Genomic DNA, 227,457 nt, shown 5'->3' with positions numbered 1-227,457 from the left:
TCCTCGGAATCCTTGTCAGGAATAGATTGCAGCGCGGTTAATGTAGGCGAAATGGCGGCGCGCGAAGCGCGAACAAAAAAGCCTCCCCGTTGGGTAACGGGGAGGCGATCGATGAAAACGGTGATGAAGCTGCCGGTTATCTGCGGCACTCGCCGGGAGCGATAATGCGGAAGCCGCTGTTCCGTGCTTCGCAGGCGTTCGGGAAAGTCTGCTGCTGGCGGCCGCGCTCTGCGCAGACGGGGTTATATTCGCGCGTACACATGCCGCCCGGACGTTCCGGCCTATCAGGTCTGTCTGGCCTGTCGGGTCTATCCGGTCTTCCCGGTCCGCCCGGCCAATCGGGACGCTCCGGTCGATCCGGCCTGCCTGGCCGATCCGGCCGGGAAGGGCGGCACTCACCCCGCCCGATGATGTCGAAGCCGCTGGCTCTTGCCTGGCAGGCGTTGCTGAAAGTCTGAAGACGTCCGCCGCGTTCGCCGCAGACCGGCGCATATTCCATCGTGCACATCTGCGGTGGGCGGGGCCGCGGTCTATCGGGCGGCGGAAAGCCAGGACCCGGACCCGGGCCGTAGCCGCCATCGACCGTGCAGGCCGACAGCAGGGGGAGAAGTACCAAGGCAAGCCTTTTCGGCTGCAACAAACCGGTGAGCATCAGATTTCCCTCTCGATGCGATCGATGTTCCCGGCAACCTAGCCGAGTCGTCGCAAAGCGAGAAGTTATGATAGTCCCGGAAAACTTCCAGTTTAGTTCAATCGAAAAGGCTGGAGACGGACTCTTCGAGCGCCGTTCGATTGATCGCTTCTCCGAGGAGGTTGGCGGTCGTCACCACGCGGATATTGGGGGCCGACTGCACAGCCGTGGTGGGCTGGATGGAGTCTGTGATGACCAGTTCCCGCAGCTTGGAGGCGGAAATGCGGGCGACCGCGCCACCCGAAAGAACACCGTGGGTGATATAGGCGGTCACGCTGGTTGCGCCATGCTTGAGAAGCGCCTCGGCGGCGTTGCACAAGGTGCCGCCGGAATCGACGATATCGTCGATCAGCAGACAGTCCTTGCCGTGAACTTCACCGATGACGTTCATCACCTCGGATTCGCCGGCGCGCTCGCGCCGCTTGTCGACGATCGCAAGCTGGCAGTCCAGGCGCTTGGCGAGCGAGCGGGCACGCACCACGCCGCCGACGTCCGGCGACACGACCATGACGTTTTTCAGATCGTAATTTTCCTTCACGTCGCGCGCGAGGATGGGCACGGCGAAGAGATTGTCGGTAGGAATGTCGAAGAACCCCTGGATCTGGCCGGCGTGCAAATCAAGGGTTAGAACGCGGTCGGCGCCGGCTTCGGTGATGAGGTTGGCGACAAGCTTTGCCGAAATCGGGGTGCGGGGGCCGGCTTTGCGGTCCTGGCGGGCATAGCCGAAATAGGGAAGGACCGCCGTGATGCGCCGCGCTGAAGATCGACGGAAGGCGTCGATCATGATCAGCAGTTCCATCAGGTGATCGTTGGCGGGAAACGAAGTGGACTGGATGACGAAGACGTCCTCGCCACGCACGTTTTCCTGAATCTCTACGAAAATTTCCTGGTCCGCAAAGCGTTTGACGCTGRCTTTTCCGAGTGGGACGTTGAGATAGTTGCAGATCGCGTCGGCTAGGTGCCGGTTCGAATTGCCTGCGAAAACCTTCATTGCGGTCCGCCTATTTTGTAGCTGGATGGGCGCCTTTTACCGCTGCCGCCTTCGAATGCAAGAGCGTTTGGAACGCGGTCGCTCATTTTTATGAAGAATCTGTGATCAACGCACTGTGTTCGTCAAGCCGAGGTCCGGCGCCAGTTCAGATATTCACTGATCGTCTTGGCGGCGATCCCCTCCATCGTCGCGGCCGGTACCGCGGCCCAAGGGTCCTGGCCGCTGGAGGGGACGCTTTCCTGTCCCTGCAGGCGATGCAGCCGCGTGCCGGCGCTGTCGAGAATATCCCACACATAGACGACGGTTACCTTGCCGCCGTCGCTGAACGCGGAAAAATAGCCCTTCAGGATATGGTCGGTGCTGTTGTCGCCCGAGGCGCGGATCGTCAGGCCACTGGCTCTGGCCTGTGCGCCGAGCTGCCGGGAAAGCGGCGTTACCGCCTGGATGGGGGCGCCGATGATGGGCAGGAAGCGGATGCTGCCTGCCGCCGAGGAAGGTGGCGGCAGGGAGGCGCTCTGTTGCGGGGCCGCCTGCTGCTGGCCCTGTCCTCCAGGCGGCGGGCCGGACGAGGCGGGCGAAACCGCGCTGCCGTCCTGCAGCGCCTGGGCCTGGGCTTCCAGCGTATTCTGCGGCGAGGCGCGGCTGCCGCCGCCCTGCGGGTAGCTTCTGCTGCTGTAGCTTTCCGGCTGGGCGGAGAGCGCCATGCGATCGGTGTCGGCCTGGGTGACGGGCGTCGAGGGCGTGGTGCCCCCGCCGACATCTACCTGCGGCGTCAGAGCGTCGCTGGTATTGCAGGACGTCAGCGCCAGCACCAGCAGCAAGGCGGAAATCGCCATCCCGAACCGCCGCATGCCCCGCCTCCTCTCGTCACCCGTCAAGAACCGCAAAGTCGCGCAAACTTACGGGCGGCATTCCCGGTGTGTCAATCCGGGACGCTGGCCGGGACGCCGGGAAGGTCGGTCGGCCTAACGGACGATCAAATCGAGCCCGTGGCGCGACAAGGGTTTCGGGTCGCCCTCGCTCGTCAGATACGTATGGCCGAGGGTCATGGCGACGCCGGCATCTGAATCCATGATGATCATGTGAACGAAGAGCGTCATGTCGGGTAGGATTTCCTGCGGATTGCCGACATGGAACATCTGATGCTCCATCCACGAGGGGGAGAAGCGCGCGCCGAGCGAGTAGCCGCAGGCGTTGAGACGATGGCGCGTGAGGCCGCGATCGTCGAGGATGCGGGCATGGGTGTCGAAGACATCCCCGAAGGTATGGCCGGGACGGAGCACTTGCTCGATCGCGGTAATCGTTTCGCGGCAGGCGTTATAGAGCTCGCGCTGGCGGAGGCTCGGCTCGCCGATGACGACGGTCCGCATCATGGCGGCATGATAATGCGCGCTGGCGCCCGCCCATTCGAGCGTGAGCTGGTCGCTGGCATCCAGCTTGCGGCGGCCTGCCTTGTAGCGGCAGAGGAGGGCATCGACGCCCGAGCCGATGATGAATTCGTTGGCCGGATAATCCCCGCCGCCGGAGAAGATCGCGCCCTGCATGGTGGCCAGGATATCGGCCTCGTCGCCGCCCGCCTTGGCGAGCGGCAGGGCGGCATCGAGCGCGTCGTCAGCGAGTTCGGCAGCGCGCACGGCATAGGCGATCTCGGCGGGACYTTTCACGAGACGCAGCGTGCTGACCAGATAGGAGGCGTCGACGATCTGGCCGAAGCTCCCCAGCTGGTTGTCGATAAGGCGGGCAACGCGGCCGGTCATGCCGTGGGTATCGTATTCGATGCCGATCCGCATGCCGAGCAGATCCATGTCGCTCAGAAGGTTCTTCAGATCGAGCGTCGGATCGGCATTCACCCGGTCGACCCAGACGACGATATTCTCGATGACCGACGTGTGGCGCGCCTGACGCAGGTCCGCGGAGCGGGTGAGAAGCGTCATGGTGCCGTCGGCCTTGACCACAAGCGTCTGGAAGAAGCAGTAGCCGAAGGTGTCGTAACCGGTGAGCCAATACATGCTCTCCTGCGCGAAAAGCAGCAGGGCATCGAGCTTTTCGGCGCGCATTCTTTCCGTCAGGCGTGCGAGCCTGTCGGCATATTCGCTCCTCTCGAAATGCAGGGCCATATCACTTCTCCACGATTGCGATGGCTGAAATCTGCCGACCATAGTCCGGCTCTCCGGCATGGGTGGTGCGGCGGTAGGAAAAAAATCTCTCGGTGTCGGGATAAGTGTCGAGCTTCAGGTTTTCCGCCTTCGCGCCGGCTGCCGTGAGCCGTTTGATGGTGAGCGACGGCAAGTCGAACATGGCGTGGCCGGCCTTCGGCGATGGCGAAAAGAAGACTTCGTAGGAAGGATCGAAATTCAGGAAGCGCTCCACGAATTCCGGCCCTACTTCGTAGCTTGCCGGGCCGATCGAAGGGCCGAGGCAGGCGGTGATCTTCTCGCGTTCGGCCCCGAGGGAAACCATGGCCTCGATCGTGTTTTCAAGCACCCCACCGAGCGCGCCTTTCCAGCCCGCGTGGGCCGCGCCGACGACACCGTTCTCGTGATCGGCGAAGAGAACGGGGCCGCAATCGGCCGCGAGTACGCCGAGGATGACACCCGGCACAGAGGTGACCATCGCATCGGCCTTGGGCCGTTCGCCCGCATAGGTCTCGTCCATCACGATCACGTCAGGCGAGTGGACCTGATGCACCGTTGCAAGCTTTTCCACTGGAAGATCGAACCAGCGAGCGACGCGGGCGCGATTTTCCGCCACATGCTCGCGTTCATCCTGCGACCCCAGCCCAACGTTCAAGCCCGCATAGATACCTTGCGAAACGCCGCCCCGGCGGGTGAAGAAACCATGGCGGATGCGGCCGTCGCCTTTGGCCGCCAGAAGCGGACTTTCGATCGGCGTCGGCAAGGGGCTTTCCTGCATCGCGTTGTGCATCCCGTTGATTTTATGAGATTTTGTGCGTCGCCCAACTGGGCGCCCGCTGCTTCGGTCCATTGGAGAGTGGCCCAGGCAAAGGGCTGATGTCAATCGGGTGCGGCGTGCGTTTCAGCCGACCGGCCGGAAGGGCATCAGATCGAGCGCTGGACTGGAGACGGCGATCAGCTTGAAAAGCTCGCCCATCTTGCCGGCTCCTTCGCCGGCCAGCCGATCGACGGCCGCGGCGATAAGGTTCCGCTCGGAGGCCTCCTTGCCGCGCGAGAGAGCGGCGGCGCGCTCGGCAAGTCCCAATCGGTAGAGGAATTCGCCCTGCCGCAGGCCGCCGTTCAGATGGACGCCGGAGGAGAGGGCAACCCTCGCGAGGCTCTCGAAATCCACATGGCTGGTCAGGTCCACCTCGCCGGGATGGGCGAGGGGCGGATCGTAGTCATGGCGGCGCACCGCCTGCAGGGTGTCGCCAAACCCGGTGACAAGATGGCCATAGTCTATGACGAGCGCGGTCCCGCCCGAGGCCTTGAGCCTCTCGCAAATCGTCTGCATCACGGCTTCGCGGGCCGGGGCGATCTCGAAAATCGTTCCTTCCGGAATGGAGGCGGCCGGGCTCGGAAGCAGTTGCGGATCGAGCGTGGCGATGCCTGCCGCAAAGGTGAGTTCGCCCGCGGCGTCGAGCCCCACCACGCGTTCGCGAAAGCCGGTTGCCGTCTTGACGAACTGGCGGATCGGGATGGCGTCGAAAAGCTCGTTGGCGGCGATCAGTGTGAAGCCTTCCGGCACGTTCTCGAAACTGTCGTGCCAGGAGAGCAGCGTGGAATAGGCCTCCAGCGTGATGCGCTGCACGCCGCGAAGCCGCTCGCTGGTTTCCACAAGGTGAACGCTCAAGCCTTCGAAGAGGGGCGGCGCAATGCGTTTGATGACCCGCAGCATATCAGCCATCATCGTGCCACGGCCGGGGCCTATCTCGACGAGGCGCACGGCGGAGGGCGCGCCATGGCGCTGCCAGGCATGCACCATGAAGACGCCCACCATCTCGCCGAAAAGCTGGCTGATTTCCGGGGCGGTGATGAAATCCCCATCGTGGCCGAAGGGTTCGCGGGTGCGATAATAGCCGTATTCCGGATCGGCGAGGCAGATCGCGAAATAATCGGCGATGCTGATCGGGCCGTTCGCCCGGATAAGATCCTTGATCTTGCCGGCGAGGGGAGTGCTCATGGTTGCCTCGGCCAGGTTATGCTGCCGCCCTGCGGGCACGGAAGATCGCCCAGAGGCCGACGAGGAACATGGGCAGGGAGAGTACCATTCCCATGGTGAGCCAGCCAGTGCCGAGCAGATAGCCGAGCTGGGCGTCGGGCTCGCGGAAGAATTCCACGAAGATGCGGGCGAGCGCATAGCCACAGACGAAGGTGCCGGAGATCACGCCGGGCGTCTTCAAGGCTTTCAGTCCATGCGTCAGCAGGCGCAGAACGAGGAAGAGCACGATTCCCTCCAGCGCGGCTTCATAAAGCTGGCTCGGATGGCGAGCGAACGGTCCGCCGGTCGGGAAAACGACCGCCCAGGGCACATCCGCTAGCCGGCCCCACAATTCGCCGTTGATGAAATTGGCGATCCGCCCGAAGAACAGGCCGATCGGCACGACGGCGGCGACGATATCGAACATGCTCCAGACGGGGATACCGTTGCGGCGGGCAAACAGGATCATCGCCAGCGTCGCGCCGATGAAGCCGCCGTGGAAGGACATGCCGCCGTTCCAGATCTCGAAGGCGCGAAGCGGATTGGCCGCGACCATCGGGAAATCGTAGAAAAGAATGTAGCCGATGCGCCCGCCAAGCACGATGCCGGCGGCGACCCAGACCAGGAAGTCGTCGAGATGGGTGGCCGTTATCGGGGACTGGCCATTCTTCCAGAGCGAGGCGTTGGCCGCCAGGCGGCGGGCATAGAGCCAGCCGAGCAGGATGCCAGCCACATAGGCAAGGCCATACCAGTGAACCGAAAGAGGACCGATAGAGAATGCCACCGGGTCGATATCCGGGAACGGCATGAGTGCGAAAAGATGAAGTGCTTCGTACAAGTTACAAGGTTCCGCTGGCGTCTGACGACATTGCGCGGAACATGGCGTTGCCGCTTTCGGCGGTCAAGGCGAATTTCTCCGCGACGGATTGGACGCTTGCAAGCTTGGCCAGCAGGCCCTACTTCATCCACAGAGAGTTATGTCGCCGGTTCCGGCGCAATGATGGAGTTTGAGACCATGTCAACCGGTACCAACCGCATCCTCGACGATTTCGCCCGGCTGATGACCGATGCGGCCGGCGCGGCGCAGGGCGTGCGCAAGGAAGTCGAGACCGCCTTCCATGCCCAGGCGGAGCGTTTCCTCAACAGCATGGACGTGGTGAAGCGCGAGGAGTTCGAGGCCGTTCGGGAAATGGCCGCCCGCGCCCGCGACGAGAACGAGGCGCTGAAGGCGAGGATAGACGCGCTCGAAGCCAAGCTCGCCAGCCGGAAGGGCTGATCTGAATTCGATTCTCGCCGCCGCGGCCGTTGCGCCGCGGCGTGCCTGCCGCGGTTTCGTCTGCCCCCTTCGGTTTTGCGTTTTCCGACAAAAATTCGCCGCTTGTGGACACTTCCAAAAAAGCCAGTTTCCAGAGTCGCTTAGGACTCCATTCTGATCTCCGGTGAGAACAGCTTTCAACAACCCTGCTGTTAAAATCATGGCTAAGGGGCTGGCAGTCGGACTCCGTCACTATACACTGATTTTAAATGATGATTCGAAACGAAACTGGTAAGCTCCAGACAGGGTGACTGCGTTATTCTGGCGGCGTCGGGCGATCATCTGAAGTGTTTGTTCCCGGTCTGTGTCTCGCGTTTTGGTGTTTTCGCACAAATCGCATTCATTCCGGTCAAGAAGGTGCCGCATGAGCCTTATGGAAATGGATATTGAACGTCAGTCGAATCCGGTCGACATGATCGAATTCGTCGCTGCCTCGAACGACTGGACGTTCGAACGGTCCGGCGAGGATGAGATTGCCATGACCGTGGAAGGCCGCTGGGCGGACTACCACGTTTCCTTCTCCTGGATGGAGGAATTCGAAGCCCTGCATCTGGCCTGCGCTTTCGACATCAAGGTTCCCGATATCCGGGTGAACGAAGTCATCCGGCTGCTTTCGCATGTAAACGGGCAGGTGCTCATGGGGCATTTCGACCTGTGGCGGCAGGAGGATGTGGTGATCTTCCGCCAGTCGCTACTTCTCGCGGGCGGCGCGGAGCCGACCAACCAGCAGGTGGAAGTGCTGCTCTCCAATGCGCTCGAGACCTGCGAAACCTATTTCCAGGCGTTCCAGTTCGTCGTCTGGTCGGGCATGGAAGCCAAGGCCGCGATGGATGCCGTGTTGTTCGAGACCGTAGGGGAGGCCTGACGGTGGGGACATCTACTCCCTCGATCGTGCTCGTCGGCGCCGGCAATATGGGCGGCGCCATGCTCTCCGGCTGGCTCCGCAACGGCGTTCCGGGTTCTTCCGTCACGGTGATCGACCCGTCGCCTTCCGAAGCGATGCGGAAGACCATCACGGAGGCGGGCGCGCGGCATTTGACAGCGGCATCTGAGGGCCGGGCTGCCGATATTCTCTTCCTCGCGGTAAAGCCACAGGTCATGGAGGCGGTTCTGCCGCCCTTGAAGTCCGTGGTCGGGGAAAACACCGTCGTCGTCTCGGTTGCCGCCGGCAAGACGCTTGCCTTCCTGGAAGGGCATCTCGGCGAGGCGGCGATGGTGCGCGCCATGCCCAATACTCCGGCCATGGTGGGGCGCGGTGTGACGGGCGCCTACGCCAATCCGAAAGTTTCCGATAGCCAGCGGGAGCAGGTCCAGGCTCTGTTGAGGGTCAGCGGACCGGTGGAATGGGTGGCGAGCGAAAGCGATATCGATGCCGTTACCGCGGTTTCGGGTAGCGGTCCTGCCTATGTCTTCTATCTCGTGGAGTGCATGGCGGAAGCGGGCCGAAAGCTCGGCCTGCCGGCGGACCTCGCCATGCGGCTCGCGCGGGAAACCGTCTCGGGGGCTGGTGAATTGCTGCACCAGTCCCCCGAAGACGCTTCGAAGCTTCGCCAGAACGTGACTTCTCCCGGAGGCACGACGGCTGCCGCTCTTGCGGTACTGATGGCCGAGGACGGCATGCAGCCGCTCTTCGACGAGGCGATCGCCGCTGCCCGCAAGCGGGCGCAAGAACTGGGAAGCTGAGGCGGGTTACACAATGAGCAACGAGATCACCTATGGCGATTTCGAGAAGGTGGACATTCGCGTCGGCACCATCGTCGAGGCGGAACCCTTTCCGGAGGCGCGCAAGCCGGCCTTCAAGCTGAAGATCGACTTCGGCCCGGAAATCGGCATCAAGAAATCATCCGCGCAGATCACCGTGCACTACACGCCGGAAACGCTCGTCGGGCGGCAAGTATTGGGCGTCGTGAATTTCCCGCCGCGACAGATCGGTCCCGTGCGATCCGAAGTGCTGACCCTCGGCTTTGAGGACGAAAACGGCGCTATCGTGCTGGCTGCGGTCGAGCAGGGTGTACCGAACGGCAGGAAGCTGATGTAGCTCGCGTCAGTGGATCTCGCGTGTGACGGGATCGGTCAGGCTGAACGAGTTGAACTCCACCCCGAAACCTTCCCGCTGCGGCGAGCAGAAGGCGATGCCGACGGCGACTTCGCGCGGGGCAGGTGGAAAATAGGCGAGCCGCGCCATGCGCCATTCCGCAAAGGCATCCGTGCGGTACTGGACGAAGAGCGCGTCGCCGAGGCGCGTCACGCGGACGAACATCTCCTCGAAATCTTGCGCTAGGCGGAAGGCGGACCAATCGGATTGGCCGTTCGTCACCACCACACTGAAATGCCGGGCTCCGTCGGTGAATTCGATGCCGCATTTCATCCAGTGGGTTTCGTCCTGGCGGATCATCAGCCCCGCCTGGTCATAGAGCGCCTCATAACACCCGACGAAAGAGGCCTCGGCGGTGAACTCGCCGCTCCACGGCCGATGGAGGAAATGGCCATTGTCGCGGTGGAAGCCGTAATAGGTGCCTTGCCAGAAATCGGTTTCTCGGCCGGAACGCAGGAACAGGCCGTTCGCCGTTTCGCGGACCTCGGGAGGCGGGTTGAGCCAGGTCATGGCGCGGGTATCGATCGGCATGAGGTTTCTCCCAAGATTGGCGGGATCAGGCAGGTATCCGTACGACGGCCCGCAAGCCGCCTCTCGGACTATCCGCCAGCGTAACGTTGCCGCCGTGCGAGCGGGCGATATCGCGGGCGATGGCGAGACCAAGACCCGTTCCGGAAGCGTCGAGATTGCGGGCCTCGTCCAGGCGGAAGAAGGGTTTGAAGACATCCTCGCGCGCTTCGGCGGGTACGCCTGGACCGTCATCATCGAATGTCAGCGTCAGCCATTTGGCGCTGTGTCTGGCATCGACGTGCAGGGTTTCGGCATAGCGTTCGGCATTGCTCGCGAGGTTGTTGACGAGCCGGCTGAAGGCCTTTGGCCGAACCTCGACCTCGTCGTCGCCTTCGATCTCGTAGGTCATGGTCTTGCCGTGCAGGGCGAAATCGGCCCGCTGCCGTTCCAGAAGCTCGCTGAGCCTCACCGCGCCGACATCCTCTTCCTCCGCGTCGCTCTTGGCGAAGGCCAGATAGCCTTCGAGCATGGACTGCATGTCCTCGACATCCTGGCTCATGCCGTGGAGTTCCGGCTTGTCGCCGGCAAGCGCCAGTTGCAGCCTGAAGCGCGTGAGGATGGTCCTGAGATCGTGGCTCACACCGTTCAGCATGGCGGTGCGCTGTTCCATCTGCCGCTCGATGCGCTCCCGCATCTGAATGAATGCGAAGCCTGCACGGCGGATCTCCTCCGCGCCGCGAGGCGCGAAATCCGAGATCTTGTGGCCCTTGCCGAAACTTTCCGCGGCATCCGCAAGCGCGAGGATCGGCCGGATCTGGCCGCGCAGGAAGAGGACCGAGATGCCGATGAGCGCCAGAGCCGTGCCGACCATCCAGACGATGAAGATATGAGTGTTGGAGGCGTAGGTTTGATTACGGCGGGCAAAGACCCTCAGCACGCGGTCATCCATCTTGATGCGGATCTCGACCAACCGGCTCTCGCCGACCGTATCGATCCAGAACGGCAGGCGGATACGTTCGCTGATCTGTTCGACGAGGATGCTGTCTAGGAGGGAGAAGAACGGCTTCGGGCGTGGCGGCGGCAGCTCCCCGTTCTCCTCGATGGAGACGTTGAGCGCGAGGGTTTCTTCCGCGATCCGCACGATATCGTCGTAGTTGCCATCCTGCGGATAGGTCTGGATGACCTGGATGATCGCCGCGATATCCCGCGCGACGCCCTCCGAAAGCCGCTCAGTCACCATGCGCCAGTGCCGCTCCATGAAGACGGCCGCGACGACGCATTGCAGGAGAAGCATCGGAATGATGACGATGAGGACGGAGCGGGTATAGAGGCCGGTCGGCAGCCGGCGCTTCATCCAGCGGGTGGAGGCGCGCCAGCCGGGAATATTGAAACGGGAGATGTCGCGTCTCAGGGTATCGAATAATGCCATTACGCCTTCCCGCTTCCGGCCGGTGCCGGTCAGTCGATGCTCAGCCGGTACCCGATCCCGCGCACCGTCTGGAGATAGACCGGATTGGCCGGGTCGTCCTCGATCTTACGCCTCAACCGGTTGATCTGCACGTCGATCGTGCGCTCGCCGACATCCGCATCGTCGCCGATCAGCTCGTGGCGGGGAATGGTGTCGCCGGCGCGCAGGGCGAAGAGCAGCATGATTTCCTGCTCGCGATCGGTCAGCCGGATGGTCTCGGCGGCGCGCCGCAATTCCTTGCGCAGGATCGAGAAGGTGAAGGGGCCGAACATGACCTGCTCGATCTTCGGGGTATCGGGCGAAGCGTTGCGCCTGAGGATATTATTGATCCGGAGCACGAGTTCACGCGGATCGAATGGTTTGGGAAGATAGTCGTCGGCGCCGGCCTCCAGACCCGCGATACGCGATTCGGCCTCGGCGCGAGCCGTCAGCAGGATCACCGGAATGGTCTTTTGGCGATAGAGGTCCTCAGTCAGCGAGAGGCCGGATTCGCCGGGCATCATCACGTCGAGAATGATGAGATCGAAGCTCAGACCATCGAGCTTGCGGCGGGCTTCGGCCGCATCGGCCGCGACGGTAACCCGAAAACCCTGCTCCATCAGGTAGCGGTGCAGGAGATCGCGGATGCGTGTATCGTCATCCACGACCAGAAGATGGGGCGCGTCATCGGAAAGAACGGTCTTGTTCATTTATTCCAACTCGCTTTCTATGGTCTCCAGATCGGGGTTGCGGCCGCGCATGTGCCGCAGGAAATCCTTGATTGCATCGCGCGTCTCGGGCCTCATGCCTTCCATGGCCTGCGCGATACGGCGCGATTGCGGCTCGGAGAGGGCGAGCGCCAGTTCCCGGCCGGCAAGCGTCGGGTAGAGGCGACGCTGCCGGCGGTCCTTTGCGCCTGCCATCTGTCTAATGTAGCCGGATTCGATCAATTGTTTGAGCACCCGCGCAAGGCTCTGCTTGGTGATCTGCAGGGTATCCAGGAGATCGGTCACCATCATGCCCGGCTGGCGGCAGACGAAATAAACGACGCGGTGGTGCGCGCGTCCCATGCCGATCTTCGCCAGGATCGCGTCCGGATCGGAGATGAAATCGCGATAGGCGAAGAACAGCAGCTCGATCATTTCGAAGTCGATCTGGGCCTCATCGACCGCCGRCATGGGCGGGTGGACCTTCCTGACGGCTCTTTCCGTCGCTGCGCGTGCCACTTGCGGCTTTCCTTTCCCTCGGCGCCTGACCCTTAGCCAGGCTGGCGCTCTTCATGTTCGCGAACCGATTGTAGCTTACCCGCCACCGATAAAGCGCGAACCGGCTGAACAATCAACAGTATTGTTGGGAAAGGCGCATGTGCGGGAGCGATACGTCCCAAGATGGAAAAGGGCAGGGCGCTGCCTGAGCGCCCTGCCGAATGGACTAGTCATAGATGTGGACGATGCGGCGGGTGGCTGGGTCGACAAGAACGCGCCGATCGTTAACCACGACGTAGGAATAGTCGTAATCCGGCACTTCCTGGATGGTGACGCCAGGCGGGATGGTTGCGCCTATCGCCAGTTCATTGCGCACGTAGATCGGCTCGGCCGGATGCTGCTCGATATAGGTGATGACGGTTTCCGGCGGTTCGACTACCTCGACCTCCTCGACCGGACCAAGAAGCAGATCTCCGGGGGCGGGGGAGGCGGGCGCCACGCCTGAGGTCGTCTCGTAAGTGACGACGGGCACTTCATGCTGCGCCCGATATTCTTCGACCACGACCGGCGTGCCTTCGTGCTCGATGGTCAGGTATTCGGCGAATACCCAGCCGCGCATGCCGTTGACGTCGATACGGCACCAGCTGCTCCCCTGCATGCAGCCGTCGAGCATGGCCGGGCTGCCGCGCGTGGCGACTCCGACTTCCGGATATTCCTCGCCGGGACCGGAGCGCACCGTAATGTCGGAGGCTGTGGTGGCGGTCATTTGAGCCCAGGCGGGAAACGCCGCCGTCGCGAGGGCCGAGGCCGCAAACAGACATTTCAACCAGGTCTTCATGGTTCTTCTCCCTGATGTTGACTGGGAAGGACAACCCCCTCGGGCCGGGCTGGTTCCGTCGATGCGCAGGAAAGATGAAGCCCGGCGCGGAGCGCGGCGATCACGGCCGGCGGAACTTTCGGCCGCATCGTTCGTTGCCTTTCTCGAGCGGCAGGGGCGGCCGAAATGGATAAATCGGAGCATAGGGAGATAACGCATGACCCGCCCGACCTTTACCGACATTCCTGCCATCAAGGCGGAGACCGCAGCGCCCGCGCATCCCCTGCGCGTCGTATTGATCGCCGCCTTCACGCTCTCGACCGCCGTCTCGGTCCTGCTGCTCGGCATGGCATCGCTTGCCCCGCCGGCAGCCGAAAGTCCCGCCTATTCCGTCTCCGAGTGATTTTTCGGGCTGAAACAGGGGATGTTTCCCGCTATACCGGCGGGACGCATCATCCACCGCAAGCCGAGGCATCATGGGCAAGCTGCAGGCCGGCATCATCCCGGTCACACCATTCCAGCAGAACTGTACACTTCTCTTTGATACCGAGACTAAAGAAGGCGTGGTGATCGATCCCGGCGGCGACGTTTCGGCCATTGTCCAGGTGGTGCAGGAGAACGGCATAAAGCTCAGGGAAATCTGGCTTACCCATGGTCATATAGATCATGCCGGCGGTGCCGACGAGTTGCGCGAACTGCTCGGTATCAAGGTGATCGGACCTCACAAGGACGACCTGCCGCTCCTGGAACGGCTGGAAAAGCAGGCGGAACGTTTCGGCGTCTCCATGCCGGTGCGCAACGTCACGCCGGACCGCTGGCTGGAGGAGGGGGACACCGTTTCCTTCGGCGGGCATGTGTTCGAAGTTTTCCATACGCCGGGTCACGCGCCGGGGCATGTGATCTATTTCAATCGCGCGGAAGGCTTCGCCCATCTCGGGGATGTGCTCTTCAACGGCTCGATCGGCCGAACAGATCTGCCAGGCGGCGACCACGCCACGCTTCTTGCCTCTATCCGCGACAAGGTGCTGCCGCTCGGCGATGAAGTCGGCTTCATCTGCGGCCATGGCCCTGGCGGCCGGATTGGCGAGGAGCGGCGGACAAATCCATTCCTGCGCGGTCTCTGAACGCGCAGTTCTCCGCATAAAAAAACCCGGCATATCTGCCGGGCCTCAACTCGAATGAAAGCCGGTAAGGCTTAACCGGCAATCTGCAGGTTGACGGCCTTGGGGCCTTTGCCGCGACGATCCGGTTCCGTGTCGAAGCTTACCTTCTGGTTTTCCGAAAGACCGGACAGGCCGGAAGCCTGTACGGCAGAGATATGGACAAAGATATCGGCGCCGCCGTTATCCGGCTTGATGAAGCCGAAGCCTTTGTCGGTGTTGAAGAATTTTACAGTGCCAGTTTCGGCCATGCAGCAGGTCCTTTTCTTTCTGTCCGTGTTCAGCGGCGGACAGCATCACAATGTTGCCCCTTAGGGCGGTGGCAGGCAGCTTAAGAAAGGGGCCCTGTCTTTACCGCGGTGACTGGCAGGAATAGATTCGCAATCCGCCCCCAGATCCCCCGCCCGGAGTCTTGGCGTCTCCGGAACGCATCATTATAGGTCTTCCCATGCTCGTAAATTGCCCGAACTTGCACAGAGTGCTGTGTTTATCCGAAATTGGCAAGAAAAAGTTTTTCGGGCGGGCCGTGCAATCGAAAAAGCGTGAACGCGAAAATGCCTGCAAATGCGGCGTTTGGGGGCTCAAGGTGGGGTGGAAGGGGCAGAATCCATCGCCAACAATCAAAATTCAGGGTTGTTTTGCCTCATTTTGATACGCGTGTCGCTAATTGAAAAAAATTTGTCGCCTGTCGTTTTCAGGCGTTGGAAAGACGGCTCCTGCGGCGGGTTAGTTCCGGAACGAGCTCGACCAGAAGCATTGCCGCGAAGAGAACCGCGCAGCCCACATAGCCGAGGGGCGGCAGTTTCTCCCCGAGCAGGAGGGCGCCCAGCAGGGCGCCGAAAAGCGCTTCGGAGGAGAGGAGGATCGCGGCCTGGGGTGCGGTGGTGTAGCGCTGTCCGATGACCTGCAGGACAAAGGCAAGGCCGGAGGAGATCAGGCCAACATAGAGGATTTCCCGGGATGCGGCGGAAATCGCGGCGAGGTCGATCGGTTCGATGAACAGGCCGATCGCCAGGCAGAGGATGGAGCAGACGGCGAATTGACAGGCCGAGAGCGCCAATGGCCTTCCGGTCGATGAGACGAAAAGGCCGGCGAGAATGATCTGGATACCCCAGAAGAAGGCGCAGACAATGGTGAGCGCGTCGCCTCTGGTAAGGGATGCAAGCTCGCCGCCGCTGAGCAAGAAGATGCCGAAGAGCGCCAGAACCGCTGCCGGCCAAATGATCCAATGCGGATACCGGCGAAGAGCGATCACCGAGATGACCGGCACGAAGACGACGTAAAGCCCGGTCAGGAAGCTGGAATTGGTGACCGTGGTGCTGATGAGGCCGATCTGCTGGGTGATGGCGCCGCCGAAGAGAGCTAGGCCGACCGCGATGAACGACAGGAGTCCGTTTTTCGAGAGCGGAGCTTTCGCCTTTCGCGCCTCCATCAAGGCGAAGGGCAGGACGGCGAGCGTGGCGATCCCGAAACGCAGGCCCACGAACCAGAAGGGGCCGATCTTGTCCATGGCCGTCGACTGGGCAACGAAACCACCGCCCCAGATCGCTGCGGCGAGCAGAAGGACAAGGTTCGCCTGGATGCGGGTCATGTTCGAGCCTGAGCGGAGAAGGTGGCCAGCTGGCCGGGGACGGGGTCCGCATTAGCAGTTTCATCAAAACCCGACAAGGCGGCTTGGCCGCCGGCTTCAGGCTTATCAGATCCTTGCGACCAGTCCCACCATCATCGCCACGCAGGCCGCCAGCCCGATGGATGCCATGAGGGAGGGGGAAAGCCTCAATCTGTTATGCCTGCGGTTCAACCTATCGTCGTCCAGGAACATCTGCCGATCCTTTCCTTTTGATCACCAGAGTGAAGGCTTCGAAAAGGTCGCGAAGAGGACCGGTTCATGGCGATCCGGAGCATTTGTCGCGGCATTATCTGGGCAAGGATCGAAGATCTTCTTTCAATCGAGCGCGGGGCGCCGCCTGCCGAAAGTACGGGCCGGTTTGGCACGTGCAGAGGCGATCGTGGCATGTGCCGGGCTCGGTGCGGAACTGAGGGCGTTCGTGCGGGCGGCGGCTGCCGGTTCTATGGCCGAAGGCGCTTCCGGGAAGAGAGAGTTGAAGTCGGTCGGGGCAAGCTGCGGCCGCGCAAGTGCATATCCCTGCATCAGCGGCACGCCGAGTTCTCCGCAACGCTGCACCTGCCACGACTGCTCGAGTCCTTCGAAGACAGGCTCGATGCCATCCTCCTGCATCTGACGGACTATGACGCGAAGCAGCGCCATGCCGGCGGAGTTCTCCAGGAAGTCGCGAGTCCAGGCGGGTTCGAATTTCACGTAATCCGGGCGGATGTGTTTCAGCCGCTCCAGATCGGAATCGCCCGCACCGAAATCGTCGATCGCGATACGGAAGCCGATCGCGCGCATGTGTTCGGTGAAGGCGGCGATGAGGTGGGCGTCTTCGCCGAATTTTTCGGAGATTTCGCAGACGATTCTATCGGGGGAGAGGCCTGCCTCGTGGCCCGCGAGCTTGATGCGTTCCACCTCCTGGCGCATGGCGATCGGAGTTCTGAAGAGGCCTGGATGAAACTTTATGAAAATCCGGGCATGGGAGCGGTTGAGGCGGCCCGTATTGAGAATATGGATGGTGCGCAGGATACTGTCGGTCGTCTCGATATCGGCAGGCTCGACAAGGCCGAAGAACTCGGCCGGAGAAACGGGCTCTCCGCTTCGGAATGTGCGGACGAGGCCTTCGAAAGCCTCGATCTCCAGCGTTTCATCCGGGCTTCGCCTGAAGATCGGCTGCAATGCGGAGAGTAGCAGGAAGGGGCCGTAAGTGGTCGAAACGGACCCGTCATCGCCCCGCACCAGACTGGCAAAAATGCTCTTGGCGTTCATGACCGCGATCCGTTGTTGCCTGCACCGGTTGTAGCAGGCAAGAGTTACGCGGCTGTAAACCGGGTCGAAGCGCTTTAATCAGCTTCTTTCATCGATGATATTCATGGTTTGCGCTTGAAACCCCGTCATTCATTCGACATACAGCGTGTCGGCGGGCCGGCGCGCGACCCGCCTTGTTCCAACAGCCCTCAGGACCAATGACCATGGCCTTTCTTGCCGACGCTCTTTCCCGCGTAAAGCCTTCCGCCACCATTGCCGTTTCCCAGAAAGCCCGCGAACTGAAAGCTCAGGGCCGGGATGTGATCGGTCTCGGCGCAGGCGAGCCGGATTTCGATACGCCGGACAATATCAAGAAAGCAGCGATCGACGCCATTAACCGGGGCGAAACGAAATACACGCCGATCTCGGGCATTCCCGAACTGCGCAAGGCGATCGCCGCGAAGTTCAAGCGCGAGAACGGACTCGATTACAAGCCGGAGCAGACGATCGTCGGCACCGGCGGAAAGCAGATTCTTTTCAACGCCTTCATGGCGACGCTCAATCCGGGAGATGAAGTCGTCATCCCGGCACCCTATTGGGTATCCTATCCGGAAATGGTGGCGCTTTGCGGCGGTACGCCGGTGTTCGTGGGCACCACGATCGAAGACAATTTCAAGCTGAAGCCGGAAGCGCTCGAAAAGGCGATCACCCCGAAGACGAAGTGGCTCATCTTCAACTCGCCGTCCAACCCCTCGGGCGCCGCCTATAGCCATGACGAGCTGAAGGCGCTGACGGATGTCCTTTTGAAGCACGAGCATGTCTGGGTTCTGACCGACGACATGTACGAGCACCTGACCTATGGCGACTTCAAGTTCGCCACGCCGGTGGAAGTGGAGCCGAAGCTCTACGACCGCACGCTGACCATGAACGGCGTTTCCAAGGCTTACGCCATGACGGGCTGGCGCATCGGCTATGCCGCCGGTCCGCTGCAGCTCATCAAGGCGATGGACATGATCCAGGGGCAGCAGACCTCGGGCGCCACATCCATCGCCCAGTGGGCGGCGGTCGAGGCGCTCAATGGGCCGCAGGATTTCGTGGTGAAGAACAAGAAGGTCTTCGAAGGCCGCCGCGACCTCGTGGTTTCCATGCTCAACCAGGCCAAAGGCATCAGCTGCCCGTCGCCGGAAGGCGCTTTCTATGTCTATCCCTCCTGCGCGGGGCTGATCGGCAAGACCGCGCCGTCCGGCAAGGTCATCGAGACCGACGAGGACTTCGTGACCGAGCTTCTGGAAACGGAAGGCGTGGCGGTGGTCCATGGCTCGGCTTTCGGCCTCGGCCCGAACTTCCGCATTTCCTATGCGACCTCGGAAGAGCTGCTCGAGGAAGCATGCAAGCGCATTCAGCGCTTCTGCGCGAACTGCAAGTAACCGCCAGCTAAAGGCTGGAAAAGAAAAGCCCGCGGGAGACGCGGGCTTTTGCTATCAGGTGTCAGATTCGGATTGTCAGCTCGCCTTCGTCAGACGAACGATGGTCGACCCGCTGCCGCGTTCCTCGGTTACCGCGTAGACGGCGCCATCAGGCCCGACCTTCACGTCGCGAATGCGGGCTTCCAGCGGCACGCGTTCTTCATTCGAAACCCTGTCGCCATCCATATGCACTACGACGATGCCCTGCGAGACGAGGCCGCCGACCAGAAAGGCACCCTTCCATTCGGGAATGGCATCGGCGTCGTAATAGGCCATGCCGGAAGGGGCGATCACGGGGTCCCAATAATAGACGGGCTGTTCCGTCTCGGCCTTTTCCGTGATGCCGTCTCCGACGGGGCTGCCGCTATATTCGACGCCGTAGGTGACCTCCGGCCAGCCATAGTTCTTGCCGGCTTCCGGCCTGTTCAGCTCGTCCCCGCCGCGGGGACCGTGTTCGACCGTCCAGAGGCGCCCCTGGCCATCCAGGGTGGCGGATTGAAGGTTGCGATGGCCGAGGCTCCAGATTTCCGGCTGGGCGCCCTCTCTGCCAGCAAAGGGATTGTCCGGCAGCGCCTTGCCGTTCATGTCGATGCGGAAGATTTTGCCGAGACCACTCGAAAGGTCCTGTGCCTGCACGCGCGGTTTACGATCCGAGCGCTCGCCGACGGTCACATAGAGTTCGTCGTTCTGACCGAAGACGAGGCGCGAGCCGAAATGCTTGTTGCCGTCATAGCTCGGCATCTGGCGGAAGATGACGCTGACATCCTCCAGTCGCCCGCCGCCCTGGTCGTCCGGCACCAGTCGTGCGGAGGCTACGGAGGTGCCGTTGCCATCCTCGCGGTCTTCCGAGAAGGAGAAGAATATGCGGCCGGAGCTCTGGTAGTCCGGGGCCAGCGCGACGTCGAGGAGCCCGCCCTGGCCATCGGAGAGGACTTCGGGGACGCCTTCGATCTCGGGGCCGGCTTCGCCTTTCTCCGAGACGATGTGCATGGCACCTTCTTTCGCGGTCACGAGCATGCGGCCATCGGGCAGGAATTCCATGGCCCAGAGGTGCGGGAGGTCGTCTGCGACAACCTGGGTAGCAATTCGCGGCATTTGCGCAGGCTGCGGCGCGCGGGTCTGCCCGGCAAAGGCAGGTCGCTGGGCCGGTGCATTGGGTGGCCTGGTTTCGGCCGGCTGGCCGGCCGGCACGTCTTCCGCGCCGGTCGCAGGCTGGTTTCCGGTTTGTGCGCAGGCGGGCGCTGCAATCAGGACGGCCGAAAGAACAGTGCCGGCGAGCATGGAAGAAAACTGGTTCATCCTGGACCTCCCTTGGGTGTGGTTCATTCCTGTTTAAGGGAAGAACCGCGCAAATACCTTACACGTGCCATCAAGATTTATTGAGCGCACAAATGAAAAGCCCGCCGGGATGGCGGGCTTCGAAGGACTTTCGGGATGCTCAGTCTGTGAGCTCGGCCGGCACCACGCCGCCGTTTTCCGCGAGCTTCTTCATCAAAGCCTTGTGCAGCCAGACGTTCATGGCCGCGGAATCGCCCTTGTCGCCGGTATAGCCAAGCTCGTCGGCGAGTTCCTTGCGAGCCGAGAGACTGGAATCCAGATTGAGCGCCTTCATCAGATCGACGATGGAATTCTTCCAGTTGAGCTTCTGGCCGCTCTTCTTGACGGCTGCATCGAGGATCGGCCCGATATCGACGGCACTCGCCGGGGAAGCCGGAGYGGCTGTTGCCGCAGGTGCCGGCGAACCCGTCGGGGCAGCGGCGCTTGAGGAGGYCGGGGCTGCAGACATCGAAGCCGTGACCGGGCTCGAAGGTGTCRCAGTCTTCGGAGCTTCGGCAGGTGCCGATGAAGCAGGCTTAGCCTGGCCGAATATCGCATTCTTGATGCTGTCGAAAATACCCATGTTGCGCTCTCCTGGTTGTGATCTTCGGCAGAAGATTGGGCGGTTGCCCTGATTCTCAAGATATAATTCAGGGTTTATTTGAGTCCATATCAGAAGTAGCAGGCCGTAGACCCGGTGAGGGAGAAAGCCAAGTGGCTGCCATTTTGATTCAGGATTTCGGGCGTAATCATTTGAAATTAAATACTTTTTGTCAGAGGCCGAGCATGGTGAGCATGAGGAAGGTCGCAAACAGCACGAAATGCGTCATTCCCTCGATGGCGTTGGTCTGACCATCGTTCAGGTTGATGGCCGCCACGATGAGCGTGATGCCGACCATCACCGTCTGCACTGGCGTCATCGCCATGTTGAACGGCTGGCCGGTGTAGAGCGCGATGCTTTCCATAGCCGGCACGGTGAGGATGACGGTGGAAAGGGAGGCGCCCATGGCGATGTTGACGACCGATTGCATGCGGTTGCGCAGCGCCGCGCGAAGGGCGGTCAGGATTTCCGGCGCGGCCGAGATCGTGGCGACGACTACAGCCATCAGCGCGGGAGGCGCACCCGTTCCCTCTAGGCCGGTATCGAGGAAGGCGGACATGAATTCCGCCAGGAAGCCGATGACGAGCACGCCGAAAAGGATGATGGCGATAGAGAGGGCTGCGGGCTCCTCCTCGGCTTCCTCCTGCGGCGTTGCCGTCTTCGTTCGTGGATAGCTGTAGCTGAAGAAATAGCTGTGCGTTCCCACCTGCATGCGCAGGAAAAGCGCGTAGAGCGCGATCATCGCGCCGATGGTGAAGGCGGAATAGAGATGCCACCTGGCTTCGGGGATGAATTCCGGAACCACCATGGAAATGCCCATGGCGGTCAGGATCATGACGCTGTAGGTGCGGCTGGAATCGTCATTATAGGCCTGTTCGCCGTGGCGTAGGCCGCCGAGCAGGGCCGCAAGGCCGAGGATGCCGTTGATATCGAGCATGACGGCCGAATAGATCGTGTCGCGAACGAGCGTGGGTGAGGCGGCATTGTTCATCATGATCGCCAGGATCAGCACCTCCACCGCAACCGCCGAAAGCGTCAGGATCATGGTGCCGTAGGGATCGCCGACCTTGTGAGCCAGCACCTCCGCGTGATGGGCGACGCGGGTGGAGGCGAGGATGATCGTGATTACGAAGGCGGCCGCGGCAAGCAGCGAGACAGTCTGCCCGGCCTGGAGAATGGCATGCTCCGCCAGATAGCCGGCGACCACGGCGCCGATGGCGAACAGGAGGAATTTTTCCTGGCTCAGCAGAAGCGATATTTTCACCGGCTGCTCCTTGTGACCTCCTGCAATCTATGGCGAGGAGAGCCCGCATCAAGGAGCGGCGCGGCAGGCCGATTTGCGACAACCGGCATTTGATGACATAATTTCGCAAGTGGCCCTGGAGTCTTGCGGCGCCCTTTCTGCTTTTTCACCTCGACGCCGCGGCTGAGCAAACGGCATGATCATATCGGCCATGAGAGAGAAAGGAGGGAGAAGAACCTATGACCAAAGTTGTCTACAAAATCGTGGAACACGACGGCGGCTGGGCCTATCGCCTCGGTGATGTCTATTCAGAAACCTTTCCGACGCATTCCGACGCGCTGCAGGCAGCGCGCATCGTCGCGGCCGAACAGCAGGTCGGCGGCGATGCGGAAGAAATAAGCTGGCAGGACGAACGGGGCGTCTGGCATACCGAATACAGCGATGGCGGAGACCGTCCGGAAGCCGAGGTCGTGGACACGGGCGATGGTGCCGACGCCCGTTGACGTAGGTGGCGATCATCCAGGATCGCCTCTGCCTGAAGCGTTTGCGTTGCGTATCTCGTTACCGCGAAGGCGCCATACCCTTTGACGCGACATGTGACGGGTGGTGGCGTTACGTTTGCTCAACCAAATGACGAATACGGCATTGGTGTTTCCGGCGGTTGAAATTACATTAGTCCCGCTCGGCCCCCTGCAGCCCGGCTGGATTGCGAGGACTTCTCATGGCAATACCGCTTGCCTGGATTCCCGACGTACCAATGAAGCGCGTCATCTGCCATTGGACGGCAGGTTCGTATCAGGCTGGTCCGGAAGACCTTGCCGCCTATCATTTCCTGATCGAAGGCAATGGCCGGCTCGTCAAAGGCAATTCGTCGATTGCCCTCAATTCGAGACGTGTGAAGGCGGGTTACGCAGCGCATACGCTCAACTGCAACAGCGGGTCGATCGGCGTATCACTATGCTGCATGGGAGGCGCGCAGGAGCAGCCCTTCAGAGCCGGCAGCTACCCGATGACGACCGCGCAGTGGAACACGCTGATCGCGACGGTGGCGGAACTCTGCACGCGCTACCGTATTCCTGTCGGTCCACGTACGGTCCTTTCGCATGCCGAGGTCGAGACCAATCTCGGCATAAAGCAGCGCGGCAAATGGGACATTTCGCGCCWTCCGTTCGATCCTGATTGCGTAGGTGCCGGAGCGTGCGGCGACCGGCTGCGCCGTGATGTGACGGCGGCGATGGGAACGGTGCCGCAGATCGTTCCCGTGACCCTGGGACTGCCGATCAAGCAGATCGTCGAGAAGTTGACGGAAATCCTGGTCAAAGGGCTTACCGCCGGGCTCAACACGCTGATCCGCGAGATCATCAAGCGGCTGACCTGATGGAAGGTGGCTCGGCGCCGTCGAGCCGCGTCAAGTGGCGCGGACATAATCCAGAAGCCCCTTTACCAAGGCATTGAAGGTAACGCGCCAGCGAGGGGCGTTTTTCAGGTTCTCATGCATGGCGACCCAGGTGTCGAGCGAGAGTTCGAAAGCACCCGGCAGGACGCGAACGAGTTCGGGGTCCCGCCTGGCAATGCCTGCCTGGCAGATGCCGATGCCGACGCCGGAGCGGATGGCGGCAAGCTGGGCGAGGTTGCTGTCGGTGCGGAGAGCCCAGCGAATGTTCTCCAGATCGGGAAAGGCCGGAAGGTCGGCTCGGATGCGGGCGGTGGTCGCGCGGATGAAGGCCGTCCTGCGATCGAAACCGATGAGGCGGTGATGCGCCAGTTCCTCCGGTTCCCGCGGCTCTCCATATCGTTCCAGGTAGCGGCGATGAGCATAGAAACCGAGCGGTATTTGGCCGATATGACGCGCGACCAGCGCATCCTGCGCGGGATTGGTCATCCGGACCGCGATATCGGCCTCACGCCGCAGAAGATCCTCCACCGCATCGGATAATGAAAGCTCGATCGCAAGCCCCGGATATTTGTCCTGCAGGGCGGCAAGGATCGGCGGCAGCACTTCGCAACCGATCACATCGCTGGCGCTGATGCGCACCGTGCCCTTCACCTCCCCGAATTCTCCGCTCGCCACCCTTTGCATCGCGGCGGTCGTCGCCGCGAGCGTTTCGGCGTAGGGCTGAAGGGCCAGTGCAGGTTCGGTGGGCAGCAAGCCCTGCTGTGAGCGGGTGAAGAGCTGGTAGCCAACCGCCTGTTCGAGCGCGTCGATATGCCGGCCTACCGTCGGCTGGGTAAGGCCGAGATCGCGGGCGGCTGCCGAAAGGGAGCCGGTGCGCAAAACGGCAAGGAAGGTGCGGTAGAAATCCCAGTTCAAATCATTCATTTTTGTATGGATGATAAAAGAAAACTCCGAATTCCGTATAATTCAGGTCGGCGCGATAATCCAGCCATCCAGCAAGGGGTATCGCCATGACTATTCAACCGAACATCAAACCTGTCGCTCTCGTACTCGGCGCCACCGGCGGCGTCGGAGGCCATGTTGCCCGCGGGCTTGTCGCCCGTGGGTGGATCGTTCGCGCCCTGAGCCGCAATGCCGCGCCGGCGGCAAAGGGTGAACCCCGCTTCCATTGGATTCAGGGCGATGCCCTGAATGGGAGGGATGTTCGCCGCGCGGCCCAGGACGCAAGCCTCATCGTGCATGCCGTCAACCCGCCCGGTTATCGGGATTGGGAGAAGCTCGTGCTGCCCATGCTCGACAATACGATCGCGGCGGCGCATGCTGTTGGCGCGCGCATATTGCTGCCGGGAACCGTCTATAATTACGGTCCAGACGCATTTCCGATCATCACTGAAGAGAGCCAGCAGAACCCTGTTACTCGCAAGGGCAGGATTCGCGTGGAAATGGAGCGAAGGCTAAGGGCGGCTTCGAAGGAAGGCGTGCCGGTGCTGATCGTGCGCGCCGGCGATTATTTCGGTCCACGGGCGGGAAACAACTGGTTCGCCCAGGGGCTGGTGAAGCCCGGCAAGCCGGTTGCGGCAATCAGCTATCCAGGCAGGCCAGGAATGGGCCACCAGTGGGCGTATCTTCCGGACGTTGCGGAAACCATGCTGAGACTGATCGATCGGGCAGGGGACCTGCCACTCTTCGCTTTCTTCCACATGCGCGGCTTATGGGATCAGGACGGAAGGGGGATGATCGATGCGATCGGTCGCGTTATCGGCCGTCGTCCAAAAGTTCGCGGCTTTCCATGGTGGCTCGTGAGGACCGCTGGTCCCTTCGTGCCGCTGTTTCGCGAACTCGCGGAAATGCGTTACCTATGGCGGCAGCCGGTGCGGATGGAGAATGGCAAGCTCATCGCCTTCCTGGGCGAGGAGCCTGCAACGCCGGTCGAAGAGGCGCTCCGGGCGACGCTCGCCGATCTTGGCTGTCTCGAATGGGAGCCACGCCCGGCATTGCCGAGCGCGGTTTCCGGAAAAGATCAGGCGACGGCCTCGAGCGCCGGATAATCCGTATAGCCCTTGGCGCCACCGCCATAGAAGGTGGCGCGGTCCGGCTCGTTGAGGGGCGCATTGTCCTTGATGCGCTGCGCCAGATCCGGATTAGCGAGGAAGAGCTTGCCGAACGCGACGGCATCGGCATAGCCGCTCTCGACAGCCTCGATCGCGCTTTCGCGGTCGTAGCCGTTGTTGACCAGCCAGCCGCCCTTGCCGCCGGCCCTGCGGTAGACGGATTTCAATTCCCGATAATCGAAGGGCTTATCGCCCTGGGAGAAATTGCGATCGCCGCCGGTGGCTCCCTCTACCACGTGAATGAAGGAGAGACCGCGCGCACCCAGCTGCCCGACCACATAGTTGAAGACGGCCTGCGGCTCGGTTTCGGTGATATTGTTTGCGGGTGTCACGGGTGAGAGGCGAATGCCCGTGCGCCCGCTGCCGATTTCCTTTGCAATCGCGTCGACAACTTCGAGCAAGAAGCGGCTGCGGTTTTCGATGGAGCCGCCGTAGTCGTCGGTTCGCTGGTTTGCGCCGTTCTTGAGGAACTGGTCGAGCAGATAGCCGTTGGCGGCGTGCAGTTCGACGCCATCGAAGCCGGCATCGACGGCCGCGCGGGCAGCCTTGCGGTAGTCCTCGATGATGCCGGCGATCTCCCAGCGCTCCAGCGCGCGCGGAGCGGAAGTTTCCGCAAAGGCGCCGCTGCCATCCGGATTGATGATATAGGTCTTGCTGTTCGCCGGAACGGCGGAGGGCGCCACGGGTGCCGCACCGTTCGGTTGCAGCGAGACGTGCGAGACGCGGCCCACATGCCAGAGTTGGGTGACGATCTTGCCGCCCTTTTCATGAACGGCCTTGGTCACCTTCTTCCAGCCTTCGACCGCCTGCGGGAGATAGAGGCCGGGCACATCGGCATATCCCTGGCCCTGCTGGCTGATGGGCGTCCCTTCGGTGACGATGAGGCCGGCGCTGGCGCGCTGCTCGTAATAAATGGCGTTGAGATCGTTGGGGACTGCCTTCGGGGACCGGTTGCGGGTGAGCGGCGCCATGACGAGGCGGTTTGAAAGCGAGATATCGCCGAAATCGATCGGATCGAAGAGATTGGCCATGCGGATTTCCTTTTCTTGGAGCGGGGGGGCGGGGAATTTCAGAGAGTGGAGCGAAGCTCCTCGAGAAAGGTCGCGATCGTCTCCTCGTTGCGGCGATAGAATGCCCATTGGCCGACGCGGTAGATCGTCAGCAGGTTGGCCTTCTCAAGGGTGGACAGATGGGCCGATACGGTTGATTGCGACAGACCGCAGCGCTTCTCGAACTGATTGGCGCAGATGCCCATTTCGAGAGGATGGATCTGACTGGAAAAATGGCGTTCCGGTTCGCGCATCCACTCCAGAAATTCCACCCGAGCCGGATGGGCGAGCGCTTTCAAGATTTTCGTTTTGTCCATGGTGATCTCAAATCGTGTTTCTCCGATATGTAGATCGGAAAATGACGATTTAAAGAAATCGATTTGCGGAGAAATGCCGACGCATAAAAAAATAGGCCCTCGGATCGCTCCGGGGCCCTTAGGTGTGAAGGTCAAAACCTCCAGAGGGGAACAGCCGGCGCGGGACAACGGGGAGTCGTCAAAGAAGGGGCGCCAGCTACAACCAATATGGGTAATCGAAGGCGGGTGTACAAGGGGTGCGGATGGAATATTGAACAGGAAGTTTTCGGGGCGAATTTTTGCAAAGCAAAAAAAGAGGGCCGCCGGATCGCTCCAGGGCCCTATAGGTGTGAAGGTCAAAAACCTCCAGAGGGGAACAGCTGCTGCGGTGGAACTGGGAGGAAAGCCACCATGTGCATCAGCTGTGTGCGATATGGTGTTTTTTTGTGCAGCGAACAATATGTTTTTGTGCACAACAGCTATGCGGGAAGCGCAGGCCTTCGGCCAAAAAACCGCCATGAAGGCATAGTCTTCTTTTTATGCTCCCGTAACCTATTGTTTTTTAAGGAAGCCTTGAGTCGCCTTCGGCCGAAGCAGGCTCAGAAATTCCAATTGCGCGCTTTGGCGACGATGAAATCGCGAAAGACCTTCAATTTCGCGGCGTTCTTAATTTCATCCGGATAGCAGAAATACGTATCGAAGGACGGAATGTCCGCATTGATCGGAAGCTGGATCAGTCCCGGATCGCGGCCGACGATATAATCCGGCAATACGGCGATGCCGATGCCGAGCAGGCAGGCGCGCTTGATCGACGTCTGGCTGTTGATCTGCAAATGCGGCGTGCGCGCATTATCCGAAGAGCGTCCGGCATATTCGAGCCAATTGACGTCGAGAAGATAATTGGGCGCCGGTTCCCCGAAGGTGAGGATGCGGTGATTGTCCAGGTCCTCAACCGTTTGCGGCTCACCGAAACGGTTGATGTAGGAGGGCGCTGCATAAACGTGCATATGCACGGTGAAGAGCTTGCGCTGGATGAGATCGGACTGCTGCGGCTGGCGAAGCCGGATGGCGCAGTCCGCATGGCGCATGTTCACATCCAGCTCCTCGTTGTCGAGGATGAGCTGGATCGACATTTCCGGATAGAGCTGCAGGAATTCCTGGACCTTGTCGGTCAGCCAGCCCTGGCCGAGGCCGACGGTGGTCGTGACCCTGAGCTTGCCGGAGGGTTTTTCCGTCGTTTCAGTGAGCTGCGCCTTCACCGTTTCGAGCTTCAGCAGCACGTCATGGGCAGTGCGGTAAAGCAGTTCTCCCTGCTCGGTGAGGATGAGGCCCCGGGCGTGCCGATGGAAAAGCTTGACGCCCACATCCTGCTCGAGCGCGCTCACCTGCCGGCTGATGGCCGATTGCGAAAGATGCAGCTTATCGGCGGCGTGGGTGAACGACCCGGCTTCCGCCGCCGCGTGGAAGATGCGCAATTTGTCCCAGTCGAGTGGCACACCCATGCGAGGCCCTTACTCTGCCGCAACGGCGACCGGCTGGATGCCGGCGAGATAGCGCTCGGCCTCCAGTGCCGCCATGCAGCCCATGCCCGCGGCGGTGACCGCCTGGCGGAAGGTGTCGTCGGTCACATCGCCGGCGGCGAAGACGCCGGGAACGTCCGTCGCGGTCGAATCGGGCGCGGTCCAGAGATAGCCGTTGGGCTTGGTCTTCAGCTTGCCCTTGAAGAGTTCCGTGGCAGGCGCATGGCCGATCGCCACGAAGACACCGTCGACTGGCCGTTCGGTAATCGCGCCGGTCACGGTATCACGAAGGCGAACGCCTTCGACGGACGGCGGCATCGGCGGCTTGGCGGGCTTGCCGGTGATCTCGGCGACTTCCGTATTCCACAGCACGCCGACATTCGGCCGCTGGAAAAGACGTTCCTGAAGGATCTTCTCCGCGCGGAAGCTGTCGCGGCGGTGCACGACGGTAACCGACTTCGCGATGTTGGAGAGATAGAGCGCTTCCTCGACGGCGGAGTTGCCGCCGCCCACGACGATCACATCCTTGTTGCGGTAGAAGAAGCCATCGCATGTGGCGCAGGCCGACACGCCGAATCCCTGGAAATGCTGCTCGCTTTCAATGCCGAGCCACTTGGCCTTGGCGCCAGTGGCGATGATGATCGTCTCGGCCGTCCAGATCGTGCCGGAATCGGTGCGCACGGTGAACGGGCGGCGGGAAAGCTCGACTTCGGTCACCAGGTCGTTCACGATCTCGGCGCCGACATGGCTTGCCTGCTTCAGCATCTGTTCCATAAGCCAGGGACCCTGTATGGGGTCGGCGAAGCCTGGATAGTTTTCCACGTCGGTGGTGATCATCAACTGGCCGCCCTGTTCCATTCCGGCGATCAAAACGGGTTTCAGCATGGCGCGCGCCGCATAGATGGCGGCGGTATAGCCGGCCGGGCCGGAGCCGATAATCAGAACCTCGGTATGACGGGCAGACATGAAATTTCCTTTCGAAGACCGGATCAAAGCGTAGGCATGGCTCCTCCCTACATTGCTCATATAAGGAGTCGATCGCGATCTGCCGCTTTTGACGCAGCATTTAAGTGCGATCCATGCATTTGTTCAAGGGCAGCCCTGCGTTAACAACAGAACAGTTGGCATGGAAACGTCAGCGGTGGAGGCGACATATTCTTGCTTAAAATCCGTCTTGCGCTAAAAGCCTGAAAAAAACGAAGGGAAAAATCGTGCTTCGCGCTGATCTCGACGCCATCGACATCAAGATTCTAAGGGAATTGCAGCGCGACGGGCGCATCACCAATGTGGAGCTCGCCGAACGCGTCGGCATATCGGCGCCGCCTTGCCTGCGCCGCGTGCGAAAGCTGGAAGAAGCCGGCATCATCGAAGGTTACCATGCACTGCTGAACGCCCCCAAGCTCGGCTATGATCTGGTGGCTTTCTGCATGGTGGGGCTGAAACGGCAGTCCGATGCCGATCTCAAGGGCTTCGGCGCGAAGGTGCAGCAATGGCCAATCGTGCGGGAAGCCTGGATGGTCAATGGCGACAGCGATTTCCTTTTGCGCTGCGCGGCGGCGAACCTGACGATCTTCCAGGATTTCGTAATCGAGGTGCTGACCGCGGACGAGCATGTCGACACCGTTCGCACCATGCTGACGATCCGTCAGGTCAAGCAACTCGGCTTGGTGGAAATTTGACCCTAGGCCAGCAGAGCTGGCGGGATTGATGCTATGCTTACACCCGAGAACACGCTTCTGGCGATCTTTTCCTACAACATGGGAACCACGCTGGAGAGGTGCATCACCTCGACGCTGAAGATGTGCCCCGGCTTCGATCTCGCCATCATCGACGACCGGAGCGAGGATRCAGCCACCAGGGATGTTATCCGCAGGCATGCCGGCTCCTTCAAGTTCTCATTCGTTTCCGAGAGCGACAAGGCAGGGAAAAAGCACGGCAATCTCTACGACAATGTCCAGTTCATGTGCGATCTGGCCACTGACAAGGGATATGAATACATTTTCCTTATCCAGGACGACATGCAGTTCGTGCGTCCCATGGATGACCATATCTGCCGGCAGTATTCAGCCTTGTTCGAGGCGGATGAAAAGGTTCTGCAGGTTGATCCGCGGTTCCTGCGGAAGGGCTACAAGTACGAGATCGTGGAGGATTGGAATGCCTACCGGTTCCCGGAAGGCGATGCTCGTCGTTCCTATGCCGATGTCGGCATCCTGCGGCTTTCGCTTTTGAAGGCGATGAACTGGAAGTTCCGGGACAGCGAATCGGAAAACAAAAGAGTTCTGACAGAACTCGGCTATCAGCGGCTTTTCCCGCTTTCCCCGATTCTCATGCATGTACCGTTCCCTGTTTCGTACCGAAACGGCAAGATCAAGCGGTCATGGCTTCCACGAAACCGTGGAACCTACGCGTTTCACGAGTTGTCGCAGCAGGAGCGCGACGCGATGGACCGGCGGCCCCTTTCGAATATTCCCTATTTCCGGCAGTATTTGCGGCCGAAGAACATGCTCTTCACCCGGCTTGTCTATGCGCTTGTGACGGACGCATCGGCATTGCGCTAGGAACTGGAGGCCTACGGCGAGGCGTTCATTGATGACCAGCATGAACGGGGAGGGGTTTATCCCATTCCTCAGAAAGAAGGCAGAGAAGAAGACCGCCAGGGTGATAGGCTGGTTTCGCCGGCAATTCGGCATGTGCTATCGGTCCGCGCTGTCCGAGGCTGATCTCTTCGAAATGCTTCGTGGAAAATCGGTCGCGCTCGTCGGCAATGCGCTGAGCCTCGCGGAACGGGATTGCGGGGCTGCGATCGATGCCTGCGATATAATCATCCGTTGCAATCGCGCACCGATACCCGATGTCCGCTCGCACGGGGCGAGGACGACATTCATCGCGACCAGCATCGAACTGCCGGAAGAAATCATGGCCGAGCGCGGCGCCAGCCACATCCTATGGATGTCGCCGCCACGCAATGCCCTTCCGGCCTGGATCGTCAGATGGCCGAACTTCTTCCTCTATCCCAAGGCGCGCCACGAGGCGCTTAATGCCAAGGTGCCCGGTCGGCCGACCACGGGGCTGATGGTCATAGACCTTTTGGCACGCTCGCGCTGTCGCGCGGTGGCGCTCTACGGCTTCGATTTCTTCAAGAGCCAGTCGCTATCGGGCGAGCGTGATAGAACGCAGGGGCCTCACGATTTCGATGCCGAAGAACGGTTCGTGAGGGCGCTTGTCGCCAAGGATCGAAGATTCTCGCTGAACTGACCTGCGCGGGCTATTGTCGCCGATAGAGGTTGCCGATCCGTTCAATCTCGTCGAAAAGCAGCCGAGCATCGGTCCGGCATTTTTCCAGCCCGATCCCGATCTTCCGCCGCTCCTCGTCGGAATAGCTTTCCCCTTCCGGATGCGAGAGGCGGGCGGAAAGCGATGACGGCGTCGTCAGCCTTTCAGTCCCGAGGCCGAAATCGTTGAGGAGTGCACCGATCTTCCAGGAGTTCGAATCCACCGCCAGAAAAGGTGTTCCGGTGAATAGGCAGAAGCATACGGCGTGAAACCGGCCCGTGACGTGCAGGTAGGCATGCTGGAGGGCCTCGATGAAGCCGGCCTCGTCCTTGCTGAAGAGGATGTTGGGGTGGCGCATGCCGGAGGCTGCGGCATGCAGATGGATATAGGCTTCCCGTAGCATGCGAAGGGGAGGCGGATAATGCGGCTTGCTTGGTTTCAGCGTCTTCAGAATCGGCAGAAACCTGGCGTCGGCTCGCGAGAAGGCGATGTGGGCAAGAGTTCGGCTCACCTCTCGTGAAACCGAGTCGCCGACGAGGAGCAGGTTGCGGTTYGTGGTCGTAGGAGCGGATACCGCACCTTCCGCAAGCGAAAGATCGGGCACGAAGCCGACCGGCCGACCGGCCTGCGCCGACGCAGCTTCGGCACTCCAGGAATCGCGCGTCGAGATCAGTGCGATCCGCTCCAGATATCGTCCCCAAGCGGTGGGATTTTCCTGATAAAGCGTGTTGATAAGCACTACCGGCTTGTCGCCGCGCGCCGGATGATCGACGACCCGCAGGAGCCGTTCACCTTGCGCCGCGCCGTGATGGAGAGTGCCTTCGCCATTGATAACGATGATGTTACTATCCGACATGACGGCAAGGAACCGCCGGTCGTTCTCCCAGTCATTGCGAACGAGGCTGCGGGCCACTATCTGAATGTTCCGCCGCGCCAGGTTTTCCTCGATGATGCGCATGACGCGGAGACAGCCGAAATGATTGTCGCCGCGCGTGTCGTTCAGGATAACTGCCTTGAGAGTCAAAGAATGCCTTTCCGGGCTGGTGCCGCCGGATACTTGGAGTGCCTGCATTTATGTCTGCCACAGCTCTGCTATCAAGCATTTTTGCGAACTGCGCATCGCAATGCAAAGGCCGATCCTTCAATATCCTCTTGTCTCAAGCCTCGTGATTTGGTCTGAGAAAGAGCAAGCCACTACATCAGGAGCGAGCGCGTGGTGCGGATATCGGAACGGCCCTTGCACCGTTCGGCCATAAAGTTTCTTGCCACGGTTCTCCTTGGCAGAGCGAACGCGCATGCCCAGAACTGGTGGCCGGGCCTCGCCCTCGACACACCGGTCGATCCGGCCCAAGCGGGGCATGTCGTCTACCGCGAAAAAGAGGTTGCGCGACTCCTGCATCCATCGGCGCTGAAGGCGCAAGCCGGCCGGGATATCTTCATCATCGGTTCCGGTCCTTCGGTGAAGGAAAATGATATATCCGCGATCGGTTCCGGCACCGCCATTCTTCTGAACGGATCGGTCAGCCTGATCGGATGCCCGATAGAAAGGCCGCTCGCGATTGCGATCGAGGATGAGCGTTTCATCTGGCGCCATTTCGATCTGGTGCGAACGAAGGTCGAGAAAGGAATGTTCTGCCTCTTCTCCGTCGGCGTGCTCAGGGCGATATGCGAGATCGATCACAAATGGCTTGGCGACAAAAGAATCGTCCTGATCGACGATATCCGCAAGCCGTATCGGGAGGCTCGAAGGAGCAGTATCACACTGAAGGAGTTCGATTTCGCGCATCTGAGCGCGGACCGGGTGGCGGGCTTTTCCGACGATCCGTCCCGAGGCGTGTTCCAAGGCGGTTCCGTCGCCATCAGCGCCCTTCAATTTGCGGTCTATTGCGCGCCCGAGCGGATCGGCTTCTTCGGGATCGACATCGCCAATGCGGATAGCACTCCGCGTTTTTACGAGCGGACCGGCTGGACGGCCAAATCCGGAATTGCCCGCGCCCGCGCCCGCATCCTGGCCCATGTCGAGCTTGCCAAGCAGGTTTGCGACGAGAAGAGGATAGAGCTTCTCAATTTCTCCAGGATGTCCGCCTTGCAGGATTGTGGTCTCGCCTATGATGCCCGATATGCGAGAGCGGCTATCGAGGCTTGAGGGAAGGCCTGTAACAGAAGCCCGCTGCCGCTTTGCGGCTAAGCAAGCAGGCGGTTATAAACCGTCTCCAGCGCCTCGGCTTCCCGCGTCAGCGCGAAATTCTCCCGTACGTGCTCCAATCCGGCCTTGCCCTGCTTCAGCGTCTCTTCGGGATTTGCCAGATAGTGACGGATCGCTTCGCGGAGCGCTTGATAATCTCCCGCCGGGACGATGGCTCCGGTGTGATCCTGAACGATCATCTCGGCATAGGCACCGGCGTCGCTCGCGACAACCGCAACGCCGGAGGCCATGGCTTCCAACGGCGTCAGACCGAAGCCTTCGTTGCGGGAAGGCGCTACATAGAGCGCGAGCTTCCGATACCAGGGCTTGATATCATCCACTTCGCCGAGAAAACGTATCCGCTCGGAGAGGCCCGCATCGGCCACGGCTTTTTTCAGTTCGTCGGCAAATGCCTGATGCTCGGCCGTTACGCGGCCGTTCACTACCGCCGTCCACTCCGGATGATCCGGAAGGAGATCGATCATCGACCTTACGAAAAGATCGGTGCCCTTCTGATGACGGACGCGTCCGAAGCAGCCGATCAGATATTTTCCCGGCAGGCCCGTCGCCGCAATGGTATCTTCCTCGCCGGATGCGGGGTGGAAAAGGTCGAGATCGACGCCATGCCGGATGACAGTGTGGGGAACTTCGAGGAAGGAGCCGGAGCGGCCGCTCGTCGCCACCACGGCATCCATGTGCCGGATCAGCCAGCGCGTATAGCCGGTGTGGCGGCGCTGCGCGGCCGACGTGAAGAGGAGCTTGAGCGGCATGCGGAAGACATGGCGCAGGATAATGCCGGGAAGCATCTCCGTATTGCGGCGCGCATGCCAGACGCGCCATCTTGCACCCTCCGGAGGAGACCAGAGCGCCAAAAGCTGCCGCCACTTCATCTTCGGCAAGCCGTCGGGCAGGCCGGGTCCAAGCGTGACGATGCCGCGGCCGAGCCGGATCTGTTCCGGCACGAGCTGGACGACGGTAGACGTCACGCCCGATAGGCGCCGCTTGAAATGGGGCGCGATGACGGTGATATGGCGAAGCGAGTGCAAGATGGCAGCCGGAATCAGCCCCAGCTCACGGAGAGGATTTCATAGCTCTTGGAGCCGCCCGGAGCCACGACCTCGATGGAATCGCCCACTTCCTTGCCGATCATCGCGCGGGAGATAGGAGACGAAATCGAGATGCGGCCGGCCTTCACATCGGCTTCCTGATCGCCGACGATCTGATAGATCTTTTCCTCGTCGGTGTCTTCGTCGACGAGCTTGACGGTTGCGCCGAACTTGATCTTCGAGCCCGACATCTTCGTGAGATCGATCACCTCAGCGCGGGCGATCAGATCCTCGAGTTCGCCCACGCGGCCTTCATTGTGGCTCTGCGCTTCCTTGGCGGCATGATACTCGGCATTTTCCGAAAGGTCGCCGTGAGCGCGCGCCTCCGCGATGGCTTCGATGATGCGCGGACGCTCCTCCTGCTGACGCCACCGCAGTTCTTCCTGCAGCTTTGTGAAACCATTCGGCGTCATCGGTACCTTATCAACCATTTCTTCGTCCTTTACCTCATGCCAGCGGTTGCCGCGGACACAAAAAGAAACAGGTTCCGGAGCGAAACTTCGGAACCATCCACAAATCACAGTTTTCCGGACTATAGCAGATCATGAACTGCAATTGCCAGAGATTTCGAGATGGCATCTCCCGCTTAGATTTCAAGCCCATCGGGAACCATGCCGCTCCTGAGGTGTTCGAAACTGGCACATCGCGGGTGAGGGAGAGACTATCTGCCGCGCACGTCCCGTCCGGCGGCGCATCCGTGGAAGTGAGAATATCCGAGTCCATTCAGCCGCTTATCCGTTCGAGTTCGCGTATCGATTCGAGCCGGTCAGGCGGCGGATGAAGGCAAGGTCCGTTCCTAAACGGAGCGGCCGAACCGTATCGGGAGACAAGCTTCCACAGGCGCTTCTATTTTTCCTGCTCCATGAGGATAGAAAATGTCCCGAAACGAGACATGCGGAAGGCGGGAAAGTTGGCCGTTAAGAAAGTGTCAACCTTGACCGATGACTAAGAAAGACACCGTGCAATCGTCTTTCTAAATTCCGCGCGCATGGTTTCTGGAGGTTCCGCCAATGACGAGGCGGCTGAGATATCTGATCGTGTCGGTGTTGACATCGTTGATGATGTGGGCCGGTGTTTTCATCGCCGCGCTTCTGATGTGGCGGCTGATCCGCGACTATTTATGACCAACCTTTAGCCACGCGAGAAATCCTGAAGGGCCTCAAATGAAAAGGCCTCTTCCGTGAGGGAAGAGGCCTTCGCATTGCGATGCAGGCAAGGTTCGGCTTAGCCGAAATAGCTTTGCAGCGGGCGAACTTCGAGATTGCCGGCCTTCAGAGCCTTAATCGCAAGTGCCGCGGCTTCGGCGCCCGCCATCGTCGTGTAATAGGGCACCTTCTGCATCAGCGTGGCGCGGCGGAGCGACTTTGAGTCCGAGATCGCCTTGTTGCCGTCGGTCGTGTTGATGACGAGCTGAACCTGGCGGTTACGGATCGCATCCTCAATATGCGGACGGCCTTCCAGCACCTTGTTGATCTTGGTCGCCTCGATGCCGTTTTCGGCGAGGAAGCGCTGGGTGCCGCCGGTCGCCAGCACCTTGAAACCGATCTCGCTGAGGATACGGATCGCCGGCAGAACGCGGGCCTTGTCCTCATCGCGAACGGAAACGAAGACCGTCCCGTCACGCGGCAGTTCGACGCCCGCGCCGAGCTGCGACTTTGCGAAGGCCAGAGCAAAATCCGTATCGAGACCGATGACCTCGCCGGTTGAACGCATCTCCGGCCCGAGCAGCGTATCGACGCCGGGGAAGCGGGCGAAGGGGAAGACGGCTTCCTTGACAGCAATGTGCTTCAGGTTGCGCGGATCCGGCTTCTGTCCGTAGGCGGCGATTGCCGCGTCCAGCTTCTCACCGGCCATGACGCGGGCGGCGATCTTCGCGATCGGCGCGCCGATGGTCTTTGCGACGAAAGGTACGGTGCGCGAGGCGCGCGGGTTGACTTCGAGAACGTAGATCGTGCCGTCCTTGATGGCATACTGGACGTTCATCAGGCCGCCGACGTTCAGCGCCTTCGCGAGCGCCGTGGTCTGCCGCTCCAGCTCGTCGACGGTCTCCTTGGAGAGCGAGCGAACCGGCAGCGAGCAGGCGCTATCGCCTGAATGGATGCCGGCTTCCTCGATATGCTCCATGATACCGGAGACGAAGACGTTCTCGCCGTCGCAAAGGGCGTCCACATCCACTTCGACGGCATTGGTCAGATAGCTGTCGAAGAGCAGCGGGTTCTTGCCGAGCAGCGTGTTGATCTGGCCGGTCTTGTCGTTCGGGTAGCGCTGCTTGATGTCTTCCGGCACAAGGCCCGGAACCGTGTCGAGCAGATAGGTCTGCAACATGGATTCCGAATGGATGATCTGCATGGCGCGGCCGCCGAGCACGTAGGACGGGCGCACGACCAGCGGGAAGCCGATCTCGGCCGCCACGAGACGGGCTTGCTCCACCGAATAGGCAATGCCGTTGTTCGGCTGGTTGAGGTCGAGCTTCATCAGCAGCTTCTGGAACCGGTCGCGGTCTTCCGCGAGGTCGATCGCGTCCGGCGCGGTGCCGAGGATCGGAATGCCGTTCTTTTCGAGCGCTTCTGCGAGCTTCAGCGGGGTCTGGCCGCCGAACTGCACGATGACGCCCACGACTTCGCCCTTTTCCTGCTCGGCGCGCAGGATTTCGATCACGTCTTCGGCCGTCAGCGGCTCGAAATAGAGACGGTCGGAGGTGTCGTAGTCGGTAGAGACCGTTTCCGGGTTACAGTTGATCATGATCGCTTCATAGCCCGCATCCTTCAGTGCGAAGGCGGCGTGGCAGCAGCAGTAGTCGAACTCGATGCCCTGGCCGATACGGTTCGGGCCGCCGCCGAGGATGACGACCTTCTTGCGCTCGGAAACCTGTGCTTCGGAGCGGAGCGAGCCGACGAATGGCGTCTCATAGGTGGAGTACATGTAGGCGGTCGGCGAGGCGAACTCGGCCGCGCAGGTATCGATGCGCTTGAAGACGGGCCTGAYGTTCAGGCTGTTGCGAAGTTCGGCCACTTCCTTCGGCCGCTTGGCGGTCAGGCTTGCAAGGCGGGCGTCGGAGAAGCCCATGGCCTTCAGCATGCGAAGATTTTCGGCATCCGCCGGCAGGCCGTGCTCGCGGATACGCGCTTCCATGTCGACGATCGCCTTGAACTGGGCGATGAACCAAGGATCGATCTTGCAGGCCTCATGGACTTCGGCCTCGCTGAGCCCCAGGCGCAGGGCCTGAACGACCATGCGCAGCCGGTCCGGCGTCGGGGTGCCGATCGCGGCGCGAATGGCGTTCTTGGAGTTTTCCTCGTCCTGCAGGCCAGGAATCTCGATCTCGTCCAGACCGGTGAGGCCGGTTTCGAGACCTCGCAGCGCCTTTTGCAGCGATTCTGCGAAGGTACGGCCGATCGCCATGACTTCGCCGACCGACTTCATGGCCGTCGTGAGCGTCGGCTCGGCACCGGGGAATTTCTCGAATGCGAAGCGCGGGATCTTCGTCACGACATAGTCGATCGAGGGTTCGAACGAGGCTGGGGTCGCGCCGCCGGTGATGTCGTTTTCGAGTTCGTCGAGCGTGTAGCCGATCGCGAGCTTAGCCGCGACCTTGGCGATCGGGAAGCCGGTGGCCTTGGAGGCAAGCGCCGAGGAGCGCGAAACGCGCGGGTTCATCTCGATGACGACGAGGCGGCCGTCTGCGGGATTGACGGCGAACTGTACGTTCGAGCCGCCGGTTTCCACCCCGATCTCACGCAGCACCGCGATCGAGCCGTTGCGCATGATCTGGTATTCCTTGTCGGTCAGCGTCAGCGCCGGTGCGACGGTGATCGAGTCGCCCGTATGGACGCCCATCGGATCGATGTTCTCGATGGAGCAGATGATGATGCAGTTGTCCGCCTTATCGCGGATCACTTCCATCTCGTATTCCTTCCAGCCGAGTACCGACTCCTCGATCAGAACTTCGGTGGTGGGGGAGGCGTCGAGACCGCTGGAAACGATCTCGAAGAATTCCGAGCGATTGTAGGCGATGCCGCCGCCGGTGCCGCCGAGCGTAAATGAGGGGCGGATGATGGCCGGCAGACCGACATGATCGAGCGCCTGGGCAGCAATCGCCATGGCGTGCGCCATGTAGCGCTGCTTGCGGTCGCTTTCGCCGAGATTCCACTGGTTTTCGAGAGCGTCGAGCGCCTTGTCGAGATCGGCGCCGGCAAGGCTTTCGCGCAGCTTGGCGCGCTCGGCTTCATGGGCCTTACGGTCCTGATCCTTGATATCGGTTGCGTTGGCCAGCATCGATTTCGGCGTTTCAAGGCCGATCTTGGCCATCGCTTCGCGGAAGAGCGCGCGGTCTTCGGCCTTGTCGATCGCGGCGGGCTTGGCGCCGATCATCTCGACATTGTAGCGGTCGAGCACGCCCATGCGCTTCAAGGAGAGGGCGGTGTTGAGCGCCGTCTGGCCGCCCATGGTCGGAAGCAGGGCATCCGGCCGTTCCTTGGCGATGATCTTTGCAACGACCTCCGGGGTGATGGGCTCCACATAGGTCGCGTCGGCAAGGCCCGGATCGGTCATGATGGTGGCCGGGTTGGAGTTGACCAGGATGACCCGGTAGCCTTCCTCCTTCAGCGCCTTGCAGGCCTGGGTGCCGGAATAATCGAACTCGCATGCCTGGCCGATGACGATCGGCCCCGCGCCGATGATGAGGATCGATTTGATATCTTGGCGCTTCGGCATGATGGTCTTTCCGCTTTTTTCTGCGCGAAAAGCCGGCCGGGTGTGGGAGGTCACCGGTCGGGTCGCGCAACTCAAGGTCTTTTCAGGCTAGACGGGGCTTATAGGCAAATGTGACTGCAAACGGAACCCCATAAATCACCAAATCGACAGGATTTGCGTTCGCAATCCAGTTATTGGCGACGGCGACCTGCGGCGGTCGCCTTTCCGAGGAGATTATCCCCGTCCGGTGTCACGTTTCTGTGCCTTGGGAAGGCTAAGAACGCGCTCGAAAATGGGGAGTGTCCATCTTGGCCGATACGATCGTTGCGTCCGAACTGCTGAACTTCGCAAAGAGCCGGAGGCCCGAGCCGCCGTTTCATCTGGGAACGCGTTACGACAGGAACGGGCGGTTCCTTCCCGAACCGGGAAATACGGTCGTCTGCCATCTTGTGCCCGGTTCTGAAACCGAGCGGGCCCTGATTGCGGCCCGCGAGCGCTATCTCACGATGCCCGAGGCGGGACAGCTTGCCTTCACGCCAATAAGCAGCCTTCACATGACGCTGTTTCAGGGGATTATTGAAGGCCGACGGCGCTTGCCCTACTGGCCCGAGGATATCGCACTCGATACCCCCGTGGACAAAATGACCGCGATTTACCGTGAACGCCTTCGCGATTTCGCCGGTGGACCGGAATTCCGCATGCAGGTGGCGCGGGCCTTGCCGACAGGGCTCGTTCTGGAGGGCTTGACGAGCGGGGACAGACAGGCGCTCAAGGACTGGCGGAACAGCCTCGCGGATAAACTCGGCTACAGGCACCCCGATCATGAGAGCTACGAATTCCACATTACTTTCAGCTATGTGATCGAGCGGTTCGAGGACGCGGCCTTGCCGGCGTGGGAGGCGATGCTTTCGGAAGCCGCCAAGGACATCCGTGAAAGTGTCGAATTCCTTGAATTACGGCCGCCGGCATTCTGCGAGTTCGCCGACATGAACCATTTCGAGGTGCTGCAGGTCTTTGATGTCCGGTCCTAGGTGCACAAGGATAAGTCAGCGTCCCGCATAGCGTTCGCRGGCGGCGGATTGAAATGTCCGGCTGACGGGGATTTCCGAGCCGTCCTTCGTGACCACGAAAAGCTTGCCGTTGTCTCGCTTCAGCTTCTCCACCTGTGCATCCGCCACCCAATGGGAGCGATGCACCTGCAGGCCGGCTGTCGCCCCGATCTCCCTGATCGCATCGGCAAAYCGAAGCAGCACCAGTTCCTTCCCATGCGTGGTGACGACCTCGGTGTAATGATCTTGAACCGAAAGCCTTACGAGAGCGCCGCGGTTCCGCGGTTTCAGCCGGTCGAGAATCGGGGCGCCGGCGGAATGCTGTGCCTGTGCTGGGGTGGGCCTTCGAGATGGACGATCTTCTCCCGCATGGCGAGGAAGGTCAGAAGACAGAAGAGCGCACAGAGAGGCACGGCGAAGACGGCCCGCCGCAGGATGTCTGCGAAGGAGAATGCCGTTCCGAGAAAGCCGAGATCGAGCAGCGTTAGAGCGAGGCCGATCGGCAGGGCTGCTATGACCGAACCGGTCATCATGCGCCAGAACATGCTGGTGATTCGTCGCCGCAGCAGAATTTCCGCAAGAACCGAGAAGGTGATGGCGATCGTCCAGGTGACGGCGTGGAGGCTCAGCCAATATCCGAAGCGCTCGGCCGGCCTCATGGTTTGCGAGGTACCGTAAGGGCCGGTTATGACGAAGAGCAGAACGATCGCGCCGAAGGTCAGTCAGAAGCGCGGTGATGCGGTGAAGAGCCGCATTTCACGAAGCGTGGATTGCAAAAGGGGTCGATCCACGAAGTTTATCCRCTTGTTGCGCCATTTTCGGTTGAGGGTGGGGCATTCATGGCCGAAAGAGCCGTGGAGTTCAATTCGGATCGTATTCTCATGACGCTGGAGCCGCTTCTTCAGGCCTCTCCGGTCATCCAGTTTCACGTCGCAACGGTTGTGCCCGCGGCCATTCTCGGCGCCTACATTCTTTCTGCCCGCAAGGGGACGCCGGTACATCGCCTGCTCGGCAAGATCTGGATGGCGCTGATGGTGGTAACCTCGATCTCGACGTTCTTCATCCATGAACTGAACCTGTTCTACGGTTTCAGTCCCATCCACCTGCTTTCCATCTTCGTGCTGTGGGGAGCGTTTCGGGCAGTCGCGGCGGCAAGGCGCCACGATATCCGCCGCCACCGGATGACCGTGCTCGGCATGTATCTCGGCGGCATCGTCGGCGCGGGCCTTTTCACCCTTCTGCCTGGCCGGATCATGTATGACGTGATCTTTTCCGATAATCTCGGTCTGGCCGTCATCCTCGCTCTTGCCGTCACCGCCGGGGCTTTCTTCGTGCATCGGGGCTTTCGGCGCACGGAAGCCGAGTTGAGCCGCGGCCTCGCGGAAGAGCATGATCGATAGAGTTTTACCTATTAAGTAACTTCGAATAATCGCGACGACAAAAACACCGTGAACGACTAAAGAACGGCAGCGGGTAAGGTTCAAAGGGTGCTGTCGTGGTCGTTTCGTCAATTCCTGCCGGTCGGCGCAAGTTGCTTTCCATTCAGATACTGCGCGGCCTTGCGGCGGGATCGGTTGTGATAGCGCATACCATCGAGCATCCGCAGGCTACGCCGAACGATGACATCCTGACGCTCGGGCTGTTCGGTGTCGTGGTGTTCTTTGCCATCAGCGGCTTCATCATCTCGCATATCAACAGCAGCGGGCATTCTGCCGATGCCCGGTTCGATCCGGCGGATTTTCTGGTGCGCCGCTTCTTCCGTCTGGTGCCTCTCTACTGGGCTTGCACCATCCTGACTTTCCTTTGCGCTCTGTTTCTTCCATCCTTGTTCAAGAACACCACCCCCGACATAGGTTACTTCGTCTATTCGATGCTGTTCATTCCGGCCGCGATACCGGGGGACCCGACAGATTGGCGGCCCTTGCTGAAGCTCGGCTGGTCGCTGAACTACGAGGTCTTCTTCTATATCCTGTTCGCGGCCTTCTTCTGGGTGACCAGCACCCTCAGGAGAACGGTCCTTCTGACCGGGTTGCTAGGCACGATGGCGATGGCCGCATCCTTCATTCAGCCGAATTCCGGCGTAATCGCCTTTTACCTCAACTTCTCTCTGCTTGCCTTCATCGGTGGGCTCTGGTTGGCCGAGGCGGAGAAGCGGCGAATGTTTGACCACATCTCGCCATTCGGCATTTTCGCCATGGCAGCGGCGAGCCTTGGCTCTCTCTGGATGCTGTTCAGCCTGCATTTTTTGGATTTTGCAGGGTTCCACGGCTATATCTGGCTCGTCATCGCCGCCCTTGCGCTGGTGGCGCTGGCATTGGCCTGTGAAGGCTTTCTTCGCGATGTCGGCCTCATGCACCTGCTGGTGCGCCTCGGCGATATTTCCTACTCGCTCTATCTCACTCATATGTTCGTCGTCGGCTTCGGCTGGTTCGTCATCAAGCGCCTCTCGCTCGGCGAAACCACTACCGGCGTCGGCATGGTGTTGATCGTCGCCGCCTGCATCCTCGGCGCCTCGATTTCCTATGTCGTGATCGAGCAGCCCTTCAATCGCGTCGCGCGCCTGTTCACCCGGAAGGGCCGGTCCGGGATCGCTGCGGCGCCCAGTCCCTCGGCCTCCTGATCCAGTCGCGAAAAGGCGGAGCGTACCGATAGGCGGTTTCCTGTCATAGACAAGCTGCGGCCGGCGGGATTAAGAGCGGCACGTAACAACGTGCTGCAACGGCCTCATCATAGATGGCGGTTGCGCTGAGGAGACACCATGGCCGATGCAACGATGAAACCCGTAGCGGCTGCCCCTGCCGAAGTGACCGTGTTGCCGATCATCCTGGCAGTCAGCTTCTGCCATATGCTCAACGATGTCATGCAGTCGATGATCTCGGCGATCTATCCGATGCTAAAGGCGGATTTCGGCCTGGATTTCTGGCAGATCGGCATCCTGACGCTGGCTTTCCAGTGCACGGCTTCGCTGCTGCAGCCCGTCATCGGCATCGTGACCGACAAGAAGCCTTTTCCCTATTCTCTTCCGGTAGGCATGGGCTCCACATTTATCGGCCTGCTGATTCTCGCCAATGCCCACACTTACGGCATGCTGGTCTTCGCCGCCTCGCTGGTCGGTATCGGCTCGGCGATCTTTCACCCGGAATCTTCGCGCGTGGCGCGGCTTGCCGCCGGCGGGCGCTATGGTTTTGCCCAATCGGTCTTTCAGGTGGGCGGTAATTTCGGCCAGGCGATAGGACCTTTGCTGGCTGCTTTCATTGTGGTGCCGCGGGGGCAGGGCAGTGTCGCCTGGTTCTCCGTCGCCGCCATGCTCGGCATGCTTATTCTCAGCCGGGTGGCGCGCTGGTACAAGGCGCATATGCTTGCCAATGCCGGCCGCAAGAAGGCTGTCCGGCCGCATAACCTGCCGCGCCGAACGGTGGTGATCGCGCTTACCGTGCTGACGCTGCTCACTTTCTCGAAGAATGCCTACATGGCGAGCATCAGCAGCTACTACACCTTCTTCGTCATCGAGCGTTTCAATGTAACGGTTCAGCAATCCCAGACGATGCTCTTCATCTTCCTTGGCGCAGTGGCGCTCGGGACCGTCATCGGCGGTCCGATCGGCGACCGGTTCGGCTCCAAGGTGGTGATCTGGGTCTCCATCCTCGGCGTGCTGCCGTTCACGCTGGCGATGCCCTTTGCCAATCTGCCGATGACGATCGTGCTTTCGGCGATCATCGGGCTCATCATGGCTTCGTCCTTCCCGGCCATCGTCGTCATGGCGCAGGAACTCGTTCCGGGGCGGGTGGGCATGATCGCCGGCATATTCTTCGGTCTTGCCTTCGGCATGGCGGGAATCTCCGCGGCATTGTTCGGCGTGCTTGCCGACCGGCACGGCATCTCGTTCGTCTATCTCCTTTGCGCCTTCCTGCCGGCGCTGGGGCTGCTGACAGTCTTCCTTCCGGGCAAGAACGCACTGAGGGTTGCCTGAGCGAAATCTTCTTCGGCTTCCACACGGCAAGGATCGCCTTGCCCGTGGTTGCGTTATATGATCCTGTCTTATCCGCAGCGGAACAGGAGAGCGCGATAATGGAATGGAGAGGCCGTCGCCAGTCGAGCAACATCGAGGATAGACGCGGTGTCTCGCCGGGAGGCAGTCCCTTCGGCCGCGGTGGAGGCTTTCGCTTTCCCTCGGGCGGTGGCGGGATGCGCCGCGGGGGAGGCGGTCTCGGCATTGGCGGCATCGTGCTCGTTCTGATCGTCTGCTGGATCGCGGGAATCAATCCGCTGACGATGCTCACCGGCGAACTTTCCACGAATGGCGGCTCCACCCAGCAGCAGACGACCGGCACGCCGGCGGATGACGAGAGCACGGCCTTCGTGCRCACCGTGCTTGCCGAGACGGAAGATACCTGGAACGGCATCTTCCAGGCACACGGACAACAATATCAGGAGCCGACGCTGGTGCTGTTTTCTGGCCAGGTGAGCTCGGCCTGCGGCTTCGCTTCGGCGGCATCCGGGCCGTTCTATTGCCCGGGCGACCGCAAGGTCTATCTCGACACGAGCTTCTTCCGCGAGCTTTCGCAGCGCTTCGATGCGGCAGGCGATTTCGCCGAAGCCTACGTGATCGCCCATGAGGTCGGTCACCATGTTCAGAACCTGCTCGGCATCCTGCCGCGCTTCAACCAGGCGCGCCAGCGCATGAGCGAGACGGAAGCCAACCGCATGTCCGTGCGTGTGGAGCTGCAGGCGGACTGCTTCGCCGGCGTCTGGGCCAAGTTCACCGAGCAGAGGGGAATTCTCGAGCGCGGCGACCTCGAAGAGGCGCTGAACGCCGCCCAGCAGATCGGCGACGATACGCTGCAGAAGCGCACGCAGGGTTATGTCGTGCCCGAAAGCTTCAATCACGGCACATCGGCGCAGCGCATGGAATGGTTCCGCCGCGGTTTCGACACCGGCGATATCAACGCCTGTGATACTTTCGCGGCCAGCATGTGAAAGGCTAAGCCAGCTTGTGAAGGGGCGGGCGTTTGGCCCGCCGCCCGCTTATTTGTACATGCCTTCGCGAAGGTTGATGCCGTATTCCACATAGGCCTTCAACGCGCAGAGCATCTGCGACCAGCCCTGGCAGTTGCCGTAGGAGGCCGCCAATCCGCCGGGTGTTTCCCGCCAACCTTCCTCTGCAATCGTCACCAGCGTGCGGTTGCCGTCCAGAGGTTCGAACGTCATGGTTATCGTCGTCTTGTAATCGGCAGGCGCGACGTTTTCCTGCCCCTGTTCGGCGGGATTGCCGTCTGCAGCATCCCAGCGCAGCACGATCTTCCTGTTCTTTTCCACCTCGACGACCTCAACCGGAAACGCGCCGGGAAAATCGGCGAAATCCCAGGTGACGGTGGTGCCGGTCTCCAGCCGCGCGCTGGCGCCGCCGGTCGTGAAATAGCCGGATAGCTTTTTCGGATCAGCGACAGCCTCGAAAACCTCCTCGATCGGTTTGGAAACCCGGCTGGATACCTTGAATTTCAGTTCCATGGTCCTTCTCCCTTGTTCTCATCTTTATAATGTTATAAAAACATAACATGTCAAGAGAAGACGAAAGCGACAAAATTTTCAAGGCGTTGGCCGCACGCGTTCGCAGGGAGATTCTGGATGAGTTGAAAGATCGACCGCAAACGACGGGCGAACTCTGCGCTAGGTTCTCGCAGATCGACCGCTGTACGGTGATGCAGCACCTGAAGGTGCTGGAAGAGGCGGATCTTGTGATCGCGAAACGCCAGGGCAGGGAAAGGTGGAATCATCTCAACCCGCTGCCGATCAAGTCGATCCACGACAGGTGGATCGGTCCCTATGCTGCACACGCGGTGGAGCTGCTCGGACGGCTGAAATCGGACCTCGAGGGCGACTGATCAGCGGATCAGCAAGGCGCTGCCGTAAAGCCCCGCGGCGAACACGGTATGTGCCACGAAGTTGAGGAGGCGGATCTTATTGGGATTGGGCGTTCTGGATGCAGCCCAGCCGAGCCCGAGACCGGGTTGCATGAGAAACCAGCCGGCGCCTATGGTGACGATACCGAGTATCCAGGCGGGCAAAAAACTCGGCGCGGCAAACCATGCCGGCCCAACGATGAAGGCGAGGATCAGCCCGTACAAAATTCCGACGGCGTAATGTCCGATCCATCCGAGCGCCAGTTCGTTGGCATAAGGTTCGGCATCGGCGATGTTCTCGTGAAACACCTTGCCGCGCCCGAGATGCCAGAACCATCTTCCCGCAGGCGCCCAGTTCGCTTTCGGCTGGTTGAAGACGCGGTGAAGGACGACCGCCCAGATATCCATCAATACGGTCGCGCCGATACCGATCACGACGCCGCGCCAGAAAAGTTCGAACATGGGATGCTGCCCTAGGAAGGAATTATCCCGTTCTACAGCCGGATGGAGATGATTGTCGAGGACCCTTCCAGCCATCCTTTCTGTCGCTGTCCATTGCGCAAACGGGTTGCCGGGCAGCGGGACTTCGACGGCTGATAGCTGATAAGACCGGCCATCAGGCCGGCACCCATTCATCAAAAACTTTGAGATGTTCACGTATTGTTTCGGTTTGGCGCATCGGGTATTTAGGCCAGCCGGCGACGCGGTCGTCCTTGCAGAACATAGCCACTTATTGAGACCTCCGATGCTCGATCCCAAATTCGTTCGCCGCGGCCTTTTCCTCGTTTTCATGATTCTGTTCCTGGACGTGATCGGGATCGCGATCATCATGCCGGTGCTGCCGGCTTTTCTGCAGGAGCTGACAGGCGACGACGTGAGCGCAGCTGCGGTCGACGGCGGCTGGCTGCTGCTCATCTATTCCGCCATGCAGTTCCTGTTCGCGCCGCTGCTCGGTAACCTGAGCGACCGTTTCGGCCGGCGGCCGATCCTGCTTGCGTCCGTCTTCACCTTCGCACTCGACAACCTGATCTGCGCTGCAGCCACCAGTTTCTGGATGCTCTTCGTCGGCCGCGTGCTGGCCGGCATCTCCGGCGGCAGTTTCGCCACTTGTTCGGCCTACATTGCGGACATCAGCAATGACGAGAACCGAGCGAAGAATTTCGGCCTGATCGGCATCGCCTTCGGCGTCGGCTTCACGATAGGCCCGGTCATCGGCGGCCTGCTCGGCGAACTCGGACCGCGCGTGCCTTTCCTCGGCGCCGGGCTCTTATCGCTCGCCAACTTCATCGCCGCCTGGTTTCTGCTGCCCGAAACACTGGAGCGGGGCAATCGCCGCAAATTCGAATGGAAGCGGGCCAATCCGCTCGGAACGCTTCGGCAGATGCGCCATTACCCCGGCATCGGCTGGGTGATGCTGGTCATGTTCCTTTATTGGCTTGCCCATGCCGTCTACCCATCGGTCTGGTCTTTCGTTTCGTCCTATCGCTACGGCTGGAGCGAGGGACAGATCGGCTTTTCGCTGGGTCTCTTCGGCATTTGCGCCGCCGTCGTCATGGGCTTCGTTCTGCCGAAGGTCGTGCCGGTGCTTGGCGAATGGAGAACGGCGGTGCTGGGGCTTTCCTTCTCCTGCATCGGCTTGACCGGCTATGGGCTCGCCTGGGAGGGATGGATTGTCTATGCCGTGATCCTGGGCACGACCATCGAGAACATCGCGGACCCGGCACTGCGCAGCATCGCCGCCGCCAAGGTTCCGCCCTCGGCGCAGGGCGAGCTGCAGGGGGCCATGACCAGCCTAACAAGCCTGACGACGATCATCGGGCCCCTGATCTTCACCCAAGTCTTCAGCAACTTCACCGGAGCCCGTGCGTTGATGGAGTTCGCCGGCGCGCCCTACATTGTGGCTGCCTTCTTCATGCTGGTGGCAATCATCGTCTTTGCGAGCAAAATTTCGTCAAAAGAGGCGGTAGCTGCAGCTTGATTAATCAGTTTTGTTGAACTGGTGCCCAAAAATTTTGCTTGATGGGTGTCGAGGCTTGCTCCCGGTCGAGGGCTTTCCTATAGATTTCGGTACCCGCCGCTCGCCAACGCCTGGAAGCGGCTTTTTTCGTTCTGGAATGGAAGTCCGATGTCTACTCTGGCTCCGAGCCTTTCTGCGTCTGCCGACAATTCCTGGGGTTCGCACATGCGGGCCACTTTCGCGCTCGGCATTCCCTTCATGGGGGCGCAATTGGCCCAGATGGCGATCCACACGACGGATATCATTTTCGTCGGCTGGCTGGGTACGACCGAACTTGCGTCCGTCGTGCTCGCGAGCCAGATGTTCTTCCTCGTGTTCATCTTCGGCACGGGTTTTTCCAGTGCGGTGGTRCCGATGGTCGCCCAGGCGCTCGGCCGCGGCGATTCCGTCTCGGTCAGGCGCTGCGTGCGCATGGGCATATGGGTCGTCCTCTTCTACGGACTGCTTACCGCACCGATCCTCTGGTTTTCCGGCAGTATTCTCGTAAGGCTTGGGCAGGATCCGGAGGTGGCAGCGATCGCACAAGGCTATCTGCGCGTCATGCAATGGGGCATGTTCCCGGCGCTTTTCGTCATGACGGTGCGCAGCTTTCTCGGCGGGCTGGAGCGCGGGCGCATCATACTGTACGTGACGATCGCCATGTTCCTCGTGAACGGCGCGGTCGCCTATGCCCTGATCTTCGGCCATTTCGGGCTGCCGGCGCTCGGAATGCTGGGGGCAGCGCTCGCCTCGCTTAGCGCGAACATTGTCGGCAGTCTGATCATGTTCTTCTACGTCCAGACCCAGCCGGTCACGCGAGCCTATACGATATTCGTGCGCTTCTGGCGCGCCGACTGGGCGGCATTTCGTGAAGTCGTCAGCCTCGGACTGCCGATCAGCTTCACGATCCTTGCCGAGACCAGCCTGTTTTCCGCAGCCTCCCTTCTCATGGGACTTTTCGGCAAGCTGGAACTGGCGGCTCACGGGATTGCGCTGCAGCTTGCCTCTATCGCGTTCATGATTCCGCTGGGGCTCGCCCAGGTTGCCACCGTGCGCGTGGGGCTTGCCTATGGCCGTGAGGATATGCTCGGCGTCAAGCGCGCGGCGGTGGCGGTGCTCGCTGTCAGCGTCTGCTTCACCGCGGCCGGCAGCCTTCTCTTCACAATAGCTCCCCGGCTGCTGGGAGGCCTGTTTCTCGATATCAGCCGGGGCGATGCGGCACAGGTGCTTACCATGGCGGTGCCGCTGATCGTCATCGCCGGCGTCTTCCAGTTGGTGGACGGATTGCAGGCGGTTGGTGCGGGCCTGCTGCGTGGGCTGAAGGATACGCGCATTCCGATGATCCTGGCGCTCATCGCCTATTGGCCGATCGGCTTCAGTTGCGCCTGGCTGTTCGGCTTTCCGCTCGGCTTCCGGGGGGAGGGCGTCTGGTTCGGCTTCGTGACCGGCCTTGCCGCGGCTGCCGTATTCCTATGCGGACGCTTCTACATCCTGGTGCAGAAGGAAAGCAAAGCGGCCCACTGATATCAGCGGGCCTAAAATACCAGCAGTTCCGGCGGGTCAGGCCGCGAGGAGTTCGGCTGCGGCGACGGGCGTATAGAAGCCGATCATGGATTCGACACCGAGACGTCTGCTCAAGGCCTGCCGGTCGATGCCTGCTTCCGCATCCGATCTTGCGACTGCCGCGATGACCGGCTGAAGAACGTTCTCATTTTCGAACTGGAGAATGGTGATGAGGTTGAACGGGCCGGGACCGGAATTCCGTTCCAGAATGAGATCGTCGATGTAGCCCGGCTGCTTGCGAATGACCTCATGCGTCCTTTCGACAAGCCTCATGAATTCGTCGCGTGCATCGTTCGGTACCGAGAAACTGTTGACCCGGACGACACGTGCCTCTTGTGCATTGCTCATATGAAAAACCCCTGCTCGATTGAACAGGGGCATTTGTGCGACCTCAAGTAAGGTTAAGGTCAATAGGCTGTGCGGAAAAAATCCGCGGCAGCAGGATCAACGCTCGGCCAGCGCCGGATCTCCCTTTTTCTCGCGCACCATGTTGATGAAACGGCGGAAGAGATAGTGGCTGTCCTGCGGGCCGGGGGAAGCTTCCGGATGATGCTGCACGGAGAAGACCGGCTTGCCGGCGACACGCAGGCCGCAATTCGTGCCGTCGAAGAGCGAAATGTGAGTCTCTTCAACGCCTTCCGGTAGGGACTTGGAGTCGACCGCGAAGCCATGGTTCATCGAGACGATCTCCACCTTGCCGGTCGTGTGATCCTTGACGGGGTGGTTTGCGCCATGATGGCCCTGATGCATCTTCTCGGTCTTCGCCCCGAGTGCGAGGCCGAGCATCTGGTGGCCGAGGCAGATGCCGAAGGTCGGGATATCGGTCTTGACGATTTCCCGGATGACGGGAACGGCGTATTCGCCGGTGGCTGCCGGATCTCCGGGGCCGTTCGAGAGGAAGATGCCGTCCGGTTTCAGCGCCAGGATGTCTTCGGCAGACGTTTGCGCCGGGACCACCGTCACCTTGCAGTCGAGGCCGGTAAAGAGGCGCAGGATATTACGCTTCACGCCGTAGTCGACGCAGACGATGTGGTATTTGGCGTCTTCCGGCTTGAGTTCGTCATAGCCTTCGTTCCAGACCCAGGGCTTCTGCGTCCATTGGGAGGATTGGCCGGAGGTCGCTTCCTTGGCGAGGTCGAGGCCTTCGAGGCCGCTCCAGGCCTTGGCTTCGGCCTTCAGCGCCTCGATATCGAACACGCCGTTCGGGTCGTGCGCGATCACCGCGTTCGGCGCGCCCTTTTCGCGGATCCAGGCGGTGAGCGCCCGAGTATCGATGCCGGAAAGGCCGATGATGCCGCGCGACTTCAGCCAGGCGTCGAGGTGCTTGCCGGCGCGATAGTTGGACGGGTCGGTGATATCGGCCTTGAAGATCACGCCGACCGCGCCGCGCCGCGCGGCGGGCGTCAGGTCTTCGATGTCCTCGTCATTGGTGCCGATATTGCCAATATGCGGAAAAGTGAAGGTGACGATCTGGCCCAGATAGGAAGGGTCGGTCAGGATTTCCTGGTATCCGGTGAGCGCCGTGTTGAAGACGACTTCCGCCGGCACCTTGCCCGTCGCGCCGATCCCGGTTCCTTCGATGACGGTGCCGTCGGCAAGGACGAGCAGGGCGGTGGGCTTGTTGGTGGTCCAGGGGGAGGTGCCCGGTGTGCCAGGGGTCGCGGTCATGTCTATCCTTCTGCCCGATCGGCCCGCCACTTGAAGAAGCGGGCTTAAGGGGCCATTTATGGTCGCAGGAAAGGGCGCGCGGAAAACTCCGGCGCAAGCCCTGAAATCTAAATCTCGTGCAGGTGCCGGAAAATAGACAAAGCGGGCGAGGCGGTCAATCTCGCGGCCGGAAGAATCCGATGGGATTTTGCCTCATCGGAATCAAGGGCTTGGCGAAAGTGAATTGATCGGTTCCCCTTGCTGATCTAAGACAACGGCGTGAATGACAAGGAAAAGCCACAATTCACAGACCTGCGGGTGGCTTTCCCAAGGAGCTGAAAGACAATGATGCGCGACAAATTCTCCAATGCGCTCAAGGATGCAATGAAGGCAAAGGATGCCCGCCGGCTTTCGACCGTGCGGCTGATCCAGACGGCCATCAAGGATCGCGATATCGCCAATCGAGGCTTGGGCAAGGACCCGGTCAGCGACGAGGATATCCTGCAGATCCTCCAGAAGATGGTGAAGCAGCGCGAAGAGTCGGCCAAGATCTACGAGGATGCCGGCCGCGCCGAGCTTGCCGCACAGGAGCGCGAGGAAACCGAGATCATCAAGAGCTTCATGCCCGAGCAGCTTTCGGAAGATAAAGTGCGCGAGCTCTGCCAGTCCGTCATTTCCGAGACCGGCGCCCATGGCCTACGCGACATGGGCAAGTGCATGAATGCGCTCAAGGAAAAATATCCGGGCCAGATGGATTTCGCCAAGGCTTCGGGTGTCGTCAAGGACATGCTGAAGTAATCTTCGTGAACTAAGGCCGAACGAATGAAGGCAGGAATCCTCGCGGGTTCCTGCCTTCTGCTCTTCAGTAGCGCCGGCTGACAGCGGACTTACCGCCGGCTGCAGTTGGGCTGGCGGATGCGGACGCCCACCCTCATGAAGAGCAAGGGCGTTCGCTTAAAGCGGGCGGTGGCAGCTCGGCGCTTCTCTTCGCAAGCAAGCTAAGCTCGGGAAAAGCGGACTTTCAAATTACAAAAAGATAATGTTCGCAATGGCTTTCCTGCCGTAAATTTGCCGAAAGTCCGCGTAGGAACGAAGCGCCGAAGCGAGGCCGGGCCTGTGAATAGCGGGAACTGCCCGCCTTGAAGATGGCATTCCTCTCCCGTGCCGCGTATATGAGAATTCGGCCCCAGAGGTGAATATGCGCTTTTCCAACAGCTTTCTCGACGAGATACGCGACCGCGTGCCGATTTCGGCGGTGGTCGGCCGCCGAGTCACGTGGGATCGCAAGAAGACCAATGTGTCTCGCGGTGACTATTGGGCCTGCTGCCCGTTCCATGGGGAAAAGAGCCCGAGCTTCCATTGCGAAGACCGCAAGGGGCGCTATCACTGCTTCGGCTGCGGCGTTTCGGGCGATCACTTCCGTTTTCTCACCGAACTCGAAGGCTTGAACTTTCCGGAAGCAGTGCAGCAGATCGCGGACATGGCCGGTATCGCCATGCCGCAGCCGGACCCGCAGGCCGAGAAGCGCGAAAAAGAGCGCATGTCGCTGCTCGATGTCATGGAGACGGCGACCCGCTTTTTCCAGGATCAATTGCAAAGCGCCATTGGCGCCAAGGCCCGCGCCTATCTGCGTGATCGCGGCCTGACGGCGCGAACGATCGAGACTTTCCGGCTGGGTTATGCCCCGGAAAGCCGCAACGCGCTCAAGGAATTTCTCGCCGGCAAGGGCGTTGCAAAGGAGCAGATCGAGGCTTGCGGGCTTGTGGTGCATGGGGAAGGGATCTCGGTTTCCTATGACCGGTTCCGGGACCGCATCATGTTCCCGATCCTTTCGGCACGGGAAAAGGTGATCGCCTTCGGCGGCCGCGCCATGTCGCCGGATGCTCCCGCCAAATACCTGAACTCCAACGAGACGGAACTCTTCCACAAGGGGCAGGTGCTTTACAATTTCACCCGCGCCCGGCGTGCAGCGCAGGGCGGCCCCGGAAAAGGTGAGGGTGGCACGATTATCGCCGTCGAAGGCTATATGGACGTTATCGCGCTTCATCAGGCCGGCATCGAGAATGCGGTCGCGCCGCTTGGCACGGCGCTCACCGAGAACCAGCTCGAACTCCTCTGGCGCATGACGCCGCAGCCGGTTCTCTGCTTCGACGGAGACGGTGCGGGCCTTCGGGCTGCGAACCGTGCTGCCGATCTCGCCCTGCCTTTCCTGAAACCGGGCCGTTCCGTGCGTTTTGCCCTTCTGCCGGATGGCAAGGACCCGGACGATCTGGTTCGCCACGAAGGCCGCTMGCCCTTCGACAAGGTCATGGCGGAGGCGCGTCCTCTTGCCGACATGATCTGGCAAAGGGAGGCGGCGGGAAGCAGTTTCGACACGCCGGAAAAGCGCGCCGAGCTTGAGGCGCGGCTGAAGCAGGTGGTTTCGGTGATCGCCGACGAGAATGTGCGCCGCCATTACCAGCAGGATATCCGCGAACGGCTGAATGCGTTCTTCGCGCCGGCGCCGCGCGGCAATGACCGTGGCCGGGCCTTCCCGCGGGGCGGACGGCAGGGCGGAGACGGTTTTGCCGGGCGCGGTGCGCAGACTTCCGGACGGGCGGTCGGTATTTCCGATCGGCTCGCCCGCTCGGGTCTGGTGCGCGGCTATCGCGATCTCCCGGCGCTGAGGGAAAGCGTGCTGGCGCTCACCGTCGTCAATCATCCGCAGCTTCTACTGGAGGATTATGACGAGATCGCCGCGATCGATTTCGAAAACCGCGACCTGCAGCGCTTCTGGTCGGCGGTGCTGCCGGCTGCCGCCCAGGCCGGAGGCAGCATTTCCCGCGATCATCTGGTGGAGCGGCTTTCCGGCGAGGGATTCGGCGAGCTTTTGAAGATGCTGGAGCAACAGGTGCGCAATGCGCGGCTCTGGACGGCGACGCAGGAAGCCGCGCCCGAGGATGCCCGGGAGGGGTACCGCCAGGCGCTTTCGCTTCACAAGCGGACCAAGGCCCTGCGTTTCCAGAAGATCGAGCTCGAACGCGAAATAGCGGAAGCGACCGAGGCGGGCGATGCCGAGGAGATCGAGCCGCTTTTGAGAGCGCTTTCGGAAGTGCAGCTCGAAATCCTGCGGATGGAAAACCAGGAGGCCATCATCGATGGTTTCGGCGTGCTTTCCGGCCGGGTGAAGGGCGCGGCGGTCAGCCACGGCTAAGCCGCTTTCTTTTTCCTTGCACCTTGTCCCACGGCTCGCCCGCAATAAAATGCCGCTGAAACAAGGGAGGAACCAGATGCGTGTTTCCGGTAGTTGCCATTGCGGCAATATCGCCTTCGAGGCGGAAGGCGAGTTCGACAAGGCGATGGAGTGCAACTGTTCCATCTGCAGGAGGAAGGGCGCGCTGCTGRCCTTCGTGCCGCGCAACCAGTTCGAACTCACGACGCCGCGCGAAAATCTTTCCAGCTACCGGTTCAACAAGCACATCATCGCACATTATTTCTGTGCCAATTGCGGAATTGCTCCCTTCAGCGAGGCGAGCGCGCCCGACGGCACGGAAATGTCGGCCATCAACCTGCGCTGCGTGCCGGAGATCGATCTGGCGGCGCTGGAGATCACCCAATACGACGGCGCGAGCCGCTGATACCCGCCGAAATGCGGTGCGGCAGTCATTGTGCGGGTGCGAACCCTTGTCTTTCCGGCGCTTGCGCCTACATATCCGGCAGTTGATGAGTGTACCCCAAAAGCCGGCGTAGGTAGCTTTTTCCACTTTTCGTGGGCAAAGCCCGTGGAAAAGCTTGACGGAACGTTAATTTGTGGGAATCACCATTTCAGGCAGAAAAGGCGGAGTGGGTCAAGCACACCAACGTGTCCGATTGTCACGGACGGACGGTCTTGCGATAGAGCGACCGCCTGCGTGGTAATTGGTAGTTAAAGGTCATTCCGTTACGTGTTGAGCAGTGATTCGCGGTGAAGGCGAGAGTGTCGCCTTGAGCCGGCGACCACGGACCGCGGCGAAGTGGGTTCAGGGAAAGTGGCGAAATACATGGCAACAAAAGTCAAAGAAAACGAAGAAGCAGAAACCGAGCGCGAAGGCACGCAGGATGGTCCGCTTCTCGATCTTTCTGACGACGCAGTCAAGAAGATGATCAAGGTCGCCAAGAAGCGCGGCTATGTGACAATGGACGAGCTGAATTCGGTCCTGCCCTCGGAAGAAGTCACTTCCGAGCAGATCGAGGACACGATGGCGATGCTCTCGGATATGGGCATCAACGTCGTCGAAGACGAGGAAGCGGAAGACGCTACCGGCGGCGACGAGGAAGACAGCGACGACGGCGACAGCGAGAGCGAGGGCGGCGAGCTTGCCCCGACCGCGGGCACCGCGCTGGCAACTGCCAAGAAGAAAGAGCCGACCGATCGGACCGACGATCCGGTGCGCATGTATCTGCGCGAAATGGGTTCGGTGGAGCTGCTCTCCCGCGAGGGCGAAATCGCGATCGCAAAGCGCATCGAGGCCGGCCGCGAAACCATGATCGCGGGCCTCTGTGAGAGCCCGCTGACCTTCCAGGCGCTGATCATCTGGCGTGATGAGCTGAACGAAGGCACGACGCTGCTGCGCGAGATCATCGACCTCGAGACCACCTACTCCGGTCCGGAGGCCAAGGCTGCGCCGCAATTCCAGAGCCCGGAAAAGATCGAGGCCGACCGCAAGGCCGCGGAAGAGAAGGAAAAGGCCCGCAAGGCACGTATGGCGGCTGCCAATGACGACGACATCACGGCCGTCGGCGGCGAAGCCATGCCCATCGAAGAGGAAGAGGAGGACGATGACGAGTCGAACCTTTCTCTTGCCGCGATGGAGGCGGAGCTGCGTCCGCAGGTCATGCAGACGCTCGACTTCATCGCCGATACCTACAAGAAGCTGCGCAAGCTGCAGGACCAGCAGGTGGAGGCGCGCCTCTCCTGCACCGGCACGCTCTCTTCGGGCCAGGAGCGCCGCTACAAGGAGCTGAAGGATCAGCTCATCACGGCGGTGAAGTCGCTGTCGCTCAACCAGAACCGCATCGACTCGCTCGTCGAGCAGCTCTACGACATCTCCAAGCGCCTGATGCAGAACGAAGGGCGGTTGCTGCGGCTTGCCGAATCCTACGGTGTCAGCCGCGACAGCTTCCTGGAACAGTATCAGGGCGCGGAACTGGATCCGAACTGGATGAAGTCGATCGCCAATCTTTCCGCCCGCGGGTGGAAGGAATTCGCGCGCGCCGAGAACAACACGATCCGGGAAATCCGCCAGGAGATCCAGAACCTCGCCACGGAAACCGGCATATCTATTGCCGAGTTCCGCCGCATCGTTTCGATGGTGCAGAAGGGCGAGCGCGAGGCACGTATCGCCAAGAAGGAAATGGTCGAGGCAAATCTGCGTCTCGTCATCTCCATCGCGAAGAAGTACACGAACCGCGGCCTGCAATTCCTGGATCTTATCCAGGAAGGCAATATCGGCCTCATGAAGGCGGTCGACAAGTTCGAATACCGTCGCGGTTACAAGTTCTCGACCTATGCGACATGGTGGATCAGGCAGGCGATCACGCGATCGATCGCCGACCAGGCCCGCACGATCCGCATTCCGGTGCACATGATCGAGACGATCAACAAGATCGTCCGCACATCGCGCCAGATGCTGCACGAGATCGGCCGCGAGCCGACGCCGGAAGAACTGGCGGAAAAGCTTGCCATGCCGCTCGAGAAGGTGCGCAAGGTGCTGAAGATCGCCAAGGAGCCGATCTCGCTCGAAACCCCGGTGGGCGACGAGGAAGATTCGCATCTCGGCGATTTCATCGAGGACAAGAACGCGCTCCTGCCGATCGACGCGGCCATCCAGGCGAACCTGCGCGAGACGACCACTCGCGTTTTGGCTTCGCTCACGCCGCGCGAGGAGCGCGTGCTGCGCATGCGCTTCGGCATCGGCATGAATACCGACCATACGCTGGAAGAAGTCGGCCAGCAGTTCTCGGTTACCCGCGAGCGTATTCGTCAGATCGAGGCGAAGGCGCTGCGCAAGCTGAAGCATCCGAGCCGCAGCCGCAAGCTGCGCAGCTTCCTGGATAGCTAAGCGAACAGCCACTTAAAAACGAAAAGCCCGGCCTGCGAAATCAGGCCGGGCTTTTTCTTGTCTTCCGCCGGTGAGTTAAGCGGGCTGCACCAGTGCCCGGACGATCCGGCGCGTGACCGGCAGGGCGGCAAGCAGGGTCGGAAAGGCAATGACCCAGGAGAGCGCCCAGGCGGACATCCAGTTGGGAACGAATTGGTCCTCGAGGCCGAGATTCTTCACGGTGGCAACGCCTGAAACCACGAAGGTCATGAGGATCGAGAGAACCAGGGGCATCAGAACAGCCGCATAACGTGCGGGCAGTCGCGTAAGCTTCATATTCAAGTCTTTCCTGAAGGGATCGTCGGTCGCGGGGCAAGCATTTCGCATCCATGCAGACGCCGTTCCCGACGATCCGGAGGTTGGGATGCGTTGCCTCACGTTAGACGCTTACGGCCGGCGAAACCGGCGGAGTTTCCATACTCGAAAGCAGCCGGGAATGGCAAGCCCATAGGGCTAGTGCGAGACGCTGTTGGAAAACAGGTTTACCACCAGAACGCCGGCGATGATGAGTCCCAGACCGATAATGGCCGCGAGATCCAGCGTCTGCCGAAACAGGACCAGGCCTATTATCGAAATCAGCACGATGCCAAGCCCGCTCCATATGGCATAGGCGATGCCGACCGGCATGGTGCGAAGCGCGACCGACAGGAAGTAGAAGGCCGCCAGGTAGCAGATGCCCATCAGCGCCGTCGGCAATGCGCGGGTGAACTGCTGGCTCTGCTGCAGGAAGGTCGTACCGATCACTTCGAGCACGATGGCGATCCCAAGCGCGCCATAGGTGAGAAGGGCAAGGTTCATGTCTTCAATTCGCCTTTCGTCAGTCTTTCCAGATCGAAGCGAAGCTCGTCGAGCGTGCCTGCTTCGAGCCCCTCGATTTCGGTGAGGTTCGCAAGCCAGATGCCGTCCGCTGCATAGCGGGCGATGCGGAACGCGGGCTGGCTGTCGGTGGTCTCGTGCCGTGCAAGCCGATCGCGCATCCATTCCGACCAGAGTTCCCGCAGGCGCGGATCGGTCATGGTGGAGATGGCAAGTGCCGCCCAAGGGCTGCCGCTGCGCTCGCGGGTCACCTGAAAGAAGGCGTCGATATAGGCCCTCGTGAAGCGCCCCTGTTCGGCAGGGTCTTCGCTCATGCGCCGGTCTATCTCCTCGTCCAGCTTGCCGAGCAGATCTTCGAAGACGGCCTCGATCAGTGCCTGCTTGTTGGGGAAATGATGCAGGAGGCCACCCTTCGTCACACCCGCTGCATCGGCAACGGCCTGAAGGGTAAGGCTGCCAAGTCCCTGTTCCACAGCGCAGCGCGCGGCATGATCCAGCAGGGATCGCCGCACCTGTTCCGGTTGTTTTTCTCGTCTGTGAGCTTCCGACATGATGTAAACATACCATTTGGTAGGTTTGTTTGCAAACGAGAATAGAACCGATTTGATTTTGCGGAGCAGGGGCGGGCGTGTAGTGATCTTCTCATGAAGCAGGAGACGGAAAAGCCGCGCAGCGATATCCGATGGGGCATTCCGGCCTCCATCCTGCTGCATGCCGTCTTTGCCGGCGTGCTGTTCTTCCATCTGCCGCTCGATTTTTCGGAACCTCGCGAGGAGGAGGCCGTGCAGGTGGAGCTCGTCCCGCCACCTGAGGAGGAGACACCGAAGAAAGAGGAGCAGGCGCCTGCCGAGCCGCCGCCGGAGCCAAAGCCGGAGGAGCCGAAGCCGGAAGAGGCGGCACCGCCTCCGCCCCCACCGCCAAGTCCCCAGGCAGAGACATCGCCGACCGAACCTCCGCCACCCCAGGCACAGGAGCAGCCCGAGGAGCATGCCATGGCGCAACCTCTGCCGACGCTCGACCCTGTCTTCCAGTATGGGGAGAAGGATACCGGGCCAAAACTATCCAATGGCAATGCCTCCGAAGAGGGGGAGGTGCCCGCGACGCCTCCCGCCGAACAGGAAGCCGAGGCGGAAGAGCCTGCACCGGCTGCCTCGACCGCCGAGGAAGCACCGGATGCGGCCGAGCAGGAAGCGCCTCCCTTGCCGGATGATATCGATCTGCCGGAGGTGGATGTTGCCGACACCAGCCCGGAGCGGGACGGAACTGTCGCGCCGGGGGAGACGAGCCTGGAAACCGTGCCCGTGCCGGCCGAACGGCCGAAAACGCAGGCGGCGGAGAAGCCCGCCGAAAAGCCGCTGGAATTGACGGAGGCCAAGAGGCTGTTTTCGCAAAACGAAACGGGGAGTCAGATTGCTACGAGAGCCATGGGCGATATGCCGAGGGGGTTGCGCGCAGGTCAACTCTGCTCCAACGAACTGGCGGCGCAGTTACGAAATGCCTCGTATAGCGTAACAGCCGTGCCACGGCCCCGATTGCCGGAGGGGACGGTTCTTGATGAACAGAATGTTGGTTTCCTCGCTAACGGCCAATGGTATGACTTGAGCTTTCGCTGCGTGATCGATGAAGGTGCCACCAAGGTTTTATCCTTTGCATTCAAGGTAGGCGCTCCGGTGCCGCGGAGCCAATGGCGTGCACGCGGCTTCCAATGACCGCCTGCTGATCTGATTGTCGGCTTAGGGGGCATCCCTCGGGACCGGCAGTTGCTACAACTATGTTTCACGCACCTTGTGATGGGGGCACACCATGAAAGCCATGTTTTACGATGCCTTCGAAAAGGCGCCCGAGATCCGCACGCTGCCCGATCCCGAACCGGGCTTCAATGGAGTGGTGATAAAGGTTGGAGCGACGGGGCTTTGCCGCAGCGATTGGCATGGCTGGATGGGGCATGATCCCGATATCCGTCTGCCGCATGTGCCCGGTCATGAATTCGCAGGTCGGATCGTCGCCACGGGCAGGGGCGTGATGCGCTTCAAGGTGGGAGACCGGGTGACGGTGCCCTTCGTTTCCGGCTGCGGGCATTGCTCCGAATGCCATTCCGGCAACCAGCAGGTCTGCCCCAACCAGTTCCAGCCCGGCTTTACCCATTGGGGCTCGTTCGCCGAATATGTGGCGATCGACTATGCGGACACCAATCTCGTGCATCTGCCCGAAGAGATCGACGACGCGACGGCGGCGAGCCTCGGCTGCCGGTTCGCCACATCCTTCCGCGCTGTGGCTGATCAGGCGCGCACCGGCCCTGGCGAATGGATCGTTATTCATGGCTGCGGCGGTGTGGGGCTCTCGGCGATCATGATCGCGGCGGCCCTCGGGGCGAATGCGATCGGCATCGATATTTCCGAAGAGAAGCTGGCGCTTGCCCGCCAATGCGGCGCGGTGGCCACCATCAATGCCGGCACGGGCGCGGATGTGGTGGAGGTGGTGCGGGAGATCACCAAGGGTGGAGCCCATGTCTCCATCGATGCGCTTGGCCATCCCGCCACCTGCTTCAATTCCATCAAGAACCTGCGGCGGCGCGGCCGCCATGTGCAGGTCGGGCTGATGCTCGGAGAGCATGCGACACCGCAGATCCCCATGGCGCAGGTGATCGGCCACGAGCTGGAGATCTATGGAAGCCACGGGATGCAGGCCTGGCGCTACGATGCGATGCTCGCGATGATTTCCGCCGGCAAGATTGCGCCTCAAATGCTGATCGCCAAGCGAATCAGTCTCGAAGAGGCAATCCCGGCTCTGATGACGATGGATAAATCCGAGACCGCGGGCATGAGCGTCATAACGGCGTTCTGACGACCGATCCGGCCGAATCTTTTCGGCGAATTGCGGTGGTTCCGACGAGCCAGCCTCCTATATCCCTCCTTTCGAAACCCGAAGGAGGGTGACCCATGGCAGCGAGAGAACGAAGATATCCGGGACCCGACCATCCCATCACGGTGGAGAGCAATCCGGCGCGCGTGGTGGTGAAGCTTGGCGGCAAGGTGATCGCCGACAGCACGAACACGCTGACGCTTCGCGAGGCCTCCTATCCGCCGGTGCATTACATTCCGCGCACGGATGCGGACATATCTATGCTCGAGCCCACCGACCATCACACCTACTGCCCCTATAAGGGCGAGGCCTCCTATTACAGCATCCGGGCCGGCGGCGAGGGGGCGAAGAACGCCGTGTGGTCCTACGAAGAACCCTATGAAGCGGTCGGTCCGATCAGGGGCTATCTGGCCTTCTATCCTGATCGGGTGGATTCGATCGAGGAAACCGCTGCGCCGGCAGCCGGCCAGTTTTGACGCGAGATTTTTGGCGGTTCATGTCGGGAATGGCGCTTGCCGGGCGTCCTTGGAAGGCTTGAGGACTTTCCACCCCACAAAAGGAGGAGCTTGAAATGCCCTATGTCGATGGATTTGTGCTTGCCGTGCCGAAGGCCAATATCGAGCGCTACAAGGAAATGGCCCGCGCCGCGGGCGAAGTTTGGAAGGAGCTGGGCGCGCTCAGCTACGTGGAATGCTTCGCCGATGACGTGCCATATGGCGAGCTTACGTCATTCCCCCGCTCGGTGCAGGCAAAGGAGGATGAGACGGTCGTCTTTTCCTGGATCACCTACGAGAGCCGCAGCAGCCGTGACGAAATCAATAGCAAGGTGATGGCCGACCCGCGGCTTGCCGGCAACGACTGGAAAGATGTTTTCGACGGCAAGCGAATGATCTATGGCGGCTTTGAAAGCTTTTTGACGTTGTGACGCTGAAAACCGTGACCAGAGATGCCGGTGACGAGCCGGCACCTCTGGATTCGAAAAGCGGCGAAACCGGAAAAGGAGAAATCGTGCCGCAAACCGTGATTTCCATCTCCACCCGAGGGCAGGGGCTCTACGAATTCACGGAAGAAGCGGCGAAATTCGCCCGCTCAACCGGCGCGGGCGAAGGGCTGCTCACCGTCTTCGTGCGCCATACCTCCTGCTCCCTCATCATCCAGGAGAATGCAGATCCCGACGTGCGCCGGGATCTGAAGACCTTCTTCTCCCGTCTCGTGCCGCCGACGAATGATCCGTCCATGGGTTGGGTGACGCATACGACCGAGGGCCCGGACGACATGCCGGCGCATATCAAGGCAGCCTTGACCCAGGTTTCTCTCGGCATACCGGTTCGCGACGGGCGACTTCTCACCGGCACCTGGCAGGGGATTTATCTCTTCGAACATCGCGACCGGCCGCACCGCCGGGAAATCGTCCTGCATCTCTCCGCATGATCCATAGATGAACGGTAAGTGAATGCCGAATTAGGCACTCGTTCAGGCTGAAAATTTTAGGGTCTTGTCAATCGCTGGGTTCGGCGAGAGATGATAGTCGTCGGCCCAGGCGTTCTGGCCGCAGTTTCGGAGAAACATCCATGACTAACCTGATCGCTAAACTCGGGATTGCAGCGCTTGTCGCATTGACCGGCTTCTCCGCCGTCCCAACTATCGCCGCGGCTTCCAGCCCGGAACTCGGCATCCAGCAAGTGCAGTATCGCGAAGGTGATCGTATTTACCGCCCTGGCCGTCCGGATCGTCCGGGCCGTCCCGGCTGCTCGCCTCGGTTGGCCGTAGAGAAGGCAAGGTATATGGGCCTTCGCCGTGCGCGCGTCGTCGGTGCGGACCGCCGCGTGGTAGTCGTCTCCGGGTTCGATCGTCGCGGCCGGGATCGCGTGATCTTCGCCAATCGGCGCGGTTGCCCTCTCATTCGCCGCTAAGGAAAGAGTTTCCGTCTCCATCGCCCGATGACGGAAAGAACGCCCTCGCCAGATCTCCGGATCGGGCGAGGGCGCTTTCGTTTGTTCAGCCTTGAAGCGTATTTAAAGAAAAACCTCCGCCTGGGCGGAGGTTTTGGTTTGTTCGGTCGTTATCCCCGAGGGTGGAGAGCGGAGCTTACTGCTCCAGTGCGAAGGTGACGTTGACCGTGACCGTGTAGGTGTTCTCGCCGCTGGCCACCGGCACCGCGTCGGCCGACATTTCCTTGGCCATCGCCATGCGGCCCATCGGCTGCGGCATGGGGCGGAAGGAGGTCTCGTTGATCTCGATGACCCGACCAAGTTTCACGCCGGCCGCTTCCGTCAGCGTCTTGGCCTTGGCCAGCGCGTTGGCGACCGCCGCCTTGCGGGCCTCGGTGGTGGTGGCGGCGGGGTCGTCGTTGGTGAAGACGATCTGGCCACCCTGGTTGACGCCGAGCTTCACCGAGCTGTCAATGAGACTGCCAAGCTTCTGCAAGTCGCGGATCCGCAGCGTCAGCGTGTTGGACACTTCGTAGCCGACGATCTCCGGCGGCTGGGAAACGCCGTCCTTCGGCTCCGRGTGACGATATTGCGGGTAGATGGAGAAGTTGCTGGTCTGGATATCGCGATCGGCGATGCCTTCGGCCTTCAGCGCGGAAAGGACCTCGTTCATCGCGGAATTGTTGGCCGAAAGCGCGGCTTCCGCGGTTTCGCCGTTGCGCACGACCGAAAGCGTCAGGATCGCCATGTCGGGCGCGACCGATGCTTCGCCTTCGCCGGTGACGCTGATCACGGCTTCACGCGGGCGGCTCTCCTGAGCGGAAGCCGCGCCGGCTCCCGCGGTCAGCAAAAGGCCGGAGAGGGAGGCGGCAAGAAGGGAGCGGGAGGTGGACGTAGCGTTCATGAACGATTCCTTTCTTTGGAACATTCTGCCTAGGTGCCCACGGATTGTGAAGCTATTGCGGCAATGGCTTGTGGCTTTTTCCGATTTGGGCTAGAGCGGGCGTCCGGGCCGTATCGACCATTTGCGGCCCGGACGTTTCTACCGAAGCGTGAGGGCCTGTAGCTCAATGGTTAGAGCCGGCGGCTCATAACCGCTTGGTTGGGGGTTCGAGTCCCTCCGGGCCCACCAAATTCTTGTTTCGATTTATCTTCTCAGGCACAGCGCGAACATGATCGGAGATAAGGATATCATCGTTCGGGCAGCGCGGCCGGAAGACTTCGCCAGTCTAAACGCCATTCTTTATGATACTTTCGAGAGCACCTGGCGGCCCAACCTCAAAGAGGCCGCCGCGCAAGCCTTCATCCAGGAAAATCGGCCCACCGCCTATGTGAACAAGCGCGGGCTTCACTTCTGGGTGGCCGATATTGCCGGCGAGGTCGTCGGCTTGGTCGATTGGGACGGGGATTTCATAAACGCCCTGCATGTGCGCTCGTCGCATGCGCGACAGGGTATCGGCCGACGGTTGTTGGATCATGCAGAGATGCGGATTGCCCAGGCGGGATTTGCCTCGGCACGACTGGAAACCGATACATTCAATCGGCCCAGCCAAGCCTTTTACCAGTCCAGAGGTTATCTTGAGGCAGGTCGTTATCCCGACGAAGAGTGGAATAGCGGCCTGACGACCATTTTGTTTATTAAAGCGCTACGCTGAGGATGGCCGTCGGAGAAGGGGCTTATTTCGGTGAGGATAGGAGAGAGCCTTTGCCCCACCAACCCTACTCCGGCCGCTCCTTCTGACAGAGGCCGGACTGTCCTTCCTCGGAACAGGTGAACATCACGCCGCCGTTTTCGAAGGCGAGGCGCAGTTGCGCTTCGGTCGAGCGATGCACGTCGTGCCGGCTACCCTCATAGTCGCGAATCGTGCTGCGCGAGACGCCGGAACGGTCCGCGAGGTCGGACTGCGTCCAGTTCAGGAAGCCGCGGGCTGCCCGACATAGAGCGGGTGTCAAAATCTTCGGCTTATCCGCTTGACCCATCGTCCAAAGCTGCCCATATTGGTCATTATCTTTCATATATGGCATTTTTGCTGATATTGCTAGATGGGTGGTCGACGCTCCTCGACAAGGCGATATTTGCACGCGGAACAGGGAAGGAACGGAACATTGGGATAACTTCGGGACCATATCTCCTTCTGCTGCTGGTCCTGCCGTTTCTTGGAAGCCTGGTATCCGTTTTTCTGCTGCAGACGCGCTCGCGCGTCATACCGGCCTGGCTCGCGGGCGCCGTCGCGCTGCTCTCGCTGGTAATCGTCGCAGCCTGCTATCCCGCCGTATCGGCGGGCCAAATCATTCGATTCGAAGGGCAATGGCTGCCGCAGCTCGGCCTCAACTTCACGCTGCGGCTGGATGGCTTCGCCTGGATGTTCGCCATGCTGATCACGGGCATCGGCTTTCTCGTGGTCGTCTATGCCCGTTATTATATGTCCGAGGACGATCCCGTCCCGCGTTTTTTCTCCTTCCTGCTCGCCTTCATGGGCGCGATGCTCGGCATCGTCATTTCCGGCAACGTGATCCTGCTGTCGGTCTTCTGGGAACTGACGAGCATCTTCTCCTTCCTGCTGATCAGCTATTGGCACAACAGCCCCGCGGCCCGCGACGGCGCGCGCATGGCCCTGACGATCACCGGTATCGGCGGCTTTTGCCTGCTGATCGGCCTTCTGCTCCTCGGCAACATCGTGGGCAGCTACGATCTCGACAAGATCCTCCAGTCCGGCGATATCATCCGCAGCCATTCGCTCTATCTGCCCGCGCTGGTCTTCATCTTGCTCGGCGCGCTGACCAAAAGCGCGCAGTTTCCGTTCCATTTCTGGCTTCCGAACGCCATGGCGGCGCCGACGCCGGTTTCGGCCTATCTGCATTCGGCCACTATGGTGAAGGCCGGCGTCTTCTTGCTGGTGCGGTTCTGGCCGGCGCTTTCGGGAACCTACGAATGGTTCTGGCTCGTGGGTTTCGCGGGCATCGTCACTCTGCTCTTGGGCGCCTATTTTGCGATGTTCCAGCAGGACCTGAAGGGACTGCTCGCCTATTCCACCATCAGCCATCTCGGCCTGATTACCACGCTTCTCAGCCTCGGAAGCCCGCTTGCGACGGTCGCGGCGATCTTCCACATGGCGAACCATGCAACTTTCAAGGCGTCGCTGTTCATGGCCGCGGGCATTATCGATCACGAGACGGGTACGCGCGACATGCGGCGTCTCAGCGGACTGTTCCGGTTCCTGCCGTATACGGCGACGCTCGCCATGGTCRCCAGCGCCGCCATGGCGGGCGTGCCGCTTCTCAACGGCTTTCTGTCGAAGGAGATGTTCTTCGCCGAGGCGGTGGAGACCCATGCCGACTCCATCCTCGACCGCATCCTGCCCTATGTGGCGACGCTTGCCGGAGCCTTCAGCGTGACCTATTCGCTGCGCTTCATCCACACCGTGTTCTTCGGCCCGCCGCCAGTGGACCTGCCCGTAATAAAGCCCCACGAGCCGCCGCGCTGGATGCGATTCCCGATAGAGTTTCTCGTCGTCGCCTGCCTCATCGTCGGGATCATTCCTGCCATTTCGGTCGGGCCGTTCCTGCATACGGCAGTCGTCAGCGTGCTGGGACAGGATACGCCGGAATACAGTCTTTCGGTCTGGCATGGGGTGAACGTGCCGCTCATCATGAGCGCGATTGCGCTGGTCGGGGGCGCGCTCCTCTATTTCACCCTCAAGGATTATCTCTCGACTTGCGAGGACGGCCCGCCGTTCCTGCGCAACATCAAGGGGCAGCGCATCTTCGAGCGGGTCCTCGTGGAGGTGTCCTGGCGGTGGGCGCGTCTGCTCGAGCAGCGGTTGGGCACGCGCAATCTGCAGCCGCAATTGCGCTGGGTCGTCGTCGTCGGCTTCCTTGCCGGTCTGCTGCCGCTTTACCTGTCCGGTTTCGAGCCGCGCGCCTTCGCATTCTCAGGCATTGATCCCACTTTCGCGGCGATCTGGCTCATCGGCATATGCCTCGCCGTCGGAACCGCCTATCTGGCCAAGTATCACAGACTCGCGGCGCTGGTGATGCTCGGTGGGGTAGGGCTGATCGTCTGCATCACCTTTGTCTGGCTGTCGGCTCCCGATCTGGCGATCACCCAGCTTCTGGTCGAGATCGTCACCACGGTCCTCATCCTGCTTGGGCTGCGCTGGCTGCCGAAGCGAACAGAGGACAGCGATGAAAAGATCACGCTGCAGGCGCGCTTCCGGCGCTTCAGGGATCTGGCGCTCGCCATCGGTTGCGGCATCGGCATGACCTTCATCGCCTATGCCGTCATGACCATGCCGGTGCCGGATGCGATCGCCAATTACTTCCTGGAGAACGCCTATACCGAAGGCGGCGGCCGCAATGTCGTCAATGTCATACTCGTGGACTTCCGCGGCTTCGATACGCTGGGCGAGATCGCCGTTCTCGGCGTGGTGGCGCTCACCGTCTTCGCCCTGCTGCGCCGCTTCCGTCCGGCGCCAGACAGCATGGACGTGCCCGAGCAGCAGCAGATCCAGGATAGGTTCGATGAGGAAAGCCCCGATCGTTCTTCGGGCGATACGGTGCGCGACTACCTCCTGGTGCCGTCGGTCATCATGCAGTGGATGTTCCCCGTGGTCATCACCTTGGCCGTCTATATCTTCATGCGCGGGCATGATCTGCCGGGGGGAGGCTTCTCGGCGGGGCTGACGCTGTCGATCGCCTTCCTGCTGCAATATCTTGCGGGCGGCACACGCTGGGCGGAGGACCGCATCCGCATCCTTCCGCTGCGGTGGATGGGAGCCGGCCTGCTGACGGCGGTAGCGACCGGCGTCGGCGCCTGGTTCCTCGGTTATCCGTTCCTCACCTCGCATTCCCGGTATCTGGAGGTTCCTCTGATCGGCAAGGTGCCGGCCGCGACCGCGCTGCTCTTCGATCTCGGGGTCTTCCTGCTCGTGGTGGGCTCCACCGTGCTCATCCTCGTCGCGCTCGCGCACCAGTCGATCCGTGTCAATCGACAGCGGGCACTCGACGCCGAAAAAGCGAAGGAGGCCTGATGGAGATCATTCTTTCGATCGCGATCGGTGTCATGACGGCCTGCGGCGTATGGCTCATCCTGCGCCCGCGCACCTACCAGGTCATCATCGGGCTTTCGCTGCTCTCCTATGCGGTCAACCTGTTCATCTTCGGCGTGGGAGGAGTGAAGACAAACGTTCCACCGATCTTGAGCGATGATGTCGCTATTTCCACGCTGACTGATCCCGTGCCGCAGGCGCTAGTGCTCACCGCAATCGTCATCGGTTTTGCCACCACGGCGCTGTTCCTCGTCGTTCTTCTGGCCTCCCGCGGCCTTACTGGAACGGATCATGTCGACGGGAGGGACGAGCGGAAATGAACGGCTGGATGCATCACCTCATCATAGCGCCTATTCTCATCCCGCTGGTTGCCGGCGCGATCCTGCTGTTCTTCGACGAGCGCCAGCGTTTCGTGAAGGGGATGATAAGCCTCACCTCGGCATTGCTTGTCCTGGCCGTGGCATTGACGCTCTTCCGGATCGAAATCGATCCGCAGGGCTTCGACGGCGTCTATCTCCTTGGAAACTGGGCGGCGCCCTTCGGTATCGTGCTGGTCGTGGACGGCCTTTCCGCGCTGATGCTGCTCTTGACGGCGGTGCTCGCCGTGGCGGTGCTGATTTACTCCCTGGCGCGCTGGCATGCGGCGGGTTCGCATTTCCATACGATGTTCCAGCTCCTGCTGGTCGGGCTGAACGGTGCCTTCCTGACGGGAGACCTGTTCAACCTTTTCGTCTTCTTCGAAGTGATGCTTGCCGCATCCTACGGTCTGCTGTTGCACGGCTCCGGGCCGCTGCGCGTCAAGGCAGGCATGCATTACATCGCCGTCAACCTCGCCGCCGCGCTTCTCTTCCTGATCGGCGTCAGCCTGATCTACGGCACCGCGGGCACACTCAATATGGCCGATCTGGCGGCGCGGATTCCCGAGATCGAGCCCGACCGCCGGATGCTGATGGAGGCGGGGGCCGGGGTGCTCGGCATTGYGTTCCTCATCAAAGCTGGCATGTGGCCGCTCTGTTTCTGGTTGCCGACGGCATACAGCGCCGCCTCGGCTCCGGTCGCGAGCATCTTCGCCATCATGAGCAAGCTCGGGATCTACATCATCCTGCGCCTTACCATGCTGCTGTTCGGCGAGGGGCCGTCCGCCGGTTTCGGAGCCAGTGTGCTGCTCTATGGCGGCCTTGCCACGCTCGTCTTCGGCACGATCGGCGTGTTCGCCTCGCAGGCCCTCGGCAGGCTGGCGGGTTTTTCGGTGCTCGTTTCCTCCGGAACGCTGCTGATGGTCCTCGGCATCAACGACGGGGCCATCTCCTCCGGGGCGCTTCTCTATATGGTCAGCTCCACCCTGACGATCAGTGCCTTCTTCATGCTGATCGAACTTGTCGAACGCGGCCAGGACGCCGGCGCGAACGTGCTTGCGGTGACCATGGAAGCCTATGGCGACGATGAGGACGAGCCGGAGGAAGGYGGGGGCGTCACCATGCCCGGCACTATGGCCATTCTCGGCACCTGCTTTGCCGCCTGCGGTATTCTGCTCTCGGGCCTGCCGCCGCTTTCCGGTTTCGTCGCCAAGTTTGCCATGCTTTCCGCCATGATGGGCACCGGAGCGATCGGCGTGCCTCCGACCGCGGCCGTCTGGGCGCTTATCATCCTGGTGATTTTCTCCGGTGTCGCCGCGCTCATTTCCCTGACCCGCGTGGGGATAAGGACGTTCTGGGGTTCGATCGAGGGGGTGGTCCCCCGCGTCCTCGTCATCGAAATCATGCCGGTGATGTTCCTGCTTGCATTGACGCTGGTACTGACGGTGCGGGCCGGGCCAGCCATGCATTACATGGATACGACGATCCGCACGCTCAGTAATCCGGCGGTMTATATCGACGCGGTGCGGAATGCCGCGGTGGCGGGAGAGGACCAGTCCGCTGCGGCCGAAAAAGGGGAGGGAGACTGAGATGCTGCCCTATCCCATACTAACTGTTTTCCTCATCCTCATGTGGCTGCTGCTCAACGGCTTCACGCTGGGCCATTTCGTGCTCGGCACGCTGGTTGCCGTCTTCGCCTCCTGGGGCATGGCTTCGCTTCGCCCGGATAAGCCGAAAATCAGGAATTGGCACCTGCTCTTCAAACTCTTCGGCGTCGCCTTCTATGATATCATCCGCTCCAATCTGGCGGTGGCCTCCGTCATCCTGCGCGGGCGGCCGAAAGGGCATACGTCGAGCTTTCTGCTCCTGCCCCTGGAGATCGAGGATCGGACGGCGCTCGCCCTGCTTGCCGTGATCCTCACAAGCACACCAGGCTCGGCATGGCTGGAATATGACTCCCACGACCGGACCGTATTGCTGCACGTGCTCGATCTCGTCGACGAGGAGCAGTGGATCGACACGATCAAAAATCGGTACGAGAAGCTGTTGATGGAGATATTCGCATGAGCGCCATCATCCTCTTTACTGCGGTCTCTATTGCACAATTGATGCTCGCCGCTGCGATGGCGGTCGCTTTCGTCCGCATGTTCCGGGGGCCTCGCGCCCAAGATCGGATCATCGGGCTCGATGCGCTCTATGTAAACGCCATGCTGCTGCTGGTGACTTTCGGCATCGGCACGGGCCGCGTCATCTATTTCGAGGCGGCACTGGTGATCGGCATGCTTGGCTTCGTTGCGACGGTGGCGCTCGCCAAATTCCTGATGCGCGGGGAGGTGATCGAATGATATTGGCCCCGGCCGACCTGCCGCTCTGGGCGGCAATCGGAGTTGCTTTCTTCCTGCTGATCGGCGCATCGCTGACGCTGATCGGCGCCATCGGCTTCCTTAAGCTGCCGACCTTTTACGAGCGCATCCATGCCCCGACCCTCGGCACGAGCTGGGGCGTCGGTGGCGTCATGCTGGCATCGATGATCTTCTTTACCGTGACCGAGTCGCGCCTAGTCGTCCATGAGGTGCTGATCGGGCTTTTCATAACAGTCACCACGCCCGTGACCTTCATGCTGCTTGCGCGCGCCGCGCTTCACCGCGATCGCGCCGAGAACACCGGCTATGCGCCGGAAAAGAAGAAGGCGAGCCTTCCCGTTCAAGAGGATGGAGAAACCCACCCGGCCGATAACTGAGGTCCGGCTTCGGGAAGCTGTGGCGGTGTCTCGCCGTTCCGCCAAATCGTGATGATATTCGCGGGAGATGTGAACCCGGAAGCGGCGCTTCGGGTAGCTTCCATGACAGTTTTATGACAGTCACTGGCTGGTAAAATACAGCAGGAGCCAGTGATTTGCGCGATGTAATGCCAGAGGAGACGCCCCGAGCAAATTTTTCGGGGCGGGCGGCGATCGCCGCTGCCGGATTGCGCGGCAGGCTGATCGAAAACCTGCTGGTTTCGTTCAATTGCTGCCTGCTGGCCATGCTGCTGGTAGTGGCCGTGGAATGGATCGCCAGAGGGGCTTTCCAAGGCGTTCCGGAATTCGTGGTTTCGACCTCGCGTGCCGGTCCTGCGACGGTTGCACTCGTGGCGCTCATGCTGTTTGCCGGAGATGCGATTTTGGGCGCGGCCTATCGCTCGCTGTTGCTGATCGCGCCGGTGGTTCTGCTGCTCGCCTTCTTCTCCGCTCAAAAGCAGCTTTTCCTGTCGGACCCGCTCTATCCTTCGGATCTGCTGTTCGCACGCCAGATCCTGGAGCTCCTGCCGGTGATCGTCGATGCGCGCCCGCTCGCAGCCCTCGGAATCGGCGTGGTTTTCCTTCTGGCGATCGGCATCCTCGCCTATGCGGTCCTTTTCGCCTGGACTCGCTTTCCGAAGCTAAACACGCGCGGGCGGCTGCTGCGGCTTGCGATAGCCGTCCCGCTGCTCGCAAGCTGCATACCGCTTGCACAATACGATCGATATTCGTGGATCAGGGACCGGCTGTCGATCCTTCCCATGATGTGGGATCAGAACGCCAATTACCGCCACAATGGTTTTCTCATCGCGCTGGCGTTCAATCTTCCCATGCTCAAGGTGGCCGCTCCTTCCGGGTATCGTGCGGATGCCATCGCCGATGTGCCGCTGGCGGCGGACGCCTTTGCGGTGGATCGCAGCGAGCGGCCGGACGTCATCATGATCATGAGCGAATCGCTTTGGGACCCTACGCGACTGCCAGGAGTACACCTCGAACCCGATCCCATGCCGACGATCCGCGCACATCAATCCGGTAACGTCTTCTCTCCCGAATTCGGCGGCATGACCGCCAATGTTGAGTTCGAGGCGCTGACGGGATTTTCCAATGCCTTCCTTCCCCAGGGAAGCATCCCATACCAGCAATATATCCGCAGGCCGCTTCCCTCGCTCGCGAGCTTCTTCCGCGGCGAGGGCTATCGCTCGATCGCGATCCACCCGTTCGAAGGCTGGTTCTGGAACAGGACGAATGTCTACAAGGCGCTAGGCTTCGACGAATTCCTGGCTCAGGCAGACCTGCCGGAATTGGAAAAGCACGGAAAGTTCGCGGCCGATGAGGCGCTCATGCGCCAGATCATGGTCAAGGGAGAAGCCTCCGACCAGCCGTTCTTCCTGTTTGCGGTGACCTTGCAGGGACATGGTCCGTATGAAAGCGACCGCTATGGTGCGCTGAGGACGGAGATTGAGAGCGGGCTTTCGGAACGTGCTTTGCAATCCTTCGCAACTTATGTCGAGGGCGTGCGGCAGGCCGATAACAGTCTAGCTTCACTGATGCATTGGGCACGCGCCCGGGAAAGGGAAACGATCGTCATCCTTTTTGGCGATCATCTGCCGCCTTTGGGGCCCACATTCCAGGAAAGCGGCTACATGCGGGACATGGTCGCTACCCGCCGGGCGGAGCTCGACGTCATGAAGCGCGAACACGAAACCCCGCTGGTGGTCTGGTCTTCCAGGACTGGTGTCGTGACGGGGCTCGGTTCCATCAGTCCGGCTCAGCTTCCCTACCATGCGGTGAAGGGAGCCGGCTTCCGCGATCCCTTCTATACCGGCGTCCTCGGCGAGGTTCGGAAGAACTATTCGATCGTGGACCGATACATGCTCGGCCTTAGGGACGGCGGCTCGAAGCCGGGTTGGCTGGACGGAGGAGCGTTGCCCCAGGCATTGAGCGACTATCGTCTTCTTCAATACGATATGATGTTCGGTGCCGAATATGCTCGGGAGCGATTCTTCCCCGGCTTCGACTGGTTGCTCAGACAGGGCATGGAAAGCCGAAAAGAGGGTGAGGCTATAGGGGCAACCAGCTAAGGCTTTCCAGATCGAGGGCGGTCAGCAACTCGTACATCGCGTAGGCGAAGAACAATCCGTTGGCAGCCARCAGGCAGAGGACCGCGAAGGAGCCGAGATCCTTTGCATTGCGCGCCGTGATCGAAAACTCCGGCGATACGCGGTCCATGATTTCCTCGATCGCCGTGTTGAGCGCTTCGACCGCGATCAGAATCAGGAACAGGATGCCGCTGACGACGAAGACGAAAACGTCCGCGCCGATGAGAGCATAGATCGCCATGGCGACGGCTATCGCGATCACCTCATGTTGAAACGCCGTCTCACGCCAGATCCGGCAGGCACCGGAGGTGGAGAAACGCAGGGCGGCGAAGGCATGGGCAATGCCGCTTCGCTTCTGTATCGGCATGGAATCGTTTGGCATGGCGGGGCTCCGCTGGACTTGTCCTATTATCGGCTGCAAGCCCCAGGGTTCAATACCGAGCGGCACATTCTCTGCGTTTCGACAAGCAGGATATTGGAAAACAATGCTTTTTCAAAAGCATGTAAAGCAACCAGCTGCCGGGTATTGGCTTGCGGGATCAAACTACCTATCTTTGCCCGGCATCCGGCACCAGATGCTGCGCTGCATCCTTTGGGCTGATGCCCTTTTTACCGACCTTCTGGCCGGTTCTCCAAAGGAGTAATCCATGACAATTTCAATGAAGAGTTTTGAGTCCTCGCAGTCAGCTTCCATCGCGAGCATTATCGCCGAAGCCAGGCGGGATGCCGGCTACAGCGTCGAGGATCTGGCTTTGACCTGTGGACTGACTGCCAGCGAAATCGAAGCAATCGAAGAAGGCCGGGATGCTGATCCGGGCCGTTTGAAACGTGTCGCGACGGCGCTCCAATTGCCGTCGGCGCATTAATTTGCCCTTTTGAGAGCGGACTGATGCAGCCCGCTCTCGCGTTGCTCAGTTCAAGCGTTCAGCCGAGGTAAAAATTCCTCCGGATCGGTTTTCATCCACCCGGCTGGAAGCGGTCGGCTGCGGAACTATATGTTTCGGGACACCGTTCATTTCCGTGAAATGAAGGAGTTCCGTATGAGCATGACCTCGGAAAACGTGACGGCGGTACTCGGCCCGGTCGATCGAATGCTGATCGCCGAAATCATCGCGACGGGCGCCACCCCGGCGGAGCTTGCCGAAGCCTGGGCATGGATCAACAGCGAGGAAGCATTGGTGAGCGAGGGGCGCACGAGACCGAGCGGTCGGGTTGCGCAGCTGGTGGATCTGCTTGCCCCCGACGACGATGATCCGGATTTCAATCCGACCAGCGAGTTCTGATCCGCAAGCCATGAGCGGCTCCTGTTTCGCGTCTCCCGAACCGCTCAAGTCCGGGTGTTTACTCCACCTCTAAAGAATGGCACCCATCTGTCTGGGAGGAACAAGAACATGCCCGACAGAATGCCTGAGACGAATGTCGCTCCGCCGCAGAACGGAGATATTCTGGTCGAAACCCTGGAAACCGGGGCCGCGGTCATCTGGCTGAACCGGCCGGAACGGCTGAATGCGCTGGGTTCCACGATGGTCGCGGCATTGACCGAGGCGGTTAACGGCGCGCTCGCGGCCGGCGCGAGTGCTATCGTCGTTCGTGGCAAGGGGCGCGGCTTCTGTGCCGGCGCCGACCTCAAGGAACGGCAAGGCATGGACGCGGCCGGGCGCTATCAGCACAATCGCGCGATCAATGCGGCGGTCAATGCGCTTGCCGCAGCGCCGGTACCGACAGTGGCCGCCATCAACGGCGTGGCGCTCGGCGGCGGCCTCGAACTCGCACTCGGCTGCGATATCCGGATCGCGGCGGAAGGCGCTTCGCTCGGCCTCACGGAATCGCGTCTCGGCGCGATCCCCGGTGCCGGCGGCACCCAACGCCTGCCGCGGCTGATCGGCATCTCCCGCGCGCTCGACATGATGTATACGGGCGAGCCGATATCGGGCCGGAGGGCTTACGAGACTGGGCTCGTGAACGCCTGCGTTCCCGATGAGGATCTGGACGAGGCGGTCGCGGATTACATGGCCTTGCTTGGATCCCGCTCGGCGGCGACGGCGCAGGTTTTGAAACGGGTCGTCCACGAAGGTCATGCACTTCCGCTCGCGGATGGGCTGGAGCTAGAGCGGCAGGCGCTCGGCGCGATCTTTGGCTCGGACGATTATGCAGAGGGCCTTGCGGCCTTCGCCGAGAAGCGGCCGCCCAGGTTTTCCCGTTAGTGGTCGTCCCGAGACCGCCGGAGAACATAGACGCCGGCGGCTGCCGACATAATCGCCAGAACATACCAAGTGACGAGATAGACGAGATGGCTGTTGCGGAAGCGTACGACCGTCAGGCCGCCCACCGGAAAACCGCCCGGATTGGGCGTGGCGTCGGCATCGATAAAATAGGGCGCGACATTCGAAAGGCCCTTGGCTATCGCGATGGCCGCGATATCGCGCGAATACCAGCGGTCATTCGCGGGATCGTTGGCACGCAGGAAACCGCCTCCCGGCTCGGTCATGCGCAGGAGGCCTATGACGTTCGCCGGGCCTTCTATCTGACCTGTGGCGCGAGAGGCAGGATCGCGGCGGTCGCCGGGAACGAAGCCGCGGTTGACGAGAATGGCGGTGCCGTCAGCCAGCTCGAGAGGAGTTAGGACCCAATAACCCGGCCCGAGTTCGGTCACCGCCTGGACCAGCGTTTCCAGTTCATGGCGGAAACGGCCGCTCACCGTCACACGAAGATATTCGTGGTCCCGAACGTTAACCGATGCCCATTGGGCCGGAGCCGGTGGTGCCTGCGGTTCGGCATTTATCCGGCTTTCTACCCGTTCGATAAGATCGAGCTTCCAGAAGAGCCGCTGCACCTGCCATGTGCCGAGCGCGATGAAGACGATCGTCAGCACCGCCATTGCGCTGGCGAGCATCAAGCGTGCCCGGCGCGAGCGGCCGGGCATTGTTTCGTCAGTAGGCAGGGACATGGCGAGCCGGGAGTGAGATGACCGTCAGGGCATGTTCTTCATCATCTCGGGCGACATGGGCATCATGTTCGCGTTGAGATGATGCATGACCCAAAGCGAGCCGGCCAAGGTGATGGCCACAAGCACGAGGGTGAAGATCAGCGCCATCATCGTCCAGCCGCCTTCGGAACGCGGGTTCATGTGCAGGAAGCAGACCATGTGCACGACGATCTGAACTACGCCGAGTCCCATGATGAAGAAGGCCGTCAGGAGCTTGCTTTCCAGCACATCACCCATCACGAGCCAGAAGGGGATCGCGGTCAGTATGGCTGCCAGGACGAAGCCGGTGACATAGCCCTTGAAGGTGCCGTGTCCGGCGCCGTGGCCGTGGCTGTGGCCGTGATGGGTCGCGGCGGCATCTTCATGGGCAGGAGCGTGGGGTTGGGGTGTCATCCGAGAACTCCCATCAGGTAAACGAAGGAAAATACGCCGATCCAGATCACGTCCAGGAAGTRCCAGAACATCGAGAGGCACATCAGCCGGCGGCGGTTCTCCTCGATCAGCCCGTGCATGGAGACCTGAACCATCAGCGTCACCAGCCAGATGATGCCGAAGGTCACGTGCAGGCCGTGGGTGCCGACGAGCGTGAAGAAGGAGGAGAGGAAGGCGCTGCGCATCGGGCCGGCACCTTCATGGATCAGGTGGTAGAACTCGTAGAGTTCGATCGCAAGGAAGGCCAGACCGAACAGGCCGGTAATCCCGAGCCAGGCCAGCGTCGCTCCCTTCCTGTTCTTCTCCATTTCCAGCATGGCGAAGCCATAGGTGATGGAGGAGAAGAGGAGCATTGCCGTGTTGATCGCCACGAGCGGCAAGTCGAACAGATCGGCGGGGGAGGGGCCGGCCGCATAGGAACGGCCGAGAACCCCATGGGTCGCGAAAAGCACAGCGAAGATCAGGCAGTCGCTCATCAGGTAGAGCCAGAAGCCCAGAAGGGTGCTGCCCTCCGGATGATGCTCCTCCTCGGTCAGATAGAACTGCCGTTCTTCCCGTTCGTTGATTGTGGTTTCACTCATCGTATCAAGCCTGTTCCGCGAGCTGCCTGGAGCGGGCTTCTTCCGTCTTTTCAACGGTTTCGGCCGGGATGTAGTAGTCACGCTTGTAGTTGAAGGTATGGCCGATCGTGACGACCAGCATGGCGACGAAAGACAGGGCCGCCAGCCACCACATGTACCAGATCATGCCGAAGGCGAAGGCGACACTGAGTGCGGCCAGGATGACGCCCGTGCCGGTATTCTTCGGCATGTGGATCGGCTTGAAGCCGGTCATAGGCCGGGAATAGCCGAGCTTCTTCATGTCGTACCAGGAATCATGGTCATGAACGACCGGCGTGAAGGCGAAGTTGTATTCCGGCGGAGGAGAGGACGTGGACCACTCCAGGGTGCGGGCGTCCCAGGGGTCGCCGGTCGTGTCGCGCAGTTCGTCGCGCCTCAGGAAGCTCACGACGAGCTGGATGAGGAAGCAGGCGATGCCGCAGGCGATCAGCACCGCGCCGAACGCGGCGATAATGAACCAGATCTGYAGCGACGGGTCCTCGAACTGGCTGACGCGGYGGGTCACGCCCATCAGACCGAGCACGTAGAGCGGCATGAAGGCGACATAGAAGCCGATGAACCAGAACCAGAAGGAGAGCTTGCCCCAGAACGGATCGAGCTTGTAGCCGAAGGCCTTCGGGAACCAGTAGACCAGGCCCGCCATCAGCCCGAAGACCACGCCGCCGATGATGACGTTATGGAAGTGGGCGATCAGGAAGAGCGAGTTGTGGAGCACGAAGTCGGCCGGAGGCACCGCCAGCATGACGCCGGTCATGCCGCCGATGACGAAGGTCACCATGAAGCCGACGGTCCACAGCATGGGCACTTCGTAGCGGATGCGGCCGCGATACATGGTGAACAGCCAGTTGAATATCTTGGCGCCCGTCGGGATCGAAATAATCATCGTGGTGATGCCGAAGAAGGCATTCACGCTGGCGCCCGAACCCATGGTGAAGAAGTGATGGAGCCATACGATATAGGAGAGGATGACGATGACGACCGTGGCGTAAACCATCGAGGCATAGCCGAAGAGGCGCTTGCCGGAGAAGGTCGCCACGACTTCGGAGAAGATACCGAAAGCCGGCAGGATGAGGATATAGACCTCCGGATGGCCCCAGATCCAGATGAGGTTGACATACATCATCGGATTGCCGCCGAGGTCGTTGGTGAAGAAGTTCGTGCCGACGTAGCGGTCGAGTGTCAGCAACGCCAGCGTGGCGGTCAGGATCGGGAAGCTTGCGACGATCAGGACGTTGGTGCAGAGCGATGTCCAGGTGAACATCGGCATCTTCATCATGGTCATGCCCGGCGCGCGCATTTTGACGATGGTCGCGATCAGGTTGATGCCCGATAATGTCGTGCCTATGCCGGCGACCTGGAGCCCCCAGATATAATAGTCCACGCCGACGCCGGGACTGTAATCGGCTCCCGAAAGCGGCGGATAGGCGAGCCAGCCGGTGCGGGCGAACTCCCCGACGAAGAGCGAGATCATGATGATCACCGCGCCTGCCGTCGTCATCCAGAACGAGAAGTTGTTGAGGAAGGGGAAGGAGACGTCGCGGGCGCCGATCTGCAGCGGCACCACGAAGTTCATGATGCCCGTCACGAAGGGCATGGCCATGAAGAAGATCATGATCACGCCGTGAGCGGTGAAGATCTGGTCGTAATGGTGAGGGTTGAGATAGCCTTCATTGCCGTTGAAGGCGATCGCCTGCTGGGCGCGCATCATGATCGCATCGGCGAAGCCGCGCAGCAGCATGACGAGCGCGAGGATCACGTACATGATGCCGATCTTCTTGTGATCGATGCTGGTGATCCACTCTTTCCAGAGATAGCCCCAGAGACGATAGCGGGTGATCAGCGCCAGAAGCGCGATACCGCCGATCGCCACCACGGCAAAGGTAACCACGAGAATAGGCTCGTGATAGGGGAAGGACTGCAATGTCAGCCTTCCAAAAATGAACTGCATAAGGTTGGAATCTGCAAACATGGCGTGATCCAATTACATCATCGCCGGCCTAAGGCTGGCTATTGCTATCGGTGTTGAGTTGGTCCTGCCCAGGGTTCTGGGCATCCGGCGCCTGCGGATCATGGTGTTCGCCATGATCCATCTGCGGTTCGCCCTGGGACTGCGGATTTTCTTCGGATTGCGTATCGACGCCCTCGGCCGGTTCGGGGCTGCGGGCGGGGTTGCCGGTCGCCGGGAAGGTCGCAGCGGTGCCGGCCTCTGTCGAACGGCGGCTGTCGTATTGAAGACGTTCGCGGTTCTCGTGGCTTTCCCGACCCGCGCCGCCCATGGTGTCAATGTGCATCATTTCGTTCATGCACATCTGGCCGGGCTGGGCGCACATGTTGAGCACGGCTTCGTAAAGCCCGTTTTCGACACTGGCATAGTAGCGGACCGGTTCGCGCTCGCTCGGCTTTTCGAGCTTCAGGTAGGCATCGCGGTTGAGCATGGTTCCCTGGCTCTTCACGCGGGCGACCCATTCGTCGAAGCCGGCCTGATCCAAGGAGTGCAGCTTGAAGCGCATATGCGAGAAGCCGTCTCCGCTATAGTTTGCGGAGAAACCGTCGAACTGGCCTTCCCGGTTCATGACCGCATGGAGGCGCGTCTGCATGCCTGGCATGGCATAGATCATGCCGGCCATGGCGGGGACGTAGAAGGAGTTCATCACGGACGAGGAGGTGATCTTGAAATTGACCGGCACATCGACCGGTGTCGCCATCTCGTTCACGGTGGCTATCCCGTAGTCGGGATAGAAGAACAGCCATTTCCAGTCGAGCGCCACGACCTCGACGGTGAGAGGCTTGGCATCGGCGGGAATCGGGCGTTCCGCATCCAGCCGATCGAGCGGCCGATACGGATCGAGCTTGTGAGTGCTGATCCAGGTCACCGCGCCGAGCGCGATGATAATCGCCAGCGGTGCGGACCAGATGACGACTTCAAGGCGAGTGGAATGGTGCCAATCGGGATCATATTTCGCACTCTTGTTCGAGTGGCGGTAATGCCAGGCGAAATAGAGCGTGAGGGCGATCACCGGCACGATGATCAGCAGCATCAATACCGTGGCTATGATGATGAGGTTCGCCTGCTGGGAGGCGATATCGCCCGACGGCGACATGACGACCATGTCGCAGCCGGTCAGGGCTAAAAGTAACGGGAGGGCAGAAAGGCGTGCGGCCGTTTTGAACAAACGTGGCATCTGGAGCTCGAAATTTGCGTTTCGTCTATTTGGCAGTAGCGAGGCAATGTCTGAGCTGGAATGAGGTCGTTCGTCGCACTGCAGCAATCTGTCGCGCCGCAATATACGAGCGTCCGGAATTTCAAGTGTGCCGCACCACCGAAGCGAGTGCGCCCCACTTCCCGCTCTAGCGGGATGATCTAGGACGAAAGATGAAGACGACCAGTGGCCTTCTTCGCGTATTAAGCGAGGTTTTTTGCTTCTGATCCTTGATCTCGTCGCGTGTTTGATCAACATCTTGCAGAGGAGGCGAACGCAAGGAGGACGCATTCATGGCCACGGCCACCAATCCTACGTCTACTTCGATGGAAAGGGATGCGCGCCGCATCCACGACGACAAGCCGGTTTCGCCCGCCAATATCGCCATCGGCGTGGTCATCGGTCGCATGTCGGAATTCTTCGATTTCTTCGTCTACGGCCTTGCTTCGATCCTCGTCTTTCCGCGACTCGTCTTCCCCTTCGTGGCCGATCCGGTTAGCGCCACCCTCTGCTCCTTTGCGGTTTTCTCGCTCGCTTTCATGGCAAGGCCGGTCGGTTCGCTGGTTTTCATGTGGATAGACCGCACCTACGGGCGGGGTACCAAGCTTACCATCGCGCTGCTCATTCTGGGCGGGTCGACCGCCTCGATCGCCTTCCTGCCGGGTTATGAGAGCATCGGTCTCTGGTCGGTCGCGCTGCTGTCGCTGTTTCGCCTGGGTCAGGGATTTGCGCTCGGCGGGGCATGGGACGGCCTTGCATCCCTGCTTTCGCTCAACGCTCCGAAGAATCGCCGCGGCTGGTACGCAATGGTGCCTCAGCTCGGCGCGCCCTTCGGCTTTGCCCTTGCAAGCGTGCTGTTCGGCTATTTCGTGGCCAATCTTTCGGATGCGGATTTCCTGAGCTGGGGCTGGCGTTATCCGTTCTTCGTGGCTTTCGCGATCAATGTCGTGGCGCTGTTTGCACGCCTGCGAATCGTCGCGACCCGCGAATTCGGCGAGCTTCTGGACGCCAATGAGCTTCAGCCGCAGCCGGTCTTCCGAATGTTGAGATTGCATGGACGCGATGTTCTGCTCGGCGCGTTCGTGCCGTTGGCGAGCTTTGCCATGTTCCATCTCGTCACGATCTTTCCCTTGAGCTGGGTCACGCTTTATGGCGGGCAGTCTCCCGCCCAGTTCCTGGTGGTTCAGGTCTTCGGCGCCATCGTCGGTGTCGGCACGATCATCATCTCCGGATTGCTTGCCGACCGAATCGGCCGCCGCAGCCAGCTGATGATCGGCGCGATCATCATCGCGATCTTCAGCTTTTCCGCGCCCTTCCTGCTGAATGCAGGAAGCGTCGGCCAGGACGCCTTCATCATCATCGGATTTGCCATTCTCGGTCTTTCCTTCGGTCAGGCGTCGGGCTCGGTCTCCTTCCGGTTCAGCCAGACCTATCGCTATACCGGCGCTGCGCTGACCTCCGACCTGGCATGGCTCATCGGCGCAGGCTTCGCGCCGCTGGTCGCGCTGGGGCTTGCCAGCAATTTCGGCATCATCTTCATCGGCGGCTACCTGATTTCAGGTGCGATCTGCACGATCATCGCGCTCACGGTCAGCCGCGCGCTGGATCAGAGCGACGAGTCGTCCGCGCCTGCCGCCGCCGGCCGGAGGTGATGGAGGGGCGAGGCGGCTATTACGGCTCGCCGGGCGTGAATCCGACGATGTAGATGGCCGCTACGATGACCGCGATCACGAATATGGCGATCACGAACGTTGTCATGCCGCGTCTGGCTTGGGGATTGTCCTTGCTCATGACCTGGTAATGCCTGCCGAGGCTGCCCGGTTCCACCCTCTTCGTTCCAGAGAGAGTGCCTTTTGCCGGCTGCGCATCACTACCGCAAAATCACAGTTGCGGACCGAGGCGAAAACTTGTTAATTCCACTCCGCTTTAAGGTGCGGCCAAGGTGCCACCCTGAAGCTGAAGAGGAAGCCGGATTTCGCCCCATGAACGAACTTATCGCCGAGACCCTGATCGAGCACGACGACGCCGCAACTGCCGCGACGAGGATGCATCAGGACCATGAAGAATTCTTGGTTTCCCCGGCGGAGGAGAACACATGGCAGTTTCGCCTGCACTACGGCTCTATTTCGATGGAGCTTCGAGATCGGCGTCTGAAGATTCGAGTGTTTGCGGCGGACGAGACCTGCCTTTCCTATATGAAGATGGACGTCGCCCATCACATGCAGGAATATCTGGGCTCCACCGAAGGCATAAGCTGGTCGGGTGACGGCAACACTTCGACGGTTCCAGTCTTCTTCCGCGAAATAACCGTGGTTTCGTCGGAGCGCATTACCCCGCATATGCAGCGGCTTCGTTTTTCCGCTGAAAATATTGCCCGTTTTGCCGTAGGTGGTTTTCACGTGCGGATTCTCATTCCCCCGCAGGGGCGCACGCCCGTTTGGCCGACCGTCAGCGGCGACGGGTTGCTCAACTGGCCGCAGGGCGAGGATGCGCTGACGGTGAGGATTTACACGATCCGCTCCATCGACGTTGAGCGCGGCCTTTTCGACATCGATTTCGTGCTTCATCCGGGCCTCGAGACGCCGGCGGCTCTTTTCGCGCAGACGGCGCAGTCTGGCGATGTCATCGGCATGATCGGCCCAGGCGGCGAGAATGTTCCGGAGGCGGCCAATGTCATGCTCTTCGGCGATGATACGGCTCTGCCAGCGATCTCGCGCATGCTTGACAACCTGCCGGAGGATCGCCGCGCGGAGGTCTATATCGAGGTGAATGGTCCGGAGGACGTTCAGGCGCTTCCCGCCAAGAACGCATCGCTTCGCTGGCTTTTCCGCGCCGGACGGCCAGCCGGAACGACAGGTCTGCTTTCGGAAACATTGCGGAAGATCGACCCCTCGACGCTGCCGGAAGACATTTATGTGTGGGCGGGCTGCGAGTTTTCCGATTTCAAGGAAATCAGGAAAATCGTCCGCAAGGAATGGGGAATCCCCAAGGAGCGGCAGCTCGTGGTGGCCTATTGGCGCCGGGGCGCCGAAGGGGATGAAGCCCGCAAGGAGGCCGCGTAAACCTACGCGGCCCTAGAACTGCTTCCATTTACCTTGAACCGCTCCAGCCACATCGGCGGTAGCGCTTTCTGGTTTTGCCGTTAGTGCAATTGCCGGTGCAGCGATGATGGCGAGAAGGCAGGCGCCGGCGAAAAAGACGCCGTAGCCGAAGGCATTGGCGATCTGCCCAGCCACCACGCCGCCGGCGAGGCTGACCAGCGCATCCATGCATTGGAAGATTGTGAAATCGACACCCGCTTGGCGCGGGTCCGACCAGCGCATGAATTGCGCATACAGAGCCACGAACCCAAAGGCCATAACGCCTGACGAGCTGCCGATCGCCGCCACGATAAGCAGGCTTTCCGGCAAGGCTCGCGTCCAGGCGCCGTAGCAGAAGAGGGCGAGGAACAGCGCCTGCAGGAAGAGGGAGGCGACGAGTATGGTCCGGACGCCCCAGATCCTGACGCAAAGTCCGCCGAGCAGGGCGGCGCCGAGCCCGACGAAAATGCTGCCGAGGCCGTTGAGCAGGCCGATCGTCGCGACATCGAAGCCTGAATCGACGAGGAACGGGCCGATCATGCCGAGGGAGGTCTTCTGTGCGGTGACGAAGATGGCCGAGACGAGGAGCCCCCGGCGGAGTTCAGGCCGCTTGAGGGCCGCGGCGAGCGAGGGGACGTGTTCCCGCTTTTCCTTCGGCAGGTCGCGGGCGGCGCCGAACAGGAAGGGAAGGCCGAGAGCCACGAGAAGCGCGGCCATGGCCCAGGATGCTTATTGCCAGTTGAACGCGCTAACCAGGTAGAGGAAAAGCCCGCCGCCGATCGCCGAACCCAGATAGGCGCCGCCCACCTGGGCGGCATTGCCCCAGCCATGCTGCGCCTTGGAGAGGGTCTGAACCGCGAAGCCGTCGCAGGCGATGTCCACCGTCGAGGCCGCAAAGGCGACGATCGTCAGGCAGGCGAGCAAGGGAAACGCATTTGCAGGGCTGAGTACCCCGGTCAGGAGGAGGCCGGCGACGCATATGGCGCCGCCGACCGCGACGATGACGGCCGAGCGGTTGCGGCCGTCGAGCGGCAGGCGAAACCGCTCGATGAAGGGCGACCACAGGAACTTGAGCGCCCAGGGGAGGGCGATCAAGGAAACGAGGCCGATCTGGTCGAGCGGCACGCCCTGGCTGCGCATGACGGCGGGTAGACCCGCCCAGGTCACGCCGCCGATGACACTCTGGGCGATATAGAGCCCGGCTATGCCGGAGATGACAACGAGCGGCGAGGCCGGGTTCATGGTTCACGTATCTCCGATATCAGAAGCGGTAACGCAGGCTTCCGAAGACGGTGCGGCCTTCATCCCAGTAGCAATTGGCTGCTGAGCAGCTCGCCTTGCGGGTGTCGAACAGGTTCTTTGCGTTGACCTGCAGTGTCAGGCCCTTGAGATCGGGGTTGCGATAGCCGAAGTCGTAGGAGACTGCCGCATCCACCAGGGCGCGGGCATCGTTCTCGAACGTGTTCTGGTCGTCCCCGTAGCTCTTGCCGACGTAGCGGATACCCGCTCCGAGGCCCAGGCCGGCGAGGGGACCATCCTGCACCAGATAATGCCCCCAGAGCGAGGCGATGTGATTGGGTGTCCCTGAAAGCTCTTTGCCGACCGTGCCGGCAAGGCCCTTGTCGATCTCCATCTGCATGTAGGTATAGGAGGCGATCAGGCTGAAACCGTTGTCGAAGGAGGCGTTCGCCTCGAGTTCGATGCCGCGCGAATGCAGGTCGAGCTGGCGTTGAATCTGATTTCGATCAGTATCGTAATTGCCTTCGAACACGACGCCGTCCGTTTGCTTGATGTCGAAGTAATTCGCGCTGATGACGGCATTGGTATCCGGGATTTCGTATTTCACGCCGAACTCGAACTGATCTGCAGTCGTTGGCCGTGCGACTCGACGTTCACCGGTTACACCGTCGTAGACAAAGCCAACATTGGGTGAGAAGGAGGTTGAATAATTTGCGTAAGGAATGATCCCCCACTCAGTCTTGTAGGACAGGGCCACACGTCCGGAAAAAGCGCTGTCAGTTGTTTCAGTTTCAACTAACCTAGGGCTAATGCTGTTTGAGTCGACCCAGTCTTGCCGTCCGCTGAGGAAGAGCGTCCAATTGTTCCATTCCATTTGGTCGTGGACGTAAAGTCCGTACTGGTTCATACTTTGACTGCCAGCAAAGTAGAAAGGCTGCACGCGGATGTCAGAGGATGATACGTAAGAAGACGCGGAGCGGGCGCTATAGTCGGTCCAAATGTAATTGAATCCCGCGACTGCCGTGTGACTCACGGGTCCCATGTCGAATTCAAATTGCGCCATGTTATCTATTGCGAAACTCTTTGCTTTTTCTATGTAATGCCCCCAGCTTCGCCCGGGATAGCTGCAACCATAGTATGTTAATTCATCCGGATGGGTGCAGAACCCACTATACCTCAGGTCGGCATCAACAGCGTGGTAACGCAGATTCTGGCGCAGCGTCACGATGTCATTGAGACGGTGCTCGAACTCGTAACCGATGCGACCTTGTCTTGTGGTGAAGTCGTTCCAAGTGGGGTCGCCGCTATAAATATCTGATACTATCCCTAGTGACGGATTGTAAAAGAATGCCGTGCTGCCAGTAACGCTGCGGGAAAATTCGCTGAGGAGCGTAAATTTGGTGTCCTCATCCGGCTTCCAGGTGAAGGCCGGTGCGATATAGCCGGTATCATCCGGATAGCCGTCGATATGGGTATCGCTCTTACGGCCGAGCGCGGTGAAGCGGTAGAGAAGCGTGCCGTCCTCATCGGCGGGGCCGGAAACGTCGACGCCGCCCTGGAAGCGGCTGTGCTCGCCGACTAGAAGCTCAACTTCCCTGTATTCCTCGTCCTTCGGCCGCTTCGTGACGAGATTGACGATGCCGCCCGGACCGCTGACGCCGTAGAGAGAAGAGGCGGGTCCTTTCAGGACCGTGACGCCTTCAAGGCCGTAAGGCTCCGTGCGGAACCATGCGGAGGGTCCGTTGAATTGCTTCAGCCCATCGCGGAACATGCCATTGTAGTATGCGGGAAAGCCGCGCAGGTAAAAGGCATCGTAACGCGAATCGAAGCCGAAGGTGTTGGGATTGGCACCCGCCGTGTAACTCAGCGACTCGTTCAGCGTTCGCGGCTTCTGATCCTCGATCTGGTTCTGGGTGACCACCGAGACGGCCTGCGGAATCTGCACGATCGGCGTATCGACCTTGGTGCCGATACGGTCCGATTTGGCGACATACCCATCCTGAACGAGGATTTCATTGCTTTCGGCCTGGATGGTGATCGTTTCCAGGACGGTCCCCTGATCGCCATCCCGGGCATTTGCCCAACTGCATGAAATCGCAGCGATACTTACCGAAAGCAGCCCAAGGCGCATTGTGAACTTCATGGCATTTTCCCCACTGTCAATGGGGAGGCCACTCACAAATATGAGTGCGTTTGTCAACTATATGGAGGCGCGGAAGGGCGTGTTTGGAGCGAAAACATTCCCGTGTAGTCGAACTGCAACCGTTCACCTGCGCTGGTGTCGAGGGACAATGTGGTCCGGCCAGATTCGCCGGCGGATGGATTGAAATGCTCTAAGGCCCATCAGTCGCGGTCTTGCCGGGAATCCTTGATGGCTTCCTCATGGTACCAGCAGCCGCCAAATGCGGCATCCGAGAAATCCGCCGCGGCAGCGTCTATATCGGGTCGGGCTCGCTGAAGGTCCCGATTTGGGCGCAGGCCCTTCAACGGAAACTGATAGATCTTTGCCGAGACGCGTTCGGAATTAGCATTCATCTAAATCCCTCCCATCCATGGGTGGTTCGACGGAATAGAGAGTTAGCACATATTTTGCGCAATTGCACTCTTTATGGCCATTCACTGTCACTATTGCGGGCATCGTGCCCGCCCGATGACGAGCCTGCTGCCAACGTTTGCGGCAGCGAGGAGTTCTTGTGGCCGAAATTTTCCATGAAGCCCGGTCGCTCGTGATGGTGTGCGGCGGATAAAGCGGAAAACAACTCTTCAAACTGTTGCGATTGTGCCGATCCGGCGAAGGGAAATGCCTCGAAAACGGCCATCCGGTTCGTTCGATGGGCAACTGGCACGCAAAATGCTTCGTACTGGTCATCCGATGGCGGATCGTGCTTCGGCGGCGGTCTGGCCAGGATGTGTGCTCATCGTTGCAGCATCAGTTATGAGAGAGTTCAAATGACGAAATATAAGCTCGAGTACATCTGGCTCGACGGATACACCCCGACCCCGAACCTTCGCGGCAAGACGCAGATCAAGGAATTTGAAGCGTTCCCGACGCTCGAACAGCTCCCGCTCTGGGGTTTCGATGGTTCGTCCACGATGCAGGCCGAAGGCCGCTCGTCGGATTGCGTTCTCAAGCCTGTCGCCGTTTACCCGGACCCGGCCCGCACCAATGGCGTCCTCGTCATGTGCGAAGTCATGATGCCGGATGGCGTGACGCCGCATCCGTCCAACAGCCGCGCCACCATCCTTGACGACGAAGATGCCTGGTTCGGCTTCGAGCAGGAATACTTCTTCTACGAAAACGGCCGTCCGCTCGGCTTCCCGGAGCAGGGCTATCCGGCTCCGCAGGGTCCGTATTACTGCGGCGTCGGCGCTGCCAACGTCGGCCCGGTCGCTCGCGAAATCGTCGAAGAGCACCTTGACCTCTGCCTCGCCGCCGGCATCAACCACGAAGGCATCAATGCCGAAGTGGCCAAGGGCCAGTGGGAATTCCAGATCTTCGGCAAGGGCTCCAAGAAGGCCGCCGACCAGATCTGGATGGCACGCTACCTGCTGCAGCGCCTGACCGAAAAGTACGGCATCGACATCGAATATCACTGCAAGCCGCTCGGCGACACCGACTGGAACGGCTCGGGCATGCACTGCAACTTCTCCACCAAGTTCATGCGCGAAGTCGGCGGCAAGGCCTATTTCGAAGCGCTGATGGCGCAGTTCGAAAAGAACCTGATGGATCACATCAACGTTTACGGCCCGGACAACGACAAGCGTCTGACCGGCAAGCACGAAACGGCTCCGTGGAACAAGTTCTCCTACGGCGTTGCCGACCGTGGCGCCTCGATCCGCGTTCCGCACTCCTTCGTCAAGAACGGCTACAAGGGCTATCTCGAAGATCGCCGCCCGAATTCGCAGGGCTGCCCCTACCAGATCGCTTCCCAGGTTCTGAAGACGATCTCGGAAGTCCCGACCGAAGGCTACGCTTCGGCTGCTGCCTAAGACTAAGGTTAGATCACGAGCGGCGCGGATCGGTTTTCCGCGCCGCTTTTTCATGACTTCCTGATCTGCCGGGGCCGGAAGGCTGTTATCGCTGTCAATAGACGGCGCTCAGCCATGCCCATCGGGCAATCCCTTCCTAGACGAACCGATTGATCCCCATTCGGGCTGGACGTGGCAGGCACGGCCGCTTATGGCTTCGGCATACTTTGTCCGTGCATTCGATGGGAGAAACCTGGTGCCGAATTCGCTTTTCAACCTCGAAGGCCGCACGGCCCTCGTTACCGGTTCCTCTCGTGGTCTCGGGTATGCGATCGCCCGAGGGCTTGCTGAGGCCGGTGCCTCCGTCGTCCTCAACGGCGTCAATGCGGAACGGCTGCAGGAAGCCGCTGCCGCGCTGAGCGGGGAGGGTTTTTCCGTCCGCGCCGCCGCTTTCGACGTGACGGACGAAGCCTCGGTTGTGGCCGCTTTCGAGAAACTCGATGCCGATGGCGTGGAGGTGGATATCCTCGTCAACAATGCGGGCGTCCAGTATCGCAAGCCGATCGTGGAACTCGCAACCGCCGACTGGCAGAGGGTGATCGACACCAATCTTACCAGCGCCTTCATCGTCTCCCGTGAAGCCGCAAGGCGTATGCTGCCGCGCAAACGCGGCAAAGTCGTCAATATCGGCTCGTTGATGAGCGGGCTCGGCCGCGCGACCGTTGCACCCTATACGGCGGCGAAGGGCGGGATCAAGACGCTGACGCAGGCCATGGCGGCGGAATGGGCCGAGCATGGCATCCAGGCGAACGCTATTGGCCCCGGCTATATGCTCACCGACATGAACCAGGCGCTGATCGACAATCCGCAATTCGACGCGTGGGTGAAGGGCCGCACGCCCTCGCGCCGGTGGGGCAAGCCGGAAGAGCTCGTGGGCGCTGCCGTTTTCCTTTCGTCGGACGCCTCCAATTACGTCAACGGCCAGATCATCTATGTCGATGGTGGGATGAGCGCGGTGATCTAGGCGCCGCCACTGGTGGTTTCGGCCGCACGGACGAGGGTGGCGGCCGCCCTGCCTGCGGTCTCCATGTAGCCGGGATCGCGATGGGTGAGGGCGGCTGCGAAGGCGCCGTCCATGAGCAGCATCACCTGCCGCGCCAAGATTCTCGACCCCGCGCCTGGCAACGCGGCTTCGAGTGCGTCGGCAAGCCAGTCCTCTACCCGTTTCTTGTGGATCGTGGCGGCCTTGACTGCGGGATGCCCCGGCATGTCCGCAAGTTCGGCGACGGTGCGGAGAAAGCCGCATCCGCGCCACTTCGTGTGGCGCGCCGCTTGCGCCAGATTGCGAAAGAGGCTTTCCACCTTGTCTGCAACCGTTCCCGGACTTTCCTCATACCAGCGCTGGAAGAGGGCAAGGTTCGGATGGTCCCGCTCTTCAAGATAGGCAGCGATCAGGTCGTCCTTGCTCCGGAAATGGTAGTAGAGGGTACGCTTCGTCAAATCCACCTTTTCGGCGATGACGTCCATGCTGACCGCGCGAACGCCGCTCATGTAAAACAGCTTCGCGGCGGTCGCGACGATGCGCTCCCGGGTGTCGGTTTCGGTCTTTGCCATGCGATAAAAGTATACCGACCAGTGAATATACACAATGGCGATCTTGCCTTAGCTTTTTTGGAGCGCCTGGGGAGTGTTTTCATGGCTGTCGAGGGAAGACCCGTTGCAATCGATTGCGCCGATGGCGTGAGTCTTGCCGGCCACCTTTGGTCGGCGGAGCCGCGTTCGACAGAGGGAACCGTCGTCATCAATCCGGCAACGGGAGTGCGGGCGCGATACTACCACTATTATGCGCAGTTCCTGGYCGAGCACGGATTCACGGTTCTCACCTATGACTATCGCGGCATCGGCGCATCCCGGCCGGCGAGCCTCAGAGGCTGYGGCTACCGTTGGAGCGATTGGGGCGAGTATGATTTCGATGCGGCGCTGCGGCTGGCGAGCGTGGAATGGAATGGCCCTCTCATGGTGGTGGGCCACAGCATAGGAGGTTTTCTGCCGGGGCTGGCGCAGAGCGCATTTCTCGTTGACCGGATGCTGACGGTCGGCGCGCAATATGCCTATTGGCCAGACTACGCAGCTTCGCGGAGAGCGCGGCTTTTCCTGAAATGGCATGTGGTGATGCCTGTGGCGACGGCTCTCCTGGGCTATTTTCCGGGGCGGCGGTTGGGTTGGCTTGAGGACCTTCCGGCAGGCGTGGCGAACGAATGGAGCTTCCGGCGCGCCCGTATGGAGTTGAGCTATCCGGAGGAAAAGCGCGCAGTCTATCTCCGCCGCCTTGCAGAGGTTTCTGCATCGATTCTCGCCATTTCGATGAGCGACGACGAAATCGGTACGCCGCGCGCGGTGGAGAGAGCTCTGGACTATTATGAGGGTTGCGATCGGACAGCCGTTCATCTCTCGCCGGCTGACCTGGGATATGACCAGATCGGCCATTTCAGCCTTTTCCATTCACGGCATGCTGCCGGCTTTTGGCTCGATACGCTTCTTTGGCTGCGCGACGGCGTCAATCCCTGGCCCCGGCATGTGCGGAACAGGAATGGCGCCGAGCTGAAAGCCGTCGGCTGAAACGAGAAAGGGCGGCCGAAGCCGCCCTTTTTGCTCGATATCGYGTCAATGATTGTGACGCGGCATGGTCTTGGCGATCTGCCGGAAGTCCGCCGCCCCCTCCAGCACCGCGCCGTCCGAAAGCTGGGTGACGGACTTGCGGTAGATGCGCTGCCAGGGCGTGGCATCGGCTGGAACTGCCGGAATGCCATCCGCCTTGCGTCTTGYAATCTCCTCATCGGAAACCAGCATGTCACAGCGGCCCTGGTTGAAGTCGATGCGGATGATGTCGCCGTTTCTCAGCCAGGCGAGGCCGCCGCCTGCGGCACTTTCTGGCGAGGCGTTGAGGATCGAAGGGCTGTCGGCGGTGCCGGACTGGCGGCCGTCGCCGATGGTCGGCAGGCTCCTGATGCCGCGCTTCAAGAGATGATCTGGCGGCTGCATGTTGACGACCTCCGCCGAACCCGGCCAGCCGAGGGGACCGGCACCACGGATAACGAGGATGGTGTTTTCGTCGATGCCGAGTTCGGGGTCGTTGATGCGCTTGTGATAGTCCTCCGAACCGTCGAAGACGACTGCCTTGCCTTCGAATATGCCTTCGCGGCCCGGCTCCTGGAGATAGCGCGCGCGGAAATCGTCCGAAACCACGCTCATTTTCATGATGGCGAAGTCGAAGAGATTGCCCTTCAGCACCAGGAAACCTGCCTTCTCCTTGAGCGGTTGATCGAAAGGAAGGATGACTTCGCGGTCCGTCGCTTCGCGGCCTTCGAGGTTCTCAGCCATGGACTTGCCTGTGACGGTGCGACAGTCGCCGTCGAGCTTTCCAACCTGCAGGAGTTCCCACATGATCGCCGGCGTACCGCCGGCCCGGTGGTAGCGCTCGCCGAGATAGGCGCCAGCAGGCTGGATGTTGGCGAGCAGCGGGATATCGAAACCATGCACCTGCCAGTCGTCGGGGTAGAGGTCGACGCCGGCATGCTTGGCCATGGCGGCGAGATGCGGCTGGGCATTGGTGGAGCCGCCGATCGCCGAATTGACCCGAATGGCGTTGAGGAAGGCTTCGCGGGTCAGAATGTCCGAAGGCTTGAGGTCCTCGAACACCAGCTCGACGGCGCGGCGGCCGGTGCGATAGGCCATCTGGCCGCGCTCGCGATAGGCGGCGGGAATGGCGCCGCAGCCGGTGAGCGACATGCCGAGCGCCTCGGCCATGGCATTCATGGTGGAGGCCGTGCCCATGGTGTTGCAGTGGCCGACGGAGGGCGCCGAATCGAGCGCCGCCTGCATGAATTCCTCGCGATCGATCTCGCCTGCCGCGAACTTGCGGCGCATGCGCCAGATGACAGTGCCCGAGCCGACGAGATCGCCTTCGTGCCAGCCGTCGAGCATCGGCCCGCCGGAAAGCACGATTGCGGGGATGTCCACCGTCGAAGCCGCCATCAGCGCGGCCGGCGTGGTCTTGTCGCAGCCGGTGGTCAGCACCACGCCATCAAGCGGATATCCGTAGAGGATTTCCACCAGGCCGAGATAGGCGAGGTTGCGATCGAGTGCAGCCGTCGGGCGCTTGCAGTTCTCGAAGATCGGGTGGGTTGGGAACTCGATCGGGATGCCGCCGGCATCGCGGATACCGTCGCGAACCCGCTTGGCGAGATCCATATGCACCCGATTACAAGGGGTGAGATCACTGCCGCTCTGAGCGATGCCGATGATCGGCTTGCCCGAACGCAATTCCTCCGGCGTCACGCCGTAGTTCATGAAGCGTTCGAGATAGAGCGCGGTCAGGTCGATATGATCGGGATTGTCGAACCAGTCCTGCGAGCGCAGGCGGCGCTTGGTGGTTTCGCTCATGGTCAGGTCTCGTTTCGCGGATTGAGTTTTTCGAGGTGCAGAAGCAGGCCGCTATGGTCCTGATCGGCACCGCCGGCTTCGACGAAATCGGYGAACTCCCGCCGCACTTCCTGTGTCAGGGGCAGGGTGAGCGAAAGCTCCTCGGCCATCGCCATCACGGCGTTCAAATCCTTGAGCTGGTTGCTCGAGGCCCCACCGGGCACGAAATTGCGCTCGACCATACGGGCGCCGTGCAGTTCGAGAATGCGGCTTTCGGCAAAGCCGCCGCGAATGGCATCGCGAAAGGCGGCGCGCGAGGCGCCGCCCGCTTCGACCAGGATCATGGCTTCGGCAACAGCACCGATCGTCACGGCAACGATCTGCTGGTTGGCAAGCTTGCAGATCTGGCCGGCGCCGCTCGGGCCCACATGGGTGACGCGACCGAGCGCGGCGAAAACGTCCTTCAAGTTCTCGACGATGGCGGAATCGCCGCCGGCCATGATCGCCAGCGTGCCGGCCGCCGCACCCACTACGCCGCCGGAAACGGGAGCGTCGAGATGGCGAATGCCTTTTTCGGCAAGCTTCTGAGAGTGCTCACGGGCCACCGGCGGGGCGATGGAGCTGCAATCGACGACGATCGTGCCTTCGGGCAGGGCGTCGGCGACGCCTTGCCCGAAGAGTACGTCGGAAACGGCTTGTCCGTTGGTCAGCATGGTGAAGACCACGGTCGCGCCTGCAACGGCGTCAGCCGGTGAGGCGGCAACCCGCGCGCCTTCGGCGGCAAGAGGGGCAGCCTTTGCCGGATCCCGATTCCAGACGGTGACCGGAAAGCCGGCGCCGAGCAGGCGCCGCGCCATCGGCGCACCCATCAGTCCGGTGCCGAGAAAGGCGATTTTGGTTTTTGAATTCACAGCTTGCCTCCCAATTCGTCCTCGATGTGCACGCGGATGATCTCGTCGAAGCTCTTTTCGGCGGTGAAGCCGAGTTCGGTTGCGCGCTTGGCCTCGAAGCCCGGCGCCCAGCCGGCGACCATCTTCATAATCATCTCATCGGGTACGCGGCGGATGAGGTTGACCGCCTTCTCGCCCGCAACGCGCCGCAGGGCCTCAATCTGCTCGCCCACGGTGGCGCTGAGGCCGGGCATGGAGAGGTTACGTCGTGGGCCAACCTTTTCAAGATCGATGGTCGCGCCGTGGATCAGGAAGCCGACGGCCGAGCGTGGCGAGGCGTGCCAGTGGCGAACGTCTTCGGAAACCGGCAGGATTGCTTCCTGGCCGATCAGCGGCTCCCGCAGGATATTGGAGAAGAAGCCGGAAGCGGCCTTGTTTGGCTTGCCGGGGCGGATGCAGACCGTCGGCAGGCGAATGCCGATGCCATCGAAGAAGCCGCGGCGGCTGTAGTCGGAAAGCAGCAGTTCGCAGATCGCCTTCTGGGTGCCGTAGCTGGTCAGCGGGGTCAGGTGGTATTCGTCCGGAATGGGGAAGGGGAGAGGCGCCCCGACGACGGCGATGGAGGAGGTGAAGACGACGCGCGGCTTGTAACCGTCCTGATTGTGGGCAAGGCGGATCGCGTCGAACAGATAACGGGTGCCGTCCAGATTGATGCGGTAACCCTTGTCAAAATCGAGTTCGGCCTCCCCGGAAACGATGGCGGCAAGATGGAAGATGACGTCCGGGCGACCCTCGATCAGCTTTTCCGCTTCGCCGGGGGCGGAAAGGTCTCCTTCGCGCGCGATAACCGTGCCGTTAAATCCCTGCGGCTTTTCGGGAGCGACCACGTCGATGAGCGTCAGCTTCTCGACCGGCTTGCCGTCAAGTGCGCCATCCTTGACGAGGCGCTGGGTGAGCTTGCGGCCGACCATGCCGGCGGCGCCGATGATCAGGATATGCATTCGGATGTCTCCTCCTAGGTTGAACCCGCATGTGCCCGATCCGGGTCATGCGGTTGAAAAATTTATCTTGTACGGTTGTCTGATAACCTTATATGCTTCGCTTGAAAACAAGATATTAGCGGTTCGAGGAAGATTGTTGGACACGTGTAGCGCGTGAGCAATCGCTTCAAGAACTCGGAGGAAAGGCAAGGGGCATGATGAGCGGAGTGATGGGCACGGTGGAGGATGCGAAAGGCCTTGCGGAGCCGCGGCAGGCGCTGCGCCGAACACTTGGCGAGGATATCGTGCTCAGCGAAGCGGAAGAGATGCTTCGCTACTGCCGCGACTGGCATGGCGACGTAACCAGCGGCGCGGTAGCCGTGATTCGGCCTCGCTCCACCGAGCAGGTGGCCGCTGCCGTGAAGGCTTGTCGCGAGCTCGGACTTTCGATCGTGCCGCAGGGCGGCAATACCGGTCTTGTGCTCGGCGGAATTCCGGATGCCCCGGAGCAGCAGGTGGTGCTGTCGCTGGAGCGCATGAACCGCATCCGCAAGATCGATGCCGATGATTTTTCCGCTGTCGTGGAGGCGGGCTGCATTCTTTCCGAGTTCAAGGACGCAATCGCGGAAAAGGGGATGTTCTTTCCGCTTGCGCTCGGCGCGCAGGGAAGCTGCCGGATCGGCGGCAACGTCTCGACCAATGCGGGCGGCATCAACGTGCTCCGTTACGGYATGACCCGCGAACTGGTGCTCGGGCTCGAAGTGGTCCTGCCGGACGGCAGTATCTTCGAAGGCCTTTCGACGCTCAGAAAGGACAATCGCGGCATTGATCTCAAGCAGCTTTTCATCGGTGCGGAAGGTACGCTCGGCATCATCACTGCCGTCTCGGTCAAACTGACGCCCTATCCGGATCAGGTGGCGACGGCGCTGCTCGGGCTTGCCTCCCTGGAGGACGCCATCAAGCTCTATCGTCGGGCCCGGCGCGATTGCTGCGATCTGATGTCCGCCTTCGAGTTCATGCCGCCGCTTGCTTTCACGCTGGCGCAGGAGGCGATACCCGATCTGCCGGTGCCGATTTCGGCGGAATACCCGGCTTATGTGCTGATGGAGATTTCTGGTTCCGGTCTCGTCGATATCGACGACCTGATGCAGCGGTTCCTGGAAGGTGTGATGGAGGAAGGCCTCGTCGTCGACGGGACCATAGCGGCATCCCAGAATCAGGCCCGGAACCTGTGGCTGATCCGCGAAGGTATGAACGAAGGCCAGGCGAAGCGCGGCGCTCACATGCGCACCGATATTTCCGTGCCGCTCTCGGATCTCGCGCGTTTCGTGGAAGAGGCCGAAAAGGCGGTTGCCGAGGCGCTTCCGGGCGCCGTCAGCGTTTCCTATGGCCATGTCGGCGATGGCAACGTGCATCTCAACGTATTGCCTCCGGACGGCAGTACGCCCGAGGAGCGTATCCAGTGCATCTACAAGGCCAAGACTGTCGTGAACGAGGTTCTCGACCGTTACACCGGCAGCATCAGCGCCGAGCACGGCATCGGCCGACTGAAGCGCCCGGATTTCGATGCGAGACTGCCCGAGGCGCGCCGCAAGCTGTTGACGGCGCTCAAGCATGCCATTGACCCCGAGATGATCATGAATCCTGGTTGTCAATTGAACTTCTAGCCGAATTGCTGGAAAAGACGCTTCTTGATTGCAGGGAGGAGCAGGCTTGGCGACGATCGATTTCAGTCAGATCAGACGGGGGGAACATCTGCCCGCGCGCATTGCGGCGCAGATCGGCAGGGAGATCAGCGAGGGGCGGATCGCGCCCGGAGAGAAGCTTCCCACCGAACACCTGCTGGCGAGAACCTTCGGGGTCAGCCGTTCGGTGGTGCGGGAGGCAATCGCCCAGCTGCGCAATGAAGGACTGGTGGAAACCCGTCAGGGTGTCGGCGCTTTCGCCACCGAAATAGAACGTCGGCAATCGCTTCGGATCGAGCAGGGGGACCTTTCCAACCGGGAAAGCTTCCGCGATCTTTTCCAGCTCCGCATCCCTCTGGAGATCGAGGCGGCAGGACTTGCCGCCCTCCATCACGTGCCGGAGGAGCTGGCCAAGATCGATGAAGCGCTTGCGCAGATGACCGGCGCGGAGAAATGGACAGAGCAGGGGATCGTCGCCGATCTCGCCTTTCACCGCGCGATCGCAGCGGCGACCCACAACGAATATTTCCTGCTCTTTATAGGCTTCATCGCCGAGAGGATAAGTCTCGCGATCAATGCCGCTCGCGCGACGGCAATTCTGGAGGAGATCGTCGAAGTCACCATCGCCGAGCATGTCTCCATCCGCGACGCGGTGGCAAGCCGCGATCCCGTCAAGGCGCGCGAAGCAATGCGGTACCATTTGACGGGAGCGGCGGCGCGTCTGGATTTGACGATCGAGAGTTTTTAGTCTTGAAGAACTATGGTCTGCGGGCAGGCCCATGATGTCTGTTCGGAATTAACAGAGTTTTCAAGACGCTTTACCTGCGCCCTAGACAGGGCCGAAAAGTCATACTAGAAGCGGGTCGTCTCGTTGTCAGACATCCTGACAATGGTGAGCCCGTACTCCGGGCTACGGGATGAGCGGAGGATTTCTGGTGAGTTTCGAGCAGGCGCTGAGCGCCGAATTAATCCTGCCTGCGGATGCATCCGACGCGATGCTTGTCGGGCGTGTTTGGTCCAAGGTGGCAGGCGGGCCTTGCCCGGTGCTGGTCTCCGGCGGGGAGGTGTTCGACCTTACTCCGCTGGCCGTGACGATTTCCGCCCTTCTTGAAATTGACGACCTTGTCGGCAGTTTGCGGGATGTGTCACGTTTTTCAAGCCTCGGTCCCGTCGATGCGTTTCTGAATGGTGAAGCCGGCGAGCTTCTGGCGCCTGCGGACCTGCAGGCCGTCAAGGCGGCGGGCGTCACTTTTGCCGACAGCATGCTGGAGCGGGTGATCGAAGAACAGGCCAAGGGCGACCCGTTGCGGGCGCAGGAGATCCGCGGCCGGCTGGCGCCGGTTCTCGGTGACAACCTCAAGGGCCTTGTTGCCGGTTCCGAAAAGGCGGCAGAGGTCAAGAAGCTTCTCCAAGAGCTCGGTCTTTGGTCGCAGTATCTGGAAGTCGGTATCGGTCCTGATGCCGAAATCTTTACCAAGGCGCAGCCCATGTCTTCGGTCGGCTGCGGTGCCGAGATTGGCATCCATCCGAAGTCCGACTGGAACAATCCGGAGCCGGAAGTGGTTCTGGCCGTCACTTCCAAGGGCAAGATCGTCGGCGCCACGCTCGGCAACGACGTGAACCTGCGCGATTTCGAAGGCCGCTCCGCGCTGCTCCTCAGCAAGGCGAAGGACAACAATGCGTCCTGCTCTATCGGCCCGTTCATCCGCCTCTTCGACGGCGCTTTCACGATAGAGGACGTGAAGAAGGCGGAGGTCTCGCTCCTCGTCGACGGTGGGGACGGCTTCACGATGACCGGCGTCAGCCCGATGTCGGCGATCAGCCGCAGCCCGGAAAATCTCGTCTCACAGCTTGTGAACCGCAATCATCAATATCCGGATGGTGTCGTGTTCTTCCTCGGCACCATGTTCGCACCCGTCAAGGACCGTCGCGGCGCGGGCCTCGGTTTCACTCACGAGATCGGCGACCGGGTGGAAATCTCGACGCCGAAGCTCGGCCGTCTGGTCAACCGGGTTGCGCACAGCGATAACTGTGCCGAGTGGACTTTCGGTCTCGGATYGTTGATGAAAAACTTGGCTCAGCGCGGCCTCTTGTAGGAAAACAGGGAGGAAAGAGTGCAGAAGGCAATCGATCTCTTTTACAAGGCATTGGAAATTCTGCTGGTCATCATGATCGCAGCCATGGCGGTCATGGTCTTCACCAATGTCGTACTTCGCTATGCGTTCAATTCGGGCCTCAACGTATCCGAAGAACTTTCACGCTATTTCTTCGTCTGGATCACTTTCGTGGGCGCTGTCGTGGCTTTTCGCGAGCATGGCCATCTGGGCGTAGAGACGCTGGTCGCGCATTTCGGCCGCAAGGGCCGCATCATCTGCATGATCCTGTCGAACATCGTCATCATCGCCTGTTCGGCGATCTTCTTCTGGGGCACCTGGAAACAGTATCCGATCAACGCCAGCATGGTGGCGCCGGTCACGGGAATCTCCATGGCATGGGTCTACGGGATCGGCTTCTTCACGGGCGCGGGATGCACCATCATCGCCCTGGAGCGGCTTTTCCGGCTCTTCACGGGCCGTGTGACCGAAGAGGAAATTGCTGCTTTCGCGGGTGAAAACCTGACGATCGAACAGATGGCGGAGCGTACCTGATGACCCTTCTCGTTTTTGTCGGTTCGCTTCTCGGCGCCATGGCGATCGGCGTTCCGGTCGCCTTCTCGCTGATGTTCTGCGGCGTCGTCCTCATGTGGTACATGGGGATGTTCAACACGCAGATCATCGCCCAGAACATGATCGCGGGCGCGGACACCTTCACGCTGCTCGCCATTCCCTTCTTCATCCTTGCCGGGGAGCTGATGAATTCCGGCGGGCTGTCGAAGCGCATCATCGACTTCGCCATTGCGCTTGTCGGTCATATCCGCGGCGGTCTCGGCATCGTGGCGATTGTCGCCGCCCTCATCATGGCCTCGATCTCCGGTTCGGCTGCGGCCGATACGGCAGCGCTCGCGGCGATCCTCATTCCGATGATGGCGAAGGCGGGCTACAACGTGCCCCGCTCGGGCGGCCTCATCGCAGCCGGCGGCATTATCGCACCGGTCATTCCACCTTCCATGGCCTTCATCGTCTTCGGTGTGGCGGCGAACGTATCCATCACGCAGCTCTTCATGGCCGGCATCGTACCGGGCATCATGATGGGCGTCGCGCTGATCGGCACCTGGCTGTGGGTCGTGCGCAGGGACAATGTCGCGACCCTTCCGAAAGCATCGGCACAGGAACGGTTGCGGGTAACCGGCCGCGCACTCTGGGCGCTCGGCATGCCCGTCATCATTCTCGGCGGCATCAAGGCCGGCGTCGTGACCCCGACCGAGGCAGCGGTGATAGCTGCCGCCTATGCGCTTTTCGTCGGCCTGTTCATCTACAGGGAACTGAAGTTTGCGGATCTGCCGCGCGTCTTCCTGCAGGCGGCCAAGACGACGGCCGTCATCATGTTCCTGGTCTGCGCGGCGCTTGTTTCGGCCTGGCTGATCACCGCGGCGAACATCCCGGCGGAAATCACCCGCTATATCGAGCCGCTCATCGACCACCCGACGCTTCTGATGTTTGCGATCATGATCCTGGTCCTGATCGTCGGCACGGCGCTCGATCTGACGCCCACGATCCTGATCCTGACRCCGGTTCTGATGCCGATCATCAAACAGGCGGGCATCGATCCGGTCTATTTCGGCGTATTGTTCATCATGAACAACTGCATCGGCCTCATCACGCCGCCGGTTGGCGTGGTGCTGAACGTGGTCAGCGGCGTCGGWCGCATTCCGCTCGGCAAGGTGACGATCGGGGTGTGGCCGTTCCTGCTCGCCCAGACGATCGTGCTCTTCCTGCTGGTCCTGTTCCCGGACCTCGTCATCGTGCCCGCACGCTGGCTTTACTAAACAGTTTCGATCAACCTTCTCAAACAACCGTCCAAGGGAGGACAAAATGAGAAAGCTACTTCTGACGACTACTGCAATCGCATTCGCCTGCTCGGCTGCCGCTCCGGCCTTCGCCGAGTTCCAGGATCGCAACATTCGCGTGTCGAACGGCATCAATGCGGACCATCCGGTCGGCAACGGCATCAACGCAATGCAGGCGTGCCTGGACGAGAAGTCGGGCGGCAAGTTGAAGCTCACCGCATTCTGGGGCGGCGCGCTCGGCGGCGACCTGCAGGCGACCCAGGCCCTGCGCTCCGGCGTTCAGGAAGCCGTCGTGACCTCGTCCTCGCCGCTCGTCGGCATCATTCCGGCGCTCGGCGTGTTCGACCTGCCCTTCCTCTTCGCCACTCCTCAGGAAGCCTATACCGTGCTCGACGGTGACTTCGGCGACATGATGAACAAGAAGCTGGAGGAGGCCGGCCTCGTCAATCTCGCCTACTGGGAAAACGGCTTCCGCAACCTGTCGAACTCGCAGCGCCCGGTCACCAAGTGGGAAGACTTCGAGGGCCTGAAGGTCCGCGTCATGCAGAACAACATCTTCCTCGATACCTTCCAGAATCTCGGCGCCAACGCGACCCCGATGGCCTTCGGTGAGGTCTACTCCGCTCTCGAAACCAAGGCGATCGACGCGCAGGAAAACCCCTATGTGACGATCGACACCTCGAAGTTCTACGAAGTGCAGAAGTACGTCACCGAAACGAATCACGCCTATACGCCCTTCCTCTTCCTGTTCTCGAAGCCGATCTTCGACACCTATGCTCCGGAAGAGCAGGCTGCTCTGCGTGAATGCGCAGTGGTCGGCCGCGATGAAGAGCGCAAGGTCATCGCCGATCTGAACAAGAAGTCGCTGGAGAAGATCAAGGAAGCCGGTATCGAGGTGAACGTTCTCTCTCCGGAAGAGCAGGCTCGTATCCGCGAGAAGTCCATGGTGGTCTACGAAAAGCACAAGGCCCAGATCGGCGCCGACGTCGTCGACGGCATCCTGGCCAAGCTTCAGGAAGTTCGCAAGTAACAGAAAAGGCCGCGCCTAACGGCGCGGCCTTCCTGCTGCATCAGAAAGCCCGCGGCTTATTCGGCCGCGGGCTTTTTTGTTTGTCACTCGGGAACGGCCGGCAGGACCTTTTCCTTCTTCTTGAGCGTCTGCTCGCGCACAAAGATGAAGAGACCGGAGGCGATGATGAGGGCCGCGCCAATCATCATGCCGAGCCGAGGCAGATCACCGAAGAAGAGCCAACCGAAGATCACCGCCCAGAGGAGCAGCGTATACTGAAGCGGCGCAACGGTTGCCGCGTCCGACATCTTGAGCGCCCGGTTGACCAGCATGTGCGCCGACATGGCGACGATGCCGAGGAGGCCGAGCAGCAGCAGGTCTCGGCTCGAGGCGATCGGCGCCCAATCAAACGGAACGAAGGCTAGTCCCGCCAGCCCGGCGCCCACGACCTGGAAAAAAACCAGGGTGCTGTCCGGCGTGCCGCGCAGGAAGCGCCCGGTGATCAGCATGAACGCGAAAGCCGCGCTGCCGATGATGGAGATAACCGCCGGCATGGTGAACATCGCGCTCGACGGCTCCAGCGCGATGATGACGCCGATGAAGCCGATGGCGATCGCGGTCCAGCGCCGCCATCCCACCTGCTCGCCGAGCAGGAAAGGCGAGACTGCCGCCACGTAGATCGGCGCTGCGAGCCAATAGGTCATGACATCTGCGAGCGGCAGGTACATGACGGCGTAATAGAAGCAGAAGACCTCGGCCGTGGAGAAGACCACGCGGGCGAACTGCATTCCCGGCCGCTCCACATTGATGAGGCTCGACGCTCCCGCCATCCAGACCATCGGAACCAGAATGAGGAGGGCGGCAATACTGCGCAGGAGCACGACCTGGCCGAGCCCATAGGATGAGACCAGCCATTTGCCCATGGCATCGTTCAGCGCGAACATCACCATGCCGAGCAGCATCAGCAGGGGGCCGGTTGCGGCGGAGATCTTCCGCTCCGCCGCGGTGGATGTGGTTGTCGTCAATTCTTCCTCCCTTGCAGTCTGCTTCAGATGTCGGACGCGCCGGATACCCGCCGGCTGACGGTGAAGGCGCGTTCGAGTTCCGGATTGAGTTCCATGCCGAGCCCCGGTCCCGGCGGCACGGTTATCATGCCGTTCTTCACTTCGGGAAGAGCGGTGACGAGATCGCGATACCATGTCTTATAGAAAGCGCGAACGCTTTCCTGCACCAGTGCGTTCGGCGCGTTGAGCGAAAGATGCGTGGAGGCGCAAAGGACCACAGGACCGGTGCAATCATGGGGCGCGACCGGCAGGTGCCAAGCCTCGGCCATGGAGGCGATCTTGCGCGCTTCCGAAAGACCGCCGCACCAGGAAATATCGAGCATCACGATGCCGGCCGCGCCCGTCTCCAGGTAGTCGCGGAAACCCCAGCGGGTAGCAAGCGTTTCGGATGCCGAGATCGGAGCGGGCGAGACTTCCGCATAACGCTTGAGGCTCGAGAGGCTGTCCATCTTGATGGGGTCCTCGTGCCAGAAGGTCTGGTAGGGCGTCAGCGCCTTGGCGATCTGCATCGCCGGCAGGAGCTGCCACATGGAGTGGAACTCCACCATGATGTCGATCTTGTCGCCGACGGCTTTGCGAATCTTCTCAAAGGGTTCGAGCGCGAGCTTCAAGTCCGGCATGGAGATGTACTGGCCGTGCGTCTTTTCGGCGGCCGCATCGAACGGCCAGATTTTCATGGCCGTGATGCCTTCCTCCAGCAATGATTCCGCCAGTTCGTCGGCGCGGTGCAGGAAGCCGTTCAGGTCGTCATAGCTCGTGCCGCCGGTCAGCCCGTAATTCGCGGTCGTCTGCCCGGTGTTCTTCTTGATGTATTCGGTGCCCGCGCAGGTGTTGTAGGTGCGGATTTCCTTGCGGCTGAAACCGCCGAGAAGCTGTGCGATCGGCTGGCCGGTCGCCTTGCCGAAAATATCCCAGAGCGCGATATCGAAGGCGGAATTGCCGCGCACCTCGGCGCCGGAGGAGCGGAAGCCGATATATCCGACGAGCTCGTTCGCCAAAAGGTCGATCTGCAGCGGATCGCGGCCGATCACGCGCGGCGCGACATATTCATGGATGTAGGATTCGACGGTTTCCGCGCCGAAAAAGGTCTCTCCGAGGCCGGTGATGCCTTCGTCCGTGTGGACGAGGACCCAGAGCAGGTTGGTTCGCTCGGCGACGCGCACCGTTTCGAGCTTCGTGATCTTCATGTCGTTTCCTTGGGTTTGGTCAAATCAGGCCGGCGTTCAGCAGGGCCTTGATGCTTTGGTCGAAGTGCCGGTTCATCAAGTCGGCGGCGGATTGCGGGTCTCCCGCGGCAATCGCCTGCGCGAGATCGAGATGGAGGGCGTTCATGGCGCGGCGCTCATCGTCATTCGCCCGGCTTTTCCAGCCGATCGGCCATGTCTGGCGGGTGACGCCCTGAAAGGCGCCGATGATGAGTGCGAAAACCGGATTCTTCGAAGCCTTGGCGATGGCAAGATGAAAGGCGAGATCATGCTCCATCACCTCGTCGGAATTGTCGAAGTTCTCCGCCATGGCCTTGGCGTGGCTGAGGATTGCGCGCACTTCGCCTTCCGTGCGTCGCAACGCGGCAAGCGCTGCTGTGCGCGCCTCGATCGTGCGGCGTGCGTCATAGATCTGCTGGATGTCGATCTGGTCGGTGACGACCCCGTGCTCGATGGTCATGGAGAAGGAGGCGTCGTCGAGTTCGGCGACTGTGGGCCGCTTGCCGGCTCCGAGCTCCACAAGCCGCAATGCCGCCAGCGAGCGTAGGGCCTCGCGGATAACGGTGCGGGAGACCTGCAGATCCTTCGACAGTTTTGCCTCGGCTGGCAGGCGGTCACCGGGCTTGAGGTCATTTTCCCGGATAAGTCGCGCAATCGCCGTCACCGCGCCGCCGACGAAATCGGCGCCGGTGAGATGCTGTGCGGAGTTGTTTTCCATGTGCTACGTCTTTTTAAAACCTGTAGTACAGGTTTAATAGGCGCAGCTGGTTCGTTTGGCAACATGCCTTGCGGGCGGCATCAGAAAAATTYGTCGAGGAAACGATAAAAGGAAAGTTTGGCGGGGTCAGGATTCGGCAGGCCATATCTGTCGAGGAAGGGCTGTACCCGTTCTTCTCCGAGATTGTAGCGAATGCTCCAGCACGCGAGAGCAATGTCCTGATGACGGTCCGCCACGCCAAGCCTTGCGCAAGCCGGTGAAACCGTGGTGATCGGCCATGATATTGGGCAGGCAGGCGTCACCGTGGGTAACCACAAGGTCTTCGACTGCCGGAGTCAGCGTTTCCAGTTCGCTGTAGAGTTCCTCGGACGAGCGGCCAATTCGCTCGTCATCGAAATCGGTCTCGTCTACCACGCCTGCCTGCATGCGCGCGCGGGCAAGCGAAAGCCGATTTTTCAGGCGATGGTCGAATGGGCAGGTAGAGTTATCGAGGCTGTGCAGCCTGCGGAGTGCATCCGCCAGGAACGTGACGCGATCCGCGGCGGATATGCCGTTAGYGGATGCAAGATCCTCACCTTCCACCGCGGTCAACAGCAGCCAGTTGCGCTCAGCATCCTGGGCTTCGGCCACAAGGGAGGCGCAGGGAATACCCTGTGCCGCAAGCCATCGCAGCCGCAGGGCTTCATCCGGAAGTTCGGCAAACGGATCGGCCGGTTCATGCTTCAGGAAGAGGGTAGGGCGATTTGCCGCCTCCAGCCGAAACACGCTCGCCGAAGATTTGCCGAGCATATTCTGCTGCCAGTCATAGCCGGCAAGTCGCGCTTCGAGATCGGCAGGCAGCTCGATTTCATCCGGGAGCGCGTTCATGGGAGACTGTTTCAGGCAACCGCCGTGTCATAGGCGGCAAGCGTCGTCTTCGCCCGTTTGACGACCTCTTCGGAGCTCATGCCCGGCTTGTAAAGGCTGGAGCCCAGGCCAAAGGCGGTGATGCCGGCCTTGATATAGTCGGAAAAATTCTCATCCGAGACGCCGCCCACCGCGGCGATGAGCAGGTCCTTCGGCAAAACTGCCCGGATCGCGGTAATGCCGGAGGGGCTGAGCACGCTTGCGGGGAAGAATTTGAGCCCCGTCGCGCCGGCCTTCGCCGCAGCGAGCGCTTCGGTAGGAGTGAAGACGCCGGGAAGCGTCACCATACCCTGGGCGGCGGCGGCGCGGATGACATCCGGCTCCACGTTCGGGCTCACCATCAGCTTGCCGCCGGCGGCATCGAGGCGAGCCACGTCATCGACGGTCAGCACCGTGCCAGCGCCGATCAGGCAATTCGCAGGCGCAAGCTTCGCGGCAATCTCGATGGACTTGAACGGTTCCGGCGAGTTCAGCGGGATTTCAATCGCGGTAAAGCCCGTCTCGATCAGTCCACCGACGACGGCTTCGGTTTCTTCCGGCTTCAATCCGCGCAGGATGGCGACCAGCGGATATTTCATCTCGGGAAAGGGAATGCGGGTCATCTGCCGGTCCTCATCGTTGTGCGAGCAGGAGTTTCTGTGCGGCTGCGGCAAGGCCGCGGCGCACCGCCTCATCGGCGTCGATCGTTTCATGGGCAAGAGAGAGCGCGCGGAACGCGCCTTCATAGAGGCCGCGCAGGCGGCCGGAAGCGACGAGCCGGATCGCCGGAATGGTGGCGAGCGCCGTAAGCCCTCCGGCGATCTCAGTACCGATCAGCGTGCCGGAAAGGCGGGCTGCGGCGTCGGTGGGGGAGAGCCCGTGCAGCAGCATGCCGGAGCGCACGGTGAAGAGGAAATTGGTGGCCTGCTGGGGGAAGCGGAAAGCAGCCCGCACGGCTTCACCGAAAACAGGATTGTCGCCGTCGAAGCCCTCAGCGCCATTCAACGAATGCGCGAGAACGGAATGCTTCGAGATGACGTCGAAGAGCTCGCCGGTCATATAGGTCGCGAAGCTGGTCACCGTCTCGCCCGAAAGGTGAACCCATTTGGAGTGGGTGCCCGGCATGCAGACCACCTGCTGGCCGACCGCGCGGGGATCGAGCGCGCCGAGAAGCTGGGTTTCCTCGCCACGCATCACGTCGGGCCTATCGGCCGCGCGCTGCGCAAGGCCGGGGAGGATGCGAATATCGCGGCTTTCGCCGGGAACCGGGACAGCGCCTTCCAGCACAGCCGGCAGGGAAGCGGGCACATCGACATAGCCGGCCTCGATCCAGCCCTGACGGGCGCCAGCCATGCCACAGACGATCACCGGCAGATCGGCAGGTGCGGCCAGGGCATCGAGATGGCTGGAAAGAATGGTCGAAAAGCCCGCCTTGGCGGCGGTCGTCATGCCTTCGCCGCTCCGCCGCTCATCGAGCACCTGTTTCTGCGAATCCATCAGCCATAGGCGAAAGCTGCTGGTGCCCCAATCGACAGCGGCATAGGCGGGTCGGGTCAAGAGAAGTCTCCGTCTGGGATCAAGGTCGGATGGCGCGGTTCTATCGCAGGTTCGACATAATGGACAGGGGGCACGGGATTGTTTTTGAGGTGTCCGGGCTCGGTTTCGGGTGCACCTGGACCGGTTATTCTTCCTTCGTGCCGACAGCTACTTCGGTTTTGCGAAGTAGCCAGAGAATGATGATCCCGACCGCCGTTGCGACTACGGCGACAAGCCACATGCCAAGCCCAACACAGAGACCGATCGCACCCGAAAGCCACATGCTGGCGCCTGTTGTCAGCCCTTTCACGTCTCCACGCGTGTAGATGATCACGCCGGCGGCGAGGAATGCGATCCCCGCGGTTACCGCTTCCACGAGGCGGATGGGATCGATCTGCACGGTATCCGGCTTGTTTCCGAACTCGTGCATGATTTGCAGCCCGACGAGAGCGAAGACAGTCGCGGCAAGGCCGATCAGCATATTCGTTCGAAGGCCTGCGGGATTTCTGCGGCTTTCCCTTTCCAGACCGATCAGGCCGCAGAGAATGACCGATCCGAAAATACGCGCGAAGAGCACCTCGATAACGACGGGGGCTTCATGGGAAAATTCGTCGGCGAGCGTGGTAAGCATGGTGGAGGGTGGTCCGGTCGTGGCGATTTTGCGACGGCCGGAAAATGCCTTTGCACAGGGATGGTTCCCTAAATGCGCCCTCCAGCTTCCGCGATAACACGTGTCAGGCTGCCGGTGGCCGGATAGAGGGGGATCAGGCAAGCCTGGAGCGCGTGGTAGATATCGCCCTTGCCTGGGAACAGCGTATGAGCGGGAACAAGATCCTCGGTCAGTTCCTCGTGCCAGCCGCCGTTCTTGTGGTCAATGAAGCGGTTGGCAATGGTGCTCCAGATCAGGCGATAGCTGTCTTCATAGAAATCGTCGTGCGGTAGGTGCTGGCTCACGAAATGGGCCGCACCCGCGCCTTCGCACATCGGCCACCAGAGCTTGTTGGTCTTGGCCGGCTTATCCTGCCAGTCCAGTGTATAGAAGAAGCCGCCCTTTTCCTTGTCCCATCCCAGTGCCATGGACTGAACGAACAGGTTCTTGGCCGCATCCGGCATCCAGGCGTGCCGCCTGTCGCCGAGTGTCCAGAGTTGCAAGACGAGACGTGCCCATTCCAGCCAGTGACCGGGAGTGGTGCCGGCCGGGCGGAACATCTCATCGCGGTGATAGTAATCCTTGTTGATCCGCCACTCGGTATCGAAATGTTCGGCGACGCGGAAGCCGACGCTGCCGGCGCAACGGCGGATCACGAGGTCGGCGATACTTTCGGCCTTGTCAAGATAATGTCTCTCGCCGGTGACTTCGAATGCCGCCATTAGCGCTTCGGTCAGGTGCATGTTGGAATTCTGGCCGCGATAGTTGCCGCCGTCGATCGGTGACCAATCCGCCTGGAATTCCTCGGCGACTGCACCATGCTGCTTTTCCCAGAATCTGGTCTCCAGGATTTCGGTAATGTCGGCGAGCATGCGGTCTGCGAGCGGATGGCCGATCACCTTGGCAGAGGACGCGGCAAGCAGCACGAAGGCATGGCCGTAGCCCTGCTTGCTGCCGTCGGCTGGGCCATCATCGTTCAGCGACCAATGGTAGCCACCGTATTTCCCGTCGCGGTGCTTGTGCCAGATATAGTTCATGCCGTGATCGATAAGATCGCCGGAGCCGGGACGTCCGAGCAGATAGCCGATCGAATAGCAATGCACCATGCGCGCCGAGGCGTGGATGCCGCGGACGGGATTGACGACGGCAAGCGGTCGTCCTTCGTCATCGAGATCGTAGAAGCCGCCCTTCGGATTCATCGCGCGATATTGAAAGAAATCAAAAAGGCCGTCGGCCTGATCGAGCAGCCAGCGGCGATGATAGGGAAGCTCATTCCACGGCTTCGACAATTGACCTGACTTGCTCATGATTTCTCCGGGATCAAAAGGGGTGGGCAATCGATAGGAACGGCTATAGCCTTCGGCCGTTTCGCTGTCACCGGCAAACTATGGTTCAAAAGCGTCGTCTTCCGATTATTGACATAAAGATATCTTTATGCGGTTATAGGCGCCAATGATTTAATGCAGGAGAAGCGCCATGTTCGAGGTACTCTTTGGTCCCGAGGCTGCCCCTCGGGACGGCGCGGAAATTCTGAGCGCTCTCAAGGCGGCTGCTCGCGAGCGAATCCTCGTCATTGACGGGGCGATGGGTACCCAGATCCAGGGGCTAGGCTTCAATGAGGAGCATTTCCGGGGTGAGCGCTTCGCCTCCTGCGCCTGCCATCAGCAGGGGAATAACGACCTCCTGATTCTTACGCAGCCGCAGGCGATCGAGGAAATCCATTACCGCTATGCCAAGGCGGGGGCGGATATCCTGGAAACCAATACCTTTTCCTCGACTCGCATCGCGCAGGCCGATTACCAGATGGAGAACGCGGTCTACGATCTCAACCGCGATGGTGCCCGGCTTGCCCGCCGTGCGGCGCTGCGCGCGGAGAAGGAGGACGGCAGGCGGCGGTTCGTGGCCGGCGCGATCGGCCCGACGAACCGTACTGCGTCGATCTCTCCGGATGTGAACAACCCCGGTTACCGGGCCGTGACATTCGACGATCTCCGCATCGCCTATGGCGAGCAGGTCGATGGCCTCATTGATGGCGGCGCGGATATCATTCTGATCGAGACGATCTTTGATACGCTTAACGCCAAGGCGGCGATCTTCGCCTGCGAGGAACGCTTTGCCGAAAAGGGCATCCATCTGCCGGTGATGATTTCCGGCACGATCACCGACCTTTCCGGCCGCACGCTTTCCGGCCAGACGCCCTCAGCGTTCTGGAATTCGGTTCGCCACGCAAAGCCGTTCACGATCGGGCTCAACTGCGCGCTTGGCGCGGATGCGATGCGGCCGCACCTGCAGGAGCTTGCCGGCGTCGCAGATGCCTTTATCTGCGCATATCCGAATGCCGGCCTGCCGAACGAATTCGGCCAGTATGACGAGACGCCGGAAATCATGGCCCGGCAGGTGGAAGGCTTCGGCCGCGAAGGCCTGGTCAATATCGTCGGCGGCTGCTGCGGCTCGACGCCGGATCATATCCGCGCAATCGCGGAAGCGGTGGCGCCCCACAAGCCGCGCGAAGTGCCGGAGCACAAGTCCTTCATGTCGCTTTCCGGCCTGGAGCCTTTCGTGCTGACCAAGGAAATCCCCTTCGTCAATGTCGGCGAGCGCACCAACGTCACCGGCTCGGCGAAGTTCCGCAAGCTGATCACCGCCGGCGACTATACGGCCGCGCTCGCCGTCGCGCGCGATCAGGTGGAGAACGGTGCGGCTATCATCGACATCAACATGGATGAAGGTCTCATCGACTCGCAGAAGGCGATGGTGGAGTTCCTGAACCTCATCGCGGCGGAGCCGGATATCGCCCGCGTGCCGGTGATGATCGACAGTTCCAAATTCGAGATCATCGAAGCCGGCCTCAAATGCGTACAGGGCAAGCCGGTCGTCAATTCGATCTCGCTGAAGGAAGGCGAGGAGAACTTCCTGCGTCAGGCAAAGCTGATCCGCAATTACGGCGCGGCCGTCGTCGTCATGGCTTTCGACGAGACGGGCCAGGCGGACACCTATGAGCGCAAGGTGGAGATCTGCAGCCGCGCCTATAAGATCCTGACCGAACAGGCGGGGCTTTCGCCGGAAGACATCATCTTCGACCCCAATATCTTCGCGGTCGCCACCGGCATCGAAGAACACAACAATTACGGCGTCGACTTCATCGAGGCGACCCGCACAATCCGCCAGACCATGCCGCTCGTGCATATTTCCGGCGGCGTCTCGAACCTCTCGTTTTCCTTCCGTGGCAACGAACCGGTCCGCGAGGCGATGCACGCCGTTTTCCTCTACCACGCCATTCAGGCGGGCATGGACATGGGCATCGTCAATGCCGGCCAGCTTGCTATCTACGAGAACATCGATCCGGACCTGCGGGAGGCCTGCGAGGACGTGGTCCTCAACCGTCGCGAAGACGCTACGGAACGGCTCCTCGAAATCGCCGAGCGCTATCGCGGCACGGGCGCCAAGGAGGCCAAGGCGCAGGACCTGACCTGGCGCGAATGGCCGGTCGAGAAGCGGCTCGAACATGCGCTCGTCAACGGCATCACCGATTTCATCGACGCGGATACCGAAGAGGCGAGGGTGAAGGCCAAGCGCCCGCTCGACGTCATCGAAGGCCCGCTGATGGCCGGCATGAACGTGGTCGGCGATCTCTTCGGCTCCGGCAAGATGTTCCTGCCGCAGGTCGTCAAGTCGGCGCGCGTCATGAAGCAGGCCGTTGCCGTGCTGCTCCCCTACATGGAGGAGGAGAAGCGGCAGAACGGCGGCGACGAGAGAAAATCGGCCGGCAAGGTGCTGATGGCGACCGTAAAGGGCGACGTCCATGACATCGGCAAGAACATCGTCGGCGTCGTGCTCGCCTGCAACAATTACGAGATCATCGATCTCGGCGTCATGGTGCCGGCGACCAAGATTCTCGAAACCGCGATTACGGAGAAAGTCGATATTATAGGGCTCTCCGGTCTCATCACGCCCTCGCTCGACGAGATGGTGCATGTGGCGTCCGAAATGGAGCGGCAGGGCTTCGATCTGCCGCTGCTGATCGGTGGGGCGACCACGAGCCGAGTTCATACCGCGGTGAAGATCCACCCGCGCTACGAGCGTGGCCAGGCGGTCTACGTCACGGATGCCAGCCGCGCGGTCGGTGTCGTGTCTTCGCTTCTCTCTCCCGAAACGAAGGACAACTACATCGGCACAATCCAGGCCGAATATGCGAAGGTCGCGGCCGCGCATGCCCGTTCCGAGGCGGAGAAGCAGCGCCTGCCGCTCTCGCGTGCTCGCGAAAATGCCCAGAAGATCGATTGGGATTCCTATCAGCCCGTCAAGCCGCAGTTCACCGGCACGAAAGTCTTCGAGACCTATGACTTGGAGGAGCTGGCTAAGTACATCGACTGGACGCCTTTCTTCCAGACCTGGGAGCTGAAAGGCCGTTTCCCGGCGATCCTGGACGATGAAGCGCAGGGCGAGGCGGCGCGCCAGCTTTATGCCGACGCCCAGGCGATGCTCGAAAAGATCATTGCCGAAAAGTGGTTCCGTCCGCGGGCGGTTATCGGCTTCTGGCCGGCGAACGCGGTTGGCGACGACATCCGCCTCTTTACCGACGAGAGCCGCACCGAAGAACTTGCGACCTTCTACACGCTGCGCCAGCAGCTTTCGAAACGGGACGGACGTCCGAACGTGGCGTTGTCCGATTTCGTGGCGCCGGCTTCGAGCGGCAAGGCGGAGTATGTGGGCGGTTTCGTGGTAACTGCCGGTATCGAGGAAGTGGCAATCGCCGAACGTTTCGAGCGGGCGAATGACGACTATTCCTCGATCCTGGTGAAGGCGCTGGCCGACCGTTTTGCCGAGGCCTTTGCCGAGTGCATGCACCAGCAGGTCCGCAGGGAATTCTGGGGCTACGCACGGGACGAGGCGCTGAGCAACGACCAGCTTATCAGTGAGGAATATGCGGGTATCCGTCCGGCGCCGGGCTATCCGGCCCAGCCCGACCATACCGAGAAGGCGACGCTCTTCCGCCTGCTGGATGCCACGGCGGCCACGGGCGTCGAACTGACCGAGAGCTACGCCATGTGGCCGGGTTCATCGGTCTCCGGCCTCTATATCGGCCATCCGGAGTCCTATTACTTCGGGGTTGCCAAGGTGGAGCGGGACCAGGTGGCGGATTATGCCAAGCGCAAGAACATGCCGGTCGAGGAGGTCGAACGTTGGCTCGGTCCGGTGCTCAATTACATCCCTTCCGCCGATGATGCAGTGGAAGACGCGGCGTAATGCTAGGTCGTCATCCTCGGGACAAGTCCGAGGATGACGACGGGGGCGTATGAGCCTCCCACCAACAATCAATCCCGAACAATCAGGAAGTCCGTCGCGTTGAAACGAAGCGTCACGGTCTCGCCCGGCTGCGGCAAGACGGCGTCGGGCGCGTTGAACATGTCGAAGGAAATCTGATTGCCGCCGATATCGATCTTGGTGCGGATGACCGAACCCAGAAAATGAGATGATATGACGGTGCCTGTCAGTGCCGTGTCGCCCTTGGCGTTTTCGGCAAGCGATCCAGCCTCGGGGCGAAGCGCGATCGAGATCTGGTCGCCGTGCGTCAATGCGCCGATCGGTTCGCGCAGCTTGATGATCTGATCGCCGATCTTCACCGTATTGGTGGCGGGATCGGCCACGGTCGCCTCGATCATGTTCAACGTGCCGACGAAGGAAGCCACGAAACGGGTTGCCGGGCGATTGTAAATTTCCGAGGGCGTGCCGATCTGGTCGGCATGGCCGGCATTCATCACGACGATACGGTCGGAAATCGACAGCGCTTCCTCCTGGTCGTGCGTGACGAACACGGTGGTGATGCCGAGCTGGCGCTGGATCTGGCGGATTTCCTCGCGCAGCGAGACGCGAATCTTCGCATCTAGCGCCGAAAGCGGCTCGTCGAGCAGGAGCACCTGCGGCTTCGGCGCGAGCGCGCGGGCAAGTGCTACGCGCTGCTGCTGTCCGCCCGAAAGCTGATAGGGATAGCGGTCCGAAAGATGATCGAGCCGGATCAGCGCCAGCATCTCCTTCACGCGCTCCTCGATTTCCGTCTTGGGTTTACCCGCCACCTTGAGGCCGAAGGCGACATTGTCGAAGACGTTCATATTGGGGAAGAGCGCATAGGCCTGGAAGACCATGCCGATGTTGCGCTGGCTGGTCTTGAGYCCATTCTGGTCCTTGCCGTTGATGCTGATCCTGCCGCCGCTCGGGCTTTCGAAGCCCGCGATCATGCGCAGCACGGTGGTCTTGCCGCAGCCGGAGGGGCCGAGGAAGGAGATGAATTCTCCCTTCTGGACGGACATGTCGAAATCCTTGACGACCTGCGTAGCCCCGAAATTCTTGTTTATGTGGTCGAGAACCAGAAACGACATGCAATGAAATTCCTCAAGTCCGGGCGGGCGCCAGTTTGCTGAAACGGGAGACGAGCTGGATGAGCGCAAGGCAGCCCCAGGTGATGGCGAACGCGATCACGGAGAGGGCGAAGGGCTCATAGGCCTTGTTCGCGCCGATGCGCTGGAGATACGGGCCGAAGGCGGGCCGATCCAGAAGGGCCGCGAGCGTGAATTCTCCGATAACGATCGCAAAGGTCAGGAAGGCGCCCGAGAGCACCGCCGGAACGACGTTCGGGAGGATGACCCGGCTCAGGATGGTGGTCCAGCCGGCGCCGAGGCTTTGCGCGGCTTCAGTGAGAGTCGCCACATCTATCGTGCGCAGGCCGGTATCAACGGCGCGATACATGTAAGGCAGCGCCAGCACCGTATATCCGAAGGCGAGAAGCAGATTGGTGCCCGCGATCGATCCGGTCAACGGCAGCCAGCTCGACGTGTTGTAGAGGCGGATATAGCCGAAGACGATGACGATCGCCGGGATGACGAGCGGCAGAAGGGTCAGGAATTCGACATAGGGCCGAGCCCAGGGCATTTTCAGGCGCACCCAGAAGGCGGTCGGAACCACGATCAGGATGCCGATCGCAATGGTCGCCAGCGCCATGACGACCGAATAGGTGAAGGTCGCCTGGAATTGCGGATCGGCCAGGACGCGGGCATAGGCGTCCAGGCTATAAACACCGCGCCGGGCCTTCAGGGAAAACTCGAAAAGCCCGCTTAGGGGAACGAAGAAATAGAGCAACCCGAAGATCAGGACTACCCAACCGGTAATACGTGCCCAGATGCTCATTTCAGCCACCTTTCGGCACGGATGCGTAGCCAGATGTAGATGATATTGGCGATGGCGGTGACCACGATCATGCCGAAAGCCATGGCGTAACCCAGATGTGGATTGCCCAGGACGTCTCCGCGAATTTGCGCATAGAGCTGGATGGGAACGATGTTCAGGCTCGAGCCCGTCAGCGCAATGGCGGTCGCAACCGCGCCGAAGGCGTTGGCGAAGAGGAGCGCGAAGGTGCCGAGCAGCGCGGGAAACAGGATCGGCAGCGCCACCATGCGCCAGTATTGCAGCGTTGTCGCTCCCAGCACCTCGGCCGCCTCGCGCCATTCGCGCCGCAGGCCTTCGAGCGCCGGGGCGATGATGAGGATCATCAATGGAATCTGGAAGAACAGATAGGTGATCGTCAACCCCCAGAAGCTCAGGATATTGAAGCCTAAGTCCCGCTGGAGAATGATTCCGAAGTTCTGGCGCAGAAACAGGGTGACGAGCCCGACGGGTCCGAATGTCGCAAGGAAGGCGAAGGCGAGGGGCACGCCGGCAAAATTAGAGGCAACCCCGGAAAAGGTCATCAGCGGCGACTTGATCCAGCCAGGTACCGCGCCGAAAACGACGGCTGCGGCCATGCCGAAACCGATCAGGCAGCCGAGGGCTGCCGAAGCAAAGGAAACCTTGACCGAAATCCAATAGCTCGACGGTATCGTTCCGGTGTTGAGATCGATGATGTTTTGCAGGGTGAACGCGCCGTCGCGGGTCTGGAACGCACCGATCACGATGTGCATGGTCGGCAGCACGAGGAACAACAGCACGAAGATCACGAAGGGCATGAGGCCCAGCCAGGTGAGGGGCAGGCGTGGCCTATGCCTGGGGGAGGCTTGGTTCATATGTGCTGTGTCTTTCCCCGGTGGATTCTTGTGATGTTTTGGCAAAGGTGCGGCCACCATGTTCAGATGGCAAGCCCGGCCCGATCGGGCCGGGACAACTGAGTTGAGCCGCTTACTGGACGTTGGCGCCCACGACGCTATCCCAGCCGCCGGTTACGGCCGTCTTGTTGGCGTTCTGCTCGTCGACGGTCGGGAAGACGGCCTTTTCGTAGGCTTCGGCCGGGGGCAGGGCATCCACCAGCTCCTGCGGGATCTTGCCGGCCTTGGCCATGGCATTGAAGCGGGCCGGGTGGCAGTAGCCTTTCAGCCAGAGGTTCTGGCCCTCGTCAGAATAGAGATATTCCATCCAGAGCTTAGCGGCATTCGGGTGCGGCGCATAGGCGGAGATGCCCTGTACGTAAACACCCGCCAGAACGCCCGTCTTCGGAACGACGACTTCGACCGGCGGGTTGTCCTTCAACTCGTCACGCCATGCCAGTGCGTTGTAGTCCCATGCAACGGCGATCGGGGTGGCGCCCTGGGCAATCGTGCCGGCCTTGGCAATGACGGGAACGAAATTGCCTGCCTTGTTCAGCTCGGCGAAGTAATCCAGGCCAGCCTTGCCGGCGGCTTCACCTGACGCTGCGCCCTTGGAGAGACCGGCGGCCAGGACGGCGAGGATCGCCTGGTTGGAGGCGCGCGGATCACCCGCGAGAGCCACTTGACCGGCATATTCCGGCTTTACAAGGTCAGCCCAGTCCTGGGGCACGTTCTCGACCATGTCCTTGTTCACGATGAAGGAGAGAACGCCGTAATAATCACCATACCAGTAGCCTTCGGGATCCTTGACGTTGTCCGGGATTTCGTCCCAGGTCGAGACCTTGTACGGCTGCAGCAGGCCTTCTGTCTTCATCTGCGGGCCGAATGACAGGCCGACATCGACCACGTCGGGAGCCTGCGGACCCTTATTGTCCTTGTTGGCCTTGACGGCCTCGACCTCGTCAGCCGAGCCGGCATCGGGGTTGAGCTCGTTGACCTTGATTTCCGGGTATTTCGCCTTGAAGCCGGCAATGACGTCGCCGTAGCCGCACCAGCTATGGGGCAGGGCGATGGTCGTCAGCATGCCTTCCTTCTTGGCGGCTTCGATCAGTTCGGCGCTCGGTTCGGCAGCCGCAAGGCTGGTGGAAGCGATGAGGGCTGCAGCCGTCAGCGACAGCAGGCGTCGGTTGTTCTTGAGCACGGTATCCTCCTAGGGTTCAGGGCGTCTCGGCGCACTCGTAGAGCCGTTTCATGAATGCGATGTGACAGCGAGGTAGGTGAGCATTTTCTCATAAGTTCCCTATTTGGCTGCCGAATTTACATGCGCATGCGTTTATTCGAAGCGAGGCTGGCGGCCCGGTCGGCGGAACAATCGCGTCCGCTCGAACAGGCCCTCCAGCGAATTCATGCGTTCCCGGGTCTCCGTCCATGTGGAGCTTTGTACGGCCTCGATGAGGGCCTCCACCACGAAGAGGGTTATGACGGAGGAATCCCATGCGGAGGGCGCCTCGATCCGCATCTTGAAGATGTGTTCGGCGTGCTTCGCCACGGGTGACGACCAGACATCCGTGAACAAGATGATGACGACGCCGTTGGCCCTTGCGGCTTCCGCGAGCGTCGCCATCTCCTGCTCGTAACGGCGGATATCGAATATCACGAGCACATCGCCGGCATTCATGTTCAGCACATGCTGCGGCCAAGAACTGGAATTGGTGGAGATCAGCGTCGTCTTCGGACGGATCACTTGCATATGGGTGAAGAAATATTCCGCAAGCGCTCCGGTGATGCGGCCGCCGACGAAATAGATACTGCGGCTGCGATCGCCCAGAAGAGCGGCCGAGCCTTCGAAGGTTCTGGTGTCGAGATCGGAAAGCGTATCGCGCAGATTGCCGGTGATGGCATCGGCGAAGCGGTTGAGGATATGCGTGCCCGGTGCGTTGGACGCCCAGCGATCATGCTTGGCGATCGGGTTCGAGAGCGTCGCCTCGAGTTCCTGATGCAGATGCGACTGGAATTCCGGATAGCCCTTGTAGCCGAGCTTCTGCACCATGCGCGCGACGGTTGGCGTGGAAACGCCCGCACTCTCCGCGATCGTGGTGATGCTGCCGAGGCCCGACACCGGGTAGTTCTCCAAAATCCGGTCCGCAAGCTGCCGTTCAGCGCGTGTGAGGCTTTCGTAACGAGCCCGGATGACATCCGATACGGTACGCGCTGTGGTTGGCACGGAACTGTTCCCTTTCCCGGTCTTCGCCGGTTGAAAAAGATTTAACAATCGTTCCCGCACGTGTGTCAATGGTGGCTCTGAAAAGATTTTTTCAGATTTCGATTGACGGTGGCTAGAAGATGAAGAATTCTCTTCGTTAATACACTTTCAATCATATTCCGAGGCGAGCATGCTGGTTCAGTCGGAGTTTTTCACGAAGGCGGACGGTGATCCCGTCGCCGTGGAGAACGCTGACGGACGCAGCGAGGTGCTGCTGGTTTGCGAGCATGCTTCCAGCCGGCTGCCGGAGCGCTACGGCGATCTCGGGCTTTCGCAAGAGGCGCTTGCCTCCCACATCGCCTGGGATCCCGGCGCGCTCGCCGTTTCGCGGCTGATGTCGCGCAGTCTCGACGCCGTGCTGATCCACCAGCGCTTTTCCCGCCTGATCTACGATTGCAACCGCCCGCCGGAATCTCCCGCGGCGATGCGCGATGTCAGCGAGGTCTTCCGCATTCCCGGCAACGAGAACCTGACGGAGGCGGAACGATCGCTGCGAACCACCTCGCTTTACCTGCCGTTCCATGGGCGTATCCGCGAGGAGATTGCGGAAAGGCAGGCGAGGGGGCGACCGACGGTGCTCGTTACCGTCCATAGTTTCACTCCGGTCTATTTCGGAAAGCTGCGCGAGGTTGAGATCGGCATCTTGCACGAGAAGGACAGCCGGCTTGCCGATCGCATGCTCGCCGCGGCCGCGGATACCCGTCTCTACCACGTCGCGCGCAACGAGCCCTATGGGCCAGCAGACGGAGTTACGCATACGCTGGAGGTTCACGCCCTGCCGGCGGGGCTTCTGAACGTGATGATCGAAATAAGGAACGATTTGATAGCAGACGAAACCGGCCAAGGGGTCGTGGCCGATTTTCTGACAGGCCTGCTGCGGGAAAGCCTCGCAGACGTCTAACCATAGGACCCGGGGAGCAGTGGAAGCTGCGACGCGCACCGACACCGAGAAACAAGCGGGCGGCGTGCGAGATTTCGAGGGGCTTGGTCGGCCTTCGGCGCCGGCTGCCCGTTTTCTTGGATTAGGAGAGAAGGGCATGGAAAGTTCATCCGCAGGCGTCAGCTACAAGAAGGCTGATGCATCCTATTTCGAAAAGAGGGGCCTCTCGCGCTATGCGGGGGTCTGGTCGCTTTGGGCGCTTGGCGTCGGAGCGGTCATTTCGGGCCACTTTTCCGGCTGGAACTTCGGTTTCGCGACCGGCGGCTGGGGCGGCATGCTGGTTGCCGGCATCATCATCGCCATCATGTACCTTGGGCTCACCTTCTCGATCGCCGAGATGAGCCCGGCGCTGCCGCATACGGGAGCGGCTTATTCCTTCGCCCGCACGGCGATGGGACCGTGGGGAGGATTCATCACCGGGCTTTGCGAGAACGTCGAATATGTGCTGACGCCGGCGGTTATCGTCACCTTCATCACCGCTTATGTGAACTCGATCTTCGGGTTCGATCCCGCCTATTCGCCGCTGATATGGATCGTCTTCTATCTGATCTTCCTGGGGCTCAACGTTTTCGGGCTGGAGCTTTCCTTCAAGGTGACGCTGGTCATCACGGTGATTTCGCTGGCGGTGCTGGTGTTCTTCTGGATCAGCGCCATTCCGAGCATGGATTTCTCGCGCTGGGCTCTGAATGTCGGCGCCGGCCCGGACGGCGCGGCGATGGAGCTGCCGGAGGGCAATGGAGAATGGTTCCCCTTCGGCTTCTCCGGCGTGCTCGCAACGCTGCCATTCGCCGTGTGGCTGTTCCTGGCCATTGAGCAGCTTCCGCTTGCCGCCGAGGAGTCGGTCGATCCCAAGCGCGACATGCCGAAGGGCATCATCCTCGGCATCATCACGCTGATGATTTCCGCCTTCATGATCGTGCTCCTCAACCCCGCTGTGCCGGGCGTGGGCTCCTTCCATCTCGGCTCTTCGCTTGAGCCGCTGCTGGACGGCTTCCGGGCGATCTACGGCGATAGCGGCGTCGTGCTTCTCGGCCTCGTGGCGCTGACGGGCCTTATCGCCAGCTTCCACACGATCCTCTACGCGCAAGGCAGGCAGATCTACTCGCTCTCACGGGCAGGTTATTTCCCGACCGGACTCTCCGTGACGCATTCGACCTACAAGACGCCTTATGTCGCGATGATCACGGGGTCCGTGGTCGGCTTGGCAGTCATGCTGACTATCTGGTTCGCGCTCGGCGCGGAGCAGGGCGGTAGCGTCATCGGCAGCGTGCTGCTCAACATGGCGGTGTTTGGGGCGATGTTCTCCTACATCATGCAGGGAATATCCTTCATCATCCTGCGCAAGAAGCTGCCGAACATCGAGCGGCCCTTCCGTTCGCCGCTCGGTATACCGGGAGCCGTCTTGACGATCATCATAGCGGTCGTCACCCTGATCTACCAGGTACAGGATCCGAACTTCTCGAAGGGGGTTCTCTGGGTTGCCATCTGGTTTGCAATCGCGATCGCCTATTTTGCTGTCGTCGGGCGCCATCGTCTCATCCTCTCCCCGGAGGAGGAGTTCGCGATGGAGCACAAGCAGGCGGCTTCGCTCGTTTAAGGCCGAATGGACGCGGCCTTCGGGCCGCGTCTTCCCTTATGTCATCTTTATAGGAACGGATGCACAGGCATGACTGCCACATACACTTTCGACGAGTTGAAGCAGGATGTCGCCAGCGGCCGCATCGATACCGTGATCGCGGCTCAGGTCGATATGCAGGGCCGTCTCATGGGCAAGCGGTTCCAGGCGGAATATTTCGTCGAAAGCGCCTACAAGGAGACCCATAGCTGCAACTACCTGCTCGCGACCGACATGGAGATGGAAACCATCTCCGGCTATAAGGCAACGAGCTGGGAGCAGGGCTATGGCGACTACACCATGAAGCCCGATCTCTCGACGCTGCGGCGGCTCCCCTGGCTGGAAGGCACCGCGCTGGTCATCTGCGACGTGCTGGACCACCATACCCATGAGGAGGTGCCGCATTCCCCGCGCGCCATTCTCAAGAAGCAGGTGAGGCGGCTGGAAGACATGGGAATGGCCGCCTTCATGGCGACAGAGCTGGAATTCTTCCTGTTCGATCAGAGCTATGACCAGGCGCGAGAGAGCGGCTATCGCGACCTGAAGCTCGCAAGCGGCTATAACGAGGATTACCACATCTTCCAGACCACCAAGGAAGAGGATGTGATGCGGGCGATCCGCAAAGGATTGCAGGGCGCCGGCGTACCGGTGGAGAACTCCAAGGGCGAGGCTTCGGCCGGCCAGGAGGAAATCAACGTCCGTTACGCCGATGCGCTGACCATGGCCGACCGGCATGTCATCATCAAGAACGCCTGCAAGGAGATTGCCTGGTCGAAGGGCAAGGCCATCACCTTCCTCGCCAAATGGCATTACAGCGCCGCCGGAAGCTCTTCCCATATCCACCAGTCGCTCTGGAGCGCGGATGGCAGCACGCCGCTCTTCTTCGACAAGGAAGGCGAGCACGGCATGTCGGCCACGATGAAGCACTACATGGCAGGGCTTCTCAGCCATGCCAGCGAGATCACCTATTTCCTGGCGCCCTACATCAATTCCTACAAGCGGTTCATGGCCGGCACCTTTGCGCCGACCAAGGCGATCTGGTCGAAGGACAACCGCACGGCGGGTTACCGGCTCTGCGGCGAGGGCACTAAGGGCATCCGCGTCGAGTGCYGCGTCGGCGGTTCCGATCTCAATCCCTATCTCGCCATGGCGGCGTTGATCGCGGCGGGGATCGACGGCATCAAGAAGAAGATGGAGCTGGAGCCCRCCTTCGTGGGCGATGCCTATGGCGGCAAGGGTGTCCGCGAAATTCCGCGCACGCTGCGCCATGCCACCGAACTGATGGACAAGTCCGAGCTGCTGCGGGAAGCTTTCGGGGACGACGTCATCGACCACTACGTGCGCGCAGCCAATTGGGAGCAGGAGGAATACGACCGCCGCATCACCGACTGGGAAGTGGCGCGCGGGTTCGAACGGGCGTAACCGCCCATATCCAACGAAAGAATGGGAATTTCGATCATGACGATGATCCAATGCATCTCGCCGGTCGACGGCTCGGTCTATGCCGAGCGTCCGGCGATGTCGCTGGAGGCGGCGACCGAGACCGTTCAGCGTGCGAGGAAGGCACAGAAGGCCTGGGCGAAGCGGCCGCTCGAAGAGYGGGTACAGCTTGTTCTGAAAGGTGTCGCACGATTGAACGAAATGGCCGACGAGGTGGTGCCGGAACTCGCCTGGATGATGGGACGTCCGGTGCGTTACGGCGGCGAGTTCAAGGGTTTCAACGAGCGTTCCAACTATGTGGCTTCGATCGCTGCGGAGGCATTGGCGCCGATCCGCATCGAGGACAGCGCGAGTTTCGAGCGCCGCATCGAGCGCGAGCCGCATGGCGTCGTTTTCGTCATCGCGCCGTGGAACTACCCCTACATGACGGCCATCAATACGGTCGCACCGGCGCTGATGGCGGGCAATACTGTTATCCTGAAACATGCGGCACAGACGCTGCTCGTCGGAGAACGCCTGGTGCGCGCCTTCGTGGAGGCGGGTATCCCGGAAGACGTGTTCCAGAACGTTTTCCTTGATCACGAGACGACCGCGAAGCTCATCTCGCAGGGCCTCTTCAATTTCATCAATTTTACCGGTTCGGTCGAAGGCGGCCGGTCGATCGAAAGGGCTGCCGCGGGCACCTTCACCGGCATCGGACTGGAGCTCGGCGGCAAGGATCCGGGCTATGTGATGGAGGATGCTGATCTGGAGGCGGCCGTCGACGTGTTGATGGACGGTGCGACCTACAATTCCGGCCAGTGCTGCTGCGGCATCGAGCGCATCTATGTGCACGAAACGCTCTATGACGATTTCGTCGAGAAGTCGGTCGCCTGGGTTTCGAACTACAAGCTCGGTAATCCGCTGGAAAAAGAAACGACACTCGGGCCGATGGCCAACAAGCGGTTCGCCAAGGTGGTGCGCGAGCAGCTCGCCGATGCCGTTTCCAAAGGCGCCAAGGGGCTCATCGATCCGAAGCTCTTCCCGGCCGATGACGGCGGAGCTTACCTCGCGCCGCAGATCCTCGTCGATGTCGATCATTCCATGCCGTTCATGCGCGAAGAAACCTTCGGGCCCGCGGTCGGTATCATGAAGGTGAAGACGGATGACGAGGCGATCGGGCTCATGAACGACAGCCAGTACGGATTGACCGTCTCGCTCTGGACCAAGGATGCCGAACGCGCGGCGAAGATCGGCCGCGAACTCGAAACCGGCACGGTCTTCATGAACCGCGCCGATTATCTCGATCCGGCGCTCGTCTGGACGGGCGTCAAGGAAACCGGCCGAGGTGGTTCGCTTTCCGTGCTCGGCTTCCACAATCTGACCCGCCCGAAATCCTATCATTTGAAGAAAGCAGCTCAATGAATATCGTCGCGAACTGGAGCTATCCCACCGCCGTCAAGCTGGGCCGCGGGCGGATCAAAGAATTGGCGGACGCCTGCAAGACATTGGGACTGAAGAATCCCTTGCTTGTCACCGACCGGGGACTTGCCGCCATGGTGATCACCGGCCATGCGCTGGATATCCTTGATGAGGCAGGGCTCGGACGGGCTATCTTTTCCGAGGTCGATCCCAACCCCAATGAGAAGAATCTCGAAGCCGGCATCAAGGCATACAAGGATGGCGGCCATGACGGTGTCGTGGCTTTCGGCGGCGGCTCTGGTCTCGATCTCGGCAAGCTGATCGCCTTCATGGTGGGCCAGACGCGTCGCGTCTGGGATTTCGAGGATATCGGCGACTGGTGGACACGCGCAGACGCCTCGAAGATCGCGCCCATCATTGCGGTGCCCACGACCGCCGGCACGGGTTCGGAGGTCGGCCGGGCAGGGGTGCTCACCAATTCGGAAACCCATGTGAAGAAGATCATCTTTCATCCAAAAATGCTGCCGGGTGTGGTGATCTGCGATCCGGAGCTCACCATGGGCATGCCGAAGGCGATCACCGCCGGTACGGGCATGGATGCATTTGCCCATTGCCTGGAAGCGTATTCTTCGCCCTTCTATCATCCGATGTCGGGCGGCATCGCGCTCGAAGGCATGCGGCTGGTCAAGGAATTCCTGCCCCGCGCCTTCAAGGACGGCGCGGATCTCGAAGCCCGCACCAATATGATGTCGGCTGCGGCCATGGGCGCAGTCGCATTCCAAAAGGGTTTGGGGGCGATCCATTCCCTCTCCCATCCGATCGGCGCGGTCTACAATACCCATCACGGCATGACCAACGCGGTCGTGATGCCGCCGGTRCTCCGCTTCAATCGCCCGGCAATCGAGGAGAAGATCGCGCGTGCCGCCGCCTATCTCGGCATATCCGGTGGMTTCGACGGCTTCTATGACTACGTGCTTTCGCTGCGCTCGGAACTTGGCGTTCCCGAGAACCTGACGGCCATGGGCATCAAGCCGGATCGAATCGATGAGCTGACCGCCATGGCGATCGAGGACCCGAGTTGCGGCGGCAATCCGGTGCCGATGACCAAGGAAAATACGAGACAGCTTTTCCTGGATTGCTTCTGAGCTGAAAGCGTTGCGGGGCAAGGCGGTGCGACGGCCAGTCCGGCGCGCCGCCCTTGTTTTTCAGGGGATGGACATTTGCGAAGTAACTTTCCTTTTGGTTAAATTAATAAATCATTAACCATGTTTGGAAAGGATATGGGCTATCGGCACCATGCGATGGGTGTCTCTTCGAGCGATGCTGCTCGTACTTCCTTCAAGGAAAGAAAATGCCCGTAATATCCTTCGCCAATGCCAAGGGAGGTGCCGGTAAAACGACCGCAGCGCTCCTGCTGGCCACCGAGCTCGCCCATCAGGGCTTTCGCGTCACCGTCATAGATGGCGATCCGCAGCAGTGGATCAGCCAGTGGTACGAGACCTCCGGCCGCGTGCGCAATATCGAGGTCATATCGGAGGTGACCATTCCCTCGCTGCAGTGTCATCTCCGCGAGATGGCTGCAACGACCGACTATTTCATCATCGATCTGGCGGGCGCGCGCGACGCGTTGGTCACCACGGCGATCAGCCTTTCCGATCACGTGATGATACCGGTTCAGGGGTCGGCCATGGACGCCAAGGGAGCGGCGCAGATCCTCGATCTTTTGTCTTTCCTGAAGGAGAAGGCGAACCTTTCCATTCCCCATTCGGTGGTGCTCACGCGTGTCACCTCCATGGTGACGACGAGGGCGCTTCTCACCATCAAGGGCCTGCTCGCAGCACGCGGCGTCAACGTGCTCAACACTCCGATCGGCGAGCGTGTCGCCTTCAGGGAACTCTTCGAGACCGGCGGCAGTCTTCGGACGCTTGATGCGAGCAGGGTCAGCAATCTCGATAGGGCGCGGGAAAATGCCGATGCCTTTGCAAGGGAGGTTTTGCGCCTGATGCCCGTCAGAACGGCTCGTTCTGCGGCATCCCGACTAATGAACTTGAAGCGCGACGCCGCCTGAGGCGTCCGTCGGCAGAAAAGAAGAAGGCGCCGATCGGCGCCTTTTTGGATTCTTGCGAAATTACTCGACGAATTCGACCGTGGTCCCTGGCTTCACCATCTTGGCAAGCTCGGTGGCATCCCAGTTTGTCAGCCGCACGCAGCCGTGACTGTTGGTCTTGCCGATCTTGGAGGGTTCCGGCGTACCATGGATACCGTAGGTGGGTTTCGACAAGGCGATCCAGACGGTGCCGACCGGGCCGTTGGGGCCAGGGGGGATCTGCAGAATCTTGTCGTTATTGCCCTGCTTGAAGTTGATCTTCGGGTTATAGGTATAGCCGGGATCGAGCGCGATGCGCTGCACCGTATGCGTACCGGTCGGGGAGGGGGTGTCCGTCGAGCCGATGGTTGCCGGATAGGCGGCGATCAGCTTGCCATCCGCTCCGTAGGCGAAGACCTGTTCCTTGCTCTTGTCGGCCACGATGCGCGTGACCTGACCGCTTTTCGCCTGGCCCGGATTGATGACCTTGATGATCGTGCCGGGAATGGAGAAATCGACGCCGGGGTTGAGCGCCTTCAGATAGCTCTCGTCCATGTGGAACTGCTCGGCGAGCTTTTCACTCGTCGAGGTAAACGACATGGCCGGCAACTGAGCCTTGTGCGCATAGTCATCCGGGATCGATGCCACATAGGGACCGGCCGCATCCGCCGCCGTGATGGTATAGTCGACGATCGGCAGGCCGCCCGAATAGGAAAGGCGGCGCATGATGTCTTCGGAATTGTTCGGATCGAGCGTTTCGCCGGTCATTTCCTGCCAGGCGGCGATCGCCTTGTTGACGTTGCCGCCAAGATGGCCGTCGATGACGCCCGGCGAGATGCCTTCACGGTCGAGGAATACCTGCAGCGCGGCGATCTCCGCTTGCGGCTTCTTCTTCACCGGTATGATCGGCCGCTCGGCCTCCAGCGCTTCGCGGCGCTGCTGCTCGGGTTCGATCGAAGCCAGGTCTTCGTTCGGGGCGCCGACACCCGGAGGGGGCGGTTCTTCCAGCGGCATGCGCGTGACAGAATCATAGCGCGGAACGGAGCCGGTCACAACGTCCGGGTCGCCCGGCTGGTATTCGCGATAGTCACGGTAACCGTCACCATACTCGCGGTACCCTCCGGGAGCCGGAGGGTATTCGTCGACGCCGCGCGGACGGTAACCCTCCCGGCGCATTTCGGTCGCCACCACGTTGCCGTAGGCATCCACCAGGACCCGGCGACCCCTGCGATCACGGCGGATGGTTACCTCGCCCTCTTCCGGTATATAGTCGAGGATGGCGCCATCCGGTGCGACGAGAACCGCATCGGACGGGTACCGGTCGTAGTAACGAACCTGCGCCTCGGCCGGGGACGTGCTTTGAAGCGCCGCCCCAAGGGCGAGAGCGAGGCCTGCAAGATAGAAGCGCTTCACGATGACACCGGTTCCTTAAAATGCTTTCAGCCACAAAACCTGAAGGATAGGATTGGTTCCGTATCCGTGCAGTTCCAGCCACAGACAAAGTAATTTTGACAGTAGTGTGGAAAAAATGAATTCGCCGTGAATAGATCCTTAAAATCCTCCATCTAATGCGTAAACACCTATGCGTAACGACCAAATTGGAGCGAACATGAAGGCGTTTTCCGCGGCGGCCGGACCGAAGCTGATGTTGGACCCGGGGTCGGTTCTCGATATCGGTTCATGCTGGATAGGCGGGGTCGATCTTGCACCCGGCCGGGCCATCCCCGACGACGGCGATCCGCGAATCGATCATTCGCTTGAAGGATTCCTCTTCACCTGCGGGCCTGACCATATCCGCCACCCCGAGCCGATCGAGAAACACGCGGACGGAAAGAAATATCCGCTGCATGGATCGTTCTCCTCGCATCCGGCCGAAATCGTGTTCTGGGACGCACAGGAAGAGGGCGCGGAATGCCGGGCGCGGGTGCCGGTCACGATGGCGAACGGCGGGACGGCGCTCCTCGAGCGTCACTGGCGAATCGACGGGGCGACGGGCGAGGTCTCCCTTGCCGACAAGCTGACGAATACGGGCACAAAGGCATTCGCGCCGGTTCACATGTACCATATGAACATCGGCGCCTGGCTGTTCGACGACCATGTGAAACTGACAGGTAGGATGCTGGGAGGCGGAGGTTTTCCCTGGAACTTCGGCGAGGACCCCGGCGGCGTCTTCTGCGTGCCGGCAAAGGAGGCCGGCGAACAGTGGGCGCAAGTCGCGCTCGGTCCGATCGCGGCTATCGGCGGATTGACCCTAAAGGTCAAGTTCCGCACCGACACGCTGCCGCATCTGCAGATCTGGCGCAATCAGCAGGCGCCGGCGCATGTGCTCGGGATCGAGCCGGTCTCGCATCGCTGGGTGAGCCGATACGAGCTCGCCGAAAAGGGGGAACTCCATCAGCTCAAGCCGGGCCGCAGCATCGATTACGCTCTGCGTTTCTGCTTCGTCTGACGCTTGTCCAAGAGCGCGATTGACGCCCCGGCGGCGTCATCGTAATGGGTTGGACCTCATCGAAAAGCCGGAGGGCATTGCCATGGACATCCGCCAGATCAACGACGAGTATTCCGTTACCGGGCAGATCACGGTCGAGGACCTGGATCAGATCAAGGCGATGGGATTCCAATCGATCGTCTGCCATCGTCCGGACGACGAGGAGCCCGGCCAGCCGCACTATGCCGAGATCGAGGCGCGCGCGAAGGAACTCGGTCTCGATATCCGGCACATCCCGGTCGGCCGCATGGGCGTGGAAGCAGAGAGCGTCAACGCAATGGTCGATGCGCTCGACGAATTCCCGCGTCCAATGTTGGGCTTCTGCCGCTCCGGCGCGCGCTCCACGGCCATCTACGAAAAGAGCCAACACATCCGCGGCTGATATCTTCTCATGCCTCGTGCCTTGGCGCGGGGCTTTCCCGCAGCTCATAAATTCAGGAGCATATCCATGAGCATCAAGCGCATCGAGCCGGGCGCCCGCATGAGCGGTGCCGTCGTCCACGGCAACACCGTCTATCTGGCTGGACAGGTCGGCGAAGGCGAAAGCGTCACCGATCAGTGCAAGTCGGCACTGGCCGAAGTGGAGCGCCTGCTTGCCGCCGTCGGCTCCGACAAGTCCAAGATCCTGCAGACTATCATCTACATCTCGGATATGGCCTATTTCGGCGAGATGAACGCCGTTTGGGAAGCGTGGATCGACCCGGCCAACCCACCGGCCCGCGCCACCAGCGAAGCCAAGCTCGCTGCGCCGAAATACAAGGTCGAATTCATCGTCACCGCGGCGGTCTGACCCGCAGGGCGAAATCGAAAAGCCGGCCTTTGGGCCGGCTTTTTTGTTGTATCGTTGTTTGGTGGCGTCATCCTCGGGCTTGTCCCGAGGATATAATCACGTTTGACGTGGACGGATGCTCAGCACAAGGCCGAGCATGACGGAGGGGCAGAGGGCCTGCCGCTCAGCTCCTTTCCCTGATCTGCGTCAGAGTGCGTGCCGGCGTAATGGCTTCCGGGTCAAGCCTGACCTCGATGATCGCCGGCTTTCCGCTGGCGCGAGCCCTGAGATAGGCCGGACCGAAATCCTCCGTCTTTTCCACCAGTTCGCCATGGCCGCCGAAAGCCTGCGCATAGGCAACGAAATCCGGATTGACGAGGTCGGTCGCGCTGACACGGCCTGGATATTCCCGCTCCTGATGCATGCGGATCGTGCCGTAGATGCCGTTGTTAACGAGCACTGTGATGATCGGCAGGCCATAGCGAACGGCGGTGATGAATTCCTGGCCGTGCATCATGAAGCAGCCGTCGCCGGCAAAGCAGACGACTTCTCGCTCGGGGAAAAGCTGCTTGGCGGCGACCGCCGCCGGCAGGCCGTAGCCCATCGAGCCGGATGTGGGCGCCGACTGGGTGTTGTATTTCCGAAAGCGGTGGAAGCGGTGCAGCCAGGTGGCATAGTTGCCGGCGCCATTGGTGAAGATCGCGTCGTCCGGCACGTTCTCTTCGATCCATCGCATGATCGGCCCCATATGCACGGCGCCGGGACCGGTCTCGGGGGGCGTCGACCACTTGAGATAGGCGTCGTGCATGGCGGACTTGCGTTCGGCCCAGAGGGGGAGGGCCGGCGGTTCCAGGTCCTTGATCGCCTCAACGAATTCGGCGGGAGCGGCGCAGATCGCGAGGTCCGGGCGGTAGAGGCGGCCGAGTTCTTCCGGGTCGGGGAAGACGTGGATGAGCTTCTGCTTCGGATAGGGGATATCGATCAGCGAATAGCTGGAGGAGGGCATTTCCGACATGCGGCTGCCGATGAGGACGAGCAGATCGCTCTCCTTGATCTCCTTGGCCAGTGCCGGATTGATGCCGATGCCGACGTCACCCGCATAGGAGGGATGCAGGTGGTCGAACAGCATCTGGCGGCGGAAGGAGCAGCCGACCGGAACCTTGAAGCGGCTGGCGAAAGCCTGGAAATCAGCGACCGCCCGCTCGTTCCAGCGCGTGCCGCCGAGGATGAACATCGGGCGCTGTGCTTCTTTCAGCATCGCCTCGAAAGCCGCGATCTGGCTCTTGCCGGGATGGCTCTCAACGGGAGCATAGGACCGTGCCTCGGGGGCTTCGACCTCATCCGTCAGCATGTCTTCGGGAAGCGTCAGAACGACCGGACCTGGACGGCCCGAAGTCGCCACGGCAAAGGCGCGGGTGACGAATTCCGGGATGCGGCGGGCGTCGTCGATCTCGCCCACCCATTTTGCGAACTCGGTGAAGGCGCGGCGGTACTCGACCTCTTGGAAGGCCTCGCGCTCCTTCATGTCGCGGCCGACCTGGCCGATGAAGAGGATCATCGGGATGGAATCCTGCCTTGCGACATGCAGGCCGGCGGAAGCATTGGTGGCGCCGGGGCCACGGGTTACCATGCAGATGCCCGGCTCGCCAGTGAGGCGGCCCCAGCTATCGGCCATCATCGCCGCGCCGCCTTCCTGGCGGCAGACCAGCACGTCGATGCCGCTGTCGTAAAGCGCGTCGAGCACGGCCAGATAGCTTTCTCCCGGCACGCAGGAGACGCGCTTGACCCCGTTCGCCTTCAGCGTTTCGACGATGAGTTGGCCTCCGGTCTTCATGCCTGTTTCCCCTTGTTTTCCAGTTGGGCGAGTTCGGCCAGCACCTCGGCCGTGTGTTCCCCGAGCTTGGGGCTCGGGCGGCTATAGTGCAACGGCGTTTCCGACAGAACGATCGGGCTGCGGACGCCTGGAATAACCGTGCCATCCGCGGCTTCCAGATCGACGCGCAATCCGCGTGCCTTCACCTGCGGGTCTTCGAACATTTCCTCGATAGAGTTGATTGGCCCGGCCGGCACGGCATTCTCCCCGCAGGCGGCAAGAAGGGCGGCCTTCTTCCACTTCGCAGTTTCGGCGGTCACCCGCCGGCGGACTTCCTCGCGATTGGCGACACGGGCCTTGTTGGTGGCGAAGCGTTCGTCATCCGCCATCGCCTCCATGCCGAGGGTGCGGCAGAGGCGGCGGAACTGGCCGTCGTTGCCCACCGCGAGGATCAGGTGCCCGTCTTCCGCGGGGACCACTTCATAGGGCGAGATGTTGGGATGGGCATTTCCAAGCCGCGTCGGAGGCTTTCCGGAGACCAGATAGTTCATGTTCTGGTTGGCGAGCACCGCGGCCTGGACATCGAGGAGCGCCATATCGACCATCTGGCCTTCCCCTGTTCTCATCGCATGGATCAATGCGCCCTGGATGGCGGTGACGGCATAGATGCCGGTAAAGATGTCGGCGATCGCGACGCCCGCCTTCATCGGCTGGCCCTCCGGCTCGCCGGTGATCGACATGAAGCCCGACATGCCCTGCACGATATAGTCGTAGCCCGCGAGATTGGCATAGGGGCCGTTCTGGCCGAAGCCGGTGATCGAGCAATAGACGAGTTTCGGATTGATCTTCCGGAGGCTTTCGTAATCGAGTCCGTATTTGACGAGCCCACCCAACTTGAAGTTCTCGATCAGCACGTCGGCGCTGGCCACAAGGCGGCGGACCGTCTCCTGGCCTTCGTCCGTTTTGAGATCGACTGCGATGGAGCGCTTGCCTCGGTTGGTGGCGTGATAGTAGGCGGCGGAAAGGTTCTCGCCATCCTTGCCTTCCACGAAGGGTGGCCCCCATGTGCGGGTATCGTCGCCGCCCTCGGGATGTTCCACCTTGATGACATCGGCGCCCATATCGGCCAGAATCTGCCCCGCCCAGGGGCCGGCCAGCACGCGGGCAAGCTCGATGACGCGAATTCCGGAAAGGGGCGGTTTCTTCTGATGTGTATCGATCATGTCGGCTTTATGGGTTCACGGATGTTTCGCTGGAACGGGTCACCGGCTTGGATGCAACGCGCCGCTCCCGCCAGATGATGTAGAGGCCGGAGCCGATGATAATTGCGATGCCGAGCCACTTCACGGCATCGGGGAAGTCGCCGAAAACCAGCCAGCCGAACAGGGTGGCCGAGACGATCTCCAGATATTGCAGCGGCGCGAGCACGGAGGCAGGTGCGGCCCGATATGCATAGACCGCCAAGATGCCGGAAATCGCGGCCGTGAGGCCGACGCCGGCAAGAAAGCCCCAGGTCAGCAAGTCTGGTAGGGAGGGCTTCAGCACCTCGGTTCCGGTTGTGTGGCCGAGCGCCAGCAATAATCCGCAGATCGGCAGGCCCCAGAGCGCCATCTGGAACTGCATGGACCACGGGTCCTCCCGATGGGCAAGCGCTCTGGTCATCAAGGCGAAGATGGCCACGCAAAAAGCGGTGACGATGGGCAGGAGAGCGACGTAGCCGATCTCCTCGAAGCTCGGGMGGATGACGATCATCGCGCCGATGAAGCCGACGACGCAGGCGGTATAGCGGCGCCACCCGATCGTTTCCTTCAGGAAGATGCTGGAAAGCACGGTGAGAATGATCGGTTCGACGAAGAAGATCGCGACCGCATCGGCCACTTCCATGACGGCAAGCGTCGCAACGAAGCAGACCATGGAAAGCGTAATGAGCGCGGCGCGGATCGCATGGAATCCGCTCATTCGCCATGATAGATTGCGCCAGGAGCCGTTCCACAGCACCAGCGGCAGCATGAAGATCGCCTGAAAGAAAAAGCGGGCAGTGGTGATAACCGTCGGCGATGTGCTAGCCGTCGCCAGCTTGGCGAAAGTGTCGATCAGCGGTGCTATAAGCATCGCCAGCACCATCAGTCCGAGGCCGTTGGCGATCCCGGTCGTAGGGACGGAAATATTGGCAGGATTGCCGGCTGGCGAAGTCATGCTGCTCCACTTTCGCGCGAAGGCTCGTCGGCCGCTCCTCCTGCCGATCGCCTGGAAGTTCTATAGCCGGGAGTTCGGCCGGAAGCACTTGAATAAATGTCATGAACTCATTCCGAAGGCTTCATCCGCCGATGCCGAAGCGGGCAAGACATCCTTCGCCCAGGCTGCCAGCTCGGCTATGGCCTCTTGCCGGACGCTGGTGTTCAGGGTCTCGTGGCGGGTAGCGGGCCAGATCCTGGCGGTGACGCCCGTCAAGCCCGTCGCCCTCAAACGCCCGGAAAGCCAGAGGACCGCCCGGCCGTAATCGGTGGCCGGGTCCTCCGTCCCGCCGACCAGATGGATCGGGAGATCCTTCGGCAGACGGTGAGCGAGTTTGGGAGCGCGGAAAGTGAGTTCGAAGAGGTCGAGCCAGAGAGAGACGCTGGCATCGAAGCCGCAGAGCGGATCGGCAATATAGGTATCGACGATCTCCGGATCATGGCTCAGCCAATCGAACGGCGTGCGATGGCCGGGGATGGACTTCCCCCAGGCGGCGAAGGTGAGTTTGGGAAGCAGGCCGCTCGGCACGTCCGAACCCTTCAGTGCTCTTTCGGTCAGCAGGATCGCCTGGGCTGCCCGGCCCGCAAGACCTGGATTGAAGTTGGAGTTCCAGACCGCGACTGCATCGAAATCCCTTGGATATTCGATCGCCGCATTGAGCGCGATGAGCCCGCCCATGGAATGGCCGAAGAGAAGCACTGGCAGGCCAGGATGCGCCGCCACAGCCATATCGCGCATTGCCTTCACATCATCGAGCACGTAGCGCGCGCCGTCTCGCCGTGCGAAACGGCCGATCGGAGCATCGGGAGCAATCGTCTCGCCGTGGCCGCGGTGATCATGGACGTAAACCTGGAAGCCATTGGCGGCCATCGCCTCGGCAAAGTCGCGGTAGCGTTTGGAATGCTCGGCCAGCCCATGGCTGACGACGATGATCCCGCGTGCGGGTGCCGCTGCCGGCTGATAATGATAGGCGAGGTTTGCGCCAGTCGGGCTGGCGAACCATTTCGTTTCCTCGAACATCCTATTCCTCCCCAGCTGACGCATTGCCCCTGCGGCTTTCTTCGCCTACATAGCGGCAAACCGAAAAATCCCCCTCGCGGAGCGTTCTTCATGGCACGTCAGTTCATCTATCACATGGCCGGGCTCAACAAGTCCTACGGCAACAAGAAGGTTTTGGAAAACATCCACCTTTCTTTCTATCCGGATGCCAAGATCGGCATTCTCGGCCCGAACGGTGCCGGTAAGTCGACCGTCCTCAAGATCATGGCCGGACTCGACAAGGAATTCACCGGCGAAGCCTGGCTGGCGGAAGGCGCCACCCTCGGCTATCTGCCGCAGGAGCCGAAGCTCGACCCGTCCAAGACCGTGATGGAAAACGTCATGGAAGGGGTGGCCGACAAGAAGGCGATCCTCGACCGTTACAACGAGCTGATGATGAACTATTCCGACGAGACGGCGGAAGAGGGCGCCAAGCTCCAGGATATCATCGACAGCCAGAACCTGTGGGACCTGGAAAGCCAGGTCGAGATGGCGATGGATGCGCTGCGCTGCCCGCCGGGCGACGCCTCCGTCGAAAATCTCTCCGGTGGTGAAAAGCGCCGCGTCGCGCTCTGCCAGCTCCTGCTGCGTCAGCCCGATCTGCTGCTCCTCGATGAACCGACCAACCACCTGGACGCCGAGACCATCGCCTGGCTTGAAAAGCACCTACGCGAATATCCGGGCGCCATCCTGATGGTTACCCACGACCGCTACTTCCTCGACAACGTCACAGGCTGGATCCTCGAGCTCGACCGTGGCCGCGGTATTCCGTACGAAGGCAACTATTCCGCCTACCTGCAGGCCAAGGCGAAGCGCATGGCGCAGGAAGAGCGCGAAGAGGGTGCCCGCCAGAAGGCGCTCGCCCGTGAACAGGAGTGGATCGCATCCTCGCCGAAGGCCCGCCAGGCAAAGTCGAAGGCCCGTATCCGCGCCTATGACGAACTGGTTGCGGCAGCCGAGAACCGCCGTCCCGGCGAAGCGCAGATCATCATTCCGGTCGGCGAACGCCTCGGTCAGGTGGTCATCGAGGCGGAGAACCTCTCCAAGTCCTATGGCGATAAGGTCCTCTTCGAAAATCTCTCCTTCAAGCTGCCGCCCGGCGGCATCGTCGGCGTCATCGGCCCGAACGGCGCCGGCAAGTCGACGCTGTTCAAACTCATCACCGGACAGGAAAAACCGGATTCCGGGGATATTCGCATCGGCGAGACCGTCGATCTCGGCTATGTGGACCAGAGCCGCGACCATCTGGACGGCAACAAGACCGTCTGGGAGGAAATCTCCGGCGGCAACGACATCCTCAAGCTCGGCAAGTTCGAGATGAACTCGCGCGCCTATTGCGGTGCCTTCAATTTCAAGGGCGGCGACCAGCAGCAGAAGGTCGGCAATCTCTCCGGCGGCCAGCGCAATCGCGTTCATCTCGCGAAGATGCTGAAATCCGGCGGCAACGTCATCCTGCTCGACGAGCCGACCAACGACCTTGATACCGAAACGCTTGGCGCCCTCGAAGAGGCGCTGGAAAGCTTCGCCGGCTGCGCGGTCATCATCAGCCATGATCGCATGTTCCTCGATCGTCTCGCGACGCATATCCTGGCCTTCGAGGGCGACAGCCACGTCGAATGGTTCGAAGGCAACTTCGAGGACTATGAGAACGACAAGGTGCGCCGCCTGGGGCCGGAATCGGTCAATCCCAAGCGCGTTACCTACAAGAGGCTGACGCGGTAAGCTCGGGTCATGCCCTTGGCTTCCTGACCGAGGTAAAGGAACGAATATCGAGAAGGGCGACGCTGGACGTCGCCCTTTTGTCATGTGTGCAAGTTCCAGTTATGGCTTGCGCGAAAACTAAAAATCACATAAACATATCTTTATATGTTGATTGGTGAGGACGCGCCGCATGGGAATGGCCCTCGACAACCTGGTGGATATTTTGAAGACAGCCGGCGAGCCGACACGCTTCCGGCTGCTGGCGCTGCTGGCTGCCGGCGACCTGACGGTCACCGATCTTACCGAAATTCTCGGTCAGTCGCAGCCGCGCATTTCCCGGCATCTGAAGCTTCTGACCGAAGAAAATCTCATCGACCGCTATCAGGAAGGCGCATGGGCCTATTTCCGGCTGAAGCATGACGGGGAGGCCGCCGCGCTGGTGCGCACGCTTCTTGCCGCAGCTTCGGAGGAGGACCCGGTCCTGCTGCGCGACGGCGAGCGTCTTGCGACCGTCAAGCGCCAGCGGGCGGAGCGCGCCCAGACCTATTTCAGCCTGAATGCCTCCGCATGGGACGAATTGCGCAAGCTGCATGTGAGCGACGCAGCTGTTGAGGCGGCGCTTGTCCGGATGATTGGTAGGACGCCGGTGGATGCTCTTCTCGATCTCGGCACCGGTACCGGCCGCATCCTGCAATTGCTCTCGGATATCTACCGTCGTGCCGTCGGCATCGATGCGAGCCGCGACATGCTCTCGGTCGCACGCGCCAATCTCGACAAGGCGGGCATCGTCAAGGCTTCCGTGCGGCATGGCGATATCCTCAACTTGCCGCTCGAGGGCCAGGATTTCGACCTCATCATCATCCATCAGGTGCTGYATTTCCTCGATCAGCCGGAGCTGGCGATTGCAGAAGCCGCGCGCGTTCTGCGCCCCGGCGGACGGTTGGTGATCGTCGATCTGGCGCCGCATGCGCTCGAATATCTTCGCGACGAGCATGCGCATGTGCGCCTTGGTTTTTCGCATCAGACGATGGCCGAATGGCTTGAGAAGGTGGGTCTCGAAGTGCAGGAGGCGATCGATCTTGCCTCCGGCAAGCAGGGCGCCCCGGCACTCACCGCCACCGTCTGGCTTGCGCGCGACCGCCGCCTGYTGATCGCCGATACCGCGCCGGCGGAATCCCTTTCCGTTCTTTCCGGGAGCTGAACCATGAAATCCACCGGTGTGCGCGAAGCCTTCGGCATCTCCTTCGAATTCTTCCCGCCGAAGTCGGACGAGATGGAGGTCCAGCTCTGGGATACGGTCGAGAAGCTCGTTTCCTGGGACCCCGATTTCGTTTCCGTTACCTATGGCGCGGGCGGCTCCACCAAGGCGCCGACGATCGAAGCCGTGCGCCGCCTGATCCATGAAACGCCGCTTGCGACGGCCGCTCACCTGACCTGTGTCGATGCTTCCAGGGAGGAAGTGCGTTCGGTCGTGGAGGAGTACCGTGCTACGGGTGTGCGCCGTATCGTGGCGCTGCGCGGCGATCCGACAGGCGGAATCGGCACGGCCTATGAGCCGCATCCGGAAGGCTATACGGATACGGCGGATCTGGTGCGGGCCCTGGTCGAATTCGGCGATTTCGACATATCCGTTTCCGCCTATCCGGAAAAGCATCCCGAGAGCCCCGATCTTTCCGCCGATATCGAAACGCTCAAGCGCAAAGCCGACGCAGGGGCGCACCGGGCGCTGACGCAGTTCTTCTTCGACAACGATATCTTCGAGCGCTACCTGGAAAAGGTGGCGGCGGCGGGCATTACCATTCCGGTCGTTCCGGGGATCATGCCGATCCAGAATCTTACCCAGTTGAAGCGCTTTGCGCGCCGCTGCGGCTCGTCCGTGCCGTCATTCCTGGACGACCGGTTCGAAAGCTATGACGACAAGCCCGAGGAGCGCGCGGAAATCGCAGCCGATATCGCCGCCGAGCAGATCGATGATCTGATGCGCCGGGGTATCCGCGATTTCCATATCTATACGATGAACCGCGCACCGCTCGTTTCCGCCGTGCTCGAAAGGCTCGGACGCCGACGGGTGGAAGAGAAGGCCGGAGCTGCCGCATGAAAAAACGCATGCTCCGGGGAGCATGCGTTTTCAGAAATGTGCTGGATGTATCAAGCGTTCACGGATGCGAGAGTGGTTGGTAGTGGGGAGAACCTGTGGCGCCTAGATGAAGAGCATTGACGCCACGAAAACAAACGCTGCACCGACTACCAGGACATTGAGAGAATAAACACGTCCCATGTCTGCCTCCTTGCGTTGACCGTTAGAGTGTATGTCGGTTTTGTGGCAAATGGGAAGTCGCTTTTTGTGCTGCGGCGCAGCATGCGTATGGGGATAAGTTTTCAATACCTACACTAAGTGACTGATATTAAGCTAAAAATATCCCTGATATCCGGACTTGCGGGGGTTAAAAAACTCTTCTCGGCCTGTTAATATTCGTTACGTTTTGTGAGGTTTTGACCTTCTCAGCGACATATCAGGACACTTTGCTGCCGGCTTTGACGCGCCTGCGAAACAGCCTTCCGTCGAGCAAAAGCAGCCCGAATCCGATCAGCAGCATGCCCCCGACATGGCTTGGCGAGAGACGCTCGCCGAGGAAAATCGCGCCGAGAAGGATCGCGCTTGGCGGCACGAGAAGCGTCACAAGCGAGGTATTAGTGGCGCCCGCCAATGTCAGGATGCGGAAGAAGAGAAGGTAGCCGTAAGCGGTCGAAAGAAGTGCCAGCCCGAGAATGGCAGCGATAGCGCCTGCGGACGGCATTGGAAGCAGCCAGGGCTGATCGGCGACGAATGYAATCGGCAGCATCATCAGCGAGGAGGCGGTAAGCTGGCCTGTCGCCGTGACGGGGGCAGGAAGGTCGCGGAACCGTTTGCCATAGGTGCTGGCCGCACCATAGGAGACGGCTGCAAGCACGGGCAGTACGAGCGCCCAAAGGGGCGCGGACGCGGCATCGAACACTCCGGGCCCGATGAGCGCCGCCGTTCCGGCAAGGCCCGCGAGGCAGCCGGAAAGCTTGGCGGCCGTGAGTTTCTCGTCGCTCGTCCAGCGATTGGCGATCAGCACGGTCCAGATCGGCGTGGTGGCGTTGAGAATGGAAGCGAGGCCCGCGCCGATCTCCGTCTGGCCGAAGAAGATCAGCGTGTGGGGCAGAGCATTGTTGGCGAAGCCCAGCACGAGGAAGGGGCGCCAGTTCGCAAGGAGCGTCGCGTAAAGCCCGAAACGGCCGTGGAGATAGATGTGAAGCGCCAGCGCGGCCAGCGCGAGGCGCAGGAAGACCAGCGTGAAGGGCGGCACTTCGAGCACCGCCACACGCGCAAAGAAGAAGGAGCCGCCCCAGATGAGGCCGAGCAGGAAAAGCAAGGCCCAGGCTTTGGCGCTGGGTCTTTGGCTGGCGATCGTGTTCACGCGGTTTCTCCCTTTATCCAAGGGATAGTCCGCCTCATCGGCGATTGCCACCCGAATCCTGCGAAGCCGGGTGGCTTGCCAACCAAAAGTATCAGGAGCTTACAGAGCTTCCAGCAGCGTGGCCGTCGGCCAGCCGTCGGCCGGCATGCCGAGCCGCGCCTGTTCCTTCTGCACAGCCGTGCGCGTGCCGGAGCCGAGAATGCCGTCGACCTTGCCTACATCGTGGCCGCGGCCCTGCAGCTTCGCCTGCAGCGCCTTCATGCCGCTGTCATCGAGGCCCTGGTCCGGCGTGCCCTTCTGGTAGGGCGGTGCGCCGGAAAGCCGGGTCGCGAAATAGGCGGCGGAGGTCGTGTAGATGAAGGACTGGTTCCATTCGAGATAGACGGCGAAATTCGGATATGTGAGGAAGGCCGGTCCCTTGCGGCCCTGCGGCAGTATGAGGGCGGCGGGTAGGTTGCCGAGGGAGGTGTTGCCATCCCGCGGGGTTACGCCAAGCGCGAACCATTCGCTCGCGGGGACTTCGTTTCCGAGGCCGGATTTCTCCCAGGGAAGGTTTTCCGGCAGGGAGACTTCCTGGATCCAGGGTTCGCCGCGGCGAAAGCCGAGGCTCTGGATGAACTTCGCAGCCGTGAGGATGGCGTCCGGCGCGCTCTGCTTGACGTTGATATGGCCGTCACCGTCGCCATCGACGCCATAGGCGATGATATCCTCGGGCAGCATCTGTACCTGCCCGATCTCACCGGCCCAGGCGCCGGTATTGGTGGCGGGGTCGAGATCGCCGTGCTGCACCATCTCGGTCAGCGCGATCAGCTGCGGACGGAAGAGTTCCGGCCGGCGGCAGTCATGGGCAAGCGTTACGAGGGCGTTGCGCGTGTTGAAATCGCCCTGGACGGCTCCGAAATCCGTCTCCATGGCCCAGAAGGCGGTAATGACGCCCGGCGCCACGCCGAATTCGCGCTCGGCCCGGGCAAAGACATCAGCATATTGCTTCAGCTTCTGGCGGCCGATGTCCAGCCTGGCCTGGCTGACAGTGCGTTGGGAGAACTCCAGGAAGGTCTGGCGGAACACGCCCTGGGCTCGGTCTCGCGAAAGAACCTTCTCATCGATCTGCGCTCCGGCAAGCGCCCTGTCGGCAGCTTCCGCGGGGACGCCCTTGGTGATCGCTTCCGCCTTCACGCCTTCCAGAAAGGCGCCGAGATCGCCGCCGCAGGCGGGCGCCTGTTGTTGAGCGAGCGCGGTCGAAGAAAGGGAGCCGACAAGGATGGATGCAAGGCCGAGACGGCGGGCGAAGGCGAGGGACATTTCGAAGTTTTCCTAGCAGGGTTCAGGTGATCGCCTGATTTCCTCGAAATTTGTGACGAAACATGGGAAATCGGTCGAGAAGGCGCACTCTTTATCGCAACCTTTCGTGCAATTCCATCATCATTTGCCGGCCGAGGCGACCCATTTGTTCCAGTTCTTCGCCGTTCCGGCAAAGACGTTGATATCCGTCTGACCCTTGATGCCCGGTACGATGCCGGTAGAGGTATATTGCCAGAAAGCCCAGCGGCGCGCCTCGTAGATATCCTTGGGGTGGGCCGCGACCGAGCGAACCCAGAAATGATAGTCATCGAAATAGCCGATCAGATTGTCGCGATGGAAATCGACCGAGGTGTAGATGATCGGCCGTTTGCCATAATGGGCCTCCAGACGATCCATGAACTTCTTCATCTCAGCGCGAACGACCGCCGCGGGCGGCCTGTATTTGCAGGTCGGAGAACTCGGATTCCATTCGACGTCCAGCACCGGCGGAAGGTGCATGGAAGACTTCGGAATGCTGCGGATGAACCAGTCGGCCTGGGCATCGGCGGTGGAGCAGAAATAATAGAAATGATAGGGCGCGTGCGGAACGCCCGCGGCAGCCGCGTTGCGCCAATTGTTCTCGAAGGCGGGGTCGATTCTGTCGGCGCCTTCGGTCGCCTTGATGAAGGCGAAGGAAACGCCGGACTTCTTCACGCTCCGCCAATCGATGTCGCCGTTCCACTTGGAGACGTCGATGCCATGAACTTCATGGCGATGCGGGTGATTGTAGCCGAAATCCTGCGGGTCGTTGTCGTGGAAACGGGGCGTTGCGACCGAGGCCGTTTCCATCAGGTCGTAATCCGTGGCGCTGCAGCCCGCCAGCAGGGTCGCTGTCGCAAGGATTGCGAAAAGAAGTCGAGGCATGTGTGTCCCGCGCTGCCCTATCCCATGTTCCCCCTTGTCCCACAGAGGGGACGGGAAGGGTGAACTCCTCATCCACCATATCGCCGTAAAAAATCGCTTAGGGCAAGTAGCAGGGGTGCAGAAATTTCAACCGCGACGCCGGATGACGGCATGCCAGGCATAGCCGCGGCCGATTTCCTCGAAGATCATGTCGGCGTTAGCGGCGRCAAGGCGGCTTTCCAACACTTCGTGCAGATTGGGGCGGGGCGTGACGTGGAAGCGGGTAAGCCAGGTCCTCAGCAGGCGGCCGAACCAGCCCGGCAGATGCTCCTGCTGGCCGAAATCGACGATATGCAGCGAACCGCTCGGCCCAAGCGCGGCAAGCGCCGCATCCACCGCCTTTTCCCAGTCCGGAATCATCGAGAGAGCGTAGGAGATCAGAATACGATCGAAACCCGCCACGCCGAACTCTTCCGGCCTGAATGCGGTCGCATCGGCCACGCGGAAGGTGGGCTTCTCCGTCTTATGGCGGAAATTGGCACGGGCGCTTTCCAGCATTTCGGAGGAAATATCGAGACCGTAGAGGGTCGCTGCCGGATAGAGCCGATGGGCAAGCAAGAGGTTCCTGCCGGTGCCGCAGCCGACTTCGAGAAGCGTTCCTCCAGTCGGCATCCGGAGACCGGCGATCGCCTGGTCGCGGCCGAAGAGGTAATATTTGCGGGTGAGATCGTAGATATGCCGCTGGTAGCGATACATCCGGTCCATGCGCTCGGCATGATTGCCGGAGAGGGGATCGCTCGCCATATCCACCGTCATCAGCCATTCCTCGCATAGATGTGAAAGCCGCCATAGATAGCGGAGCGGTCCCTTAGGTTCAGTTCGTGGGAGCGATCTTCGAGATAGGTCCACTGGTTGCGGATTGTTTCGGAGACGCGGTCGTCGATGACGCTCTTTTCGGCGGCGGTGCGGAAGATCACGCGGGCGCCCGGCGCGGCGGTGCGGGTGATTTCCGACCAGAGGTCGTTGAGCTGCGGGTCCGTCATCCAATCCTGTGCATCGAGCAGAACGTAGCGATCGACGGAGACCGCGGACTTGGCCGCAAGCAGCTCGGTGAAGCTTGCGTGATGAACCGTGACCCGGTCGACATTGTCGCGGATCGCCTCGTAGTTCTCCGCCTGCAGGTAGGATGGCAGTACGCCTTCCCCGGCCGTGGGATAGCGGCGAGCGAATGCCTGCCAGGCAAAGTAGTTTTCGCGCAGCGGAAAATGGCAGGCGAGCTTTTCCAGCCTTTGGCGCAGTACGGGTGCGATAGATCCGTCTCCCGCGAGGCTTGCCAGTTCGTCATATTGCTGCGGCGGAATGCCGAGGCCGAAAAGCGAGCTCTTGCGGCTTGTTATCCAGCGGATGAGCGGCTTGTCGAAGAGCGGAGCGACGCGGTCGTCGAAAAACTGGCGCTGTTCGCGCAATGAGCGAGCCTTGGCCATCTCGGTCAGGTCGATGCCGTGCAGCCGGGCGATCAGGTGGCCTGTGCCGATGAAACGGCCGAGCAGGCCGGTCCTGTAGATGTTGCGATCGAAGACCTCGACCCTGCGGCCGGATAGCGTGCGCTTCTCCCAATAGGCGCGGGTCGCAGCATCGAGATGAGGGGCGATGAAGGCATCGTAACCCTTGCTGTTGGTCTCGCGACCTTCTTCTGCGAGGAAGCGGACGACGTCGGAATGAGCTGGCATGTGCCGGAAGGCGGCGAGTTTCAGCCGGTTCAGGGCAACATGGTGGGGATTGAGATCGACCACATCGATCTTCTGCGGTCCGCAGGACAGGTAGGCGAGCATGTTGCAGCCGCCCGAGGCGATGGTGACGATCCTGTGCTCTTTCCCGAGCTCCATGGCCGCCATGTCCACTTCGGGGTCTTCCCAGATCTGCGGGTAAACCAGTCCCGAGAACAGCAGGCCGAAAAGGCGTTCCGAAAAACCTTTCGCCGAGAGGGCTTTGTGCTGCAGAAGAGCCTGTCTCAGCTTCTGGTTTTTCAGAAAACCAGCTTCCTGTGCAATTTCGGCCATCGTCGAATCCCGCCTCGCCGTGAGTTTCGCCGCGTGTAACCCCCCTCTGCTACAGATTGATGACGGAGCCTGTGTGAAGGCCGTTCCTTTCTTCGTAAGACGGCGAAAGCCCCTTTCTTCCGTGCCGGTTTCCTGCTTGCATGCAGCTTAACTGAAGGAGGACGAGGATGCGGATCGTGGCCCGACTGCTGAAAATTGGTTTGGCTATCCTTCTCGTCTGCATCATCGGCCTTCTTGCCTGGCTCCATTTCGTCCCGCCGGCGTTGCTCAGGGTTGGCAGCGGGTATTCAGCCAAGATCGTCTGTTCCAACGTTTTTCTCGCCGGAAGGGACGAGGAGGATGTGCTTGCCGTCGACGTTCAGGCGCCTGGTCATCCGCTTCTGAGGCTCATGTGGGTCACCGTCGATCGGGAGAAAAAGAGCGTTCATGCGGCGCTGCTCGGCTTCATCGCCGGCAATGACGCCGTCTACCGGGATGGGCTCGGCTGCACGGTGACACCTGATGGGAGCACCGCCCCGATGGACGTGGCCATGGGTCCCACGTCGGCACTTGAGGGCGAGGAAGATCTCCCCTGGCCGGAAGGCGAGGGAATGGAATCGAATCAGGCGGTTGCAAGGATTCTTTCAGACGCAGCTCTCACCGGTCCGGGGATGCGTGCTGTTGTCGTCATCAAGAACGGTCGAATCGTGGGCGAGGCCTATGGCACCGGCTTTTCGAGCGATACGCCGCTGCTCGGCTGGTCCATCACGAAAAGCGTTAACGCCGCCATCATCGGGACCCTCATCCGCGACGGGCGATTGTCGCTGGAAGAAAGAAACCTCTTTCCGAAATGGCAAGGCGACGAGCGCGGCGCGATCCGCCTCGCCGATCTGCTCGCCATGGAAAGTGGCCTTGCCTTCAACGAGAACTACGGAACCGTCGCCGATGTGACCCGCATGCTGTACCTCGAATCGGATATGGCGGGTTTTGCCGCCGATGCGATACTGGAAGCGCCGCCAGGAACGCGCTTCAACTATTCCTCGGGCACGTCGGTGATGCTTTCCAGGATATGGATTTCGAGGATCGGCGACGAGAGGGCTGCGCTCGCCTATCCGCGCGGAGCGCTATTTGCTCCCCTCGGAATGACGAGCGCGGTCATGGAGCCGGACGCCGCCGGTACGTTCGTCGGCAGTTCCTACATGTATGCGACAGCGCGCGATTGGGCGCGTTTTGCGCTGTTGCTTCTTCGCGACGGCGTCTGGAACGGGAAACGGCTGCTGCCGGAAGGTTTCGTCGCGATGATGCGGCAACCGAACGGCACGACCGATCATTACTCGAGGATGCAGACCTGGCTTGCGGGCAGCGACGACGAGGGCGTTCCTGCCGATACCTTCTTCCTGCAAGGGCACGACGGGCAGACGATCGCGATCATCCCCTCGCTCGACATGGCGGTTATTCGGCTCGGGCTGACGCCGAGATGGAACGGCTATGATCCGGATAGGCTGATTGCGGAAATGGCCAAGGCGCTGCCCTGACGGCTATTTCTCCAGAACGTGCAGCATGCCGCGACGCTTCGCATCGTAGTAATAGCCGCGGGCATAGAGGCGGATGGCGTTGTCGTTGCTGTTGTCGGCGACGAGCCAGGCACCGCGCAGGTATTTGACCGCATATTTCAGGTTGGTCTCGGCATCCAGAAGGCCTTCTGGCGAGCCCTGATAGCCCATGGATTTAGCGGTCGGATAGCTGATTTGCATCAGGCCCCAGTAGCCGCCCTTGTGGTGGGCCTTGGGATTGTAGCGGCTTTCGCGGTGCACGACGCGATGAACGAGCGATTCCGGCACGCCGTACAGTCCCGCATATCGCCTGATGAGCTTTGTGAGCTCCGGCGGGCTGGCGGAGGCCGTTGTCGGCAGCGGGTCGCCCGGTGCGGGTGGGAAATCCTTGGCGGATTCGAGGGCGGATATCGCCGCCACCGCCTTCGGGCCGGCGGCATAGGCGAGCGTTGAGGTATCCGGCCGCGGCGTCGGAATGGCGCTCTGCAGGGCGACCATGTCCGGCGTCAGTTCTTCTTCGTCCGGGGCGACCGCCTGGGCTGCAGCTGGCGATATTTCGCCGCTCGCCACGGCCTGGGTAATCCGGGCGGTTTTGGTTGCCGCCGTCGGAGCAAGCGCCGCCGTCTGCAGAGGCGCGGCAGCCGCAGGGGCTGCTGGGGGCACGGGATCGGCGGCGAAGGCCACTTGCGGCGCCATTTCAGGCGAGGCCATGGCGGCGGCCTGGGCAACAGTTACGGTTTCGTTCGAGGGGACTGCAATCTGAAGGCGGCCGGTCTTGGCGAGCACCGCGCTCTGTTGCGCTTCAGCCGGCTTTCCAGCGGCTTCCGCCGCCTGGGCCGAGGGTTGATCGGAACTCTGGGTCGGGGCCGTAGTCTCGGCCGCCGAAAGCTTCGTCTCCTTTGCAGGCTCGACGCTGGAGCAACCTGCAAGCGTCGTCGATACCGCAAAGGCCACCGCCGCCTTACGGCCGAAGAACCGGTTTATCGCCATGGGGTCGCTTTCATGAAATTGGTTGTCCCGCCCGCCCAATATGCCTCCGAACGAGCGTTTTCATTAACCTATTGGGAATGGCCGGGCAAGACGGTGCCGTTCACGCGGCGATTCGGCGGTACCCGGCGCTGACCGCGCGCCTGGAGATGAATTGCGTCTGCAGCTTGCGGGAGGCGGGAGAGAAGCGGGCGGGGCGACGCATGCGGTTCAGGGTCCGGCGCGGAAACAGCACGTGGATGGTCGCTCCGAGCGCGGCGCAGGCGAGGAAGGCTGCCTGCATCTGCAGAGCCTGGGGAATGACGGGCTGTGAGGGATCGAGAAATTGCGCAAGAAGAACCGAAAACAGGATGATGTAGCGCGGCCCGAACACGCTTTTGCCGAAGAGACAGGCGAATACCCGGGCGAGGCGCTTTTCCGGAAGATTGTCGTTGTCCGCAATCGGTCCGACGATTTTCGGATCCTGAAACGACCAGAGCACGTAGAGCATCAGGTAGGCGGCGCCGACCCATGACAATACATCCATGACGCGCGGCAGGGCGATGGCAATCAGGCCGAGCGGCACCGCCGCGATCAGGAAGGCGGTCGTCAGGCCGAGGCTGACGCCCGGTATCGTCGCAATGGCGGTTAACCGGCCACGCTGCAGGGCATAGCCGGCGGTAAGACAGGCGAGGGGACTCGGAAGCGCGGCGAGAAGTATGGAGGTCGCAACAAAAGCGAACCAGGTTTCAGCCGTCATTCCTCTCCCTCCAGGGCGCCGGACCCGGCCCGATCACCCGCCTTGCCTCAGGCCGCCTGGTAAGGCTGGCCGACGAAGTCCATCATTTCTGCAAACCATTTTGCCGATAGATCGAAATGTTTTCCACCCTTGATTCGCGGGAATTCGATGGTGCGGAGCTTTCCGTTCTGGTCCTCGTCGTGTCCGGTAACGCCGGAGACCTTGTTCAGGGCACTTTCCACGGCAAGATCGACCATGCTCTGGATCAGGCGCAGATCATCGGGATTGGCCGGCGCGGAGCGGGCGAAATATCCGGACTTCTGGACCATCGAGCGCTCGGCGCCGATAAGGCCGGCAAATTGCTTCTGGAACCAGTTTCCGACATTGATGGAATCGATCTTCACGTGGCCGAAGGCATCGCGTTTGACCGTCTCGCCGGCGGCCTCCCGCTCGGCGACGATCGCGTCGAGGCCGGCGCCTTCTGAAACGAACAGGGTCACGAAGCCGCGCTGGTCCATGATCGCCTTGAGGCGCTCGGCTTCCCTTTCCAGATCGAAGGCCGTCTCCGGCAAATAGACGCCGTCGATGTTCTTCAGGGCCGTGTTCATCATGAAGCCTTCGACATACTCGTTGTCCTTGGTCTTCTGAATATAGGCACGAGCAGTCGCCGCGGTCAGCCATCCGCAGTGCCGACCCATCACTTCATGGATCACAAGTGTGCGAGGGGCGGCACTCTGTTCGTTGGAGACATTGTCGAAGAAATGCGCTCCGACTTCCGCCGCCGTCCAGGCGCCCAGCGACTGACGGATCGGCACGACGTCGTTGTCGACGGTCTTCGGCAGGCCGACGACAGTGAGATTGTAGCCATTGGCACCGAGATATGCCGCCAGATCGGCGGCGGTGGTGTTTGTATCGTCCCCGCCGATCGTGTGAAGGATGGTGACGCCATCGGCGGCAAGCCTGTCGGCTGCCACTCTCAATGGGTTCTCGCCTTCTTTTACCAGGCCGCGCTTCACGCAGTCGGCGGTGTTCGTCAGCTTCACGCGGCTGTTGCCGATGGGCGAGCCGCCATAGCGGTGCAGGAGGTGTGCCTTCTCCCGCATGTCGGGGGTGATATCGATCCGGTCTCCGAGCAAGACACCCTGATAGCCGGAGCGATAGGCGATGATATCGAGTTCCGGCACGACATCCGTATAGCGCCCGATGAGACCGCCTACTGCAGAGGAAAGGCAAGGTGCGAGGCCACCTGCGGTCAGCATTGCCACTTTTTGTTTCGCCATCGTTTTCCTCCTTTATGAAGCTTCACTCATTCGATCGGGATGCGAATGGATGCGACAGGGAGCAGGCTCCTGTAAAGTGAATTTCTCAAGAAAAACGGGCATTTCCGGCAACGGTCAGGCCTCCAGGCGAATATAATCGTTTCAATTGGACCCTGCCGCCCAAGCGCGGCTGTGGAAAAGGCGTCACCGTTATCGCCGGCGTCGATCTGCCACAGGCGAAGGGTGGAACGCCGAGCATTCCCGACAGTTGAGAAGCGACGGCGCAACGGCTCGGGCGGGTGGATTGTTCGGAAAACATGAACATAGTTTAATCTTCCGCGGTACGCCGGACTCCTTGCAATTATCCCGCTAATCTGGTCATTTAGAGGAATGTTTTTCGATTTCACCTGCCTGCATATTTCCTCCCTCTGGGAACGGCTTCTCGGCGCCATCGGCGACGCGGCGGGCAGCGTGCTCGGCCGGGTCGTGGAAGCCATCCGGACCCTTTTCGAAGGTGATCCGGAAACGCGCCGGAAGGTGTCGTTCTCGGTTGCGATCATCGCGCTTTCCGCAAAGATGGCGAAGGCGGATGGCATCGTGACCGAAGCCGAGGTCAGCGCGTTCCAGCAGATCTTCGACTTTCCGGACGAAGAGGCGCGCAATGTCGCCCGCCTTTACAATCTCGCCCGGCAGGACGTCGCCGGCTATGAAGCCTACGCCAACAAGCTCGCCAATCTCTGCGGCTCGGGCGCCTCGGAAAACTGCCCGATGCTGGAGAATGTGGTCGACGGYCTGTTCCACATCGCCAAGGCGGATGGACTGGTGCACGAGAAGGAGCTGGTCTTCCTTGGCCGCATCGCCGAGATCTTCCGCATAGACGAGGTGCATTTCCGCCGGATCATGGCTCGTCACGTGCATATGGACGGCCGCGATCCCTATCTGGTGCTCGGCGTTTCCCCGGATGACGATTTTACCGAAATTCGCAAGCGGTACCGGCTGCTGGTCTCGGAGCATCATCCCGACCGGCTGATCGCCCGTGGCGTTCCGGTGGCGCTGCATGCCGCCGCCAATGAGCGCATGGCTGCCCTCAATGCCGCCTATGCCGCGATCGCGAAAGAGCACCGCGCTGCATGACTTCCTTCACCGTTGACTATGAAGGCGCGTCGGCAATGCCGTCGCCGAACCACGGTGAACGGGTGAACGGCTGCGTGCCGGATATACTCCTTCTGCATTATACCGGGATGTCGGACGACGATCAGGCGCTCTCCTGGCTGTGCAACGAACAAAGCCAGGTGTCCTGTCACTATTTCGTTCATCAGGACGGGCGGGTGCTGCAGCTCGTACCCGAAGCGCGCCGCGCCTGGCATGCGGGCAAAAGCTTCTGGGCGGGGGAAACGGACATCAATTCCCGATCCATCGGCATCGAGATCGCCAATGCCGGGCATCCAGGAGGCCTTCCTCTCTTCCCGGAAGCCCAGATAACGGCGGTCGTCGAATTGTGTCGAAACTGTGTCGAGCGGTGGTCCATAGCGCCGGAAAGAGTTCTTGYGCACTCCGATGTCGCACCTATTCGCAAGGTCGATCCGGGTGAAAATTTCCCCTGGGGTGAACTGTATCGGCAAGGGGTCGGCCACTGGGTCGAGCCGGCACCGGTTGGCGGAGGACGTTTCTTTCAACGTGGTGAAAGCGGGCAGYCGATCGAGGCCCTGCAGTCCATGCTGTCGCTTTATGGTTACGACGTTGATGTTACAGGGGAATTCTGCGACAGAACAAAGGGCGCGGTGGAGGCGTTCCAGCGGCATTTCCGCCCGGCGCGGGTCGATGGAATCGCCGATAGTTCCACGATCGACACGCTGCACCGGCTCCTGTCTTCGCTGTCGAAATACAACCTTGGCTGACGCCCCGCTAGAGGGCAGGGTTTCATAGGCCTGGCGAAAAAGTTTCGCAGTGCCACATGATTTCCTTAATGAACCCTTTAAAAACTGGACATCAAACGGTGGCGACCGACGGGGTCGTCGCCCGTAAATGTCAACAGGCGGGGACGTTCCCAGCAGACATGCCGTCAATCTAACGTTGTGTTTCTCGGCACAGCGCGATGGCTGCTGCGTCCCTTTGCGGTCCGGAGAATTCTTCAAGAAATGAAAAGAGTGATTATCGCCGTCGCGGCAAGCGTTGGAATGCTTGTGTCCGCTCCCGCAGCTTCGTTTGCCGGGGAGGGCGCCGCGAAGAGGAAAACTGTAACCCTGCAAACTCAGACACGTACCGCAGGCTATCCTTCTCCCGGCCGCTTTTCTGCTCATCCCTATTCCAGCCTGATTTCCAAATACGCCAAGACATACGGGGTTCCTGTCGGCCTTGCCCATGCCGTGGTGCGGATCGAGAGCAATTTCAATCCGAAGGCTCGCGGCAGCGCGGGCGAGATCGGCCTCATGCAGATCAAGCCGGCCACTGCGCGCATGATGGGTTACAGCGGTTCGGCGAACGGACTTTACGATCCCGAGACCAATATCAAGTTCGGGATGAAGTATCTGGCGGCCGCCCATGAGCTCGGCGGCGGAAAGATCTGCGGCACCATCCTGAAATACAATGCCGGCCATGGCGCCAAGCGCATGAACCCCGTTTCCAAGCGCTATTGCGGAAAAGTCCAGGCGTTTCTCGCGTCCTGATGGATTTCCGAAAACGTGGCTGCGTGCCTTTGCCTCTGGCATTTTGATTCCGGAAACGGATAGAAGTGCTTCGGCGGAAAGCGGTTTTCCGCCGAAAGAAGGCAGGCATGACGGCGCGTTTCAAATATATCATCGTCGGGCGGGGAATGATGGGAGCGGCCGCCGCGCGGCACCTGTCGCAATGGACCGATGGCGTGGCTCTCATCGGTCCCCCGGAACCCGAGGACCGCCTGGGTCATGACGGGGTCTTCGCAAGTCATTACGACGAAGCCCGCATCACCCGCACGTTTGACGGCGACCTAGCCTGGGGCACATATGCCGCCCGCTCGCTCGACCGATATGCCGAAATCGAAGAGGCGAGCGRCATTCGCTTCTATACCGAGGCGGGATGTCTCTTCGCCGGCCCAGAGCCGAAACGCTCCACGGATTACCTGCGACGTGCCCTCGACGTCAGCGACACGCTCGGCCTCGATGTCGAAAAGATCGCGCAGTCCGATCTCCAGTCACGCTTTCCGCAATTTTCCTTCGCTCCGCATCTCACCGGCTTTTATGAGCATCGCCGGGCAGGGCATATCAATCCGAGAGCGCTGGTTAGAGCTCAAGCCAAGCTTGCCGCCAGCAACGGAGTAACCCTCATCGATGCGACCGTCACCTCGGTGCGCGACGCAGGCTCTCATGTCGAGGTGATCGGCGGAGGTGAAATCCATACCGCCGAAAAAGTCTTGGTCGCGGCCGGCGCCTTCACCAATTTCAATGACCTGCTGCCGCGTTGGGTCGATATGCGCATCGCGCCGCGCACCGTCGTTTTCTACGAGCTTGGCGATCGGGAGAAGGCTATTTTCGGCAACATGCCATCGACAATCGTTTTCGGTGAAACGGACGAGGATCACGTCTACATTCTTCCTCCCGTGCGTTATCCGGACGGCAGGACCTATCTTAAGCTGGGTGGCGATACGGAATCGCGGAGCTTCGACCGGCTCGAGGATATCGTTTCCTGCTTCCACTCGGAGGGCGATGCCGCCGAACGAGAGAAGCTCGCGGAAATCGCGGAAAAGCTGATGCCGGCGCTTGCCGGTTGCCCGGTCACCTCGGCACCTTGCGTCGCAAGCTTTACGCCATCCGGCCATCCTTATATCGGTTATGCGCAATCGCGACGCATTGCGGTGCTGACGGGCGGCAATTTCGTCGCCGCGAAATCCTCCGACGAGCTGGGGCGCCTGGGTGCCGTTCTCCTGCATGAAGGCGAGATTCCGGAAAGCGATTTCGGCAGCAGGCTTGTGCCCGTATTTCGGTGAAGTGGGGATTGGGAAATGGCAGCTGACTACAAATACATCATCATCGGGCGTGGAATGATGGGGGCGGCTGCGGCGCGGCACCTGTCGCAATGGACCGATGGCGTCGCGCTGATCGGTCCGGGGGAGCCTTCCGATTACAAGAGCCATCAAGGCGTCTTCGCCAGTCATTACGACGAGGCGCGCATCACCCGCACGATCGATCCCGATCCGGTATGGGCGCTGCTCGCCAACCGCTCCATTGCCCGCTATGCCGAGATTGCGCGCGAAAGCGGCGTGGATTTCTATTCCGAGGCCGGCTGCCTGGTCGTCGGCCCGAAGCGAACCGAGGCGCCTTCCTATGTCGGAAAGGTGCTTGATGCCGCAAATGGTCTTGGCGTTTCTACCGAGACGCTCGGTGATGCCGATCTTGTGCGGCGGTTTCCTTATTTCTCCTTTCCGGCGGAAAGCGAGGGTGTCTGGGAGGCGCAGAACGCCGGCCACATCAATCCGCGACGGCTGGTAAAGGCGCAGGCTCTCCTTGCGGAACGGCAGGGAACGGCGATCATTTCCGCGACCGTTTCCTCCGTTCGCCAGGAGGCGGGCAAGGTGACGGTCGAGACCGTCGAGGGTGCTGCCTATTCGGCGGAGAAGGTGCTGGTCGCCGCCGGAGGATTTTCCATCAACGAGAATCTCTTAGGCGCGCGTCTTGATCTGAAGGTTTATGCGCGCACGGTCACCTTCTACGAGGTGGACGAAGCCGCGATGGATTTCTGGGGTGCAACGCCTTCGCTTATCTGGAAATGGCACGAGGGCGAGGACGGTATCTATCTGCTGCCGCCGGTGCGCTATCCGGACGGCAAGCTCTATCTCAAGATCGGCGGCGATCCGGACGATCTCCTGCTTCCGACCGAGCCGGAGGTACGCGCGTGGTTCCGTTCCGGCGGGCGGGAGAGTACCCACCGGCACCTGACAGAAGTCATGGGCCGGCTGATGCCGAAGCTCGACCTTTCCCGCACTTCGATGGCCGCCTGCGTGACCTCGTTCACGCCGACCGGCTATCCGGCGATCGCTATGACGAGGTCCGATCGTATCGGTATCTTGAGCGGCGGATGCGGTGCCGCCGCCAAGAGTTCCGACGAGATCGGCCGGCTGGGCGCCGAGCTGATTTTCCGCGGCAGGATCGAGGACGAAGCCTATCAAACGGATTTCAGGGCTGATTTCCTCTGATCTCCGAGGCAATTGTGGTGGCAATCCGGGCGCATCTCCATTATGTACCGCTTGCCAGTCGGCCGGGCAGCCGCGCTTCACCAATGCCGAAAGGCGGTGAGGTGAGGAAAGTCCGGGCTCCACGGAAACACGGTGCCGGATAACATCCGGCGGGGGCGACCCTAGGGAAAGTGCCACAGAAAGCAGACCGCCCCGCTTTTTCCACCGCTCGTCGAGCGGCCGAAATGGCGGGGTAAGGGTGAAAGGGTGGGGTAAGAGCCCACCGCGCCTCTGGCAACAGCGGCGGCACGGTAAACCCCACCGGGAGCAAGACCGAATAGGGATGACGAGGGGCGCGCGAAAGCGCGTCTACAGCCGGTTTCCGGGCCAGTCATCCGGGTGGGTTGCGCGAGGCGGTGTGCAAGCATCGTCCCAGATGAATGGCTGCCACGTTCCGGTGCTCGCATCGGAGCCATACAGAACCCGGCTTACAGGCCGACTGGCTCTTCTATCCTTTTATGAGATATCCCGCCGACAGGGCCCCGAATCTTGGCGCCCTTAGGGGATATTTTCCGGACTTTTCAGATGGGTTGAAAAGACCCGATGAGATGGCTTCTCGGAAGCTCTTGCTAATCCTTTGTTAAACTTAACAGCTCATAAATAAATACCGTTGCGGCACGTCTGACGGGCCGCTTCCCATTGACGCCCATATGGTCCCATGTTATCCCAAAAGTGCACTGCGCAAAGGCGCTTGAGCGCCCGGAAATCAAGGAGTTTCGGCTTTTCGGCCGAGTGGGCGCATGCCTGCTCAGAATGCGGAACTTTGTTTGGTTTGGTGCGTGTCGGCGGGCGCTTGTACTCCGTCGAAAGAGTAGGGGCGGGTGTCCGGCGTTATGAGCCGCTTCTTGTCGAATGCGACCAACAGGATCGATGCCAAGGGGCGGGTTTCCGTGCCTGCGGGCTTCCGTTCGGTGCTGGTGGCGCGCGAAATCCAGGAGCTCTACTGTCTCCAGGATTTCGTCTATCCGGCGATCAGCGTCGGAGGTCCGGATCTGCTCGATCGTTACGAGCGTCAGATCGCGGCTTTCGATCCATTTTCGCCGGAAGCGAACCGGATGTCGCTGCTCGTGCATGGCGGCGGCGTCTTCATGAGGCTCGATGCGGAAGGCCGATTGATGGTCACGGATTTCATCCGGGACTTCACGGGAATCACTTCGGAGGTTACCTTCGTCGGGCGCTCGGATCATTTTCAGCTATGGCGGCCGCAGGCGTTCTCGGACGCGCAGGCGGCGGCAAGGGAGGGGCGCTTCGGTCTGCCTCCCGCGTAATACAGGGGAGCGGAATGGCGGCGAATCCAGGCGGCGGAACAACCGATGCCGATGGCGGACCGGTTCGTCACATTCCGGTTCTCTTGAAGGAAGTTCTGGAGGCGCTGGAGCCCGCGCCGGGCAAGGTCATCCTCGATGGCACTTTCGGAGCCGGCGGCTATACCGCGGCCATTCTCGCTGCCGGAGCGGAGGTGATCGCGCTTGATCGCGACCCTGCGGCGATCGCGGCGGGGCAGTCCATGATTGCCGCCCATGGCGGACGGCTCTCCCTTCATCATTCGCAGTTCTCCGAGCTTGCAAGCTTCGCGCCGGATGGCGGGCTTGACGGAGTGGTGCTCGATATCGGCGTTTCCTCCATGCAGATCGACGAGGCGGAGCGCGGCTTCTCCTTTCAGAAGAACGGACCGCTCGATATGCGCATGTCGGCGTCAGGCGTATCTGCGGCGGACGTGGTCAATCGCGCCAAGGCCGGCGATCTGACCCGCATCTTTGGCTTTTTGGGCGAGGAGCGGCAGGCCGGCCGTATTGCCCGCGCCATCGAGAAGCGCCGGGCGAGCGAGCCGTTTGCCACTACCCGGGATCTCGCCAATCTCATCGAGAGCGTCAATCCGCGCAGGGCGAAGGACAAGATTCATCCCGCAACGCGCGTGTTTCAGGCGCTGCGCATCTTCGTCAACGACGAACTTGGCGAACTCGCCCAGGCGCTTTTCGCCGCCGAGCGGACGCTGAAGCCGGGTGGGCGTCTCGTCGTCGTTACCTTCCATTCGCTGGAAGACCGGATCGTCAAGCAGTTCTTCGCCGATCGCTCCGGCCGCGCCTCCGGCTCGCGCCACATGCCCATGGTCGAGGAAAAGCCCGCAATCTTCGAGCCGGTCGGCAAGTCTCCAGTCTCAGCCAGCGAGGCGGAGGCGGAGATCAATCCGCGCGCCCGCTCCGCAAAGCTGCGCGCAGGCATTCGCACCGCGGCTGCGGTACGGCCTGCCGATTTTTCCATCTTCGATCTTCCCGACCTCGCCAGCCTTGCAAAGATGGGGGCCTGAAACATGCTCAGAAGCTTCGATCTCGTTCTTATCGGTGTGATGACAGCCGCCGCCGTGGTCACCTATACGATCAAGCACCGCGCCGACGAGAAACTGGCAGAGGTCCGCCGGCTGGAGACTGAAATCAGGTTGGAGAAGGACACTATCGATCTTTTGAAGGCGGATTGGGCGCTGCTGACCCAGCCCAACCGGCTGCATCGCCTCGTCAATGTTTACGGCTCCGAACTGCAGCTCGTGCCCACGCAGCCGACGCAGCTGGCCATGCCTGCGGAACTGCCCATGCCGCGATCGCAGCTCCCGCAGCCTGAAACCACGATCGAGGATCTGATCGCCAGCGCCGGCGGCGAAGTGGCGGCAGCCATCAAGGGCGTCGACGCCGCCGCCAAATCCGCTCCCCAGCCGCGCATACCGGTGCCGCTACCGCGCGGCGGCTTTCCCGTCGATATCATCTCAACCGGATCGGTGAATCGCTGATGTCTTTCCTCTCCCGCATCATGGTCTTGAAGAGCCGGGCGCATTTTTCCGCCGGTGGACGCGGAAGGCGTCCCGCCGACCCCGGTTCTTCCTTCGAGGGAACACGCAAGCGGAAGGCAGCTCAGGCTAAAAACCGCGTCGGCCTCATGATCCTGGGTTTCGCCGCCTTCTATTGCGTCATCGGCGGGCGTCTGGTGCAGTACGGCCTCACTGAGCCTGAAACGACGTCCAGCATCCTGCCTGCGGACCGGCTGATGGCCTCGCGTCCGGATCTTCTCGACCGTAACGGTGAGGTGCTTGCGACCGATATTCGCACGGTCTCGCTATTTGCCGAGCCGCACAAGATCGTCGATGCGGACGAGGTGATCGAAAAGCTTTCCACGGTCCTGCCGGATCTGGACGCCAGATCGATCTATACCAAACTCAGGAGCAATTCGCGCTTCCAGTGGCTGCGCCGCCAGCTGACGCCGAAGCAGCAGAGCCAGATTCTCGCGCTCGGCATTCCCGGCATAGGCTTCCGGCCGGAAAAGCGGCGCTTCTATCCCGGCGGTGCGACCGCGGCGCATGTGGTGGGGCACGTCAACATCGACAACCGCGGCGTGGCGGGCATGGAGCGTTACGTCGACAGCCAGGGACTTGCCGACCTTGCCGCCGTCGGAATGACCTCGGACCAGCCGCTGGAGCCGGTGAAGCTTTCGATCGATCTGCGCGTCCAAGCAATTGTACGCGAAGTCATCATGTCCTCGATCGACAAGTTCAAGGCGATCGGTGCCGGCGCGGTCGTGCTCGACGTCCATACCGGCGAGGTTCTTGCCATGGCGTCCGCGCCGGATTACGACCCCAACAATCCGGCCGCCGGCGCGGAAGAGGGGTGGTTGAACCGTATGTCGAACGGCACGTTCGAAATGGGGTCCACCTTCAAGGCGTTCACGATCGCCATGGCGCTCGATTCCGGCAAGGTGAACATGAACGACAGCTTCGATGCGCGATATCCGATCCGCATCGGCGGCTTCACGATCAAGGATTTCCACGGCAAGGGCCGGTTCCTCACGGTTCCGGAAGTCTTCCAATATTCCTCCAACATCGGCACCGCGAAGATGGCGGATGTGGTCGGTATCGACGGGCACAAGGAATTCCTGACCAAGATCGGCCTGCTCAGCAAGATGCAGACGGAGTTGCCGGAAGTAGCCCAGCCGAGCCAGCCGCGAACCTGGAAGAAGATCAACTCCATCACGATCTCCTTCGGCCACGGGGTTTCGACCACGCCTCTGCAGACGGCGGTTGCCGGCGCGGCTCTCGTCAATGGCGGCAAGCTGGTCGAGCCGACCTTCCTGCCGCGCACGCGGGAGCAGGCCGATCTCGTCGCCAAGCAGGTGTTGAAGCCCTCGACCAGTGATGGGATGCGCTATCTGTTTCATTGGAACGGTGTAAAAGGATCGGGCAGGAACGCCCGCGTCGAGGGCTTCAATGTCGGCGGCAAGACCGGCACGGCGGACAAGGTCGTCAACGGCCGCTACGTCCACGATAAGAACTTCAACGCCTTCCTTGCGGCCTTTCCGATCGACAATCCGCAATATGTCGTGCTGACCTTCATCGACGAGCCGAAGACCGACAAGGGCAATGGCGCGGCACTTGCCGGCACCTCCGCGGCTCCGATGGCGCATGACATCATCAGCCGCTCGGCTGCTATTCTCGGTGTAAAGCCCAAATTCGGCGATGACGGTTCTGCCCTGCTCGTGTCTTATTAGGAGATAACAAAGTTAGCGGACGATTCGCGGGTGAGCGGTTTCTCCGCTTGGAAAATGGAAGTGCAGCCGATGAAATTGCGAGACCTTGCCGGACAGGATTTCCCCGAAATAGCCGGTTCGCTTTCGGGGCCGGTCGGTGATATCGACATCACCGGTCTTTCTTCGGATAGTCGCAAGATCAAACCGGGCATGCTGTTTGCTGCGCTGGCCGGCAGCAAGGCGGACGGCGCGTCCTATATCGACGATGCGGCAGCTCGCGGTGCGGCGGTGGTGCTTGCCGCCCATGCTCCGGATGTCGGCATTCCGGTGCTTTCCGTTGCCAATCCCCGCAGGCTTCTGGCTCTGGCTGCCGCGCGTTTCTACGGTGCGCAGCCGGAGACCATGGTCGCCGTGACCGGCACGGCCGGCAAGACCTCCGTTGCTTCCTTCACGCGTCAGATATGGGCGCATGCCGGTCTTGCCGCCGCCCAGATCGGTACGACCGGCGTCGTTTCCCCGCTCCGCAACGTCTACGGCTCGCTCACGACGCCAGACCCCATAGAACTCCAGGCACTTCTTGCCGAGCTGGCGTCCGAGGGCGTCACCCACGCGGCGATGGAGGCATCGAGCCACGGCCTCGATCAGAGCCGTCTCGACGGCGTGCGTCTTGCGGCGGGTGCGTTTACCAATCTCGGCCGCGACCACATGGATTACCATCCGACGGTCGAAAGCTACATGGCGGCGAAGATGCGTCTGTTCGATACGCTGCTGCCGAAAGGGGCACCCGCGGTCATCTTCGCCGATGATCCCTGGTCGGACGAGGCGATCCGGGTGGCCAGGGCAGCCGGGCTTGATGTCCGCACGGTCGGCCGCAAGGGAGATTATCTCAGCCTGAAACGAGTCGAGCACTTCCGGCACAAGCAGATGGCGGAAGTGCATCTCGGCGACGATATCTTCGAGGTGGATATCCCGCTTGCCGGCGATTTCCAGGTCGCGAATGCCCTGGTGGCGGCGGGACTGGCGATTTCCACCGGCGTTCCGGCATCGAGCGCTTTCGCCGCGCTTGAGAAACTGCAGGGCGCTTCCGGACGGCTCGAACTGGTCGGACATACCGGAGACGGGGCGCTTGCCTATGTCGATTATGCCCACAAGCCGGATGCTCTGGAAAATGTGCTGGCCTCCGTTCGGCCGTTCACCACGGGCCGTCTGATCGTGGTCTTCGGCTGCGGTGGAGACCGCGACAAGGGAAAGCGGCCGATCATGGGCGAGGTGGCAACCCGGCTTGCCGACGTCGTCATCGTCACCGACGACAATCCGCGTTCGGAGGTTCCCGAGGTCATCCGCTCCGAGATCATGGCGGCAGCACCCGGCGCGACGGAGATCGGCGATCGTGCCGAGGCGATCCGCCATGCGGTCAGCCTGCTGCATTCGGGCGACACGCTGATCGTGGCCGGCAAGGGCCATGAGGAGGGCCAGACGATCGGCGGCACAGTCCTGCCGTTTTCGGATCATGTCGAGGTACGTAAGGCGCTGGAGGAGCTGAAACCATGAGCTGGTTGTGGACCTCTGAGGAGATGGCGGCCATCATGGATGGCCGTCCGGTCGGCTCGCTGCCCGCCGGAATCACCGGAATTTCGATAGACAGCCGATCGATCGGCGCGGGTGAGGCGTTTTTCGCCATCAAGGGCGATCGCGTCGACGGCCATGATTTCGCAAGCATCGCGGTCGCGAACGGCGCATCCCTGATCGTCGTCAGCGAAGGCAAGCTGCCGGCGCTCGGGCGTATCATCGTGCCGATGATCGTCGTGGAGGACGTGCTCGCGGCGCTCGGTAAACTGGCGGTCGCAGCAAGGGAACGCAGCCGCGCGCAAATCGTGGCGATCACGGGCTCGGTCGGCAAGACCACGACCAAGGAGATGCTGCGCCACGTGCTCGCTCCGTCCGGCAAGGTGCATGCGGCGGTCGCATCCTTCAACAATCACTGGGGCGTGCCTTTGACGCTCGCCCGCATGCCCGCGGACACGGATTATGGCGTCTTCGAGATCGGTATGAACCATCCGGACGAAATCCGCCCGTTGGTGAAGATGGTACGCCCTCACGTGGCGATCGTCACGACCATCGCCGCCGCTCATCTCGGGCATTTCAATAGCCTGGAGGAGATTGCAGCCGCCAAGGCTGAAATCTTCGAAGGTATCGAACCGGGCGGAGCAGCCATACTCAATCGCGACAACAAGCAATTCGGCTTCCTTGAAAAGGCTGCTCAGGATGCGGGAATCGCGCGCATCTATACCTTCGGTCAGCACGCCAAAGCCGATTTCCGGCTGGCGGATTTCGACGGGAATGCCGAAACCTCCACCGTCTGGGCGACGATTTCAGGCGATACAATGGAGGTCCATATCGGAGCTCCCGGTCGTCATATCGCCGAAAACGCCATGGCGGCGCTGGGTGCCGCCATGCTGGTCGGCGGCGATATGGCGAGGGCCGCGGAGGCGCTCGAGCGGCTGAGGCCAGTCAAGGGGCGGGGAGAGCGGCATCGGCTGGGTATCGGCGAGGGACACCTGACGCTGATCGACGAAAGCTATAACGCGAACCCCGCATCCATGCGGGCGGCCATCGCCCTGCTTGCCGCGACCGAACCGGAGCTTACCGGCCGGAGGATTGCCGTGCTCGGCGACATGCTGGAGATGGGCGAACATTCCGCTCGCGTCCACGAGGATCTGGCGGGACCGCTGCTCGCCGCCGGTATCGAGCATGTCTGGCTCGCCGGCGCGGAAATGGCGGCGCTCCGGGACGCGCTTCCCGAGAGCGTTCATGTGGAATATCGCCCGACCACGGCGGAGCTTGTTGATTTTATCGTCCGTTCGGTCATTCCCGGAGACGTGGTGATGGTCAAATCGTCACGCGGTCTCGGTTTCGGCAAGATCGTTGCGGCGCTGCTTGACAACTATCCGGCATTTTCCGACACGGAGCGCCAACATTAAAACGGCTTCGAGAAAGGGCCTTCATGCTGATCTGGCTTGTGCAACTGGCGGATAGCTTTCAATTCTTCAATCTCTTTCGCTACATCACCTTCCGCACCGGTGGCGCCCTTTTTACCTCGGCCCTCATCGTTTTCCTCTTTGGCCCACGGATGATCGCTTCCCTTCGCATTCGCCAGGGAAAAGGCCAGCCGATTCGAGCAGATGGTCCGCAGACCCATTTCAAGAAAGCGGGCACGCCGACTATGGGCGGCTTGATGATCCTGACGGGTATCGTCGGCGGCGCGCTGCTGTGGGCCGATCTTTCCAACGTCTACGTCGTCGCGACGCTGCTGGTGACCCTCGGTTTCGGGGCCATCGGCTTTTATGACGACTATCTTAAGGTGACCAAGCAGAGCGACAAGGGGTTTTCCGGCAAGGCCCGTCTCGGCATCGAGTTCGTGATCGCAGCGATCGCGGTCTTTTTCATGATGCGGGTTGCGCTTGCCAGTGGGCAATCCACCAATCCAACACTCGGTTCCTCGATTGCCTTTCCGTTCTTTAAAGATCTCGTGATCAATCTCGGCATCTTCTTCGTGCTGTTCGGCGGGTTCGTCATCGTCGCGGCCGGCAATGCGGTCAACCTGACGGACGGGCTGGACGGTCTCGCCATCGTGCCGGTCATGATCGCCGCGGCCTCTTTCGGCGTTATCGCCTATCTCTCGGGTAACGCCGTCTTCGCCAACTACCTGCAGATCAATTTCGTGCCCGGCACGGGAGAGCTTGCCGTCATTCTCGGCGCGGTGATAGGGGCCGGTCTCGGCTTCCTCTGGTTCAACGCGCCGCCGGCCGCGATCTTCATGGGGGATACCGGCTCGCTTGCCCTGGGCGGCCTCATCGGCTCGGTTGCCGTTGCGACCAAGCACGAGATCGTCATGGCAATCATCGGGGGCCTCTTCGTCATGGAGACGCTCTCGGTCATCATCCAGGTCGGGTTCTTCAAGATGACGGGGCGGCGCGTCTTTCTCATGGCGCCGATCCACCACCACTTCGAAAAACTAGGCTGGACGGAAAGCCAGGTGGTGATCCGCTTCTGGATCATCGCCGTCGGGCTCGCCATGCTCGGCCTTTCGACGCTCAAGCTGCGGTAAGAGCGATGATCCCGGTCACGACATTCAAGGACAGGAAAGTCGCCCTCTTCGGGCTCGGCGGTTCCGGACTTGCCACCGCAAAGGCTCTGGTTGCGGGCGGAGCCGTAGTGGTCGCTTGGGACGACAACCCGGACAGCGTCGCCAAGGCAGCGGCTGAAGGGGTCGGGACCGCGGATCTTCGCACCATCGACTGGCCGGCGATGGCCGCTTTCGTGCTCTCGCCCGGCGTGCCGCTCACTCATCCCAAACCGCATTGGAGCGTCGATCTGGCGCGCGCCGCGGGCGTCGAAATCATAGGCGACGTGGAACTTTTCGTGCGTGAGCGCCGGGCGCATGCACCGGATTGCCCGTTCATCGCGATCACCGGCACGAATGGGAAATCCACGACCACCGCATTGATCGCGCATATCCTGAAATCGAGCGGGCGCGACACACAACTCGGCGGCAATATCGGCACCGCCATCCTGACCCTCGATCCGCCGAAGGCGGAGCGATATTTCGTGGTCGAGTGCTCCTCTTACCAGATCGACCTTGCGCCGACGCTGAATCCTACCGCCGGCATCCTGCTCAATCTGACGCCGGATCACCTCGACCGCCACGGAACCATGCAGCACTATGCAGATGTTAAGGAGAGACTGGTCGCCGGCAGCGCGACGGCCGTCATCGGCGTAGATGACAGCTACTCAGCGCTGATCGCCGATCGCGTCGAGCGCGCCGGGGTGCCGGTCCGGCGGATTTCGAAACGCAACGTGGTCGCTGAAGGGCTCTATGCGGAAGGCAGCCGGATCATCGAGGCGCATGGCGGGACGTCTTCGCTTTTCATCGATCTCGACGGCATCCAGCCTCTCAAGGGTGGCCATAATGCCCAGAATGCCGCTGCCGCGATCACGGCCTGCCTCGCAGTCGGGGTCTCCGCGGACGATATCCGCGCTGGATTGAAATCCTTCCCTGGATTGAAGCACCGCATGCAACCGGTCGGCCATCGCGGCAATGTCGTCTTCGTCAACGATTCGAAGGCGACCAATGCCGATGCCGCGGCACCTGCACTTTCCAGCTATGACCGTATCTACTGGATTGCCGGCGGCCTTCCAAAGGAAGGCGGGATCGCAAGCCTCGCTCCACTCTTTCCGCGTATCGTCAAAGCTTATCTGATCGGGGAGGCGGCACCTGCCTTTGCAGCGACGCTCGGCGAAACGGTTTCTTACGAGATATCCGGTACGCTGGAACGCGCAGTCGCTCATGCGGCCGCGGATGCGGAAAGTAATGGCGAGGCTTCCGCCGTCATGCTGTCGCCGGCCTGCGCGAGCTTCGATCAGTACAAGAACTTCGAAGTGCGCGGCGATGCCTTCGTCAAGCATGTCGCAGGCCTGGACGGTGTCACGATGCTGATCGAGACGGGAAAGGGGAACTGACAGATGGTAAGCCGCGCAGATCGTGGTCCGCTCGCAGACTGGTTCTGGACGATCGACCGTTTCTTTCTCGCCGCCTTCGTGCTGCTCATGGGGCTCGGCTTCATGCTTTCCTTCGCGGCCTCTCCGCCGGTTGCCGAAAGGCTCGGTCTCGATAGCTTCCACTTCGTCGAGCGGCATGCGCTCTTCGTAATTCCGTCACTGGCGGTGATGATAGGTCTTTCCTTCATGTCGCCCCGGCAGGTGCGCCGGGCGGCGATCATCCTACTGCTTGTCTCCATCGCCATGATGGTGCTGGCGCTGTTCTTCGGCGTCGAGGTCAAGGGATCGCGGCGCTGGATCTCGATCGGCAGCTTCTCCATCCAGCCGTCCGAATTCATGAAACCTGCTTTCGTGGTGGTCTGCGCCTGGCTTTTCGCCGAGCATGCGCGGCAACCGGAAATTCCCGGCAATCTCTTCGCCATCATCCTTTTCGGCATCGTCGCCGCCCTGCTGGTCGCTCAGCCGGACCTCGGCCAGACGATCCTGACGAGCGTGGTCTGGGGCGGCATGTTCTTCATGGCCGGGATGCCCTGGCTTTGGATCGTGGTGCTTGGCGGCTTCGGAGCCGGCGGCCTGCTTGCTGCCTATTACATGCTGCCGCACGTGACCTCCCGTTTCGACARGTTCCTGACCGGCGAAGGCGATCGTTTCCAGGTGGAGACGGCCCGCGACGCCATCATCCGCGGAGACTGGTTCGGCCAGGGGCCGGGCGAGGGCGTCGTCAAGCGCATCCTGCCGGACAGCCACACCGACTTTATCTTCTCCGTGGCCGCGGAGGAATTCGGTATCGTCTTCTGCATGGCGCTTGTAGTGGTTTTTGCCTTCATCGTGCTGCGCGGCCTCAATCACGCCTTCAAGGAGCGCGATGACTTCAACCGCTTCGCGGTCGCGGGCCTGGTGCTGCAGATCGGCATGCAATCGATGATCAATATCGGGGTCAACCTGGAACTCATGCCCGCGAAGGGCATGACCCTGCCGCTGATCTCCTACGGGGGGTCGTCTATGATCGCGATCTGCGTGACGGCCGGATTCATTCTCGCGCTGACGCGTCACCGCCCTGAAAAACGGGCCCAGGAGCGGAGCCTTTTCCGCGTCGGCCACGGTGTTCCGGCGGAGTAGGGAACTATGACCAAAGGCATTATCCTGCTTGCCGCCGGTGGCACCGGCGGCCATGTATTTCCGGCCGAAGCCCTCGGACACGAGCTCCGGGCGCGAGGCTATTCCGTTCACCTCGTCACGGACAGCCGCGCCGAACGTTTTGCCGGCAAGTTTCCGGCGGACGAAATCCATGTCGTACCGTCGGCGACGCTCGCATCGAAGAATCCGGTGGCACTGCTTCGGACCGGCTGGAAGCTCTGGACGGGGCTGCGTGCGGCGCGCAGGCTGATCGGACGCCTGAAGCCCGTCGCCGTGGTCGGTTTCGGCGGCTATCCGACGGTGCCGCCGCTGATGGCTGCGACCTCGATGGGCGTTCCGTCGATGATCCACGAGCAGAATGCGGTGATGGGCCGGGCGAACAAGGCCTTGGCCGGCAAGGTTCAGGCGATCGCCGGCGGCTTCCTCCCGGAGAACACCGGGCCTTACGCGGCCAAGACTGTCACCACCGGCAATCCGGTTCGTCCCGCCGTGCTCGAGGCAGCCAAGATACCTTACGTGCCATCGCAGGGGGATGCGCCGTTCCGGCTCGTCGTCTTCGGCGGTAGCCAGGGTGCGCAGTTCTTCTCCTCCGCCGTGCCGACGGCGCTCAGCCTGCTTGCGGAACCGGAGCGCAAGCGTCTCGTGGTGACCCAGCAGGCCCGGCCCGAGGATGCCGACCGGGTGAATTCCTGCTTCGCCAAGCTGCAGGCGCCTGCGGATGTCTCGTCTTTCTTCACAGACATGGCGGAACGTCTTGCGGTGGCGCATCTGGTAGTCTGCCGTTCCGGCGCCTCGACGGTGTCGGAGATCTCGGTGATTGGCCGGCCTGCCATTCTCGTCCCCTATCCCTACGCGCTCGATCACGACCAGGCAGCCAATGCGGCGGCGCTTGTCGCCACCGGAGGTGCCGAAGTCGTGGCGCAATCCGAACTTTCTCCGGACAGGCTCGCTGCTATGATCTCGGCAGCCATGAAGGAGCCGGAACGTCTCGAAAAGATGGCGGCCGCGGCAAAGCAGGCGGGCCGGCCCGACGCGGCGGGCTTGCTGGCGGACATGGTTGTGGCTATTGCCGAGCGCAAGCCGATTTCAGTTATCAAAGGAGTACATGCATGAAGCTGCCGAAGGCCATCGGGCTCGTCCATTTCATCGGCATCGGCGGGATCGGCATGAGCGGCATTGCCGAGGTGCTGCACAATCTCGGCCATCGCGTGCAGGGATCGGACCAGGCCGACAGCGCCAACGTGCAGCGCCTGCGCGACAAGGGTATTCCGGTCTTCGTTGGACATCAGGCCGAAAACCTGGGCGATGCGGAGGTGGTCGTCGTCTCGACTGCCATCAAGAAGAACAATCCGGAACTCGTCGCCGCGCGTGAAAAATCGCTGCCGATCGTCCGCCGTGCTGAAATGCTCGCCGAGTTGATGCGCTTCCGCAATGCCATCGCCATCGGCGGTACGCATGGCAAGACGACCACCACATCGATGGTGGGCGCGCTGCTTGAGGCAGGCGGGCTGGATCCGACCGTCATCAATGGCGGCATCATCAATGCCTACGGCACCAATGCCCGCATGGGCGAGGGTGAGTGGATGGTGGTGGAAGCCGACGAATCGGACGGCACCTTCCTGAAGCTGCCCGCCGATGTCGCCGTCGTCACCAATATCGACCCCGAACATCTGGATCACTACGGAAATTTCGATGCCGTACGAGCGGCTTTCCGGCAGTTCGTCGAGAACGTGCCGTTCTACGGCTTCGGCGTGCTCTGCCTCGATCATCCGGAGGTGCAGGCGCTGGTCGGCCGTATCGAGGACCGCAAGATCATCACCTATGGAGAAAACCCGCAGGCTGACGTGCGCTTCTCCAACGTCCTTATGGAGGGGACGCTTTCGACCTTCGATGTGGAAATACGCCGCCGCCGCACGGGCGAGGTCTTCAAGTTCAGCGACCTGAAGCTGCCGATGCCCGGCCGGCACAATATTTCCAACGCCACCGCGGCGATCGCGGTCGCCAACCGGCTCGGCATTCCGGAAGAAAGCATCCGCAAGGGACTTGCCGCCTTCAGCGGCGTCAAAAGGCGCTTCACGCTGACGGGAAGCTGGAACGGCGTTCAGGTGTTCGACGATTACGGCCACCATCCCGTAGAGATCAAGGCCGTGCTGAAGGCAGCACGCGAAGCCTRCCAGGGCCGCGTCATCGCGGTCCATCAGCCGCATCGCTATACGCGCCTGTCRAGCCTGTTCGAGGATTTTGCCAATTGCTTCAACGATGCCGATAGCATCATACTGGCGCCGGTCTATGCGGCCGGCGAAGAGCCGATCGAAGGCGCCAATTCCGAAGCGCTGGTCACGCGTATCCGATCGGGCGGTCATCGCGATGTGCGATATATATCTTCTCCGGCGGAACTCGCATCGATTGTATCGGGCATTGCGGAACCGGGTGATTTCGTGGTTCTTCTGGGGGCTGGCAATATCACGCAATGGGCGGCAGCATTGCCGAGGGAACTGGAAGGTATTTCGGGACAGTGAGAATGAAACAGGTGAACGGGGAAAAACTGCTGGCGTCGCTTGGAGAAGGCGTCAAGGAATTGCGTGGACGTCTGACGCCGGACGCTCCCATGGACCGCGTTACCTGGTTTCAGGCGGGCGGCCTTGCGGAGCTGATGTTCCAGCCGCACGATGTCGATGACCTCGTCGCCTTTCTCAAGATTCTTCCCAAGGAAGTACCGCTGACTGTCGTGGGCGTCGGCTCCAACCTGCTGGTTCGCGACGGCGGCATTCCGGGCGTGGTTCTTCGCCTTTCTGCCAAGGGGTTCGGCCAGGTCGATCTCGCCGGCGAGAACCGCATCCAGGCTGGCGCGATCTGCCCCGACAAGCACATTGCCGCCATGGCGATGGATAACGGTATCGGCGGGTTTGCATTCTATTACGGTATTCCCGGTTCGATCGGCGGCGCGCTGCGCATGAATGCCGGGGCTAACGGCGGAGAAACCTGCCAGCGAGTTGTCGAGGTCCATGCGGTCGACCGCAAGGGCAACAAGCACGTGATTTCCAACGCGGATATGGGGTACAGCTATCGTCATTCCTCGGCCGCTGCCGACCTGATCTTTACGCATGCGGTCTTCGAGGGCTATCCGGAAGATCGGGCGAAGATCCGCGCCGATATGGATGCCGTCCGCCAACATCGCGAAACGGTGCAGCCGATCAAAGAGAAGACCGGCGGTTCGACCTTCAAGAATCCGGAAGGCCATTCGGCCTGGAAACTTATCGACGAAGCAGGCGGGCGCGGGCTCATGAGCGGTGGAGCGCAGATGTCCTCGCTTCACTGCAACTTCATGATCAATATAGGCCACGCTACCGGCTACGATCTCGAATATCTCGGGGAAACGGTGCGCCAGCGCGTCTTCGAGCATTCCGGAATCAAGCTCGAATGGGAGATCAAGCGACTCGGTATCTTCATGCCGGGGCGCGAGGTGAGGCCTTTCCAAGGCGTGACTAACGAGTAAGCTGAAAAGTCGATGCCTCGGTTAAGGCTGGGGCATCGATGATCCTTAAGCGATTTGATTCATATTCTTGTTGGGATTTTCTAACAAACCTCTTCATCTCTTTTTCCAAGCTCCGACATCGCCGAAAACTACCTGCTGCCTGCTCAAGTTGCATTTCGTCAATCTTGCTGCATAGTCATTGGGCAGTGACGACTCGTGCCCTCTCCCCGGCGTGAGCCGGAAAGGGCACACTATGTGGGGGTTCTCGATGTTCAAGAAACTTTCGGCTGAGTTCTTTGGTACATTCTGGCTTGTATTCGGGGGATGCGGGAGCGCCGTCTTGGCTGCCGCCTATCCCGACCTTGGTATCGGTTTTGTAGGCGTATCCCTGGCTTTCGGCCTCACAGTCCTGACCATGGCCTATGCCGTCGGCGGCATTTCCGGTGGTCATTTCAATCCCGCAGTATCGGTCGGCCTGACGGTGGCCGGCAGGTTTCCGGCAGCAAGCCTCGTGCCCTACATCATCGCTCAGGTGGTGGGAGCCGTGGTTGCAGCTTTCGTGCTTTACCTGATCGCTTCGGGTAAGGCCGATTTCCAGCTCGGCGGTTTTGCGTCCAATGGCTATGGCGAGCATTCGCCCGGCGGCTATTCATTGACCGCCGCGCTGGTTGCGGAAGTCGTCCTCACGGGCTTCTTCATCTTCATCATCCTCGGGGCGACAGGCTCCAAGGTTCCGGCCGGTTTTGCCCCGATCGCGATCGGCCTCGCCTTGACGCTGATCCATCTGATCTCGATCCCGGTCACCAACACTTCCGTCAATCCGGCTCGTTCGACCGGTGTGGCGGTGGTTGCCGGAGGCTGGGCGCTCGGACAGCTTTGGCTGTTCTGGGTCGCGCCGATCGTAGGTGCGGTGCTCGGCGCGGTGGCCTGGAAGCTGGTAGACGATACGGAAGAAGTGGCGGCTGCGAAGGTAGCCGGGACACCACGTTCCGCCTAACCGGGTTCTGAAAATTGAAAAGCCCGCGAGGCCAATAGCTTCGCGGGCTTTCTTGTTATTCTGATTCCGGTCTGTTTCAGACTTCGTCCTTGCCGGAGAGCAGGATGCAGGCGAGCGTGATGACCGCCGACAGGCCGAGATAATAGCCCACATAGGTCATGCCGTAATTTGCCTGCAGCCAGGTGGCGATATAGGGCGCCAACGAGGCGCCGAAGATGCCGGCGAAGTTGAAGGTGATCGACGAGCCGGTATAGCGCACGGCGGTGGGGAAGGGTGCGGCGAGCGCGGTCCCGATCAGGCCGTAGGTCATGCCCATCAGCAGCATGGCGAGCGCCGAGAAAGCGAAGATCGATGCTTCGCCGCCGGTCATCAGACCCGGCAGGAAGAACGAGAAGATACCGATCAGCACGGTCGTGAGAACCAGCATTTCGCGACGACCGAAGCGATCGCCCAGCTTGCCGATGATGGGGATGAAGATACCGAAGACGACGGAGCCGAGGATCTGGACCTCAAGTGCTTCGATGAACGGCATCTGCAGCACCTTGACGTTGTAGGAGAGCAGATAGGCCGAACCGATGTAGAAGAGCACGAAGGTCGCGAGCGCCACGAAAGTGCCCAGCACGAGGCTGYGCTTGTGATTGCGGAAGAGTTCCGCGACCGGCACTTCCACGCGCTCCTGTCTGTCGATCGTCTTCTGGAACGCCGGCGTTTCGGTGATCGAAAGCCGCACCCACAGGCCGAGCGCGATCAGGAGGATGGATGCCAGGAAAGGCACACGCCAGCCCCAGCTCAGCAGCGTTTCCTGCGACATGAAGTGGAGAAGCACCCAGAACATGCCCGAGGAGAGGAAGAGGCCAACCGGCGCGCCGAGCTGCGGGAACATGCCGTACCAGCTCCGTTTGCCGGGAGGCGCATTCTCCGTCGCGAGCAGTACCGCGCCGCCCCATTCTCCGCCGAGGCCGAAACCCTGGCCGAATCGGCAAAGCGCCAGAAGCAGTGGTGCGGCGACGCCGATCGCCTCATAGGATGGCAAAAGCCCGATCACCACTGTGGAAATACCCATGGTGAGCAAGGCAGCCACGAGCGTCGTCTTGCGGCCGATGCGGTCGCCGAAGTGCCCGAAGACGATTGCTCCGAGCGGGCGGGCGAAGAACGCGATCGAGAATGTCGCAAAGGAGGCGAGCAGTGCGGTGGTCGGATCGCTGTTCGGAAAGAACAGGGTCGGGAAAACCAGCACCGCGGCCGTGGCGTAAACATAGAAATCGAAGAATTCGATCGTCGTGCCGACCAGACTGGCCGTCAGGACTCGTGCAGGGGAGTTCAATGCAACAGGTTCTAACGGCTCAGCGGACGGCGATACTGTCGGTATCGCATTGGTCATCGCTGCATCCAATTAAGAGGAATTATAGGAGGCTCTTGGGAGGGCCCGGTCGGCCATAGCGTAATTTTTCGAAAACCAAAACAGAAAAGACGCAATAAGAGAAAAGAAATGCGCGGGATCTTGTCAGGAATCGCTCCGGCACATGCGTAGGCCCAGCCCTTAAGGATTCGGTCGTTCGCCGCGGTTCCCATTTAAAGTTTCGTCTTAATGGCGGTGGAATTTGCTCTTTTATTTCATTGGCTTCGGGTGTCTGGTTAACCAAGGTAAACGTTTTGTTAACCATATTCGGGCACTAATGCGCCCATGTCTGAAGGGCGGCGGGAATCGCAATCTCCGGACAGGCTGGCGCAAGAGCGACGGCGTAGAAGCGTAGTCCTTTTTTCTCGGGGAGTGATCGATGACCGGCAAGCATGTGGCTGTTTTGATGGGAGGCTTTTCCTCCGAGCGGCCCGTCAGCCTGTCATCGGGGAATGCCTGCGCAAAGGCGCTGGAGGAGGAAGGATATCGCGTCACCCGCGTTGATGTTGATCGCGGTGTTGCGGCGGTTCTTTCCGAACTGAAGCCGGACGTCGCCTTCAATGCGCTGCATGGTCCTTTCGGAGAGGATGGGACGATCCAGGGCATCCTCGAATATCTCGAAATTCCCTATACGCATTCCGGCGTGCTCGCCTCGGCGCTCGCCATGGATAAGCATCAGGCCAAGCATGTCGCCAAGGCCGCCGGGGTGCCGGTTGCCGAGGCCCGCTCGATGAGCCGTTTCGATATCGGCAATACGCATCCGATAAAGCCTCCTTACGTGGTGAAGCCGGTCCGGGAGGGCTCATCTTTCGGTGTCGTTATCGTCAAGGAGGATCAGTCCCATCCGCCGCAGGTCATCACTTCGTCGGAGTGGCGCTACGGTGATCGCGTTCTTGTCGAGCGCTACATCTATGGGCGCGAGCTGACCTGCGGTGTGATGGGCGATGTGGCGCTCGGAGTCACCGAGGTGGTGCCGGTCGGCAACGCATTCTACGATTACGATGCGAAATACGCTGCGGGTGGCTCGAAGCATGTCATTCCGGCGCAGATTTCACCGAATATTTACCAAAAGATACAAACACTGGCCCTCAAGGCGCATCAGGCGATGGGCTGCCGGGGCGTGAGTCGCTCCGATTTCCGCTACGACGATCGTTTTTCCGAAGACGGTGAGGTCATTTGGCTGGAGATCAATACGCAGCCCGGCATGACCCCGACGTCGCTGGTGCCTGAAATGGCCGCTCATGCCGGCCACTCCTTTGGTGAACTTGTCCGTTGGATGGTGGAGGACGCGTCGTGCTTGCGTTGATCGGCAAAAGGGCGGGCGGACCGCGCAGCCGCAATCGGGAAGCTTATGTGGGTGCCGAGGATCGTCGGGTTCTGCCGCGCCCGTTGCGTCGCGTCGTTCGTTTCTGTGTCAGTCTTGCGACCGGCCGCATCCATATCCCGGCGCATACCGGAACCTTTGCCACGTTTGCTTTTCTTGGTGCAACCGGTCTCTATGGCATGTCGGTCGGCGGGCACGGCCAGGCCTTTGCTCAGGCGTTGACCGCTTCGGCCGGGTTTGCCATCGAAGATGTTCGGGTTTCCGGCAACAACGAAACCTCGGAGATCGATATTCTCCAGCTTCTCGGGCTCGACGGCACGACTTCGCTGCTGGCTCTCGATGTCGAGGCTGCGCGCCGCAAGCTTTCGGAGCTTCCCTGGGTGGAATATGCCGAAGTTCGCAAGGTTTATCCCAGGACCATCGAGGTCACCCTCAAGGAGCGCCAGGCATTCGGGATCTGGCAGCATGGCTCGGAGCTTTCGCTGATCGAACGCAACGGTAGCGTGATCGCGCCACTCAGGGATAGCAAGTTTGCTTCCCTGCCGCTTTTCGTCGGCCGCGATGCGGAACGTGCCGCAGCCTCCTTCGAGGAAGAGCTCGCCGGATGGCCGGAGATCAGGCAGCGGGTGCGCGCCTATGTTCGCGTCGCCGGCCGTCGTTGGGATCTGCATCTCGACAACGGCATCGTCCTGAAGCTGCCGGAAAGCAACATCCACAAGGCGCTTGCCGTTCTTTCCCGCCTCGAAGCCGAGCAGGGGGTTCTGGAGCGTGATATCGCAGCCGTAGACCTCAGGCTCGACGACCGTACGACCGTGCAGTTGACGGCGAGTGCCGACGATCGGCGCAAGCAGGCGCTCGACGCGCGTACCAAGGCACTCAAGAAGGCGGGGCAGTCATGAGCCTTTTCGGGTCTTCCCATTTCGGTCTGCCGCGTCTGAAGCCGCTGTCTTCGAAGCGCAGTCACGTAGTTTCAGTGCTCGATATAGGCTCGAGCAAGATCGTCTGCATGATCGGCCGGCTGACGCCGCGTCAGGAAAGCGAAATCCTGCCCGGCCRCACGCACAGCGTCGAGATCATCGGCATCGGCCACCAGCGTTCACGGGGCGTGAAGTCCGGCGTGATCGCCGATCTCGATGCCGTGGAGGGCGTTGTGCGGCTGGCGGTGGATACCGCCGAGCGCATGGCAGGACTCACCGTCGACAGCCTCATCGTCAATGTTTCGGCCGGCCGTTTGGCGAGCGACGTCTACACGGCGACGATCGATCTCGGTGGACAGGAGGTCGAAGCGGCGGACCTGCGCAAGGTTCTGGTCGCCGCCAGCCAGCAGTCGCGCCGCCAGGAGCGTGCGATACTGCATTCGCTGCCGACCGGCTTCTCTCTCGACGGTGAGCGCGGCATTCGCGATCCGCAGTCGATGTTCGGCGATATTCTCGGCGTAGACATGCATGTGGTGACGGCCGAGCAGGCCATGCTCAAGAACCTGGAGCTCTGCGTCAACCGTGCGCATCTCTCGGTCGAGGGCATTGTGGCCACGCCTTACGCAAGCGGGCTTGCGGCACTGGTGGACGACGAGGTGGAGCTTGGCTGTGCGGCGATCGACATGGGCGCCGGCACCACCACGATCTCGGTATTCGCCGAAGGCCGGCTCGTTCACACCGACGCCATCGGGCTTGGCGGTCACCATGTGACCACCGACCTTGCCCGCGGCCTGTCGACCCGGATCGAGGACGCAGAGCGTTTGAAGGTCGTTCATGGTTCGGCGCTTTCCACCGGCGCGGACGAGCGCGACCTGATCTCCGTCCCGCCGATCGGCGAGGACGATCGCGATCAGCCGACCCAGGTTCCGCGGTCGCTGGTGACGCGGATCGTTCGAGCTCGCATCGAGGAGACGCTGGAGCTCATCCGTGACCGTATCCAGAAGTCGGGCTTCAGCCCGATCGTCGGAAAACGCGTGGTCCTGACCGGAGGAGCGAGCCAGTTGACCGGTCTTGCGGAAACCTCCCGGCGGATTTTGGCCCGCAATGTCCGGATTGGCCGCCCGATGGGCGTCTCGGGTCTTCCGGCTGCGGCCAAGGGACCTGCATTTTCGACGGCCGTGGGACTGATGATCTATCCGCAGGTCGCGGAACTGGAAACACATGCTTCGCAGAGCGGGCTCATCGCCTCGCTCGGCAATGGTAACGGCCGGCTGGCTCGCATGGGCCAATGGCTGAAGGAGAGTTTTTGACGTGCTGGAGTGGCGTTCGGACGTCAGAGAAAAGTTGAATGAATTGGCCCGATTGGCGACGCGGCCAGGAAAAAGAAGGAACTGGTAACATGACCATCAAGCTGCAGAAGCCTGATATTACCGAACTGAAGCCCCGGATCACCGTGTTCGGCGTCGGCGGCGGCGGCGGCAACGCCGTCAACAATATGATCACGGCGGGCCTTGAAGGCGTCGATTTCGTGGTCGCCAATACTGATGCTCAGGCTCTTAGCATGACCAAGGCCGAGCGCATCATTCAGATGGGCGTGCAGGTCACCGAAGGTCTCGGCGCGGGCTCCCAGCCGGAAGTCGGCCGCGCTGCTGCCGAAGAATGCCTCGACGAGATCATCGATCATCTCTCCGGGACGCACATGTGCTTCGTTACCGCCGGCATGGGCGGCGGCACCGGCACGGGCGCGGCTCCGGTCGTTGCGCAGGCGGCCCGGAACAAGGGCATTCTGACGGTCGGCGTCGTGACGAAGCCGTTCCACTTCGAAGGCGGCCGTCGCATGCGTCTCGCCGAAGAAGGCATCCAGGAACTGCAGAAGTCGGTCGATACGCTGATCGTCATCCCGAACCAGAACCTCTTCCGTATCGCCAACGACAAGACCACTTTCGCGGATGCCTTCGCGATGGCGGACCAGGTGCTCTATTCGGGCGTTGCCTGCATCACCGACCTCATGGTCAAGGAAGGCCTCATCAACCTCGACTTCGCCGACGTTCGCTCGGTGATGCGTGAAATGGGCCGTGCGATGATGGGCACAGGCGAAGCATCCGGCCAGGGCCGTGCGCTGCAGGCTGCGGAAGCCGCAATCGCCAACCCGCTGCTCGACGAAACCTCGATGAAGGGTGCTCAAGGCCTGCTGATCTCCATCACCGGCGGTCGCGATCTCACTCTCTTCGAAGTCGACGAGGCTGCGACCCGTATCCGCGAAGAAGTCGATCCGGATGCCAACATCATCCTCGGCGCGACCTTCGACGAGGCGCTCGAAGGCCTGATCCGCGTCTCCGTCGTCGCGACCGGAATCGATCGCAACGCCGGCCAGAGCGATCTCCACGCGATGGAAATGCGTGCAGCCGCCAAGCCAATTATCCGTCCCTCCGCGGCCGTTGCCTCGGCATCGGCCGCAGTGCAGCCTGCAGTGATGACGCAGGCACCCAAGACCGTCGACCCGATTGCCGAAACCATCCGTCAGGCAGAGGCCGACATGGAACGGGAGCTTGCCATCGCCGCGGCGCCTCAGCCTGCCGCACCGCAGCCGGCCATGCAGCAGCCGCAGGAAGAGTTCCGCCCGCAAAGCCGGATCTTCGCTGCCGCGGCTCCGGCCGAAGCACCTGCACCGGCTCCGGTCATGAATCGCCCGGCACCGCAGCCTTCGGTTGCTCATGCTCATCACATGCAGGCGCAGCCGGCACCGCGCATGGCGCAGCCTTACCATCAAGAGCATGCCCCGGCTCCCGCTCCGCAGGTTGTCGAGCCGGTCCGCATGCCGAAGGTGGAAGACTTCCCGCCGGTGGTTAAGGCCGAGATGGAGCATCGCGCTCATCCCGTGCAGCATGTTCAGGAAGAGCGCGGTCCGATGGGCCTCCTGAAGCGAATCACGAATTCGCTCGGACGCCGCGAGGACGAGCCGGTCAATGCCGACATGACTGCGCCGGCTCCGAGCGCCGCCTCCCAGCAGCGCCGGTCGCTTTCTCCGGAAGCGAGCCTTTACGCTCCCCGTCGCGGCCAGCTGGACGATCAGGGCCGGGCGGTTCCGCGGGCGGCCAGCCATCACGACGACGACCAGCTCGAAATCCCGGCGTTCCTGCGCCGCCAGTCGAACTGAGAACGTCTTCTCCGATATCGCGCAAGGGCCCGGATCACCTATCCGGGCCCTTGTCATTGAAGCTTTCGCCCGCGCCGAAAAGCGAAGGCGGCTTCGTGGGTTAGCAACGTTACAAACCGAAACGAACAGTGATTTGGAATGTCCGAAGCGTGTGCGTATGTAGGAGCCTGACAAAGGCCCGGAAAACGCGAGTCCTCAGAATGGGGTGGCTATCCGGGTAACAGAACTCCGGCTCTCGGGCCGGCAAAAAGAAGGCAGTAAGTAATGACCATCGGACTACTTGGTTTCCAGACGACAATCGCCGCGCCTGTCACCCTGACGGGAATCGGCGTTCATTCGGGAAGTTCCGTCGGCATTACCTTCCAGCCTGCGGAAGCCGGTACCGGCATCGTCTTCAGCCGTAACTTCGAAGACGGCAGCGTCGCCGAATATCGCGCGGTTTCCTCGCAGGTGGGCAATACCGATCTTTGCACCGTATTGGGCACTTCGCTGGTGCGCTCGGTCGCGACCATCGAGCACGTGATGGCCGCCCTCTATTCGCTCGGCATCGACAATGTCGTCGTGGAGGTGGATGGCGGCGAGATGCCGATCATGGACGGCAGCTCCTATCCCTTTATCGAGGCGATCGAGCAGGTCGGAATCGTCAATCTCGGCATCAAGCGACGCTACATCCGCGTCGTAAAGCCGGTGCGTATCGAATCGGGCGCATCCTGGTCGGAGTTCCGTCCGTATGACGGCACCCGTTTCGAAGTGGAGATCGATTTTGCATCGCCGCTGATCGGCCGCCAGACGTGGAAGGGCGATCTGACAGCTGCAACCTTCAAGCAGGAACTCGCCCGCGCCCGTACCTTCGGCTTCATGCGCGATGTCGAGCGTCTGTGGGCTGCCGGCTATGCACTCGGCTCCTCGCTCGAGAATTCCGTCGTGATCTCCGACGACGATACGGTCGTCAACATCGAAGGCCTGCGTTTTGAAGATGAATTCGTACGTCATAAGACGCTCGATGCCGTCGGCGATCTGGCGCTTGCCGGCGCGCAGTTCATCGGCTGCTACCGTTCCTATCGCGGTGGTCACAAGATGAACGCCAATGCATTGAAGGCGCTGCTGAGCGACCCGACTGCTTACGAGGTAGTCGAGGCTCCGTCGCGCAGCCAGCGCGTCCGGGCAGGGGAGTTCGTGCCGGTCAGCATGCCGGAATTCGCCCCTTGGGCGGGTTGATAAGTTTCGCCGCAGTAGACCTGGCCGCTTCCCCGGAAGCGGCCTTTTCTTTTGTGTGGAAGTATTTCGATATGGCTTTTCGATGCCCGAAAGGGTTACGAATGCCACAAAATTGCGTTAATGCGCCATCATTGCGTTGCTCTCTCTTTGCTTTTATGGCTAGAGCAGAGGGCTTTTAAGCGCGGGACGATCGGGAAGTATCGAATGGCTTATGCAAGGTCTGCTGGAATGCGTGGAACGGCGCGGTTGGCGCTCGTTTCGCTGATGCTTATGGGCGCCGGGTTCGGCGTGACCGCGTGCCAGTCCGATAAGGACATCGACATCACCAAGCTCGGCTTTGAAAGCGATCCGCCGGAAACCCTGTACAACCAGGGCCTCGCCAACATGAAGGCGGGCAATATCGCCGAGGCGAGCCGCAAGTTCGACGCCATCGACCGGCAGCACCCGTTCACCGAATGGGCGCGCAAGGCTCTGGTGATGAGCACTTTCAGCAAGTATCGGCTCGGCCAGAACGACGAGGCCATCAAGACCGGTAACCGGTACTTGGCCCAATATCCGCATTCCAAGGATTCTGCCTATGTGCAGTATCTCGTTGGGCTTTCCTATTCCAAGCAGATCGCCGACGTGACGCAGGACCAGCGCGCGGCCGGCCGCACTATCGAGGCGATGACCAAGGTCGTCAACGACTATCCGGATTCGGAATATGTCGAGGATGCGCAGGCCAAGATTCGATTCGCCCGCGACCAGCTCGCCGGCAAGGAGATGCAGGTCGGCCGCTATTACCTCGAGCGCAAGGAATACCTCGCCGCGATTACGCGGTTCCGTACGGTGGTCGAGCAGTATTCCAATACCAATCAGGTGGAAGAGGCCTTGGCGCGTCTGACGGAAGCCTATTTTGCGATGGGCATCGTCGAAGAGGCGCAGACGGCTGCTGCCGTTCTCGGGCGCAACTATCCAGACAGCCAGTGGTATGCGGATTCCTACAAGCTTCTGCAGACGGGTGGCGTAGAGCCACGTGAGAACCGCGGTTCCTGGATCTCGCGTGCCGGGGCTCGTCTTATAGGCGCATAAGCCAAGATCGAGGAAACATGCTGATCCAGTTATCGATCCGGGATATCGTTCTGATCGAGCGACTGGATCTCGCCTTCGAAACCGGCCTTTCAGTGCTGACCGGCGAGACGGGGGCCGGCAAATCCATTCTTCTCGACAGTCTTTCGCTCGCTCTCGGCGGGCGCGGCGATGGCGGTCTCGTTCGCCATGGGGAGGAAAAGGGGCAGGTGACGGCGGTCTTCGATGTGCCGCCGGGACATGCGGCACGGCTGCTTCTACGGGAGAACGGCATCGACGACGACGGCGACCTGATCTTCCGGCGCGTCCAGTCGGCCGATGGGCGCACGCGCGCCTCGGTCAACGATCAGCCGGTGAGCGTGCAGCTCATGCGCCAGGCCGGCCAGTTGCTCGTGGAAATCCATGGCCAGCACGATGATCGGGCGCTGGTCGATACCGATGCTCATCGGACCCTGCTCGATGCCTTTGCCGGGCTCGGCGAAGACGCCCAGCATGTGTCGGGCCTCTACCGCTCCTGGAAAGATGCGGAAAGAGCCTTCAAGGTGCACCGTGCCAAGGTGGAGGCGGCTGCCCGCGAAGCGGACTATCTGCGTGCATCCGTCGAGGAACTGGAAACGCTGAGTCCCCGCGACGGCGAGGAGGATGAGTTGGCCGAGCAGCGCTCGCGCATGCAGAAAGCGGAGCGCATCGCCGGCGACATTTCCGAAGCATCCGAATTCCTGAACGGCAACGCATCTCCCGTTCCGCTCATCGCCTCCATGGTGCGCCGCCTGGAACGCAAGAGCCATGAGGCGCCGGGCCTGCTCGAAGAAACCGTCGAACTGCTCGACACGGCGCTGAATCATCTTTCGAACGCACAGATGGAAGTCGAGGCGGCGCTTCGAAAAACAGAATTCGATCCGCGCGAGCTGGAACGGGTGGAAGAGCGGCTGTTTGCGCTCCGCGCTGCCGGACGCAAATATTCGGTTGCGGTCGCCGACCTGCCGGCCCTTGCGGAAAAGATGGTTGCCGATCTCGCTGATCTCGATGCGGGTGAGGAAAAGCTCGGCGAGCTTGAAAAGCTGACCGCAGCCGCCAAGGCGGACTATGACCGGGCCGCCATCGCGCTTTCGCAGAAACGCCGCCATGGCGCGGATGCGCTTGCCGAATCGGTGATGGCGGAGCTGCCCGCTCTCAAACTCGAGCGGGCGCGATTCATGGTGGAAGTCACGAGCGATCCAGAGGCCGCCGCCGCCGAAGGTATAGATACTGTTGAGTTCCACGTGCAGACGAACCCCGGTACGCGGCCCGGTCCGATCATGAAGGTGGCTTCAGGCGGCGAACTCTCCCGTTTCCTGCTGGCGCTCAAGGTGGCGCTTGCCGATCGCGGCTCTGCTCCGACGCTGGTTTTCGATGAAATCGATACCGGAGTGGGCGGGGCGGTGGCGGATGCCATCGGTCAGCGGCTGAAACGCCTTTCCGATAAGGTGCAGGTGCTTTCCGTGACCCATGCGCCGCAGGTGGCGGCGCGCGCGGCCACGCATCTCCTGATTTCCAAGGGGCCGGTAACCGACGGCTCGGAGAAAATCGCCACGCGCGTGGCGACCATGGAACCGGAGCACCGCACCGAAGAGATCGCCCGCATGCTTGCCGGCGCTTCCGTCACCGATGAGGCGCGGGCGGCGGCCAAGCGGCTTCTGGCGGGCAGCGTCTAAATTTCCGATTCTTCGAAAATGAACATGAACCGGCCGTTTTGCTGCGGTTCATGTTCGCCTGCCTATGTTCGGCACCTAGTCTTATTCGCTTACGGAGATGGCCATGGCCAGAATCTGCACCACAATGATCTTCAGCATCGCGTCGCTTGCCGCCGCAGGGATAGGGCTGCCCTCGCAGGCTGCTGCACAGGGAGTGGAATTCTACTTTGGCGACCAGCCGCCGGCCTACGACTATCGTGAATACCGGCCGGCTCCTAGGCCTCGCTACGAAGATCGGGAAATGGCCTACGAAGGATGCAGCCCGCGCCGCGCTTTGCGCGCTGCCAGACGCATGGGTATTTCCGACGCACAAATCGCTCGCGAAGGCAGGCGCCGGGTAATGGTCGACGGTTACGACTATGAAACCCAGGAAAATGTCAGACTCGTCTTCGCGAATGCACCGGGCTGCCCCCTGATCGATCGTTACTGACGATCGCCCGGATTTTCCATCTTTCCAATTTGCTCTAAAAGCGACTCCTCTATGAAGGAGTCGCTTGCATGTCCGCCGAACAAACGCCCGTCGAGAACCTGACAGAGGAACAGGCTGCCGCGGAACTGGCTTTCCTCGCCGCCGAGATCGCCCGTCACGATGAGCTCTATCACGGTAACGACGCGCCGGAGATTTCGGATGCGGAATACGATGCGCTGAAGCGGCGCAATGATGCGATCGAGAAGCGCTTTCCGCATCTGATTCGCGCGGATAGTCCATCCATACGGGTGGGTGCTGCGCCATTGCCGACCTTCGCGCCGATCACCCATTCGCGGCCGATGCTTTCGCTGGACAATACGTTTTCGGATGAGGACGTGCGGGATTTCGTCTCGTCGGTCTATCGCTTCCTCGGCCAACTGCCGGACGGCTCGATAGCCTTTACCGCGGAGCCGAAGATCGACGGGCTTTCCATGTCCATCCGCTACGAGCAGGGTAGGCTGGTGAACGCCGCGACGCGCGGAGACGGCACCACCGGCGAAAACGTCACCGAGAATGTCAAGACCATCAAGGAAATCCCGAATCGGCTTCCCGCCGGCGCTCCCGACGTCGTCGAGGTGCGCGGCGAGGTCTACATGCGCAAGAGCGACTTCCTGGCGCTCAACGCGCAGATGGAAGCGGAAGGCAGGCAGACCTATGTGAACCCGCGCAATACGGCGGCGGGCTCGCTGCGTCAGCTCGACGCCAGGGTTACGGCGAGCCGCAACCTGAAATTCTTCGCCTATACCTGGGGCGAGATGTCGGAAATGCCCGCCGATACCCAGATGGGCATGGTGGAAAAATTCGAAGAATGGGGTTTTCCGGTCAATCCGCTGATGAAGCGGTTGAGCAAGGTCGAAGACATTATTGCCCACTACAACGAGATCGGCCTGAAGCGTCCGGATCTCGACTACGAGATCGACGGCGTCGTCTACAAGGTGGACCGGCTGGATCTGCAGGCGCGGCTCGGTTTCCGCTCGCGCTCGCCCCGCTGGGCGACGGCGCATAAATTCCCCGCCGAGCAGGCATTCACCCATGTCGAGAAGATCGACATCCAGGTTGGCCGTACCGGTGCCCTTACGCCGGTCGCGCGCCTGACGCCGGTAACCGTCGGCGGCGTGGTCGTAACCAATGCGACGCTCCATAACGAGGATTACATCAAGGGCATCGGCAATTCCGGCGAGCGCATCCGCGAAGATGAGCACGATATCCGCGTGGGCGATACCGTGATCGTGCAGCGGGCAGGGGATGTCATTCCCCAGGTGCTCGACGTGGTGATGGAGAAGCGCCCGGCGAATGCCGTGCCTTACGAGTTCCCGAAGAAATGCCCCGTCTGCGACAGCCATGCCGTGCGCGAGAAGAACGAGAAGACCGGCAAGCTCGATTCGGTTACCCGTTGCACCGGTGGTTTCGTCTGCCGCGCCCAGGCTGTCGAGCACCTGAAGCATTTCGTCTCGCGCAATGCTTTCGATATCGAAGGGCTTGGCGCCAAGCAGATCGATTTTTTCTTCGAATCGTCCGACCCGGCGCTTTCGATCAAGACCGCGCCGGAAATCTTCACGCTGAAGAAGCGGCAGGAGGCTTCGGAGCTGACGAAGCTCGAGAATATCGAGGGCTTCGGCAAGGTGAGCGTCAAGAAGCTGTTCGATGCCATCGACGAACGGCGAAGCATTGCTCTCAACCGCTTCATCTATGCGCTCGGTATCCGCCATATAGGCGAGACCAACGCGAAACTGCTTGCCCGTGCTTACGGCACTTACGAGGCCTTCGAAGCGGCAATGAAGGAAGCTGCCAATTTTTCCGGCGACGCGTGGGAAGACCTCAACAATATCGAAGGCATCGGCGAGGTAGTCGCTCGAGCGCTCGTCGAATTCTTCAAGGAACCGCGCAATGTCGAGGTCATTTCGCAGCTCCTGGAGGAGGTGACGCCGCAGGCCGCCGAGCAGATTTCGGCAAGCGGCAGCCCGGTCGCGGGCAAGACCGTGGTGTTCACTGGCTCGCTGGAAAAATTCACCCGCGAAGAGGCCAAGGCCCGCGCGGAAAGCCTAGGCGCCAAAGTTGCCGGATCGGTCTCGAAGAAAACCGACTATGTCGTGGCGGGTCCTGGCGCCGGCTCCAAGCTCGACAAGGCGAGGGAGCTCGGCGTCGAGGTGATGGACGAGGACGAGTGGCTAACCTTCATCGGCGGATGACGGTCAGGCTCTCAGCCGTGCCATGGAATAGGCATCGACATAACCGCCATCGCGGAAGGCGAATTCCCGGAGATGGCCTTCCTTGGCGAAACCGAGTTTCTCATAGAGCCGGATTGCAGGTTGGTTATCCGTAAAAACCGTCAGCTCGATCCGGCGAAGATTCAGCCAGTTGTCGGCTGTCTCCAGCAATGCCGATAGAAGGGCACTGCCGATGCCGCGACCGCGGAAATCGTCGTGCACGCCCATTCCCAGCGACGCTGCATGGCTTCTGCGCCCCTCATAGGGCATCAGCCCGGCGTCTCCGACGATCCGGCCGTCCAGTTCCGCCACGAGGCTCACCGTGCGGGAATTGGCGGTCTCGAACCTTTTGCGGGTCGTCTCCACAGTCTGATAGGGCAGCCGCAGCGTGCCATAGCGAAAGCCCGGCAGGTTCACGAGTTCCGTGATTTGCTCGATATCGGAAATCCGCGCGGCGCGGATGACAAAGGGTAAAGCGGGTGGTTTGTCACTCATTTTGCTCTCCTTGGGGCTTGGCCAAAGCAGAGCGGTAAAACCCTGCCGGCTTCGGCAGGGGTGTGGACGGTGACCGGCTAACGCCCCAAAACCGCCACGCACCCTGCAGGGTGAATGGTCATGGTAAGGTGCATGTGGATGGCGAAGCTGGTCATGGCGCCATAAGGCCAGAGGCAGGGCGGAGCGTCAAGGAGGCCGTAAACCGCTCTTTGCCGAATCGATCCCGCTTCTGTAGACAAGGACCGATATTCGACCGGACCTTGCCTTGAAGACCATTGCCATAGATTTCGAGACGGCCAACGAGCAGCGCGGCAGCGCCTGTTCTGTCGGTTTGGCATGGATAGAAGATAATGCGGTTGTGCGGGTCGAGGAGCGTCTCATTCGCCCCAGGGAGATGCGGTTTTCCTCGTTCAACATCGCCATTCACGGCATACGGCCGGAACATGTCGAAGACGCAGGCGAATTTCCAGAAGTGATGGACGAGTTCGCCGACGACTTTCGCGACGCCACCATGATCGCGCACAATGCGGCGTTCGATTTCAGCGTCTGGCGGGCCTGTCTCGATGCCTACCGGCAAAGCTATCCGCAGCTTTCCTATCTCTGCAGCGTGAAAATGGCACAGAAGGTCTGGCCGCATCTCGGCTCGCACAAGCTCAATGTTCTGGCGGACCATCTTGGCCTGCATTTCAAGCACCACAACGCTGCGGAGGACGCGGCAATTTGTGCCGAGGCGGCGATCGCCATCGCGAAATCCGTCGCCGTTTCCCATGTGCGGGATGTTCCGTCGATAATCGGCATGAAGGCCGGCAGGCTGTTTTCGGACGGTTATGCGCCCTGCACTGTCCGGAAGTAGTGTGGCCTGTTGCTTGCATCCGTCTCGGCGGACATTATCTGAGATCACGGATCGTTTATCGGAGCTTGTGATGACCGCACTTCGTTCTCTGGCCGCCATGGCCTTTCTTGCCGCCAGCCTTTCTGCGGCTTCCGCCTCCGCTCAGGTGGTAGGCGAGGTGGGCGTGGACTGGATCGGCAACGACATCATCGTGGAGGCGGTCGCCGATCCCGAGGTCAAGGGCGTGACCTGCCATGTCACCTATTTCGACCGCTCCATCATCGATCGTCTGAAGCAGGGCAATTGGTTCGAAGACCCGTCCAACAGTTCCATCTCCTGCCGCCAGACCGGCCCGGTGGAGATCGGCGATATCGACCTTTCCAAGAGCGGCGAGGAAGTCTTCCGCCAAGGCCGCTCGCTGATATGGAAGGATCTTCTGGTCAAGCGCATTTACGACAAGGCGAACGACACGCTGATCTATCTCGCCCATTCGCGGCAGATCATTGAAGGCTCGGCCAAGATGGCGATCTCGACGGTTCCGCTCTACGGCCAGCAGGTGAACTGGACCAAGGGCAAGCCTTGATCAGAGAATGGCGCCCGCCGCCGCCCTGCCGGCATTGCGGCCGGAGAACAGGCAGCCGCCAAGGAAGGTGCCCTCCAGCGCCCGGTAGCCGTGCACGCCGCCGCCTCCGAAGCCTGCGGCCTCGCCCACCGCATAGAGGCCGGGAACGATCTTGCCATCGTGACCGAAAACCCGGCCGGAGAGGTCGGTTTCCAGGCCGCCGAGCGTCTTGCGCGTCAGTATGTTGAGGCGCACCGCGATGAGCGGCCCGTGGGCGGGATCGAGTATCCGATGCGGCTTTGCCGTCCGCACCAGCTTTTCGCCGAGCGACCGGCGGGCATTGTGAATGCCCATCACCTGCGCATCCTTGCTGAAGGGATTTGCGATCTCCCGGTCCCGCGCGACGATCTCCCGCTCGATATCGGTAAGTTTCAGCAGGTCGTTGCCGACAAGCCGGTTCATGCCGGCGACGAGTCCGGCGAGCGTGTCGGCAATGACAAAGTCCTCGCCATGCTCCTTGAAGGCCTCCACAGGTCCGGTGGCACGCCTGCCGACCGCACGCCTTGCGGTAAGCCGCCAGTCGCGGCCGGTGAGGTCCGGGTTCTGCTCCGAGCCGGAAAGCGCGAATTCCTTGCGGATGATGCTCTGGTTCAGCACGAACCAGCTATAATCATTGCCCGTCGCCATGAGGTGTTGCAGCGTGCCGAGCGTGTCGTAGCCGGGGAAGAAGGGCGCGGGCAGGCGCTTGCCTGACGCATCGAACCACATGGAGGAGGGGCCGGGCAGGATGCGGATGCCGTGCCGCTCCCACACGGGATTCCAGTTTCTCAGCCCCTCGACATAGTGCCACATGCGGTCGCGGTTGATGACGCGGCCGCCCGCTGCTTCCGTGATGCCGATCATCCGGCCGTCGACGTGCTTCGGCACGCCGGAAACCATGTTCGCGGGCGGCAGTCCGAGCCGCTTCGGCCAGTTGGCGCGGACGAGCTCCTGGTCGCCGCCGATGCCGCCTGAGGCGACGATCACCACCTGGGCGCGGAGTTCGAAATCCCCGACGGTTACCCTCGAGCTTTCCGCGCCTCGCAGAGCTGTGCTCGGCTCCAACAAGGTGCCTGAAATGCCGGTCACCTGTCCTGCTTCGATCAGCAGCCGGTCGACCCTATGCCGCCACAGGAACCGGATTTTTCCAGCTTTCTCCGCTTCGCGGGCCCGTTTTTCGAACGGCTCGACCACGCCGGGACCTGTGCCCCAGGTGATGTGGAAGCGGGGCACGGAATTGCCGTGGGACGTGGCCGACCAGCCGCCGCGTTCAGCCCAGCCGACCACGGGAAACAGGCGGTGCCCCATCTGCCGCAGCCAGGCGCGCTTCTCACCGGCCGCGAACGCAACGTAAGCCTCCGCCCAGGCGCGCGGCCAATAGTCCTCGGGGCGGTCGAAACCGGCGGTGCCGAGCCAATCCTGCCATGCGAGATCGAACGAGTCGCGGATGCGCATGCGCCGCTGTTCCGGCGAATCGACCAGAAAGAGCCCGCCGAGCGACCAGAATGCCTGCCCGCCGAGGTTCTGTTCCGGTTCCTGATCGAGAACGACGACCGAGCGGCCCGCGTCGGCGAGTTCGGTTGCGGCAACGAGCCCGGAAAGACCCGCGCCCACGATGATGGCATCGGCTGCTTCGCTCACACCAGCGCTCCTCCCAAAGCGTAACCCGAATGTTGCGATATGTTGTCGGATACAGCCATGGGGCGTGTCCTGTGTCAATTCATAGAGCCGACATGAAAGCAGGCCCGGCGATGCGGGCCTGTTTCAAAAAGTCATGTTCGGAAAGGCAGATTATTAGCGGATGTAAACGATCTTGCCGCCATTGGCCGCCGTGTCGATCGCCACGACATTGTTGAGCTGGACGTTATGGCCGACGAGTTCCGCATGGAGCGCGCGGTCACTTCTGATTTCGCTCTGGGCTGCTTGGGTCATCTCCCGGGTGGGGTGAATGAAACTATCCGGTACGCCCAATATCCTGGCGCTGTCGTCCTGTTCGGGATTGGTATAGACGATGCGAACATCATCGGCGGGCATGGCGGCGGTGCCCGTGTCACGCGCATAGGCGCCACCGATCGAAGCGGCCGACAGCAGGACTGCAAGAGCAAAAGCCTTTTTCATGGTCATTCTCCTATCTTCGTAACCAGCCGAAGAGTTTTGAGCGGTTCGGTTGGGCGTTTTGCGACAGGAAAACTCGGCATTGCGCTTTGAGTTCCTTGTAGGATATTACAAATATGTAATGATTACAATAATTTAACCTTCCGCCACGTGCGCGTGTGACGGAAGGTAGTGAGGTATATTGTGCGGTGCAAAATCAGGCGGCTTCGCGGGCCAGCTCGTCGGCGATCACTGTGTCGAGATTGAGGAAACAGACCATCGTCTTTTCGAGCGCCACGATGCCGCGGCAGAAGGCGCGCTGCGCTTCGGGGATGATTTCCGGCGCCGGCTGCAGGTCTTCGCTGCGGATCGTCATCATGTCGGAAACCTGCTCGACGAGCAGTCCGACCAGCTTGCCGGCGATATCGGTGACGATGATGGCGGAGCGCTCGGAAGGCTCGGTCATCTTCATGCCGAGGCGGCAGGCCATGTCGATGACCGGGRTCACCGCGCCGCGCAGGTTGATGAGGCCGAGCACATAGGAAGGCGTATGCGGCATCGGGGTTACCGGCGCCCAGCCGCGGATTTCGCGGATCGCCATGATGTCGATGCAGAATTCCTGATCGCCGAGATGAAAGGAGACGATCTCGAGATGGGCTCCGGACTGCTTGATGGCGTTGGTCATGTCAAACTCTTCCAGTTGTCTTTGTCTTGACGCATGTCTTTGCCGGCAACCGCTAAACGCCCTGCGCGATACCCATGGGGATTGCGCCGTTTGCGGCCAGACACGAATGTTGGAGAAGGTTCATCCTGCCTTTTCATAAGGCCTGGTGGGGAGGGGCACGGAAAGCGGCCTAACGTGGGCCGCCTGGCCGCGATATCGCGGTGTCCGAAGAAGATGCCGCCAACCCCGCGAACCACTTCGTGAAAACAGGCTCTCAGAGAGAGATTAATCTTGTGCTAATTGACGCCCGTTTCCGGGGCTTTTCTCACCTGTTGCTCGAGGGTAGAATGGTTTCATGGAACAGGACCTGACATCCCGATCGCGCCTGCCGCTCTTCCTTCTCGGGGCTGCGGCTTTCATTGGCCTGTCCGGGGCCGTTTTCTACGGCTGGGTTCAGCAAGGTTCCTCCATTTTCCTGACGCTTGTCGAAAACGGGCTTTCCTGGTGCATGTAGTTCGCTGGGACAAATTGGCGCGTTCCGGCAAGACGCATCTTATTGATTTGCGCCTCGGGTGGCCGGAGAGTATCGCTCTGCGGACTGTCTTTGATATGTCCTGTCGCAGGATTTCGAGAGAAACAGCATGAAAACCTTCCGCATGATCCTCTGGGCTGCCGTCGTCGTGCTTGCGGGCGTGCTCGCCTGGCTCACCTTGGAGGTGACGCGCTCGAAGGAGCAACTGACGGAAGCGCCATTCGGCGTTCCGTTCCAGCTTGTCGCGCAGAACGCCCAGCCGATTTCCGAGCAAGCCTTTCGCGGCAAGCCGACAGCGCTCTTCTTCGGCTTCACGCATTGTCCCGAGGTTTGCCCGACAACGCTCTTCGAACTCAATGGCTGGATGAGGCAGGTCGATCCGGACGGCACCCGCCTACAGGGCTATTTCGTCAGCGTCGATCCGGAACGGGATACGCCGGAAATTCTCGGGCAGTACATTTCCAACGTCACCGATCGGGTCACCGGCATTTCCGGCCCGCCGGAAAAGGTCGCCGAGATGATCAAGGGCTTCAAGGTCTATGCCAAGAAAGTGCCGGTGGACGAGAAAGAGCCCAACGGTGAATATACCATGGACCACACGGCTTCCGTCTTCCTGCTGGATGGGGGCGGTCGTTTCGCCGGCACTATCGCATACGGCGAAAATCCCGAGGTTGCGGTCAAGAAGCTCAAGAACCTGATCAAGGGGTGATCTTGAAGCCGGACGGGCTTCTGTGGCAATGCTCCGGCGTGCCCGTATAAAGAAAGACCATCTCCTTGAGCGAAATCCGTCTTTACGTCACCGCCACCGAAAAGGGCGCGGCCGCAATCCTCGATATCCTTTCCGATGTGTTCGGCGAGGAAGACTTTGCAATTGCCACCACCGAGGTGGACGAGAAGAAGGACATTTGGGAGGCCTCCGTCTACCTTATGGCGGACGAGGAAGATATCGTGCGCGGACGCATGGCCGAAGGCCTTCGGCATGCCTTCCCGAATGCCGCGATCGAGCGCGAGGTCATTCCCGATGTCGACTGGATCGCCAGGTCTCTGGAAGGGCTGAAGCCCGTCAGGGCAGGGCGCTTCCTTGTCCACGGCTCCCATGATCGCGACAAGGTGGCGACGAACGATATTTCCATCGAGATCGATGCGGGCCAGGCCTTCGGCACAGGCCACCACGGCACGACGGCCGGTTGCCTTGAAATGATCGAGCAGGTAGTGCGCGCGCGCAAGGTGCGCAACGCGCTTGATCTAGGCACCGGCAGCGGGGTTCTGGCGATCGCGCTCAGGAAGATCAGGGATATTCCGATTCTAGCGACCGATATCGATCCCGTCGCGGTGCGGGTCGCCCGCGAAAATGTCCGGCGAAACGGTATCGTCAGCGGTCTTCGGCTCGAAACCGCGGCGGGCTTCCATTCCCCTGCATTCCGGCGCGAAGGTCCGTTCGATCTCATCATCGCCAATATCCTGGCGCGCCCGCTGATGAAGATGGCGCCGCAGCTTGCCTCGCATCTGGCGCCCGGCGGCTCCGTGATCCTTTCCGGCATCCTTGCAGAACAACGCTGGAAGGTGCTCGCCGCCTATAACGGTGTCAAGCTTCGTCATGTCAGAACCATCTGGCGCAACGGTTGGGTGACGATTCATCTGCGCCACGGCTGATGAGGTTATGTTTCGCAATGCAGCATTGCGAAACGCGCATATCAGAAGAGTTCCCGCAAAAGAAAAAGGCGGCACCCGAAGGTACCGCCTTGCGACCAGTTCTGGACTGATCGGTGCCCGCGAGCCAGGGAGGAGACGCTCAAGCGGACTCTCGTATTCTGACGTCGGAAAGAGGTTGGGAGGAGAGCTTCTTTCCGGGGAGGAGATCAGAATACGTAGCTGGATGCGCCCTTGCGGCGCAGTTCTTCACGGCTGGTGCCAAGGCCCTTCAGCGTCTCGTCGTCGAGGCTGAGAAGGGCGCCGTTGACGTAGCGGCTGGCCTGACGTTCGCGTGCCTCGACAACGCGCTGGAAGGCATTGCGGAAGAAAGAGTTGGCCATCGGGTTGTTCCTCTGATGACGGGCCTTGTTCGGCGCCCGTTCGATGATTTGAATATATGGATTTCCGAGGTGCTCAGTGAGGGGGCTGATATCAAAGGTGTTATGCATTCAGCGCATAGGATGCCAATTAAGACACTGCTTGGCGTTAGCGCCTGCACAAACCGGCGGCATTTCAGGTGTGGCTGGCCTCCGGGCCGAAAAATAGGCTAACGTGATGATCATCCCTCCTGCGGAATCGTCATCTCTTTCCGGATAAAGCCATGTTCCAGTCTTTCGAAACGAAATCCTCCCCGCAATTCGGCCGCGAACGGGTCACGGCTTTGCGGGGGCGGTTTGCCGATCTCGGTATAGATGGTTTCCTCGTGCCGCGCGCCGACGAATACCAGGGCGAATACGTGCCTGCTTCGGCCGAGCGGCTCTCATGGCTCACCGGCTTTACGGGGTCTGCGGGTGTGGCGCTGATTACCCACGCCCAAGCGATCGTCTTCGTCGATGGGCGTTACGTGACCCAGCTCGCCGAGCAGGTGGACGGAACGGTGTTCACCGGCGGCGACCTCGTCAACGAGCCGCCGCATCTCTGGCTGCCGAAGAACGCAGCGAAGGGCTTCCGACTCGGTATCGATCCCTGGCTGCATTCGCCGGCCGAGGTGCGCAAACTGGAGAAGGCGCTGGTCGGCATCGGCGGCTCGCTCGTCCTCCTTTCCGCCAATCCGGTCGACCAGCTCTGGAGCGATCGCCCGGCCGAGCCGTTGGGCGCGGTCGCTATCCAGAAGGAGGAGCATGCGGGCAAGCTTGCCAAGGACAAGATTGCCGAAATCGTCTCGCTCGTGAGGGAAAAGGAGGCGTCCGCCGTTCTGGTCACCGATCCCTCGTCGGTGGCATGGATATTCAATATCCGCGGCGACGACGTGCCCCACACGCCTCATCCCTTGTCGCGTGCCATCATTCCGGCGGAAGGCAAGCCGGAAATCTTCCTCGACCGATTGAAGACGGGCATCGAGAGCGCCGCCTATTTGGCTCAGCTCGCGGTGCAGCGCCAGCCGGACGAATTTGCCGCCCGGCTTGCGCGCGTGGCGGCGGATGGCGGCAGGATAATTGTCGATCCCGACCTCGCGCCGTTCGCGCTGATCACGGCCATCAAATCGGCCGGCGGTGAGGTCGTGGAAACGAACGATCCCGCCAAGCTGGCGCGAGCCTGCAAGAACAAGGCGGAGCTCGAGGGGTCGAGCCAGGCGCATCTGCAGGATGGTGCCGCTATGGTCGAATTCCTCTACTGGCTTGACCAGCAGCAGCCCGGAAAGGTGACGGAAATCCAGGCGGTGAAGGCGCTGGAGGCCACGCGCGTGCGCGTCGGCCAGAACATGCAGAACCCGCTGCGCGATATTTCCTTCGATACGATTTCCGGCGCCGGCGAGCACGCCGCCATCATGCATTATCGGGTAACGACGGAGACGGATCGGCCGATCAATGCCGGCGAACTATTCCTCATCGATTCGGGCGCGCAATATATCAACGGCACCACCGACATCACGCGCACCGTGGCGATCGGCGCCGTGCCGGCCGAGCGTAAGCGCTTCTTCACCCTGGTTCTGAAGGGCATGATCGCCATCAGCACCGCGCGTTTTCCGAAGGGCACGCGCGGCTGCGATCTCGATCCTCTTGCCCGCATCGCGCTCTGGAAGGCGGGCGGCGATTTCGCGCATGGAACCGGCCATGGCGTTGGATCATATCTTTCCGTCCACGAGGGGCCGCAGCGCATTTCGCGGCTTTCCACGCAGGAACTGCTGCCCGGCATGATTCTTTCCAACGAACCCGGCTACTATCGCCCTGGCGCCTACGGCATCCGCATCGAGAATCTCGTCTTCGTGCGGGAGGCGGAGGAGATCGAGGGCGGCGACGTGCCCATGCGCTCCTTCGAGACGCTGACCTGGTGCCCGATCGACAGGCGGCTGGTCCTGCCGGAACTGCTGACCGGCGAGGAGCTTTCCTGGCTCAATGACTATCACGCAGAGACGCGCGAAAAGCTGTTGCCTCTGATCGAGAACGAGGCTGTTCGCGAATGGCTCATCGGGGCCACCGAGCCGCTTGAGGCGTGACACCGCCACGCCATGGGCTTTGCCCGCGGCGAGCTGCATGGGACTGCGTAAGGAAAACCCCGCCCTCTGCTGGCGGGGTTTCTTTTTGCGCCAATATTCGAAGGGTAGGCGGAAAAAATTAAGGAGCTGGATCGGCGATCCAACTCCTGCAATAATATCAGCTATCTAGCTGGAAAAACTGGCTCCCCGGGTCGGATAATTTTTAATGCCCATATTGCTCCATGATGGTAATTCTCATCCGAGAAAATTGTGTTATTTCATGGTGATGCTTGACTATTCTAACCATAGTGCGCAAATATAGCGCACACCCTTAAAGTGGGGAAATTGTGGGGAAGAATTCGATGGGGAGCCATACCAAGAACCTGCTGACGGTGAAATCGATTGCCGCCAGCAAGGCGAAGAAGCTGCGCGACGGAGGCGGTCTGTATCTCGTGGCAAAGGGTAATGGCCGGTATTGGATCTTCGCCTACACATTCGCGGGTCGGAGACGCGAGATGGGGCTGGGGCCGCTGCATTCGGTTGGACTCGCAGAAGCACGAGACAAAGCCGAGGACGCTCGCAAGCTGGTTAGGCAGGGGATCGACCCGCTTGCGGCCAGGCGTGTGGCGGATGAAGCGTCACCGAAGGCCATCACGTTCGGTGCGTATGCCGACGATTTCATAGATGCCGCTGTAAAGGCTGGTCGCTGGCGGGGGGCGAAAACAGAGGCTAGGTGGAGAAACCTGCTAGGGTCGCACGCTAAGCCATTACGTGCGAAGGATATCGCCAGCATCGGTGTTACTGATGTAGTCGCTACGCTACGTCCGCTGTGGGGCGAGAAGCAGGAAACGGCCGAAAAGCTACGCGAGGCGATAGAGCGGGTCCTAGACGCTGCCAAGGTCGAGGGACATCGTTCCGGCGAGAACCCAGCCGCCTGGAAAGGCAACTTAGAGCACGTTTTGCACAAACCGAACGATCTTGCCTCGCGGAAGCATCACGCGGCCATGCCGTATGCTAACACGCCGGCGTTCATGACGAAACTCGCCAAGATTGATGGCGTAGCCGCACGAGCTTTGGAGCTGACCATCCTGACTGCAGTTCGTAGCGGCGAGGCGAGGGGTGCAGTGTGGTCCGAAATTGATCTAACAGAGAATATTTGGACAATACCTGCCGATCGGACGAAGGCAGGTAAGGCGCACCGCGTACCCTTGTCCGATCAAGCAGTAACTCTGCTCGAAGATATGAAAAAGAAATCCGTTAACCATTACGTTTTCCCAGGGGTGAGGGACAAGAAGCCTCTCTCGGACGCAAGCCTCGCCAAAGCCCTCTCTGCGGCCGGCGGATCAACTTTCACCGTCCACGGGTTTCGGAGCACCTTCCGCGACTGGTCGACAGAAATTGCGCACGCGCCCCGCGAGATTGCCGAGGCAGCCCTCGCGCATGCGGTGGGGGATGCGGTTGAGCGGTCCTACGCCAGGTCTGATGCCCTAGAGCGGCGCAGGCAGTTGATGCAGGCGTGGGCGAACTTCCTCAGCAGCAAGTAGCTCCCATTACGGCTATATTGACAGTCGCCAATGTAACCACCAGCGTCTCCCTACTAACAACGAGAAGGAGATGGCATGGACGTAGCAAACGATAATTATCCCTCCTTGATTTCGCTGAACGAAGCCTGCCGGCTCACCAGTATGAGCCGGACGATGCTCAACAGATATCGCGCCGAAGGACGCTTCCCTGTCTCGGTCGAACTCGGCGAGCGCCGTGTAGCTTTCGTGAGATCTGAGGTGCTCGCCTGGATCAGGGCGAAAATCGACGCGAGGGCCGCCTAACCACTAACGAAACTTCGGCGGTCGGTCCTTCACATTGATCGAAAGTTCGTGGATCGCCGCTCGTTTGCCGAGGAGCTTCAGCATCCGCTGAGTTTCCTTCTGGCTCATTCCGGCCTTGCCACATGAACTCTCAACGCAGTGATCGCGTGGCGGACCGGGTACACGTACTTGCCGGTTGTCGACGTGTTTCATTTCAGCTTCCTCCTCATTAGTAAACACTAATGCAGGGGCGAAGTTTCCGAAAGCAGTAAAATCGGTCGGCATGCCCGATCTCGCCACCACCATCAACCACTTGCCGACCGGCTGTTGTGCCGGCGAGAGGAGACCTCATGTCAATTTTCGGAGTCCAGGGCCCAAGCTTGGGTAGCGTCATTGCCTTTACGATGGGCGAACACCCCGATCTCGTGGCTCGCGTTGAGCGGTCCGCTGCAGCTCGTATGGCGAATGTGCGAGGCTGGTACGGCTGGCGCGTCAAATCCGTAAGCATCAACGAGGCTGAGGACAACCTAGCTTGTCTGACCGTCGAAGCCGAGCCGGTCGGACCAGGACATCGCGACGGCAACCTAACGATTGTTTTTCTGACCGATCGGGAGGGGAGACGGCGGTCAGATCGTTTGGATGCGTTTCTTCGCGCGTGCGGCGTGGCCGAGCGAGTAGATGATACTCGCGAAATTGTTGGCCGCTACTTCGCCGCACGGATCGGAGCCCGTACTGCAGGCGACTTCGGTCCGCTCACACTGGCGCTCGTGGCGCAATGAAAATCCAGAACCTGACACCCGCCGCTCATCCGGGCGGCGGGACGATGACGCTTATAGCCACGTTTGATCTCCAGATCACCGGTGACATCCGGATCTGTGGGATGCGCCTGTTGCGCGCGCCAGACGGGCGCATGCTGACATACGCGCCCACCGCCCTTGGTGGTCGCCGATCGGTGACATTTGCACCGAGTACCGCCGCTGAAATCACCGAAGCCGCTGCCAATATATATTCGGAGCACGTAACAGCCAATGACACCACTTCCGCAAACGCCGCCTGATCGCTCCTTTCCGTCGTTCGACCAGGCAGCCGTCCGCACCCACGTTGAAATGTTGCACCAGCTCGCTGCAGGCGTGGATGGCGTGCTGGTTACCTCCTGTTATTTGGCGGATCCTATCGGCAACAACGACGCGCCAGGAACTGTAACGCATCATGCCGTAGGCGATGTAGACGGCATGGTGGATGCGGTACTGGCCCATGCTCACACTCCGAACGCGAACGTCTTCACAGGCCTGCAGGTAATGCGCAAAGGGCTGAAACGGGGCACGCGAGGCGGGGAGGCCGACATCGTCGCGGTCCTAGGGCTTGTCGTCGATCTCGATGCGGATACCGGCAGAGCGGGGACCGTTCCCATCGAGGAAAGTCTCCGTCTGGAGACGTCGCCGGGGAATTTCCAACCTTTTATTCTTTTCGACAAGCCGCTACCACCATCAGATGCCAAGCCACTCGCCGCAGCCTTGAAGCGCGCTACACAGTCCGACCACGGAACCGGCGATGTGGCGCACGTGTGGCGTATTCCTGGCACCTTGAACTGGCCGAACCGAAAAAAGCTCGCCCGCGGACGGTCGGCGAAACCCGCCTCTGTAACCGTTGCCGAAGCTTGGGACGGCAGCCTGACCAGCGTTGATGAACTCCAGCGGGTGCTCGCTCCATGGATGTCGRCAGAACAAGATCACCACTCGGTGACATTGGGCGAATTACCTTCGCTTGACGGCGTTGATCTATCGGACACTGCACTCGGTCTCCTTGCCGCGAATGATGTCGGCGACCGCTCAGCCTGGGCCTCCAAAGTCGTCGAGCAACTAGCATTCGACGGTCTGACCGCCGAACAAGCGTGCGCCGCTTTTCTGGCCGCTACTGGAGATTGGTTCAGGCGCTACGACAGCCGAGATGCGCGCGCCGACTTCGCTCGCATGTGGGGCAAGTTTGGTGCGGCACATGGTGAACGCCGCGAGGCTGAAAGGTTGATGGGGGAAGCGTTGTCGTCGAGGCTAACGGCTCAAAGTAAGCCACCCACTGCCGCAAACGATAACATACCAGCAACCGCGACGCTGCGACCAGTCGACCCTTGGGCGCAGCGCAAGCACCCGGCGCTACCTCTCGGTATCCTGCCGGCGGCCATTGAGAAGTTCGCCGTGTCGCAGGCGGAAATCATGGGTGTTGATGCCGGTGGCCTCGCGGCATCCGCATTGGCTGTCTGCGCTGCGGCTATCCCCGACGACATTACGCTGCGTGTAAAGCGTCACGACGACTGGGAAGAATCCGCGCGCCTTTGGGTGGCGCTGATCGGCAACCCCTCGGCGAAAAAGTCGCCAGTTATCGCGGCAGCGACACGACCGCTGCGCTCAATAGACGACGAACTGGTGCGCCGCTACCTTGAGGAGAAACGAAAATACGACGCCCTGGATAAGGCCGGCAAGGCTGAGACGAGCGCGCCGCGTCAGGTGCGTACGCGCATTGAAGACGTCACCGTCGAGGCTGCGCAGGAGATATTGAGGGACAGCCCGCAGGGCGTGCTGCTCATCCGTGACGAGCTCAGCGGTTGGTTCGGCAGCATGGAAAGGTACGGCACAGGCAAGGGCGCAAGCGCCGACCGCAGCTTTTGGCTTCAGTCGTTCAACGGTGGCGGGTATAGCGTCAACCGCGTCGGGCGTGGTGTCGTGGCGATCGACAATCTGTCCGTTTCGATGCTCGGGGGAATTCAACCCGAACCAATCCGCAAGATCGTGGCAGATTCGGCTGACGACGGCCTGCTGCAGCGTCTCTTTCCAATCTGCATGGGAACGGCCACCGTTGGCCTCGACGTCCCGCCCGCCGCGGCTGTGGGGGAATATGGCGGGGTTGTGCGGCGCCTCTATGCGATGAAGCGCCCGCTTCAGGCGGGAATGCAAGAGGTGGCGCTACGCTTCGACGTCGCCGGCCAAGAGTTGCGACAGGAACTATCGGAGCGGCACCATGAAATGGCTACGGGTTGGGAGATCCTAAATAAGAAACTGGCCGCTCACATCGGTAAGTACGACGGGCTTTTTGCCCGCCTGTGCATTATATTCCACTGCGTCGAAACTACGGGCGAGCGACCGGCGCACGTCATCCCGTTCGCGGTGGCGCAGCGGGCCGCCGAGTTCCTGCACGAGTTCCTGTTTCCGCACGCCTTGGCGTTCTACAGCAACGTCTTGGGGATGTCGGATAAGCACGATGCGCTGCTGTCGGTGGCTGGCTGGATACTCACCCACCGTCCAGAGAAGATGACCGTGCGCGACGTGCAGCGCGGCGATCGGGTCATGAGGGAGATGGACCGGGAACAGGCGGAGGACGTTCTCCGCCGGCTGGACGCCATGTCTTGGCTGGAGCCGATGCCGGCGGTGCGCAGGGACAGCATCACCTACGTCGTTAATCCTGACGTCTACGTCGAGTTTGAGCACCGCGCGGAGAAGGAGAGGGGGCGGCGGGAAAAGGTTCGCGAACTGATTGCGTCGTCTTACTAACTGCAATCAAAAGCGGATAACTGTCACCAAGTGTCCATTGCGCGCATGAAAGTAGTCCCAAGTTTTGAATCTATCTTTCTAGATTTCGGTATTTCTCTCGCCCGCGCACAAGGGACGATTGGTGACACTTCATCTGAAGCTGATGGTCCATCCGCCGCCTGCATGGCGCCAAACAAAAAGCCCTCCCGCCGGAGCGGAAGGGCTTTCCTATTACAGACCGAAGTAGGCGAGGATCGAAGCCAAACTGACCTTCAGGTCAAACTTCAACCGAAACGACTGCTTCGACTGACTGGCTTCGAGAACCAAAGAAGCGTGCATACGCATCTCCTATCTCATGTGCGGAAGCCCTTGTTGAGCCGCGTCCGCACGCCAGACTTTGTTGGGGGAATTTCCGATTTAGAAACAGCCTTGGAGGCTCCCCCAAGCACGCGGCTGTCACGAGTTGGCAGTCAAGATGGTTGCTGATGGTGACTTCCGCAAGATCAAATACCGAAAGTCCTGGGGAATATTTTCYCTCATGCAGCGAAGTGCAAGTTCACCACCCCTCTCTTGTGGCCGACACGCAACACCACGCGACCTGCGGCACAACCACTCCCAGCTGATCGCGCATGTTGGCGCTATATATGGATGCAGTCACCATCATCACACCGCCCAGCCGATTAACCTTCAAAATCGAGGAGGACCAATGTCCAACACGTCAAACCAAGTTCGGCCCAAATGAGCCGCCGCATTCGATCAGCGGAGGAATCCGCTCGGAGAGAACGTGAAGCGGCCAAAACCGCAACTTTGACTTTGGCCGCCGACAGTACCGCGCCTCGTGATCCAAGGCACCAGGGGCAACACTATCGTCGGCACTTGGCCAATGCGCACATCGTCATCGGGCAATTACAGGAGCGGATCAGGCGCATGGAGGAAGAGCTCGCCGCTGCGAGGGCGGACCGCGAACATATCCTCTCGCGTACCGTGACCATCACGGCTGCCGAGGAAGAACGCCGGCGAGCTGCGGCCGGGATGCGGGAGCGCGCGGCGTCTCTGATGGAGTGGCCGCCCGGCTGCCCAACGGAGGCGAGTGAGGATATCCGAAAACTGCCCGACCCAAAACCGAAATGGAGCAGAGCGTGAAAGCAGATAACGACAACGTCGTGAGAAGCAGCACCACAGGCCAACCACTGAACATCGCTCAGATGCTGCGGGACGGTAAGGCGGCAGCCGATATTCGTAAGAAAGAGGAGGCTCGCGCCATGAAAATACAGGTCGCCAGGATCGGCAAACGAGCATCTCGCGGGGCGGGTTGGGACGGCAAGGCAGCCAACGACAACACCACCCCCGCAATTAAGTGGTTGCTCGCGGGCCAACGGAAAGAAATGCTGGAGCCGCTTTTGGCTTACGTGAGGCTCGACCGAGAGGCGAACAGCGGCGCGATGCTGACGGGTGAGGCACATACGCCGGCTGACATGCTTCAGATYGACCAGGTAACTTGGCTCGACCCGGCAACTGGCGAGTTGAAGTACAAAGGCGCGCGACGTCTTCGTGGGATCGAGTTCACCGGCAGGGAACACGCTGGGAAATCCACGGCAGATCCTCTTCAGATTAAGCCGATGCCGGCGTCGGTACCAAAAGCCTGGAATGGGGATCGTGCTGTAATAGACAGGATCGATGCCGCTCCTAAGCTTGCCAAAATACGCGCTGCGCTGGGGCCCTTGCTCGTGCCATTCGAACGTTTGGTGCTGGAGGGGAAAAAGCTCGAGCAGGTCGGTTGGAACTGTTTTGCGACCAACGAACGAGCCGCGATGTCGATCGGAGGATCTATCCTAATGATGGGATTGGGTGTCGTTCTGCACGAACTCGAGGCAATGAAGCCCAGGCGAGCAGCTTAGTTGCTGTACAGCAAATTGCGGCTTCAACCGTTATATTTGTAAGTCAAATTCAAAGGCCGCCTTGCGCGGCCTTCTTCATTTGAGGCGCCGGCGAACCGCGGACGCACTGAACTCGCGATAGATCGCCGGGACCGCCTCAAAACTTTTAGCCGTGACATCGTTTAAATTTCTTGCCGCTGCCACACCAGCACCGCGCATTCCGTGGCAGATTGGGATCAATCTGCTTTCCAGCGACAGATATCTGGACATTGTTGATCGCAACACCTGCAGAAAGGTCCAGGAGATCGGGCGAGAATATTGCGGCCGCTCGTTGAAATGGCAGGAAAATGCCCTCAGCTTTAGGCTCCTGCGTGGAGCCATCGAAATAAAGTGCAGAAGAGATAATATTGCTACCTACAGTTCCGTGAGTTCTGCTATCACGAGAAAGACTTCGTATAGTGCCCGCTGCGCAATTTTGGATCGCACGAGGGGGCACATTTCGCGTTACCAAGTCATTGAGGGGTCGAAGGTTGGTCAGAAATTCGTTCTGATTGACGCCGTTCACGGAGACGATAGTTGTGTCGTCCCCTGAAGATTGGAAGACCCTAACGCGAAACGTCTTGTYCGGAATCTCCAAGAAGAGCCCGGATTCATCCTCTAGATTGCTGACGGTTCCGAGGAAGTRCTGCCCGCTCGCGTGGAAACCCGCCAAAGACAGCGTTATGCCATGCCCTCGATAGGCCAAATTCTGAAATTTCGCGGTCGCTATCTCGCCAAACCGGTAGACTGTCTCCACGAAATCATCTGCTTTTGCATCGAGGAATGCATCCTGAATCCACTTTTTTACTTCGAATGTGCGCAGTGAAGCTAGCCCTGTATATGCATACAGTGCCACGGCGTCGTTGGACCGGATAAACCCAACCTTTCCTGAAAATTCGGTCGTCGTTCGTCCACCGGAAGATAGTCTCATGTCGGCGGTTACTGTGGCGCAATGCTTTGAAATAGTGCTGATTATCAGTGTCATGGCAAGCGTTCGTTAGATTGCGAAGCACAGTAACCACGTTGACGTGGTTTGCAAATCCATTGCCCGACGCGCGTCTCCTCTCGCTGCATTGGGCGATCCTGCGCCAGGTTCCCTTCGGGTAGAGCCTGGCGCTTTTGGTCTCTTTCTGGATGGTTGGCCGAGTGGCAAGGCAGCGGGTTGCTAACCCGTACAGCCGAAAGGCTGCGATGGTTCGATCCCATCACTATCCGCCAATTTGGAAGGCGCCGCTAAATGGTTGGCAATCGGTCTTGAAAACCGAGGGGACCGCAAGGTCAGGGGTTCGATTCCTCAGTCTTCCGCCATCATTCACATATGGGACGTGCTCTGGGTAAGCGGGTAATCCTTGCAAGATTGCTGCCGGTCGGTTCGATTCCGACACGCTCCACCAATTCATGCCGACATAGCTCAGCAGGTAGAGCGCTTGCCTTGTAAGCAAGATGTCGCTGGTTCAATCCCGGCTGTCGGCTCCATCTGGGTGTAGGGGAGCCTGGCCGTCCCTACCTGCCTTGGACGCAGGGGATCGCTGGTTCGAATCCAGCCACCTAGACCAGTTACGCAGAGTGGAGAAACGGTTATCTCGCATGGCTCATAACCATGATGTAGCGCGTTCGACTCGCGCCTCTGCAACCAAATCGGACCACCGCTCCGAAGAGGCTGCGGCCTACCGTCGGATGTACAAGACGGCCAGGTGGCGCGCACTGCGCCACCGTCAGCTATCCATTGAGCCTCTTTGCCGCTTCTGTATCGAGGCTGAAGACGTAACTGAGGCGACGGTTGTTGATCACATACGCTCTCACAAGGGCGATATTGAGCTATTCTTCGATCCCGCAAATCTGCAGTCGCTGTGCAAGCCGCACCACGATGGCGCCAAGCAGCGTATCGATCGAGGCCAGACCGTGGTGCGATTCGGCGCGGACGGGTGGCCCCTCTGACCGGGGGGGGGCTCGAAAGTCGAAGGTCGACCCGTTTCGGGGACCGGCGGGCACCCTTTCTGCACGCATCTGCAATTCAAATGTTGACCCCTCGACAAAGGAGTTAATGCCATGGCGAGGCCGAGAACGCCTCTCGCTAAGGCAAAAGCCGAGGGGCGCGACAAGATTAATGCCGGCCGCTTCAAAGATCGCTCCGAGCCAGACGCAAAAGGTCCGCTCGGCAAGCCGCCGATCTGGTTGAAGGACACGGAGCAGAACAAGGCGCGATCAGCGTGGCTGATCTTTGAGCGCGAAATCCCCTGGCTGACAGAATCGCACCGAATGCTGGTCGGCATGGCCGCCAACATTCAGGGCCGCATCATGGCTGGTCAGGACGTGGGCGTTCAGGCGATGAACCTTCTACGCCAGATGCTTGGCCAGATGGGTGCGACGCCGTCGGACGCAAGCAAGATTACGGTGCCTGATGCAGGTGAGGAAAAAGACGACCTCCTCGACTAAGATCGAGGGGCCGGCGCTCAAGCGCGTCAGTGATTATGCGCGGTCAGTTTTGTCTGGCGAAGAGGTGGCTGGCCCGCACGTTCGGAACGCCTGCCGTAGACATTTCGACGACCTTGAAACCGGCCATGAACGAGGACTTTATTTCGATGATGACGCCGCCATGCGCGTCTTTAGGTTCTTTGAGGAGCGGCTGAAGCTTAGCGAGGGTCAGTTCGAAGGGAAGCCGTTCAAGCTTCATCCTTCACAGGCGTTCAAGCTTGGGTCGATTTTCGGCTGGATGCGATCAGACGGCTCGCGCCGCTTTAGGCGCGCCTACATCGAAGAGGGAAAGGGCAACGGCAAGTCGCCCTTTGCTGGCGGCGTGGGCCTGTACGGCCTCACGGCCGACAAGGAGTCAGGTGCCCAAATCTATGCCGCGGCAGCCAAGAAAGAGCAGGCCGGCATCCTGTTTCAGGATGCGTGCAAAATGGTGCGTGCTGCGCCAGCACTTAGTGAGCGATTGAAGTTCAGCGGCGGCATGGGTCGCGAGTTCAATATCGCGCATCACAAGTCGCAGTCGTTCTTTCGGCCGATCTCCAAGGACAGCGGCAAGTCCGGCTCTGGCCCGCGCCCGCATTTCGCATTGTGCGATGAGGTGCACGAGCATCCGGATCGCTCTACCATGGAAATGCTGGAGCGAGGCTTCAAGTTTCGTCGCCAGCCATTGCTGTTGATGATTACGAACTCCGGTTCGGACAGGAACAGCATCTGCTGGGAGGAGCACGAGCACGCAGTAAAGGTTGCCGCCGGCACGCTAACTCCCGACGATGATTTCTCATATGTCGGCGAGGTTATCGACGATACCACGTTCTCATGGGTGTGCGCTCTCGATAAGGACGATGATCCACTTGAGGATCCTGCGTGCTGGAAGAAGGCTAACCCGCTCCTCGGCACGATCCTGACACAGGAATACCTTGCTGGCGTTGTAAACCAAGCCCGTCAGATGCCGGGTAAGCTAAATGGCATTCTCCGGCTGCATTTTTGCTGCTGGACCGATGCCGACAAGGCATGGATGCCACGCGAAACCGTCGATTCCGTCATGGACGACTTCGACCCAGAAGAGGAACTGGCAGATCAGCCCGTATACTTGGGCGTCGATCTATCCGCATCTCGTGACATGACCGTTCTTGCTGCCGTTGTGCCCACCGGCACGATGGAGATGGAGCGGGAGGATGGCTCTGTTGTGAGCCTCCCTACCTTCGACGCATGGGTGGAGGCGTGGACACCGGGTGATACCCTCCAGGCGAGGGCAGCGGCCGATAAGGCACCATATGACGTGTGGGTGAGGGACGGTTGGCTGTACGCCCCGCCTGGCCAGCGAATACGATACGACTTTGTCGCGTCCAGGGTCCAACAATTGGACGATCGCTTTAGGATACAGGCCATAGCCTATGACCGGTACGCCTATGACAAGTTCCGCGAGGAGGTCGAGGCGCTTGGCCTCTCCCTACAGCACGTAGCGCATCCGCAGGGCGGGAAGGTAAAGGCAAAGCCTGAACCTGAAAAGGTAGAGGCGGCTAAGGCCGCAGGTCTTCCACCACCCCAGGGTCTTTGGATGCCCGGTTCGGTTTCCGCGCTTGAGGACATGATAATCGACGGGCGCATTCGCCTTCGTCGAAGCCCTGTACTCATGACCGCCCTTATGGGGGCGGCCTTTGATCGAGACCCCCAAGACAATCGCTGGTTTGTCAAGGCGAAGGCATCGGTTCGTATCGATGCTGCGGTGGCCCTGGCCATGGCCGTGGGTGCGGCGATCGATGGGCCTCCGGCCGATAACGGCATCGACGAATTCGTAAACAACATGATCAGCGTCACGTGGTGACGTAAGGAGCTCCCATGGGGATTCTGAGTTGGATCGGGAGGCCGTTTGGCCTCACGACCGGCCCTTGGCGGGCATACTTCGGGACCGGCACCACGAGCGGCGAAACCGTCACCTTTGAAACTGCCATGCAGCTAGACGCGGTCTGGGCCTGCGTCAATCTCATCGCCAACTCGGTGAAGACGCTGCCTTGCATTGTGTACAAAGAAGATGGGGTTACGGTCGACCGCGACAGCCAACTTTATGAGCTGTTGCACGACATGCCGAATATCGATGATACGTCGGCGGATTTCTGGGCCATGGCAGCGATTTGCCTTTGCCTGGACGGAAACTTCTTCGCCGAAAAAAGGAAGGTCGGAGAGCGTTTGGCGGCTCTGACGCCACTTAACCCGCTATTCGTCGACGTCTGCCGCGATGACCGCAATCGCCGTTACTACAACGTGACGGAGCAGATGGCGAACGGCAAGAAGGGCGGCGTTCGTAAGGTTTCGGCCGAAAACATGCTGCACATACGCGGCGCGATCATGCCAGGCTGTGACCGCGGCCTGTCGCCGATCGCGATGGAGCGAAACGTCATCGGGAACGCGCTCGCTGGTGAAAAAACCGCCGGCAAGATGTTCAAGAACGGCCTTATGTCATCGCTTCTGGTCAGTTCGGACCAGATATTGAAGGCAGATCAGCGAAAGCAAATAACCGATGCGTTGACGCAGTTTGCCGGGGCGGAGAAGGCCGGTGGCGTGACTGTGCTCGAGGCCGGGTTTAAGCCGTATCCGCTCAGCATCAACCCACGCGACGCGCAGATGCTGGAGAGCCGGCAGTACAGCGTAGAGCAGATTTGCCGTATTTTCGGCGTTCCACCGGTCATGATTGGCCACGCCGCGAACGGCACGACCACCTGGGGCAGCGGTATCGAGCAATTGATCCTGCAGTTCACCAAGGCTTGCCTTGTTCCGATGCTGAGAAGCATGGAAGCGGCAATCTACCGGGACATCCTGACCCCGCAGACGCGCAAGACCACGGTGGTGAAGTTCAACATCGAAGGGCTGCTTCGCGGTGATAGCGGCGCCAGGGCTGAATTCCTGCAAAAGATGGTCCAGAACGGCATTTACACGCCGAACGAGGCGCGCGCCTACGAAAACAAGGCGCCTGTAGAGGGCGGCGAGGGCGCAATCGTCAATGGCACCATGACCCCGCTTAACATGATCGGCCACAACGGCGGACCACCGCTGGATGGCGAGCCAGAACAGCCGACAACGGCACCTTCACAGCCAAAACGCGCTGCATAAGGAAAAATCATGAAGTTTGAACACGTTTTGACGGCCTTTTTGGCCGAACCGTGGGCGATTCAGCGCGAAAAACTGGGCGTTTTGGCCGATATTCTCGTGGCTCGCTCCGAAGGCGACAAGCTGTTTTCGACCGAGTTTGCTGCCGCCGTTTCCGACGCCAGGGCGAAGGAAATCGCCGAGTTTGACGGCAAGGTGGCTGTTATCCCGGTTTATGGCGTGCTTGCCAACAAGATGGACGCCTTTTCGGCCATGTCTGGCGGCACTTCCTACGCCGGCATTCGCAGATCGTTGCATTCGGCGCTGGCCAATGAGGACGTGAAGGCCGTCGTGCTTGATATCGACAGCCCTGGGGGATCGGTTCCCGGCACGGAAGAACTCGCGACCGAGATTCGGCGCCTCCGCGGTGGCGACAAGCCCATTATCGCGCAGGTCAACGCTCTTGCGGCCAGCGCAGCCTATTGGGTAGCTTCGTCCGCCGACGAGATCGTCGTGACGCCGTCGGGGCGCGCCGGTTCTATCGGCGTCTACACTGCACACGATGACGTTTCGGCTGCGCTGGAAAAGCGCGGCATCAAGCGCACGTATATTTCCGCTGGCAAGCACAAGGTCGAGGGCAACGAGACAGAGCCACTTGGCAAGGATGCGCTGGCGCACATCCAGGAAGGCGTCAACCGATCCTATAACCGCTTCGTCGCGGCCGTGGCAGAGGGGCGAGGCACGACGGTCGGCAAAGTCGAGGATGGCTTTGGTCAGGGCAGAGTGTTCTTCGCCGAAGCCCTCATTGACCGCGGCATGGTCGACCGAGTGGCAACGCTTGAAGAGACGCTGGAACGCTTCGGTGCCGATACGCAGCCCACATACGTGCGGCGCGTGAAGGCTCAGAACCAGGCCAAAGCCGAATCGGCGGAAGCGCTGGTCGCGAAACTGCGCGAAGGCGCACCAATTACCAAACGCGAATTCGAGAACGGCCTCAAGGGTCTTGCTGGTCTATCGAATTCGGAGGCGGAGCGGGCAGCCCGGCTCTACCTCAAGGACGGTCAGGGGGATCCTGACGACGGCGCTGTGATCGCGGCACTCGAAAGGGTGCTTGTGCAAGCAAAGACCTTCAAAATCTAGGACAGCGGCACGCCGCGTCCTGTAGATCAGGATTCCCACCACATGTCTGAGAATACCGCTCTCGCCGAGAAGATCGGCGAGCTTGGCCAGTCTTTGGCCTCTATCAAGGAACAGGTCGGCAACCTCGGTTCCGATTTCACCGCAAAAATCGCCGCTACCGGCGAAGCCTCTGCTGAACTCAAGGGCAAGGTCGACAAGGCCCTGTCTGAACTCGGTGACGCGACCACTCGCCTCAATGAGCTCGAGAAGCGCGCCGCCAATGAGCGCGGAATGTCCGAGCATGAGCCTCGTGGCATCGGCGATCACATCGTCGAAAACGCATCGTTTGAAAATGGCCGTCTCAGCCTTAACGAGCGCGGCCGCTTCCGCGTCAATATGGAACGCGCCGACATCACGTCGGCCAACACCACCGTCGGTGCAGGTCGTTCCGCTGGTACTTCGCTGGTTCCCGGCGCTCGCGTGCCCGGCATCATCACGCCTCCGAACCGCCAGTTCACTATCCGTGATCTTCTCGCTCCAGGCCGGACGTCGTCTTCCAGCGTTGAATACGTTAAGGAGACCGGATTCACCAACGCTGCCGCTCCTGTTGCGGAGGGTGCGACCAAGCCTAAGTCGGATCTGACCTTCAATCTGCTCACGACCCAAGTTCGTACCATCGCGCACATTTTCAAGGCGTCTCGCCAGATCCTCGACGATGCGCCCACCCTGGCTTCCTACATCAACGCTCGCGGCACCTACGGTCTGAAGTTTGTTGAAGAAAACCAGCTTCTGAACGGCGACGGCACCGRCCAGAACCTTCACGGTATTCTTCCGCAGGCCACGGCGTTTGCGCCGGCGTTCCCAGTAGCCGAAGAAACTGCGATTGACCGTCTGCGGCTCGCGATCCTGCAGGTAATTCTGGCTGAGTATCCTGCCAGCGGTTTCGTGCTGCATCCGACCGATTGGGCGAAGATCGAGCTTTCCAAGGATCTGGGCGGAAACTATATCGTCGGCAATGCGACGTCGCCGATCGGCCCGTCTCTGTGGAACCTGCCAGTCGTCCAGACGCAGGCAATTGCTGCGGGCGAATTCCTCACCGGTGCGTTCAACCTCGGCGCACAGATTTTCGACCGTATGGATGTGGAAGTACTTCTGTCGAGCGAAAACGTCGACGACTTCGAGCGGAACTTCTTCACCATCCGGATCGAGGAGCGCCTCGCGCTGGCCGTTTACCGTCCAGAAGCCTTCGTTACCGGCGACGTGAACCCTGCTCCGTAAATAGATTGATGGGGCAGCTTCGGCTGCCCCTACTATCCCTAAAATCATGAAAATCAAAGCACTCAAGGCGCTTGTTGGCGACTATGGCCGCCTGAACAAGGGCGATGAAACCGATTTGCCTCCGCATATCGCGAACCAGCTCCTTGCGTTTGGCTACGTTGAACTCGTGCGCGACCAACCGGAGCAACCGGCGCGCAGAAAGGGCAAGAAAAATGGTTAGTGCATCAGTCCGAAAGCGCCGCTTCGCAAGCTATCTTGGCGCTGGCGTCATCGCCCTTCCGTCGGCTCCGACGAATTCTGCCGTCCCCACCATTACGGGCGCGTCTACCGCCGAGGTAGGCATCGCCCTTACGGCAACAAACGGCACATGGGCAGGAAATCCAGCCCCGTCGTTTACTCGTCAATGGCAGCGCGGCGACGCCGCAGCGGGACCGTTTACAGCAATCTCTGGCGCGACCGGAGCAAGTTACACGCCAGTCGTTGCTGACGCTGGGAAGTATCTGCGCGTTGTGGTGACTGCCACCAATAGCGAAGGTACCGCGACGGCAAACAGTACGGCAACTGCTGCGGTCAGACGTGATCCGGCCAACACAGTGGCCCCGGCGGTTACCGGAACGGCGACAGTAGGTCAGACGCTCACCGCGTCCAACGGTACCTGGACCGGGACGCCGACGCCAACCTACACCCGCAAATGGCAGCGTTCCGCGGATGGAGCGACCGGCTGGGCGGACATCGCTAGCGCAACGGCGACGACCTACGTACTCGCTGCGGCAGACGAAGGCCAGTACGTTCGCGCGGTCGTCACCGGCACGAACACCGCCGGAACCGCGTCGGCCAACTCGAATGCGGTTGGCCCTGTAGCTGGAGCGTAATTTATGCCCCTTGTCGATCTCGCAACTGCCAAACGGCACCTCCGCGTTCTGCATGATGACGATGATGCTGAGATCGAACTCTACACGTCGGCTGCGGAAAACATCGTCGTCGAATACCTGGATAGGGTCGTATTGCCGGCGGGGGAAACTCTTCCGCCGGACGACCCAACGGCGATGCTCGTTACGCCGTCCATCGTGGCGGCGATACTCCTGATGCTTGGCGACCTTTACGAAAATCGTGAGGCCGATCGAGAGCAGAAGAGCGATTCCGTCATGCCTCCTGCCGTTAGAGCTCTTCTAGCTCCGTGGCGGGTTTGGCGAATGATCGATTGTCCGGAGGCCTAGCATGCCCTGGGTCCGATTCACCGCTCCGTTCGACTTCAAGCCGCCCGGTCGTCCCCAGGTGACCATAGCGTACAAACCCGGCGTGTATAACGTGCCTTCGGCCTGCGCCACTTTGGCGATAGCCGCCGGTAAGGCAGTGCGGCTGCCGAAACCGAAGATGAAGATCGAGGTTGAGGAGATAAAGAATGGCACAGCGTAAAGGCGCCGGCTCGCTCCGTGCACTCCTCCACTTTCAAGAGCGAGAAGTCAGCGATGATGGCTTCGGCAATCCTGTAACGGGCGACTTCGCCACAGTCTTCACGGACGCTGTCGAGTTGATTCCGCGCATGGGCACCGAGGCAGTTATGGCAAGCCGCCTGCAAGGCGTGCAGCCATATACGGCGCGCGTCAGGGCGTCCTCGTGGACTAGGCAGGTTACGCCTGCTTGGCGAGCCGTGGATGCCCGAAGCGGTGCGGTTTACGCGATCGTGTCGCCGTTCGTCGATCTCGACCAGAAAGGCGCGTACCTGGAAGGGCTGCTCACCGTTGGCGGGCAGACGTCAAGCTGATGGCAGATCGCATCATTGGTCTGACAAAGCTTCAGCAGAAGTTAAAACGGCTTCCGCTCGTCGTTAAAGAACAAATCCGCAAGGCGATGGAGCAGGGCGCGGAAGAAATCGTAGATCTGGCTAAGTCTCTCGTGCCGGTGGATAGCGGAGCGCTGAAAAACAGTATCGGCTGGACGTGGGGCCGGGCGCCTCGTGGCGCAATGACGCTAGGAACCGTCCAGAGCGTCGGCGGTGATCTAACGATCACGATCTATGCAGGCGATGCTGATGCCTGGTACGCGCGCTTCGTTGAGTTTGGCACCAAGGCGCATACCGCGGGCGGCATGTTTGAAGGCGCGACTATTCCGGCAATTCCGGCATCGCCATTTTTCTTCGTGAGCTTCCGCGCGCTTCGCCGTCGCGTCCGAAGCCGCATCACCCGCGGCATCAATAAGGCTGCCAAGCAGGTCACGGCAGGAAGTGCCTAATCAGGAGATCCGTCGACTGCGAACTTCGCAAAGTCACCAGGGGTGTAACTGCTAACGATGATGCGAATTTCCTTTTTGGTGTCCATTCGCGTCAAGGTGAGGTCTCTGGCTTCAAAGGCATCCATGAGTATGGCGGGATCAGCATACAGCGTTCCCTTGGCTGATCTAATGCCGTCTCTCTCGGAGACAAATAGTTTGTACTCGGCGTCTCCAATTGACGCCCCATTGGCCCGCAACGCTCCTCGACCTGAAAAGACCTTTTCCATGTCTCGCACCCCTAATCCCCTGAGAAAAACTGAGATGGCCGATTTTGAGCAATGGCTTGAAGGACTCAACTTCGACGATGGATGGGAGCGTAGCACACGCGTCGTTACCGACAAAGGTGCCTTCGTCCTGTCTGCTCGGCCTGTTTTACTGAATGGAAAACCCCTGCGTTTTGACACGGAGGATCCCAATGGATCCAACCTATGAACTCGCCGCGGCAATCGTGGCGAGATTGAAGGCCGATTCCGCTACTGCCGCGTTCGTCGGCGCGCGGGTCTATGACCGACCGCCCGACGGCACGCTTCAGTCACCCTACATCTCCCTCGGACCCTCCGACGCGCTGACCGATGACGCAGATTGCGTCGACGGACTTGAGATCACCATGCAGATTGACTGCTGGTCCTGGGGTTCCGGCGAGGCATTCAGTAGCGCACAGGTCCGCAAGATTGCCGGCGCTGTTCGCGCCTGCCTGCATGAAGCGGAATTCTCCCTTACCTTAAATGCGCTGGCCTCCTTGAGACACCGCATCACCCGTTACCAACGGGAATCCGATGGCGCCACCAACCGTGCCATCGTGAGCATCACGGCGTTCGTCGAAGTTCACTAGCTGCCGACCAGCCGACCACCACAAGAACGACCACAGGCCGCCATGAGCGGCTTTTTTATTGGAGGCCAGCATGGCGCCACCTATTACAGCTCGCTTTGGYAAATTCCGCGTGTTGCTCGGCAATTCAGCATCGCCGATCGTCTACGCCGCACCTTGCGGCTTCACCAGCAAGAGCCTGACTCTCTCGAAGTCGCTTTCCGAGGTTTCGCTTCCCGACTGCGACGAACCTGACGCGCCGATCGTTCTCGGTCGCGACGTCGAAAGCATTTCCGCCGCTGTGTCCGGTGAAGGCGTGCTGGCTGCGTCGGCAGTCACTACATGGCTTGATGCCTACGAAAGCACCGACTCCGTTCCGGTGAAGGTCGAAATCGAGTTCTCGACCGGCATTGTCACCTGGACCGGCAACATGCACATCGAGTCGCTGGAAATCGGGGCTGAGCAGGGCGGCCGCGTGACGCTCAACGTGTCGATGCAGTCAGACGGCGCGCTGGTTCGCACGGATACGTTCGTACCGTGAGCCGCGATGCCGCGATTACGCTCACCTGGGCTGACGGTGATTTCAAGTTCCGGCTCGGGTGGGGGGAACTGGAGGAGCTCCAGGAGAAGACCGATGCAGGGCCCTACGTTGTCCTGCAGCGACTTCATGCCGGAAATTGGCGCATGCAGGATGTCTCCAACGTCATACGCATGGGCCTCATAGGGGGCGGAGTGCCCCCCGAGGAGGCAATCAAAAAGGTTCGCTACTACGTCGAGCAGCGGCCTCCCATGGAGAACTTGCCTTTCGCGATCGCCATTCTTTCGGCCGGACTGCTCGGCGCCCCGGATGAACCCTTGGGGGAGCTAAAGGCGCCAAAACGGACCGGGAAGAAATCGACGACCTCCCGAACGGCAAAATCCGGTTTGGCGCCATCTACGGAACAGGGGCAGCCCTAGGCTACGCACCGCAGCAAGTCCGGGCGATGTCGATGTGGCAGTTCATGGCTGCCGTCGAAGGGTACGTGAGGGCGAACTCGCCAGACGACGGAAAGCTCTCCACTGCCGATATCGATGAGGTATGGCAGTGGATGCAGTCTAAGGAGTAGTGCGGTCGGCTAACTGGGCTCGATACTTCTTGGGCACGTATCCAAGTGTCCGAGCGCCGCAACTCGGGCACCGATAAGACCCGCTTCCTATAACGGCGACAAGCAGCCAAACTGGAATCCAAAGTCCCGCCGTGACGACGCTAAGGAGAAGATGAAGGACGTGATTGGGCGTTTGCCGCTCGGCAAGCACCATTCTCACCTCTTCTTGGCAGAACATTCTTTTCTTCTGAACACCCATCCCGTTTTCATAAGGCATACGCTTCATGGCCGCAACTGATCTTGAGCGCCTGGTGGTGCAGCTTTCGGCTGACATCAGGAAATATGAAAACGCGTTGAGCCGCGCTCAGGGCCAAACCAACCGCCGGGCACGCGCCATCCAGAGCCGATTCGATCAGATGAACAAGTCCATCAGCGCGGGCTTGGGTGGTATTTCTGCGACGGCAACCCGCGCCTTCGCAGCAATTGGAGGAGCGGCAGGGGCAAAAACGTTGCTGGATACCGCAACGAGCATCGACAACGCCCTTAAGGTTGCCGGCCTGTCTGGGGCTGAACTTGAGCGGGTCTACGAAGGTCTTTTCGCCGCCGCAACGAAGAATGCCGCGCCGATCGAGACGCTTGTCCAGCTTTACGGGCGTCTCTCTCTGGTTCAAAATGAGCTTGGAATATCGCAACAGCAGATTGTGGGCTTTGCGAGCAACATCGCGCTTGCATTGAGGGTGGGGGGCACATCTGCCCAAGAAGCCAGCGGCGCTCTGCTGCAGTTGAGTCAGGCGCTCGGCGGCGGAGTGGTCAGGGCGGAAGAGTTCAACTCTATCCTTGAGGGCGCCCCTACAATTCTGCAGGCTGCTGCGTCTGGTATCAAAGAAGCTGAAGGCTCAGTCGCCAAGCTTCGGAAGATCATGCTTGACGGAAATCTATCGTCCAAGGCTCTCTTTGACGGCTTCCAAGCCGGCGCACCTATTCTCGAGCAGAAGGTAGCCGGCGCTGTCCTGACGATCGACCAGAGACTGAGCAACCTCCGAACGGCACTGGTGAACGCAGCGCGTGAGTTCAACCAGTCTGCTAAGGCTGGAGAGACGTTCGGAAACGAGGTCGATAGGATTTCCAGCTTCCTCAACGCGATCGACTGGGATGGCGTCATTGGCGAAATCCAGAAGATTGCAGAGCAGTTTAGAGGCGCAACCTCTGCCGTCTCCGGATTTCTCTCGGAGTTCGGTCGCTTTTCCGCCCTTGAAGGTGTCGGGCGCAAGTTCGTAGACCTGCTGCCGGGTGAGGGGGCCAGTAAAAGCTACTTCGGAGGCGCGCTTACGATCACCTCGACCGCAGCCGTTACCGATCGTATCAACCAGGCTTTCGAGAGCGAAATCCAGAAGGCGGGCGAACTTACGTCTGAAGCCATCAGGAACAGCGTTCTGGGTACGGGACCGGGCGGCAAGGGCGGACGCGTCCAGCAAAACCTACCGGCGCTTGGTCCAGTGCCAGGGGCGAGACCTCAGCAGGTCAAGCCCATATCCCTGAAAGACTATCCTGTTGACGATGATGGCGGCGGCAAGAGCAAATCTAAGCGCAAAGGCGGTAACGACTATGAGCGCGAGACCGAACAAATCCGTCAGCGCACCGCTGCATTGCAGGCCGAAACGGCTGCGCAGGCCCAGATAAACCCGCTCGTCGACGACTACGGTTTCGCCATAGAGAAGGCTCGCGCCACACAAGAGCTGCTGAATGCCGCGCAGGAAGCGGGCGTAAAGATTACCCCGCAGCTGAAGGCGCAAATTGAACAGCTCGCAACCGGATATGCGAACGCTGTAGTCGCCTCTGAGCAGCTCGCCGAAAAGCAGGATGAAATCCGTCGGCGGGCAGAGGACGCCATGGGCGCCGCCAAGGATGTGACGCGTGGCGTTATCGATGGTTTCCTCGAAGGTGCCAGCGCAGCGGACGTCCTGAGGGATAGTCTGAAGCGGATCGGTGATGCTCTGATCACCGATGTGCTCGACAACATTTTCAAGATCAACGATGCCTCCGGCGGCGGAGGATTCTTGGGCTCTCTCTTCGGTAGCGTCTTCGGAGGGTTCAAGGGCGTCAATTACTTCCCGCCGGCACCAGGGAAAATGTATTCCGACGGCGGCTACACCGGCCCCGGCGGCAAGTACCAGCCGGCCGGCATAGTCCACAAGGGCGAGTACGTCTTCGACGCGGAGGCTACGCGCCGCATCGGCGTGGACAATCTCCGCCGGCTGCAGGGCTACGCCCAAGGCGGCTTGGTTGGCGCTCCGCGGATGCCCGCCCTTCAATCTCGTGCGGCTGCTACTACCGTCAGCCTAACCTACGCCCCTCAGATCGATAACCGCGGCGCCTCAGTTGAGGCAGTCGCGCGTCTGGAACAATCTATGGCCCGCGATCGGGCAACGTTTGAGGCCCGCGTGGTGAATGCGGTGAGTGACGCCAACGCCAGAGGCGTTCGGATGAATGGGAGTCGATAAGTGGCAATAACCTACCCAATCGACTTCCTTCCGGACTTCCCAGGCTGGTCGACCAAGTTCGAGCCGCTGTTTCGGCAAGAGCAGTCCCGCACAGCCGGCGGTGTGACCTATGTGAAAGACCTTGGTTCCCCGCTGTGGCAGGGGGCCTGGTCGTCTCGCTCCTTGCGTCCGAACGAATTGGACACTTGGCGCGCTCGCCTCGACGCTCTCGAGAACGGCCTACAGACCTTCAAGGGTTACCCGCTCTCGCGGTGCTACCCGATCGCCTATCCCAAGGCTGCTTACGACGCCCTCGGCGTCGGATCAGTCACGCTTGGGTCGATCGGCACAAACCGCAAGAGCGGCACGCTGGTGGGCTTGCCGGCTGGCTACATGCTGAGCATCGGCGACCTAATCGAAGTGGCTGGCAGTGGTCTTCACCGCGTCATGGAAGCCGTAACGGCAAGTGGGGCCGGCATCACACCGGTGTTTGAGGTGCGCCCGCATTTCTGGCCCGGTACATCGGCGCCTGCGGCCGTAACGCTTGTGCGGCCATCCTGCCCAATGCGGATCGTTCCCGGTTCCATCAATTCTGATGCCGACCCATCAACCGGGCGCGGCAGCATTTCCTTCCAGGCTATCGAGGCTCGCTGAGCAAGAGGAGTGAAGTCAATGTTTATCGCACAGAAGTCGCCGAACGTTTCGGTAGGTGTATTCAAGAACCACCTTGGAGAGCCGTTGTTCGTGGCGTCCGGGATGGTCATTGGGACCGTCGAAGAAGTCTCGACGATTCTCGATACCTACAAGGAGGGGGTGATCAAACTGGAATCGGTGCCTGTAGAGAACGCCTACTACGGCCCGCTTCAAGCTGCGGATCTGTCAGGTATAGATTTTGCCGGCCTTGCGTCCGGCTTACGCTCGCTGGCTGACTGGCTTCAGGATGCGAGTGAGCCCAAGTCAGCGCAGGGCGCGAAGCCCGAGAGCATTGACGAGGTCTTCGGCCGTGAAAATCCCACGCTCGACAAAACAAGCCAAGCATTCTCAGTTTCAAGAAGCGGAGAGCTTACATTTCCTGTTGTGAAATGTGGTGAGAAGCTAGTTTAACGGCGTTATCAACTACAGAGGTAGCGATATCCACTACTGCGCCTGATTGCTTTGTGCCGCTACCGGTTTTTGCGTCGGCGATCTGGGCTGCGCACCTATTCTTGAAGTCATCTAGCCAACTTTCGGTGTCGCCACCTTTCATCGCCGCGACTTCCTGTATCAGCTTCGAGAACATGACGAAGTTGGCAAGATTAATGCCGTTAAACTGAGCTTCGAACTCGTTCATCTTTTCCTCCTTGGCTTGATCTTAGCGAAGCAACACGAGTCGCAATCATGAGTCGAGCGTCTCGACACTTTTTTACCCCCATAATCTGAGGCTCGCTAATGCGACAGCTACCATCGGCAATCCTGTCGGCTCTTGCCGACAGGCGCCTTGTCGCGCGCGATTTTCTCTGGATCGTTGCGCGCAACCGCTCCACCGGCATGCCGGAATCGGTCGGCTTCTGGTCGGATGTCGGCTCGGTGGACGCACCAGTCATAGACCCGGAAACGGGCACCGATGTGGTCCGGCCATTCCACGGCTCCGGCACGCTGATTTCGGTCGATCCTATTCCGCTGGTCTCCACCATGGAGGTCCAGAACATCCGCATTCGGATGTCCCAGATCGACAATCTCGTGCAGCAGGCGGTGCGTGACTACGACTGCAAGCAAGCCAAGGTCGAAATCTTCCGAGGCCTGTTTTCGCCGGAAAGCCGCACGCTCGTCGCGCCGGCAGAGCCGCGCTTTGTCGGTTTTGTCGACAAGATCGACATCACGACGCCATCCGAGAATGAGGACGGTGGCGTGGTGCTGACCTGCGCCTCGCACACGCAGGAGATCCTGCGGTCCAATCCCGACACGCGCTCCGATGCAAGCCAGAGGCTGCGCGACCCGAACGACAATTTCTATCAGGACACGGCGGTCGTGGGCGAGTGGGAACTGTTCTGGGGCCGCAAGCAAGGCAAGATTGACACGCAGAAATCAAGTGACGCGCGCCTGATCCAGAAATCTATCGGGGCGGCCTGATGACCGTGCGAGACGCGACATTGGCCGACCGGTGGCGGGTGATCCGCCTCCTGGAGGAAAGCCATGCGGCTGCTGGCTATACCTTCCCGTTTGAGGCGGCACGAGCAGACAAGCTTTTCCAGATGCATCTGGAAAGCGACGCAGCGTGCGCAATCGTTCTCGACGTGGACGGCGTAGCGCAGGGCATTCTGCTTGCTGCGGCTTTCGATCATCCATTCGGCGCGGGCCTATGGGCCAAGGAAACGGTCTGGTACATCGCGCCCGACCATCGAGGCCGCAGCGGCATGCGCATGCTGGACGCCTATGAGGCGTGGGCCGGCTCGAAGGGCTGCGCCGTGATCAGCATGGCCGCGCTATCCACCAATGATGTTTCGCGCATCTACGAGCGCCGCGGCTATCGCGCGGCCGAAACGCATTTCGTGAAGCCTCTCGGCTGATCCCCAAGGACAATCATGGCTATTATTTCGGGCATCGTCGCCGCTGTCGGCGCGATCGGCACCGCTATTGGCGGAGCCGTTTCGTCCTTCCTGGGTGGATGGGCCGCAGTCGGAGCGACACTCCTCAAGGCCGCCGCCGGTATCGGCTTGAACCTGCTGGCAAGCAAGATTGCAGGCAAGCAGGGACAGGAACGCGCCTCCTTCTCGGTTCAGGGGCGACTCCAGTCCGGCGGTACGGTTCCGCGGTCCATTATCGTCGGACGCACCGCAACCGCCGGCTCGTTGGTCTATGCCAACACGTGGGGCAGCACTGGCAAGACGCCGAACGCGTATATCACGCAGGTCATCGCGCTCGCCGACTACCCCGCGAAGTCGCTGACCGGCGTTCTAGTTAATGGTCTCTATTGCGAACTCGATCCGGTCGCGCACCCACAATACGGCAATCCCGTCCTTGAATACCGCAAGGGAGGCAAGGACCACCTTTGGGTCAAGTTCTACGACGGCAATCAGACCGTTGCCGACGGTTTCCTGACCACGCTGGTTTCGACGCCGGAACGCCCGTACCAGGGAACTCGCGTTGGCCGTGGCATTCCTTACGCGATTTGCACGTCTCGCGTGAACGACGAGCTATTCTCGGGCTTTCCGCAGTTCAAATTCACGGTTGACGGCGCTCGCCTTTATGACCCATCGCGCGACGACACAGTCGGCGGGGTAGGGCCACAGCGGCGCAGCGATCCGTCCACATGGGGCGGCGACGGCGACCACCTGCCGGTCGTGCAGGCGTATAACCTGCTGCTCGGCATCCGCTGGAATACCCAGTGGCTATATGGCCTGCAGGCGACCAGCGCACGACGCATCCCGGCCGCCCATGCCATTCAGCAGATTGCCAAGTGCCGCGCGCTTGTTCAAGGCCCCGACGGCAACGAGCAGACGTATCGTTCCGGTGCAGAGGTCCAGGTCGGCGCACCGATCCGAGACGCGCTTGAGGGCATCCTGACTGCAGGGCAGGGGCGTCTTGCCGAGATCGGCGGCGTTTACAAGCCTTATGTGGGCGAGCCTGACGCTCCGGTGATGTTCTTTTCAGACGAAGACATCCTTTCGACAGAGCAGCAGAGCTTCACGCCGTTCTTTGGTCTGTCGGACACGATCAACGGCATTACTGCCACCTATCCGTCGCCGGACAACGGCTGGAACCCGGCCGAGGCGCCGCCGCTCTACAATACCGGCTTTGAGGCAGAGGACGGCAACCGCCGCCTGCTCGCCGACGTGGATCTGGATTTCGTGCCCTACAAGGGGCAGGTCCAGCGGCTCATGAAGTCGGCGCTGGCTGAGGCTCGTAGAGCCCGCCGGCACACGATCGTCATGCCGCCGCGGTTCTGGGTGCTTGAGCCCGGCGATGTCATCGCTTGGACGAGCGAGCGCAACGGATACATTAACAAGCAGTTCCGCGTTGATGGTGTCATCGATCAGCCGAACCTCGACGTCGTGCTGGACATCACCGAAGTCGATCCCGCCGATTACGATTGGGACCAGGATCAGGACTACCGGCCTCCCACCGATGGCTCTCTTGCCCCCGGTTGGCCCGTACCGCAACCCATGTATGGCTGGCAGGTCGAGCCTGCGATTCTCTATGACACCCAAGGCAATCCGCGCCGGCCGTCCATTCGCGTATCTTGCGATCCCGACCAGGACGACGTGCRCAATGTCTGGGTGCAGGTCCGACTGAAGTCGTCTGGCGTGGTCGTCTTCGACAGCGATAGCAGTGCCTATGCTTTCCCATATCAGTGGATACTAAACGGCACCTTCCTACCGAACACCACCTATCAGGTACGCGGCCAGTTCGTTCCCAAGTCCCCACGCGACGTGGAGTGGTCTGGATGGCTGGACGTCACGACCGATAACGTGAAGCTTCTGCCGGGCCTGGACTTCGATCCATATAGCGGCGTTGTCGGCTTTGACCAACTCGGGCCTGATCTTGCGAATTACCAGGACTGGCTTGGCTCCGGCCGTCGCGACATCCACGAGACGCTCGAAGAGCTGGACGCGCGTGTAGCCGATCAGGAGGGAGCCAACAGCTACGAGCGGCAACAACTTCGCGAGCAGTTGAAGGTCACCTATGACACGGTGACGGCAGAGTATGAGCGCAGGGTTGAAGTCGTCGCCGAGGAAGGCCGGGCGCTCTCTCTGCGGGTGGAGACCCTCACATCTGAGGTATTTGATCCCGTCACCGGTTTGCCCRCAGTCTCTACGGCGGTTTCGGCGTTGCAGACAGAGGTCAGCACGATCGACGGGAAGGTGACCGCAGTATCAAACTCGATTCTCGAGCTAGATAGCACTGTCGGAAACTTCTCCGCAGAAGGCAAGTTCCGCGTCACTACCGAGGCAACGCCTGCTGGTGCGCTGGCGCGAATCGGGATGAGCGTTGCAGCCACGGGAAGCGGGCAGACCTCGTCTGCTTCGATATTCCTGGACGCTATCGCCGGCGGCCTGAGCCGCGTTGCGATCAATGCCGATCAGTTCGTTGTCATCGCTGGCGACGACGTCAGGCGCCCCTTCGTGGTGCAGGGCGGCTCGATCTTCGCCAATGAGTTGTTCGTCAACTGGGCGAAAATCACCGACGTCAACATTGGATGGGCGCAGATTGAGAACGCAGTCGTCAACAACCTGCAGGTCACCAACGCCAACATCCAAAATCTGACTATCGGTACCGAGAAGCTTCAGATCAGCGCTATCACGTTCGGCGGTGTCATCAATGGTTCCTATGGCGGCCAGGCTACTAATGGCTGGTACGTCATGGGGGAGTTGAGTGCCGACAACCCGAACCCGGCCCCGGTCATGATCGATGTCGCTGGCGCGATGAACGGCCAGACCCCCGGTCAAGGTTCCGTGCAGATCGAGTGGCGATTGATCAACATCACCACGAATGACGTCATCCATCAGGAAACTTTGCAGATCGGCACCAACGGCAGCGCCAGCCGGAACATAGAGCGGTTCCGGATCGGCATCAACAACGCGCAGGGATGGAACGTCTACCAGGCGCAGGTACGGGTCACAGGCGCCCCGATCGCTGTCGCCGCAAGCGCCAACTGCCGCTTCGTTCTCTGGAAACGCTGAGGAAATCCATGAACATCAGTCTTGAGGCGCAGCTTCGCGAAGAATCTGCGCTCGCAGCCATGCTGCGCAATCGCACCCTCATCCTCGCGCAGCAGCTCGTCGAACTGACGAGCGAGCGCGACCAGTTGCGGGCGGAACTTGAAGCGGCCAGGGCGGCCGCGCCGCAGGAGGTGAACAATGGCGCTGCTGAGTGATTACACCTCCGGCACGATCTCGGTTGCGGCCGATGGCACCGCTGTAACCGGCGTTGGCACAGGCTGGGTGGCGGCAGGCTTCCGCGAGGGCGACCTGCTTTTCGCCGACGGCTATACCGGTGTGGTCAAGTCCGTCGAGAGCAACACTGCTCTCACGCTCGACCAGCCTTGGCGGGGAGGGGCGCTTTCCGGCGCTGCCTACCGCCTGCGCTACCAGAGCGACGGTTCGCGGTTTTCCGCCCAGTCGCGCGCCTTGATCGAGATGATTGGCGGCTCCGGCAATCTGGAGGCTCTTGGTGGGCTTGAGAGCGCGCCTAACACGCTGCCGTACTTCACCGGCGCCGGGCAGATGGGGTTGACGGCATTTGACCAGGAAGCGCGCGACTTCCTGGCTGCCGCGACGGAAGAAGAGCGATTGCAGGCGCTGGGGTTCAGCGCGTTCATGGCGGGGCTGCGCGATGATGCTGACGAGGCGGCGCTGCTAACATCCCTCGGCTTCTCCGATTTCATGGCGGGGTTACGGGATAGGGTAGACGGTCCGGCACTATACGGTGCGATGGGCCAGATTCCGAATGCGCAAATTCGAAACGATCTCACCGCCGACAAGGCCTTTCGGCGCGGGAACATTCTTGGGACGGCTTCTCAAACAGCGGGCGTCCCAACCGGGGCGCTTGTTGAGCGCGGCAGCAATGCGAACGGTGAGTACGTTCGGTATGCGGACGGGACGCAGATATGCATATCTCCAGCACTGAACCCATCAACGTCTATAGCGACAGGTTCATTCTTCCGCTCCTTCCCCATAGTCCAGGGGTTCCCGGCAGCGTTTGTCGCGCCGCCGGCTTGTTTCGGGAATACTGCGGAAGAGCAGACCTGGGTCAACGCGAGACAAGACTTTGCAAATAGTAGATGGGCTGCTGTGGTGTGGGCAAGCTACGCTGGCGGATCATTCATTCGGCTTGGCGCAATTGGAAGGTGGTTCTGATGCGAATTTCCTTTTCTCCCCAACGTCGCGATGACGGACTTACCGTGATAAAATCGGGCGACATCCTGACGATCAACGGAGAAGCGTTCGACTTTTCGGAGCTTCCGGACGGCGCGACCATACCGACCGGCGAAGTGCCGTGCGAATGGATCGCCGGCCCTGTCGAACGGATCGATGGCGTAATCCACCTGACGCTTGTTACACCGCATGGTCCCGATCCTTCTCAGGCAGTCGCCTTTCCTGGTCCGCTGATGGATCCTCCGGACGGCATTCTCGATACCCCCCGCGACCCCGAACCTGCAGAAGAAGAGGCCATCAATGTGGAAGCCTGATCTCTCCAAGATTGTAACGGCCGAGCAGAAGGCCGTCGAAGGTCGGGCAACGCTGCTCTCCGCCTATAAGGCCGCGTTTGACGCTCACCTCGACGCGGTCGCGCAGGAGCGGCAATACGATAGCCGCCTTACGATCGTCAGCTACAAGGGTAGCACCAACCAGCAATGGAATGCTGAGGCCGAGGCCTACATTCCGTGGCGGGATGCTGCGCTGGCGTACATGTTTGCGCAGCTTGCCGCCGTCGAGGCAGGTGAAATCCAGCCACCGAGCATCGAAGACTTCATTGCGGGGATTGCGCCGATCGAGTGGCCAGATGCATGACTTCCGGCCGGCGCACCCCAAGATTTGTGCACCGGCCTGCGGCTGGCTGCTGAAGTGAGCGCCTTGTCGCAGCCCTTATGTGGTCCTTTGAAGAAGCTGGATCAAGGCAAGCGTAGGACCGGCAAGTTTGGAATCCTGCTGAAATAGAAAGAGGTCTGGCCAGACTGCGTGTGATCCCGCTACGCCGCAGATCTACATCGCAAGGATAGCTTGCTTAGATTGGTGCAGGTCATACGATTAGTTCATTCCGGTACTTTCTTGGGGGAAAGGATGATTACGCGAAGGAATTTGGTTATTGGCTTGCTCGCATCTTCGGCAATAACAGTCATCCCTGGTCGATCACGGGCCATTGAACCGTTGACTATCCTTCAGGCAGGGGCCGCAGTAGTCGGGATCATCACCGGGATCCTAGGGGCAAATTCCGACAATGAAATTCGAAAGACAATTGCCGAGATTAACGAGAAACTTGATGCAGTCGTGCGGCTGCAGGCGGCTATTCTAAACGAAATTCAGGCGCTAAAGCTATATATCACCGAAGCCCTGTTTAATGAGCGAAAACAAAAGACAATCGACGAGTTGAATGCGCAGAAGGACCGTTTCGACATCCTGATTGCATCGCCGGTGAATAATGAGACTCGCCCGTTTTATCAACGCTTGGTGGGGGACGTTGAGCAAACGGCATTCGAATTGTCTCGATATGATTTTAGTGCCTTTGTTTCATTTGGTACGGCGGTGGCAATTGATATCGCGCTTTATCGCGTTCTGAATGTAGATCGCTTACGCGTGCTCAATCTGCGTAAAAAGATAAAGGATACCTACGAACGATGGCTAGACGCGAACAATAATCAAAGCGTTACATCAATGATTCGGCATGTGGAGTTGGAGATTTCAGGAAGGCAACAGGCATTGAATAGCCGCCCCAGGCGGTACGAAGTTGGCCGGCGCAACGTAGCTCAAGGACGGGGTGGATGCACAGAGGTCACCTGGCTAACGGTCAATGGTGATTTCAAATCCGGTTTTTCCACTTCCATCTCTGTGGATTTTACTGATTGTTGGACTGATGACGGGCCTGACTGCGGAAGGCATCCTGAACGCTGCTTTATTGCAAATAGCTCGACGCCGTTGGCACCCTCGGCTACCGTTGAAGTTCCCCAGAAGCATGTAGATGCCACCGGATATCCAGTTCTGGACGACTTCAATCGTGAGCGAAACCTCATCATTGACGAGATGTTGAGGCTAAACAGTCTGTTTGAGATTCGCGCGCAACTGGAAGAGCTTCGCAGTAAGTTTTCGTAGGCTTCCTTCGAATAGTTGAGGGCCACGTCGCGTTTGCTTCCATAGATGGGGGTATCCGAAAGCAAGAGGCCTGGTGGCTGCTACTCCACCAGGCCTCACGGCTGCGAATTTCGATCGAGGGAGATGGGCGTTCGCAGCGGCACATAGAACACCGTTCGTCCTGAAACGGTTCCCTCGACGTCGAATTAAATGCGATCTGGCGCCGAGGTAGCGCTCCCGCGACTAAGCCGCGCCCTTTTGCCTCTCGCGAGTTCCAACGCTCACCTGTGGCATCTGGCCATCTCCGGTGAGCACCGTCAGTACCTCGACTTCTACGGTGAGGCCGGATTCGTGAACCCTGCGAATAGCCTTGTTTAGCATCCGCATGGCCTCTGCCATGGCTTCTTCGGCTTCTGCGCGTTCGTCCAGTGTTGAAAGTTCAATGCTCATTTAGCGCTCCCTATGCCGGCGAAAGGTAACAGCCATGCCGGTAATTGATAATTCCTAGCACATAATCAGGAGAGAAAACCATGACACGACGCATCAACGCGGCGGGGCTTTCGCGCGCCAAGACCAAGCGCGTTGGCTGGTAAGCACCCGCAACTTCGACTGAGACCACAACACCATGACCCTCCTCCCTGATTGGCGCGGCATAGCCAAGCGCCAGCCGGCGGACCACTAAATCCCGAGGAAAATCTATGACCACCACAACTACGCTGCCCGCGGAGTGGCTTCCGCGCGCCAAGATGCAGCGCGTTATCTGCCACTGGACGGCTGGCGGCCACAGGGCCAGCGACTTCGACCGCAGCCATTACCACATCCTTATCGAGGCCGACGGCAACGTCGTCCGCGGCAAGCCGTCGATCGCCCTCAACGAGGCGCCAGCTAAGAAGGGCTACGCCGCCCACACCAGGAACTGCAACTCCGGCTCAATCGGCGTCTCGCTGTGCTGCATGGCGCTTGCGACGGAAGCTCCATTCAACCCCGGCCCAGCACCTATGACGAAGGCGCAGTGGGACAAGCTTGCCGTTGTAGTCGCTGACCTCTGCCGCGCCTATGCCATCCCGGTGACGCCCAAGACCGTCCTCAGCCATGCCGAGGTGCAGACCAATCTCGGTATCAAGCAATCAGGCAAGTGGGACTTCACCCGGCTGGCATTTGCCCCAGACGTGAAAGGCGCGAAGGCGTGCGGTGACCTACTCCGCGCGGCTGTCGCGGCTAACCTATGAGCGCCCGGCACGCGACGCCCGCCGAGAAGACCAGCAGCCGGCGGTTCTCCAAGCGGATGGTTGTCGCGAACTGCGCGCTAGCGTGGGGAGCGATCTACCTTTCGATCATCTACCTGCAGGCCTCCTATGTGGTCGCCAGCGGGCTCGGCTTCGTTGCACTGATCGCCGGCGCATACATGGGGGTAGGGCACCTGGACCTTCGCCAATACGTGAAGTCTCTAGGGTCTTCGGCCCTGTCGAGCTCGTACTTCCCGCCCGCACCGGAACCCCCCGTTACCAAGCCGGCGACGCCGGAGGATCAACTGACATGATACTGACCCTCCTAGCAACCAAGGCGGCCCGCTACGTGCTGGCGGGCGCCCTAGTTCTTCTGGCCGCATGGTGGGCCTACGACACGGTTTACGACCGCGGTTACGCCGCAGCCACCGCCGTCTATGACCGTGAGCGCGCAGCGGCGGCTGAAGCCGATGCCAATGAGCAACGCCGACAGGCCATCGCGAACAACGCCGCGAAGAAGCGGGAGGCCGACGCGCTGGCCGATCTCGCCGCCAAAGAAGACGAAATCACCAAACTGAGAAAGGAACTGCGGCGTGAAGCTCAGCAAGATCCTGATGCTGGCCGCACTGCCCTTGGCTCTGGCAGCGTGCAGCGCATCAACAAAGTCCGTTAGCCCGGTGAAGCCGCCGCAGATTGCGAGGCCGGACAGCGCGCTTCTCAAGGCGTGCGCACGGCCCGCAGACCTGGGCACCGAGCCGCTCACGCAGGAGCAGGTTGAAGACCTCTGGATAACCGACCGTGAGGCGCTGCTGGCCTGCTACCGCCGGCATCTGGCGCTCCGGAATTTCATCATCGATCGAGACAACGCGCTTCGCGGGGAGGGCGGCAAGTGACCAAATTGAAAGCAGTGTTGCGCTGGCACCTGTTCAGCCTCGCGATCGCACTGGGGGCGTTCGCATGACGGGCGCCGAACTCATGTATGTCGTCGGCTTCTTCATCACCGTGTTCGGCTCGATCTTCGGTGTCTGGAAGTACCTCGACGGCAAGCTTACGGCCAACCGCAAGGACACGGAGAAGGTGGCGCATGACCTTGCGGCTCACCGTCTTCATGTATCGGAATCGTACGTTACCAAGGCTGGTATGCAGGAGCAGACCGCAGCCATTATGCGAGCCATCGAAGGTGTGGGGAACCGTATTGATGGAGTCCACGAGMGGCTAGACCGGCTTTACGAGAACCAGCCAAGGCGGACTACTAGGGGCTAGGGCTGAACGGTCACCGACGTTGAAAGATATCGTCATCGCGAGTATATGGGGGCATGGATTTCGTCATGGACAAAGAAAAGGCCGTGGAGGCCCTTGTCTACATCGCCAGTAAGATTCCTGGCGTTGGGCGATTTCACGCGGCAAAAATTCTGTACTTTGCGGAGTTGAGACATCTTCGCGAGTACGGGCGCCCGGTGGTAGGCGATCGCTACATCGCAATGGAAAACGGTCCGGTACCGTCCTTCGCGTACGATGTGCTGAAGGGCACTACCCATCCAGACGACCAGCCCATCACTGAGGGAGCGCTTGTGCCTGTCAAGGGCACTCATTACCCAATGTACGAAGCGGCGCGAGAACCAGACCTGGACTTCTTTAGTGAGTCTGACATCGACTGCCTTGAATGGGCCGTCGAGTATTGTCGCAATCGGACCTTTGGGCAGATTTCTGACGAAACCCACACACATCCGGCTTGGGATAGGGCCGACCTGAACACCCCCATGGACTACGCCGATATGTTGGAGGGTGCCGATCCGCAGATTATTGAAGACGCCAAGGTGTTCTCACAGTATGGCGTCTTGTAAGATCGGGCACGTCTACATCGTCAAAACGTCTCTGACCGACCCTCCCAAGGCGAAGTTTGCTCTCTGCGTTTGCGTAGAAGAGGGTTATTTTGTCTGGATCAATTCCGATGCGCGTCGACATGGGAAAGATCAACTTCCCCTGAAACAAGGGTGCCATCCTCTCATTCGGCATGACAGCGTGCTGGACCTTTCTCGCGTTGTCGCGCACCCCAGTCACGAACTCGAAGAGGCTAGGGAATTTCCGGCTATCAGCAAATCACTATGTACCGAAATCGTGGGAAAGATTGACCGCGGGTTGTCGGTCATGCCGCGGCGGCAGGCGAAGGTAATTGCGGATAATCTACGCACTCTTCTTTAGCTAGGGCTAACTCACCCTCTTCCCCGCCACCTTAATCACCGACCGAAACACGCGCGACACGTCGGGCTCCTTCTGGTTGTTGCAAGCGGGGCAGGGCATGCCGGCGGCTCTGCCTCCAACAATGACTAGTGCCGGCAAGATGCCGGCTTCAGGAAATAGCCGACACACCTAATGCAGTTCTGGCGGGGCATCCTTCTCTTCGTTCCCTTCCGTCCCTTCCTTAGAAGAGGGGATTTCGAAATGAAGCCCGTCACCGAGGACGTGAAGAGGTGGAAGCTCATGGGCATGGGCGCTCTGGGTATGATGGGGATCGCCGGAATAGCCCTTGGTGTTTCCTTCGCCGACGCCTTGAAGAGAATTGCAGGACTTCTCATGGGGCGATAAGCTGCAGGTGGGGAATGCGGCACAGCGGGCTAGTGTTTGAAATCATGCTTCCGAAGATGAACGGATGCGAACAGAAGGTCGTCGGCACATTCCGCAATTGCTGAAAGGACTTCTTCTTCGTTCCAGCCCGCCGCTACAGCAGCAGTGACCAAGTCTTTGATTGGCTTCTCGACCACCGATCTGCATTGCAGCAGTCGGGTTCCGTCAGTGGTTTCGACTGTTGGAGACGGAAAGCGAGGCATTTCCTTCTAAGTAGAGCATGTTTGCTCTTAGACAAGATTTGTACTTGTCCCGCACGATTCTTTATTCAGATGCGCGTTCTTCCTGGATTTGTCACAGGAATAGTGCTCAGAGCACCAGGCGATCGACTCGGACTGATTCTAAATCCCAAGTAACCAAGGCGGAATTTCCTTAATTTGCCCGCGGTTGGCAGTATTAGCCAAGGAGTCAGCTCCGCACAAGATGGGAGTGCTTTTACCTCGATCTATTTTACAATGTGGGGTAAGGTATTATGAGCCTTTACGGAACGATGAGAACCGGTGTCTCCGGCATGAACGCGCAGGCCAACCGCCTGAGCACGGTCGGCGACAATATCGCAAACGCGAGCACGGCCGGCTACAAGCGCGCGTCTACCCAGTTTTCCTCCCTCGTCCTGCCGTCCTCGCAAGGCGCCTACAATTCCGGTGGCGTCAACACCACGGTGCGCTACTCGATCTCCGATCAGGGCACGTTCAGCTACACGACCTCCCCGACCGATCTTGCGATCAACGGCCAAGGCTTCTTCATCGTGCAGGGTTCGGATGGTGTCGAGTACCTCACCCGCGCGGGCTCCTTCGTTAAGATGGATGACGGCACGCTGCTCAATTCTGCCGGCTTCAAGCTGATGGGCTACGAATATTCCTCCACGGAAGACCCGACGATCGTCATCAACGGGTTCGAGGGGCTGACCGAGATCAACCTTTCGGCCGGCGGTCTTTCCGCAACGCCTTCCGCGACAGGAACATTGAAGGTCAACGTTCCGTCGAACGAAGCGACGGGCTGGTCGAAGTCCACGTCGCTCGTGGCCTACGATAGCCAGGGCAATAGCCGCAAACTTGACTACACCTACACCAAAG

Annotated in this window: 229 protein-coding genes, 7 tRNA genes, 1 other RNA gene and 2 pseudogenes; 148 read left to right on the top strand and 91 right to left on the bottom strand. The window is 60.8% G+C overall.

Annotated features, from left to right (window positions below; translation table 11 throughout):
• Positions 1–136 precede the first annotated feature (136 nt).
• From LCM4573_RS27060 to lgt, 7 genes are all read right to left on the bottom strand, one after another.
• Positions 137–652, bottom strand: a complete 516-nt coding sequence (locus tag LCM4573_RS27060; protein ID WP_083347268.1) for a Kazal-type serine protease inhibitor domain-containing protein — start codon at positions 650–652, stop codon at positions 137–139.
• Positions 653–749: 97 nt separating this feature from the next.
• Positions 750–1,682 carry a ribose-phosphate pyrophosphokinase gene (locus LCM4573_RS01160; RefSeq protein WP_071004014.1) on the bottom strand — a complete coding sequence of 311 codons (933 nt, stop codon included), beginning with the start codon at positions 1,680–1,682 and terminating at the stop codon, positions 750–752.
• 122 nt (positions 1,683–1,804) lie between these two features.
• Complete coding sequence (locus LCM4573_RS01155) at positions 1,805–2,533, bottom strand: hypothetical protein (RefSeq protein WP_071004013.1); 729 nt, start codon at positions 2,531–2,533, stop codon at positions 1,805–1,807.
• 114 nt (positions 2,534–2,647) lie between these two features.
• Positions 2,648–3,799 carry a Xaa-Pro peptidase family protein gene (locus LCM4573_RS01150; protein ID WP_071004012.1) on the bottom strand — a complete coding sequence of 384 codons (1,152 nt, stop codon included), beginning with the start codon at positions 3,797–3,799 and terminating at the stop codon, positions 2,648–2,650.
• A gap of 1 nt (position 3,800) precedes the next feature.
• A complete protein-coding gene (pgeF, locus tag LCM4573_RS01145) occupies positions 3,801–4,595 on the bottom strand; it encodes a peptidoglycan editing factor PgeF (RefSeq protein WP_071005097.1) in 795 nt (264 codons plus the stop codon).
• A 123-nt stretch (positions 4,596–4,718) separates the two neighbouring features.
• Entirely contained in the window at positions 4,719–5,819 is a 1,101-nt protein-coding gene (locus LCM4573_RS01140) for a class I SAM-dependent methyltransferase (protein WP_071004011.1), read from the bottom strand.
• A gap of 16 nt (positions 5,820–5,835) precedes the next feature.
• Entirely contained in the window at positions 5,836–6,645 is an 810-nt protein-coding gene (gene lgt / locus LCM4573_RS01135) for a prolipoprotein diacylglyceryl transferase (RefSeq protein WP_071005096.1), read from the bottom strand.
• Between the two features lie 207 nt (positions 6,646–6,852).
• Between lgt and LCM4573_RS01130 the strand changes: the two genes are divergently transcribed.
• The 4 genes from LCM4573_RS01130 to LCM4573_RS01115 all read left to right on the top strand — a co-directional run bounded on the left by LCM4573_RS01130 (position 6,853) and on the right by LCM4573_RS01115 (position 9,190).
• Entirely contained in the window at positions 6,853–7,113 is a 261-nt protein-coding gene (locus LCM4573_RS01130; protein WP_071004010.1) for an accessory factor UbiK family protein, read from the top strand.
• A 403-nt stretch (positions 7,114–7,516) separates the two neighbouring features.
• Positions 7,517–8,017 (top strand): YbjN domain-containing protein, encoded by a 501-nt coding sequence (locus LCM4573_RS01125; RefSeq protein WP_071004009.1) that lies wholly within the window; start codon positions 7,517–7,519, stop codon positions 8,015–8,017.
• On the top strand, positions 8,014–8,835 hold the full coding sequence (proC, locus tag LCM4573_RS01120; protein ID WP_083347312.1) for a pyrroline-5-carboxylate reductase: 822 nt from the start codon (positions 8,014–8,016) through the stop codon (positions 8,833–8,835). Before LCM4573_RS01125 ends, proC begins: the two co-directional genes overlap by 4 nt.
• 13 nt (positions 8,836–8,848) lie before the next feature.
• Positions 8,849–9,190 (top strand): tRNA-binding protein, encoded by a 342-nt coding sequence (locus LCM4573_RS01115; RefSeq protein WP_071004008.1) that lies wholly within the window; start codon positions 8,849–8,851, stop codon positions 9,188–9,190.
• A gap of 6 nt (positions 9,191–9,196) precedes the next feature.
• On the opposite strand, the gene LCM4573_RS01110 is transcribed toward LCM4573_RS01115, so the two are convergent.
• The 5 genes from LCM4573_RS01110 to LCM4573_RS01090 all read right to left on the bottom strand — a co-directional run bounded on the left by LCM4573_RS01110 (position 9,197) and on the right by LCM4573_RS01090 (position 13,247).
• Positions 9,197–9,778, bottom strand: coding sequence for a DUF1349 domain-containing protein (locus LCM4573_RS01110; protein WP_071004007.1), 582 nt, complete (start codon positions 9,776–9,778; stop codon positions 9,197–9,199).
• A gap of 25 nt (positions 9,779–9,803) precedes the next feature.
• Positions 9,804–11,186 carry an ATP-binding protein gene (locus tag LCM4573_RS01105; RefSeq protein WP_071004006.1) on the bottom strand — a complete coding sequence of 461 codons (1,383 nt, stop codon included), beginning with the start codon at positions 11,184–11,186 and terminating at the stop codon, positions 9,804–9,806.
• Between the two features lie 29 nt (positions 11,187–11,215).
• Positions 11,216–11,914 (bottom strand): response regulator, encoded by a 699-nt coding sequence (locus LCM4573_RS01100; protein WP_071004005.1) that lies wholly within the window; start codon positions 11,912–11,914, stop codon positions 11,216–11,218.
• Entirely contained in the window at positions 11,915–12,382 is a 468-nt protein-coding gene (locus tag LCM4573_RS01095; protein WP_071004004.1) for a MarR family winged helix-turn-helix transcriptional regulator, read from the bottom strand. It lies immediately after the preceding gene.
• A gap of 253 nt (positions 12,383–12,635) precedes the next feature.
• Positions 12,636–13,247: a DUF1236 domain-containing protein gene (locus LCM4573_RS01090; RefSeq protein ID WP_071004003.1), complete on the bottom strand. Its 612-nt coding sequence runs from the start codon at positions 13,245–13,247 to the stop codon at positions 12,636–12,638.
• Between the two features lie 196 nt (positions 13,248–13,443).
• Between LCM4573_RS01090 and LCM4573_RS01085 the strand changes: the two genes are divergently transcribed.
• Both LCM4573_RS01085 and LCM4573_RS01080 read left to right on the top strand, forming a co-directional pair.
• Positions 13,444–13,629 carry a hypothetical protein gene (locus LCM4573_RS01085; protein ID WP_071004002.1) on the top strand — a complete coding sequence of 62 codons (186 nt, stop codon included), beginning with the start codon at positions 13,444–13,446 and terminating at the stop codon, positions 13,627–13,629.
• Between the two features lie 73 nt (positions 13,630–13,702).
• Entirely contained in the window at positions 13,703–14,350 is a 648-nt protein-coding gene (locus LCM4573_RS01080; protein ID WP_071004001.1) for an MBL fold metallo-hydrolase, read from the top strand.
• Between the two features lie 71 nt (positions 14,351–14,421).
• Here the strand turns inward: LCM4573_RS01080 and LCM4573_RS01075 are convergent, their stop codons facing one another.
• The 3 genes from LCM4573_RS01075 to LCM4573_RS01065 all read right to left on the bottom strand — a co-directional run bounded on the left by LCM4573_RS01075 (position 14,422) and on the right by LCM4573_RS01065 (position 17,267).
• On the bottom strand, positions 14,422–14,637 hold the full coding sequence (locus LCM4573_RS01075) for a cold-shock protein (RefSeq protein ID WP_003494703.1): 216 nt from the start codon (positions 14,635–14,637) through the stop codon (positions 14,422–14,424).
• A gap of 443 nt (positions 14,638–15,080) precedes the next feature.
• Entirely contained in the window at positions 15,081–15,977 is an 897-nt protein-coding gene (locus LCM4573_RS01070) for a DMT family transporter (RefSeq protein WP_071004000.1), read from the bottom strand.
• 354 nt (positions 15,978–16,331) lie between these two features.
• Complete coding sequence (locus tag LCM4573_RS01065; RefSeq protein WP_071003999.1) at positions 16,332–17,267, bottom strand: EAL domain-containing protein; 936 nt, start codon at positions 17,265–17,267, stop codon at positions 16,332–16,334.
• 203 nt (positions 17,268–17,470) lie between these two features.
• Here LCM4573_RS01065 and LCM4573_RS01060 point away from each other — a divergent pair, with 203 nt between their 5' ends.
• Positions 17,471–18,673, top strand: a complete 1,203-nt coding sequence (locus LCM4573_RS01060) for a pyridoxal phosphate-dependent aminotransferase (protein WP_071005092.1) — start codon at positions 17,471–17,473, stop codon at positions 18,671–18,673.
• Between the two features lie 75 nt (positions 18,674–18,748).
• On the opposite strand, the gene LCM4573_RS01055 is transcribed toward LCM4573_RS01060, so the two are convergent.
• From LCM4573_RS01055 to LCM4573_RS01045, 3 genes are all read right to left on the bottom strand, one after another.
• Positions 18,749–20,011 carry a PQQ-dependent sugar dehydrogenase gene (locus LCM4573_RS01055; RefSeq protein ID WP_071003998.1) on the bottom strand — a complete coding sequence of 421 codons (1,263 nt, stop codon included), beginning with the start codon at positions 20,009–20,011 and terminating at the stop codon, positions 18,749–18,751.
• A gap of 139 nt (positions 20,012–20,150) precedes the next feature.
• Complete coding sequence (locus LCM4573_RS01050; protein ID WP_071003997.1) at positions 20,151–20,612, bottom strand: DUF3597 domain-containing protein; 462 nt, start codon at positions 20,610–20,612, stop codon at positions 20,151–20,153.
• Positions 20,613–20,802: 190 nt separating this feature from the next.
• Positions 20,803–21,894 (bottom strand): calcium:proton antiporter, encoded by a 1,092-nt coding sequence (locus LCM4573_RS01045; RefSeq protein WP_071003996.1) that lies wholly within the window; start codon positions 21,892–21,894, stop codon positions 20,803–20,805.
• 218 nt (positions 21,895–22,112) lie between these two features.
• Between LCM4573_RS01045 and LCM4573_RS01040 the strand changes: the two genes are divergently transcribed.
• Both LCM4573_RS01040 and LCM4573_RS01035 read left to right on the top strand, forming a co-directional pair.
• Positions 22,113–22,376, top strand: coding sequence for a DUF2188 domain-containing protein (locus LCM4573_RS01040; protein WP_071003995.1), 264 nt, complete (start codon positions 22,113–22,115; stop codon positions 22,374–22,376).
• A gap of 218 nt (positions 22,377–22,594) precedes the next feature.
• Positions 22,595–23,251: an N-acetylmuramoyl-L-alanine amidase gene (locus tag LCM4573_RS01035; RefSeq protein WP_071003994.1), complete on the top strand. Its 657-nt coding sequence runs from the start codon at positions 22,595–22,597 to the stop codon at positions 23,249–23,251.
• A gap of 30 nt (positions 23,252–23,281) precedes the next feature.
• Here LCM4573_RS01035 and LCM4573_RS01030 read toward each other — a convergent pair whose 3' ends face one another.
• Complete coding sequence (locus LCM4573_RS01030; RefSeq protein WP_071003993.1) at positions 23,282–24,193, bottom strand: LysR family transcriptional regulator; 912 nt, start codon at positions 24,191–24,193, stop codon at positions 23,282–23,284.
• 86 nt (positions 24,194–24,279) lie between these two features.
• On the opposite strand from LCM4573_RS01030, the gene LCM4573_RS01025 reads away from it, so the two are divergent.
• On the top strand, positions 24,280–25,317 hold the full coding sequence (locus LCM4573_RS01025; RefSeq protein WP_071003992.1) for an SDR family oxidoreductase: 1,038 nt from the start codon (positions 24,280–24,282) through the stop codon (positions 25,315–25,317).
• On the opposite strand, the gene LCM4573_RS01020 is transcribed toward LCM4573_RS01025, so the two are convergent.
• The 4 genes from LCM4573_RS01020 to trxB form a co-directional block, all read right to left on the bottom strand.
• On the bottom strand, positions 25,290–26,411 hold the full coding sequence (locus tag LCM4573_RS01020) for an alkene reductase (RefSeq protein ID WP_071003991.1): 1,122 nt from the start codon (positions 26,409–26,411) through the stop codon (positions 25,290–25,292). The genes LCM4573_RS01025 and LCM4573_RS01020 overlap by 28 nt on opposite strands.
• 38 nt (positions 26,412–26,449) lie before the next feature.
• Positions 26,450–26,746, bottom strand: a complete 297-nt coding sequence (locus LCM4573_RS01015) for a helix-turn-helix transcriptional regulator (RefSeq protein WP_071003990.1) — start codon at positions 26,744–26,746, stop codon at positions 26,450–26,452.
• A gap of 578 nt (positions 26,747–27,324) precedes the next feature.
• Positions 27,325–28,221, bottom strand: coding sequence for a LysR family transcriptional regulator VtlR (locus LCM4573_RS01005; RefSeq protein ID WP_071005089.1), 897 nt, complete (start codon positions 28,219–28,221; stop codon positions 27,325–27,327).
• Between the two features lie 15 nt (positions 28,222–28,236).
• Positions 28,237–29,211, bottom strand: coding sequence for a thioredoxin-disulfide reductase (gene trxB / locus LCM4573_RS01000; RefSeq protein ID WP_071003988.1), 975 nt, complete (start codon positions 29,209–29,211; stop codon positions 28,237–28,239).
• 245 nt (positions 29,212–29,456) lie between these two features.
• On the opposite strand from trxB, the gene LCM4573_RS00995 reads away from it, so the two are divergent.
• The 3 genes from LCM4573_RS00995 to LCM4573_RS00985 are packed head-to-tail and all read left to right on the top strand — an operon-like array spanning position 29,457 to position 31,500.
• Entirely contained in the window at positions 29,457–29,924 is a 468-nt protein-coding gene (locus LCM4573_RS00995; protein WP_071003987.1) for an Lrp/AsnC family transcriptional regulator, read from the top strand.
• A 33-nt stretch (positions 29,925–29,957) separates the two neighbouring features.
• A complete protein-coding gene (locus tag LCM4573_RS00990; protein WP_071003986.1) occupies positions 29,958–30,803 on the top strand; it encodes a hypothetical protein in 846 nt (281 codons plus the stop codon).
• Positions 30,804–30,834: 31 nt separating this feature from the next.
• Positions 30,835–31,500 carry a glycosyltransferase family 29 protein gene (locus tag LCM4573_RS00985; protein ID WP_083347267.1) on the top strand — a complete coding sequence of 222 codons (666 nt, stop codon included), beginning with the start codon at positions 30,835–30,837 and terminating at the stop codon, positions 31,498–31,500.
• A gap of 10 nt (positions 31,501–31,510) precedes the next feature.
• On the opposite strand, the gene LCM4573_RS00980 is transcribed toward LCM4573_RS00985, so the two are convergent.
• On the bottom strand, positions 31,511–32,542 hold the full coding sequence (locus tag LCM4573_RS00980) for a polysaccharide pyruvyl transferase family protein (protein ID WP_157895476.1): 1,032 nt from the start codon (positions 32,540–32,542) through the stop codon (positions 31,511–31,513).
• Positions 32,543–32,755: 213 nt separating this feature from the next.
• Here LCM4573_RS00980 and LCM4573_RS00975 point away from each other — a divergent pair, with 213 nt between their 5' ends.
• Entirely contained in the window at positions 32,756–33,664 is a 909-nt protein-coding gene (locus LCM4573_RS00975) for a glycosyl transferase (protein ID WP_244505202.1), read from the top strand.
• Between the two features lie 38 nt (positions 33,665–33,702).
• On the opposite strand, the gene LCM4573_RS00970 is transcribed toward LCM4573_RS00975, so the two are convergent.
• From LCM4573_RS00970 to carB, 3 genes are all read right to left on the bottom strand, one after another.
• Entirely contained in the window at positions 33,703–34,749 is a 1,047-nt protein-coding gene (locus LCM4573_RS00970; protein WP_071003984.1) for a glycosyltransferase family 4 protein, read from the bottom strand.
• A 14-nt stretch (positions 34,750–34,763) separates the two neighbouring features.
• A complete protein-coding gene (gene greA, locus LCM4573_RS00965; RefSeq protein ID WP_046795447.1) occupies positions 34,764–35,240 on the bottom strand; it encodes a transcription elongation factor GreA in 477 nt (158 codons plus the stop codon).
• Between the two features lie 793 nt (positions 35,241–36,033).
• Positions 36,034–39,522: a carbamoyl-phosphate synthase large subunit gene (carB, locus tag LCM4573_RS00960; RefSeq protein ID WP_071003983.1), complete on the bottom strand. Its 3,489-nt coding sequence runs from the start codon at positions 39,520–39,522 to the stop codon at positions 36,034–36,036.
• Between the two features lie 287 nt (positions 39,523–39,809).
• Between carB and LCM4573_RS00955 the strand changes: the two genes are divergently transcribed.
• On the top strand, positions 39,810–40,532 hold the full coding sequence (locus LCM4573_RS00955; RefSeq protein WP_071005083.1) for a DUF1868 domain-containing protein: 723 nt from the start codon (positions 39,810–39,812) through the stop codon (positions 40,530–40,532).
• 15 nt (positions 40,533–40,547) lie between these two features.
• On the opposite strand, the gene LCM4573_RS28905 is transcribed toward LCM4573_RS00955, so the two are convergent.
• Positions 40,548–40,754: a LytTR family DNA-binding domain-containing protein gene (locus tag LCM4573_RS28905; RefSeq protein ID WP_407071703.1), complete on the bottom strand. Its 207-nt coding sequence runs from the start codon at positions 40,752–40,754 to the stop codon at positions 40,548–40,550.
• 83 nt (positions 40,755–40,837) lie between these two features.
• Entirely contained in the window at positions 40,838–41,209 is a 372-nt protein-coding gene (locus LCM4573_RS28900) for a hypothetical protein (RefSeq protein WP_407071702.1), read from the bottom strand.
• A 180-nt stretch (positions 41,210–41,389) separates the two neighbouring features.
• Here LCM4573_RS28900 and LCM4573_RS00945 point away from each other — a divergent pair, with 180 nt between their 5' ends.
• The 4 genes from LCM4573_RS00945 (at position 41,390) to LCM4573_RS00930 (ending at position 45,527) form a co-directional block, all read left to right on the top strand.
• The gene (locus LCM4573_RS00945; RefSeq protein ID WP_083347265.1) at positions 41,390–41,950 is read left to right on the top strand and encodes a DUF2306 domain-containing protein; all 561 of its coding nucleotides are present in this window, start codon (positions 41,390–41,392) and stop codon (positions 41,948–41,950) included.
• A gap of 95 nt (positions 41,951–42,045) precedes the next feature.
• A complete protein-coding gene (locus LCM4573_RS00940; protein WP_274534839.1) occupies positions 42,046–43,170 on the top strand; it encodes an acyltransferase in 1,125 nt (374 codons plus the stop codon).
• Between the two features lie 138 nt (positions 43,171–43,308).
• A complete protein-coding gene (locus LCM4573_RS00935; RefSeq protein WP_083347264.1) occupies positions 43,309–44,520 on the top strand; it encodes an MFS transporter in 1,212 nt (403 codons plus the stop codon).
• 98 nt (positions 44,521–44,618) lie between these two features.
• Positions 44,619–45,527, top strand: a complete 909-nt coding sequence (locus LCM4573_RS00930) for a neutral zinc metallopeptidase (protein WP_071003982.1) — start codon at positions 44,619–44,621, stop codon at positions 45,525–45,527.
• Between the two features lie 48 nt (positions 45,528–45,575).
• On the opposite strand, the gene LCM4573_RS00925 is transcribed toward LCM4573_RS00930, so the two are convergent.
• Positions 45,576–46,058 (bottom strand): SRPBCC family protein, encoded by a 483-nt coding sequence (locus tag LCM4573_RS00925; RefSeq protein ID WP_071003981.1) that lies wholly within the window; start codon positions 46,056–46,058, stop codon positions 45,576–45,578.
• A 47-nt stretch (positions 46,059–46,105) separates the two neighbouring features.
• On the opposite strand from LCM4573_RS00925, the gene LCM4573_RS00920 reads away from it, so the two are divergent.
• Complete coding sequence (locus tag LCM4573_RS00920; protein ID WP_071003980.1) at positions 46,106–46,432, top strand: helix-turn-helix transcriptional regulator; 327 nt, start codon at positions 46,106–46,108, stop codon at positions 46,430–46,432.
• On the opposite strand, the gene LCM4573_RS00915 is transcribed toward LCM4573_RS00920, so the two are convergent.
• Positions 46,433–46,912 carry a DUF2938 domain-containing protein gene (locus tag LCM4573_RS00915; protein ID WP_071003979.1) on the bottom strand — a complete coding sequence of 160 codons (480 nt, stop codon included), beginning with the start codon at positions 46,910–46,912 and terminating at the stop codon, positions 46,433–46,435. It abuts the gene before it with no gap.
• A 283-nt stretch (positions 46,913–47,195) separates the two neighbouring features.
• Between LCM4573_RS00915 and LCM4573_RS00910 the strand changes: the two genes are divergently transcribed.
• Entirely contained in the window at positions 47,196–48,428 is a 1,233-nt protein-coding gene (locus tag LCM4573_RS00910; RefSeq protein WP_071003978.1) for a TCR/Tet family MFS transporter, read from the top strand.
• A gap of 147 nt (positions 48,429–48,575) precedes the next feature.
• Entirely contained in the window at positions 48,576–49,970 is a 1,395-nt protein-coding gene (locus LCM4573_RS00905; protein WP_071003977.1) for an MATE family efflux transporter, read from the top strand.
• A 36-nt stretch (positions 49,971–50,006) separates the two neighbouring features.
• Here LCM4573_RS00905 and LCM4573_RS00900 read toward each other — a convergent pair whose 3' ends face one another.
• Positions 50,007–50,357, bottom strand: coding sequence for an antibiotic biosynthesis monooxygenase (locus LCM4573_RS00900; RefSeq protein WP_071003976.1), 351 nt, complete (start codon positions 50,355–50,357; stop codon positions 50,007–50,009).
• A 96-nt stretch (positions 50,358–50,453) separates the two neighbouring features.
• Entirely contained in the window at positions 50,454–51,677 is a 1,224-nt protein-coding gene (carA, locus tag LCM4573_RS00895) for a glutamine-hydrolyzing carbamoyl-phosphate synthase small subunit (RefSeq protein WP_071003975.1), read from the bottom strand.
• Between the two features lie 327 nt (positions 51,678–52,004).
• Here carA and LCM4573_RS00890 point away from each other — a divergent pair, with 327 nt between their 5' ends.
• The 4 genes from LCM4573_RS00890 to rpoD all read left to right on the top strand — a co-directional run bounded on the left by LCM4573_RS00890 (position 52,005) and on the right by rpoD (position 57,736).
• Entirely contained in the window at positions 52,005–52,454 is a 450-nt protein-coding gene (locus LCM4573_RS00890; RefSeq protein ID WP_198539681.1) for a GatB/YqeY domain-containing protein, read from the top strand.
• A gap of 400 nt (positions 52,455–52,854) precedes the next feature.
• Positions 52,855–54,849: a DNA primase gene (gene dnaG, locus LCM4573_RS00885; protein ID WP_071003973.1), complete on the top strand. Its 1,995-nt coding sequence runs from the start codon at positions 52,855–52,857 to the stop codon at positions 54,847–54,849.
• A gap of 76 nt (positions 54,850–54,925) precedes the next feature.
• Positions 54,926–55,273, top strand: a complete 348-nt coding sequence (locus LCM4573_RS00880; RefSeq protein ID WP_071003972.1) for a GFA family protein — start codon at positions 54,926–54,928, stop codon at positions 55,271–55,273.
• Positions 55,274–55,675: 402 nt separating this feature from the next.
• Positions 55,676–57,736: an RNA polymerase sigma factor RpoD gene (gene rpoD / locus LCM4573_RS00875; protein ID WP_071003971.1), complete on the top strand. Its 2,061-nt coding sequence runs from the start codon at positions 55,676–55,678 to the stop codon at positions 57,734–57,736.
• Positions 57,737–57,811: 75 nt separating this feature from the next.
• On the opposite strand, the gene LCM4573_RS00870 is transcribed toward rpoD, so the two are convergent.
• The 3 genes from LCM4573_RS00870 to LCM4573_RS00860 form a co-directional block, all read right to left on the bottom strand.
• Entirely contained in the window at positions 57,812–58,051 is a 240-nt protein-coding gene (locus LCM4573_RS00870; protein ID WP_116285266.1) for a DUF2798 domain-containing protein, read from the bottom strand.
• 177 nt (positions 58,052–58,228) lie between these two features.
• Complete coding sequence (locus tag LCM4573_RS00865; RefSeq protein ID WP_071003969.1) at positions 58,229–58,573, bottom strand: multidrug efflux SMR transporter; 345 nt, start codon at positions 58,571–58,573, stop codon at positions 58,229–58,231.
• Positions 58,570–59,103, bottom strand: a complete 534-nt coding sequence (locus tag LCM4573_RS00860; RefSeq protein ID WP_244505200.1) for a TetR/AcrR family transcriptional regulator — start codon at positions 59,101–59,103, stop codon at positions 58,570–58,572. The genes LCM4573_RS00865 and LCM4573_RS00860 overlap by 4 nt, the downstream gene beginning before the upstream one ends.
• Positions 59,104–59,235: 132 nt before the next feature.
• Here LCM4573_RS00860 and LCM4573_RS00855 point away from each other — a divergent pair, with 132 nt between their 5' ends.
• The 6 genes from LCM4573_RS00855 to LCM4573_RS27055 all read left to right on the top strand — a co-directional run bounded on the left by LCM4573_RS00855 (position 59,236) and on the right by LCM4573_RS27055 (position 63,366).
• Positions 59,236–60,300, top strand: coding sequence for a DUF930 domain-containing protein (locus LCM4573_RS00855; protein WP_071003968.1), 1,065 nt, complete (start codon positions 59,236–59,238; stop codon positions 60,298–60,300).
• 94 nt (positions 60,301–60,394) lie between these two features.
• The gene (locus LCM4573_RS00850; protein ID WP_071003967.1) at positions 60,395–61,435 is read left to right on the top strand and encodes a zinc-dependent alcohol dehydrogenase family protein; all 1,041 of its coding nucleotides are present in this window, start codon (positions 60,395–60,397) and stop codon (positions 61,433–61,435) included.
• Positions 61,436–61,530: 95 nt separating this feature from the next.
• Positions 61,531–61,929 carry a DUF427 domain-containing protein gene (locus LCM4573_RS00845; RefSeq protein WP_071003966.1) on the top strand — a complete coding sequence of 133 codons (399 nt, stop codon included), beginning with the start codon at positions 61,531–61,533 and terminating at the stop codon, positions 61,927–61,929.
• A 95-nt stretch (positions 61,930–62,024) separates the two neighbouring features.
• Entirely contained in the window at positions 62,025–62,378 is a 354-nt protein-coding gene (locus LCM4573_RS00840; RefSeq protein WP_071003965.1) for a DUF1428 domain-containing protein, read from the top strand.
• A gap of 83 nt (positions 62,379–62,461) precedes the next feature.
• On the top strand, positions 62,462–62,884 hold the full coding sequence (locus LCM4573_RS00835; RefSeq protein WP_071005076.1) for a secondary thiamine-phosphate synthase enzyme YjbQ: 423 nt from the start codon (positions 62,462–62,464) through the stop codon (positions 62,882–62,884).
• A gap of 140 nt (positions 62,885–63,024) precedes the next feature.
• On the top strand, positions 63,025–63,366 hold the full coding sequence (locus LCM4573_RS27055) for a hypothetical protein (RefSeq protein ID WP_083347262.1): 342 nt from the start codon (positions 63,025–63,027) through the stop codon (positions 63,364–63,366).
• Positions 63,367–63,541: 175 nt separating this feature from the next.
• On the opposite strand, the gene LCM4573_RS00825 is transcribed toward LCM4573_RS27055, so the two are convergent.
• Positions 63,542–64,288: an SIMPL domain-containing protein gene (locus tag LCM4573_RS00825; RefSeq protein ID WP_071005074.1), complete on the bottom strand. Its 747-nt coding sequence runs from the start codon at positions 64,286–64,288 to the stop codon at positions 63,542–63,544.
• Positions 64,289–64,440: 152 nt separating this feature from the next.
• On the opposite strand from LCM4573_RS00825, the gene LCM4573_RS00820 reads away from it, so the two are divergent.
• Positions 64,441–64,516 (top strand) — tRNA-Ile (locus tag LCM4573_RS00820).
• Between the two features lie 40 nt (positions 64,517–64,556).
• Positions 64,557–65,039: a GNAT family N-acetyltransferase gene (locus LCM4573_RS00815; protein ID WP_071003963.1), complete on the top strand. Its 483-nt coding sequence runs from the start codon at positions 64,557–64,559 to the stop codon at positions 65,037–65,039.
• A gap of 64 nt (positions 65,040–65,103) precedes the next feature.
• Here LCM4573_RS00815 and LCM4573_RS00810 read toward each other — a convergent pair whose 3' ends face one another.
• Positions 65,104–65,409 carry a helix-turn-helix transcriptional regulator gene (locus LCM4573_RS00810; RefSeq protein WP_071003962.1) on the bottom strand — a complete coding sequence of 102 codons (306 nt, stop codon included), beginning with the start codon at positions 65,407–65,409 and terminating at the stop codon, positions 65,104–65,106.
• Between the two features lie 86 nt (positions 65,410–65,495).
• Here LCM4573_RS00810 and LCM4573_RS00805 point away from each other — a divergent pair, with 86 nt between their 5' ends.
• From LCM4573_RS00805 to LCM4573_RS00775, 7 genes are all read left to right on the top strand, one after another.
• Complete coding sequence (locus tag LCM4573_RS00805) at positions 65,496–68,414, top strand: monovalent cation/H+ antiporter subunit A (protein WP_071005072.1); 2,919 nt, start codon at positions 65,496–65,498, stop codon at positions 68,412–68,414.
• Positions 68,414–68,752, top strand: coding sequence for a Na+/H+ antiporter subunit C (locus tag LCM4573_RS00800; RefSeq protein WP_071003961.1), 339 nt, complete (start codon positions 68,414–68,416; stop codon positions 68,750–68,752). The genes LCM4573_RS00805 and LCM4573_RS00800 overlap by 1 nt, the downstream gene beginning before the upstream one ends.
• Positions 68,749–70,377 carry a monovalent cation/H+ antiporter subunit D gene (locus LCM4573_RS00795; RefSeq protein ID WP_071003960.1) on the top strand — a complete coding sequence of 543 codons (1,629 nt, stop codon included), beginning with the start codon at positions 68,749–68,751 and terminating at the stop codon, positions 70,375–70,377. The genes LCM4573_RS00800 and LCM4573_RS00795 overlap by 4 nt, the downstream gene beginning before the upstream one ends.
• 1 nt (position 70,378) lies before the next feature.
• Positions 70,379–70,855 carry a Na+/H+ antiporter subunit E gene (locus LCM4573_RS00790; protein ID WP_071003959.1) on the top strand — a complete coding sequence of 159 codons (477 nt, stop codon included), beginning with the start codon at positions 70,379–70,381 and terminating at the stop codon, positions 70,853–70,855.
• Positions 70,852–71,133, top strand: a complete 282-nt coding sequence (locus tag LCM4573_RS00785; protein ID WP_071003958.1) for a K+/H+ antiporter subunit F — start codon at positions 70,852–70,854, stop codon at positions 71,131–71,133. The genes LCM4573_RS00790 and LCM4573_RS00785 overlap by 4 nt, the downstream gene beginning before the upstream one ends.
• The gene (mnhG, locus tag LCM4573_RS00780; protein WP_071003957.1) at positions 71,130–71,528 is read left to right on the top strand and encodes a monovalent cation/H(+) antiporter subunit G; all 399 of its coding nucleotides are present in this window, start codon (positions 71,130–71,132) and stop codon (positions 71,526–71,528) included. The genes LCM4573_RS00785 and mnhG overlap by 4 nt, the downstream gene beginning before the upstream one ends.
• A gap of 167 nt (positions 71,529–71,695) precedes the next feature.
• Complete coding sequence (locus tag LCM4573_RS00775; protein ID WP_083347260.1) at positions 71,696–73,648, top strand: LTA synthase family protein; 1,953 nt, start codon at positions 71,696–71,698, stop codon at positions 73,646–73,648.
• Here the strand turns inward: LCM4573_RS00775 and LCM4573_RS00770 are convergent.
• Positions 73,629–74,048 (bottom strand): diacylglycerol kinase, encoded by a 420-nt coding sequence (locus LCM4573_RS00770; RefSeq protein WP_071003956.1) that lies wholly within the window; start codon positions 74,046–74,048, stop codon positions 73,629–73,631. The two genes, LCM4573_RS00775 and LCM4573_RS00770, sit on opposite strands and share 20 nt — an antisense overlap.
• 265 nt (positions 74,049–74,313) lie before the next feature.
• On the opposite strand from LCM4573_RS00770, the gene LCM4573_RS00765 reads away from it, so the two are divergent.
• The 3 genes from LCM4573_RS00765 to LCM4573_RS00755 all read left to right on the top strand — a co-directional run bounded on the left by LCM4573_RS00765 (position 74,314) and on the right by LCM4573_RS00755 (position 75,870).
• Positions 74,314–74,532, top strand: a complete 219-nt coding sequence (locus LCM4573_RS00765; RefSeq protein ID WP_071003955.1) for a helix-turn-helix domain-containing protein — start codon at positions 74,314–74,316, stop codon at positions 74,530–74,532.
• A 174-nt stretch (positions 74,533–74,706) separates the two neighbouring features.
• Complete coding sequence (locus LCM4573_RS00760) at positions 74,707–74,949, top strand: hypothetical protein (RefSeq protein ID WP_071005068.1); 243 nt, start codon at positions 74,707–74,709, stop codon at positions 74,947–74,949.
• Between the two features lie 108 nt (positions 74,950–75,057).
• Positions 75,058–75,870, top strand: coding sequence for an enoyl-CoA hydratase/isomerase family protein (locus LCM4573_RS00755; RefSeq protein ID WP_083347259.1), 813 nt, complete (start codon positions 75,058–75,060; stop codon positions 75,868–75,870).
• Here LCM4573_RS00755 and LCM4573_RS00750 read toward each other — a convergent pair.
• The 5 genes from LCM4573_RS00750 to cyoA form a co-directional block, all read right to left on the bottom strand.
• A complete protein-coding gene (locus LCM4573_RS00750; RefSeq protein ID WP_244505198.1) occupies positions 75,867–76,559 on the bottom strand; it encodes an SURF1 family protein in 693 nt (230 codons plus the stop codon). The two genes, LCM4573_RS00755 and LCM4573_RS00750, sit on opposite strands and share 4 nt — an antisense overlap.
• A 78-nt stretch (positions 76,560–76,637) precedes the next feature.
• Positions 76,638–77,045, bottom strand: a complete 408-nt coding sequence (cyoD, locus tag LCM4573_RS00745) for a cytochrome o ubiquinol oxidase subunit IV (RefSeq protein WP_071003953.1) — start codon at positions 77,043–77,045, stop codon at positions 76,638–76,640.
• Positions 77,042–77,665 (bottom strand): cytochrome o ubiquinol oxidase subunit III, encoded by a 624-nt coding sequence (cyoC, locus tag LCM4573_RS00740; protein WP_071003952.1) that lies wholly within the window; start codon positions 77,663–77,665, stop codon positions 77,042–77,044. Before cyoC ends, cyoD begins: the two co-directional genes overlap by 4 nt.
• A gap of 4 nt (positions 77,666–77,669) precedes the next feature.
• On the bottom strand, positions 77,670–79,673 hold the full coding sequence (cyoB, locus tag LCM4573_RS00735) for a cytochrome o ubiquinol oxidase subunit I (protein ID WP_071003951.1): 2,004 nt from the start codon (positions 79,671–79,673) through the stop codon (positions 77,670–77,672).
• Between the two features lie 28 nt (positions 79,674–79,701).
• On the bottom strand, positions 79,702–80,886 hold the full coding sequence (gene cyoA, locus LCM4573_RS00730; RefSeq protein WP_071003950.1) for a ubiquinol oxidase subunit II: 1,185 nt from the start codon (positions 80,884–80,886) through the stop codon (positions 79,702–79,704).
• Positions 80,887–81,197: 311 nt separating this feature from the next.
• Here cyoA and LCM4573_RS00725 point away from each other — a divergent pair, with 311 nt between their 5' ends.
• A complete protein-coding gene (locus LCM4573_RS00725; RefSeq protein ID WP_071003949.1) occupies positions 81,198–82,556 on the top strand; it encodes an MFS transporter in 1,359 nt (452 codons plus the stop codon).
• 19 nt (positions 82,557–82,575) lie between these two features.
• On the opposite strand, the gene LCM4573_RS28010 is transcribed toward LCM4573_RS00725, so the two are convergent.
• On the bottom strand, positions 82,576–82,731 hold the full coding sequence (locus tag LCM4573_RS28010; protein WP_157895475.1) for a hypothetical protein: 156 nt from the start codon (positions 82,729–82,731) through the stop codon (positions 82,576–82,578).
• A 155-nt stretch (positions 82,732–82,886) separates the two neighbouring features.
• On the opposite strand from LCM4573_RS28010, the gene LCM4573_RS00720 reads away from it, so the two are divergent.
• On the top strand, positions 82,887–83,966 hold the full coding sequence (locus tag LCM4573_RS00720; RefSeq protein WP_071003948.1) for a siderophore-interacting protein: 1,080 nt from the start codon (positions 82,887–82,889) through the stop codon (positions 83,964–83,966).
• Between the two features lie 12 nt (positions 83,967–83,978).
• Here the strand turns inward: LCM4573_RS00720 and LCM4573_RS28845 are convergent, their stop codons facing one another.
• From LCM4573_RS28845 to LCM4573_RS27870, 5 genes are all read right to left on the bottom strand, one after another.
• Positions 83,979–84,701, bottom strand: a complete 723-nt coding sequence (locus LCM4573_RS28845) for an MFS transporter (RefSeq protein ID WP_338012567.1) — start codon at positions 84,699–84,701, stop codon at positions 83,979–83,981.
• Between the two features lie 12 nt (positions 84,702–84,713).
• Positions 84,714–85,226, bottom strand: a complete 513-nt coding sequence (locus tag LCM4573_RS28840) for a hypothetical protein (protein WP_338012566.1) — start codon at positions 85,224–85,226, stop codon at positions 84,714–84,716.
• A 19-nt stretch (positions 85,227–85,245) separates the two neighbouring features.
• Positions 85,246–87,366, bottom strand: coding sequence for a TonB-dependent siderophore receptor (locus tag LCM4573_RS00710; RefSeq protein ID WP_198539670.1), 2,121 nt, complete (start codon positions 87,364–87,366; stop codon positions 85,246–85,248).
• Between the two features lie 200 nt (positions 87,367–87,566).
• Entirely contained in the window at positions 87,567–87,758 is a 192-nt protein-coding gene (locus LCM4573_RS00705; protein ID WP_071003947.1) for a DUF2735 domain-containing protein, read from the bottom strand.
• A 71-nt stretch (positions 87,759–87,829) separates the two neighbouring features.
• The gene (locus LCM4573_RS27870; protein ID WP_131818923.1) at positions 87,830–88,042 is read right to left on the bottom strand and encodes a hypothetical protein; all 213 of its coding nucleotides are present in this window, start codon (positions 88,040–88,042) and stop codon (positions 87,830–87,832) included.
• Positions 88,043–88,172: 130 nt separating this feature from the next.
• Here LCM4573_RS27870 and LCM4573_RS00700 point away from each other — a divergent pair, with 130 nt between their 5' ends.
• Positions 88,173–89,213: a glutamine synthetase beta-grasp domain-containing protein gene (locus LCM4573_RS00700; RefSeq protein ID WP_071003946.1), complete on the top strand. Its 1,041-nt coding sequence runs from the start codon at positions 88,173–88,175 to the stop codon at positions 89,211–89,213.
• Between the two features lie 235 nt (positions 89,214–89,448).
• Positions 89,449–90,216 carry an SDR family oxidoreductase gene (locus LCM4573_RS00695; RefSeq protein ID WP_116285264.1) on the top strand — a complete coding sequence of 256 codons (768 nt, stop codon included), beginning with the start codon at positions 89,449–89,451 and terminating at the stop codon, positions 90,214–90,216.
• Here LCM4573_RS00695 and LCM4573_RS00690 read toward each other — a convergent pair.
• The gene (locus LCM4573_RS00690; protein WP_071005062.1) at positions 90,213–90,806 is read right to left on the bottom strand and encodes a TetR/AcrR family transcriptional regulator; all 594 of its coding nucleotides are present in this window, start codon (positions 90,804–90,806) and stop codon (positions 90,213–90,215) included. The two genes, LCM4573_RS00695 and LCM4573_RS00690, sit on opposite strands and share 4 nt — an antisense overlap.
• Positions 90,807–90,887: 81 nt before the next feature.
• Here LCM4573_RS00690 and LCM4573_RS00685 point away from each other — a divergent pair, with 81 nt between their 5' ends.
• Positions 90,888–91,811, top strand: a complete 924-nt coding sequence (locus LCM4573_RS00685; protein ID WP_071003944.1) for an alpha/beta fold hydrolase — start codon at positions 90,888–90,890, stop codon at positions 91,809–91,811.
• A 45-nt stretch (positions 91,812–91,856) separates the two neighbouring features.
• Here LCM4573_RS00685 and LCM4573_RS00680 read toward each other — a convergent pair whose 3' ends face one another.
• From LCM4573_RS00680 to denD, 3 genes are read right to left on the bottom strand one after another with little or no spacing between them, the layout of a single operon-like run.
• Complete coding sequence (locus LCM4573_RS00680; RefSeq protein WP_116285263.1) at positions 91,857–93,635, bottom strand: IlvD/Edd family dehydratase; 1,779 nt, start codon at positions 93,633–93,635, stop codon at positions 91,857–91,859.
• A gap of 2 nt (positions 93,636–93,637) precedes the next feature.
• On the bottom strand, positions 93,638–94,525 hold the full coding sequence (locus LCM4573_RS00675) for an NAD(P)-dependent oxidoreductase (protein WP_083347258.1): 888 nt from the start codon (positions 94,523–94,525) through the stop codon (positions 93,638–93,640).
• Positions 94,522–95,505, bottom strand: coding sequence for a D-erythronate dehydrogenase (denD, locus tag LCM4573_RS00670; protein WP_071003942.1), 984 nt, complete (start codon positions 95,503–95,505; stop codon positions 94,522–94,524). Before denD ends, LCM4573_RS00675 begins: the two co-directional genes overlap by 4 nt.
• Positions 95,506–95,714: 209 nt before the next feature.
• Here denD and LCM4573_RS00665 point away from each other — a divergent pair, with 209 nt between their 5' ends.
• The 6 genes from LCM4573_RS00665 (at position 95,715) to LCM4573_RS00640 (ending at position 102,145) form a co-directional block, all read left to right on the top strand.
• Positions 95,715–97,151: an FAD-binding oxidoreductase gene (locus LCM4573_RS00665; protein WP_407071709.1), complete on the top strand. Its 1,437-nt coding sequence runs from the start codon at positions 95,715–95,717 to the stop codon at positions 97,149–97,151.
• 46 nt (positions 97,152–97,197) lie between these two features.
• Positions 97,198–97,917, top strand: coding sequence for a FadR/GntR family transcriptional regulator (locus tag LCM4573_RS00660; protein ID WP_071003940.1), 720 nt, complete (start codon positions 97,198–97,200; stop codon positions 97,915–97,917).
• 169 nt (positions 97,918–98,086) lie between these two features.
• The gene (locus tag LCM4573_RS00655; RefSeq protein ID WP_083347257.1) at positions 98,087–99,265 is read left to right on the top strand and encodes a fumarylacetoacetate hydrolase family protein; all 1,179 of its coding nucleotides are present in this window, start codon (positions 98,087–98,089) and stop codon (positions 99,263–99,265) included.
• An 18-nt stretch (positions 99,266–99,283) separates the two neighbouring features.
• The gene (locus LCM4573_RS00650; protein WP_071003938.1) at positions 99,284–99,817 is read left to right on the top strand and encodes a TRAP transporter small permease; all 534 of its coding nucleotides are present in this window, start codon (positions 99,284–99,286) and stop codon (positions 99,815–99,817) included.
• A complete protein-coding gene (locus LCM4573_RS00645) occupies positions 99,817–101,094 on the top strand; it encodes a TRAP transporter large permease (protein ID WP_071003937.1) in 1,278 nt (425 codons plus the stop codon). Before LCM4573_RS00650 ends, LCM4573_RS00645 begins: the two co-directional genes overlap by 1 nt.
• A gap of 46 nt (positions 101,095–101,140) precedes the next feature.
• On the top strand, positions 101,141–102,145 hold the full coding sequence (locus LCM4573_RS00640) for a TRAP transporter substrate-binding protein (RefSeq protein WP_071003936.1): 1,005 nt from the start codon (positions 101,141–101,143) through the stop codon (positions 102,143–102,145).
• Between the two features lie 83 nt (positions 102,146–102,228).
• Here the strand turns inward: LCM4573_RS00640 and LCM4573_RS00635 are convergent, their stop codons facing one another.
• The 8 genes and pseudogenes from LCM4573_RS00635 to LCM4573_RS00600 all read right to left on the bottom strand — a co-directional run bounded on the left by LCM4573_RS00635 (position 102,229) and on the right by LCM4573_RS00600 (position 109,488).
• A complete protein-coding gene (locus tag LCM4573_RS00635; RefSeq protein ID WP_071005058.1) occupies positions 102,229–103,086 on the bottom strand; it encodes a DMT family transporter in 858 nt (285 codons plus the stop codon).
• A gap of 86 nt (positions 103,087–103,172) precedes the next feature.
• Entirely contained in the window at positions 103,173–104,375 is a 1,203-nt protein-coding gene (locus LCM4573_RS00630) for a mandelate racemase/muconate lactonizing enzyme family protein (protein ID WP_071003935.1), read from the bottom strand.
• Positions 104,376–104,394: 19 nt separating this feature from the next.
• Positions 104,395–105,111, bottom strand: coding sequence for a FadR/GntR family transcriptional regulator (locus LCM4573_RS00625; protein WP_071003934.1), 717 nt, complete (start codon positions 105,109–105,111; stop codon positions 104,395–104,397).
• Positions 105,112–105,191: 80 nt separating this feature from the next.
• Positions 105,192–105,978, bottom strand: a pseudogene (locus LCM4573_RS00620) (APH(3') family aminoglycoside O-phosphotransferase).
• Between the two features lie 11 nt (positions 105,979–105,989).
• The gene (locus tag LCM4573_RS00615) at positions 105,990–106,619 is read right to left on the bottom strand and encodes a 2-dehydro-3-deoxy-6-phosphogalactonate aldolase (protein WP_071003933.1); all 630 of its coding nucleotides are present in this window, start codon (positions 106,617–106,619) and stop codon (positions 105,990–105,992) included.
• Positions 106,620–106,629: 10 nt separating this feature from the next.
• Entirely contained in the window at positions 106,630–107,553 is a 924-nt protein-coding gene (locus LCM4573_RS00610; RefSeq protein WP_083347256.1) for a 2-dehydro-3-deoxygalactonokinase, read from the bottom strand.
• A gap of 124 nt (positions 107,554–107,677) precedes the next feature.
• Complete coding sequence (locus tag LCM4573_RS00605; RefSeq protein ID WP_071003932.1) at positions 107,678–108,163, bottom strand: MgtC/SapB family protein; 486 nt, start codon at positions 108,161–108,163, stop codon at positions 107,678–107,680.
• A gap of 68 nt (positions 108,164–108,231) precedes the next feature.
• Positions 108,232–109,488, bottom strand: a complete 1,257-nt coding sequence (locus LCM4573_RS00600) for an AGE family epimerase/isomerase (protein ID WP_071003931.1) — start codon at positions 109,486–109,488, stop codon at positions 108,232–108,234.
• Between the two features lie 169 nt (positions 109,489–109,657).
• Here LCM4573_RS00600 and metH point away from each other — a divergent pair, with 169 nt between their 5' ends.
• Entirely contained in the window at positions 109,658–113,428 is a 3,771-nt protein-coding gene (gene metH / locus LCM4573_RS00595; protein WP_071003930.1) for a methionine synthase, read from the top strand.
• A gap of 68 nt (positions 113,429–113,496) precedes the next feature.
• Here the strand turns inward: metH and LCM4573_RS00590 are convergent, their stop codons facing one another.
• The 5 genes from LCM4573_RS00590 to LCM4573_RS00570 form a co-directional block, all read right to left on the bottom strand.
• Complete coding sequence (locus LCM4573_RS00590; RefSeq protein WP_071003929.1) at positions 113,497–114,558, bottom strand: ABC transporter ATP-binding protein; 1,062 nt, start codon at positions 114,556–114,558, stop codon at positions 113,497–113,499.
• A gap of 13 nt (positions 114,559–114,571) precedes the next feature.
• The gene (locus LCM4573_RS00585) at positions 114,572–115,363 is read right to left on the bottom strand and encodes an ABC transporter permease (protein WP_071003928.1); all 792 of its coding nucleotides are present in this window, start codon (positions 115,361–115,363) and stop codon (positions 114,572–114,574) included.
• The gene (locus LCM4573_RS00580) at positions 115,360–116,235 is read right to left on the bottom strand and encodes an ABC transporter permease subunit (RefSeq protein ID WP_071003927.1); all 876 of its coding nucleotides are present in this window, start codon (positions 116,233–116,235) and stop codon (positions 115,360–115,362) included. Before LCM4573_RS00580 ends, LCM4573_RS00585 begins: the two co-directional genes overlap by 4 nt.
• A 112-nt stretch (positions 116,236–116,347) precedes the next feature.
• Positions 116,348–117,454, bottom strand: a complete 1,107-nt coding sequence (locus LCM4573_RS00575; protein ID WP_071003926.1) for an ABC transporter substrate-binding protein — start codon at positions 117,452–117,454, stop codon at positions 116,348–116,350.
• Positions 117,455–117,586: 132 nt separating this feature from the next.
• Positions 117,587–118,477 carry a MurR/RpiR family transcriptional regulator gene (locus LCM4573_RS00570; RefSeq protein ID WP_071003925.1) on the bottom strand — a complete coding sequence of 297 codons (891 nt, stop codon included), beginning with the start codon at positions 118,475–118,477 and terminating at the stop codon, positions 117,587–117,589.
• A 169-nt stretch (positions 118,478–118,646) separates the two neighbouring features.
• Here LCM4573_RS00570 and LCM4573_RS00565 point away from each other — a divergent pair, with 169 nt between their 5' ends.
• The 6 genes from LCM4573_RS00565 to LCM4573_RS00540 all read left to right on the top strand — a co-directional run bounded on the left by LCM4573_RS00565 (position 118,647) and on the right by LCM4573_RS00540 (position 125,980).
• Positions 118,647–119,417 (top strand): N-formylglutamate amidohydrolase, encoded by a 771-nt coding sequence (locus LCM4573_RS00565; protein ID WP_071003924.1) that lies wholly within the window; start codon positions 118,647–118,649, stop codon positions 119,415–119,417.
• Between the two features lie 136 nt (positions 119,418–119,553).
• On the top strand, positions 119,554–121,053 hold the full coding sequence (locus tag LCM4573_RS00560) for an amino acid permease (protein ID WP_071003923.1): 1,500 nt from the start codon (positions 119,554–119,556) through the stop codon (positions 121,051–121,053).
• Between the two features lie 69 nt (positions 121,054–121,122).
• Positions 121,123–122,493, top strand: coding sequence for a glutamine synthetase family protein (locus LCM4573_RS00555; RefSeq protein ID WP_071003922.1), 1,371 nt, complete (start codon positions 121,123–121,125; stop codon positions 122,491–122,493).
• A gap of 36 nt (positions 122,494–122,529) precedes the next feature.
• The gene (locus LCM4573_RS00550) at positions 122,530–123,915 is read left to right on the top strand and encodes an aldehyde dehydrogenase family protein (RefSeq protein ID WP_071005056.1); all 1,386 of its coding nucleotides are present in this window, start codon (positions 122,530–122,532) and stop codon (positions 123,913–123,915) included.
• Positions 123,912–125,057, top strand: coding sequence for an iron-containing alcohol dehydrogenase (locus LCM4573_RS00545; protein WP_071003921.1), 1,146 nt, complete (start codon positions 123,912–123,914; stop codon positions 125,055–125,057). The genes LCM4573_RS00550 and LCM4573_RS00545 overlap by 4 nt, the downstream gene beginning before the upstream one ends.
• A 206-nt stretch (positions 125,058–125,263) precedes the next feature.
• A complete protein-coding gene (locus LCM4573_RS00540; protein ID WP_071003920.1) occupies positions 125,264–125,980 on the top strand; it encodes a ParA family protein in 717 nt (238 codons plus the stop codon).
• A 60-nt stretch (positions 125,981–126,040) separates the two neighbouring features.
• On the opposite strand, the gene LCM4573_RS00535 is transcribed toward LCM4573_RS00540, so the two are convergent.
• On the bottom strand, positions 126,041–127,411 hold the full coding sequence (locus LCM4573_RS00535) for a L,D-transpeptidase (RefSeq protein WP_071003919.1): 1,371 nt from the start codon (positions 127,409–127,411) through the stop codon (positions 126,041–126,043).
• 196 nt (positions 127,412–127,607) lie between these two features.
• Between LCM4573_RS00535 and LCM4573_RS00530 the strand changes: the two genes are divergently transcribed.
• From LCM4573_RS00530 to LCM4573_RS00520, 3 genes are all read left to right on the top strand, one after another.
• On the top strand, positions 127,608–128,447 hold the full coding sequence (locus LCM4573_RS00530; RefSeq protein WP_071003918.1) for a DUF4432 family protein: 840 nt from the start codon (positions 127,608–127,610) through the stop codon (positions 128,445–128,447).
• An 82-nt stretch (positions 128,448–128,529) separates the two neighbouring features.
• Positions 128,530–128,868, top strand: a complete 339-nt coding sequence (locus tag LCM4573_RS00525; RefSeq protein WP_071005055.1) for a TIGR01244 family sulfur transferase — start codon at positions 128,530–128,532, stop codon at positions 128,866–128,868.
• A gap of 66 nt (positions 128,869–128,934) precedes the next feature.
• Positions 128,935–129,276 carry a RidA family protein gene (locus LCM4573_RS00520; RefSeq protein ID WP_071003917.1) on the top strand — a complete coding sequence of 114 codons (342 nt, stop codon included), beginning with the start codon at positions 128,935–128,937 and terminating at the stop codon, positions 129,274–129,276.
• Between the two features lie 163 nt (positions 129,277–129,439).
• On the opposite strand, the gene LCM4573_RS00515 is transcribed toward LCM4573_RS00520, so the two are convergent.
• From LCM4573_RS00515 to LCM4573_RS00500, 4 genes are all read right to left on the bottom strand, one after another.
• Positions 129,440–131,089, bottom strand: a complete 1,650-nt coding sequence (locus LCM4573_RS00515) for a thiamine pyrophosphate-binding protein (RefSeq protein ID WP_071003916.1) — start codon at positions 131,087–131,089, stop codon at positions 129,440–129,442.
• Positions 131,086–132,291, bottom strand: coding sequence for a CaiB/BaiF CoA-transferase family protein (locus tag LCM4573_RS00510; protein WP_071003915.1), 1,206 nt, complete (start codon positions 132,289–132,291; stop codon positions 131,086–131,088). The genes LCM4573_RS00515 and LCM4573_RS00510 overlap by 4 nt, the downstream gene beginning before the upstream one ends.
• A 7-nt stretch (positions 132,292–132,298) precedes the next feature.
• Positions 132,299–133,264 (bottom strand): DMT family transporter, encoded by a 966-nt coding sequence (locus tag LCM4573_RS00505; RefSeq protein ID WP_071003914.1) that lies wholly within the window; start codon positions 133,262–133,264, stop codon positions 132,299–132,301.
• Positions 133,265–133,363: 99 nt separating this feature from the next.
• On the bottom strand, positions 133,364–134,323 hold the full coding sequence (locus tag LCM4573_RS00500; RefSeq protein WP_071003913.1) for an alpha/beta hydrolase: 960 nt from the start codon (positions 134,321–134,323) through the stop codon (positions 133,364–133,366).
• A 90-nt stretch (positions 134,324–134,413) separates the two neighbouring features.
• Between LCM4573_RS00500 and ettA the strand changes: the two genes are divergently transcribed.
• The 3 genes from ettA (at position 134,414) to metF (ending at position 138,140) form a co-directional block, all read left to right on the top strand.
• On the top strand, positions 134,414–136,063 hold the full coding sequence (gene ettA / locus LCM4573_RS00495) for an energy-dependent translational throttle protein EttA (protein WP_071003912.1): 1,650 nt from the start codon (positions 134,414–134,416) through the stop codon (positions 136,061–136,063).
• Positions 136,064–136,232: 169 nt separating this feature from the next.
• Positions 136,233–137,243, top strand: coding sequence for a metalloregulator ArsR/SmtB family transcription factor (locus LCM4573_RS00490; protein ID WP_071003911.1), 1,011 nt, complete (start codon positions 136,233–136,235; stop codon positions 137,241–137,243).
• Between the two features lie 3 nt (positions 137,244–137,246).
• Positions 137,247–138,140 (top strand): methylenetetrahydrofolate reductase [NAD(P)H], encoded by an 894-nt coding sequence (gene metF / locus LCM4573_RS00485; protein ID WP_071003910.1) that lies wholly within the window; start codon positions 137,247–137,249, stop codon positions 138,138–138,140.
• A gap of 415 nt (positions 138,141–138,555) precedes the next feature.
• On the opposite strand, the gene LCM4573_RS00480 is transcribed toward metF, so the two are convergent.
• From LCM4573_RS00480 to LCM4573_RS00460, 5 genes are all read right to left on the bottom strand, one after another.
• Positions 138,556–139,485, bottom strand: coding sequence for a DMT family transporter (locus LCM4573_RS00480; protein WP_244505197.1), 930 nt, complete (start codon positions 139,483–139,485; stop codon positions 138,556–138,558).
• Positions 139,486–139,584: 99 nt separating this feature from the next.
• Entirely contained in the window at positions 139,585–140,787 is a 1,203-nt protein-coding gene (locus LCM4573_RS00475) for a lytic murein transglycosylase (protein WP_071003909.1), read from the bottom strand.
• Between the two features lie 120 nt (positions 140,788–140,907).
• Positions 140,908–141,690 carry a GH25 family lysozyme gene (locus LCM4573_RS00470; protein ID WP_071003908.1) on the bottom strand — a complete coding sequence of 261 codons (783 nt, stop codon included), beginning with the start codon at positions 141,688–141,690 and terminating at the stop codon, positions 140,908–140,910.
• 126 nt (positions 141,691–141,816) lie between these two features.
• Complete coding sequence (locus tag LCM4573_RS00465) at positions 141,817–142,485, bottom strand: class I SAM-dependent methyltransferase (RefSeq protein ID WP_071003907.1); 669 nt, start codon at positions 142,483–142,485, stop codon at positions 141,817–141,819.
• Positions 142,485–143,729, bottom strand: coding sequence for a DUF3419 family protein (locus tag LCM4573_RS00460; protein ID WP_071003906.1), 1,245 nt, complete (start codon positions 143,727–143,729; stop codon positions 142,485–142,487). The genes LCM4573_RS00465 and LCM4573_RS00460 overlap by 1 nt, the downstream gene beginning before the upstream one ends.
• Positions 143,730–143,896: 167 nt before the next feature.
• On the opposite strand from LCM4573_RS00460, the gene LCM4573_RS00455 reads away from it, so the two are divergent.
• Positions 143,897–145,243 (top strand): serine hydrolase, encoded by a 1,347-nt coding sequence (locus LCM4573_RS00455; protein ID WP_071003905.1) that lies wholly within the window; start codon positions 143,897–143,899, stop codon positions 145,241–145,243.
• A gap of 3 nt (positions 145,244–145,246) precedes the next feature.
• Here the strand turns inward: LCM4573_RS00455 and LCM4573_RS00450 are convergent, their stop codons facing one another.
• The 3 genes from LCM4573_RS00450 to LCM4573_RS00440 all read right to left on the bottom strand — a co-directional run bounded on the left by LCM4573_RS00450 (position 145,247) and on the right by LCM4573_RS00440 (position 148,246).
• A complete protein-coding gene (locus LCM4573_RS00450; RefSeq protein WP_071003904.1) occupies positions 145,247–146,251 on the bottom strand; it encodes a lytic transglycosylase domain-containing protein in 1,005 nt (334 codons plus the stop codon).
• Positions 146,252–146,351: 100 nt separating this feature from the next.
• Positions 146,352–146,987, bottom strand: a complete 636-nt coding sequence (locus LCM4573_RS00445; protein ID WP_071003903.1) for a LysE family translocator — start codon at positions 146,985–146,987, stop codon at positions 146,352–146,354.
• A 47-nt stretch (positions 146,988–147,034) separates the two neighbouring features.
• Positions 147,035–148,246: a pyrophosphate--fructose-6-phosphate 1-phosphotransferase gene (locus tag LCM4573_RS00440; RefSeq protein WP_071003902.1), complete on the bottom strand. Its 1,212-nt coding sequence runs from the start codon at positions 148,244–148,246 to the stop codon at positions 147,035–147,037.
• 369 nt (positions 148,247–148,615) lie between these two features.
• Here LCM4573_RS00440 and LCM4573_RS00435 point away from each other — a divergent pair, with 369 nt between their 5' ends.
• The 19 genes from LCM4573_RS00435 (at position 148,616) to aqpZ (ending at position 169,108) form a co-directional block, all read left to right on the top strand.
• Entirely contained in the window at positions 148,616–149,359 is a 744-nt protein-coding gene (locus tag LCM4573_RS00435) for a DnaJ family molecular chaperone (RefSeq protein ID WP_071003901.1), read from the top strand.
• On the top strand, positions 149,356–150,123 hold the full coding sequence (locus tag LCM4573_RS00430; RefSeq protein ID WP_071003900.1) for an N-acetylmuramoyl-L-alanine amidase: 768 nt from the start codon (positions 149,356–149,358) through the stop codon (positions 150,121–150,123). Before LCM4573_RS00435 ends, LCM4573_RS00430 begins: the two co-directional genes overlap by 4 nt.
• Positions 150,124–150,363: 240 nt before the next feature.
• On the top strand, positions 150,364–150,891 hold the full coding sequence (locus tag LCM4573_RS00425) for a lytic transglycosylase domain-containing protein (RefSeq protein WP_071003899.1): 528 nt from the start codon (positions 150,364–150,366) through the stop codon (positions 150,889–150,891).
• A gap of 107 nt (positions 150,892–150,998) precedes the next feature.
• The gene (locus tag LCM4573_RS00420; protein WP_071005053.1) at positions 150,999–152,186 is read left to right on the top strand and encodes an FAD-binding oxidoreductase; all 1,188 of its coding nucleotides are present in this window, start codon (positions 150,999–151,001) and stop codon (positions 152,184–152,186) included.
• Positions 152,187–152,201: 15 nt separating this feature from the next.
• On the top strand, positions 152,202–153,392 hold the full coding sequence (locus LCM4573_RS00415) for an FAD-binding oxidoreductase (RefSeq protein WP_071003898.1): 1,191 nt from the start codon (positions 152,202–152,204) through the stop codon (positions 153,390–153,392).
• A gap of 54 nt (positions 153,393–153,446) precedes the next feature.
• Positions 153,447–153,878, top strand: an RNA gene (gene rnpB, locus LCM4573_RS00410) — RNase P RNA component class A.
• A gap of 386 nt (positions 153,879–154,264) precedes the next feature.
• Entirely contained in the window at positions 154,265–154,699 is a 435-nt protein-coding gene (gene mraZ / locus LCM4573_RS00405; RefSeq protein WP_071003897.1) for a division/cell wall cluster transcriptional repressor MraZ, read from the top strand.
• 14 nt (positions 154,700–154,713) lie between these two features.
• A complete protein-coding gene (rsmH, locus tag LCM4573_RS00400) occupies positions 154,714–155,739 on the top strand; it encodes a 16S rRNA (cytosine(1402)-N(4))-methyltransferase RsmH (protein WP_071003896.1) in 1,026 nt (341 codons plus the stop codon).
• A gap of 3 nt (positions 155,740–155,742) precedes the next feature.
• The gene (locus LCM4573_RS00395) at positions 155,743–156,213 is read left to right on the top strand and encodes a hypothetical protein (RefSeq protein WP_046795226.1); all 471 of its coding nucleotides are present in this window, start codon (positions 155,743–155,745) and stop codon (positions 156,211–156,213) included.
• The gene (locus LCM4573_RS00390) at positions 156,213–157,961 is read left to right on the top strand and encodes a penicillin-binding protein 2 (RefSeq protein WP_071003895.1); all 1,749 of its coding nucleotides are present in this window, start codon (positions 156,213–156,215) and stop codon (positions 157,959–157,961) included. Before LCM4573_RS00395 ends, LCM4573_RS00390 begins: the two co-directional genes overlap by 1 nt.
• Before the next feature lie 69 nt (positions 157,962–158,030).
• Positions 158,031–159,491 carry a UDP-N-acetylmuramoyl-L-alanyl-D-glutamate--2,6-diaminopimelate ligase gene (locus tag LCM4573_RS00385; RefSeq protein ID WP_071003894.1) on the top strand — a complete coding sequence of 487 codons (1,461 nt, stop codon included), beginning with the start codon at positions 158,031–158,033 and terminating at the stop codon, positions 159,489–159,491.
• On the top strand, positions 159,488–160,921 hold the full coding sequence (locus LCM4573_RS00380; protein ID WP_071003893.1) for a UDP-N-acetylmuramoylalanyl-D-glutamyl-2,6-diaminopimelate--D-alanyl-D-alanine ligase: 1,434 nt from the start codon (positions 159,488–159,490) through the stop codon (positions 160,919–160,921). The genes LCM4573_RS00385 and LCM4573_RS00380 overlap by 4 nt, the downstream gene beginning before the upstream one ends.
• 23 nt (positions 160,922–160,944) lie before the next feature.
• Positions 160,945–162,048, top strand: coding sequence for a phospho-N-acetylmuramoyl-pentapeptide-transferase (gene mraY / locus LCM4573_RS00375; RefSeq protein ID WP_071003892.1), 1,104 nt, complete (start codon positions 160,945–160,947; stop codon positions 162,046–162,048).
• Between the two features lie 5 nt (positions 162,049–162,053).
• Positions 162,054–163,460, top strand: a complete 1,407-nt coding sequence (gene murD, locus LCM4573_RS00370) for a UDP-N-acetylmuramoyl-L-alanine--D-glutamate ligase (RefSeq protein ID WP_071003891.1) — start codon at positions 162,054–162,056, stop codon at positions 163,458–163,460.
• 3 nt (positions 163,461–163,463) lie between these two features.
• Positions 163,464–164,618: a putative lipid II flippase FtsW gene (ftsW, locus tag LCM4573_RS00365; RefSeq protein WP_071003890.1), complete on the top strand. Its 1,155-nt coding sequence runs from the start codon at positions 163,464–163,466 to the stop codon at positions 164,616–164,618.
• A gap of 6 nt (positions 164,619–164,624) precedes the next feature.
• Positions 164,625–165,749 (top strand): undecaprenyldiphospho-muramoylpentapeptide beta-N-acetylglucosaminyltransferase, encoded by a 1,125-nt coding sequence (murG, locus tag LCM4573_RS00360; RefSeq protein WP_071003889.1) that lies wholly within the window; start codon positions 164,625–164,627, stop codon positions 165,747–165,749.
• Positions 165,746–167,155 carry a UDP-N-acetylmuramate--L-alanine ligase gene (murC, locus tag LCM4573_RS00355; RefSeq protein ID WP_071003888.1) on the top strand — a complete coding sequence of 470 codons (1,410 nt, stop codon included), beginning with the start codon at positions 165,746–165,748 and terminating at the stop codon, positions 167,153–167,155. The genes murG and murC overlap by 4 nt, the downstream gene beginning before the upstream one ends.
• Positions 167,156–167,157: 2 nt before the next feature.
• Positions 167,158–168,132 (top strand): UDP-N-acetylmuramate dehydrogenase, encoded by a 975-nt coding sequence (gene murB, locus LCM4573_RS00350; RefSeq protein ID WP_071003887.1) that lies wholly within the window; start codon positions 167,158–167,160, stop codon positions 168,130–168,132.
• Between the two features lie 247 nt (positions 168,133–168,379).
• Positions 168,380–169,108, top strand: a complete 729-nt coding sequence (gene aqpZ / locus LCM4573_RS00345) for an aquaporin Z (protein ID WP_071005051.1) — start codon at positions 168,380–168,382, stop codon at positions 169,106–169,108.
• A 76-nt stretch (positions 169,109–169,184) separates the two neighbouring features.
• On the opposite strand, the gene LCM4573_RS00340 is transcribed toward aqpZ, so the two are convergent.
• Positions 169,185–170,489, bottom strand: a complete 1,305-nt coding sequence (locus LCM4573_RS00340; protein WP_071003886.1) for an MFS transporter — start codon at positions 170,487–170,489, stop codon at positions 169,185–169,187.
• 397 nt (positions 170,490–170,886) lie between these two features.
• On the opposite strand from LCM4573_RS00340, the gene LCM4573_RS00335 reads away from it, so the two are divergent.
• The 9 genes from LCM4573_RS00335 (at position 170,887) to ligA (ending at position 182,582) form a co-directional block, all read left to right on the top strand.
• Complete coding sequence (locus tag LCM4573_RS00335) at positions 170,887–171,813, top strand: D-alanine--D-alanine ligase (RefSeq protein ID WP_071003885.1); 927 nt, start codon at positions 170,887–170,889, stop codon at positions 171,811–171,813.
• The gene (locus LCM4573_RS00330; protein WP_071003884.1) at positions 171,801–172,730 is read left to right on the top strand and encodes a cell division protein FtsQ/DivIB; all 930 of its coding nucleotides are present in this window, start codon (positions 171,801–171,803) and stop codon (positions 172,728–172,730) included. The genes LCM4573_RS00335 and LCM4573_RS00330 overlap by 13 nt, the downstream gene beginning before the upstream one ends.
• The gene (gene ftsA / locus LCM4573_RS00325) at positions 172,727–174,058 is read left to right on the top strand and encodes a cell division protein FtsA (RefSeq protein WP_071003883.1); all 1,332 of its coding nucleotides are present in this window, start codon (positions 172,727–172,729) and stop codon (positions 174,056–174,058) included. Before LCM4573_RS00330 ends, ftsA begins: the two co-directional genes overlap by 4 nt.
• An 89-nt stretch (positions 174,059–174,147) precedes the next feature.
• Positions 174,148–175,905, top strand: a complete 1,758-nt coding sequence (gene ftsZ, locus LCM4573_RS00320; RefSeq protein ID WP_071003882.1) for a cell division protein FtsZ — start codon at positions 174,148–174,150, stop codon at positions 175,903–175,905.
• A 264-nt stretch (positions 175,906–176,169) separates the two neighbouring features.
• The gene (gene lpxC / locus LCM4573_RS00315) at positions 176,170–177,123 is read left to right on the top strand and encodes a UDP-3-O-acyl-N-acetylglucosamine deacetylase (RefSeq protein WP_071003881.1); all 954 of its coding nucleotides are present in this window, start codon (positions 176,170–176,172) and stop codon (positions 177,121–177,123) included.
• A gap of 204 nt (positions 177,124–177,327) precedes the next feature.
• Complete coding sequence (locus tag LCM4573_RS00310; RefSeq protein WP_083347255.1) at positions 177,328–178,194, top strand: outer membrane protein assembly factor BamD; 867 nt, start codon at positions 177,328–177,330, stop codon at positions 178,192–178,194.
• Positions 178,195–178,211: 17 nt separating this feature from the next.
• A complete protein-coding gene (gene recN / locus LCM4573_RS00305) occupies positions 178,212–179,885 on the top strand; it encodes a DNA repair protein RecN (RefSeq protein WP_071003879.1) in 1,674 nt (557 codons plus the stop codon).
• A gap of 103 nt (positions 179,886–179,988) precedes the next feature.
• Positions 179,989–180,354 (top strand): hypothetical protein, encoded by a 366-nt coding sequence (locus LCM4573_RS00300; protein ID WP_071003878.1) that lies wholly within the window; start codon positions 179,989–179,991, stop codon positions 180,352–180,354.
• 68 nt (positions 180,355–180,422) lie between these two features.
• The gene (gene ligA / locus LCM4573_RS00295) at positions 180,423–182,582 is read left to right on the top strand and encodes an NAD-dependent DNA ligase LigA (RefSeq protein ID WP_071003877.1); all 2,160 of its coding nucleotides are present in this window, start codon (positions 180,423–180,425) and stop codon (positions 182,580–182,582) included.
• 3 nt (positions 182,583–182,585) lie between these two features.
• On the opposite strand, the gene LCM4573_RS00290 is transcribed toward ligA, so the two are convergent.
• Entirely contained in the window at positions 182,586–183,095 is a 510-nt protein-coding gene (locus tag LCM4573_RS00290; protein WP_071003876.1) for a GNAT family N-acetyltransferase, read from the bottom strand.
• Positions 183,096–183,360: 265 nt separating this feature from the next.
• Here LCM4573_RS00290 and LCM4573_RS00285 point away from each other — a divergent pair, with 265 nt between their 5' ends.
• Together LCM4573_RS00285 and LCM4573_RS00280 are read left to right on the top strand one after the other, a co-directional pair.
• Entirely contained in the window at positions 183,361–183,948 is a 588-nt protein-coding gene (locus tag LCM4573_RS00285; RefSeq protein WP_071003875.1) for a 3'-5' exonuclease, read from the top strand.
• A 70-nt stretch (positions 183,949–184,018) separates the two neighbouring features.
• Positions 184,019–184,510, top strand: a complete 492-nt coding sequence (locus LCM4573_RS00280) for a CreA family protein (RefSeq protein WP_071003874.1) — start codon at positions 184,019–184,021, stop codon at positions 184,508–184,510.
• Here the strand turns inward: LCM4573_RS00280 and LCM4573_RS00275 are convergent, their stop codons facing one another.
• The 3 genes from LCM4573_RS00275 to LCM4573_RS00265 form a co-directional block, all read right to left on the bottom strand.
• Positions 184,511–186,169 (bottom strand): FAD-binding dehydrogenase, encoded by a 1,659-nt coding sequence (locus tag LCM4573_RS00275; RefSeq protein ID WP_071003873.1) that lies wholly within the window; start codon positions 186,167–186,169, stop codon positions 184,511–184,513.
• 153 nt (positions 186,170–186,322) lie between these two features.
• Entirely contained in the window at positions 186,323–186,646 is a 324-nt protein-coding gene (locus LCM4573_RS00270) for a hypothetical protein (protein WP_071003872.1), read from the bottom strand.
• A 193-nt stretch (positions 186,647–186,839) separates the two neighbouring features.
• Positions 186,840–187,307, bottom strand: a complete 468-nt coding sequence (locus LCM4573_RS00265) for a chemotaxis protein CheW (protein ID WP_071003871.1) — start codon at positions 187,305–187,307, stop codon at positions 186,840–186,842.
• A gap of 334 nt (positions 187,308–187,641) precedes the next feature.
• Between LCM4573_RS00265 and LCM4573_RS28215 the strand changes: the two genes are divergently transcribed.
• The 3 genes from LCM4573_RS28215 (at position 187,642) to LCM4573_RS00255 (ending at position 189,471) form a co-directional block, all read left to right on the top strand.
• A complete protein-coding gene (locus LCM4573_RS28215; protein WP_198539669.1) occupies positions 187,642–187,800 on the top strand; it encodes a hypothetical protein in 159 nt (52 codons plus the stop codon).
• Between the two features lie 127 nt (positions 187,801–187,927).
• The gene (locus LCM4573_RS00260) at positions 187,928–188,527 is read left to right on the top strand and encodes an SCO family protein (RefSeq protein ID WP_071003870.1); all 600 of its coding nucleotides are present in this window, start codon (positions 187,928–187,930) and stop codon (positions 188,525–188,527) included.
• A 65-nt stretch (positions 188,528–188,592) separates the two neighbouring features.
• Positions 188,593–189,471, top strand: coding sequence for a 50S ribosomal protein L11 methyltransferase (locus LCM4573_RS00255; protein WP_071003869.1), 879 nt, complete (start codon positions 188,593–188,595; stop codon positions 189,469–189,471).
• Between the two features lie 206 nt (positions 189,472–189,677).
• On the opposite strand, the gene LCM4573_RS28210 is transcribed toward LCM4573_RS00255, so the two are convergent.
• Positions 189,678–189,851 carry a hypothetical protein gene (locus tag LCM4573_RS28210; RefSeq protein WP_198539668.1) on the bottom strand — a complete coding sequence of 58 codons (174 nt, stop codon included), beginning with the start codon at positions 189,849–189,851 and terminating at the stop codon, positions 189,678–189,680.
• Between the two features lie 260 nt (positions 189,852–190,111).
• Here LCM4573_RS28210 and LCM4573_RS00250 point away from each other — a divergent pair, with 260 nt between their 5' ends.
• The 3 genes from LCM4573_RS00250 to LCM4573_RS00240 all read left to right on the top strand — a co-directional run bounded on the left by LCM4573_RS00250 (position 190,112) and on the right by LCM4573_RS00240 (position 193,752).
• Entirely contained in the window at positions 190,112–191,947 is a 1,836-nt protein-coding gene (locus LCM4573_RS00250; protein ID WP_071003868.1) for an aminopeptidase P family protein, read from the top strand.
• 341 nt (positions 191,948–192,288) lie between these two features.
• Entirely contained in the window at positions 192,289–193,470 is a 1,182-nt protein-coding gene (locus LCM4573_RS00245) for a site-specific integrase (protein WP_071003867.1), read from the top strand.
• Between the two features lie 75 nt (positions 193,471–193,545).
• The gene (locus LCM4573_RS00240) at positions 193,546–193,752 is read left to right on the top strand and encodes an AlpA family transcriptional regulator (RefSeq protein ID WP_071003866.1); all 207 of its coding nucleotides are present in this window, start codon (positions 193,546–193,548) and stop codon (positions 193,750–193,752) included.
• 3 nt (positions 193,753–193,755) lie between these two features.
• On the opposite strand, the gene LCM4573_RS27865 is transcribed toward LCM4573_RS00240, so the two are convergent.
• Positions 193,756–194,016, bottom strand: coding sequence for a hypothetical protein (locus LCM4573_RS27865; protein WP_131818922.1), 261 nt, complete (start codon positions 194,014–194,016; stop codon positions 193,756–193,758).
• A 65-nt stretch (positions 194,017–194,081) separates the two neighbouring features.
• Between LCM4573_RS27865 and LCM4573_RS00235 the strand changes: the two genes are divergently transcribed.
• From LCM4573_RS00235 to LCM4573_RS00215, 4 genes are all read left to right on the top strand, one after another.
• On the top strand, positions 194,082–194,510 hold the full coding sequence (locus LCM4573_RS00235) for a hypothetical protein (protein ID WP_071003865.1): 429 nt from the start codon (positions 194,082–194,084) through the stop codon (positions 194,508–194,510).
• Complete coding sequence (locus LCM4573_RS00230; RefSeq protein ID WP_071003864.1) at positions 194,507–194,788, top strand: hypothetical protein; 282 nt, start codon at positions 194,507–194,509, stop codon at positions 194,786–194,788. The genes LCM4573_RS00235 and LCM4573_RS00230 overlap by 4 nt, the downstream gene beginning before the upstream one ends.
• Positions 194,760–197,273 (top strand): DUF3987 domain-containing protein, encoded by a 2,514-nt coding sequence (locus LCM4573_RS00225; RefSeq protein ID WP_071003863.1) that lies wholly within the window; start codon positions 194,760–194,762, stop codon positions 197,271–197,273. The genes LCM4573_RS00230 and LCM4573_RS00225 overlap by 29 nt, the downstream gene beginning before the upstream one ends.
• Before the next feature lie 1,118 nt (positions 197,274–198,391).
• Complete coding sequence (locus tag LCM4573_RS00215; protein WP_157895474.1) at positions 198,392–199,150, top strand: hypothetical protein; 759 nt, start codon at positions 198,392–198,394, stop codon at positions 199,148–199,150.
• A gap of 145 nt (positions 199,151–199,295) precedes the next feature.
• Here the strand turns inward: LCM4573_RS00215 and LCM4573_RS00210 are convergent, their stop codons facing one another.
• Positions 199,296–200,153 carry an SEC-C domain-containing protein gene (locus LCM4573_RS00210; RefSeq protein WP_071003860.1) on the bottom strand — a complete coding sequence of 286 codons (858 nt, stop codon included), beginning with the start codon at positions 200,151–200,153 and terminating at the stop codon, positions 199,296–199,298.
• Between the two features lie 147 nt (positions 200,154–200,300).
• Here LCM4573_RS00210 and LCM4573_RS00205 point away from each other — a divergent pair.
• The 17 genes from LCM4573_RS00205 (at position 200,301) to LCM4573_RS00135 (ending at position 209,353) form a co-directional block, all read left to right on the top strand.
• Positions 200,301–200,386: transfer RNA gene (locus LCM4573_RS00205), tRNA-Ser, on the top strand.
• Between the two features lie 4 nt (positions 200,387–200,390).
• Positions 200,391–200,476, top strand: a tRNA-OTHER gene (locus LCM4573_RS00200).
• Between the two features lie 12 nt (positions 200,477–200,488).
• Positions 200,489–200,562: transfer RNA gene (locus LCM4573_RS28005), tRNA-Ala, on the top strand.
• A 6-nt stretch (positions 200,563–200,568) separates the two neighbouring features.
• Positions 200,569–200,644: transfer RNA gene (locus LCM4573_RS00195), tRNA-Thr, on the top strand.
• Position 200,645: 1 nt separating this feature from the next.
• Positions 200,646–200,724, top strand: a tRNA-Pro gene (locus LCM4573_RS00190).
• Positions 200,725–200,728: 4 nt separating this feature from the next.
• Positions 200,729–200,804 (top strand) — tRNA-Met (locus LCM4573_RS00185).
• Between the two features lie 413 nt (positions 200,805–201,217).
• A complete protein-coding gene (locus tag LCM4573_RS00175) occupies positions 201,218–201,604 on the top strand; it encodes a hypothetical protein (protein ID WP_071003858.1) in 387 nt (128 codons plus the stop codon).
• Positions 201,570–203,465 (top strand): terminase large subunit, encoded by a 1,896-nt coding sequence (locus tag LCM4573_RS00170; protein WP_083347254.1) that lies wholly within the window; start codon positions 201,570–201,572, stop codon positions 203,463–203,465. Before LCM4573_RS00175 ends, LCM4573_RS00170 begins: the two co-directional genes overlap by 35 nt.
• A 14-nt stretch (positions 203,466–203,479) precedes the next feature.
• Positions 203,480–204,748, top strand: coding sequence for a phage portal protein (locus LCM4573_RS00165; RefSeq protein WP_071003857.1), 1,269 nt, complete (start codon positions 203,480–203,482; stop codon positions 204,746–204,748).
• Positions 204,749–204,757: 9 nt separating this feature from the next.
• Positions 204,758–205,864 carry a S49 family peptidase gene (locus tag LCM4573_RS00160; protein WP_071003856.1) on the top strand — a complete coding sequence of 369 codons (1,107 nt, stop codon included), beginning with the start codon at positions 204,758–204,760 and terminating at the stop codon, positions 205,862–205,864.
• A gap of 42 nt (positions 205,865–205,906) precedes the next feature.
• Complete coding sequence (locus tag LCM4573_RS00155) at positions 205,907–207,121, top strand: phage major capsid protein (RefSeq protein WP_071003855.1); 1,215 nt, start codon at positions 205,907–205,909, stop codon at positions 207,119–207,121.
• Between the two features lie 46 nt (positions 207,122–207,167).
• Positions 207,168–207,341, top strand: a complete 174-nt coding sequence (locus LCM4573_RS28205; RefSeq protein ID WP_198539667.1) for a hypothetical protein — start codon at positions 207,168–207,170, stop codon at positions 207,339–207,341.
• A 289-nt stretch (positions 207,342–207,630) separates the two neighbouring features.
• Entirely contained in the window at positions 207,631–207,993 is a 363-nt protein-coding gene (locus LCM4573_RS28420) for a hypothetical protein (RefSeq protein WP_244505196.1), read from the top strand.
• A 3-nt stretch (positions 207,994–207,996) separates the two neighbouring features.
• Entirely contained in the window at positions 207,997–208,338 is a 342-nt protein-coding gene (locus tag LCM4573_RS00150; RefSeq protein ID WP_071003854.1) for a head-tail connector protein, read from the top strand.
• A 1-nt stretch (position 208,339) separates the two neighbouring features.
• Positions 208,340–208,537 carry a hypothetical protein gene (locus tag LCM4573_RS00145; RefSeq protein ID WP_071003853.1) on the top strand — a complete coding sequence of 66 codons (198 nt, stop codon included), beginning with the start codon at positions 208,340–208,342 and terminating at the stop codon, positions 208,535–208,537.
• Entirely contained in the window at positions 208,524–208,886 is a 363-nt protein-coding gene (locus LCM4573_RS00140; RefSeq protein ID WP_071003852.1) for a head-tail adaptor protein, read from the top strand. Before LCM4573_RS00145 ends, LCM4573_RS00140 begins: the two co-directional genes overlap by 14 nt.
• On the top strand, positions 208,886–209,353 hold the full coding sequence (locus LCM4573_RS00135; RefSeq protein ID WP_071003851.1) for an HK97-gp10 family putative phage morphogenesis protein: 468 nt from the start codon (positions 208,886–208,888) through the stop codon (positions 209,351–209,353). The genes LCM4573_RS00140 and LCM4573_RS00135 overlap by 1 nt, the downstream gene beginning before the upstream one ends.
• Here the strand turns inward: LCM4573_RS00135 and LCM4573_RS00130 are convergent.
• The gene (locus LCM4573_RS00130) at positions 209,350–209,619 is read right to left on the bottom strand and encodes a hypothetical protein (RefSeq protein ID WP_131818921.1); all 270 of its coding nucleotides are present in this window, start codon (positions 209,617–209,619) and stop codon (positions 209,350–209,352) included. The two genes, LCM4573_RS00135 and LCM4573_RS00130, sit on opposite strands and share 4 nt — an antisense overlap.
• A 188-nt stretch (positions 209,620–209,807) precedes the next feature.
• Here LCM4573_RS00130 and LCM4573_RS00125 point away from each other — a divergent pair, with 188 nt between their 5' ends.
• The 6 genes from LCM4573_RS00125 (at position 209,808) to LCM4573_RS00100 (ending at position 214,869) form a co-directional block, all read left to right on the top strand.
• Positions 209,808–210,224 carry a DUF3168 domain-containing protein gene (locus LCM4573_RS00125; protein WP_071003849.1) on the top strand — a complete coding sequence of 139 codons (417 nt, stop codon included), beginning with the start codon at positions 209,808–209,810 and terminating at the stop codon, positions 210,222–210,224.
• Between the two features lie 70 nt (positions 210,225–210,294).
• On the top strand, positions 210,295–210,741 hold the full coding sequence (locus tag LCM4573_RS00120; RefSeq protein WP_071003848.1) for a phage tail tube protein: 447 nt from the start codon (positions 210,295–210,297) through the stop codon (positions 210,739–210,741).
• Positions 210,738–211,157 (top strand): gene transfer agent family protein, encoded by a 420-nt coding sequence (locus tag LCM4573_RS00115; RefSeq protein WP_071003847.1) that lies wholly within the window; start codon positions 210,738–210,740, stop codon positions 211,155–211,157. The genes LCM4573_RS00120 and LCM4573_RS00115 overlap by 4 nt, the downstream gene beginning before the upstream one ends.
• 412 nt (positions 211,158–211,569) lie before the next feature.
• Positions 211,570–213,786 carry a tape measure protein gene (locus LCM4573_RS00110; RefSeq protein ID WP_071003846.1) on the top strand — a complete coding sequence of 739 codons (2,217 nt, stop codon included), beginning with the start codon at positions 211,570–211,572 and terminating at the stop codon, positions 213,784–213,786.
• Positions 213,787–214,419, top strand: a complete 633-nt coding sequence (locus tag LCM4573_RS00105; RefSeq protein WP_071003845.1) for a hypothetical protein — start codon at positions 213,787–213,789, stop codon at positions 214,417–214,419.
• Between the two features lie 18 nt (positions 214,420–214,437).
• Positions 214,438–214,869, top strand: a complete 432-nt coding sequence (locus LCM4573_RS00100; RefSeq protein WP_071003844.1) for a hypothetical protein — start codon at positions 214,438–214,440, stop codon at positions 214,867–214,869.
• Here the strand turns inward: LCM4573_RS00100 and LCM4573_RS00095 are convergent.
• On the bottom strand, positions 214,829–215,095 hold the full coding sequence (locus tag LCM4573_RS00095) for a hypothetical protein (protein WP_071003843.1): 267 nt from the start codon (positions 215,093–215,095) through the stop codon (positions 214,829–214,831). The two genes, LCM4573_RS00100 and LCM4573_RS00095, sit on opposite strands and share 41 nt — an antisense overlap.
• A 98-nt stretch (positions 215,096–215,193) precedes the next feature.
• On the opposite strand from LCM4573_RS00095, the gene LCM4573_RS00090 reads away from it, so the two are divergent.
• The 8 genes from LCM4573_RS00090 to LCM4573_RS00055 all read left to right on the top strand — a co-directional run bounded on the left by LCM4573_RS00090 (position 215,194) and on the right by LCM4573_RS00055 (position 222,551).
• Positions 215,194–215,874 (top strand): hypothetical protein, encoded by a 681-nt coding sequence (locus LCM4573_RS00090; RefSeq protein WP_071003842.1) that lies wholly within the window; start codon positions 215,194–215,196, stop codon positions 215,872–215,874.
• On the top strand, positions 215,874–216,311 hold the full coding sequence (locus tag LCM4573_RS00085) for a GNAT family N-acetyltransferase (RefSeq protein WP_071003841.1): 438 nt from the start codon (positions 215,874–215,876) through the stop codon (positions 216,309–216,311). The genes LCM4573_RS00090 and LCM4573_RS00085 overlap by 1 nt, the downstream gene beginning before the upstream one ends.
• Positions 216,312–216,326: 15 nt before the next feature.
• Positions 216,327–219,425: a phage tail protein gene (locus LCM4573_RS00080; RefSeq protein ID WP_071003840.1), complete on the top strand. Its 3,099-nt coding sequence runs from the start codon at positions 216,327–216,329 to the stop codon at positions 219,423–219,425.
• Between the two features lie 8 nt (positions 219,426–219,433).
• Positions 219,434–219,619, top strand: a complete 186-nt coding sequence (locus LCM4573_RS00075; RefSeq protein ID WP_071003839.1) for a hypothetical protein — start codon at positions 219,434–219,436, stop codon at positions 219,617–219,619.
• On the top strand, positions 219,603–220,601 hold the full coding sequence (locus LCM4573_RS00070) for a hypothetical protein (protein ID WP_071003838.1): 999 nt from the start codon (positions 219,603–219,605) through the stop codon (positions 220,599–220,601). Before LCM4573_RS00075 ends, LCM4573_RS00070 begins: the two co-directional genes overlap by 17 nt.
• Positions 220,601–220,933 carry a hypothetical protein gene (locus tag LCM4573_RS00065; protein ID WP_071003837.1) on the top strand — a complete coding sequence of 111 codons (333 nt, stop codon included), beginning with the start codon at positions 220,601–220,603 and terminating at the stop codon, positions 220,931–220,933. The genes LCM4573_RS00070 and LCM4573_RS00065 overlap by 1 nt, the downstream gene beginning before the upstream one ends.
• Positions 220,920–221,255, top strand: a complete 336-nt coding sequence (locus LCM4573_RS00060) for a hypothetical protein (protein WP_071003836.1) — start codon at positions 220,920–220,922, stop codon at positions 221,253–221,255. Before LCM4573_RS00065 ends, LCM4573_RS00060 begins: the two co-directional genes overlap by 14 nt.
• A gap of 270 nt (positions 221,256–221,525) precedes the next feature.
• A complete protein-coding gene (locus LCM4573_RS00055; RefSeq protein ID WP_071003835.1) occupies positions 221,526–222,551 on the top strand; it encodes a hypothetical protein in 1,026 nt (341 codons plus the stop codon).
• Between the two features lie 222 nt (positions 222,552–222,773).
• Here LCM4573_RS00055 and LCM4573_RS00050 read toward each other — a convergent pair whose 3' ends face one another.
• On the bottom strand, positions 222,774–222,980 hold the full coding sequence (locus LCM4573_RS00050; protein WP_071003834.1) for a hypothetical protein: 207 nt from the start codon (positions 222,978–222,980) through the stop codon (positions 222,774–222,776).
• Positions 222,981–223,228: 248 nt separating this feature from the next.
• Here LCM4573_RS00050 and LCM4573_RS00045 point away from each other — a divergent pair, with 248 nt between their 5' ends.
• The 8 genes and pseudogenes from LCM4573_RS00045 to LCM4573_RS00005 all read left to right on the top strand — a co-directional run.
• Complete coding sequence (locus LCM4573_RS00045) at positions 223,229–223,759, top strand: peptidoglycan recognition family protein (RefSeq protein ID WP_071003833.1); 531 nt, start codon at positions 223,229–223,231, stop codon at positions 223,757–223,759.
• Entirely contained in the window at positions 223,756–224,070 is a 315-nt protein-coding gene (locus LCM4573_RS00040) for a hypothetical protein (protein ID WP_071003832.1), read from the top strand. Before LCM4573_RS00045 ends, LCM4573_RS00040 begins: the two co-directional genes overlap by 4 nt.
• Positions 224,067–224,429: a hypothetical protein gene (locus LCM4573_RS27605; RefSeq protein WP_116285260.1), complete on the top strand. Its 363-nt coding sequence runs from the start codon at positions 224,067–224,069 to the stop codon at positions 224,427–224,429. The genes LCM4573_RS00040 and LCM4573_RS27605 overlap by 4 nt, the downstream gene beginning before the upstream one ends.
• 4 nt (positions 224,430–224,433) lie before the next feature.
• Positions 224,434–224,649: an anaerobic dehydrogenase gene (locus LCM4573_RS00030; RefSeq protein ID WP_244505195.1), complete on the top strand. Its 216-nt coding sequence runs from the start codon at positions 224,434–224,436 to the stop codon at positions 224,647–224,649.
• A 64-nt stretch (positions 224,650–224,713) separates the two neighbouring features.
• Positions 224,714–225,019, top strand: a complete 306-nt coding sequence (locus LCM4573_RS00025) for a hypothetical protein (protein ID WP_071003830.1) — start codon at positions 224,714–224,716, stop codon at positions 225,017–225,019.
• Between the two features lie 65 nt (positions 225,020–225,084).
• Positions 225,085–225,600 carry a Panacea domain-containing protein gene (locus LCM4573_RS00020; RefSeq protein ID WP_157895473.1) on the top strand — a complete coding sequence of 172 codons (516 nt, stop codon included), beginning with the start codon at positions 225,085–225,087 and terminating at the stop codon, positions 225,598–225,600.
• 598 nt (positions 225,601–226,198) lie between these two features.
• A pseudogene (locus tag LCM4573_RS00010) lies at positions 226,199–226,342 on the top strand (DUF1515 family protein); the annotation flags it as partial.
• A 511-nt stretch (positions 226,343–226,853) separates the two neighbouring features.
• Positions 226,854–227,457 (top strand): flagellar hook-basal body complex protein (locus tag LCM4573_RS00005; RefSeq protein ID WP_116285301.1); only part of this gene is annotated, 604 nt, incomplete at its 3' end.

Source organism: Rhizobium sp. LCM 4573, assembly GCF_001854865.1.
Classification (GTDB): Bacteria; Pseudomonadota; Alphaproteobacteria; order Rhizobiales; family Rhizobiaceae; genus Neorhizobium.
This window is presented reverse-complemented; position numbering and strand designations above follow the sequence as displayed.

Coding starts and splice junctions, on each gene's coding strand:
- LCM4573_RS27060 (WP_083347268.1), bottom strand. CDS start 652: ATGCTCACCGGTTTGTTGCAGCCGAAAAGGCTTGCCTTGGTACTTCTC.
- LCM4573_RS01155 (WP_071004013.1), bottom strand. CDS start 2,533: ATGCGGCGGTTCGGGATGGCGATTTCCGCCTTGCTGCTGGTGCTGGCG.
- pgeF (WP_071005097.1), bottom strand. CDS start 4,595: ATGCAGGAAAGCCCCTTGCCGACGCCGATCGAAAGTCCGCTTCTGGCG.
- LCM4573_RS01140 (WP_071004011.1), bottom strand. CDS start 5,819: ATGAGCACTCCCCTCGCCGGCAAGATCAAGGATCTTATCCGGGCGAAC.
- lgt (WP_071005096.1), bottom strand. CDS start 6,645: ATGCCGTTCCCGGATATCGACCCGGTGGCATTCTCTATCGGTCCTCTT.
- LCM4573_RS01130 (WP_071004010.1), top strand. CDS start 6,853: ATGTCAACCGGTACCAACCGCATCCTCGACGATTTCGCCCGGCTGATG.
- LCM4573_RS01125 (WP_071004009.1), top strand. CDS start 7,517: ATGAGCCTTATGGAAATGGATATTGAACGTCAGTCGAATCCGGTCGAC.
- LCM4573_RS01115 (WP_071004008.1), top strand. CDS start 8,849: ATGAGCAACGAGATCACCTATGGCGATTTCGAGAAGGTGGACATTCGC.
- LCM4573_RS01110 (WP_071004007.1), bottom strand. CDS start 9,778: ATGCCGATCGATACCCGCGCCATGACCTGGCTCAACCCGCCTCCCGAG.
- LCM4573_RS01105 (WP_071004006.1), bottom strand. CDS start 11,186: ATGGCATTATTCGATACCCTGAGACGCGACATCTCCCGTTTCAATATT.
- LCM4573_RS01100 (WP_071004005.1), bottom strand. CDS start 11,914: ATGAACAAGACCGTTCTTTCCGATGACGCGCCCCATCTTCTGGTCGTG.
- LCM4573_RS01090 (WP_071004003.1), bottom strand. CDS start 13,247: ATGAAGACCTGGTTGAAATGTCTGTTTGCGGCCTCGGCCCTCGCGACG.
- LCM4573_RS01085 (WP_071004002.1), top strand. CDS start 13,444: ATGACCCGCCCGACCTTTACCGACATTCCTGCCATCAAGGCGGAGACC.
- LCM4573_RS01080 (WP_071004001.1), top strand. CDS start 13,703: ATGGGCAAGCTGCAGGCCGGCATCATCCCGGTCACACCATTCCAGCAG.
- LCM4573_RS01075 (WP_003494703.1), bottom strand. CDS start 14,637: ATGGCCGAAACTGGCACTGTAAAATTCTTCAACACCGACAAAGGCTTC.
- LCM4573_RS01070 (WP_071004000.1), bottom strand. CDS start 15,977: ATGACCCGCATCCAGGCGAACCTTGTCCTTCTGCTCGCCGCAGCGATC.
- LCM4573_RS01065 (WP_071003999.1), bottom strand. CDS start 17,267: ATGAACGCCAAGAGCATTTTTGCCAGTCTGGTGCGGGGCGATGACGGG.
- LCM4573_RS01060 (WP_071005092.1), top strand. CDS start 17,471: ATGGCCTTTCTTGCCGACGCTCTTTCCCGCGTAAAGCCTTCCGCCACC.
- LCM4573_RS01055 (WP_071003998.1), bottom strand. CDS start 20,011: ATGAACCAGTTTTCTTCCATGCTCGCCGGCACTGTTCTTTCGGCCGTC.
- LCM4573_RS01040 (WP_071003995.1), top strand. CDS start 22,113: ATGACCAAAGTTGTCTACAAAATCGTGGAACACGACGGCGGCTGGGCC.
- LCM4573_RS01030 (WP_071003993.1), bottom strand. CDS start 24,193: ATGAATGATTTGAACTGGGATTTCTACCGCACCTTCCTTGCCGTTTTG.
- LCM4573_RS01025 (WP_071003992.1), top strand. CDS start 24,280: ATGACTATTCAACCGAACATCAAACCTGTCGCTCTCGTACTCGGCGCC.
- LCM4573_RS01020 (WP_071003991.1), bottom strand. CDS start 26,411: ATGGCCAATCTCTTCGATCCGATCGATTTCGGCGATATCTCGCTTTCA.
- LCM4573_RS01015 (WP_071003990.1), bottom strand. CDS start 26,746: ATGGACAAAACGAAAATCTTGAAAGCGCTCGCCCATCCGGCTCGGGTG.
- trxB (WP_071003988.1), bottom strand. CDS start 29,211: ATGTCTGCCCGTCATACCGAGGTTCTGATTATCGGCTCCGGCCCGGCC.
- LCM4573_RS00985 (WP_083347267.1), top strand. CDS start 30,835: ATGACCAGCATGAACGGGGAGGGGTTTATCCCATTCCTCAGAAAGAAG.
- greA (WP_046795447.1), bottom strand. CDS start 35,240: ATGGTTGATAAGGTACCGATGACGCCGAATGGTTTCACAAAGCTGCAG.
- LCM4573_RS28900 (WP_407071702.1), bottom strand. CDS start 41,209: ATGAGGCCGGCCGAGCGCTTCGGATATTGGCTGAGCCTCCACGCCGTC.
- LCM4573_RS00945 (WP_083347265.1), top strand. CDS start 41,390: ATGGCCGAAAGAGCCGTGGAGTTCAATTCGGATCGTATTCTCATGACG.
- LCM4573_RS00935 (WP_083347264.1), top strand. CDS start 43,309: ATGGCCGATGCAACGATGAAACCCGTAGCGGCTGCCCCTGCCGAAGTG.
- LCM4573_RS00925 (WP_071003981.1), bottom strand. CDS start 46,058: ATGGAACTGAAATTCAAGGTATCCAGCCGGGTTTCCAAACCGATCGAG.
- LCM4573_RS00920 (WP_071003980.1), top strand. CDS start 46,106: ATGTCAAGAGAAGACGAAAGCGACAAAATTTTCAAGGCGTTGGCCGCA.
- LCM4573_RS00915 (WP_071003979.1), bottom strand. CDS start 46,912: ATGTTCGAACTTTTCTGGCGCGGCGTCGTGATCGGTATCGGCGCGACC.
- LCM4573_RS00910 (WP_071003978.1), top strand. CDS start 47,196: ATGCTCGATCCCAAATTCGTTCGCCGCGGCCTTTTCCTCGTTTTCATG.
- LCM4573_RS00900 (WP_071003976.1), bottom strand. CDS start 50,357: ATGAGCAATGCACAAGAGGCACGTGTCGTCCGGGTCAACAGTTTCTCG.
- carA (WP_071003975.1), bottom strand. CDS start 51,677: ATGACCGCGACCCCTGGCACACCGGGCACCTCCCCCTGGACCACCAAC.
- LCM4573_RS00890 (WP_198539681.1), top strand. CDS start 52,005: ATGCGCGACAAATTCTCCAATGCGCTCAAGGATGCAATGAAGGCAAAG.
- rpoD (WP_071003971.1), top strand. CDS start 55,676: ATGGCAACAAAAGTCAAAGAAAACGAAGAAGCAGAAACCGAGCGCGAA.
- LCM4573_RS00870 (WP_116285266.1), bottom strand. CDS start 58,051: ATGAAGCTTACGCGACTGCCCGCACGTTATGCGGCTGTTCTGATGCCC.
- LCM4573_RS00865 (WP_071003969.1), bottom strand. CDS start 58,573: ATGAACCTTGCCCTTCTCACCTATGGCGCGCTTGGGATCGCCATCGTG.
- LCM4573_RS00855 (WP_071003968.1), top strand. CDS start 59,236: ATGAAGCAGGAGACGGAAAAGCCGCGCAGCGATATCCGATGGGGCATT.
- LCM4573_RS00850 (WP_071003967.1), top strand. CDS start 60,395: ATGAAAGCCATGTTTTACGATGCCTTCGAAAAGGCGCCCGAGATCCGC.
- LCM4573_RS00845 (WP_071003966.1), top strand. CDS start 61,531: ATGGCAGCGAGAGAACGAAGATATCCGGGACCCGACCATCCCATCACG.
- LCM4573_RS00840 (WP_071003965.1), top strand. CDS start 62,025: ATGCCCTATGTCGATGGATTTGTGCTTGCCGTGCCGAAGGCCAATATC.
- LCM4573_RS27055 (WP_083347262.1), top strand. CDS start 63,025: ATGACTAACCTGATCGCTAAACTCGGGATTGCAGCGCTTGTCGCATTG.
- LCM4573_RS00815 (WP_071003963.1), top strand. CDS start 64,557: ATGATCGGAGATAAGGATATCATCGTTCGGGCAGCGCGGCCGGAAGAC.
- LCM4573_RS00810 (WP_071003962.1), bottom strand. CDS start 65,409: ATGCCATATATGAAAGATAATGACCAATATGGGCAGCTTTGGACGATG.
- LCM4573_RS00800 (WP_071003961.1), top strand. CDS start 68,414: ATGGAGATCATTCTTTCGATCGCGATCGGTGTCATGACGGCCTGCGGC.
- LCM4573_RS00790 (WP_071003959.1), top strand. CDS start 70,379: ATGCTGCCCTATCCCATACTAACTGTTTTCCTCATCCTCATGTGGCTG.
- LCM4573_RS00785 (WP_071003958.1), top strand. CDS start 70,852: ATGAGCGCCATCATCCTCTTTACTGCGGTCTCTATTGCACAATTGATG.
- mnhG (WP_071003957.1), top strand. CDS start 71,130: ATGATATTGGCCCCGGCCGACCTGCCGCTCTGGGCGGCAATCGGAGTT.
- LCM4573_RS00775 (WP_083347260.1), top strand. CDS start 71,696: ATGCCAGAGGAGACGCCCCGAGCAAATTTTTCGGGGCGGGCGGCGATC.
- LCM4573_RS00765 (WP_071003955.1), top strand. CDS start 74,314: ATGACAATTTCAATGAAGAGTTTTGAGTCCTCGCAGTCAGCTTCCATC.
- LCM4573_RS00760 (WP_071005068.1), top strand. CDS start 74,707: ATGAGCATGACCTCGGAAAACGTGACGGCGGTACTCGGCCCGGTCGAT.
- LCM4573_RS00755 (WP_083347259.1), top strand. CDS start 75,058: ATGCCCGACAGAATGCCTGAGACGAATGTCGCTCCGCCGCAGAACGGA.
- LCM4573_RS00750 (WP_244505198.1), bottom strand. CDS start 76,559: ATGCTCGCCAGCGCAATGGCGGTGCTGACGATCGTCTTCATCGCGCTC.
- cyoD (WP_071003953.1), bottom strand. CDS start 77,045: ATGACACCCCAACCCCACGCTCCTGCCCATGAAGATGCCGCCGCGACC.
- cyoA (WP_071003950.1), bottom strand. CDS start 80,886: ATGCCACGTTTGTTCAAAACGGCCGCACGCCTTTCTGCCCTCCCGTTA.
- LCM4573_RS00725 (WP_071003949.1), top strand. CDS start 81,198: ATGGCCACGGCCACCAATCCTACGTCTACTTCGATGGAAAGGGATGCG.
- LCM4573_RS00720 (WP_071003948.1), top strand. CDS start 82,887: ATGAACGAACTTATCGCCGAGACCCTGATCGAGCACGACGACGCCGCA.
- LCM4573_RS28845 (WP_338012567.1), bottom strand. CDS start 84,701: ATGGCCGCGCTTCTCGTGGCTCTCGGCCTTCCCTTCCTGTTCGGCGCC.
- LCM4573_RS28840 (WP_338012566.1), bottom strand. CDS start 85,226: ATGAACCCGGCCTCGCCGCTCGTTGTCATCTCCGGCATAGCCGGGCTC.
- LCM4573_RS00710 (WP_198539670.1), bottom strand. CDS start 87,366: ATGAAGTTCACAATGCGCCTTGGGCTGCTTTCGGTAAGTATCGCTGCG.
- LCM4573_RS00705 (WP_071003947.1), bottom strand. CDS start 87,758: ATGAATGCTAATTCCGAACGCGTCTCGGCAAAGATCTATCAGTTTCCG.
- LCM4573_RS27870 (WP_131818923.1), bottom strand. CDS start 88,042: ATGGCCGTTTTCGAGGCATTTCCCTTCGCCGGATCGGCACAATCGCAA.
- LCM4573_RS00700 (WP_071003946.1), top strand. CDS start 88,173: ATGACGAAATATAAGCTCGAGTACATCTGGCTCGACGGATACACCCCG.
- LCM4573_RS00690 (WP_071005062.1), bottom strand. CDS start 90,806: ATGGCAAAGACCGAAACCGACACCCGGGAGCGCATCGTCGCGACCGCC.
- denD (WP_071003942.1), bottom strand. CDS start 95,505: ATGCATATCCTGATCATCGGCGCCGCCGGCATGGTCGGCCGCAAGCTC.
- LCM4573_RS00640 (WP_071003936.1), top strand. CDS start 101,141: ATGAGAAAGCTACTTCTGACGACTACTGCAATCGCATTCGCCTGCTCG.
- LCM4573_RS00635 (WP_071005058.1), bottom strand. CDS start 103,086: ATGCTGCTCGGCATGGTGATGTTCGCGCTGAACGATGCCATGGGCAAA.
- LCM4573_RS00630 (WP_071003935.1), bottom strand. CDS start 104,375: ATGAAGATCACGAAGCTCGAAACGGTGCGCGTCGCCGAGCGAACCAAC.
- LCM4573_RS00625 (WP_071003934.1), bottom strand. CDS start 105,111: ATGGAAAACAACTCCGCACAGCATCTCACCGGCGCCGATTTCGTCGGC.
- LCM4573_RS00615 (WP_071003933.1), bottom strand. CDS start 106,619: ATGACCCGCATTCCCTTTCCCGAGATGAAATATCCGCTGGTCGCCATC.
- LCM4573_RS00605 (WP_071003932.1), bottom strand. CDS start 108,163: ATGCTTACCACGCTCGCCGACGAATTTTCCCATGAAGCCCCCGTCGTT.
- LCM4573_RS00600 (WP_071003931.1), bottom strand. CDS start 109,488: ATGAGCAAGTCAGGTCAATTGTCGAAGCCGTGGAATGAGCTTCCCTAT.
- metH (WP_071003930.1), top strand. CDS start 109,658: ATGTTCGAGGTACTCTTTGGTCCCGAGGCTGCCCCTCGGGACGGCGCG.
- LCM4573_RS00585 (WP_071003928.1), bottom strand. CDS start 115,363: ATGAGCATCTGGGCACGTATTACCGGTTGGGTAGTCCTGATCTTCGGG.
- LCM4573_RS00580 (WP_071003927.1), bottom strand. CDS start 116,235: ATGAACCAAGCCTCCCCCAGGCATAGGCCACGCCTGCCCCTCACCTGG.
- LCM4573_RS00565 (WP_071003924.1), top strand. CDS start 118,647: ATGCTGGTTCAGTCGGAGTTTTTCACGAAGGCGGACGGTGATCCCGTC.
- LCM4573_RS00560 (WP_071003923.1), top strand. CDS start 119,554: ATGGAAAGTTCATCCGCAGGCGTCAGCTACAAGAAGGCTGATGCATCC.
- LCM4573_RS00540 (WP_071003920.1), top strand. CDS start 125,264: ATGCCCGTAATATCCTTCGCCAATGCCAAGGGAGGTGCCGGTAAAACG.
- LCM4573_RS00530 (WP_071003918.1), top strand. CDS start 127,608: ATGAAGGCGTTTTCCGCGGCGGCCGGACCGAAGCTGATGTTGGACCCG.
- LCM4573_RS00525 (WP_071005055.1), top strand. CDS start 128,530: ATGGACATCCGCCAGATCAACGACGAGTATTCCGTTACCGGGCAGATC.
- LCM4573_RS00520 (WP_071003917.1), top strand. CDS start 128,935: ATGAGCATCAAGCGCATCGAGCCGGGCGCCCGCATGAGCGGTGCCGTC.
- LCM4573_RS00515 (WP_071003916.1), bottom strand. CDS start 131,089: ATGAAGACCGGAGGCCAACTCATCGTCGAAACGCTGAAGGCGAACGGG.
- LCM4573_RS00510 (WP_071003915.1), bottom strand. CDS start 132,291: ATGATCGATACACATCAGAAGAAACCGCCCCTTTCCGGAATTCGCGTC.
- LCM4573_RS00500 (WP_071003913.1), bottom strand. CDS start 134,323: ATGTTCGAGGAAACGAAATGGTTCGCCAGCCCGACTGGCGCAAACCTC.
- ettA (WP_071003912.1), top strand. CDS start 134,414: ATGGCACGTCAGTTCATCTATCACATGGCCGGGCTCAACAAGTCCTAC.
- metF (WP_071003910.1), top strand. CDS start 137,247: ATGAAATCCACCGGTGTGCGCGAAGCCTTCGGCATCTCCTTCGAATTC.
- LCM4573_RS00475 (WP_071003909.1), bottom strand. CDS start 140,787: ATGTCCCTCGCCTTCGCCCGCCGTCTCGGCCTTGCATCCATCCTTGTC.
- LCM4573_RS00470 (WP_071003908.1), bottom strand. CDS start 141,690: ATGCCTCGACTTCTTTTCGCAATCCTTGCGACAGCGACCCTGCTGGCG.
- LCM4573_RS00460 (WP_071003906.1), bottom strand. CDS start 143,729: ATGGCCGAAATTGCACAGGAAGCTGGTTTTCTGAAAAACCAGAAGCTG.
- LCM4573_RS00455 (WP_071003905.1), top strand. CDS start 143,897: ATGCGGATCGTGGCCCGACTGCTGAAAATTGGTTTGGCTATCCTTCTC.
- LCM4573_RS00450 (WP_071003904.1), bottom strand. CDS start 146,251: ATGGCGATAAACCGGTTCTTCGGCCGTAAGGCGGCGGTGGCCTTTGCG.
- LCM4573_RS00445 (WP_071003903.1), bottom strand. CDS start 146,987: ATGACGGCTGAAACCTGGTTCGCTTTTGTTGCGACCTCCATACTTCTC.
- LCM4573_RS00440 (WP_071003902.1), bottom strand. CDS start 148,246: ATGGCGAAACAAAAAGTGGCAATGCTGACCGCAGGTGGCCTCGCACCT.
- LCM4573_RS00425 (WP_071003899.1), top strand. CDS start 150,364: ATGAAAAGAGTGATTATCGCCGTCGCGGCAAGCGTTGGAATGCTTGTG.
- LCM4573_RS00415 (WP_071003898.1), top strand. CDS start 152,202: ATGGCAGCTGACTACAAATACATCATCATCGGGCGTGGAATGATGGGG.
- mraZ (WP_071003897.1), top strand. CDS start 154,265: ATGAGCCGCTTCTTGTCGAATGCGACCAACAGGATCGATGCCAAGGGG.
- rsmH (WP_071003896.1), top strand. CDS start 154,714: ATGGCGGCGAATCCAGGCGGCGGAACAACCGATGCCGATGGCGGACCG.
- LCM4573_RS00395 (WP_046795226.1), top strand. CDS start 155,743: ATGCTCAGAAGCTTCGATCTCGTTCTTATCGGTGTGATGACAGCCGCC.
- LCM4573_RS00390 (WP_071003895.1), top strand. CDS start 156,213: ATGTCTTTCCTCTCCCGCATCATGGTCTTGAAGAGCCGGGCGCATTTT.
- LCM4573_RS00385 (WP_071003894.1), top strand. CDS start 158,031: ATGAAATTGCGAGACCTTGCCGGACAGGATTTCCCCGAAATAGCCGGT.
- LCM4573_RS00380 (WP_071003893.1), top strand. CDS start 159,488: ATGAGCTGGTTGTGGACCTCTGAGGAGATGGCGGCCATCATGGATGGC.
- mraY (WP_071003892.1), top strand. CDS start 160,945: ATGCTGATCTGGCTTGTGCAACTGGCGGATAGCTTTCAATTCTTCAAT.
- murD (WP_071003891.1), top strand. CDS start 162,054: ATGATCCCGGTCACGACATTCAAGGACAGGAAAGTCGCCCTCTTCGGG.
- murG (WP_071003889.1), top strand. CDS start 164,625: ATGACCAAAGGCATTATCCTGCTTGCCGCCGGTGGCACCGGCGGCCAT.
- murB (WP_071003887.1), top strand. CDS start 167,158: ATGAAACAGGTGAACGGGGAAAAACTGCTGGCGTCGCTTGGAGAAGGC.
- aqpZ (WP_071005051.1), top strand. CDS start 168,380: ATGTTCAAGAAACTTTCGGCTGAGTTCTTTGGTACATTCTGGCTTGTA.
- LCM4573_RS00335 (WP_071003885.1), top strand. CDS start 170,887: ATGACCGGCAAGCATGTGGCTGTTTTGATGGGAGGCTTTTCCTCCGAG.
- ftsZ (WP_071003882.1), top strand. CDS start 174,148: ATGACCATCAAGCTGCAGAAGCCTGATATTACCGAACTGAAGCCCCGG.
- lpxC (WP_071003881.1), top strand. CDS start 176,170: ATGACCATCGGACTACTTGGTTTCCAGACGACAATCGCCGCGCCTGTC.
- LCM4573_RS00310 (WP_083347255.1), top strand. CDS start 177,328: ATGGCTTATGCAAGGTCTGCTGGAATGCGTGGAACGGCGCGGTTGGCG.
- recN (WP_071003879.1), top strand. CDS start 178,212: ATGCTGATCCAGTTATCGATCCGGGATATCGTTCTGATCGAGCGACTG.
- LCM4573_RS00300 (WP_071003878.1), top strand. CDS start 179,989: ATGGCCAGAATCTGCACCACAATGATCTTCAGCATCGCGTCGCTTGCC.
- ligA (WP_071003877.1), top strand. CDS start 180,423: ATGTCCGCCGAACAAACGCCCGTCGAGAACCTGACAGAGGAACAGGCT.
- LCM4573_RS00290 (WP_071003876.1), bottom strand. CDS start 183,095: ATGAGTGACAAACCACCCGCTTTACCCTTTGTCATCCGCGCCGCGCGG.
- LCM4573_RS00280 (WP_071003874.1), top strand. CDS start 184,019: ATGACCGCACTTCGTTCTCTGGCCGCCATGGCCTTTCTTGCCGCCAGC.
- LCM4573_RS00270 (WP_071003872.1), bottom strand. CDS start 186,646: ATGAAAAAGGCTTTTGCTCTTGCAGTCCTGCTGTCGGCCGCTTCGATC.
- LCM4573_RS28215 (WP_198539669.1), top strand. CDS start 187,642: ATGGAACAGGACCTGACATCCCGATCGCGCCTGCCGCTCTTCCTTCTC.
- LCM4573_RS00260 (WP_071003870.1), top strand. CDS start 187,928: ATGAAAACCTTCCGCATGATCCTCTGGGCTGCCGTCGTCGTGCTTGCG.
- LCM4573_RS28210 (WP_198539668.1), bottom strand. CDS start 189,851: ATGGCCAACTCTTTCTTCCGCAATGCCTTCCAGCGCGTTGTCGAGGCA.
- LCM4573_RS00250 (WP_071003868.1), top strand. CDS start 190,112: ATGTTCCAGTCTTTCGAAACGAAATCCTCCCCGCAATTCGGCCGCGAA.
- LCM4573_RS00245 (WP_071003867.1), top strand. CDS start 192,289: ATGGGGAGCCATACCAAGAACCTGCTGACGGTGAAATCGATTGCCGCC.
- LCM4573_RS00240 (WP_071003866.1), top strand. CDS start 193,546: ATGGACGTAGCAAACGATAATTATCCCTCCTTGATTTCGCTGAACGAA.
- LCM4573_RS27865 (WP_131818922.1), bottom strand. CDS start 194,016: ATGCCGACCGATTTTACTGCTTTCGGAAACTTCGCCCCTGCATTAGTG.
- LCM4573_RS00235 (WP_071003865.1), top strand. CDS start 194,082: ATGTCAATTTTCGGAGTCCAGGGCCCAAGCTTGGGTAGCGTCATTGCC.
- LCM4573_RS00230 (WP_071003864.1), top strand. CDS start 194,507: ATGAAAATCCAGAACCTGACACCCGCCGCTCATCCGGGCGGCGGGACG.
- LCM4573_RS00175 (WP_071003858.1), top strand. CDS start 201,218: ATGGCGAGGCCGAGAACGCCTCTCGCTAAGGCAAAAGCCGAGGGGCGC.
- LCM4573_RS00170 (WP_083347254.1), top strand. CDS start 201,570: ATGCAGGTGAGGAAAAAGACGACCTCCTCGACTAAGATCGAGGGGCCG.
- LCM4573_RS00165 (WP_071003857.1), top strand. CDS start 203,480: ATGGGGATTCTGAGTTGGATCGGGAGGCCGTTTGGCCTCACGACCGGC.
- LCM4573_RS00160 (WP_071003856.1), top strand. CDS start 204,758: ATGAAGTTTGAACACGTTTTGACGGCCTTTTTGGCCGAACCGTGGGCG.
- LCM4573_RS28205 (WP_198539667.1), top strand. CDS start 207,168: ATGAAAATCAAAGCACTCAAGGCGCTTGTTGGCGACTATGGCCGCCTG.
- LCM4573_RS00150 (WP_071003854.1), top strand. CDS start 207,997: ATGCCCCTTGTCGATCTCGCAACTGCCAAACGGCACCTCCGCGTTCTG.
- LCM4573_RS00145 (WP_071003853.1), top strand. CDS start 208,340: ATGCCCTGGGTCCGATTCACCGCTCCGTTCGACTTCAAGCCGCCCGGT.
- LCM4573_RS00140 (WP_071003852.1), top strand. CDS start 208,524: ATGGCACAGCGTAAAGGCGCCGGCTCGCTCCGTGCACTCCTCCACTTT.
- LCM4573_RS00135 (WP_071003851.1), top strand. CDS start 208,886: ATGGCAGATCGCATCATTGGTCTGACAAAGCTTCAGCAGAAGTTAAAA.
- LCM4573_RS00130 (WP_131818921.1), bottom strand. CDS start 209,619: ATGGAAAAGGTCTTTTCAGGTCGAGGAGCGTTGCGGGCCAATGGGGCG.
- LCM4573_RS00125 (WP_071003849.1), top strand. CDS start 209,808: ATGGATCCAACCTATGAACTCGCCGCGGCAATCGTGGCGAGATTGAAG.
- LCM4573_RS00110 (WP_071003846.1), top strand. CDS start 211,570: ATGGCCGCAACTGATCTTGAGCGCCTGGTGGTGCAGCTTTCGGCTGAC.
- LCM4573_RS00100 (WP_071003844.1), top strand. CDS start 214,438: ATGTTTATCGCACAGAAGTCGCCGAACGTTTCGGTAGGTGTATTCAAG.
- LCM4573_RS00095 (WP_071003843.1), bottom strand. CDS start 215,095: ATGAACGAGTTCGAAGCTCAGTTTAACGGCATTAATCTTGCCAACTTC.
- LCM4573_RS00090 (WP_071003842.1), top strand. CDS start 215,194: ATGCGACAGCTACCATCGGCAATCCTGTCGGCTCTTGCCGACAGGCGC.
- LCM4573_RS00085 (WP_071003841.1), top strand. CDS start 215,874: ATGACCGTGCGAGACGCGACATTGGCCGACCGGTGGCGGGTGATCCGC.
- LCM4573_RS00075 (WP_071003839.1), top strand. CDS start 219,434: ATGAACATCAGTCTTGAGGCGCAGCTTCGCGAAGAATCTGCGCTCGCA.
- LCM4573_RS00070 (WP_071003838.1), top strand. CDS start 219,603: ATGGCGCTGCTGAGTGATTACACCTCCGGCACGATCTCGGTTGCGGCC.
- LCM4573_RS00065 (WP_071003837.1), top strand. CDS start 220,601: ATGCGAATTTCCTTTTCTCCCCAACGTCGCGATGACGGACTTACCGTG.
- LCM4573_RS00060 (WP_071003836.1), top strand. CDS start 220,920: ATGTGGAAGCCTGATCTCTCCAAGATTGTAACGGCCGAGCAGAAGGCC.
- LCM4573_RS00055 (WP_071003835.1), top strand. CDS start 221,526: ATGATTACGCGAAGGAATTTGGTTATTGGCTTGCTCGCATCTTCGGCA.
- LCM4573_RS00050 (WP_071003834.1), bottom strand. CDS start 222,980: ATGAGCATTGAACTTTCAACACTGGACGAACGCGCAGAAGCCGAAGAA.
- LCM4573_RS00045 (WP_071003833.1), top strand. CDS start 223,229: ATGACCACCACAACTACGCTGCCCGCGGAGTGGCTTCCGCGCGCCAAG.
- LCM4573_RS00040 (WP_071003832.1), top strand. CDS start 223,756: ATGAGCGCCCGGCACGCGACGCCCGCCGAGAAGACCAGCAGCCGGCGG.
- LCM4573_RS27605 (WP_116285260.1), top strand. CDS start 224,067: ATGATACTGACCCTCCTAGCAACCAAGGCGGCCCGCTACGTGCTGGCG.
- LCM4573_RS00020 (WP_157895473.1), top strand. CDS start 225,085: ATGGACAAAGAAAAGGCCGTGGAGGCCCTTGTCTACATCGCCAGTAAG.